This window comes from Saccharothrix sp. S26 (assembly GCF_021390395.1).
Taxonomy (GTDB): Bacteria; Actinomycetota; Actinomycetes; order Mycobacteriales; family Pseudonocardiaceae; genus Actinosynnema.
Genome location: NZ_JAJUWT010000008.1, coordinates 171146 through 347725 on the forward strand (window position 1 = coordinate 171146; position 176580 = coordinate 347725).

At 70.5% G+C, this 176580-nt stretch carries 153 protein-coding genes, 4 tRNA genes and 6 pseudogenes; 93 read left to right on the forward strand and 70 right to left on the reverse strand.

The features are described from left to right. Nucleotides 1–49 precede the first annotated feature (49 nt). The 12 genes and pseudogenes from LZG04_RS14940 (at nucleotide 50) to LZG04_RS14990 (ending at nucleotide 7166) form a co-directional block, all read left to right on the forward strand. On the forward strand, nucleotides 50–526 hold the full coding sequence (locus LZG04_RS14940) for a flavin reductase family protein (RefSeq protein ID WP_233817250.1): 477 nt from the start codon (nucleotides 50–52) through the stop codon (nucleotides 524–526). Nucleotides 527–663: 137 nt separating this feature from the next. After that, complete coding sequence (locus LZG04_RS14945) at nucleotides 664–918, forward strand: hypothetical protein (protein ID WP_233817252.1); 255 nt, start codon at nucleotides 664–666, stop codon at nucleotides 916–918. A gap of 102 nt (nucleotides 919–1020) precedes the next feature. Beyond that, nucleotides 1021–1185: pseudogene (locus LZG04_RS43020) on the forward strand (carboxyl transferase domain-containing protein); the annotation flags it as partial. Then, nucleotides 1180–1845 carry a carotenoid oxygenase family protein gene (locus tag LZG04_RS14955; RefSeq protein ID WP_374202825.1) on the forward strand — a complete coding sequence of 222 codons (666 nt, stop codon included), beginning with the start codon at nucleotides 1180–1182 and terminating at the stop codon, nucleotides 1843–1845. The pseudogene LZG04_RS43020 and the gene LZG04_RS14955, both read left to right, overlap by 6 nt. Nucleotides 1846–1974: 129 nt before the next feature. Beyond that, complete coding sequence (locus LZG04_RS14960) at nucleotides 1975–2529, forward strand: TetR/AcrR family transcriptional regulator (RefSeq protein WP_233817254.1); 555 nt, start codon at nucleotides 1975–1977, stop codon at nucleotides 2527–2529. A 209-nt stretch (nucleotides 2530–2738) separates the two neighbouring features. After that, nucleotides 2739–3632: an FAD/NAD(P)-binding protein gene (locus LZG04_RS14965; protein ID WP_233817256.1), complete on the forward strand. Its 894-nt coding sequence runs from the start codon at nucleotides 2739–2741 to the stop codon at nucleotides 3630–3632. Beyond that, nucleotides 3629–4558, forward strand: a complete 930-nt coding sequence (locus LZG04_RS14970; protein ID WP_233817258.1) for a hypothetical protein — start codon at nucleotides 3629–3631, stop codon at nucleotides 4556–4558. The genes LZG04_RS14965 and LZG04_RS14970 overlap by 4 nt, the downstream gene beginning before the upstream one ends. A gap of 378 nt (nucleotides 4559–4936) precedes the next feature. Next, a pseudogene (locus tag LZG04_RS43025) lies at nucleotides 4937–4999 on the forward strand (hypothetical protein); the annotation flags it as partial. Between the two features lie 337 nt (nucleotides 5000–5336). Then, nucleotides 5337–5516: a hypothetical protein gene (locus tag LZG04_RS14975; RefSeq protein ID WP_233817260.1), complete on the forward strand. Its 180-nt coding sequence runs from the start codon at nucleotides 5337–5339 to the stop codon at nucleotides 5514–5516. Between the two features lie 18 nt (nucleotides 5517–5534). After that, a complete protein-coding gene (locus LZG04_RS14980) occupies nucleotides 5535–5771 on the forward strand; it encodes a hypothetical protein (RefSeq protein ID WP_233817575.1) in 237 nt (78 codons plus the stop codon). 164 nt (nucleotides 5772–5935) lie between these two features. Continuing rightward, nucleotides 5936–6598 (forward strand): transcriptional repressor LexA, encoded by a 663-nt coding sequence (lexA, locus tag LZG04_RS14985; protein ID WP_233817262.1) that lies wholly within the window; start codon nucleotides 5936–5938, stop codon nucleotides 6596–6598. Between the two features lie 145 nt (nucleotides 6599–6743). Continuing rightward, nucleotides 6744–7166, forward strand: a complete 423-nt coding sequence (locus tag LZG04_RS14990; RefSeq protein WP_233817264.1) for a DUF6292 family protein — start codon at nucleotides 6744–6746, stop codon at nucleotides 7164–7166. Between the two features lie 4 nt (nucleotides 7167–7170). On the opposite strand, the gene LZG04_RS14995 is transcribed toward LZG04_RS14990, so the two are convergent. The 6 genes from LZG04_RS14995 to LZG04_RS15020 all read right to left on the reverse strand — a co-directional run bounded on the left by LZG04_RS14995 (nucleotide 7171) and on the right by LZG04_RS15020 (nucleotide 12313). Next, nucleotides 7171–7401, reverse strand: coding sequence for a hypothetical protein (locus LZG04_RS14995; protein WP_233817266.1), 231 nt, complete (start codon nucleotides 7399–7401; stop codon nucleotides 7171–7173). Nucleotides 7402–7460: 59 nt separating this feature from the next. Next, nucleotides 7461–7871: an STAS domain-containing protein gene (locus LZG04_RS15000; protein WP_233817268.1), complete on the reverse strand. Its 411-nt coding sequence runs from the start codon at nucleotides 7869–7871 to the stop codon at nucleotides 7461–7463. 87 nt (nucleotides 7872–7958) lie between these two features. Continuing rightward, entirely contained in the window at nucleotides 7959–10571 is a 2613-nt protein-coding gene (locus LZG04_RS15005; RefSeq protein WP_233817270.1) for a CHAT domain-containing protein, read from the reverse strand. Between the two features lie 83 nt (nucleotides 10572–10654). Beyond that, on the reverse strand, nucleotides 10655–10861 hold the full coding sequence (locus LZG04_RS15010) for a hypothetical protein (RefSeq protein ID WP_233817272.1): 207 nt from the start codon (nucleotides 10859–10861) through the stop codon (nucleotides 10655–10657). 210 nt (nucleotides 10862–11071) lie between these two features. Beyond that, a complete protein-coding gene (locus tag LZG04_RS15015) occupies nucleotides 11072–11755 on the reverse strand; it encodes a sigma-70 family RNA polymerase sigma factor (RefSeq protein WP_267936507.1) in 684 nt (227 codons plus the stop codon). 144 nt (nucleotides 11756–11899) lie between these two features. Further along, on the reverse strand, nucleotides 11900–12313 hold the full coding sequence (locus LZG04_RS15020; protein WP_233817276.1) for a hypothetical protein: 414 nt from the start codon (nucleotides 12311–12313) through the stop codon (nucleotides 11900–11902). A 112-nt stretch (nucleotides 12314–12425) separates the two neighbouring features. Between LZG04_RS15020 and LZG04_RS15025 the strand changes: the two genes are divergently transcribed. Then, the gene (locus LZG04_RS15025) at nucleotides 12426–12896 is read left to right on the forward strand and encodes a hypothetical protein (protein ID WP_233817278.1); all 471 of its coding nucleotides are present in this window, start codon (nucleotides 12426–12428) and stop codon (nucleotides 12894–12896) included. A 9-nt stretch (nucleotides 12897–12905) separates the two neighbouring features. On the opposite strand, the gene LZG04_RS15030 is transcribed toward LZG04_RS15025, so the two are convergent. The 5 genes from LZG04_RS15030 to LZG04_RS15050 all read right to left on the reverse strand — a co-directional run bounded on the left by LZG04_RS15030 (nucleotide 12906) and on the right by LZG04_RS15050 (nucleotide 18909). After that, complete coding sequence (locus LZG04_RS15030) at nucleotides 12906–14489, reverse strand: lipase family protein (RefSeq protein WP_233817279.1); 1584 nt, start codon at nucleotides 14487–14489, stop codon at nucleotides 12906–12908. 50 nt (nucleotides 14490–14539) lie between these two features. After that, nucleotides 14540–15223, reverse strand: coding sequence for a response regulator transcription factor (locus LZG04_RS15035; RefSeq protein WP_233817281.1), 684 nt, complete (start codon nucleotides 15221–15223; stop codon nucleotides 14540–14542). A gap of 80 nt (nucleotides 15224–15303) precedes the next feature. After that, nucleotides 15304–16947 carry an extracellular solute-binding protein gene (locus LZG04_RS15040; protein ID WP_233817302.1) on the reverse strand — a complete coding sequence of 548 codons (1644 nt, stop codon included), beginning with the start codon at nucleotides 16945–16947 and terminating at the stop codon, nucleotides 15304–15306. A gap of 55 nt (nucleotides 16948–17002) precedes the next feature. After that, nucleotides 17003–17890, reverse strand: a complete 888-nt coding sequence (locus LZG04_RS42505) for a carbohydrate ABC transporter permease (RefSeq protein ID WP_233817304.1) — start codon at nucleotides 17888–17890, stop codon at nucleotides 17003–17005. After that, on the reverse strand, nucleotides 17887–18909 hold the full coding sequence (locus LZG04_RS15050; protein ID WP_233817306.1) for a sugar ABC transporter permease: 1023 nt from the start codon (nucleotides 18907–18909) through the stop codon (nucleotides 17887–17889). Before LZG04_RS15050 ends, LZG04_RS42505 begins: the two co-directional genes overlap by 4 nt. A 195-nt stretch (nucleotides 18910–19104) precedes the next feature. Here LZG04_RS15050 and LZG04_RS42510 point away from each other — a divergent pair, with 195 nt between their 5' ends. Next, on the forward strand, nucleotides 19105–20118 hold the full coding sequence (locus LZG04_RS42510) for a hydroxyacid dehydrogenase (RefSeq protein WP_233817308.1): 1014 nt from the start codon (nucleotides 19105–19107) through the stop codon (nucleotides 20116–20118). Nucleotides 20119–20156: 38 nt separating this feature from the next. Then, nucleotides 20157–20942, forward strand: a complete 786-nt coding sequence (locus LZG04_RS15060) for a sugar phosphate isomerase/epimerase (protein WP_233817310.1) — start codon at nucleotides 20157–20159, stop codon at nucleotides 20940–20942. A gap of 296 nt (nucleotides 20943–21238) precedes the next feature. Here the strand turns inward: LZG04_RS15060 and LZG04_RS15065 are convergent, their stop codons facing one another. Beyond that, the gene (locus LZG04_RS15065) at nucleotides 21239–22408 is read right to left on the reverse strand and encodes a glycerate kinase (RefSeq protein WP_233817312.1); all 1170 of its coding nucleotides are present in this window, start codon (nucleotides 22406–22408) and stop codon (nucleotides 21239–21241) included. A gap of 115 nt (nucleotides 22409–22523) precedes the next feature. Between LZG04_RS15065 and LZG04_RS15070 the strand changes: the two genes are divergently transcribed. The 8 genes from LZG04_RS15070 (at nucleotide 22524) to LZG04_RS15105 (ending at nucleotide 32298) form a co-directional block, all read left to right on the forward strand. Then, nucleotides 22524–23438, forward strand: coding sequence for a PmoA family protein (locus tag LZG04_RS15070; protein ID WP_233817314.1), 915 nt, complete (start codon nucleotides 22524–22526; stop codon nucleotides 23436–23438). Beyond that, the gene (locus tag LZG04_RS15075; protein ID WP_233817316.1) at nucleotides 23435–24169 is read left to right on the forward strand and encodes a cupin domain-containing protein; all 735 of its coding nucleotides are present in this window, start codon (nucleotides 23435–23437) and stop codon (nucleotides 24167–24169) included. The genes LZG04_RS15070 and LZG04_RS15075 overlap by 4 nt, the downstream gene beginning before the upstream one ends. Further along, a complete protein-coding gene (locus tag LZG04_RS42515; RefSeq protein WP_233817318.1) occupies nucleotides 24166–25263 on the forward strand; it encodes a Gfo/Idh/MocA family protein in 1098 nt (365 codons plus the stop codon). Before LZG04_RS15075 ends, LZG04_RS42515 begins: the two co-directional genes overlap by 4 nt. A 48-nt stretch (nucleotides 25264–25311) precedes the next feature. Then, nucleotides 25312–26136, forward strand: a complete 825-nt coding sequence (locus LZG04_RS15085; RefSeq protein WP_233817320.1) for a hypothetical protein — start codon at nucleotides 25312–25314, stop codon at nucleotides 26134–26136. Nucleotides 26137–26226: 90 nt separating this feature from the next. Next, a complete protein-coding gene (locus LZG04_RS15090; RefSeq protein WP_233817322.1) occupies nucleotides 26227–27069 on the forward strand; it encodes a class I SAM-dependent methyltransferase in 843 nt (280 codons plus the stop codon). A 121-nt stretch (nucleotides 27070–27190) separates the two neighbouring features. Then, complete coding sequence (locus LZG04_RS15095) at nucleotides 27191–28171, forward strand: hypothetical protein (RefSeq protein WP_233817324.1); 981 nt, start codon at nucleotides 27191–27193, stop codon at nucleotides 28169–28171. A 9-nt stretch (nucleotides 28172–28180) separates the two neighbouring features. Next, complete coding sequence (locus LZG04_RS15100; protein WP_233817326.1) at nucleotides 28181–31090, forward strand: DEAD/DEAH box helicase; 2910 nt, start codon at nucleotides 28181–28183, stop codon at nucleotides 31088–31090. After that, the gene (locus LZG04_RS15105; RefSeq protein WP_233817328.1) at nucleotides 31087–32298 is read left to right on the forward strand and encodes a hypothetical protein; all 1212 of its coding nucleotides are present in this window, start codon (nucleotides 31087–31089) and stop codon (nucleotides 32296–32298) included. Before LZG04_RS15100 ends, LZG04_RS15105 begins: the two co-directional genes overlap by 4 nt. A gap of 58 nt (nucleotides 32299–32356) precedes the next feature. Here LZG04_RS15105 and LZG04_RS15110 read toward each other — a convergent pair whose 3' ends face one another. From LZG04_RS15110 to LZG04_RS15120, 3 genes are all read right to left on the reverse strand, one after another. Then, nucleotides 32357–32713, reverse strand: a complete 357-nt coding sequence (locus tag LZG04_RS15110) for a hypothetical protein (RefSeq protein WP_233817330.1) — start codon at nucleotides 32711–32713, stop codon at nucleotides 32357–32359. A 10-nt stretch (nucleotides 32714–32723) separates the two neighbouring features. After that, nucleotides 32724–33215 (reverse strand): TetR/AcrR family transcriptional regulator, encoded by a 492-nt coding sequence (locus LZG04_RS15115; RefSeq protein ID WP_233817332.1) that lies wholly within the window; start codon nucleotides 33213–33215, stop codon nucleotides 32724–32726. Between the two features lie 69 nt (nucleotides 33216–33284). Next, on the reverse strand, nucleotides 33285–34232 hold the full coding sequence (locus LZG04_RS15120; RefSeq protein ID WP_233817334.1) for a YafY family protein: 948 nt from the start codon (nucleotides 34230–34232) through the stop codon (nucleotides 33285–33287). Nucleotides 34233–34292: 60 nt separating this feature from the next. On the opposite strand from LZG04_RS15120, the gene LZG04_RS15125 reads away from it, so the two are divergent. The 3 genes from LZG04_RS15125 (at nucleotide 34293) to LZG04_RS15135 (ending at nucleotide 36162) form a co-directional block, all read left to right on the forward strand. Then, nucleotides 34293–35258 (forward strand): epoxide hydrolase family protein, encoded by a 966-nt coding sequence (locus LZG04_RS15125; protein ID WP_233817336.1) that lies wholly within the window; start codon nucleotides 34293–34295, stop codon nucleotides 35256–35258. Further along, on the forward strand, nucleotides 35255–35443 hold the full coding sequence (locus LZG04_RS15130; RefSeq protein ID WP_233817338.1) for a hypothetical protein: 189 nt from the start codon (nucleotides 35255–35257) through the stop codon (nucleotides 35441–35443). Before LZG04_RS15125 ends, LZG04_RS15130 begins: the two co-directional genes overlap by 4 nt. 80 nt (nucleotides 35444–35523) lie before the next feature. Continuing rightward, nucleotides 35524–36162 (forward strand): hypothetical protein, encoded by a 639-nt coding sequence (locus tag LZG04_RS15135; RefSeq protein ID WP_233817340.1) that lies wholly within the window; start codon nucleotides 35524–35526, stop codon nucleotides 36160–36162. Between the two features lie 15 nt (nucleotides 36163–36177). On the opposite strand, the gene LZG04_RS15140 is transcribed toward LZG04_RS15135, so the two are convergent. Beyond that, nucleotides 36178–36864, reverse strand: coding sequence for a hypothetical protein (locus LZG04_RS15140; RefSeq protein WP_233817342.1), 687 nt, complete (start codon nucleotides 36862–36864; stop codon nucleotides 36178–36180). A 206-nt stretch (nucleotides 36865–37070) separates the two neighbouring features. Here LZG04_RS15140 and LZG04_RS15145 point away from each other — a divergent pair, with 206 nt between their 5' ends. Beyond that, nucleotides 37071–38030, forward strand: a complete 960-nt coding sequence (locus LZG04_RS15145) for an acyltransferase domain-containing protein (RefSeq protein WP_233817344.1) — start codon at nucleotides 37071–37073, stop codon at nucleotides 38028–38030. Between the two features lie 212 nt (nucleotides 38031–38242). Next, on the forward strand, nucleotides 38243–39016 hold the full coding sequence (locus tag LZG04_RS15150; protein ID WP_233817346.1) for a maleylpyruvate isomerase family mycothiol-dependent enzyme: 774 nt from the start codon (nucleotides 38243–38245) through the stop codon (nucleotides 39014–39016). Between the two features lie 482 nt (nucleotides 39017–39498). Here LZG04_RS15150 and LZG04_RS15155 read toward each other — a convergent pair whose 3' ends face one another. From LZG04_RS15155 to LZG04_RS15165, 3 genes are all read right to left on the reverse strand, one after another. Beyond that, nucleotides 39499–39771, reverse strand: a complete 273-nt coding sequence (locus LZG04_RS15155; protein WP_233817348.1) for a GlsB/YeaQ/YmgE family stress response membrane protein — start codon at nucleotides 39769–39771, stop codon at nucleotides 39499–39501. 186 nt (nucleotides 39772–39957) lie between these two features. Continuing rightward, the gene (locus LZG04_RS15160) at nucleotides 39958–40713 is read right to left on the reverse strand and encodes a bifunctional 2-polyprenyl-6-hydroxyphenol methylase/3-demethylubiquinol 3-O-methyltransferase UbiG (RefSeq protein WP_233817350.1); all 756 of its coding nucleotides are present in this window, start codon (nucleotides 40711–40713) and stop codon (nucleotides 39958–39960) included. 61 nt (nucleotides 40714–40774) lie between these two features. Beyond that, complete coding sequence (locus LZG04_RS15165; RefSeq protein WP_233817352.1) at nucleotides 40775–40942, reverse strand: hypothetical protein; 168 nt, start codon at nucleotides 40940–40942, stop codon at nucleotides 40775–40777. A 486-nt stretch (nucleotides 40943–41428) separates the two neighbouring features. Between LZG04_RS15165 and LZG04_RS15170 the strand changes: the two genes are divergently transcribed. The 4 genes from LZG04_RS15170 to LZG04_RS15185 are packed head-to-tail and all read left to right on the forward strand — an operon-like array spanning nucleotide 41429 to nucleotide 46381. Beyond that, complete coding sequence (locus LZG04_RS15170; RefSeq protein WP_233817354.1) at nucleotides 41429–42619, forward strand: AarF/ABC1/UbiB kinase family protein; 1191 nt, start codon at nucleotides 41429–41431, stop codon at nucleotides 42617–42619. Next, nucleotides 42616–43536: a DUF1702 family protein gene (locus LZG04_RS15175; RefSeq protein ID WP_233817356.1), complete on the forward strand. Its 921-nt coding sequence runs from the start codon at nucleotides 42616–42618 to the stop codon at nucleotides 43534–43536. The genes LZG04_RS15170 and LZG04_RS15175 overlap by 4 nt, the downstream gene beginning before the upstream one ends. Further along, nucleotides 43533–45452: a CRTAC1 family protein gene (locus LZG04_RS15180; protein ID WP_233817358.1), complete on the forward strand. Its 1920-nt coding sequence runs from the start codon at nucleotides 43533–43535 to the stop codon at nucleotides 45450–45452. The genes LZG04_RS15175 and LZG04_RS15180 overlap by 4 nt, the downstream gene beginning before the upstream one ends. After that, the gene (locus LZG04_RS15185; protein WP_233817360.1) at nucleotides 45449–46381 is read left to right on the forward strand and encodes an enediyne biosynthesis protein UnbU; all 933 of its coding nucleotides are present in this window, start codon (nucleotides 45449–45451) and stop codon (nucleotides 46379–46381) included. The genes LZG04_RS15180 and LZG04_RS15185 overlap by 4 nt, the downstream gene beginning before the upstream one ends. Before the next feature lie 33 nt (nucleotides 46382–46414). On the opposite strand, the gene LZG04_RS15190 is transcribed toward LZG04_RS15185, so the two are convergent. The 5 genes from LZG04_RS15190 to LZG04_RS15210 form a co-directional block, all read right to left on the reverse strand. Next, nucleotides 46415–47050, reverse strand: coding sequence for a hypothetical protein (locus LZG04_RS15190; RefSeq protein WP_233817362.1), 636 nt, complete (start codon nucleotides 47048–47050; stop codon nucleotides 46415–46417). A gap of 227 nt (nucleotides 47051–47277) precedes the next feature. Next, nucleotides 47278–49971: a hypothetical protein gene (locus LZG04_RS42520; RefSeq protein ID WP_233817364.1), complete on the reverse strand. Its 2694-nt coding sequence runs from the start codon at nucleotides 49969–49971 to the stop codon at nucleotides 47278–47280. Then, on the reverse strand, nucleotides 49968–51647 hold the full coding sequence (locus LZG04_RS42525) for a polyprenyl synthetase family protein (RefSeq protein ID WP_233817366.1): 1680 nt from the start codon (nucleotides 51645–51647) through the stop codon (nucleotides 49968–49970). The genes LZG04_RS42520 and LZG04_RS42525 overlap by 4 nt, the downstream gene beginning before the upstream one ends. Beyond that, nucleotides 51637–52584, reverse strand: a complete 948-nt coding sequence (locus LZG04_RS15205; protein WP_233817368.1) for a hypothetical protein — start codon at nucleotides 52582–52584, stop codon at nucleotides 51637–51639. The genes LZG04_RS42525 and LZG04_RS15205 overlap by 11 nt, the downstream gene beginning before the upstream one ends. 402 nt (nucleotides 52585–52986) lie before the next feature. Further along, on the reverse strand, nucleotides 52987–53805 hold the full coding sequence (locus tag LZG04_RS15210; RefSeq protein ID WP_233817370.1) for a lipase family protein: 819 nt from the start codon (nucleotides 53803–53805) through the stop codon (nucleotides 52987–52989). Nucleotides 53806–53939: 134 nt separating this feature from the next. On the opposite strand from LZG04_RS15210, the gene LZG04_RS15215 reads away from it, so the two are divergent. After that, entirely contained in the window at nucleotides 53940–54251 is a 312-nt protein-coding gene (locus LZG04_RS15215; RefSeq protein ID WP_233817372.1) for a hypothetical protein, read from the forward strand. Nucleotides 54252–54312: 61 nt separating this feature from the next. On the opposite strand, the gene LZG04_RS15220 is transcribed toward LZG04_RS15215, so the two are convergent. Further along, nucleotides 54313–54684: an STAS domain-containing protein gene (locus LZG04_RS15220; RefSeq protein ID WP_233817374.1), complete on the reverse strand. Its 372-nt coding sequence runs from the start codon at nucleotides 54682–54684 to the stop codon at nucleotides 54313–54315. Continuing rightward, nucleotides 54677–55135 (reverse strand): ATP-binding protein, encoded by a 459-nt coding sequence (locus tag LZG04_RS15225; RefSeq protein WP_233817376.1) that lies wholly within the window; start codon nucleotides 55133–55135, stop codon nucleotides 54677–54679. The genes LZG04_RS15220 and LZG04_RS15225 overlap by 8 nt, the downstream gene beginning before the upstream one ends. 291 nt (nucleotides 55136–55426) lie before the next feature. Between LZG04_RS15225 and LZG04_RS15230 the strand changes: the two genes are divergently transcribed. Then, nucleotides 55427–56614, forward strand: a complete 1188-nt coding sequence (locus LZG04_RS15230; RefSeq protein WP_233817378.1) for a serine/threonine-protein kinase — start codon at nucleotides 55427–55429, stop codon at nucleotides 56612–56614. Between the two features lie 201 nt (nucleotides 56615–56815). Here the strand turns inward: LZG04_RS15230 and LZG04_RS42530 are convergent, their stop codons facing one another. Both LZG04_RS42530 and LZG04_RS15240 read right to left on the reverse strand, forming a co-directional pair. Continuing rightward, on the reverse strand, nucleotides 56816–57343 hold the full coding sequence (locus tag LZG04_RS42530; protein WP_233817380.1) for an NPCBM/NEW2 domain-containing protein: 528 nt from the start codon (nucleotides 57341–57343) through the stop codon (nucleotides 56816–56818). Nucleotides 57344–58089: 746 nt separating this feature from the next. After that, the gene (locus LZG04_RS15240) at nucleotides 58090–59250 is read right to left on the reverse strand and encodes a S1 family peptidase (protein WP_233817382.1); all 1161 of its coding nucleotides are present in this window, start codon (nucleotides 59248–59250) and stop codon (nucleotides 58090–58092) included. An 896-nt stretch (nucleotides 59251–60146) separates the two neighbouring features. On the opposite strand from LZG04_RS15240, the gene LZG04_RS15245 reads away from it, so the two are divergent. The 3 genes and pseudogenes from LZG04_RS15245 to LZG04_RS15255 form a co-directional block, all read left to right on the forward strand. Beyond that, complete coding sequence (locus LZG04_RS15245; protein WP_233817384.1) at nucleotides 60147–60887, forward strand: hypothetical protein; 741 nt, start codon at nucleotides 60147–60149, stop codon at nucleotides 60885–60887. A gap of 474 nt (nucleotides 60888–61361) precedes the next feature. Then, a complete protein-coding gene (locus tag LZG04_RS15250) occupies nucleotides 61362–61631 on the forward strand; it encodes a DUF4342 domain-containing protein (RefSeq protein WP_233817386.1) in 270 nt (89 codons plus the stop codon). A 154-nt stretch (nucleotides 61632–61785) separates the two neighbouring features. After that, nucleotides 61786–62077 (forward strand): annotated as a pseudogene (locus tag LZG04_RS15255) (transposase family protein); the annotation flags it as partial. On the opposite strand, the gene LZG04_RS15260 reads toward LZG04_RS15255, so the two are convergent. Then, nucleotides 62025–62267, reverse strand: coding sequence for a hypothetical protein (locus LZG04_RS15260; protein ID WP_233817388.1), 243 nt, complete (start codon nucleotides 62265–62267; stop codon nucleotides 62025–62027). The pseudogene LZG04_RS15255 and the gene LZG04_RS15260 sit on opposite strands and share 53 nt — an antisense overlap. A gap of 9 nt (nucleotides 62268–62276) precedes the next feature. On the opposite strand from LZG04_RS15260, the gene LZG04_RS15265 reads away from it, so the two are divergent. After that, nucleotides 62277–62522: a hypothetical protein gene (locus LZG04_RS15265; protein ID WP_233817390.1), complete on the forward strand. Its 246-nt coding sequence runs from the start codon at nucleotides 62277–62279 to the stop codon at nucleotides 62520–62522. A gap of 113 nt (nucleotides 62523–62635) precedes the next feature. Here the strand turns inward: LZG04_RS15265 and LZG04_RS15270 are convergent, their stop codons facing one another. Then, entirely contained in the window at nucleotides 62636–63400 is a 765-nt protein-coding gene (locus tag LZG04_RS15270; RefSeq protein WP_233817392.1) for an alpha-amylase family glycosyl hydrolase, read from the reverse strand. Nucleotides 63401–64134: 734 nt separating this feature from the next. Here LZG04_RS15270 and LZG04_RS15275 point away from each other — a divergent pair. From LZG04_RS15275 to LZG04_RS15335, 13 genes are all read left to right on the forward strand, one after another. Further along, nucleotides 64135–67257: an RICIN domain-containing protein gene (locus tag LZG04_RS15275; RefSeq protein WP_233817395.1), complete on the forward strand. Its 3123-nt coding sequence runs from the start codon at nucleotides 64135–64137 to the stop codon at nucleotides 67255–67257. A gap of 290 nt (nucleotides 67258–67547) precedes the next feature. Next, entirely contained in the window at nucleotides 67548–68531 is a 984-nt protein-coding gene (locus tag LZG04_RS15280) for a LacI family DNA-binding transcriptional regulator (RefSeq protein ID WP_233817397.1), read from the forward strand. A 168-nt stretch (nucleotides 68532–68699) separates the two neighbouring features. Further along, the gene (locus tag LZG04_RS15285; protein WP_233817399.1) at nucleotides 68700–70826 is read left to right on the forward strand and encodes a carbohydrate-binding protein; all 2127 of its coding nucleotides are present in this window, start codon (nucleotides 68700–68702) and stop codon (nucleotides 70824–70826) included. A gap of 37 nt (nucleotides 70827–70863) precedes the next feature. After that, nucleotides 70864–72978, forward strand: a complete 2115-nt coding sequence (locus tag LZG04_RS15290) for a glycoside hydrolase family 36 protein (protein WP_233817401.1) — start codon at nucleotides 70864–70866, stop codon at nucleotides 72976–72978. 13 nt (nucleotides 72979–72991) lie between these two features. Then, nucleotides 72992–74299 (forward strand): ABC transporter substrate-binding protein, encoded by a 1308-nt coding sequence (locus LZG04_RS15295; RefSeq protein WP_233817403.1) that lies wholly within the window; start codon nucleotides 72992–72994, stop codon nucleotides 74297–74299. Nucleotides 74300–74364: 65 nt separating this feature from the next. Further along, nucleotides 74365–75321, forward strand: a complete 957-nt coding sequence (locus LZG04_RS15300; RefSeq protein WP_233817405.1) for a carbohydrate ABC transporter permease — start codon at nucleotides 74365–74367, stop codon at nucleotides 75319–75321. Continuing rightward, nucleotides 75318–76181 (forward strand): carbohydrate ABC transporter permease, encoded by an 864-nt coding sequence (locus LZG04_RS15305; protein ID WP_233817407.1) that lies wholly within the window; start codon nucleotides 75318–75320, stop codon nucleotides 76179–76181. Before LZG04_RS15300 ends, LZG04_RS15305 begins: the two co-directional genes overlap by 4 nt. A 188-nt stretch (nucleotides 76182–76369) precedes the next feature. Further along, nucleotides 76370–77536, forward strand: a complete 1167-nt coding sequence (locus LZG04_RS15310) for an ROK family protein (RefSeq protein ID WP_233817409.1) — start codon at nucleotides 76370–76372, stop codon at nucleotides 77534–77536. A gap of 276 nt (nucleotides 77537–77812) precedes the next feature. Then, nucleotides 77813–79807: a beta-galactosidase gene (locus tag LZG04_RS15315; RefSeq protein ID WP_233817411.1), complete on the forward strand. Its 1995-nt coding sequence runs from the start codon at nucleotides 77813–77815 to the stop codon at nucleotides 79805–79807. A gap of 43 nt (nucleotides 79808–79850) precedes the next feature. After that, nucleotides 79851–81398, forward strand: a complete 1548-nt coding sequence (locus LZG04_RS15320; RefSeq protein ID WP_233817413.1) for an alpha-N-arabinofuranosidase — start codon at nucleotides 79851–79853, stop codon at nucleotides 81396–81398. Between the two features lie 177 nt (nucleotides 81399–81575). Then, complete coding sequence (locus tag LZG04_RS15325) at nucleotides 81576–83726, forward strand: alpha-galactosidase (protein WP_233817415.1); 2151 nt, start codon at nucleotides 81576–81578, stop codon at nucleotides 83724–83726. 249 nt (nucleotides 83727–83975) lie between these two features. Further along, a complete protein-coding gene (locus LZG04_RS15330; protein WP_233817417.1) occupies nucleotides 83976–86807 on the forward strand; it encodes a glycoside hydrolase family 9 protein in 2832 nt (943 codons plus the stop codon). A gap of 343 nt (nucleotides 86808–87150) precedes the next feature. Then, entirely contained in the window at nucleotides 87151–88887 is a 1737-nt protein-coding gene (locus tag LZG04_RS15335) for a glycosyl hydrolase (RefSeq protein ID WP_233817419.1), read from the forward strand. Between the two features lie 124 nt (nucleotides 88888–89011). On the opposite strand, the gene LZG04_RS15340 is transcribed toward LZG04_RS15335, so the two are convergent. Continuing rightward, nucleotides 89012–89551: an alpha-L-fucosidase gene (locus tag LZG04_RS15340; protein WP_233817421.1), complete on the reverse strand. Its 540-nt coding sequence runs from the start codon at nucleotides 89549–89551 to the stop codon at nucleotides 89012–89014. A gap of 321 nt (nucleotides 89552–89872) precedes the next feature. Here LZG04_RS15340 and LZG04_RS15345 point away from each other — a divergent pair, with 321 nt between their 5' ends. Then, entirely contained in the window at nucleotides 89873–91669 is a 1797-nt protein-coding gene (locus LZG04_RS15345) for a glycoside hydrolase family 6 protein (protein ID WP_233817423.1), read from the forward strand. A 181-nt stretch (nucleotides 91670–91850) separates the two neighbouring features. On the opposite strand, the gene LZG04_RS15350 is transcribed toward LZG04_RS15345, so the two are convergent. After that, a complete protein-coding gene (locus LZG04_RS15350; protein WP_233817425.1) occupies nucleotides 91851–93011 on the reverse strand; it encodes an ROK family transcriptional regulator in 1161 nt (386 codons plus the stop codon). A gap of 485 nt (nucleotides 93012–93496) precedes the next feature. Here LZG04_RS15350 and LZG04_RS15355 point away from each other — a divergent pair, with 485 nt between their 5' ends. The 3 genes from LZG04_RS15355 to LZG04_RS15365 all read left to right on the forward strand — a co-directional run bounded on the left by LZG04_RS15355 (nucleotide 93497) and on the right by LZG04_RS15365 (nucleotide 96758). After that, nucleotides 93497–94795, forward strand: coding sequence for an ABC transporter substrate-binding protein (locus LZG04_RS15355; protein WP_233817428.1), 1299 nt, complete (start codon nucleotides 93497–93499; stop codon nucleotides 94793–94795). 107 nt (nucleotides 94796–94902) lie between these two features. After that, nucleotides 94903–95868 carry a carbohydrate ABC transporter permease gene (locus LZG04_RS15360; protein WP_233817429.1) on the forward strand — a complete coding sequence of 322 codons (966 nt, stop codon included), beginning with the start codon at nucleotides 94903–94905 and terminating at the stop codon, nucleotides 95866–95868. Next, complete coding sequence (locus LZG04_RS15365) at nucleotides 95865–96758, forward strand: carbohydrate ABC transporter permease (protein WP_233817431.1); 894 nt, start codon at nucleotides 95865–95867, stop codon at nucleotides 96756–96758. Before LZG04_RS15360 ends, LZG04_RS15365 begins: the two co-directional genes overlap by 4 nt. A 494-nt stretch (nucleotides 96759–97252) precedes the next feature. On the opposite strand, the gene LZG04_RS15375 is transcribed toward LZG04_RS15365, so the two are convergent. The 3 genes from LZG04_RS15375 to LZG04_RS15385 all read right to left on the reverse strand — a co-directional run bounded on the left by LZG04_RS15375 (nucleotide 97253) and on the right by LZG04_RS15385 (nucleotide 99172). Beyond that, nucleotides 97253–98335 (reverse strand): glycosyltransferase, encoded by a 1083-nt coding sequence (locus LZG04_RS15375; protein ID WP_233817577.1) that lies wholly within the window; start codon nucleotides 98333–98335, stop codon nucleotides 97253–97255. Between the two features lie 127 nt (nucleotides 98336–98462). Then, nucleotides 98463–98618, reverse strand: coding sequence for a DUF6307 family protein (locus LZG04_RS15380; RefSeq protein ID WP_233817433.1), 156 nt, complete (start codon nucleotides 98616–98618; stop codon nucleotides 98463–98465). Further along, complete coding sequence (locus LZG04_RS15385; protein ID WP_233817435.1) at nucleotides 98615–99172, reverse strand: DUF5994 family protein; 558 nt, start codon at nucleotides 99170–99172, stop codon at nucleotides 98615–98617. Before LZG04_RS15385 ends, LZG04_RS15380 begins: the two co-directional genes overlap by 4 nt. A 566-nt stretch (nucleotides 99173–99738) precedes the next feature. Between LZG04_RS15385 and LZG04_RS15390 the strand changes: the two genes are divergently transcribed. Further along, nucleotides 99739–100641, forward strand: coding sequence for an acyl-CoA desaturase (locus tag LZG04_RS15390; protein WP_374202826.1), 903 nt, complete (start codon nucleotides 99739–99741; stop codon nucleotides 100639–100641). Between the two features lie 69 nt (nucleotides 100642–100710). After that, nucleotides 100711–101094, forward strand: coding sequence for an HPF/RaiA family ribosome-associated protein (locus tag LZG04_RS15395; protein ID WP_233817439.1), 384 nt, complete (start codon nucleotides 100711–100713; stop codon nucleotides 101092–101094). Nucleotides 101095–101105: 11 nt separating this feature from the next. Here the strand turns inward: LZG04_RS15395 and LZG04_RS15400 are convergent, their stop codons facing one another. Next, nucleotides 101106–101975 (reverse strand): hypothetical protein, encoded by an 870-nt coding sequence (locus LZG04_RS15400; protein WP_233817441.1) that lies wholly within the window; start codon nucleotides 101973–101975, stop codon nucleotides 101106–101108. A gap of 283 nt (nucleotides 101976–102258) precedes the next feature. Beyond that, nucleotides 102259–103269, reverse strand: coding sequence for a tetratricopeptide repeat protein (locus LZG04_RS15405; protein WP_233817443.1), 1011 nt, complete (start codon nucleotides 103267–103269; stop codon nucleotides 102259–102261). Nucleotides 103270–103745: 476 nt separating this feature from the next. Here LZG04_RS15405 and LZG04_RS15410 point away from each other — a divergent pair, with 476 nt between their 5' ends. The 3 genes from LZG04_RS15410 (at nucleotide 103746) to LZG04_RS15420 (ending at nucleotide 105972) form a co-directional block, all read left to right on the forward strand. After that, nucleotides 103746–104141: a hypothetical protein gene (locus tag LZG04_RS15410; RefSeq protein ID WP_233817445.1), complete on the forward strand. Its 396-nt coding sequence runs from the start codon at nucleotides 103746–103748 to the stop codon at nucleotides 104139–104141. Then, nucleotides 104110–104823: a calcium-binding protein gene (locus LZG04_RS42535; RefSeq protein WP_233817447.1), complete on the forward strand. Its 714-nt coding sequence runs from the start codon at nucleotides 104110–104112 to the stop codon at nucleotides 104821–104823. The genes LZG04_RS15410 and LZG04_RS42535 overlap by 32 nt, the downstream gene beginning before the upstream one ends. Before the next feature lie 555 nt (nucleotides 104824–105378). Then, entirely contained in the window at nucleotides 105379–105972 is a 594-nt protein-coding gene (locus tag LZG04_RS15420) for a bacterial transcriptional activator domain-containing protein (protein ID WP_233817448.1), read from the forward strand. A gap of 7 nt (nucleotides 105973–105979) precedes the next feature. Here LZG04_RS15420 and LZG04_RS15425 read toward each other — a convergent pair whose 3' ends face one another. The 5 genes from LZG04_RS15425 to LZG04_RS15445 all read right to left on the reverse strand — a co-directional run bounded on the left by LZG04_RS15425 (nucleotide 105980) and on the right by LZG04_RS15445 (nucleotide 109713). Next, a complete protein-coding gene (locus LZG04_RS15425) occupies nucleotides 105980–106726 on the reverse strand; it encodes a GAF and ANTAR domain-containing protein (protein ID WP_233817450.1) in 747 nt (248 codons plus the stop codon). 51 nt (nucleotides 106727–106777) lie between these two features. After that, nucleotides 106778–107503, reverse strand: coding sequence for a GAF and ANTAR domain-containing protein (locus tag LZG04_RS15430; RefSeq protein WP_233817453.1), 726 nt, complete (start codon nucleotides 107501–107503; stop codon nucleotides 106778–106780). Nucleotides 107504–107830: 327 nt separating this feature from the next. Further along, a complete protein-coding gene (locus tag LZG04_RS15435; protein WP_233817455.1) occupies nucleotides 107831–108280 on the reverse strand; it encodes a DUF5994 family protein in 450 nt (149 codons plus the stop codon). A 545-nt stretch (nucleotides 108281–108825) separates the two neighbouring features. Beyond that, complete coding sequence (locus tag LZG04_RS15440) at nucleotides 108826–109056, reverse strand: RGCVC family protein (RefSeq protein WP_233817457.1); 231 nt, start codon at nucleotides 109054–109056, stop codon at nucleotides 108826–108828. 243 nt (nucleotides 109057–109299) lie between these two features. Beyond that, nucleotides 109300–109713, reverse strand: a complete 414-nt coding sequence (locus LZG04_RS15445) for a hypothetical protein (RefSeq protein WP_233817459.1) — start codon at nucleotides 109711–109713, stop codon at nucleotides 109300–109302. A gap of 733 nt (nucleotides 109714–110446) precedes the next feature. Between LZG04_RS15445 and LZG04_RS15450 the strand changes: the two genes are divergently transcribed. Then, the gene (locus LZG04_RS15450; protein WP_308199105.1) at nucleotides 110447–111433 is read left to right on the forward strand and encodes an acyl-CoA desaturase; all 987 of its coding nucleotides are present in this window, start codon (nucleotides 110447–110449) and stop codon (nucleotides 111431–111433) included. A gap of 96 nt (nucleotides 111434–111529) precedes the next feature. Here the strand turns inward: LZG04_RS15450 and LZG04_RS41760 are convergent, their stop codons facing one another. Further along, nucleotides 111530–112807 carry a hypothetical protein gene (locus tag LZG04_RS41760; protein WP_267936419.1) on the reverse strand — a complete coding sequence of 426 codons (1278 nt, stop codon included), beginning with the start codon at nucleotides 112805–112807 and terminating at the stop codon, nucleotides 111530–111532. 933 nt (nucleotides 112808–113740) lie between these two features. Between LZG04_RS41760 and LZG04_RS15460 the strand changes: the two genes are divergently transcribed. The 5 genes from LZG04_RS15460 (at nucleotide 113741) to LZG04_RS15480 (ending at nucleotide 120288) form a co-directional block, all read left to right on the forward strand. Next, nucleotides 113741–114337, forward strand: a complete 597-nt coding sequence (locus LZG04_RS15460) for a calcium-binding protein (protein WP_233817463.1) — start codon at nucleotides 113741–113743, stop codon at nucleotides 114335–114337. Nucleotides 114338–115014: 677 nt separating this feature from the next. Then, complete coding sequence (locus LZG04_RS15465; RefSeq protein WP_233817465.1) at nucleotides 115015–117765, forward strand: AAA family ATPase; 2751 nt, start codon at nucleotides 115015–115017, stop codon at nucleotides 117763–117765. 79 nt (nucleotides 117766–117844) lie between these two features. Continuing rightward, nucleotides 117845–118678 carry an alpha/beta fold hydrolase gene (locus tag LZG04_RS15470; protein ID WP_233817467.1) on the forward strand — a complete coding sequence of 278 codons (834 nt, stop codon included), beginning with the start codon at nucleotides 117845–117847 and terminating at the stop codon, nucleotides 118676–118678. 85 nt (nucleotides 118679–118763) lie between these two features. Next, entirely contained in the window at nucleotides 118764–119414 is a 651-nt protein-coding gene (locus LZG04_RS15475; protein WP_308199106.1) for an alpha/beta fold hydrolase, read from the forward strand. Between the two features lie 250 nt (nucleotides 119415–119664). Continuing rightward, nucleotides 119665–120288, forward strand: coding sequence for a DUF1345 domain-containing protein (locus tag LZG04_RS15480; protein ID WP_233817469.1), 624 nt, complete (start codon nucleotides 119665–119667; stop codon nucleotides 120286–120288). A gap of 248 nt (nucleotides 120289–120536) precedes the next feature. On the opposite strand, the gene LZG04_RS15485 is transcribed toward LZG04_RS15480, so the two are convergent. Both LZG04_RS15485 and LZG04_RS15490 read right to left on the reverse strand, forming a co-directional pair. Then, nucleotides 120537–120740: an IS3 family transposase gene (locus LZG04_RS15485; protein ID WP_233817471.1), complete on the reverse strand. Its 204-nt coding sequence runs from the start codon at nucleotides 120738–120740 to the stop codon at nucleotides 120537–120539. A gap of 710 nt (nucleotides 120741–121450) precedes the next feature. Further along, nucleotides 121451–121720, reverse strand: coding sequence for a hypothetical protein (locus LZG04_RS15490; RefSeq protein WP_233817473.1), 270 nt, complete (start codon nucleotides 121718–121720; stop codon nucleotides 121451–121453). Nucleotides 121721–121832: 112 nt separating this feature from the next. Here LZG04_RS15490 and LZG04_RS15495 point away from each other — a divergent pair, with 112 nt between their 5' ends. From LZG04_RS15495 to LZG04_RS15505, 3 genes are all read left to right on the forward strand, one after another. Then, nucleotides 121833–122264, forward strand: coding sequence for a hypothetical protein (locus LZG04_RS15495; RefSeq protein WP_233817475.1), 432 nt, complete (start codon nucleotides 121833–121835; stop codon nucleotides 122262–122264). A gap of 544 nt (nucleotides 122265–122808) precedes the next feature. Beyond that, complete coding sequence (locus LZG04_RS15500) at nucleotides 122809–125667, forward strand: AAA family ATPase (RefSeq protein WP_233817477.1); 2859 nt, start codon at nucleotides 122809–122811, stop codon at nucleotides 125665–125667. Between the two features lie 108 nt (nucleotides 125668–125775). Beyond that, nucleotides 125776–127524, forward strand: coding sequence for a PKD domain-containing protein (locus LZG04_RS15505; RefSeq protein ID WP_233817479.1), 1749 nt, complete (start codon nucleotides 125776–125778; stop codon nucleotides 127522–127524). Between the two features lie 285 nt (nucleotides 127525–127809). Here LZG04_RS15505 and LZG04_RS15510 read toward each other — a convergent pair whose 3' ends face one another. Beyond that, nucleotides 127810–128502 (reverse strand): hypothetical protein, encoded by a 693-nt coding sequence (locus tag LZG04_RS15510; RefSeq protein WP_233817481.1) that lies wholly within the window; start codon nucleotides 128500–128502, stop codon nucleotides 127810–127812. A 54-nt stretch (nucleotides 128503–128556) separates the two neighbouring features. Here LZG04_RS15510 and LZG04_RS15515 point away from each other — a divergent pair, with 54 nt between their 5' ends. The 7 genes from LZG04_RS15515 (at nucleotide 128557) to LZG04_RS15545 (ending at nucleotide 133395) form a co-directional block, all read left to right on the forward strand. Beyond that, nucleotides 128557–129102, forward strand: a complete 546-nt coding sequence (locus LZG04_RS15515; RefSeq protein WP_233817484.1) for a hypothetical protein — start codon at nucleotides 128557–128559, stop codon at nucleotides 129100–129102. After that, complete coding sequence (locus LZG04_RS15520; RefSeq protein ID WP_233817486.1) at nucleotides 129078–129686, forward strand: PolC-type DNA polymerase III; 609 nt, start codon at nucleotides 129078–129080, stop codon at nucleotides 129684–129686. The genes LZG04_RS15515 and LZG04_RS15520 overlap by 25 nt, the downstream gene beginning before the upstream one ends. Before the next feature lie 73 nt (nucleotides 129687–129759). Continuing rightward, on the forward strand, nucleotides 129760–130011 hold the full coding sequence (locus tag LZG04_RS15525; protein WP_267936549.1) for a tyrosine-type recombinase/integrase: 252 nt from the start codon (nucleotides 129760–129762) through the stop codon (nucleotides 130009–130011). Nucleotides 130012–130653: 642 nt separating this feature from the next. Further along, a complete protein-coding gene (locus LZG04_RS15530) occupies nucleotides 130654–131142 on the forward strand; it encodes a hypothetical protein (RefSeq protein WP_233817490.1) in 489 nt (162 codons plus the stop codon). A 184-nt stretch (nucleotides 131143–131326) separates the two neighbouring features. After that, nucleotides 131327–132040 carry a hypothetical protein gene (locus LZG04_RS15535; protein ID WP_233817492.1) on the forward strand — a complete coding sequence of 238 codons (714 nt, stop codon included), beginning with the start codon at nucleotides 131327–131329 and terminating at the stop codon, nucleotides 132038–132040. A gap of 156 nt (nucleotides 132041–132196) precedes the next feature. Further along, nucleotides 132197–132403 carry a transposase gene (locus LZG04_RS15540; RefSeq protein ID WP_233817494.1) on the forward strand — a complete coding sequence of 69 codons (207 nt, stop codon included), beginning with the start codon at nucleotides 132197–132199 and terminating at the stop codon, nucleotides 132401–132403. A gap of 92 nt (nucleotides 132404–132495) precedes the next feature. After that, nucleotides 132496–133395: an IS3 family transposase gene (locus LZG04_RS15545; RefSeq protein ID WP_233817496.1), complete on the forward strand. Its 900-nt coding sequence runs from the start codon at nucleotides 132496–132498 to the stop codon at nucleotides 133393–133395. Here the strand turns inward: LZG04_RS15545 and LZG04_RS15550 are convergent. Next, the gene (locus LZG04_RS15550) at nucleotides 133307–133843 is read right to left on the reverse strand and encodes a transposase (RefSeq protein ID WP_233817498.1); all 537 of its coding nucleotides are present in this window, start codon (nucleotides 133841–133843) and stop codon (nucleotides 133307–133309) included. The two genes, LZG04_RS15545 and LZG04_RS15550, sit on opposite strands and share 89 nt — an antisense overlap. A gap of 118 nt (nucleotides 133844–133961) precedes the next feature. Here LZG04_RS15550 and LZG04_RS15555 point away from each other — a divergent pair, with 118 nt between their 5' ends. After that, nucleotides 133962–134315 carry a hypothetical protein gene (locus tag LZG04_RS15555; RefSeq protein WP_233817500.1) on the forward strand — a complete coding sequence of 118 codons (354 nt, stop codon included), beginning with the start codon at nucleotides 133962–133964 and terminating at the stop codon, nucleotides 134313–134315. A gap of 366 nt (nucleotides 134316–134681) precedes the next feature. On the opposite strand, the pseudogene LZG04_RS42540 reads toward LZG04_RS15555, so the two are convergent. Then, nucleotides 134682–135029, reverse strand: a pseudogene (locus LZG04_RS42540) (transposase); the annotation flags it as partial. A 1482-nt stretch (nucleotides 135030–136511) separates the two neighbouring features. Between LZG04_RS42540 and LZG04_RS43030 the strand changes: the two are divergent. Next, nucleotides 136512–136622 (forward strand): annotated as a pseudogene (locus LZG04_RS43030) (hypothetical protein); the annotation flags it as partial. A gap of 194 nt (nucleotides 136623–136816) precedes the next feature. Beyond that, nucleotides 136817–137509, forward strand: coding sequence for a site-specific integrase (locus LZG04_RS15565; protein ID WP_308199107.1), 693 nt, complete (start codon nucleotides 136817–136819; stop codon nucleotides 137507–137509). Nucleotides 137510–137523: 14 nt separating this feature from the next. On the opposite strand, the gene LZG04_RS15570 is transcribed toward LZG04_RS15565, so the two are convergent. The 4 genes from LZG04_RS15570 to LZG04_RS15585 form a co-directional block, all read right to left on the reverse strand. Then, nucleotides 137524–137598 (reverse strand) — tRNA-Val (locus tag LZG04_RS15570). A gap of 1 nt (nucleotide 137599) precedes the next feature. Further along, a tRNA-Cys gene (locus tag LZG04_RS15575) sits at nucleotides 137600–137671 on the reverse strand. A gap of 58 nt (nucleotides 137672–137729) precedes the next feature. After that, nucleotides 137730–137802, reverse strand: a tRNA-Gly gene (locus LZG04_RS15580). Nucleotides 137803–137946: 144 nt separating this feature from the next. Next, nucleotides 137947–138372, reverse strand: coding sequence for an SsgA family sporulation/cell division regulator (locus tag LZG04_RS15585; RefSeq protein ID WP_073893954.1), 426 nt, complete (start codon nucleotides 138370–138372; stop codon nucleotides 137947–137949). A gap of 792 nt (nucleotides 138373–139164) precedes the next feature. Here LZG04_RS15585 and LZG04_RS15590 point away from each other — a divergent pair. Together LZG04_RS15590 and LZG04_RS15595 are read left to right on the forward strand one after the other, a co-directional pair. Continuing rightward, nucleotides 139165–139593: a TIGR02611 family protein gene (locus LZG04_RS15590; RefSeq protein WP_233817504.1), complete on the forward strand. Its 429-nt coding sequence runs from the start codon at nucleotides 139165–139167 to the stop codon at nucleotides 139591–139593. 49 nt (nucleotides 139594–139642) lie between these two features. After that, nucleotides 139643–139714 (forward strand) — tRNA-Val (locus LZG04_RS15595). Between the two features lie 272 nt (nucleotides 139715–139986). Here LZG04_RS15595 and LZG04_RS15600 read toward each other — a convergent pair. Both LZG04_RS15600 and LZG04_RS42545 read right to left on the reverse strand, forming a co-directional pair. Next, the gene (locus LZG04_RS15600; protein WP_233817506.1) at nucleotides 139987–140409 is read right to left on the reverse strand and encodes an integrase core domain-containing protein; all 423 of its coding nucleotides are present in this window, start codon (nucleotides 140407–140409) and stop codon (nucleotides 139987–139989) included. Next, nucleotides 140397–141056, reverse strand: coding sequence for a hypothetical protein (locus LZG04_RS42545; protein ID WP_233817508.1), 660 nt, complete (start codon nucleotides 141054–141056; stop codon nucleotides 140397–140399). The genes LZG04_RS15600 and LZG04_RS42545 overlap by 13 nt, the downstream gene beginning before the upstream one ends. 11 nt (nucleotides 141057–141067) lie before the next feature. Here LZG04_RS42545 and LZG04_RS15610 point away from each other — a divergent pair, with 11 nt between their 5' ends. Next, a complete protein-coding gene (locus LZG04_RS15610; RefSeq protein ID WP_233817510.1) occupies nucleotides 141068–141361 on the forward strand; it encodes a hypothetical protein in 294 nt (97 codons plus the stop codon). 388 nt (nucleotides 141362–141749) lie between these two features. Here the strand turns inward: LZG04_RS15610 and LZG04_RS15615 are convergent, their stop codons facing one another. The 3 genes from LZG04_RS15615 to LZG04_RS15625 form a co-directional block, all read right to left on the reverse strand. Next, entirely contained in the window at nucleotides 141750–142589 is an 840-nt protein-coding gene (locus LZG04_RS15615) for a hypothetical protein (protein WP_233817512.1), read from the reverse strand. A gap of 137 nt (nucleotides 142590–142726) precedes the next feature. After that, nucleotides 142727–143257: a SigE family RNA polymerase sigma factor gene (locus tag LZG04_RS15620; protein ID WP_233817514.1), complete on the reverse strand. Its 531-nt coding sequence runs from the start codon at nucleotides 143255–143257 to the stop codon at nucleotides 142727–142729. 197 nt (nucleotides 143258–143454) lie between these two features. Next, nucleotides 143455–143934 carry a hypothetical protein gene (locus LZG04_RS15625; protein ID WP_233817515.1) on the reverse strand — a complete coding sequence of 160 codons (480 nt, stop codon included), beginning with the start codon at nucleotides 143932–143934 and terminating at the stop codon, nucleotides 143455–143457. Between the two features lie 353 nt (nucleotides 143935–144287). On the opposite strand from LZG04_RS15625, the gene LZG04_RS15630 reads away from it, so the two are divergent. From LZG04_RS15630 to LZG04_RS15645, 4 genes are all read left to right on the forward strand, one after another. After that, nucleotides 144288–145150, forward strand: a protein-coding gene (locus LZG04_RS15630) for an IS5 family transposase (protein WP_374202827.1) whose coding sequence is annotated in 2 segments (ribosomal slippage) — nucleotides 144288–144627 and nucleotides 144627–145150 — 864 coding nt in all. Because the reading frame shifts where the segments join, the coding sequence is not laid out codon by codon here. Between the two features lie 1461 nt (nucleotides 145151–146611). Continuing rightward, nucleotides 146612–150091 carry a LamG-like jellyroll fold domain-containing protein gene (locus LZG04_RS15635; protein ID WP_233817518.1) on the forward strand — a complete coding sequence of 1160 codons (3480 nt, stop codon included), beginning with the start codon at nucleotides 146612–146614 and terminating at the stop codon, nucleotides 150089–150091. 51 nt (nucleotides 150092–150142) lie between these two features. Next, the gene (locus LZG04_RS15640; protein WP_233817520.1) at nucleotides 150143–156913 is read left to right on the forward strand and encodes an RHS repeat-associated core domain-containing protein; all 6771 of its coding nucleotides are present in this window, start codon (nucleotides 150143–150145) and stop codon (nucleotides 156911–156913) included. A gap of 18 nt (nucleotides 156914–156931) precedes the next feature. Then, nucleotides 156932–157240, forward strand: a complete 309-nt coding sequence (locus LZG04_RS15645) for a hypothetical protein (RefSeq protein ID WP_233817522.1) — start codon at nucleotides 156932–156934, stop codon at nucleotides 157238–157240. On the opposite strand, the gene LZG04_RS15650 is transcribed toward LZG04_RS15645, so the two are convergent. The 9 genes and pseudogenes from LZG04_RS15650 to LZG04_RS15690 all read right to left on the reverse strand — a co-directional run bounded on the left by LZG04_RS15650 (nucleotide 157237) and on the right by LZG04_RS15690 (nucleotide 165340). Then, entirely contained in the window at nucleotides 157237–158124 is an 888-nt protein-coding gene (locus tag LZG04_RS15650) for a hypothetical protein (protein ID WP_233817524.1), read from the reverse strand. The genes LZG04_RS15645 and LZG04_RS15650 overlap by 4 nt on opposite strands. Nucleotides 158125–158140: 16 nt before the next feature. After that, complete coding sequence (locus tag LZG04_RS15655; protein ID WP_233817526.1) at nucleotides 158141–158890, reverse strand: integrase core domain-containing protein; 750 nt, start codon at nucleotides 158888–158890, stop codon at nucleotides 158141–158143. A gap of 294 nt (nucleotides 158891–159184) precedes the next feature. Further along, nucleotides 159185–159430, reverse strand: coding sequence for a hypothetical protein (locus tag LZG04_RS15660; protein WP_233817528.1), 246 nt, complete (start codon nucleotides 159428–159430; stop codon nucleotides 159185–159187). Nucleotides 159431–159694: 264 nt separating this feature from the next. Continuing rightward, the gene (locus LZG04_RS15665; protein WP_233817530.1) at nucleotides 159695–160039 is read right to left on the reverse strand and encodes a hypothetical protein; all 345 of its coding nucleotides are present in this window, start codon (nucleotides 160037–160039) and stop codon (nucleotides 159695–159697) included. After that, nucleotides 160036–161166 carry a CHAT domain-containing protein gene (locus tag LZG04_RS15670; RefSeq protein ID WP_233817532.1) on the reverse strand — a complete coding sequence of 377 codons (1131 nt, stop codon included), beginning with the start codon at nucleotides 161164–161166 and terminating at the stop codon, nucleotides 160036–160038. Before LZG04_RS15670 ends, LZG04_RS15665 begins: the two co-directional genes overlap by 4 nt. 95 nt (nucleotides 161167–161261) lie before the next feature. Beyond that, the gene (locus LZG04_RS15675) at nucleotides 161262–164339 is read right to left on the reverse strand and encodes a hypothetical protein (protein WP_233817534.1); all 3078 of its coding nucleotides are present in this window, start codon (nucleotides 164337–164339) and stop codon (nucleotides 161262–161264) included. Next, the gene (locus LZG04_RS15680; RefSeq protein WP_233817580.1) at nucleotides 164306–164872 is read right to left on the reverse strand and encodes a hypothetical protein; all 567 of its coding nucleotides are present in this window, start codon (nucleotides 164870–164872) and stop codon (nucleotides 164306–164308) included. Before LZG04_RS15680 ends, LZG04_RS15675 begins: the two co-directional genes overlap by 34 nt. Before the next feature lie 6 nt (nucleotides 164873–164878). Continuing rightward, nucleotides 164879–165019, reverse strand: a pseudogene (locus tag LZG04_RS42550) (helix-turn-helix transcriptional regulator); the annotation flags it as partial. A 105-nt stretch (nucleotides 165020–165124) separates the two neighbouring features. Next, entirely contained in the window at nucleotides 165125–165340 is a 216-nt protein-coding gene (locus tag LZG04_RS15690) for a hypothetical protein (protein WP_233817536.1), read from the reverse strand. 18 nt (nucleotides 165341–165358) lie between these two features. Between LZG04_RS15690 and LZG04_RS15695 the strand changes: the two genes are divergently transcribed. Then, entirely contained in the window at nucleotides 165359–165580 is a 222-nt protein-coding gene (locus LZG04_RS15695; protein WP_233817538.1) for a hypothetical protein, read from the forward strand. A 168-nt stretch (nucleotides 165581–165748) separates the two neighbouring features. Here the strand turns inward: LZG04_RS15695 and LZG04_RS15700 are convergent, their stop codons facing one another. From LZG04_RS15700 to LZG04_RS15715, 4 genes are all read right to left on the reverse strand, one after another. After that, entirely contained in the window at nucleotides 165749–166228 is a 480-nt protein-coding gene (locus tag LZG04_RS15700; RefSeq protein WP_233817540.1) for a hypothetical protein, read from the reverse strand. 1296 nt (nucleotides 166229–167524) lie between these two features. Further along, nucleotides 167525–168064, reverse strand: coding sequence for a hypothetical protein (locus tag LZG04_RS15705; protein WP_233817542.1), 540 nt, complete (start codon nucleotides 168062–168064; stop codon nucleotides 167525–167527). Between the two features lie 425 nt (nucleotides 168065–168489). Next, the gene (locus tag LZG04_RS15710; protein WP_233817544.1) at nucleotides 168490–168738 is read right to left on the reverse strand and encodes a WGxxGxxG family protein; all 249 of its coding nucleotides are present in this window, start codon (nucleotides 168736–168738) and stop codon (nucleotides 168490–168492) included. Between the two features lie 740 nt (nucleotides 168739–169478). After that, nucleotides 169479–170243 carry a UbiA family prenyltransferase gene (locus LZG04_RS15715; RefSeq protein WP_233817547.1) on the reverse strand — a complete coding sequence of 255 codons (765 nt, stop codon included), beginning with the start codon at nucleotides 170241–170243 and terminating at the stop codon, nucleotides 169479–169481. Nucleotides 170244–170396: 153 nt separating this feature from the next. Here LZG04_RS15715 and LZG04_RS15720 point away from each other — a divergent pair, with 153 nt between their 5' ends. The 6 genes from LZG04_RS15720 to LZG04_RS15745 all read left to right on the forward strand — a co-directional run bounded on the left by LZG04_RS15720 (nucleotide 170397) and on the right by LZG04_RS15745 (nucleotide 176212). Continuing rightward, on the forward strand, nucleotides 170397–171455 hold the full coding sequence (locus LZG04_RS15720) for a 3-oxoacyl-[acyl-carrier-protein] synthase III C-terminal domain-containing protein (RefSeq protein WP_233817549.1): 1059 nt from the start codon (nucleotides 170397–170399) through the stop codon (nucleotides 171453–171455). Continuing rightward, complete coding sequence (locus LZG04_RS42555; RefSeq protein ID WP_233817551.1) at nucleotides 171452–171970, forward strand: isoprenylcysteine carboxyl methyltransferase family protein; 519 nt, start codon at nucleotides 171452–171454, stop codon at nucleotides 171968–171970. Before LZG04_RS15720 ends, LZG04_RS42555 begins: the two co-directional genes overlap by 4 nt. Continuing rightward, nucleotides 171963–173006, forward strand: coding sequence for an NAD(P)/FAD-dependent oxidoreductase (locus tag LZG04_RS15730; protein ID WP_233817553.1), 1044 nt, complete (start codon nucleotides 171963–171965; stop codon nucleotides 173004–173006). Before LZG04_RS42555 ends, LZG04_RS15730 begins: the two co-directional genes overlap by 8 nt. Continuing rightward, nucleotides 173006–174148 carry an NAD(P)/FAD-dependent oxidoreductase gene (locus LZG04_RS15735; RefSeq protein ID WP_233817555.1) on the forward strand — a complete coding sequence of 381 codons (1143 nt, stop codon included), beginning with the start codon at nucleotides 173006–173008 and terminating at the stop codon, nucleotides 174146–174148. Before LZG04_RS15730 ends, LZG04_RS15735 begins: the two co-directional genes overlap by 1 nt. Further along, entirely contained in the window at nucleotides 174145–175248 is a 1104-nt protein-coding gene (locus LZG04_RS15740; protein WP_233817557.1) for an SDR family oxidoreductase, read from the forward strand. Before LZG04_RS15735 ends, LZG04_RS15740 begins: the two co-directional genes overlap by 4 nt. An 85-nt stretch (nucleotides 175249–175333) precedes the next feature. Continuing rightward, nucleotides 175334–176212 carry an oxygenase MpaB family protein gene (locus tag LZG04_RS15745; RefSeq protein ID WP_233817559.1) on the forward strand — a complete coding sequence of 293 codons (879 nt, stop codon included), beginning with the start codon at nucleotides 175334–175336 and terminating at the stop codon, nucleotides 176210–176212. Nucleotides 176213–176580 lie beyond the last annotated feature (368 nt).

The window sequence follows — 176580 nt, forward strand, 5'->3', positions numbered from 1 at the left end:
CCCGCGCCGGGCTGGGGGGATGACGGACGTGCACGAGACGGTGACCACCATGGAGGAGACCTCGCTGCGGGACGCCATGTCGCTGCTCGCGACCGGGGACACGGTGCTGACGGTCGGCGGTGAGCAGGCGCACGGCATGACGGCGAACGCGTTCAGGTCGGTGTCGCCGGACCCGCCGCTGGTGCTGTGCTGCGTCTCCCGCTCGGCGGTGATGCACGACGCGATCGGCGACACCGAGCGGTTCGGCGTGTCGATCATGGGCGCGGACCAGCGGGACACCGCGAAGCACTTCGCCGACAAACGCCGCCCGCTCGGGTCGGAGCAGTTCGAGGCGGTCGACTGGCTGGAGGGCCCGCACAGCGGCGCGCCGCTGCTGCACGGGTCGCCGGCCTGGCTGGAGTGCGAGCTGGTGTCGGTCCACGACGGCGGCGACCACACGATCTTCGTCGGTCAGGTGCTCGGGTGCAGCCGCGACGCGGGCACGGGGGCATTGTTGTTCTACGGCAGCGCCTTCCACCGGGTCTGACATCGCCTGCCGCACGCATCGGGAGGGAGTGCACATGCTGGTGACCGTCACCGGCGGTACCGGTTTCGTCGGCTCGCACACGGTGGCGGAGCTCGTGCGAACCGGCCACCGGGTCGGTCGAGGCCACCGGGCGCGCGTTGCCCGTGGTCTTCCTGCCCCCGGCGCTGCTGACGCCCGTCGGGCGGCTCGTCGACCTGGTGCAGCCCGCGTGGCCGTGGCACATCCCGGCCGAGCACGGTGCGGTCGCCACGGTCGCCGCGGCGGTCCGGGTGGACCCGGCCTCCAGCACGCTCGACCTCAAACCCCGTCCTTTCGCCGACACGGTCGCCGACACCGTGCGGTGGCTCGCCGAGACCGGTGCGGTGACCGAACGCCAGGCAGGCCGCCGATGACCACTTCCGGGATCGACCACGTCAACGGGCACTCGGACTTCCGGCCCGAACTGCCCGTGCGCACGATGGAGCTGCTCCGCGAGCGCAACGACGACCTGCGCGACCGCGCGGGAACGCCTAAACCTGCTGCTGGACGAGGACTCGTTCACCGGGATCGACCTGTACCGGCGGCACCAGGCGCACGGGTTGAAGGTGTCCGAGCACCGCCCCCACACCGACGGCGTGGTGGCGGGCTCGGGCACCATCGACGCCGAGCACGTCATCCTCGGCGAGGACGGCGAAGTGCTGCGCGCCGAGCCCTTCCCGCTCGACCGCGCGCCCCGGATGCGCGCGGTCGGGGTCACGGAGCGGTTCGTGGTGGTCTTCGACTCCGCGCCGTACTACAGCCGGGCCGCCGACCTCGTCGGCCTGCGCGACCCGTACCGCGGCCCGGCCACCGGTCCCGCGCGCATCGGCCTGCTCGCCCGTGGCCGACCGCTGTGGTCCGGGGTCGGCGAGGGCGAGGTGCGGTCCCTGGTCAACGCCTGCGAAGACCTCGGCCGCGTGGTCGTGGACGCGGTCTGGGCGCCCGGCGTGCTGCGCCGCCACGTGCTGGACCTGGCCACCGGCGGCGTGCGGCGGGTCGACCTGCGCGCGATGGACGTCGCCTCGGTCGACGAACGCCTGGCGGGCCGCCGGCACCGCTTCGCGTTCGGCGCGGCGGGCACGGCGATCGTGCGCCACGACGTGGCGCTGGGCTGCACGTGGCGGCGCGAGGTCGGCGTCACGCCCGGCCGGCCGGTGTTCGTGCCGCGCGGGCACGACGAGGGAGACGGCTGGGTGGTCGCGGTCGCGGGCGGCGAGCTGCTGGTGCTGGACGCGGCCGACCTCGCCGGTCCGCCGGTCGCGGTGGTGCGCCTGCCGTTCGCGGTCCCGGCCTCGCCGTGAGCCACGTGGCTCACGGGCCGCTGACCGCCGTGGGGCCACCGCGGTCGGCGTACGCTGTAGGGAGCCATCCCTAGCATCGTGACGGCGAGGGGCACCGTGCATCGATCCGCTGCTGAGACCCGGGCCCACGTGCTGCGAGTGGCCGGGGACCTGTTCTACCTGAGGGGGATCCGGGCCACCGGGGTCGACCTCGTCGCGGCCGAGGCCGGGGTCGCGCCCACCACCCTCTACCGCCTGTTCTCCTCCAAGGACGACCTGGTCGGCGCCTACGTCGAGCGCGCCGACCTCGACTTCCGCGGCCGGTTCACCGCCGCGGTCGAGAACGCGGGCCCCGATCCGCGCGACCGCGTGCTGGCGGTGTTCGACGCGGTCTTCGCCGAGGTATCCGCCGAGGCGTTCCGCGGCTGCAAGTTCCTCATGTCGCTGGCCGAGTTCCCCGAACCGGAGCTGCCCGCGCACCGCAACGCCCTCGCGGCGAAGTCGTGGACCAGGGCGCGGATCGGCGAGCTGACCGAGCAGCTCGGGGTCGACGACCCGGCCGAGCTGGCCGACCACCTGATGCTGCTGTTCGAGGGCCTGCACGCGTCGGGCCAGTCGTTCGGCCCGGACGGTCCGGCCAAGCGCGCGCGGGGACTGGCCGAGCAGCTCCTGGCGGCCGCCGCGCCCCGCCCGAACGGTTCCTGACACCGCCACCCGCGTTTCGCGAAACGCGGTCGAGCGTTCACGCAGAAATCGCTCCGGCAATGGTGCGAAATCCCGTTTGTCCGTCCCGTATTCGGGTCTCGCGGGGAATGCGGGCACAATCGCGTCACGTGCGCACGGAGGTCTGCCCACCTCGGTAAATCACCGTTATGCTTCCCTGACGGAGAGCGCCGGAGGCGACAGGGGTGGGCATGGTGAAAAGCTTCGACCGGTTCCGCAGGGTGGTCGTCGTCGGCGCGGGTCTGGCCGGTACCGCGACCGCCATCCGCCTCCTCCGGTTCGCTCGCGAACCATTGCAGGTGGTGTTGCTCGAACGTCGCCCGGAATACCGGAACTCCGGCGTGGCGTACCAGCGCGAGGGCAACCACTGGCACCACGTGTTCAACATCCAGGCGGGCCGCATGTCGGCCTTCCGCGAGGACGTGGACGACTTCGTCGCCTGGGCCAACCACGAGGCGGACCGGTCGGACTGGCCGCACGGCTGGCGCGAGTTCGAGTTCACCGAGTCCGGTCCCGCGCCGCGCCGCATCTACCAGGACTACCTGCGCGACCGCCTCGCCGAGGCCGTCCGCGAAGCGGCCCGGGGCGTGACGCTGGTGGAGGCCGACGGGGAAGCGGTCGACATCGAGGTGCGCGACGGCCGCGCGCACGTGGTGGTGGAGCACCTCGCGCTGCCCGCCGGCGGCCCGGGGGAGGCGAGGGAGGTCCTCGAAGCCGACCACGTCGTGCTCGCCACCGGGTTGGAGACGAAGTTCCCGGCTTTCGCGGCCGAGGTGCTGGACCACCCGGCGTTCGTGCGCAACCCGTATTCGAAGGACGGGATCGAACGGGTGCTCGGCGTCCGGAAAGACGGCGTGGTGGCCATCATCGGCACGTTGCTCAGCGCGTACGACTCGGCGACCCTGCTGCTGCGCCAAGGCCACGAAGGCCCGATCCACACCAGGTGCTCGAATTACCCCCGCCGCAATTGTTGGGTGACACCTACGAAGGTCGTGAGAAATTCGTCCGCCGGTTCCGTGAGGAATGGGACCGGGCGTGCGCGGCGCTCACCCGTGACCACCCCGAGGTGTCGCCCGTCGTGGTGACCGAACGGGTCGCGAAAGCGTGGGAGCCGCACCTCCCCGCGATCCTGGAACGCATTCCGACCGATGAGCTGCACGCCCTCCTGGACACCTACGGCAGCCTGTTAGCCGTCTTACGGGTGAGCGCCATGTCCTACACCACAGACATTGTCGACGCGGCCATGAACGACGGCGGGCAGGTCATGCTCACCACCGGCCGCGTGCGGCACATCCGTGCCACCGGAGAAGGCAGGCTCGTCCTGTCCGTGGCCGGGCCGGAATCCACGCGCACCGTCGAAGCCGACGTCGTCATCTCGAATTTCGGGCGCGAGTCGAACTACGAACGCGCGGACTCCGCGCTCTGGTCGACCCTGTTGCGCCGGGGAACCGCCGTCGCGCACCGGCGCACCGGGCGCGGTGTCGAAGTCGACCGGTTCGGCCGGCTCCTCGGACCCGACGGCACGCCGTCCGGTCCCATTTCCACCGTGGGCAGCCCGCGGGAAGGCGACGAAATCGTCCGCAACGGCCGCACGGGCGCGTTCACCTTCAACCTCGCCGCGATCAAGAACCACTCGGTGGAAGTCGCGGCCACCACCCTGCACCACGTCGAATCGTGTTTCGACGAGCAGGCCGTCGAACTCGCGCGGGTGCTGACCGACGCCGCCGACCCGGAGCTGCGCGAGGTCGTCACGCGCTCGGTCGACCTCGACGTGCGCCGGATGGCGACCCGCGGCCGGGCCGACCGCCGGGTGCCCGAAGCCGCGCTCGAAGCGAACATCCAGCGCATACGTGAGCTCACCTCGCGCAACGGCACGCCCGCGCCGTCCGACCGCGCCGTCCGGTTCGCGGTGAACTCGGCCGCCACCGCGAAGCTGACCGACCTGTCCGTGACGCCACGCGAACTGCGTTTCGCGCTCGGCCTCGAAGGATCGCCGGAGCCGGTCTGCTGAACCGGCTCCACCATTTCCCCGCGAGCAGCCGGCACCCCACTACTCCATCGTTGCCCACCGGACGCCGACGGTGTGGCACGAATGGACCACCACCTCGCACTCGAGAAGATGCGCGGCCGGTCCGCGGACTGCGACGCCCGACTCATGGCCCGTCGTGTCAGACGCAAACCCGGGGCCGATGTCGTGCCGAACGACGTCGGCCCCGGAACAGTCGGCCTCCGAGCCGACGCACCGCCCTGTCCGCGCACCGACCGGAACCGGTAGGAGGATGCCGTGAGCCCGCGTGAGATTCCCGGGGTTTTGCTCGTCGGTTCGCCGTCGACGAGTGTTCGCGGAATCGCCAACCACACCGGAAGACCCCTGCCCGGTTCCGTGCCCGTGGTCGAGGCGCTCGGCCCCGAGCTGTACGACACCATCGTCCGGTCGGCCGCCGTCGTCTGTTCCGGTGGCGGCCGCACCGGCCACATGGAATCGCTGTGCCGCTCGCGCGGCATCCCGGTGCTCCGGATCCCGCACGACGAGCTCGCCGGGCTGGTCGGTCACGTCACCGTCCGCACCGATCGCGAGTCCGTCACCCTCGGCGACGCCGAGCCCGCCGAGCGGTCCGCGGACTACCGCGCCGTGACCCCCGACGACCTGCGCTCGGTGTGCCTCGTGGCGGGCCTGAGCCCGCTCGACGCGCTGCGCGCGGGCGTGCCCGAGGCCGAGCGGTACGGCGCGGCGATCGGCGCGGCTGTGCGCGATCGTCGAGAAGCTGCTGCCGGGCCAGCGCCTGGTGATGAGGTTGCTCGACCTCCGCTCCGACGACGCCGCGCAGATCACCAACGACGTCGACGTCGACCACGAGTCCAACCCGGAGCTCGACCTGCCCGACGACGTGCCGCTGTCGGTGTACGTGGAGACACCCGCAGCGGTCCACTCGGCGGCGGAGTTCTGCGCCGCCGGCGCGAGCGAGTAGGACCTGACCCGGTTCTACCTGGCCGCGGACCGGGGCAACCACCGCGTCGCCTCGTCGTACCAGACGCGGCACCCGGCCGTGCTGTCCGGGCTGTGCCAGTCCGTGGAGGCGGGCCGCCGCGCCGGTGTCCCGGTGCACGTGTTCGCCCTGGGCGCGGACGTGGGCCACTACTTCAAGCACCTGCCGACGGACCGGTTCATGACGTGCACGGCCGAGCTGCGGCAACTCGCCCTGGACGCGCACGACTCACGGTGACGCGACGGTCCACCCCACCCGGTCGCGGTGTCACCGCGCCGCAGCACGACCGCGAACCGCACCGGTCGGGCGCTGCCCCGCAGCGGCTTCCGACGTCGACCCGCCCAGGTCGGAGGCCACTCCCTCGGCAAGGCCGTGCGCCACCCTTCTCTAAGATCCCGGAGGTGACCGCCTACGACGATCTTGACGCGTTCGAGCACCTGGACACCTCCGCCCTCCCGCCGCGCCAGCAGCGCATCCTGGCGGCGATCCGCGACTGGGTGGTCCGGCACGGGTACTCGCCGAGCACGCGGGAGATCGGTGACGCGGTCGGCCTGCGGTCGTCGTCCTCGGTGTCCAAGCACCTGGCGGCCTTGGAGGAGAAGGGCTTCCTGCGCCGAGGAGCCACCGTGTCGCGACCGATCGACGTGCGGCTGTTCCTGCACGAGCCGTCCCCGCGGGGGTCGGGCGAGGACTCGGTGCCGGTGCCCGTGGTCGGCCACATCGCCGCCGGCACGCCCATCGCGGCCGAGGAGCACGTGGACGACGTGCTGAAGCTGCCCCGCGAGCTGACCGGGCGGGGCACGGTCTTCGGCCTGCGGGTGCGGGGCGACTCGATGGTCGACGCGGCCATCTGCGACGGCGACATCGTCGTGGTGCGCCAGCAGCACGAGGCCCACTCGGGGCAGATCGTGGCCGCGATGATCGACGGCGAGGCCACCGTCAAGGTCTACCGCCGCCGCAACGGCCACGTCTTCCTCGAACCCCGCAACCCCGCCTACGACGTCATCGACGGCGACCGGGCCGTGGTGCTGGGCACGGTCGTCTCGGTGCTGCGCAGCGTCTGACACAGGCGTTGCGACGATCGGCGGACACCGCGCGTCACCATCTCTCATCCGAACGGTGTAATGCCCTGGGCTGTCGAGTGGATGCAGACTGGGGCCAATCGAGATGGTGCCCTAGCCGCGGTGTCACCGCGGGCGGAGGTCGTCGATGGTCGGTATCGAAGCGGAGGGCCCGCAGGACGTGGGCCTGCGGCAGTACCTGCGGCTGATCGCCCGGCGCCTGGGCGTCGACCTGGAGTCGTGCTGCTACGAGTGCGCGCCGGACGCCACGGCCTACATCGCCCTCGACCAACGCGTGCCGAGGCACCCGGACAACGACCTGGCGCTGGTCTGGGACGAGCACACGGGCTGGTGCGCGGGCATCGAGGTGGGCCGGGGCGCGGACCTGGTCCCGCTGACCTACCTGGGCCCGCCGGTGCTGCCGTCGCCGGAGGCGGTCACGGTGTTCGTGTCGGACCTGGTCGCGGGCCGGCGCGCCGACCACCCCGTGCCGCCCGCCATGCCAACCGAGGACCACCTGGCCGACCTGCTGGTCGAGTACGCCGGCCGCGCGCCCGCCAAGGTGCTGTGACCGGTCAGTCGACGGGGCCGCGCAGGGTGAACACGACCCGCAGCACGTGCTCGACCGCGGACGGGAACGCCGCGCCCCGCAGCTCGTCGCGCGTGGCGAGGTTGCGCGAGGCGAGGTCGAGCATGCGCTCGTGACCCACCCGCCGCACCACCAGCGCGGCGATCTCCTCCAGGTCGAGCCCGGGGTTGTCCAGCCGGGTCAGGGCGAACTCGACCACGAGTTCCTCGTCCGTCACGGCCTCTCCTCCCGACGCTTCGAGCGTAGTCGAGAAGGCGCGCGACGCCCGCCGTCAGCTCAGGACGACCACCAGGAGAACCCGCTGTCCGTCGTGCGCCCGAACCGCTCGCGCACGGCGGCCAGCGCCTCGTCACAGGTGCGGTGCACGCGCAGCAGGTCCTCGGTGTCGGTCACCCGGATGGGCCGCGCGACCGTGCGCCTGCCCGCCACCACGGCGAACTCCGCGCCCACCACGTCGGCCCGCTGCCGCGCCTCCACCAGCACCGCGATGCCCATCGACCCGAAGAACCCCACGTCCGCCAGGTCGACCACGAGCGCGGACGCGCGGCCGTTCAGGCAGGTGAACAGCGCCTCCCGCACCTCGCGGAAGTTGTCGACGTCGAAGTCGCCGTGCACGGCGGCGACGACCACGCCGTCGTCCCCGACCTCCCGGACCGTCACCGTCGGCTGATCGACATCCCCGCGCACGCCGCTCCCTCACCCGCTCCCGGCCGCATCACCGTCTCCCACCATTACCCGTTCGACGCCCCGCCGACACCGCCGAGGCGTCGGGGCTCACCCGCTGCCGAGGCAGACGAACGGGCGGCGCAGCGGGTCGACCGCGATGGCGTCGGCCAGCGCCACGGCCGGTCGCGCGCCGGCGGCCAGGCTGCGGTGGTAGTCGTCCATGGCGGCGGCGCACGCCTGGTCGCCGACCCGGCTCAGCGGGGCGACCACCATCTGCGAGCCGCTGGCCAGCAGGGCGCTGGCGAACCCGAGGGGCTCGTCGCCGGGGCGGATCCGGTTGAGGGCCAGCTCGCACGCGGCCAGCACGACCTGCCGGGGCGGGTGCGCGAGCCCGGCCATCTCGTGCGCGTAGAGCGGGCCGTCGGTCAGCTCCAGCCGGGAGAACAGCGCGTTCTCCGGCTCGTGCACGCCGTGCGCGGCCAGGTGCGCGACCTCCGCGCCGTCCAACGCCTCCAGCACCGTGCTGACGGAGGCGTGCCCACCCGACATCAACGCGGCGGTGCCGTAGTGCGCGCCCAGCTTGTCGATCTCGCCGACGGCGGCGGGCAGCCCGGGACCCCGCACCAGCACGGTGCGCCCCGAGCGCCCGCCCTCGGCCCGCTCGGCGGCCAGCCACGCGGTGGCGGACGGCGCGACGACGGTGGGCCGCCCGTGCAGCGTCGGCAGCACGCCCCACGGCACGGCGTACAGCGCGCCGGTCGGCACGACGACCAGCTCCCGTCCGCCGATCAGCTCGGCCAGCGGCCGGATCAGCTGCGCGTCGAGCCGGTCGGCCTGCTTGCGCGCCGACGCCGCCATCACCTGCGCCAGCGGTTCGGGCAGGTGGTCGGGCGCGAGCGCGTTGAGGTCGGCGTTGAGCATCCGGGCGCTCTCCGCCGCCCGTTCGGCCGACCCGAGCCGGGCCAGCCGCACCTCGGAGTCGACCACGACCACCGCGACCAGGTCGTCCTCGGAGGAGGCGAAGCTGACCAGAGCCCGCTCGCCCAGCCGGGCCATCACGTCGGTCAGCCCGGCGACCGGGCGCGGCCTGCCCCAGCGGCCGGTGTGCCAGCCCAGCCGGTTCGCCTCGCGCAGCCGCTCGGCCCGGCGACCGCGCAGCGCGGCGGTCGAGTGGCCGTCGTGCTCGGCCTGGTGGATCGACTGCGTGAGGCTGCGGACCTCGGCGATCCGCTCGGCCAGCTCCGGGTCGACGTGGGTGAGCGGCTCGTAGCGGTAGGTCTGCGCCCGCGTCCGCTCCAGCCAGGAGAACAGCCGGCGGGCGTTGCCGCCGTCCAGCACCAGCCGCACGGCCAGCTCGGCCAGCTCGCGGCCGTGCAGCGCGGTCCCCGACAGCAGCTCCAGCCCGCCCACCCGGTCCCGCACGTGGTCCAGGTCCGTCAGCCCGGCCCTGATCTCGGCGAGCGCGGCGGAGCGCCGGCCGCGGGCGACGGCCAGTTCGGCGCGGCACAGCCGGCGCAGCATCCGGTGGTCGATCGGCGTGAGCTTGCCCGGTCGCGGCACGCGGTCGAGCACGCGTTGCGCGGCATCGACGTCACCGCGGCGGACCTCCAGCCGGGCCGCCAGCATCCGCGCCAGCGCGGCCTGCTCGGCGAGCCGGGGCACGGGCAGCGAGTCGGCGAAGTCCAGCGCCCGCCCGGGCAGCGCCCGCGGCACCCGCCCGGACCGCAGCGCCAGCACGGTGTCCACGCGCAGCCCGATGAGCGTCGCGTTCGCCACGCACGTCTCGCAGCCCCAGCGCCGCATCCGCTGCCGCGCCGAGGCCGCCGTGGTGAGCGCCAGGTCGAGGTCGCCGGTCATGAAGGCGGCGACGGCCCGGTGGAGCTCGACGTTGCCCAGGATCCGGGTGGTGCCGCTCTCGGCGCGCAGCGCGGCGAGCACGCTGTCGAGCTGGCTGCCCGCCTCGTCGGCCAACCCGGCGGTGATCAGCGCCTGGCCCCGGTCCATGCCCAGCAGCACCGGCACGTCCAGCCCCTGCTCCCGGTAGGACCGCTCGATCAGCTCGTAACGCCGCAACGCCGCGGGCAGGTCGCCGACGCGCAGGTCGAGCAGCCCGGCCGCGTGGTTGGCGTCGGCCGCCCGGTCCAGCAGCCCGTGCTCGGTGGCCAGCGCGATGGCCCTGGTGAGGTCCTGGCGGGCCTGGCGCACGGACCCGAGCCGGGTGTGCGCCGTGCCGCGGCTGCGCAGCGTCTTCACGACCAGGTCGACCAGCGGCGTCACCGGCCCGCCCGCGGCGAGGCGGCGTTCCTTGTGCTCCAGCGCGGCGTCGAAGGCGGTGATCGCCTCTTCGATGAAGCCCGCGTTGAGCAGCAGCAGGCCGCGGTTGTGCTCGACCCGGCCGAGCAGTTCGGTCTGCACGTCGGGATCGGCGACGTCCTCGATCAGCCGCCGCGCCTCGGCCAGGCCGTCCAGCCCCGCGGCCGGTCCGTCGGTCTCGGCCATGACGTTGGCGAACGTCGACGACAGCCGGATGCGGGTGGCGAGCCACTCGGAGCGCAGCCGCGGGTCGACGGGGTCGATCGCGTCGGCCAGGTCCTGCCCGCGCCGCAACAACCGCGCCGCCTCGTGGTGCCGTCCCGCGCAGGTCGCGTCGAGCCCACTGCGGTGCAGTTCGCGTGCTTCGCGGATGACGGTGACTTCGTCGGCAGCAGCGGTGACAGGCACCGTCCTATGACAGCACAGAACGGTGCGGAACAAAGCCCGCCGACCGGGAGACCCGGTCGGCGGGCTCGATCACGTCCGACAGCTCACTTCACCGTGCCGTCAGGGCACCCGCCGCCCGCGCACAAGGGCGACAGTTCGCCGTCCTCGAGCGTGTGGCCGTCGTGGTGCTTGTGCTGTTCCCGCTGGTCCGGCTCGGTGTCCGGGGTGACCGTCGTGGTGGTGCCGTCCTGCTGGACGCTCTCGACGGTCTCCTCCGAATAGTCGTTCCTGGTCTCGGTGGGCGTAGACAAAACGATCTCCCTCCCCTGGGATCTGTCTTGGCCGTGCAAGCGACTCATGATTGCTCTGAGTCAAGTTCGGCGGGCCCCTCGTACCGCTCGAACGGTCCAATAGTGGCACAACGGCCTAACGATCCCGAGGGGATTTCGCACATCGAGTAAGCGATCAAGCGATGCCGTGCGTAAACGACCCCGACTATCACCCTTTCAGGTAACGGGTCGTCAGGGGTTCGCGCGGGGTGAGCGGGAGTCGGTGCCCACGTCGTCCGGCGGCGCTTCCGAGGCCACGCCGGCGAGCCCGACCGGGCCGGTCTCGGCGTCCAGGAGGGCGCGCAGCACGTCCAGGCAGCGGTGCTGGGCCGGACCGAGGGCACGGCGTGGCGCGGTCGGCGACTCGGCGACCACCCGGTACTCGGGCCGACCGGCCAGCGCGCCGAGCCGCAGGAGCTCCTGGCACTTGGGCGACAACCTGCCGAAGGCGCGCCACAACCGGTGGTCGCGCTCGTCGAGCAGCACCGCGTCCCCGGGCAGGCCGTAGGAGCCGACCAGCTCCGCCGGCGCGTCGGTCGCCGCCTCGTCCCGGCGGGCGGGTGACCAGGTCCGCCGCGCCTCGCGGCGCGTGGCGACGACCAGCCAGCCCGTCAACGCGCGCACGTCGCCCAGCCGGTCGAGGTGGCGGGGCAGGGCGAGCCAGACGGCCTGCACCACGCCCTCCGCCGTGTCGCGGTCTAGGCCGTGCCCCCGTGCGACGTGCCACACCACCGGCGTCAGGTCCGCGATCAACGCGTCGAGGGCACGGCGGTCACCGGCCCGCGCGGCGACCAGGCAGGCGGCGTGCCGCCGCGCGCCCGCCGACCGCTGCCAGTCCGGGTCGGGATCGGGTCCGGTGCGCTGTGTGCCGGGCAGTTCCACCACTTCCTCTCGGTCACCCGACACACCACCACGACCACGCGGCGAAGCTCCCGCACTAATGCGGCGGACGACCCCGGGACGCGGAAAACCCCGCCCTCGTGATCGAGGACGGGGTCGCGGGCTCGGTGCGTCGCCGGATCAGGGCTCGTTCGGCTTGTAGCAGTCGGTGAACCCGTCGGGCTTCGGCTGGTTGCCCGCGAACGCGGTCACGACGTCGGACTGCCGGAGGTTCTCCGGGTAACCCGGCCAGTCGGGCTCCTGGCCGTTGACGTGCAACTCGTCCAGCCAGTAGCCGGACTGCCCGGACACCTTCTCGAACTCCAGGTCGCAACCCTTGACCCGGACCGTCACCTCGATCACCTTCTGCGAGGACTTGATCGTCCGCTTGCCGATCTTCTTCGTCTTCTTCTCCGACTCGCTGCGCGGCTCGCCGACGGCGGTGAAGCCCGCCGCCTTCAACTCCGCGACGAACTCGTCCCCCTTGCTCGAGCAGGCGACCAGGGATGCGCCCAACCCCACGGCCACCAGCACGGACGCGACCTTCGTGTTCATGGCGCACAGCAAACCCGGACGGCCGACCCGCCGCGCGCACCCCCCGCAACCGTTATCGCGCTGTGATGCCCGGTACCCGCACCGAGCGCCTCCCCGGCACGTCACAGGCACCGTGCACACATCCGTACCGCGGTTCGCCCTCGTCGCCCTCCTCGCCCTGACCACGGGCTGCTCCACCACCGTGTCGGGCTCCGGCTCCGGGACCGGGACGGTCACCACGACGACCACCAAGGCGCAGAAGACGACACCGGTGACCACGCCCGAGTCGTCCGAGCCCACCCCGAGGCCGTTGCCGACCATCGACGAGGGCGCGCCCGCGCGGTACTGCGACGACCCGTTCCCCGGCGCGCTGGGCAAGCCGATGCTGGCCGTGGTCGTGGAAACCCCGTCGGGTCGCCTGACGTGCGACCAGGCCGCCGCGATCCTGGTGGACTACTACGCCGAGCGCCGTGACCCGACACCCGGACGGCCGCCGCTGGTGATCGGCGGGATGACGTGCAACCAGGTGCCCGAACCGGCGCTGCCGCAGGTCGTGTGCGCGGGCGAGGACGACCTCGTGTACTCGATGTGGCCGCAGACCTGACCGCGCGGCTCAGAACCGGCCGAACAGCCAGTGGCCGGGCCGGTCCGGGCGCGGGTCCAAGCAGAAGTCCTTGGTGGCGCGGATGACCTCGTCCACCTCGACCGTGCCGAGGTGGTCCGCGTCGAGGCTCGCGAACAGGGCGCTTGCGGCATCCTCGGGCAGGCCGCACCGGGTCGTCAGGGCCAGGAACTCGGCGCGCTCCACCACGCCCGTGCCGTCGGTGTCGACCAACGCCAGCACGGCCGTCGCCAGCGGCCGCAGGGTCTCGTCGAACCGGGTGTGCGTGGCCCGGCCGGCCCAGGCGAGGAACTCCGACTTGCCCACCCGGCCGTCGTCGTCGGTGTCGGACTCGGCGGCCAGGGCCCGCCACAGCGCGCGGTAGGCCGAGCGGACGGCCATCGCGGCGGCCGAGCGCGGCGGGTGGCCGAACGACTGCACCAGGCGCAGCGCGAAGACCTCGTAGTCGTCCCGGCACAGGTAGCCGTCACCCGTCGCGTCCAGCAGGTCGAACCGCGGCGACGGCGTGACCGGCGCGGGGGAGTGGCCGGCGACGGCGGCCGCCCACCGGGTCGCGTCCGGCTGGGCCGCGGTGAGCACCGTGCCGTGGTTCGCGTCCGGGTAGGTCGTCAGCTCGACGGTGCTGCCCGCCGCGGCCAGCGCGTCGGCGAAGTCGTGGACCACCGCCGGCGGCACGATCTCGTCGGCCCCGGCCGCCCCCAGGAACACCGGCCGGTCCAGCCGGGCGATCGGCACCCGGCACTCGTCCAGCACCCGGGCCACGGTGGCGTGCCGGGTCAGGTCGGTCATGCCGGTCTCGTGGTTCGTGACCGCCCTGGTGGCGCGGAACATCTCGACCAGCGACACCCGCTCGGCCAGGTCGACCAGGGACGCGCCGCGGTCGGTGAGGAAGTCGTGCGCGAACTCGGGGTGCCGGGTGCGCAGGCCCGCCAGCACGATCGGCACGAACGGGCACACGGCCGCCGCCGCGTCGCTGGTGCGGGTGGCGATGACCCGCACCAGGTGCACGGGCGGCGCGAGCGCGACCGTGCCCAGGAAGTCCAGCTCCGGCGCGTAGTCCGTGGCGACCAGGGCGGTGAACAACGCGGCGTGGCCGCCCTGCGAGAAGCCCGCGACGAGCCAGCGCCGGGACAGCGGGTGGTCGAGCTGCCGCGCGGCGCGGACGATGTCGATCACGTCGTCGGCCACCGCCTCGCCGTTGAAGTACGGGTGCGGCCCGGGCGTGGCCAGGCCCTCGTAGTCCGTGGCCGTGACGGCGTAGCCGGACGCCAGCCAGGCCGCGATGTGCGCGCGTTCCAACCGCAACAGCCCGGTGCGCGACGGCGCCGTGCGGTCGGACAGGCCCGTGGTGCCGTGCGCGTACCCGACCACGGGCCAGCCGTCGGCCGGGGCAGTGCCCTCGGGGACGAACACGGACCCCGTGACGAGCCTGCCGCGGCCGTCGTGCCCGACGCCTTGGTAGAACACCCGGTACGCGGCGCCGGCGTGGTCCGGCCGCAACCGCGGCGCGAGCGGACGGGCGCGCAGGAGCGTGCCGGGGCGTCTGACGGGGTCCGTCGAGGTGGAAGCGGTCACGACACCAGGACGTTAGCGGCATCAGCCCTGCCCGATGGGGTGAACCCCGGTCAGGCGTCCCCGTCGAGGCGGTACCCCGTGCCGCGCACGGTCAGCACCAGCGCCGGCTCGTCCGGGTCGACCTCGACCTTGCGGCGCAACCGGCGGATGTGCACGTCGAGCAGCCGCGTGTCGCCGAAGTAGTCGTAACCCCAGACGCGTTGCAGCAGCTGCTCGCGGGTGACGATCCGGCCGCCCGCCGACGCCAGCTCGACCAGCAACCGGAACTCGGTCCGGGTGAGGCGCACCTCGACGCCCTCCCGGTGGACCGTGCCCACGTCGGGCCGGATCTCCAACCCGCCGACCGACAGCACCTCGTCCTGCCGCCCGCCGCCGCGCCGCCGCAGCAACGCCCGGATCCGCGCCGCCAGCACGCTGGCGACCAGCGGTTTGGTCACGTAGTCGTCCGCGCCCGCCTCCAGCCCGGCGATCACGTCGGCGGCGTCGGCCCGGGCGGTGACGATGATGATCGGCAGGTCGCCGCGCGCCCGCAGGGTGCGGCAGACCTCCAGGCCGTCCACGCCGGGCAGCATGAGGTCCACCAGCACGACATCGGGTTCGGTGACGGCGAGCAGCTCCAAGGCGTCCTCGCCCGACACGGCGTCGGTGACGGCGAAACCCTCGTCGCCCAACGCCAGGCCGAGGGCCTGCCTGATGTGCTCGTCGTCCTCGACCAGCAGAACCGAGAAGTCCATGACGCCCCGATCCTGCCGCACCGCGCCCGCACCCGCCGAGATCGCAAGGTGAACGCAAGGTTCACCCCCCGCCCCGGGCGTCACCGGTTCGCGGCGTGCTCCCGGGCCAGCTCCTCGGCCACCTGGTCCCCACCGGCCTGCCGCCACTGCGCCACGACGTCCCGCCACGCCGACGGCGGCTTGCGGCCGAACGTGATCGCGGCGATGCCGTCCCCGATGATCTGGTTGAGCTGCGCGCCCTTGCCCGCCTCGGTGCTTGAGCGCAGACCCGTGGCCGGGTTGCGGACGCTGCGCGGCAACGTCGCCTGCTGCCACTCGTGCACGGCCCGCGCCACGTCCGGGTGCCCGGGCAGGTACAGCACGGCCGGCGCGGCACCGAGGTACTTGGTGGGCAGCAGCGAGTTGTTCTCCTGCGCGTAGAGGTCGGTCGGCTTGATGCCGCCGGAGTCCTTGGTGAAGTGCTGCCCCTCGACGCCGTAGTTGGCCAGCTCGTACTCCTCGGTGCCGAACGGCGCGCTGAAGTAGTCGCAGATCCGCAGCAGCAGCTTGATCCGCGCCGCGTCGGCCTTCTTGAACGTGACGTGGCCGAACACGCCCGGCCCCTGCCACGGCGTCGGCTGCGGCCCGTACGGCCGGCCGAGGTCGAGCGCGAACCGACCGTTGATCTTGTTCAGGGTGGACAGGCTCACCGAGCCGAAACCGTCGTTGATCGAGGCCACCGTGCCGTTGTGGAAGTGGCTCTGCATGTCCGTGGAGCTGGCGGTGAGGCTGTCGGGGTAGTGCGCGCCCGCCTCGACCAGCTTGCGCATCACCTCCAGCGCCTGCTCGAACTGCGGCGTGGTGATGGTGTGCGTGAACGCGTCCCCCTGAACGGACCACGTGTTCGGCGCCCCCAGCGAGCCGGCGTGGTAGGTCACCCCGCCCAGCCCGGTGAACAGCGTCTTGAACCAGCCGACACCCCACTTGCGGTCGCCCGTCAACGCCTTCATCGCGTCCAGGTACTGCTCGGTCGTCCAGTCCCGCGGTACCCCGGCCGCGTCCATCGCGGAGCGGTTGACGAACAGGCTGTTCGCGGGCATCGGGCGTTCCAGCGGGATGCCGTGGATCCGGCCGCCGATGCGGCCCATGCCCTTCCACGCGTAGGTCGGGAGGTTGGCCAGGTTCGGGAACTCCTTCACCGCGTCCCCGCCGACGAACTCCGACAGGTCCGCGCACCGGGCCTGCACGAACTCGGCGGCGTGCGGCAGCGCCAGGTTCGTGAACATGATCATGTCCGGCAGGTCGTCACCCGACGCCATCAACGTGGCCATCTTCTGGCCGTACTCCGGGTCGGGCACGACGGTGACCTTCAGGTTCACCCCCAACGCCCGGTTGACCGCCTGCCAGTACCGGTTGTCCTCGACCGGCTTGGGCGGCGCGCCGTAGGACACGACCATCACCGTGACGTCCGAGCCGTCCCCCACGGGGCCGTGCACGGACTTGACCAGCTTCTCCGGGTAGTTCAGGAACAACGGCTGCACGCCGGTCCCGTCGCCGGGCGCGTCCGGGGTCGGCCCGCCGAACGGCACGTGCGTCGGCCACGGGGCCAGGTCCTTGCCCGCGTTGGAGACGCCACCACCGGCGCCCCCGGAGCCGCACGCCGACAGCAGCGACGGTGCGGTCAGGCCGAGCGCGCCGACGCCCGCCAGCCGCAGCAGGGAACGGCGGTCCATGCGGTGGTCCATGACGAGGTTCCTCTCCCGGCGTCGCGCCGAAAGGAGTGGGTGCGGTGGAAGGGCTTCAGGCCTTCAAGGCCCCGGTGACGACGCCCTTGACGAAGTAGCGCTGCAAGAACGGGTAGACGCACACGATGGGCAGCGTCGCCAGCATCACGACCGCCATCTGCACGGACTGCGGTGAGGTGGTGGCCAGCTCGCCGGAGGTCTCGGCCAGCGACGCGCCGCCCGTGACGTACTGGCGCAGCACGGTGCCGATCGGCCACTTCGTCTGGTCGTTGAAGTAGATGATCGCCTCGAAGAAGCGGTTCCAGTAGGCCACCGCGTAGAACAGGCCGACCACCGCGATGACCGCCTTGGACAGCGGCAGCACGACCTGGCGCAGGATGCCCAGCTCGCCCGCGCCGTCGATGCGCGCGGCGTCGACCAGCTCCGGCGGGATGGACTGGAAGAAGCCGCGCATCACGACCAGGTTGAACACGTTGACCAGGAACGGCAGCACCAGCGCCGCGTACCGGTCGAACAGGCCGGTGCCCTGCACCACCAGGAACAGCGGCACCATCCCCGGCGGGAACAGGAACGTGAACAGCACCAGCAGCAGCATGGGCTTGCCGCCGTAGACCCGGGGCCTGCTCAACGTGTACGCCAGGCCGATCGTGCACACCAGGCTCAACGCCGTGCCGATCACCGTGACGCCCGCGCTGACCAGCAACGCGCGACTGACGATCCCGCCCTGGAGGATCTCGGTGTAGGCGCTGAGGGTGAACTCGTCCGGCCACACCACCCAGCCGCCGTTGTCGATCACGTTCTGCGGGGTCGCCAGGCTCGTCGCCAGGACCGTCCACAACGGGAAGACCACCAGCAGGACCACCACGGTCAGCGCGACCGCCTTCGCGACCCGCACGGCGGGGGTCGGCCTGCCCATCCACGCCGGCGTCGTTGCCCTGCTCACGACTTGTACACCCCCTGCTCGCCCAGCCGGTGCGCCACCTTGTTCGCCGTGTAGATCAACACCACGCCCACCACGCCCTTGAACAACCCGACCGCCGCGGCGTAGCCGAAGTCGCCGTTCGCGAAGCCGGTGAAGTACACGAACGTGTCGAGCACCTCGCCGGTCTCCGGCCCCACCGACTGGCGTTGCAGGAAGAACTGCTCGAACCCGATGGACAGGAACTCGCCCAGCCGCAGCACCAGCAGCAGCACGATGACCGGCCGGATCGCGGGCAGCGTCACGTGCCACACCCGCCGCCACCAGCCCGCGCCGTCCAACGCCGCCGCCTCGTACTGCTGCTCGTCCACCTGCGACAGCGCGGCCAGGAAGATGATCGTGGCCCAGCCGCACTCCTTCCACACCAGCTGCGCCACCACCAGCGGCCCGTACAGGTCCGGGTTGCCGATGATCGCCACACCGCCCACGCCCAGCGCCGACAACCAGCCGTTCACCACGCCCGCGCCGCCCAGCATCTGCTGGAACAGCGCCACGACGATCACCCACGACAGGAAGTGCGGCAGGTACACCACGCTCTGCACGAACCGCCGCAGGGTGTCGCCCACGACGCTGTTGAGCAGCAACGCCAGCGCCAGCGGCGCGGGGAAGAAGAACACCAACTGCAAGGCCGCGATGAGCAACGTGTTCTTCACCGCGTTCCAGAACAGCGGGTCGGTGACCATGCGCTCGAAGTGCGCGAGCCCCACCCACCGGCTGCCCGAGACGCCCAGGAACGGCACGTAGTCCTGGAAGGCCAGCACGGTGCCGAACAACGCGCCGTAGTGGAAGACCAGGAAGTAGACCAGCCCCGGCGCCGCGAGCAGCAGCAGCACCCGGTCCGCCCGCAGCCGGCGCAGGGGACCGGCGCGATCTGCCTCGTGGCGCGCCGGCACGCCCGGCGGACCGGTCGCGGCGCTGCGGACCCGCGTCATGCTCACGTCGAACGCCTCTCTCGCGGTGCCCGGCCGAAACAGAACGGTCACGAAGATAAAACGGTTACACAGGTTCGTCAACGCCTTGCGTGCCCCCTTGGGCTGGGTGTATTCGCCTGTGAGAGGCCAGTCCCGCGCTCGTCGCGCGGACGTTGTGGGCGGCCGGGCTTGTGCGTAGAGTGACGAAGGAGTGCAAACGTTTACATGGATCGTCCGCCGCCCGGCCCTCTGATAGGAGCCCACTCCGTGTCACGGCGACCTGTCGCGGTCTTCGCCCTCGCCCCCTGGGCGTTCGCCGACGTGTTCCCGCCCGACCTCGTCGCCCGGTTGCGGCGGCTGGTGGACGTCGACCCGACCACGACGTTCACCTCGTTCGACGGCCCCGTCGCCACCGCGGCGCTGGCCGAGGCGGACATCCTGCTCACCGGGTGGGGCTGCCCGCGCGTCGACGCGGACCTGCTGGCCGCCGCGCCGAGGCTGCGCGCCGTCGTGCACGCCGCCGGCACCGTGAAGACCCGCCTGGACCCCGTCGTGTTCGACCGCGGCCTCGTCGTCTCCTCCGCCGCCCAGGTCAACGCCGTCCCGGTCGCCGACTACACCATGGCCATGCTGGTCCTGGGCACCAAGCGGGCGTTCAGCCGCGCCCGGCGCTACGCCACCGCCGCCGAAGGCGCCCCCGCCGACTGGCTGCCCGGCGACGACACCGGCCTGCACCACCGCACCGTCGGCGTCATCGGCGCCTCCCGCATCGGCCGCCTGGTGCTCGACCGGCTCCGCGCGTTCGACGTCGAGGTCCTGCTCCACGATCCGCACGTCACCCGCGCCGAAGCCGCACGCCTCGGCGCGGAACCCGTCGGCGTGGACGAGCTGTGCCGCCGCAGCGACGTCGTCACCGTCCACGCGCCCGCCCTGCCCGAGACCCGCCACCTGCTCGACGGCCGCCGGCTCGACCTGCTGCCCGACGGCGCCCTCGTCCTCAACACCGCCCGCGGCTCGCTGATCGACACCGACGAGCTGACCAGGGTGTGCGCCACCGGCCGGATCTCGGCGATCCTCGACGTCACCGAACCCGAGCCGCTGCCCGCCGGGCACCCGCTGTTCGCCCTGCCCAACGTGCTCATCACACCCCACCTGGCCGGCGCGCAGGGCCGCGAGCTGCGCCGCCTCGGCGAGTTCGCCGTCGCCGAGGTCGGGCGGTTCCTCAAGGGCACGCCGCTGCTCGGGCGGGTGGAACCCGAGCGCCTGCCCTACATCGCCTGACCGTGCGGTGCGACGATCTTGCGTGAGGTGAGGTGCCCATGAGCGGGTGGCGGTTAGCGGTGAGCACGCTCGGCGCACCCGGCGTGCCGCTGCGGGACAGCGCGCGCGTCGCGGCCGAACACGGCTGCGACGGCTTGGAGATCCGCGTGCACCCGGACGAGGAAGTGAGTCTCGGGATGCCGCCCGCACGGGCGGCGCGCGTGCGCGAGCAGGTCGCGGACGCCGGGCTGGAGATCGCCTGCCTCGCCGGTTACCCCAAGGTGTGCGGGCCGGGTCCGGTCGTCGACGAACTGCGCGCGTTGGTCGACCTGGCCGCGCTGCTCGGCGCACCGGCCGTCCGCGTGTTCCCCGGCGGTCCGACCGCGGGCGACGACGGCCGGGCGGCGGAGCACCTCGCCACCGTGTTGCCGGACCTGCGCGCCGCGGGCGTCCGGCTGCTGGTCGAGACCCACGACTCGCACCCGACCGGCGCTGCGGCGCTGCGCTTGGTCGAGCCGTTCGGCGACCCGGAACACGTCGCCGTGCTGTGGGACGCGGTCCACCCGTGGCGCGCGGGCGAACGGCCGGCCGAGACCCGCTCCACCCTGGCCGACTACCTGGCCTACTTCCAACTCAAGGACGTCACCACCACCGACCCGACCCCCGTCCCGCCGGGTGAGGGCGACGTGCCACTGGGGGAGTGCGGGCGACTGTTGGCGGACTGGTCGGGCTGGGTGTCCCTGGAGTGGGAACGCGCCTGGTACCCCACCATCGCCCCCCTTTCGACACCACTGCGCGCCGCCGCCGATTGGTACGATCAGTGGCGACCAACCAACCACCCGTAACCGCAACCACCCACCGATTCCCCCACCTCACCGCCCACCTCACCGTCCACGAACGGGTGAATCTCAAACCCTCACCAAAAATAACGCCGTTTCCCCAACCTCCAAACGTCGGTTGGAACAACGAGGCCGCCGACCGACCGCAGCCCTGCCCACCCCACCCCATCGCCCCATCCGCTCCGACCCGCCCCTCCGGACTGCGCGACTCGCCCTCCGGACCGCGCGACTTGCAGGACCGGCCGCCGGCCTCGGACCGAACCGCCGCAAGCCCACACCCGGGACCGCCCTCACCCGCACCCTCACTCGCGCCCGCACCCCCACCCGCCCTGGAACTCGCGCGGCACGCAGCCCCCGAGGAACCCGGCGATCCTCTCCCCGACCTGCTCGAGCAACGGCTCGGCGTGCACCAGGCAGCGGGACACGTCCGGCTCGAGATCGGTGAGCGCGAACACCTCGCCGAACCCCGCCGCCACCACCTCGCCCCGCTCGAGAGCACAGCTCCCGGCCACGGCCACCACGCCGACCCCGGCCTCCCGCGCCACCGCCGCCACCCCGGCAGGCGCCTTCCCGCGCAACGTCTGGCGATCCAGCCGACCCTCCCCGGCGACCACCAGCCGCGCCCCCGGCAACCGCTGCGCCAACCCGGTCAACTCCAGCACCAGCCCGATGCCCCGGCGCACCCGCCCGCCGAGCGCCAGCAGCGCGAACCCGGCCCCACCCGCCGCGCCCGCACCCGGCCGTGACGCGGCCCCCGGATCGAGCGGCTCCGCCCACCGCGCCAGGTCGGTGTCCAGTGCGGCGACCAGCGTGGCGTCCGCGCCCTTCTGCGGCCCGTACACCGCCGCCGCGCCGTGTGGACCCACGAGCGGGTTGTCGACGTCGCACGCCACGACCAGTTCCACCTCGCCCAGTCGCGGGTGCAGGCCGGTTCGGTCGATCTCGCGGACGGCACCCAGCGGCGAGGTCACCCCATCGAGTGAAGCTCCGTGTGCGTCGACCAGGCGCGCGCCGAGGCCCACGAGCAACCCCGTGCCCCCATCGGTGGTCGCGCTGCCGCCCAAACCGACCACGATCGTGTGATGCCCCGCGTCCAACGCCGCCGCGATCACCCGACCGGTGCCCAGGGTGGAGGCCGCAGCCGCGCGGTCCGGCGTCACGGGCACGTCCGCGACCAACCCGAGCCCGGACGCCTCGGCCAGCTCCACGACCGCGACCCCGTCCCGCGACGCATACCGTGCGATCACCGGACGGCCCAACGGGTCGGTCGTCCGCACCGGCACGGCCGCGAAACCGGCGCCGAGCAGGGCGTCCACGGTGCCCTCCCCGCCGTCCGCGACGGGGTGCTCGTGCACGACCACCCCGTGCCGGCGCAACCCGCGCGCCACGGCGCCCGTCGCCCGTCGCGCCGACAACGAGCCCTTGAACGAGTCCAGCGCCACGACGACATGGCCCACCTGCGACGACGTCACGCGCACATGGAAAGCGCTTTCCCATCCCACGTCAAGCCCCAGCGTCGACCTTGACGGACCACCCACCACGCTGAATACTGCCGAGGAAAGCGCTTTCCGACCTGGAGGTCCGCCGGTGACCGCGTTGTCCGTGCGACACGACATCGGAGCCGCCCTGACGGTGTCCGCCGGGACCGTCGACCTGGCCCGCTACGTCTACGTCCCCGACACGCCGCAGCTGGAGTCACCCAAGCCCTACCTGCACCCGATCCGCACGAGGGCCGGCCGGGTGGTGAGCCTCTTCCGCCCGCACGACCACGTCTGGCACAAGGGCATCGCCTGGTCGCTGCCCAACGTCGGCGACGAGAACTTCTGGGGCGGCCCCACCTACGTGCACGGGCAGTCCTACGTGCAGCTGGACAACAACGGCACCCAGCGGCACCGGCGCGTGGTCGACGTCGGCATCGCCGAAGACACCGCCTGGTTCACCCATGAGTTGGATTGGATCACCCAATCCGGCCAGACCGTGATCACCGAGCGTCGAGCGATCACCGCGACCCTGCTGTCCCCCGACGCCTGGGCCCTGACCTTCGACACCACCCTGACCAACGCCTCCGGCCACGAGATCGCGTTCGGCTCGCCGACCACGCGCGGCCGGGACAACGCGGGCTACGGCGGCCTGTTCTGGCGCGGACCGCGCTCGTTCACCGGTGGGGACGTCGTCACGCCCGACGGCGTGGGCGGCGACGAGGTCCGCGGCCGGCGCGCCGAGTGGATGGCGTTCGCGGGCAGGCACGACGGCGACGCGGCCGAGTCGCTGGTCCTCGTCGTCGACCACGACACCAACCCGCACCACCCGCCGCGGTGGTTCACCCGGACCGTGGAGTTCGCGTGCCTGAACCCGGCCCCGTTCTTCAGCGAGGAGCTCGCGGTCGCGGACGGCGAGGCGGTGCGCTTCCGCTACGGCGTCGGCGTGGCCGACAGCGGCGCGGACGACGCGAAGTCCCTGGCCGCGGCCGTTCGCGAGGTGCTGCGCCAGGTGGCGGAGTGAGCACGTTCCCCGGCGGCACGTCGCTGTCGTTCCTGGACGTCTACGACGACGCCGCTCCCGACGGTGTCGTGGGCGGCAGCCCGCACCTGCACCTGGCGTCGACCGAGTGCTACATCGTCGTGGGCGGGGAGGGCGAGCTGCACACGGTGACCCTCGACGGCTGCCGCGAGACCCCGCTCCACCCCGGTTCGGTCGTCTGGTTCACCCCGGGCACCATCCACCGCGCGGTCAACCACGGCGGCCTGCGGGTGGTCGTGCTCATGGCCAACGCCGGCCTGCCCGAGGCCGGTGACGCGGTGATGACGTTCCCGCCGCACGTGCTCGCCGACCCGGATCGCTACCGCGCCGCCGTGACCCTGCCCCCGCGCGCCACAGAGGCCGAACGCGCCGCCGACGCCCGCGAGCGCCGCGACCTGGCCGTCGAGGGCTTCCTCCCCATCCGGGACGCGGTCCGCGACGGGAACACGGCCCCGCTGCGGGAGTTCCACGCCGCCGCCGCGGCCCTGGTGCGGGCCCGCGCCGGGACGTGGGCGTCGATCGTGCGCGACGGCCCGCTCAGCCAGGCCGAGGCCACGCTCTCGCTGACCGCGGACCTGGTCGCGGGCACGGCCCGGCACCTGGAACGCGCGTCCGTGTTCCACTCCACGGCAGGACGGGCGTTCGGCATGTGCGGCCGCCTGACCCCCGTCGACACCTCGGGTCCCGCAGCAGACGAGGAGCACTCATCGTGACCACCCGCACCTGCGCGATCGTCGGCACGGGCGCGATCGCCGGCGCCCACGCCGAGGCGATCACCGCACTGCCCGGCCGGGCCCGGCTCGTCGGCGCGGTGGACGTGCAGCCGGACCGCGCGGAGGCGTTCGCCGCGACGTGGGGCGTGCCGACCTACCCGACCCTGGCCGCCCTGCTCGACGCCGAACGGCCCGACCTGGTCCACCTGTGCACGCCGCCGGGCTCCCACCTGCCGCTCGCGCTGGAGTGCCTGGCCGCGGGCGCCGCGCCCGTGGTGGAGAAGCCGCCGGTGCTCTCCCTGGCCGAACTCGACCGCCTGCGTGCCGCCGAGGCCGCGGCCGGTGTGCCCGTGGCCACCGTGTTCCAGCACCGGTTCGGCTCCGGTGCCGTGCGGCTGCGTCGCCTGCTGGCCGAAGGCGTCCTGGGCCGACCGCTGCTGGCGTCCGCGCACACGCTGTGGTTCCGCGACGACGACTACTTCGCCGTGCCGTGGCGCGGTCGCTGGGACGTCGAGGGCGGCGGACCGACCATGGGGCACGGCATCCACCAGTTCGACCTGCTGCTGTCGATCCTCGGCCCGTGGACCAGCGTCACGGCGATCGCGGAACGCCAAGCCCGTCCCACCGACACCGAAGACGTCTCCGCCGCCCTCGTGCGCTTCCGCTCCGGCGCCGTGGCCACCGTGGTCAACTCCCTGGTGTCGCCGCGCCAGACCAGCCAGCTGCGCTTCGACTTCGACCACGCCACCGTCGACCTGGAGCACCTCTACGGCTACACGAACGCCAACTGGTCGCTGACCGCGGCCCCGGACGTCACCGCGGCCTGGGACAGCGACCAGGCCGACATCCCCAGCGGCCACACCGCCCAGCTCACCGCCGTGCTGGACGCCCTGGACGCGGGGGAGACCCCACCGGTCTCCACCACCGACACCAGGATGACCATGGAGTTCGTCGCCGCCGTCTACGCCTCCTCGTTCACCGGCCGCACGGTGACCCAGGGCGAGATCGCGGAGGGCAACCCGTTCTACGACAGCATGGCCGGCACCGGCGCACCCTGGCTGAGCCTCGCGGACGGCGCGTCAACGCAGGCGTGACAGGTCGGCCGCCGCTCGTTGTCGGTGGTCGCCGCTAACGTCCGCGCCATGCCCGCCACCGTGCTGCCCACCGACAACGGCCGCGAGATCCCCGGCCTCGCCGCGCTCGCCCGCACCGCCACGCGCCTGCACCCGAGCCCCGGTGCACCCACCGTCCACGACAGCCACCTGGGCGGACCCCTGCTGTGGCCCGTCGAGGAGCCGTGGCCGCACTGCGACGGAAGACTGCCCAGCAACAGCGGACGACCCGAGGAAGGGTGGTCCGCCGACCACGCCCTCGACGTGCCGGTCGCCCTGGTCGGCGCCGCCCAGTTCTTCCGCCGCGACTTCCCCGACCTGCCGTTCCCCGAGCACGCCGACCTGCTCCAAGTCTTGTTCTGCCCCAACGAGCACAGCAGCATGGAGTACTGGGGGCCGGGCGTGCACCTGGTCTGGCGCGACTCCACCGGCGTGACGGACGTCGCCCCACCGCCGGAGCCGGTGGTCGCCGCGGACATGTTCCTGCCCCGCCCCCGCGTGCTGAACCCGTGCCGGATCACCGAATACCCGATGCTCCGCGAGCTCCCCGGAGCGATCAAGTCGACGCTGTCGTCCGTGGACGAGGACGACTGGCCGGAGGTCGCTCAGGGCTCCAAGCTCGGCGGCTGGACGTTCTGGTGGCAAACCGACCCCTGGCAGCTCACGTGCCGCGAGTGCGACGCGGATCTGCGGCTGCTGATGGCTTTGCACACCTCCGAGCACGACGACGACCTGTGCTCCTGCGGTCGGGACGCAGTGGACCCCGCCCAGTGGGAGTTCGGCAGGGAAGGCGCCTTGAACATCTTCACCTGCCCGACCGACAGCAGACACCCGTTCAAGCTCGCCATCGACTGACGACCGGCGAGGCCGTCCCCGCGTGGCCCATGCGGGTGATTGCCCGTCAGCGACCCGGGGGTGGGGTGGGAGTGCTGGTACAACGCGGGTATGAGCTTCGACGGGGAAGTCGGGGAGATGGTCCGCGCCAACCAGGCCAACTGGGACGCCCGGACACCGGTCCACGCGGCGAGTGAGTTCTACGCGATCGGCAGGCGCGATCCGCACGGGTGGTTCGCGCCGTTCGAGTGGCACGACCTCGGCGACCTCGCCGGCCGGGAGGTGGTGCACCTCCAGTGCCACATCGGGATCGAGACGATCGCCCTCGCCCGGCAGGGCGCCCGCGTCACCGGGCTCGACTTCTCGACCGCCGCGGTCGCCGAGGCGCGTCGCATCGCCGCCGAGGAAGGTGTCTCGATCGAGTACGTGCGAGCCGACGTCCACGACGCGGTGGCACACCTCGGCTCCGGTCGGTTCGACGTCGTCTACACCGGCAAGGGCGCGCTGTGCTACCTGCCGGACCTGCCCCGGTGGGCGGCGACGGTGGCCGAGCTGCTCAAGCCGGGCGGGTTCGCCTACATCGCGGAGTTCCACCCGGTGCTCACCGCGCTGGGCACGTCCCCCGGACCCGACGACGGGCCGGAACTGCTGCTGCGCCACGACTACCTCGAAGGACGCGGCGCGGTCGTGCGCGATTCGACCTACACCTACACCGACGGCCCCGCGCTGACCTCCGCCACCGCGTCGTACGAGTGGAGGCACTCCCTCGGCGAGCTCGTCACCACGCTCGTCCGCGCGGGCCTGCGCATCGACAGCCTGACCGAGACCGACGAGCTGCCGTGGCCGCGTTGGGCCCGGATGACGCGCGCCGAAAGCGGCTGGTGGACGTTGCCCGACGACGACCCGAAGATCGCGCTGCTGTTCGGCCTCAAAGCGTCCAAGCCCGCGCCGTGACGTCGCGGCCGGAAACACCGGGCCGCTGAGCCGTACGCGCAACTTTGCGGTTTGCGTCCGACCACGCGCCGCTACGCTGTGCAGCCTCGATCGACGCAGTCACACAGCGATGAGCGGTGGAGTGGAACAGCACGACACAACCCCGTGGCCGGCGGGCAGCGTCTCCAACTCGGTGCGCGGTGAGGTGAACGGTGCCCTGGTGCAGGCCGGCGCCATCTTCGGTGGCGTGCACTTCCACCACCGGGCCGCGCCGCCCGAACCCCCGCCAGCCGACCGCAGGCCGTCCGGGCTGGCACCCGAGGTCGAGGTCGACGGCACCGCGTACCTCGTGCACGACCACCCGGCGGAAGCCCGGTCGACCGGTGACGGCGGCGCGACCGTCCGGCAGGCGAGGTGCCTGCGCCTGGGGCCCGGTGGCGGGTTCGGCTGGTTGCGCCGCGTCGAGGTGCGTGCCGCCACACCCGCGGCCCGACAAGCCCGGCACGCGGTGGCCGCGGAACACGACCTCCTGCGCCGGCTGTCGGGCCGGGTGCCCGGACTGCCCGCCGTGCTCGACTTCGTCGAAGGGCCGGACGACACCACCCTGGTGACCGCCTGGCCGCGGACTCGGTCGCACCGGCCCTGCGACCCGCTCGACGCCCTGCTGCCCGCCGGGCCGGTGAAGGACCCGGGAATGCTGGCGCGGGTGTGCCAAGCCCTGGCGTCCCTGTGCGCGACGCTGTCCGCGCTGCACGCCCACGGCACCGCGCACGGCGCGCTCACCCCGGCCGAGCTGATCATGCGTGACGACGGCACGCTCCTCCTGCGCGACCTCGGCCGGACCGACCCGGGGCCGGCCGAGTACCCGACACCCGAACACCTCGCGCGCGACACCACGGGCCCCTGGACCGACGTCCACCAGGTCGGCGCCATCGCCTACCACCTGCTCACCGGCCGGCAGCCCGGCCCGCACGCGCCCGTGCCGATCCGCGCGTGGAACGCCGACGTGCCCGCGGACCTCGCCGACGCGGTGGCCGCGGCCCTGGCCCCGGCCCGCGCCGACCGACCGGACGCGGCCGCTCTCGGGGCGCGGCTGCGCGGCCTCGCCCACCCCACCCGCTGAAGGAGCCCGGTGCGTTCCGTCCACGTCCCCCTCCCCGGGGTGATCCACCTCGTCGCGTCCGCCGAGGACGACCACCGGCTGCGGGAGAAGCTCCGCGGCCACCCCGGTCTCCCGCAGAGCGTCGAGCAGGTGGTGGCCGAGCTGTCCGCCTCCCGCCACGGCGTCCCCGCGACGGTGGACGAACCCAACCGGTGGAACGGCAAGCGCACGCTCCTGCTCTACGGCACGGCGTGGTCGATCCGCCTGGAACCGACCCACTCCGGCCGCGGGTACAAGGTGAAGTGGGTCGACCCGCTCCGGATCCGCGACCACCACCGGCTCGCCCGGCAGTTCCTGTCCCTGCACGCCCCCGGCTGGCGGCGCGTCGACACCCTGTACGAGCTGCACGAGGGCACGCGGTCGTGCTGGCCGCAGATCGAGCAGCACTGGGAGCGGCTCGTGACGTCCCAGGCGTCGCCGTCGCCCGCGCTCCCGCCGCACCACACGGCGTTCCTCGACGTCGTGGAGCGGGTCGTCGACGCGGGTGAGCGGATCTTCGTGACGGCGGCGAAGGACGAGCGGCCCCACCCGTACCGCGACGTCACCCCGGTCGGCGAGGTGCGGCACGGCGCCCACGCGGTGTACGGCTTCACGATGGTGCGGTCCCAGCTGCCGGAAGAGGGCGCGTTCGTCCAGGTCAAGGGCTACGACGAGTACCGCGGCCAGGTGGTGCGGCTGGACGGCCGGTCGACGACGGTGCGGTTCGACGAACCCGTGGACTGGAAGCTCCTGCCGAAGACCGGCGAGCTGGAGACCACCACGAGCACGGTGGTGTTCAAGAAGCAGCGGGAAGCGATCACCGCCCTGCGCGACCGCCGAACGCTCAACCCGCATCTGCTGCGAGCCCTCGTGGACGCCCGCACGAGGCCGCTCGCCGAGGCCGCGGACGTGCCGAACGAGACGCTGGACCCCGACCAGCTCCAGGCGTTCCGCCGGGCCTTGGCCGTCGAGGACCTGATGCTCGTGCTCGGACCGCCCGGCACGGGCAAGACGCGGGTGATCAGCCAGGTCGCCACGGCGGCGGCACGCGGTCAGGGGTGGACGCGGCCACCCCAGCGGGTGCTCGTCACCTCGCACTCCAACCGGGCGGTGGACAACATCCTGCCCAGGTTGGCGCCCGACCTCGTGGTGGTGCGGGTCGGCAACCCCGGCATGGTCACCGACGAGGGACGCCCCTACCTGCTGGACGAGCAGGCGCGGCAGTTGCGCGGTGAGGTGCTCGCGGGCGTCGACCGCGGGCTGCGCCGGTTCGCCGACCTGGAGATCGCGCAGAAGTGGGCCGACGAGCTGGCCGGCCGGGTGGACGCCCTGCTGGCCGCGTTCGCCGACACCGACCAGGCGCACGCCGCCGTGGCCGCGGCCCGCCGTGCCGCCGGAGGACCCGCCCAAGCCGCCGTGGACGGGCTGGAAGCGGCCCTGGTCGACCTCGACCGACGGCTGGCGCGCGTGCACGGGTCGATCGATCGTGCCACCGACCTCGGCCGGTTGCCGCTGCTCGGGTGGTGGGCGCGGTGGCGGGTCGCCACGCTCCGGTCGCGGGGTCGGCAACTGGACACGGCCCGGCAGGGCCACGTCGAAGGTCTGCGCCGGGCCCGGCTCCACCTGGAGGCCGTCACCGACCCGGTGCCGCAGGTGCGTCACGCGCTCTCGACGTTGGCACAGCGGTGGGAGAACGCGGAGAAGGCCCGCGAGTCCGCGCTCATCGCCGCGAACGCCTCACGTGCGGCCGTGGGCGGGTGGGAACCACCACCCGACGTCCGCGACACCCCGGACCCGACGGCGACCCGGCAAGACCTGGTGAACCTCCTCTCCTGGCTCGGGTCGCGGCTGCCGGTGCTGCACGCCCGCGCGCGCCTGCTCGCCGAATGGCGTCAGGAGGTCTCCGGTGCCACCACGCAACTGCACCCCGAGCTGATCCGGTACGCCCACGTCATCGCGGCCACCACGATCGGCACGGCGTCCCGCCCCGAGCTGTCGGACGTGGACTTCGACCTCGCGATCGTGGACGAGGCCGGGCAGATCGGCACCGCCGACCTGCTGGTGCCGCTCGTGCGCGCACGGCGTGCCGTGCTCGTGGGCGACCAGCAGCAGTTGCCGCCGTTCCTCGACTCCGAGGTCGAAGCCTGGGGCAGGGAGGTGGGTGACGCGCGCATCCGGGAGCTGCTCGCGAAGAGCGCGCTGGAACACCTGGTGGACCGCCTGCCCCGGACGAACGTCGTGCCGTTGACGTGGCAGCGGCGGATGCCCGAGGTGATCGCCGAGTTCAGCTCGCGGATGTTCTACGGCGGCAGGCTGCGCACCGCGGGCACGCACGTCCACGACGACGACCTGTTCACCAGCCCGCTGGTGTTCGTCGACACCGCGCGGCTGCCCGAGCACCGGCGGCGGGAACGTGCCGCCAACCAGCGCGACCACCGCCAGAACGGCTACCACAACCCGGCCGAGGCGGTGCTGCTGTCGCGGTTGGCGGCGCACTACGACGCGGCGGGCCGCGACTGGGCGGTGATCGTGCCCTACACCGCGCAGGTCAAGGAGGTCGTCAAGGCCGTCGTGGAGCTGATCGGCAAAGAGGCCCAGGTGCGGCTCAACGTCGGCTCGGTCGACTCGTTCCAGGGCGGCGAGCGCCAGGTGATCCTCTACGGCTTCACCCGCAGCAACCCCGACGGCAACGTGGGCTTCCTGCGCGAGCTGCGGCGCGCGAACGTCGCCTTCACCCGGGCCAAGCGGCAACTGGTGCTGGTGGGCGACCTCGGCACGCTGACGTCCGCGCGGGACGCCGGTTTCCGCGACCTGGCGAGGGCCTTGCGCGACCACGTGGCGACGGCGGGGGAGATCCGGCAGTACGACGACGTCCTCGACCGGATCGGCGGCGCGCGATGAGCACCAAGGCGAAGCTGTTCCCCTACCCCGAGCAGCGCGCGCTGGAGGACGCCACGTTCGAGCGCGACATCATCCCGCTGCGCATCCACTCGCTGCTGCTGCCGGTGTGGAAGGTGACCGTGCAGGCCACCGTGGTCGTCGCCGAGGACTACGACCTCATCGACCGCTACCTGTCCCGGGGCATCGCCGAAGCCGGCCTGTCCACCACACCCGAGCTGGCGGCGTTCTTCTCCCTGGAACCGGCCCTGGTGGACCGGGCGCTGCGCGCACTGGAGGCGGTCGGGCACCTCGGGACGACCGACGGCCACTGGCGGCTGACCGAGGTCGGCCTGCGCTCCGTGCGCGACGGCCGGCGTTACGAGGTCACCAACGAGGACCGCCGCGAGCTGTACTTCGACGGCTTCGCCAGCCGCCCGTTGCCCAAGGTCTGCTACGACCCCCGCAAGGTCACCCTGCTGTCGCCGGACGACGTGCCGCCCAACGGCTGGTTCCGCGAGCTGTTCACGCGGTGGAGCTTCGACCTGGCCGCCCTGCCCGCCCTGTCCACCAACCCGGACCGCGCCCGGTTCAACCTGCCCGAGCGGATCGACAACCCCCGTCCCCTCGGCCCACCGGAACTGGTCTACCTGCCGCTGATCGTGGTGAGCGGCGTGTCACCGGCGGGCCGGGCGCGGCACCTCGCCTACACCCAGGCGTCGGGCGAGGCCGACCAGGACCTCAGCGCCCTGGTCGAGTCCACACCCGACATCACCGCGAGCCTGCGCAACGAACAGCACGCCGCCGAACCGGACCGGGAGGAGAAGCAGGCGACGGAGTGGGCCGACCGCCTCGACCTCACCGACCACCGCCTGGTCCGGCTGCCCAGCGGCCTGCTGCGCGTCGTGCTGCCGGCCGAGCACTTCGGCGCGGACCGAGCCCTCCCGCTGCACCAGCTCGGCTCCTTCGTCGTGCGCGGCAGCACGTTCTTCCAGCCGTGGTGCGACGACGTGCGACTGCGCCAACGCGCCCTGCTGAGCCGAACGCGGTCCCTGCTGACCACCCGCGCCCGCATCGACACCACGCGGATCCGACCGCGGCTGGAACGCGTCGCCCGCCAACTGGACGCGGGCCGGGCCGACCTCACCACGCTCCGCGCCTTGGCCGAGCGCTCGGGTGACACGGGCCTCGTGACGCGACTGGACGAGCTCATGACGTCCCAGCGGGCATGACGAGCGGGCAGATCGGCGTGAGAGGCGCTGTTCGGCGCTGGAACACCGGGGCAGGCGGTCAGGGGCGGTGCGTGACGCCTTCGACCAGTTCGACGGTGGCACGCGGGTCGTCGACCTGGAGCACCAAGCGGGCGTAGCGCTCGTCGGCCAGTTCGATGACGACGGCTTTGGCGGGGTCGCGCACGTCCCAGAACACGCGGTCGCCGTCGAGGTGGAACGTGCCCGCGGTGATCACACCGGGGAGGTGCGCGCCGGGGGCGCGAATGCCCTTGGGCTCCTTGATGATCCCGGGGTCCGCGGTGGCGCCCCGGACGTTGGCCAGGGGGATGGTCAGGGTGCTCTTGAGCGCCCAGAGCTTGTTCAGCCCTTCGATCGTCACGACCAACTCGTCGCCGTCGATGTGGACCTTCGCCATGTCGTGCTCCTTATCGTGTGGGGGACGAGCCAGGGCTCGCGCCCGCCCGGTCCGCTCCGGCTTTGGCGCGCAGACGCACCCCGAGCAACGCCGCAGTGGCCTGCGGAACAGCCGTGAACGTGCCGACCGCCTCGTCGATGACGTCCAGCGCCCGGTTCACCTCCACCGCGACCTCGTCATCCACGGGCGCGCGTTCGGCCGCCGCCAACAGCAGGAAGTCGAGCCCCGCTCCGGCGTCCGACACCAAGCGCGTGGCCTCCTCGAAGTCACGGACGCGCCTCAGCGACGCGGCGAGCACACCGATCTCGTGCTCCACGTACCAGCGCAGCGCCGCCAGGTAGAGCCCGCGTTTGCTGCCGAACGTCTTGTAGAGGCTGTTGCGGTGCACACCCAGGTGAGTGACCAGGTCGTCAACCGACACCCCGTCGTACACCCGTCCCGCGAACAACCCCGCAGCCGAACGCACCACTTCGGCTTCGTCGAATCCCCTGGGTCGGCCCATGCGCCAACCGTAGACCGTTGAGGAACGATCAGTCAAGAACGATCGTTCCTCAACGGTGGCGGCACCGGGTCAGGCGCGGGCGTAGCGCTTCGCGATGGCGCGCAGCAGTGGCCTGAGCTCGCCGGGCGACTCGACGGTGAAGTCCATGTTCAGCATGCCGATGTAGGCGGCGATCGTGTCCAGCGAGTCGGCGCCGGTGACGAGGACCGAGGTGGTGTCGGTGACCGTCTCGACCACGCCGACGCCCGGGTGGATCCGGTCGAGGACGGCCTGGGCCGGGGCGTCGACCCGCAGGCGTGCGTGCACCTGCCAGCCGCTGAACGCGACCCGGCGCATGGTGAAGCTCGTGTAGTCGTCGTCGGGCAGCGCGGTGGGCGCGAACCGGCGGTGGGTGCGCATGCGCGGCGTGATCCAGTCCGCCCGGTAGACGTCCCACTCGCCGCTGGACGGGTCGCGGGCCACGAGGTACCAGCGCCGCTTCCAGGCGAGCAGGCGGTAGGGCTCGACGAGCAGCGAGGTGTCGCGGTAGTCGAAGCGGAACCACTCGACGTCGTGGATCGCGGTCGCGATGGTGCGCAGCACGGCGGGGTCGACCTCGGGGTCCGGTGCGTCGGTGTCGGTGTTCTCCGGCGCGTGGTCGACGACCGAGGACAGCGCCTCCACCGTCGGCCGCAGGCGTGACGGCAGGACCTGTTCGAGCTTGGCCAGCGCGCGGGCGCTGGAGGTCTCCAGCCCGGCGATGCCGCGGCCGGCGCGCAACCCGATCGCCACGGCCACCGCCTCCTCGTCGTCCAGGAGCAGCGGGGGCAGCTTGCCGCCCGCTCCGAGCCGGTAGCCGCCCGCCGCGCCGCGGGTGGCCTCGACGGGGTAGTCGAGCACGCGGAGGCGTTCCACGTCGTTGCGGATGGTGCGGGTCGTGACGCACAACCGGTCGGCGAGCTCGGCGCCGCTCCACGACGGGCGCGACTGCAACAGCCCGAGGAGCGCGAGGAGCCGTGCCGATGTGTCCGCGGTCACCGCGAGCACCTCCACCTTATAGGAACGGAACCTTCCTATATGCACCCTAACGTCTGTGCCATGACGAACACGGAGATCCGCCCCTTCCGCATCGAGGTCACGCAGGCCGAGCTGGACGACCTGACCGGCCGCCTCGACCGCACCCGCCTGCCGCGGCCGGCGCCGGGCGACACCTGGGAGCACGGCACCCCCAACCACTACCTGCGTGAGGCCGTGGCGGCGTGGCGCGTGTTCGACTGGCGCGCCGCCGAGGAGCGCATCAACGCCCACGCGCACTTCATCACCGAGATCGACCACCAGCCGATCCACTTCATCCACGTCGAGTCGCCGCACGAGGGCGCGACGCCGCTCCTGCTCGCCCACACCTACCCCGGCTCGTCGGTCGACTACCTCGACCTGATCGACAGGCTCACCGACCCCGTCGCCCACGGCGGGCGCGCGGAGGACGCGTTCCACGTCGTCGTGCCGGACGCACCCGGCTTCGGCTTCTCCAACCCGGTCACCGAGTCCGGCTGGACCACCGCCCGCGTGGCTCGTGCCTACGACACCCTGATGCGCAGGCTCGGTTACCAGCGCTACGGCGTGCACGGCTCCGACCACGGCGCGATGGTCGCCCGCGAACTCGGCATCCTCGCCCCGGAGGGCTTCCTGGGGTTGCACGTGCTGCAGCTGTTCTCCTTCCCGTCGGGCGACCCCGCGGAGTTCGAGCGACTCGAACCGCGGGACTACGCCGGTCTGGAGCACATGCGGTGGTTCCAGAAGGTCGGCGGCTACAACACCATGAACGCCAGCAGGCCGCAGACGGTCGCCGCCGGGCTCAGCGACTCGCCGATCGGGATGCTCGCCTACAGCGAGCTGTTCAACTCCTTCGGCAACGGCACGTCCCTGGTGCCGCTGGAGACCATCCTCACCGAGGTGTCCGTCAACTGGTTCGCCAACGCCGCCGCGGGCATGGCCCGCTCCTACTTCGACAACGCGGCCGTCCCCGCCGACGAGCCGTCCCCGCCGACGAGCCGTCCCCGGTGAACGCCGCCCCGACCGGCGTGGCCGTGTTCGCCGACGACTTCCAGACCATCAAGGTGTTCGCGGAACGGGACAACTCCGCCATCGTGCACTGGAGCCGTTTCGAGAAGGGCGGCCACTTCGCCGCGCTGGAGATCCCGGAGCTCCTGGTCGACGACATCCGGACGTTCTTCGCCGCACTGCGGTGACCCGGCCGGGAGGCAGCGTTTGACGCGTCACCGGAATGGGGATCCGTGTGCGCGCGGACCGAGTGCGGGGGGAGGCGCCGGTGGACGAGAGGGTTCGTCGAGCGCGTGACCAGGTGGTCAACATGGTGGCGCTGCGCCCGGTGGCCACCTCGACCGGCCGCGGGCAACCGCCGCGCGAACTCCTCCGGCGCGACCTGGGCCTGTCAGTGGCCTCGGGCGTGCTGGACCTCCTGGCCGCGGCGGCGGTGGTCGCCGCGGGCCCGGACGCGTGGTTCACCAGCGCCGCCGGCATCGGGTTGGGCATGGCCGGCGCGAACGCGATCATCGAGGCATTCCGGGAGTCGCGCCGGCGCACGGGCGAGGTCGCACGCATCCGCGAGCACGGCGCGGACGAGGTCGACACCCTGACGGCCCTGCGCGCCGACGTCCCCACACCCCTGTGGGCCAAGGTGATCCGGGTGTTCTACGAACTGCTCCTGCTCACCTCGGTCACGGTGGTCTTGGTCGGGTCGGAAGGACCGTTCGCCCGGGTGACCGTGGCAGCCGCCCTGACCTGCCACCTCATCGCCGCCGTGCCGGCTTGCCGGTACGCCCGCCGCCGGAACCGGTGGAGGTCGGAGTTCCTGCGCGGGGACGGCGTCACCCTGCCCCCTCTGCCGGAGGGCTGGCGCGTCCTCGTGCCCCGTCGACCGGACGAGCCCGACCGCCACTTGAGCTGATCACCAGGTGATCCGTCAGGGGGCCACGAGCACGTCGACCAGCGCCTGCCCCACCGTGTGCACGGTGGGAGATGCCGACCGGTCGTCCCTGCGGGTGTGCTCGACGCTGGTCAACCGCATCAGCTTCTGGCCCTCGGCGAAGAACGCCGCGCAGTCCCAGACGATGTCGCCGGACAGGTGCTCCTCGACCGTCTCGGTGTAGTCGATCGCGCCCCGTCGCACGCAGTAGCCGTAACGGTCGTCGATCATCGGCCTCGTCGAAGGCAGGGGGTGGTCACGGTAGACCTGCCGGTTCAGCCACGTCGGGTCTTCCTGGTTCGGGTGGCACTTGCTGACCGCGCGGGCCTGCTTGACCGCGTCCCGGGCGGTGATCCCGTCGTAGACCGCGCTGTAGAGGCTGTACGGGACCGTCGTCCCGTCCGGGCCGGTCCACTGCCACCGCTGGGTCCGGCCCGCCGTTGCCGGGGTCGCCGCCGCCACCTCCGGCACGGCCGCCGGATCCGGGCACGACACCAGCGGCTGCACCCCGACCTCCGGCCCGCCCGTCGGCACCAGACCCGCCGCCGCCGTGACCTGATCCGGCAGCACCAGCTTCTCCACCGTCGCCGCCGCGACCGCCGCCTTGTCCTCCACCGGTGCCGGCGCCGGACCTGCCTGCGCCGAACATCCCGCCACCAGCACGACGGCACACGCCACCGTCATCACGCCACGCACGACAACCCCCCACTGCCACAACGAATCCGATCCCGGACTGTACGCAGCCGGCACTCCGGCACCGCGCCGCCCCCCGGAGATCCCCGCACGAACTCTTTGCCGCACCGGAAAACGAGAAGGCGAGTCCACCGACATCGGTGACCGCCCACCCGAAGGCGGGGATGTCGATCTACCTGGCTGGTAGGGTCGTACGCGTGGATCTGGACGGCATGGCTGCCCGGCTCGGGGTGCCCGTCGAGGACGTCGAGCGTGTGCACCGGCTCGCGGGCGACCTGCCGTCGGCTCCGCTACCCGCCAAGGCCCACGCGCCCGTGCTCCTCGCACGGCTCGCCGTGCGGCCCGACGACGCCGCCGAGATCATGGCCGGCTGGCCCGATCCCGGATCCGCGTCGTGGACCCCGGAACTGCGTTGGCTGCTGGACCGCTCCATCGCCTTGGTCCGCGCTGACCTCGGGGGCCACGGCTGGCTGGCACCCGGTCCGGAGCTGCCGCGCGACCGGGGGTTGGCCTGGCGGCACCTGTACGTGTACGCCTACCTGGCCCTGGTCGAGGTCGTCCTGGGGTATCACCGGGAGCACGGCATCGCCGAGGCGGTGTCGTACGCGACCCTGGCGGACCTGGGTCGCAACCTCGCGGTCGACCGGAGGATGCGCGGCGAGGGCTGGCCGGTCATGCAGAGCTGGCTCACCCTGCACGCGCGCGGCGGCGTCTACGAACTGGGCCGGTTGCAGTACCAGCGCGGCGACACCACCCTCGGCCTGCACGTCCCCGAATCGGGGCCGCTGACCCCGCGGGCGGTCGAGGCGTCACTGGACGAGGCTCGCGCGTTCTTCCCGCGCCACTTCCCCGACGAGCGCTACACGACGTTCTCCTGCGGCTCGTGGCTGCTGGACCCCCAACTGCTGGACTACCTGCCCGAGGACTCCAACATCGTCCGGTTCCAGCAGAGGTTCGAGCTGGAACCCTACGAGCAGCCCGAAGGGATCGACGCCGACGTCGAGGTGCTGCGGTTCGTGTTCCGCACCCTGACCACACCGCTGGACCAACTGCCGCGCCGCACCGCGCTGCAGCGCGCGGCCGTCGACCACCTGAAGGCCGGCCGCCACTGGCAGTGGCGCCGCGGCCACTTCCCGATCCAGCCGGTGCGACACTGACCGTTCGCGCTGTGAGACCAGGGGGTCACACCGGTTGCGGCCTTCACGGCAGCCGGGGCGGCTGGTCTTCGGCCGGCAGCCCCAGCCACGCACAACGGCGAGCTGACTGCGCTGGGGACGACCGCTCCGCGCCGACGCTCCACCAGGCCGTCGACGCGGTCATCCGGCAAATTCGCTACCCGGTGGCCGGAGCGGCGTGATACACCACCGAGGTGCAAGACATCTTGACGTTCCCCGAGGTCCTGCGGCTGATCGAAGACCGCTCAGCCGCGTTCCGCGCCGCGATCGCGTCCGCCCCCGACCTCGACGTCCAGGTCCCGACCTGCCCGGACTGGACGCTGCGCGAACTGGCGCAGCACCTCGGCGACGGCCGCCGCCGCCAGGCCGCCATCGTCGCGGCGGGCCCGGGTGCCGAGCCCCCGGCGAAGACGGACCCGAAGGGCGCCCCGACCGCGCCCCGCGACCGCGAAGCCCTCGACGCCTGGCTCGCCGAGTCGACCCGACTCATGCTCGACGCGTTGCGCGAAGCCGGCCCGGACCGCGGCTGCTGGACCTGGTGGGGCCGCTCGCAGGCCCCGCAGACCAGCGGAGCCGTGGCCCGGCACCAGGTCCAGGAGATCGCCGTCCACACCTACGACGCCCAGCTCACCCGCGGTTCCGCACAGCCGTTGCCGACGGACGTCGCGGTCGAGGGCGTCGACGAGTTCCTGACGACCGTCTCGGCGACCACCGTCCCCTGGCCGTTCAAGCCGGCGACCATCGACCTGCACGCGACCGAGGGCCGATCCTGGCGCCTGACCCTCGACGCCGACGGCGTCCGTTGCGACGACCTCGCCGCCGACGCGCACCCGGGCGACATGGCGATGCGGGGCGCGGCGAGCGACCTGGTCCTCTACTTCTACGACCGCATCCCGCTCGACAGCCTGGAGATCACCGGCGACACCGAGCCGATGGAGCAGCTCGCAGACTGGGACCCGAACGCGTAACACGCACCTGAGCGCATCCATCGGTCGTGCCCGCGCTGATCATGAGGGCAGCACGCCCACAACCAGGCCGACTTCCCCGGCGGGGCTCCGCCGCGCGGCCGGCAAGTCCCTCGACCGCGTCAGGCGGGCGTGCGGCCGGCGTCGGCCGGCCCATCCTCGACACAGCCGCGGCTGACGCGCGTGCGCTCGGTCGTCGAACCAGCCGTCGCCGTGACTCCCTCGTCCAGCACCGCCGCTGCGGCCAGTGCCCGGACGGCCGAGAAGCACGAGCCACCCGCTGACGCGAACGGAGATCAGGTAGCGCAGTCGTAACGCCACACCTCACGATCACGCCCCCTATCGGCCGAGGGTGCGGGATCGCTGCGGCTCAGCCTCTCAGTGCAGAGTTCTGGTACGCCACGGGGCAGTGGTGTGCGGTGCCGGACAAAGGTAGGGCCCGCCGGTGGATGACCGGCGGGCCCGAGTGGTTCGGTGGTGCGGCGTCAGCTGTGGGCGCGGTGGCTCCGCTTGGTGACGACGTGGTAGATGCCGAGCACGATCAGCGAGCCGAGGATGGCCAGCAGCCAGGTGCTCAGGTCGAAGAAGCTGCCGATGTCGGAGCCGAAGACGGCGCGGCCGATGAAGCCGCCGATGATGGCGCCGACGATGCCGAGCAGCATGGTGATGATGATGCCGCCCGGGTCCTTGCCGGGCATGATGGCCTTCGCGATGGCGCCGGCGATGAGACCCAGAACGATCCAACCCAGGATGCCCACGGTGCTTCCTTGTCCTCGTGCCACGCCGTCTTCCTGACGCGGCGTGATCGTTACAGGCACCGGGATGCCCAACTCTCACCCGTTTCACACCTCGGGTGAGCTTTTTGTGGAGGAGGCGACGTGCGTGGACGAGGTTCTTCGCAGGAGTAGGGCTCCGGCCGGGGCAGTCCCGGCCGGAGCCCGATCTCAGGACCTCCGGTGCGCGGTGAGCAGGAGTCGTCCGCTCCCGATCCCGTAGGGCTCGCCGCCCGGGCCGCTGAACAGCTCGACGTCGGTGAACCCGTTGCCGTGCAGCAGGTCGACGATCTGCGCCACCGTGTAGACGTGGTGGATCGCGGTCACGTCGAGTTCTTCTTCACCGCGGGTGAACCGGTAGTGGCTGAACACCCGGCTTCCGGCGACGTCGTACTCGCTGGTCGCGGTCACGGTGATGTCGCCGGTCCGCATGGTTCGCGGTTCGGCCCGGTAGGCGGGCAGGATCGACTCGGCCGCCGAGGCGAAGTCGACGACCAGGCCACCGCCGGGCCGAACCGCACCGCCCAGCGCAGCGGCGAACCCCCGCAGGCCGTCGAGTTCGAGGTAGCCGAAGCTGTTGCCGAGGCACAGCACGGCGTCGAACCCGTCGTCCTGCGGGATTTCCCGCATGTCGGCGCGGACGAACTCGACGTCGAGCCCGGCGGCGGCGCGCCTGGCGTGCCCGATCGCCTCGGCGGACAGGTCGACACCGGTCACGCGGTGCCCGCGCCGGGCGAGTTCCACGCTGTGCCGCCCGCTGCCGCACGGCACGTCCAGGACTCGTGAGCGCGGTGCGAGACCGAGGCGTTCCTCGATGAAGTCGATCTCTTCGGCGGTGACGTCCGCGGGCACGGCACGCCGCCAGAACTCGTTGGGCAGTTCGGTGAAGAAGTCCACGTACCAGGTGGACGAAGGTATTCCGGACATGGGGAAGCTCCTCGCGGTGCATCGGCTGGTGAGGGCGATGTCACCGGGCGGCACCAGGCCGTCACACGGCCTTGGTGCGGTGGCCCGGTGTGAGGCTCCGGGCAGCCATGGCTTCCTCCACGGTCAGCGGTTCACCCGAGGTTAGCAGCGCCGGCCGGATCGGTGAACGGCATTTCGCGCGGCCGGCCGGGGCGGGTTCGTCGGTCAGGTCGTCCAGTCGGTCGCGCACGACCCGCACCCGCCCGGTCGATGGCGGCGAGGAGTCGCGCACTCGATCTCGTCAGCCTTCGCGGGTGGTCATCGCGGCGGTGCGCGCTGCTTGGTCGGTGACGCACAAGGGTGCTGTGGTCGAAGCCGATGACGCAAAAGTGGCGAGTGCGTACCGTAGTCGGAGAGGCTCTCGGTCCGGGCTGTTGATGCCGTCCGTGCGCTTATGGATGATCGATTGGCTGTCTCGCGGAGTCTGTATTTGACACTCGGTCCGCACCGGTGAGACTCACCACCGTATTGGTGAATCGATATTCGCTCATGCGGGTGTTCGTGTTCGCCGATTGTGCGACGGCCCGTGTGGCTGGTCACTGCTAGCGTCTTGACGCGATGTCATTCCCCGCGATTCGGAGGCGCTCGTGTGATGACCGTCGGGAATGTCAGCCGGGGCGCGGTGATTCTTCGGTTCGTACGGGTTCTGGTGGTCCTCGGCGGACGGTCGTTGTCGTTGGCCTGGTTGGAAATGACCGGTCGGCTGCGTGGGCGCCGGGCCGGGCTCGTGCTGGAGTCGTGGCTGGCGGGCACGGTGGTCGAGCTCGGTGCCGCGTTCGTGAAGGCGGCGCAGCTGCTGAGCACGCGGGCGGATCTGTTGCCGCCGAAGGTCTGCCGTGCGCTGGCCCGGCTTCACGACCAGGTGAGTCCTGAGCACGCGTCGTCGTCGGCGGCACTGCGGGGGTTGGGCGGTTCGCCGGCGACGCTCGTCGGGTCGGGCAGCATCGCCTGCGTCTACCGCGTTCGGACGGCCGATGGTCGGGACGTCGCCGTCAAACTGCGGCGACCGGAGGTGGAGCGGTCGTTGCCGCTGGACCTGGCCCTGCTCGAGGGCGTCGCCGGTGTGCTGGCCCGGTTGCCCGTCCTGCGCGGTGCGCCGGTCGTCGAGATCGCCCGGCAGCTCACCGGGGGCATTCGGGCGCAGCTCGACCTCACCCGCGAGGCCGAGCTGCTCGACGGCTTCCGGAGGGCATTGGCGGACGTCCCCGGGGTGACCGTGCCGGCGGTCGACCGCGAGTCGTCCACCGACGGCATGCTGGTGATGGAGTTCGTGGGTGACCTGGTCCGCCTGCGGCCCGAGGACCTCTCGGTGGCGGACCGGCGGCGTGCGGTGGTGACCGCGCTGCGCGTGGTGTACCGGATGTTGTTCCTCGACGGCGTGGTCCACTGTGACCTGCACCCCGGGAACCTGTACTTCCGGGAAGACGGCTCGATCGTGGTCCTGGACGCCGGGTTCACCGTTCGGTTGTCCGATTCGGCTCGGGAGAAGTTCGCGGCGTTCTTCTACTGCCTGGCCCGCGGCGACGGACCGGCGTGCGCGGACGTCGTGGCCTCGACGGCCACGACGGTGCCGGGCGCGGACCTGGACGGTTTCCGCGCCGAGCTGGTGGCCTTGGTGGAGGCGAACGCCGGCCTGCGCGCGGAGGAGTTCGACCTCATCTCCTTCGCCACGACGCTGTTCGACGTGCAGCGGCGGCATGGCCTCTACGCCGACCCGCAGTTCGTGTTCCCGATCCTGTCGTTGTTGGTCCTGGAGGGCACCGTGCGCGAGTTCCACCCGGAGGTCGACTTCCAGCGGGAGGCGAAGCCCCTGCTGGTCGCGGCGTTGTTCGAGCGTGCGTTGGTGCGTGGCGGAGCATCGCGGTGAGGCTGTTGTCCGTGGACCCCGGTCAGGTCGACTTCGGTCGGCGCCGGTTCAGGCTGCGCGCCGGCCCGGCCCGGGGTGTGCTCGAATCAGCGGCCCGAGCCTTCCTGTCCGGGTTGAACGCCGTGCTGGACGGGTGCACGGTCGACCGGCTGGCGGGGCGCATCGGCGAGGTGGACCCGGAACTCCGGGGCTTCGCCTGCGAGGGAGCCGGAATGGGCTGCGCCCTGCTGGACCTCGTCACGTTCGGTCGCGGTCGGCGAGTGGCGGAGCTGCTCACCGGACCGGGCAGCGCCCACCCGCACCTGGTGCACGTGGGGATCGGGTGGGCCTATGCGCTGCTGCGGCTGCGGCCCGTGGTCGGCCTGCCGACGGTGGACCCGCTGCTGCGGTGGCTGTCCTGGGACGGGTTCGGTTTCCACCAGGGGTTCTTCCACGCCGACCGCGCGATCGGCCGAGCACGGGTGGGGCTCGGGCTGCCGCCGGGGGTGCGTGCCGTGCGCGACCAGGGCCTCGGCCGGGCGCTCTGGTTCCACGAGTGCGCCGACCCGGAGGGCGTGGCCCTGCGGATCGCGGAGTTCCCGCCGGACCGGCGGGCGGATCTGTGGAGCGGCGTCGGGCTCGCGGCCACCTATGCCGGCGGTGCCGACGCCGGCGAGATGAGCCGGCTGGTGGAGCTGGCCGGCCGGCACCGGAGGTGGCTCGCCCAGGGCTGCGCGTTCGCGTGCAAGGCGAGGCACGTGGGTGCGGTGGTGCCCGCGCACACCGACAAGGCCGCGGAGTTGCTGGCGGGGGTCAGCGTCGCCGAGGCCGCCGGGTGGACCGACCGCGCGCTGGCGGCGCTGGGCGAACGGCCGGTCACGCTCGTCCAGTACGGGCGGTGGCGTGCCGAGACCGGTCGACAGTGGGAGGAGCGATGAGGACTTTCCTGCGCCGGCACGCCGTCCGGGTGGTGGCGCTGCTCGGCTGTGCCGTGGTGTTCGCCGCGACTGTCGGCCCTCAGCCGTCGGCGGCGGATCGTGATGCGCTCGCCGAGCGGTTCTCGTTCACCGAGCACCCGGTCGGCCCTGCCGATCAACCCGGTGCGCGACACCTGCGTCCCGTCGCGCCCGCTTACGAGCGCATCAGGTCCTGGATCTCCTCGGTCGGTGCGGGAGTCGGGCTGCTCGCCGCGGACGGCGGCACCGTCTCGCACGACTTGTGCCTGGTCGACCCGCGGACGGACACGGTGAGCGTGGCCCCGGTACCCACGACCGGCGCGCGCTACCAGCCGTTCGCGCTCGTCCCCAGCGGGGTCGAGCTGCCCCCGCACGCGGCGCCGATGGGTTGCCTGCCGGTCGACCTCGACGAGGACGGCTGGCAGGACGTGGTCGTGTACTACTGGGGCCGCTCGCCCGTGCTGTTCCGGCGCACCCCCGGCGTGGCGCCGTCGGCGGCCGCGTTCTCCGCACGTGACCTGGTCAGCCCGTGGCAGGTGTGGAACACCAACGCCGCGACCACGGGCGACTTCGACGGCGACGGCCACCTCGACCTGGTGTTCGGCAACTACTTCCCGGACGGCGTCCGGGTGCTCGACCCGACCGGCGGTTCCCCCGAGCCGGTCATGAACGATTCGCTCTCGTACGCGGCCAACGGGGGCACGCTGCGCTTGTTCCGGTCCGCGGGCGACGGGCGCGTCACCGAGGCTCGCGACGCTTTCGCGCCCGCGGACCGGACCGGGTGGACGCTCGCGCTCGGCGCGCAGGACCTCGACGGGGACGGGTTGCCGGAGCTGTACGTGGCCAACGACTTCGGCCCGGACCGGTTGCTGGTCAACAGGTCCGCTCCGGAGCAGGTCGCGTTCACGCCGGCCGGCGGCGTTCGGCACGTGACCACACCGAAGTCGAAGGTGTTGGGCAACGACTCGTTCAAGGGCATGGGGGTGGCGTTCACCGACCTGCTGGGCACGGGTGCGCCCGCCATCCTGGTCAGCAACATCACCGAGCCGTTTGCCCTCCAGGAGAGCAACTTCGCCTTCGTCCCGACGGTGGGCAGGGCGGCCGTGGCCGACCGGTTGCACCGCGGGGTGGCGCCCTACGACGACGTCAGCGAGGACCTCGGCTTGTCCCGGTCGGGCTGGTCGTGGGACGTCAAGGCCGCGGACTTCGACAACACCGGAGCGGACGAGGTCATGCACGCGACCGGGTTCGTGGCCGGTACGGAGAACCGCTGGGCACAGCTGCAGGAACTGGCCATGGCCAACGACCTCGTGGTCGGCCACCCCGAGCTGTGGCCGACCTTCACCGAGGGCGTCGACCTGTCCGGGCACGATCGCAACACGTTCTTCGTCCGCGGCCAGGACGGCCGGTTCGTGGACGTGGCCGACCGGGTCGGCGTGGACAGCTCCGCGGTCAGCCGGGCGTTCGCCGTCGGGGACGTCGACTCGGACGGCCGCCTGGACTTCGTGGTCGCTAACCAGTGGGCACGGTCGGCCCTGTACCGCAACACGTCCTCCGCGGGGAACTTCGTCGGACTGCGGCTGCGACTCCCGACCGGTGAGGGCCGGTGCGTCGCGGGCACGGGCGGACCGACCACGCCGGCGATCGGCGCGGAAGCCGAGGTGTCGACCCCGGACGGCGGCACCAGGGTGGCGCAGCTCTACCCGGCCAACGGCCACAACGGGGTGAACGCCGCGGACCTGCACTTCGGCCTCGGCGCGAGCCGGACCACCGCGGTGCCGGTCGAGCTGACGTGGCGGGACGGGTGCGGGCGCCGGCACACCGGTTCGGTCTCCCTGGCTCCCGGTTGGCACGTGCTCCGACTGGAGCCCGACGGCAGTGTGCGGGAGGACAAGTGACCAAGACCGCTCTTGATCGCCGATCCGCGGCCCTGCGCCGGTTCGGGCTGTCCATCACCGCGTTGACGGTGCTCGGGCACACCCTGCTCGGCTTCGAGCAGGCGTACCTGACCCCGGTGGTCGCGGTCGCCGCGGCGCTCGCCGCGGAGTTCGTGCTGGACTCCGTGGAAGCGGTGGCGGAGCGGCGGCGCCCGCGCTGGCTCGGTCGGCCGGGCGCGGTCGTGGACTTCCTGCTGCCGTCCTACATCACGGGTGTGGCGTGCGCGATGTTGTTGTACGCCAACGATCAGCTGCTGCCCACGGTGCTCGCCGCGGTGGTCGCAGTGGCGAGCAAGTACGTGATCCGGGTGCCGGTGCAAGGACGCCTTCGGCACGTGCTCAACCCGAGCAACTTCGGCATCGTCGTGGTGCTGCTGGCCTTCCCCTGGGTCGGCATCGCGCCACCGTACGAGTTCACCGAGTGGGTCACCGGGTGGTGGGACGCGGTCGTCCCGGCGCTGCTGCTGGTGGCCGGGACCGTGGTGAACGCGCGGCTGACCGGGAAGGTCCCGCTGATCCTCGGCTGGGGGGGAGGGTTCATCGCCCAGGCGGTGCTGCGCTGGGGTGTCACCGACATCTCCCTGGTCAGCGCGTTGCTGCCGTTGAGCGGAACGGCGTTCATCCTGTTCACCAACTACATGATCACCGATCCCGGCACGACGCCCGTCCGGCCGCGCAACCAAATGCTGTTCGGACTGGCGACGGCTGCGGTGTACGGCGTGCTCGTGCAGTTCCACGTCGTGTTCGGTTTGTTCTTCGCGCTGGTGATCGTGTGCGTGCTGCGCGCGGTCGTGCTCGTGGCCGCCGCGGCCCGGCCGGCACGGATGACTCCGGTGGTGCCGCGACAGCGGGTCACCGTCGAGCGTCCGGCCGCGCTGCACGACTCGTGACGAGGTGAGCGGGGCCGGCGCGCCCGCCGGGGATCAGGACTTGGACTCGCCGACGCTGATCGGGAACGAGTCGATCTTCACGATCGTGGTGTCCGGGTTGTCCGGCAGCACGAGCTCCATCGGGTTCATCAGCTTGTACATGTCCCCCTTAGGGGGGAACTTGGTGAGCTTGCTGACCAACTGCACCGGGTTCTTCGTGGACAGCACCAGTGGCTCGGAGGGAACCGTCATCTGGATTCCCGCCTTGCGCAGCACCGCTTCGGGGTTCTCGATGGTCATGGTGAAGCTCAGCACCATGAGTTGCTCGAACCTGGGCGGGAACTTCGAGGTCAGTCGGAGCACGCTCTTCAGGTCGAGGTCGACGTCCTGCTGTTCGATCGTGATGGTGGTGGGCCGCGGTGTGCCCGTGGCGGACCGCGGTTGGACGGTGGCGGACCTCGGCTGGGGCGATTCGGTGCTGCTGTCGTCCGCGGGGAGTTCGGCGCTGATCTTGTGCCCGACCACTCGCAGCCGCACGGAGTTGAGCGGTTCATTGGGGTTGATCTCGACCCGGACCTTGATGCCGCCCTTGAAGTCGAGGGTGAACAGGCTCGTGCCGATGGTCATCGGGGTGTTCAGGGCCAGGCAACTGCACGGGATCTCGATACCGATCTTGGGCAACAGGCTCATCGTCAGGTCCTCCATGGGTTGGCACCGCGACGGACTGAATCTAAGTCCCGACAAGACGTGCCGGCCGGGTCCGGGACCAGGTCGACTAGATCGTGTCAGGCGACGTGACGGGCGGTAGCCGTGGCCGTGTCGGGCGTGGTTCAACCGGACGTGCCGGCACCCGTCCGGGGCGGACCCGGTGGTCCTCGTGGAGGCAGTGTCCACCGGGTCCGCGCAGGACCGCCGGCTCAGCGGTTGCAGCGGGGAGGTTCGTCCTCGCCCAACACCTTGGCGTGCAAGGTGAGTTGGCCGGCCTTGCCGATCTTGGCCTTGCCGTCGCCGTGCGGCCCCGGCGTCGCGTTCTCGTTGGCGGTGAGGCCGAGGACGTACGTCAGGTGCAACCCCTTGGACGCCTTGAGCGGGGGCGCACCGGTGATCCTCAGGATGGTGCCGGTCTTGTTGATCGTGTGCCCGATGTCCTTCCCGCTGCCTCGGGTGGTCTGTCCGCCGGTGTGGTGGGAGTACGACGCGAAGCCGCTCCAGCGGAACCCGGACGGTGCGTTGAACTGCTGGGTGAGGCTGTTCAGGGCTTGGCCGGTGTCCTGCTCGAAGCCGACGGTGACGGTCATGAACCCGGTGTCGCCCGGCCTGACCTCCGGCATCGCGGGTTGGGTGACGGGGAGCGCGGTGTCGTTGTTGGTGAACGCTCGCAGTTCCGCGGTGTCCCGCACGGTGGCCGTCAGGCGCAGTGGTCGTGAGTCGGCGACGACGGCCTGGCCGTCGGTGTACCGGCCGGGTTGGGCGTCCGCCTTCGCCCTGATGCCCAGGACGTAGGCGAGCACGGAGCCCCGGTCGGTCCGGAACTGCTGGAGCCCCGTCAACCTCAAGCGCCGGTCGCCGTCCTCCAGGGAGGGCGTCAGCGCCGTCTCCCCGCTGCTCTCCCCGCGCCCGTCGACCTTGTAGTACGTGGACATCATCGTGCCGGTCCACTCGAACCCGGTCGGCGCGTCGAAGACCAGCTCGGCGTTCGCCAGGTCGATCGGGTTGTCGTCGGGGTTCTCGACGCTGATGGCGATCTGCCCGTCGGCGCCCGGTGCGATCGAGACCGCCGCGCGTTGGCAGACCTTCAGGTCGTCCGTCGGGGTCCGCTCGACCAGGAGGGTGTCGTGCGAGTCCGACTTGTCCGGGGACGTGTTGCCGCACTTGATCGACTCGACCGTCGCCGAGCAGGTGACCTCGCCGGTGGCCGCGCGGTCGATCGTGCCGCTGACGGTGATCGTCGCGGTGCCGCCGACCGGCAGGTCGAGCGGTTGCCGGAACGTGCCGTCCCCGGTGCTGCCCGCACGCCTGGCCGACGCGCCGTCGGCGGTCCGGGAGACGGCGATGTCCACGTCGGTCAGCGCGGGGTCGAGCGTGCCGGTCACCAGGGCGTCGGGGGCGTCGTTCGGTCCGTCGTTGCGGACGGTGACGGTGAAGCTGGTCCGGGCGCCCGCGGGTGCCGCGGCGGCGCCGTCCACGGTCAGCGGCATCGCGGTGGGCATGGTGACGACGAGGTTGCGCAGGCAGTGCCTGGACACCTCCCACCCGGTGCTCGCGGACAGGCCGAGCTTGAACGTCTCGGGCATCGGCGCCTGGCCCTCGGCGAGCTTGAGGTCCACGCCGTCGAACACGGTGGTGGTCGTGTCTCCCCGGGTGACGTGCACCGTCACCACGGCGTCGATGATCAGCACCTGGACGTGCGCCCGGTCGGTCCAGACCGCGTCCAGGCCGCCGGGGGCGGGGACCCCGGTGATGAAGCCGAACCCGTCGGCGCGGTCACCGGAGCCGCGCAGCACGATCCGGTTCGGCTTGCCGACGTCCTCGGTGCACGGTCCGGCCAGGCTCCCGGAGAAGTTGCCGCACTTGTCGAAGCCCAGGCCGAGCCACCCCTTGGTGACACCGTCGCCCTTGCCGTCGGGACCGCGGCTGTACCCCAGGCCGGCGCCGTAGCCGCCCACGTCGGTGTCGTAGGCGCCGTCGATGAGGTAGACGGCGAAGCCGTCGCCGTTGCCTCCAGCGCAGTAGAAGTCGAAGTCGACGGAGACACCGGCCCTGGAGGGGAACGGGATGTTCAGCAGCGCCGTTCCCGCCTTCTCCCGCTCGGCGGGCGTCAGTTGCAGGCCGTCGTCACCCGCGAGGGTGGCATCGCCGCGCAACGTCCAGTCGTGCGCCAAATCTTCGACCCGCGTGGCCCGGAACGTCTCCTCGATCGGGAAGACCGCGGTCGTGGGCACGTCCTCTGGTTGCGCGGTCGGCTCGTCCGTGGTGGTGGGACTGCCGTCGGCAGGGGTTTCGTGGTCCTGGACGGCGTCCTCCTCGACCGGTTGTTCGGGGCCGGCGACGGGAGGCAGGCGTGCGCCGATGAGGTCGAACAGGCCCAGCACGACGTCCGCGTAGAGGTGGAAGCCGCTTTCCAGGGGCGGCAGCGTGTCGTCGGCGTCGGGGGTGCCCGGCGGGGTGATGAGCCCGGTCAGTCCGCGCACCACCCCGTGCAGGGTCGACTGCGCGGTGGCGGTCAGCCACTTGACCTGCGGGTTGGCGACGATCGGGCGGAGGGGGCCGGGCGCGTGGGTGTCGATCGCGGCGAAGGCGGCGTCCGCCCAGCTCGTCGGCAGGTCCAGCAGCGCGCCCAAGGTGGGCCGGGACACGATCGGCGGCGGGTCGCCGTCGATCATGAAGTCCTCCCACTCGAGCAGGTCGAACAGGAACTGGCCGCCCTTGTAGAACGGCCAGGGTGCGAGGGCGTCGAGGATCTGGCGGGCGCGTCGCGGGTCGTCCTGGCGGATCGCGACGCCGCGGCGGGCCAGGGTGCACAGCACCGCGCGCAGCCGGGTGTTGATGCGGCCCACGAATCGCAGCGCGGCCCGGTCGCTGTCGCGCAGGGCGGAGTCGGGGCCCGTCACAGCGGTCGGGTGGTGACGTAATGGGCGATCTGGCGCAGCACTGCTTTTCCTTCGTTCTCCGGGATGATGGACAGGTCGCGCTCGAACCGGGCGATGCCCTCGGCGGCCAGCCGGTCGGCGAGTTCGGTGGCGTAGTCGATGGAGCCGTGTCGCCGCATGGCGGCCAGCAGCTCGTCGGCGTCGTCCTGGGACTTGTCGGCGCGCGGTCGGTGCAGCAGTGCGCCGAGCCGTTGCCGCTCGCGCTGGTCGGCGTGGCGGAACAGGTGGATGAGCATCACGGTCCGCTTGCCCTCCAGCAGGTCGCCGAGGGTTTCCTTGCCGTAGAGGGCTTCGTCGCCGACGAGGTTGAGGATGTCGTCCTGGATCTGGAACGCGATCCCGATCAGCCGGAACGCCTCGTCGAAGCGGCCCAGCACGGCCGGGTCGGTGACGCCGGCGCACACCGCGCCCATCCGGCACGGTGTGATGCAGGTGTACCAGCCGGTCTTCTTGGTGCTCATGGTGAAGTAGTCCTCGTCGCGTGACGGCACCACGCGGCGGTGGATCCAGCCCAGCTCCATGGCCTGGCCCTCGATGGATTCCCGGCACATGTGCATGGCTTCCTGGATGAGCCCGAGCGTGCGGGCCAGCCCGAGGTTCTCCAGGTTGGCCAGCACGGCGTCCACGGCGAGCAGGTTGAGCCCGTCGCCGGTGTTGACCGCCAGGCCGTTGCCGAACTCGGCGTTCATCGTGGGCAGGCCGCGCCGGTGGGTCGACTCGTCGGCGATGTCGTCGTGCACGAGGAAGCCGTTGTGGAACAGCTCCAGCGCCGCGGCGGCCCGCACCGCGTTCTCGGGCTTCTCCCCGAACGCCGCGCACGCGGCGAACACCAACGTCGGGCGCAGGCCCTTGCCCTGCCGCGTCGGGTAGGACCGCATCAGGTCGTAGAGGTCCTCTTTCGGCTCGCGGTCGGGCAGCAGCCGGTCGATCTCCTGGTTGGCGCGGGCGCGACAGGCGGTCATGGTCTGCACCAAGTCGGCGTCGGTGACCGGTCGCAGCTCCCACCAGCCGGTGCTGCGGCGGCCGTCCCACAGCAGCCTGGGCGCGGCGATCGCGGTGCCGCCGATGGTCGGCTGGTCGCCCGGTTCGAGCGGTTGGCGGTTGGCGAGGAAGTCGACGGCGTGCCAGCCGGTCGGTTCGTCACCGTGCGGGGAATGGCGCGGTGCCGGGCCGCCGGCGGTCGTGCCCCACAGGCGGGGCACCTGTTCGCGGTAGTCGCGCCACAGCTGCTGCACGAACCGCAGGCCCGAAGCGCGTTGGGACAGCAGCACGAACGCGCGCCACACCGCCAGCACCCGGTCGCGCGGCCCGCGGACGTCCAGGCTCTGCGGCAGCACCTGCTCGACCGGGGGTCGTTGGGCGTCGAAGACCAGGTTCATCGCGCGGTCGTCGAAGGCCACCTCCACGTCCGGCTCGCCGACCACCCCGGGTTCCACCAGCAGGCGGCTGTAGCGGGCGGACATGGTTGCCTTGCTGCCGTCGTGGAAGTGCAGCCCCAGCCGGATCTCCCGCATCTCCTCGGCGGCGGCGGCCACGATGGCGGGCGCGCGTTCCGACAACGCGACCACGGTCTCGGTCAGCAACCGCGCACCGGTGTACGGCGCGGATGCCGTCGTCACGGGCGTCTCAGTCGTCACGGGCGTCTCCGGCGAACTCGACGATGCCCTGGGCCTCGAAGCCGAACGTGCGGCCGGAGACCACGCCCTCGATCACGCAGCCGCCGAGCAGCTCGTGCACGCTGAACGGCTTCAGGCTCGTCTCGGACGGGTTGGCGATCCGGGCGGCCGTGGTGGGGCGGAAGTCGAGGACGAGCCGGTCCTCGCCCAGCCGCGCGGTGATCAGCAACCGGCCGGGCACCGCCGGCGCGGGCGCGGTGGCCAGCGTCGCCGCCAGCGGAGGCACCAGCACCACCCGGTCGCGGTGGAGCTCACCGTGCACCGCGACCTCCAGCATGCGGCGCGGGAAGTGCCGCACCATCCGACCGTCCCGCCACAGCATCACCGAACCGTTGGCGGCGTCCTGGGGGTACTGCGGCTGGATGAGGGTGAACACCACCGACCACGGCGGCGGTCCCGCCGGGTCGTCGGACGGCGCGTTGGCGAAGCCGAACACCCAACCGCCCAGCACCGGCCAGCTCCACCGGCCGCGGACCCGTTCGTGGTAGCCGACCAGATCGCAGCGCACGTCACCGCTCGGTGACCGCAGCGTCCCCGAGCCGCGCACCCCCGGCTCGGACTGCCACCTCAGGAACTGGTCGTCCCCGAAAGGCGCGGTCTGCGCCGTGCACGGCCTGCTGGTCCGGGACAGCCGCAGGTCGACCGCGGGCAGGCCCGCCACGGCCGCGACCTCGAACGGGCCGGGCGAGCCGTGCGGGTGCGGCAGCCGGAACGCCGACCACGCCGGATCGGGCGCGTCCGCGTTGAACTGGGTCGACGACCACCCGTGCACGGGGTCGTACACCAGGGCGATGGCCATCCGCTGCGGGCTCCACCGACCGCTCGACCCGTCCGCCGGGTACTCCACCCCGAGCACGGACAGGTTCGAGATCACGGCGTGCCCGGTGGTGGGCGACACGAAGGCGTAATGCAACCACTGGCGATCGAGGAGATGGCACAACTGTGATTCGGGAAAAGGGCCTAGCACGCCCAGCATCCAACCCCCCTGATAGTGCTGCCGCAGCAGCCGATTGTCTCGACACCGCTTCCGCTCACCGGGCGGAGCGAATGGTGAACAGGCGCGCTGGATCGTCCGCGGTGACGTCCACTCGCCAGGTGGAGCAAGATATACCGCACCGGGACGAGTCCGTGCGAGTAACGCCCACCTATCGGGTGTCATGCCCCTGATGGGGTGCAGTCCGACCTTCGTGACGTTTTTCGTCCGATTTCCCGGTTCGGCCGGGAGCCGGCGTCACAGAACGGGGAAATCGCTCGTTCACCCGAATTCGCTCGCGGAGCGACCGGCACCGCCGGTGGCACTTCAGGGAAGGTTCTTCTCCAGGGCCGCCACGTACGCCTTCATGAGGTGGTCGCGCATCCCGTCGGCGGCCGGCGCGAACAAGTCGGCGGTCAGTCCCTTGGCGCGGTCGAGCAGTTTGGACACCCGGGGCATGGAGTCGCGGACCTTGCCCGAGGAGTCGATGTAGCGCAGTTCCGCGACGTGGCGGAACACCGGCCCGGGCGGCACCTGCGCGACGATGTCGTTGTTGTTGACCACCCGGAACGTCCGACCGGCCAGCGCCCGGTCGTAGGCCTTGACCAAGGCGCCGTTGCACGTGCGGGGCTGCCCGAAGGTGTAGACGCCGTGCGCCGACAGCCGCGGCTCCTCGAAGTGCAGCCAGGCCGCGGCCAGCATCGCCAGCGCGCCGCCGAGGCTGTGCCCGGTGAACCACACCGTCTGCTCTCCCGTGCGCAGCTCCTGGACGGCCGCGACGACGGACGGGATGACCCCCCGCAACGCCTCGGCGAACCCGTAGTGGACCAGGCCGGTCCTCGCCGGTCCGGGCCACGGCGGAACGGTCGCGTCGGAGAACCAGTCGCGCAACTGGAGTGGCTCGGTGCCGCGAAAGGCGGTCACGATCATCGTCGGGCTCGCCATCGTGTACGCCTGGGTGTCGCTGAGCGCGAACGGCGGCTTGAACGTCGAGTAGTGGTGACGCACCTGATCGAACCCCCACTCACCGGCGGTGGCCTCGATCTCGGCCCGGTTCCCGTAGGCCAGTTCGGCGGCCTTCGCCAAGCAGTACGCCTGGCGGGCGTCGTACCCGGAGGCCAGGTGGTTCAGCGTCGGCGCAGACATCGTCCATCCTCCTGCAGACAACAGGTCAACGGCGGCCACGTCCCCCGCCACCTCCCCTCTGCGTACCTCCGCCACAGCCCACCGCGCCACCGGCGGCGCCACGGTTCACCCCGCCGGGCAACCTCCATCACCCTGTGCCGCGAAAGCCGGTCGTCGCCCTGGTGGGTGACGGCGCCCTGGGGACGAACGGCCTGCCGGAGCTGATCACCGTCGCCGACCGGTGGCGCACCCGTGCCGATCCGAGGTTCGTGGTGCTGGTGCCGCACGACCGCGACCTCAGGCGTGGCACGAGGCGTTCCACGCCGACCCACCACCGAGCTGGAGGAACGGCTGGGCGAGCCGGACCCCTTCCCACCCGACGGCAGTGCGCCGATGCCGCGAGCATCGAGACGACCGCGACGGTGTCGGTGCGGATCGGGGTGGTCGACGTTCCGGCGAACAGCTGATCAACACCCCTGGGCGTCATCGGTGTCCTGGCCGACGACGTCGACAACCGACCAGCTCGGGTCAATGCCCGAGTGCTTCGTCGACGGTGTGGTGGAGGCTGAGCACGTCGTCCAGGCCGGTGATCTCCAGGGGGCGGATGACCGGCCGGTTGGCGTCGACCACGACGCGCAGCGTCCCGTCGGTGTCCTGAGCGTGTCGGGCGGCGGTGAGGAGTGCGGACAGGCCGATCGAGTCGATGAACTCCACTTCGGCGAGGTCCACGACGTACAGCCGGTGGGAGCCGCGGTCGAGCGCATCGGTCAAGGCGGCGTCGAGCACCGGTGCCGAGTCCAGGTCGATCTCGCCGGCCACCTCGATGATCAGGGCATCGTCGAGGATCCGGCGGTCGATCGTCACCGCTGCCGGTTCGGTGTCGCCGGGTCGATCACTCACGGTTGTCCCGGTTCGGCGCCGCTGCCAGGTGGGGGCTGCGGCCGTTCGGGCGGTCCAGCTCCAGCTCGGCCCACACCGTCTTGTGGTCGGGGTGCCGCACCACGCCCCACGCCGTGGCCAGCGCGCCCACGATGATCATGCCGCGGCCCCCGGAGGTGTCCGGGCGGCGGATCCGGGGTTGTCCGACCGAGGTGTCGTCGACCTCGATGCGCAGGCGCCGGCCTTGGTCGATCAAGAGCAGTCGGCAGGTGCGGGGAGGCGTGCCATGTCGACGCGCGTTGCCGACCAACTCGTCGGTCACCTGCACGGCGTCCTCGACGGCGACCCCGTCGCGGCCGTCGAGCAGGTCGCGTACCAGGCGTCGCACCTCCCGGAGGGTGATCTCGTCGATGTCGCGGACCAGGGCGATGTCGACGGTGTCACCTCTCGTGCTCCATGACTGCTCGTGCACGGTTACACCACCTCGTGTGCATGACGGCTGCGGGGAGGGCAGCATGACGTGCCGGATTTACCCGTTGACTCCGGATGTCAACCGCCCGGCAGCAGTGGTTCACGAGGTGAGCGGATTCATGATCGCCCGAGAGGCGGGCCGGGCAACCCGGACCACCACGGGATGCGTCCGCGTCGCCGGATCCGCCGTGCGAGTCGTCGGTGTGCACGGTTCGTGTCGGGCGGTCGTTTGGCACCGCCGTCGGCGGGGCATCTGGGGATGTCCACGGACGGACGACCGGAAGGGACGGCGGTGTCATCACCCCGCGGCGAGGATCTGTTGGCCGACCGCTACGAGCTGCGAGGCGTGCTCGGCGCGGGCGGCATGGCCGAGGTGCACCGCGCGTGGGACACCGCGTTGCGCCGTGAGGTCGCGGTCAAGCTGTTCCGTCCCGGCGCGGATCTCGACGACCGGCGGCGGTTCGACAACGAGGTGCGGACCTTGGCCGGTTTGTCGCACCCCGGTCTGGTCCCGGTCCACGACGCGGGCATCGGTGACCGTGGTGCGTTCCTCGTGCTGGGACTGGTCGACGGGTGCACGCTGCGCGATCACATCGCCCGGGGACCGCTCGACGTCGAGGAGGTGTCGTGGCTGGGTGCCCGGTTGTCCGAGGCGCTGGCGTACGTGCACGACCGGGGCGTGGTGCACCGGGACGTCAAGCCGTCGAACATCCTCCTCGACCGCTCCGGCGTGCCCTACCTGGCCGACTTCGGGCTGGCGCACCTGACCGGCTCCACGCGGTTCACCCGCACCGGGCAGGTGGTCGGTACGCCCGCCTACCTCGCGCCCGAACAGGTCCGCGGCGCCGGGACTGACACGGCGGCCGACGTCTACGCCCTCGGTCTGGTCCTGTTGGAGTGCCTGACCGGTCGCCGCGAGTACGACGGCGGTGACTTCGAAGCCGCTGTCGCCCGACTGCACCGCCCACCGGACATCCCCTCCGACCTGCCCGCGGACCTGGTGCGCCTGCTGTCGCTGATGACCTCCCTGTCCCCACGCCGCCGGCCGACCGCCCACGACTGCGCCCGCGCCCTGGACACGGGCACCTTCACCGCCATCGAGATCCTGACGACCGACACCGACGATCGCGAAGAACCGGTACCACACCGGGTATCCCGGCCCAGCCCCATGAAGTCGACGAAGGCGCTCGTCGCCTCCCTGACGGGCCTGGCAGGCGCGGTCTGCGCCGCCTGGGCCCTGTCACCGACCTCCGCACCGGCGACCTCCGCGCCGGACGACCTCACGCAGCCGACCGTGACCGTGACCGCGCCACTGAACCCCGCCACCGCGACCGTCGAACCCCCGGCCGACCAGCGACCGGACGGAACGGTCACGCAGCAACCGCCCGCACCGGGCCGGTACGGCCGGGAACAGGCACCCGGCCAGGTCAAACAAGACAAGGCCAAGCCCGTGGGCAAGGACAAGAAGGCCAAGCCCTGACCCGGGTACCTCCGGGAACTCGCTGTACCAGCCCTGCGGTGCATGCCCCAGGGCACCTGGTAGGCGGGCCACGCCGTGCGCCGTCCGCTGCTGGACGGGGTTACGTGACGATCCTCGGGTGGTGGTCAGCGGTCCGGCAGGGTTGTCGTGATCCGAATGAGAAGGAATTCGGAATACCAGCGCCGGAACCACCTCCCCTCGTTACTTGGCGAACTGCGCGTCGCACCAGCAGGCGATCTCCGAATTCGTGCCGTTCGCGACGCTCAGGCGCAGTCGCGTCACATCGGTGGTGTTGATGTCGAACGGCACCTTGGCCGGGTACTCGATCTTCTGGGGTCCGAACAGCAGCGCGCCTGTCTGCGAGTAGGCGGAGAAGTAGACGATGCCGTCGACCGCGGCGTCGTGGCGGGACTCGTCCGTCAGGCCGACGGTGCCGGTGAAGCGGTTGTAGGCGGTCGGCAGGTTCACGTCGGCCTCGTAGGTGCAGTTACCGCAACCGCTGAAGCGAAAACTGTAGCTCGACGGGTACTCCTCGTTGGACATCTTCGCCGCACCGCGAACGGCGTTGATCGGCTGTCGCACGAAGAAGCTCTTCGGGACGTCGCTGAGGTACAGCGCGTCCGCACCCAGAACCGCGTCGCCGGTCGGTCGGCTCGACGCGGTGGCGGATTTCGAGCCGGTGAGGGGTGTCGGTGCGGACGCCGTGGTCGAATCGTCCGATCCGGCCACCGCGCCGCCTTGTCGTGACCGACCGGTCGTCTCCGGGGCGGCGACCGGCGAACGCGGGTACTGCCAAGCGGCGTAGGCGATCACGACGCCGACGACCGTGACCAGGATGCCGACCACCGCCCACAACGTTGTGGATCGCCACCAGCCTTTTCGGGTGGGCGCAGGAGAAGGCGTCACCATGGCCTCCGCGGGTCGCGACGTTGCGATCGGTTGTCGCACTCTCCACTACTACCTTCGACCCCGGGACGGCCGCCGTTACGCCCGGTGAAACGAACGCGGTGACGAGGTCGACACGGTGGGTGGACCGCGTCCCGGGGCAGGCCGGCACGGTCTTGGTGTTCACCATGGCGCTGGTCACGGTGGCGTGGTCAGTCGGGCGGGTGTCCGGTCCGCGCCGCAACGTCACCTCGGTGGTGGCTCGTGGTCCGGTCCCTCCGCGGCTGAAGGTTGCCGCTCGTGGGTGAAGCGCGTCGAGCACGCGTTCGAGGATCGGCGACATCGGCCTGATGCACCACGCCGCGATCCGATTACGCGTTGCATCCACGAGGGCGGGGCAACCGCCGCCCGCAGGAGCGAACCTGCGGCATATGGACAGACCTCACCGCGACGGCAGTTCGCCGGCCGGCTGATCCCAGGAGCGTCGGATGTGCCTCGGCCGGGCTCCGCCGCCGCGGTGAGGCCCGACCGGCTTTCGGGCACCAGGACGAAGGCCGGTCGGGTCGTCGGATCGGGAGCCGTGTCAGAGATCAGGACAGGATCAGCGACAGGCCGTAGGCGGACAGGATCGGGTTGACCTCCTGGTAGTACGTGGTTCCACCGGTCGAGCAGTTGCCCGAGCCGCCCGAGGTCACGCCTTGGGCCTGGTTCGAGCTGAGCCACGAGCCGCCGGAGTCGCCGGGCTCGGCGCAGACGTTCGTGCGGGTCAGGTTGTAGACGACGCCCTGCGGGTAGTTCACGGTCTGGTTGCGGGCCTGGATGTAGTTGCACCACATACCGGTGGTCGAGCCCGAGCGGCACACGCCGGAGCCCACCGGGACCTGCGCGGAACCACGCACGTAGTACCAGTAGCCGTTGTAACCCTCCATGTAGCCCCACAGGTTCACGCCCGCGACGGTCCGCACCCACGAGTAGTCGTAGTAGGGGAACGTGGAGCCGGCGAAGTAGCCGTAGAGCGCGCCGTTCTGGTCGGTGGCCTGGGAGCCGGGGGTGCCGCAGTGGCCTGCGGTCACGAAGCCGCCGTACACGGCGAAGCCGATGGAGCACCGGCCCGCGTTGTTGATCCAGTACGGCCAGCCGCCGACGACATCGGCGTAGGGCACGGGGGAGTGGTCCTCCTGCACCACGCGCACGGCGGGGTGCAGGGCCTTGGCCTCGTCGACGAACGCGGTCACGGCGGCGTCGACCTTGTGCCGGTTGACGGTGACGACGACCGTGTTGGTCCGCACGTCGACGTACCAGCCGTTCACCCCGGTGGGCGCGGCCTTCCCGGCCCGCCGGTCGAGGACGGTCTTGGTGGCGTCGAGCTGGGCATAGGTGTGCGCGACGGGCACGACGGTCACGTCGAGACCGGTCTTGTCGGCCGCGGCGTCACCGGCCACCGCGACGGCGAGCTTGCCGGTCGCGGGGTCGAACCAGCTGCCCGCGTAGGCGGAGCCGTAGAGCTTGCGGGCGACGACCTCGGCGCCACGGGCCCGTTCCTCTTGGGCCAGGCGTGTCCGCACGCCCTCGGCGGTGAGGCCGAAGTCGCGCTTCATCGCCTCGGCCATGCCGAGGGAGACGCGCGGTGCGGAGGTGGGGGACGTGGTCGCCACACCGCTGGGCGCGGCGACCGCGGGCAGGGACGGAACGGCGAGACCGAGCGCGAGGACGATCGCGCCGGCTAATCGGACGGTACGCGAAGAAGTCACTTGGACAGCCCTTTCAGGCGAAGGTGCAGGGAAGTGCCGTTCGGTCGCCCGAGAGGTGCGAGCGGAGCTCGGGAACCGATCGGCAACGCCGTTTATGAACCCGGCGGATTCGGGACGATACTTTCTCGGACAGACGCCCTCATACCGCCGAGTCGGTGGCGTTCGATGATTGTTTCGGCAGGTCAAAGGCACGTGGAATCGTCGGGTGCGCCAAGCGTGCGTGATACCGAAACGGTGGATGCGGTGTTCCGTAGTGACGCGACTCGGCGTGTCGGGCAACTTCGGGCTGAAGTGCGCTAGACGACTGAGCGCTTCCCTCCGCAAGGGCGAATGGGGTACCGGACACCTCGAGAACAAATGCTATTCGAGGTGACCGGGCATGTCCGCGTTCTGAGAGCCGGCGCCTTCCCGTGGTGGGCGAAGGAACCGACGGCCACCCTGACCGCCGCCGTCACGGTCACCGCCGCCCGCCCCGGCACCCCCTGCCCGATCGACTGACACCCCGGCAGCCAGGGATCAGGAGGGCGGCCGGGCGCGGCGGATGAGCCCGGTGACCGGGTGCGCCGGGCCGCTCATGTGCCGACCGGTGAACCGGGGAACGTTGTGCCGGCCAAGGTCGGCGCGAACGGCAAGGTGAACGTCCCCAACGTGGGTGGCGGCAGCGTGGGTTGGAATGTGGACGGCTTCCTGCTGCACATGAGTGGAGCGCTTTCGCCGGCAATTGGAATAGCTCGACACCGGGCGCGAACTTCACCTCATTGAACCTGTTGTTCCCGGCCGGTTCCGAGTACGAAAGTCACCGCACGTGCTGAGCCGACGTGTGAACCCGACTTGGCCGGTTCGTCGTGCGTGGCGTGGAACGTGAACACCGCTACCACCAGTTCGAGGAGGACCTCATGTCACCTGTCGCCCCAGCCGGCCGCTCGCACCTCCGAAGAGGGTTCGCCGCGGCGGCGTTGACGGCGTTGGTGCTGCCGTTGACCGTGGCGACGCCCGCTCACGCGGCCGTGGTCAACACCTACACCAACCCCGGCAACTTCACCTTCACCGTGCCGGCCGGGATCACCGCCGTGACCGTGCACGTCGTCGGGGCAGGCGGCGGGGGCGGTGGCAGTGGTTGGGGGTTCTTCCCGGTTCCCGGACCCGGCGGCGGCGGTGGCGGGGGAGGTGCGAACGCGACCTGCACGTTGGCCGTCACCGCGGGTACGGTCCTGAAGATCTCGGTCGGTGCCGGGGGTGCCGGGGGCGGTCCGCGTGAGGGCGTCTACCAGGCCAAGGCCGGAGCGTCCGGTGGGAGTTCCGGCATCACCATCGGCACGACCCTGCGCGCCAACGGCGGCGGCGGTCAGGGCGGGCAGGGCTCGCTCGGCGACAACACGGGCGGCGTCGGGGGCAGCGGGAGCAGCTCGGTGAGTTGCAGCGGCACGGTGGTCACCACGACCCCCGGCGCGAACGGCGCCACCGGCGGCAACGGTGTGCTGAGCAGTGGTGGAGGCCCGGGCGGCGCGGCCGGTGCGACGGTGCCCGCCGAATGCGCGGCCGGCACCGGCCGAGGCGGCAACGGGGCCAATGGCGGTGTGTTCAACGGGTTCACCGGCGACGTCGGCGGCAACGGCTGCGTCGTCCTCAGGTACTGATCCGGCCCTGTCCGGACCAGGCCGTCCGCGCAAGCGACTCGGCAGCGGCCCGCTGGTCTTCCTCCCTCAGGTCGCGGTACCGGTGGGTCACGGCGGCGACGCCGGGTGCGGGCGATCCGCGGCACGGGGGCGGAGATGCGGTGGTAGAGGGGGAGGTGCACCAGCGCCGGAAGGGAGGCCGCACCCACTGCCCGCGTACTCCACCCGATCACCGCGGGCTCGGCGCACCGGGCCACCCCGGCGGGTACGACATGGCTCCACGAATGCGGGCAGTCCGCGGTCGGTGGAGGGCATGTCTTCAACGCGGTGTCGTCCTTGTCCTCCCGGTGATGACGACCTCTCGAGCGATACAGGCGGCGGTGAGCGGTATCAGGGAGTGGATCAGGTGGGGGATCAGGGAGACCCCTGATGGCAGGCTGCCCGATCGCAGGCACGCTGGAGGCGTCAACAACCACCTGCTGTTCGAGGAGAGTCGTGAGCGAGTTCAAGCCTGAATCAGCCCGTGCCGCCGTCGACGCCGTGATCCATGCCGTTCGCGGACTGGTCGGTGAAGGCGTCAACCGGCGCGTGGTCGTGCGTGACAGCAAGGAAGACGTCGTACTGGAAGTGCCGGTGGCCCTCGGATTGGTCGCGGCGCTGGCCGCTCCGGTGGTTACGGCGATCGGTACCGGCGTCGCGCTGATCGGCAACTGCGGAATCACGATCGAGAACCGCCAACAGCCGGGCAGCGCGCCGACTTCTTAGGCTGGAGTACCACCAGATTCGAGCTGCGGTCGCGGGTTCCGTCCGGAATAGCACCTCGGCGCCCAGGCCACCGCGAACGGAACGAGCACTTTCCCACGGCTGGAGACGTGGCGAAGCTCCTGATGGATGAGCCGGCCGCGCGTCGCCTCGGATCGGCAGCAGGTGGCGGCGCCTCGACCCCGGGCGCCAAGCCCTGCTGGTCCTGGCCCACTTGCGCTGCGGCGACACCTGTACCCGTCTCGTGGCCGGGTTCGGCATCGGCCCGGCCAACGTCTGCCGCTGCACCCACGAAGCCGCCCGGGTCCTTGCTGACCTCGCTCCGGATCGACCGCATCGCCGCCGATCGGCCGTACTACTCCGGAAAGCACAAGCGCCACGGCATCATCGATGCCCTCACCACAGCGGACATCCCGTGCTGGGCGGACAAGGCCGGCCGGGACGGGGGACTGCGTCGTACTGGGTCCGGGCGGTGCGGAGCACGGTGATTCCGGCGGCGGCTTCGGCGCACTTGGTGGCTCGTTCGAGGGCCTTGTCGACGTACCAGTTGGCGTGGTCGTAGGCGAAGGTCACCGCCCGCGGATCGCCTCGCCGGACGCCGTTGTCACAGAGCACGAAGGCCGGGGCGAGGAACTGCATGGACCCATGATGGCGCTGCGCGCGGGCATCGACGTGGGACTGCCCGAGACCTGCGGCTACGGCGAGCGCCCGGTCGAGCACGTGCGCGGCGGCGCGGGCGGGTCGGACGGCTCCAGCACCCTGATCCCGACCTGCGGCGGCAACGCCCGCAACGGCTTCAACATGTCCGGCGCGCTGCCCAACGCCCCGCTGTCGGGCCACTGGTTCTCGGCCCAGTTCCAGAAGCTCATGCGCAACGCCTACCCGGCGCTGTGACCACCGGCTGACCGGAACAACCACAACTGAATGAGCTCCACACGCCCCTAGGCGACGTCCCTTGTGGACGCCGCCTACGAGGCATTCCGTCTCCGTTGTCGAGGACTTCGAGCTCAGGCGAGGTCGAGCACGGCGTACCCGTGCCCGTCGACGTGCACGACGTCACCGGCGACCCGGTGCCCACGTGCCTCGACGGTGCGTGCCGCGGCGGCGCCGGGCACGGTGATCGACACGGCCGCGCGGCCGGGGTTGAGCACGACGGCGAGGCTGCCGCCGCGCACGTACGCGAACGGGTAACCGGTGGCGAGCACCTCCACGTCGGCGGCCGCGTCCAGCCGCGGGTCGTCGGTGCGCAGGTGCGCGAGGCGGCGCACCAGGTGCAGCAGCGAGCCCTCGTCGTCGAGCTGCGCGGCCACGGTGGGCCGGTCGGGGTCCGGGTCCTGCGGCAGGTACCGCGACTCCGCGACGTCCGGCCCGAACCGGCCCGCGGGCAGGTCACCCCATTGCATCGGGGTGCGCGAACCCGCCCGGTCGTAGGTCGGGCCGAGGCGCGAGCCCTCGAACGTCGGGGTGTCGGGCACGAACCGCATGCCGATCTCGTCGCCGTAGTAGATCGACGGCATCGACGGCCAGGTGAGCGTGAGGACGAGCGCGACGCGGGCCTGCTCGGCGTCGCGCGCACCGGCCACGAGGCGCGTGAAGTCGTGGTTCGACGTCGGCAGACCGGTGAGGCCGCCGCGCCCGGCGGCGGCGATGGCGCCGGTCGCCTCCTGCCAGGCCTTGACGAACGTGCCCGCGTCGCCCTTCGCCTCGGCGTCGGCCCAACTCTCGGCACCTCGCCCCAGGACGCCTGCACCGTGCCGGCGCCGTTGTTCCACAGCGAGCGCAGCGGCAGGCCGTCGTCGTCACCGCCGAACTGGAGGAAGAAGTCCGCGTGGAACCCGGAGGGCACGGACACGCGGGGGTCGCCCCACTCGCTGATCAGCACCCGGCCGGAGTAGGTGGCGTCTAGCCAGTCGCGGATCTCGCGCAGCCGGGGAGGTCGCCCGGAGCACGGCCTGCTCGCGGCTGCCGCGCGGATCGACCACCTGTCGAGCCGGCCCGGATGAGCCGGCCACAGCTCCTGTCGCAGCCGGTGCAGGACGCCTCCGGTTTCCGGTCTCGGACATGCCCTGCGACGGGCCGGGCGTGGGCGCGCGAGCCGACCTTCGGAGACGTCGGTGTTCGTAAATGTTGGAAACAGTGCGAAATTGACCGAATCTAGGGATCGGGTAGTTAGTTTGGGTGTCTTGACAGGCATAGCACCCGTAGTCAAAATCTATCCAGACCGCAAACGAACAGAAACAAACACGATCGCACATGCGCCGGTCGGCGTCCCGGAACAGGTTCCGGGACCTCCGCTGTGCGGTCGGACCTCTTCACCTCGCCAAGGAGCCGCGCGTTCGGCTCGTCCTTCCGGCTGCGTGCGCAGCACCGGCGGGACCGCCCGACGCGTGGTGACCGCGCGGGCCGTGCAGCGTTGCCGTGTCAGGTCCCGATTGGAGAAGTCATGGTCCCTGCTCGTTCAGTCAGATCGAAGGCGCGATGGCGTGTGGTGAAGCCACTTGTCGCGGTGTTGACGGCAGTCGGGCTCCACGTGTCCGCGTTGTCGCCCACCGCCGCCGCCCAGGACGCGCCGGTCACCTACGTGACGATCGCCAACCGGGCCACCGGGATGGTGGTGGACGGCATGGGCCGCACGACCGACGGTGCCGCCGCGGCGCAGTACTCCGCCTCGGGGTCGCCCACCCAGCAGTGGGTGATCGAGGAGTCCGGTTCCCACGTCCGGATCAGGAACCGGTCGACCGGGCTGTACCTCGACAGCGCCGGCCGGACGGCGAACGGCGCGGTGTGCGCCCAGTGGCAGGGTACGTCGTCGCCGAGCCAGCAGTGGGCGCGCGAGAACGTCGACGGGCACGTGAAGTTCCGCAACGTGGCCACCGGGTTGTACCTCGACGGTGCCGGGCGGACCGACGTCGGCGCGGACCTCAAGATGTACGGGGGCGGCAGTAGCGCCAACCAGCAGTGGTCGGTGGTGGGGCCGCCGGACCTCACCCCGCGCACCGTCGTGGTGGACGGCGACGACATCCGCGCTGACAACGTCAACGGCTTGACCTTCAAGGGTTTCGGCCTGCTGAGTGGCAACAGCTCGAGCGCACTGTTGATGGACTACAAGTCCGAGCAGCCCGCCAAGTACCTGGAGCTGCTCCAGGTGCTGTTCGGTGGGCAGAACCCGGTGCTCACCAACGTCAAGATCGAGATGGGCAACGACCGGAACAACTCGACTGGGCCGGACCCGTCGACGATGCGGTGGGAGACCGAGGAGGTCAACGTCGCGCGTCACCCGGGATTCCAGCTCGCGGCGGACGCGAAGAAGGTCAATCCGGCGCTGAAGGTGTCGATCCTGCGGTGGAACGCACCCGCGTGGGCGAACACCAACGACAAGGTCTACACCTGGTACAAGAACACGATCCTCGCCGCCTACCGCACGTACGGCTACATGGTCGACTACGTCAACCCGGGCGTGAACGAGCACACCGCGGACTTGAACTGGTCGAAGCGGTACGCCGAACTGGTGCGCACCGACAGCACGGGTTTCGCGAGCACGGCCGAGCGCGACCTGTACCGGCGGATCGGCGTGACCATCTCCGACGAGGTGGGCGTGGGCACCTTCGGCGACGAGATGGTCGCCGACGCCTCGCTGCGCGACGCCGTGGCCGTCGCCGCCTACCACTACAACACCGACGACACCAGCGCCGGCGACTTCAAGCGCTTGGCGGAGTCGTTCGACAAGGAGGTCTGGAACAGCGAGGCGCAGGCGACGTTCGGCAACTCCGCGTTCCGGCCGAACAACAACATGGCCGACCCGACCGTGGCGGGCACCGGGGTGGGCGGCAAGAACAGCGCCTTGGAGATGGGCAACACCGTCATCAAGGGCTTCGCCAACTCGCGGCGGACGAACTTCATCTACCAGCCCGCCGTCGGCGCGTTCTACGAGGGCGGCCAATACGGGTACAAGGAGTTGGTCAGTGCTCGTGACCCGTGGTCGGGGTGGTTGCACTACGACATGGCGATCGACGTCCTGCGCCACTTCAGCTGGTTCGCCAGGACGGGGTGGGAGAACCCGGGCAACACCGCCGGCATCTGGCGGGCCATCCCACAGGCCAGCTTCAGCGGAGCCGCCGGCACCAACCCGGTCAACGGGCGCAACGGGTCGCCCAGCTACCTCACCCTCGCCGCACCGGACAAGAAGAACTTCTCCACGGTGTTCATCAACGACAGCGAGTGGCCCCGGGTCTACCACCTCCGGGCGGTCGACATGGCCTACAAGGGCCGCCAGGTCCTGAAGCTGTGGGAGACGCGCGCCGCCGACGCGGGCCGGCGGTTCAACGCCAACTACCTGCGGCACGTGGGCAACGTCAACACCGGCCCGGACGGCACGTACACGATCACCGTGAAGCCCTACTCGATGGTGACCGCGACCACGCTGCCCAACATCCCCAGGCCCGCGTTCGGCACCCCGCTCCCCGTCGAGGGTGAGCGGACCGTGCTCGACACCGACAGCACCGGTTCGGGTCACAACACCGGGGACGACGTGCTGTACGCCGACGACTTCGACTACCGCGACAAGACCGTGCCGGTGATCGGCACGGGCGGCAAGGTCGTCGGCAGCCAGGACTTCATCGAATCCCGAGGTGGCTCGAAGAGCGCGATCCCGCTGTACACCAGTGACCGCAACGGGGCGTTCGAGGCCTACCTACCCGACGGATCGGACAACTACGTCCTGCGACAGCAGCTCGACCAGGTCGCGCAAGGCCTCGGCGGGGCCTGGAACCCGGGTGACCCTGTCACCCGGGTCGGTGACAACCGGTGGCTGGACTACCACGCGGGCGTGGACGTCTCGTTCGAGAACGACAGCACGCAGTCGGGCAAGAACTACGCGTCGATCGGTGTCCGCCAGCAGCACGGCGACAAGGCCGCGCCGTACAAGCTGAAGTTCTGGTTCGACGGTGGCTGGAGCGTCCTGGTCGAGGACCGCGTGGTGGCGAGTGGCAACGCCGCCACCGGCGAGGGTGGTGTCACGATCCCCGGGTTCGACACGGCGCACACCGCGTGGCACAACATCGCCCTGCGGGCCGTGGGGGACAAGGTGACCGCCTACCTCGACGGCACCGCCCTGCACACGCTGAGCGACGCGAAGCCGAAGCTGTCGGGGCGGGTGGAGCTGGGCAGTGGCTACTACTACACCCGCTTCGACAACCTCCGCGTCCAGACCGTGGGGACCAACCCGTCCAACTACGCCGAACTGCTGGACGACCTGGAGACCCACGACCTCGGCGAGACCCCGGCGGTCAAGCTGCGCTACGGCGGTGCGTGGTCACACCGCAACGGCACGAACATGTACGACATCCAGCGCACCCTCTCGACCAGCCAGGGCACCGGTTCGACCTTGACCTACACGTTCACCGGAACCGGACTCGACATCGTGGGCCAGAACAACGGGTCCGCCGTCCTCGAGGTGACGGTCGACGGGACCGTCGTCCAAGCCTCCGCGGCGACCGTCGCCTCGCCCCAGTTCCACCAGACCTACGCCCTGCGAGGTCTGGTGAACGGCGAACACACCGTTCAGGTGAAGGTGTTGAGCGGCACCCTCGTCGTCGACGCGGTCGGCGTGGTCGCGGCACGCTCCAGTTGACCACTGCTCGGTCTCGCCCGCTCCCTCCGGCGGGCGAGACCGAGCAGGCACTACGGTGGCACTGGGCTGGTTCCTCGCGCGTCGCGAGGTCGCGCTGTGCGGCGGAGAGGGCCGCTCGGCCGTCCGAGTGCCACTGCGGGTGAGAGGGCTGCCCGTCCGCGGTGACCTGCTCCTGCCGAGGTCGGCGTTTTGCCTTGAGCGCGTCAACGGCCCAAGATGGGCCGGTGGCGCGATCTTCCCCCGGAGGGCCAGCACGTCGGCAGTCGGCGAGTCCGCCGAGCATCCGCGATGTGGCGGCTGCGGCCGGGGTGTCGTACCAGACCGTGTCGCGGGTGCTCAACGACTCGCCGCGGGTCCGTCCGGACACCCGGCGGCAGGTGCTGGAAGCCATCGACAGGCTGGGGTACCGGCCGAACCGGGCGGCTCGCGCGCTCGGCCTCGGGCGTGCGCGCGGGGTGACGGTCGTGACGGCGGATACGACGTTGTACGGGTACGCGTCCACGTTGCGCGGGGTCGAAGAGGCCGCTCGACCTCTGGAGTTGTCGGTGGGCATCCGGGTGGTCGAGTCCGCGCGGCCCGAGGACGTGCGACAGGCGGTCGAGTACGTCAGCGACCCCAGTGCGGGTCGGGTGGTCGTGATCGCGTTCGACGCGGCCGGTGCGGCGGTGCTGCGCGCGCTGCCGGACGACGTGCCCGCGGTCGCCGCCGCGGAGGCGGGCGGCCTGCCCGGCGTCTCCCGCGAGACGATCTTCCTGGACGAACGCCAGGCCGCTGTCGACGCCACGCGTCACTTGCTGGAACTGGGGCACCGCACGGTCCATCACGTCGCGATCCCCTCCGAGACGGGGACCAGCGCGCGTCAGGCGGGCTGGCGCGATGCCCTGGCGCAGGCGGGCGCACCGGTGCCGGACGTCCTGGCGGCGGGTTGGGAACCGCGCTCGGCCTATCAGGCGGGCCGCGCCCTGGCGGCGGATCCGCTGGTGACGGCCGTGCTGTGCGGCAACGACACGACGGCGATCGCGGTGCGCCGGGCGTTGTACGACGCGGGGCGCGACGTCCCGGGTGACGTCAGCGTCGTGGGCTTCGACGACGTGCCGGGCGCGGAGTTCTGGACACCCGCGCTCACCACCGTGCGCATGGACTTCGCCGCCCTCGGACGCGCGTGCCTGGCAGCCCTGGTGTCCGACGACTCGGCCGGTCGGGTGCCGCTCGACCCACCGTGCCTGGTGGTGCGCGAGTCGACCGCGCCCCCACCCGTCCGCGTGCACAGGTAACAACAGGGTAACGAACCCTTCTCTTCAGCGGGTGTTAACGCTCACACTTCTGCCGACCGTTGATGTGACCGGTCACATCACAGTGGTTCGAACCTCGACGTGGAGGTCATGGCAGACATGGAATCGAAGACAGCCGGCCGCGGCAGAGCCTTGTCCACAGTGCTGGCGGTGACCGCGGCGATGGTCACCGCGGTGCCGACGCAGGCCGCCGCCGCGCCGTCGCAGCTGGTGGTCGACCTGGCCGCGAACACCGGGGCTCTGCGGTACGGCGCGACCGGGTTCCTGTACGGGCTCGGCGACGAGGGGATCCCGAACCAGACGATGCTCGCCGCGCTGCGCCCCCAGGTCGCGGCGCAGAAGGCGCCCGACGGCCTTCAGCACCCCAACGGGGACGCGCTGAAGATCGCGCCGATGTTCAAGCGCGCCGGTGGCCGCGAGATCCAGATCTACATGCAGGACATCTACCAGAGCTGGCCGTACGAGAACCTCGGTATCGCCGACTACCTGTCCAAAGTGGACGCGATGGTCCGGAAGGTGGTCGCCGACCCGCACCGCTCGTCCTACGTGTACGTGCCGTTCAACGAACCGGACTGGATCTGGTACGGCAACGATTTGCGTGGCCGGTTCCTGGCCGACTGGAAGACCGTCTTCCAGCGCATCCGGTCGATCGATCCCGGTGCGCGGATCGCGGGACCCAACTTCGCCTCCTACCGGTCGGCCGACCTGCGCGCGTTCCTGACCTTCGCCCGGGACAACGGTGTGCTGCCGGACGTGATGGCGTGGCACGAGCTGGACGACAGCTTCTACACGAGCTGGCAGGACCACTTCGACGACTACCGGGGCATCGAGCGGAGCCTGGGGATCAGCCCCCGGCAGATCTCGATCAACGAGTACGGGCGGTCGTCGGGCGACCTCGGGGTGCCCGGCAACCTCGTGCAGTTCGTGGCCAAGTTCGAGGCGAGCAAGGTGGACGGCTGCCTGGCGTACTGGACCACCGCGGGCGGGTTGAACGACCTGGTCACCCGCAACAACCAGGCGACCGGCGCGTGGTGGCTCTACAAGTGGTACGGCGAGCTGACCGGCCACACCGTGGCGGTGACGCCCCCGTCGCAGAGCGGGTCGTTGCAGGGCGTCGCGGCGCTGGACGCGGCCAAGCAGCAGGCGCGCGTGGTGTTCGGGGGCAACAACCCGGCGTCGGGCACCTATGACACGAACGTCGTCGTGCGGGGCCTGGGAGCGGCGCCCTACCTGGGTTCCACCGTGCACGCCACGGTGTGGGGAGTGGACGCCTCGGGCCTCAACCCGTCGACCGGGCCGTACGTGGTGGCGGAGGGTGACTTCGCGAGCGGCGGCGGGCAGGTCACGATCCCGTTGACCGGGTTGAAGGGCACCTCGGCGTACCACGTGATCGTCACCCCGAACAAGGACCTCACCGCGACCGGGCCGTCCTCCCGGTACCAGGCGGAGTACGCGCGCCTCGACGGTTCGGCCCGGATCACCCACGGCGGCAACACCGGGTACTCGGGCACCTACTTCGTCGAGGGCTACGGCGCCAGCACGTCCGCGAGCACGAAGTTCGTCGTGACCGTGCCCTCCGACGGCTACTACAACCTCGGTCTGCGCTACTCGGCCGGCCCGTACAGCGGTGCTCCGGCGAACCGGTCGGTCCGCCTGCGGCTCAACGGCGCCGACCTCACCGACCGGACACTGCCCGGCACCCCGGACTGGAACACCTGGAACACCGCCACCACCAAGGTGTTCCTGCCCGCCGGGATCAACCAGGTCGAGGTGAACGCCTACGCGGGTGACGACCGCGACGCGGTCAACCTCGACTACCTGGACGTCACGCCGGCCACCGGCACGGTGACGACCTACGAGGCCGAGGCCGCGGGCAACGCGCTGGGCGGCACGGCGGTGCGGGTGGACGACGCGGCGGCCTCCGGTGGCCGGTACGTCGGCTGGGTCGGCGCGGGCGCGGCGAACACCCTGGGCTTCACCAACGTGACGGTCCCGGCCGCCGGGCGCTACCGGATGGTGGTCGCCTACGCCAACGCCGAAGTCGTGGGTGACCACGCCTACAACAACAACATCGTGGACCGGGGCGCGGACATCCGCGTCAACGGGGGCGCGTCGAAGCGGGTGTACTTCCGCAACACGTTCGGCTGGTCGAACTACCACACCACGGTCGTCGACGTGGACCTCGCGGCCGGGGCCAACACGATCACCTTCGGCAACGCGTCGAGCGGCTACGCCCCGAACATCGACCTGATCCGGATCGCGGCACCGCTCGGTTAGCAATTCCCCCTTCCCCACACGCACGACAGGAGCAGCGGTGACTTCGTTGGAAACCGGCACGGGCCTGGTCTGGGGCCATTCGGCACTGGAACTGGTGTTGGACGTCTCCCCGGGCGGTCCGGTGGCGGTGCGGGCCTTGTCCGGCCGGGGCGCGCGGCACCCGGGTGGCGCGGGCCAGCCGTTGGTGGAGTTGCTGGTGGCCGGCGAAGGTCGGGCGCGCGCGTCGCACCGGTTCTCGGACACCTCGCTCGGCCGGCGGTTGACCCACATCGGCCACGAGCGCGGTCGGTTCGGGACGTGGCACGAGCTGCGGGTCGACCAGCGCGACGAGCGCACCGGGCTGACCGCGGAGACCACCTTCCGGTCGGCCGACGGCGTCGCCGCGTGCCAGATCACCACAAGGGTGACCAACGGCGGCACGGATCCGGTGTTGCTGCTCGGCGTGACCTCCTTCGCCGCGGGCTTCGGCGGCCACCCGGTCGACGCCCTCGACCTGGTGGCCGCCGACAGCGAGTGGCTCGGCGAGGGCCGGTGGACCCGGCGCCCGCTGCGCGACCGCGTGCCCGACCTCAACCTGCGCTCGCACGGCCAGCACGGTCGCGGCCGGGTCGCGGTCGTCAGCGGCGGCGCCTGGTCCACCGGCACCCACCTGCCGACCGGTGGGCTGGTCGACCGCGTCGGCGGGCACACCTGGCTGTGGCAGGTGGAGCACAACGGTCCGTGGCGGTGGGAGGTGGGCGAACGGCTCGACGGTGCGTACGTGGCCCTGCTGGGCCCGACCGACGGCGACCACCAGTGGCGGCGCCTGCTGGGGCCGGGGGAGAGCTTCACCACCGTGCCGGTGTCGGTGGCGGTGTCCCACGACGGCCTGGAGGGCGCCGCGGCGGAGCTGACCCGGCACCGGCGCGCCTTGGTGCGCCCCCACCGCGACCGCTCGTCCCTGCCTGTGGTGTTCAACGACTACATGAACACCCTGATGGGCGACCCGACCACGGCCCGGCTGCTGCCGCTGGTGGACGCCGCCGCGGCCGTCGGCGCGGAGGTGTTCTGCATCGACGCCGGCTGGTACGACGACGGCACGAGCTGGTGGGACAGCGTGGGGGAGTGGCAGCCGTCGCAGACCCGGTTCCCGCGCGGGATCGAGGAGGTGCTCACCCGCATCCGCGAGCACGGCATGGTGCCCGGGCTGTGGCTGGAGCCCGAGGTCGTCGGGGTCCGCAGCCCGATGGCCGACAAACTGCCGGAGGAAGCGTTCCTGCGGCGCGGCGGGGTGCGGGTGGTCGAGCACGACCGCTACCACCTGGACTTGCGCCACCCGGCGGCGGTCGCGCACCTGGACGAGGTGGTCGACCGGCTGGTCGAGCAGCTCGGCATCGGCTACTTCAAGCTGGACTACAACATCGACCCGGGCGTGGGCACCGATGTCGACGCCGACAGCGCGGGTGACGGCCTGCTCGGCCACAACCGCGCCCACCAGACGTGGCTGGACCGGCTGCTGGACCGCCACCCGGACCTGGTGCTGGAGAACTGCGCGTCGGGGGCGATGCGGATGGACTACGCGCTGTTGTCCCGGATGCAGTTGCAGTCCACCAGCGACCAGCAGGACCCACTGCGCTACCCGCCGATCGCGGTGGCGGCCCCGATGTCGGTGCTGCCGGAGCAGTCGGCGAGCTGGGCCTACCCGCAGCCCGACATGTCCGCCGAGCAGGTCGCGTTCACGCTGGTCACCGGGATGCTCGGGCGGCTCTACCTGTCCGGGCACCTGGACCACATGGACGCCGGGCAGCTCGACGCGGTGCGCGACGCCGTGCAGGTCCACCGCGAGATCCGCGCCGACCTGGCCGAGTCGGTGCCGGTGTGGCCGCTGGGCCTGCCCGGCTGGGACGACCCGTGGCTCAGCCTCGGCCTGCGCACGGGCGAGGTCACCCACCTCGCGGTGTGGCGTCGCGCCGCCACGGCGACACCGATCACGCTCGACCTCTCCCACCTGCGAGACCGGCAGGTCGACATCGAGGTGCTGCACCCCCGGCGGCTGCCCGCTTGGACCTGCGCGTGGTCCGCCGACACCGGGTCGCTGACCGTGACCCCGACCGACCCGGAACCCGCCGCGGCACGGCTGTTCCGCATCACCGCCACCGATCTACTCTCCTAGAGGACCGACCACCATGAACAAGCGATTTGGCCTCGGCGTCGTCGCGGCTCTCGCGCTCGCGTTGAGCGCGTGCAGCGACCCCGGTGCCGACGTCTCCGCCGACGCCCCCGTCACCTGGGCCGACCCCACCGCGAAGCTCGACGGCGTCAAGCTGACGATCTGGGCCGCGCAGAACAGCAACACCGTGCCCGAGTCGGTCGTCGCGGGCTTCGAGCAGGCGACCGGCGCGTCGGTCGAGGTCGTCACCATCCCCGACCCGTACGAGCAGGGCGTGCAGACCAAGGTCGCCACCGGCGACAAGCCGGACCTCGCGTTCTGGCAGCCGACCGCGTCCATGCTCACCGCCATCAACGCCAAGACCAACCTCCAACCCCTCAACGGCGCACCGTGGCTGCCCCAGCTCGCGCCCGCGGTGCGCGACATCACCGGCATCCTCGACCACACCCGCTACGCCGCGCTCGTGACCAGCCCGGCTGTCGAAGGCGTCTACTACAACAAGGAAGTCTTCGCCGCCAACGACATCACCTCGACGCCGAAGAACTTCGACGAGATGATCGCCGTCGCGCGCACGCTCAAGGCCAAGGGCGTCACCCCGTTCCACGAAATGGCCGCCGACCGCTGGGCCACGCAGTGGTGGGTGCAGGTCCAGCTCGCCGACGCGGCGAAGGACGGCCTCTGGGAGAAGATCAACACCGGCGGCGAGACGTTCTCCGGCAAGCCGGTGCTCGACGCGATCACGAAGTACAAGTCCCTCATCGACGAGGGTCTGTTCAACGCCGACATCAAGACCGCGAAGTTCACCGACCAGGGCGATGCGCTGCTCGACGGCAAGGCCGCCATGGTGGTGCAGGTCAACTCGTTCTTCGGCCAGCTCCAGGCCAAGGCCGACACCGCGACGCTGGACCGGAGGATCGGCTTCTTCCCGATCTCGCCATCGGGCAACGTCGGGACGTTCATCCCCGACCAGTCCAACGCCCTGGTCGCCTTCAAGACCGGTGACGCGAAGAGGCAGAGCGCGGCACTGCAACTGCTGTCCTACTGGATGGGTCCCGGCTACGAGAAGTTCGTGCAGGACCGCAAGACCGTCTCCCTCCAGCCCGCCGTGCCGAACCCGCCCGGAGTGCCGCAGGCCCTGCTCGACGTGCACGCCGCACTGCCCACGGCCGTCGGCTCCATGCAGGCCCTGGCCGTCGCCAACCCCGACCTCTACCTCAACCTCGCCGACATGATCACCGGCGACATGACCCCCGAACAGGTGGCCGAGGCGACCCAGAACCAGTTCGAACAACTCGCCAAGGCCGCCGGCGTCCCCGGCTTCTGACCGGACGCGTGCCGGGCGCGGCGACGCGCCCGGCACGCACCACTTCTCCAAGGAGCACCACCGCGATGCCCACGGCCCAGCAGACACCGACGCCGGTCCGCCCCGGCCCGCCGACGCCCACACCGAGGCACCGGCCCACGCGTCACCCCGGCACGACGCACCGGCGCACGCACCCGATGTGGTTCATCGCGCCGGCGCTCGCGGTCCTCGTCGTGTTCTTCTTCGTGCCGACCCTGTTCAACTTCGTCTACGCGTTCACCGACTGGTCCAGCTTCAAGACGAGCATCAACGCCGTCGGCATCGACAACTTCACCGACCTGGCCGCCGACGGCACCCTGTTCAGCGCACTGCGCATCACCGTCGTGTACGCGGTGCTGGTGGCCGTGTTCCAGAACGCGTTCGGGTTCGTGCTGGCCGTCCTGCTCGAGCGCGACACCCGCCTCAACCGGGTCGTCCGGGTGTTCTTCCTGATCCCGGTGCTGATGTCCGCGCTGGCCGTGGGCTACGTGTTCCAGGCGCTGCTCAAACCGGACGGCAGCCTCAACCAGCTCGTCGAAGCGGTCGTGCGCCACCCGTTCGAGTACGCCTGGCTGGGCGACACGACGTGGACGATCGTCGTGGTCGCCGTGATCCACGCCTGGAAGTGGATGGGCCTGTCCATGCTCATCTACCTGGCCGGGCTCAAGACGATCCCCGAGGACCTGCTCGAGGCGGCCCACATCGACGGCGCGTCCCGGTGGCGGACGTTCTGGGCGATCAAATCACCCCTGCTGGCCCCCGCGGTGACGTTCAACGTCGCCACCGCCCTGTTGGGTTCGATGAACGGCTTCGACATCGTGCAGGCCACGACCGGCGGCGGACCGGCCCGCACCACCGAGATCCTCAACATCTTCATCTACCGGACCTTCGGCCAGGGCCTGTTCGCGCAGGCCACCACCATGAGCCTGGTGCTGTTCCTGCTCGTCGCGCTCATGGCGTTCCCGGTCATCCGCTTCCTGCGCAAGCGCGAGGAGATCCTGTGACGACTTCGGCACCACGCCACTCCGCGCCCCGGCTCAGCGACGCGCGCGTGTGGACCCGACTCCAGCCGATCGCGGCGGTGCTGCTCGGCGCGACCGTCATCGGCATACCCCTGTGGCTCGTCGTGGTCACGGCGGGCAAGTCGCAGGGCGAAGCACTCTCACCGAACCTCGCACTGCCCTCGGAGTGGCACCTGTGGGAGAACTTCGCCACCGTGTGGACCGACGGCGAGATCCCGGCGGCCTTCTTCGGCAGCCTGCTCGTCGTCGTGCCCACCGTCGCCGGAGTCCTCACCGTGGGGTCGCTCGCCTCCTGGGTGCTGGCCCGCCGCGCCACCCGGCTGACGGCGGTGCTCTACGCCCTGGCCATCAGCGGGATCGTGCTGCCCCCCGCCGTGGTCACCGTCGTCCTCCTGCTGCGCTACCTCGGCCTCGCCGGCACGGCCGTGGGCATGATCGGCGTCTACATGGGCATCTACCTGTCCACGGTGATCTTCTTCGTGACCGGTTTCGTCCGCACGATCCCGGTGTCGCTGGAGGAAGCCGCCCAGATCGACGGCGCCGGCCCGTTCACCGTGTTCCGCCGCGTGGTGCTGCCCCTGCTGCGCCCGGTCCTGGCCACCGCCACCATCCTCATCTGCCTCTACGTCTGGAACGACGTCTTCTACGCGTTCTTCGTCGTCGGTGGCCGACTCGACACCCTGCCGCTCAACCTGTTCCGCGTCGCCAGCGCCGGGCTCTACCTCGACAACTGGCACCTCATCTTCGCCTACGTGATCCTGATGAGCCTGCCGCTGGTCATCGTGTTCGTGGTGGCCCAACGGAAGATCATCTCCGGCATCACCAGCGGCGCCGTGAAATAGCCGCCGAGCCGGGGTCGACTGATGCCGATCGCCGAGGGGGGTCGTCAGGCCCATGGTGGTTCGCGATGTCGGAGACCGTGCGCAACGCCCCGGCAGCGGCCAAGTGGCCGGAGCGCGGACAGCGTGCCGGACGGGCTCGAAGGCGGCGAGCCGAGGGTGTGATTCGGCGGTCGCGTACGGTGACTGGCATGGCACGTCCTACTGTCGTCGAGGCGTCCGGAGCCGGCGCTCAGGTCTGGCCTCGCCTTTCCGCGTCGTCACGCGCGGCACTGCGACTGCTGTTGACGCGAGGCGGGCTGCCGCGGGCCGAGATGGCCCGCATGCTCGGGCTGTCGCGAACCAGCCTGACCAGGGTCACCAGGGAACTGCTCGGGGTCGGGCTGGTGCGGGAGGGTGTGGTCGAGTTGCGGGCCACGACGGGGCGCCCTTCGGAGGTCCTGGAGCCGGTGGTGTCCGCGCACCACTTCCTGGGGGTCAAGCTGACCGGTGACGCGCTGTACTCGGTGGTGACGGACCTGTCCGCGACGGTGCAGGGGCATTCGAGCGCGGCGCTCGTGGCGCACGACGTCGTCCATGTGGTCGCGCAGATCGCGGATCACGTGAAAGAGGTCCGGGGCCGGTTTCCGCGGTTGACGTCGGTCGGGATCAGCCTCGCGGGTGTGGTGACCGGCCCGCCGGGTGGGGAGGTGGTCCACCGGTCCCCGTTCCTCGGGTGGACGGGTGACGTGCCGCTGGCGCAGCTGGTCGCGCGGGCGACGGGTTGTCCGGTGGTGGTCGAGAACGACGTGAGCGCGTTGACGGCGCTGGAGGCGTGGAGCCGGGTCGGTGCCGGGGTGTCGTCGATGGCCCTGGTCACGATCGGCACGGGCTTGGGTTTCGGCTTCGTCGTGGACGGGCGGGTGGTGCGCGGCGCCCACGGTGCCGCCGGGCGGCTGGACCACGTGGTCGTGGTCCCGGACGGGCCGGTCTGCGAGCACGGTCATCAAGGGTGCGCGAGCGCGCTGCTCAACAACGGCGCGGTGGTGCGCAACGCCGGCTCGACGTCCGGTGACTACGCGGCGGTCATCGAGGCGGCACGCGCCGGTGACGGTCCGGAGCGCCGGGCGGTCGAGGCCGCCGGCGTGGCGTTGGGGCGGCTGATCGGGCTCATCCAGAACACGGTAGACCCGGAGAAGGTCGTGCTGACCGGTGACGGTCTGGACACCTACCGGGTCGCGGCCGACGTGGTGCACGCCGAGGTCGAGCGGATCGCCGAGGGTGGGCCGGGTACCGCCGTGCTGGACGTGCAGGCGTTCGACTTCTCGGAGTGGGCGCGCGCGGCGGCGGGGACCGCGATCTTCTCGCTGCTGACCTGAACCAACTCTTTTGTCACTGTCATTGACAAACTCCCGGTGCGGCTCTTAGCGTGGCCTGGCCCGAGCGATCGGCTCGGCCGCGCACCGTCCAGGGAGATATTCGGCATGCCATCGCGTTCCTCCACGACTCCCTCCCGCCGTGCTTGAGCTGTCCGATCAGGACGCCCACCGCTCACGGCTGGGGCGCCCACTCGGCGTGGTCGTTCCAGTGGTGGCGATCGTCCCTCTCCGGCGAACGTCTCTGGAAGATCGACCTCTGACTGGGGGACTCAAGGGATGACGACGCACTGGCCCACCTCGGGTTTCGGCTTCGGCGGTGACTACAACCCCGAGCAGTGGGCGCCGGAGGTGTGGGACGAGGACCTGCGCCTCATGAAAGAGGCGGGCGTGAACGTCGTGACGCTCGGTGTGTTCAGCTGGGGCGCGCTGGAAGTGGCCGACGGGGTGTTCGAGTGGACGTGGCTGGACCGCGTCATCGACCTGCTGCACCGCAACGGGATCTCGGTCGACCTCGCCACGCCCACCGCCGCGCCGCCGCTGTGGCTGCACGCCGCCCACCCGGAGATCCTGCCGGTGAACGCCGACATGACGCGGCACTGGCCGGGAGCGCGGTTGGGGTGGTGCCCGAGTTCGGCGACGTTCCGCCGGTACGCGCTGCGCATGACCAGGGCGCTCGCCGAGCGTTACGCCGCCCACCCGGCGGTGGTGCTGTGGCACGTCAGCAATGAACTCGGCGGTGGGAACGGGCGTTGCCACTGCGACGAGTCCCTCGCCGCCTTCCGGGGTTGGCTGCGTGAGCGCTACGGCTCGCTCGACAACCTCAACCGCGCCTGGGGCACGGCGTTCTGGGGACACCACCTCACCGACTGGGACCAGATCCCCGCGCCGCGCGGCGCCGAGGCGCACAACCCGGCGCTGATGCTGGACTACGACCGGTTCTCCTCGGACGCCCTGCTCGACCACTTCCAGGCCGAACGCGACGTCATCCGCGAGTTCGCGCCTACCACCCCCATCACCACGAACTTCATGGTCGGCACCCAGCAGGACATCGTCGACTACCCGCGGTGGGCGCAGCACATGGACGTGGTCGCCAACGACCACTACACCACCCCGGACGACCCGCTGTCGGCGCAGGACATCGCGTTCTCCGCGGACCGGATGCGCGGCATGACCACCGATCGCGGCCCCTGGCTGCTCATGGAGCACTCGGCCGGCGGCGCCGCCTGGAACCGCGTCAACCGGGCCAAGGCGCCCCGCGAGCTGATCCGGGACAGCCTCGGGCACATCGCGCGCGGCGCGGACGGCGCGTTGTTCTTCCAGTGGCGGGCCTCGTTGCGCGGAGCCGAGCGGTTCCACCAGGGCATGGTGCCGCACGCCGGGTTCGACTCCAAGGTCGGCCGCGAGGTGCGGGAGCTGGGCGCGGTGCTGGGTCGGTTGGCGGAGGTGCGCGGCTCGACCGTGGAACCGGCGCGGGTCGCGTTGCTGTTCGACGACGAGGCGGCGTGGGCGTTCTCCCGAGGGCTCAAGCCGCACAACGGACTGCGTTACGGCGACGAGCCGCGCACCTGGCACCGCGCGCTGTGGACCCGCAACGTCCTGGTCGACGTCGTGCCCTCGTGGGCCGACCTGAGCGGCTACGACCTGGTGATCGTGCCGACGCTGTTCCTCGTGGACGACAGGTCCGCCGAACGCGTCGCCGAGGTGGCGCGACGCGGTGGTGTGGTCGTGGTGACCTGGATGTCGGGGATCGTGGACCACGAGAACGCCGTGCGGCCAGGTGGGTACCCCGGCGCGTTCCGCGAGCTGCTGGGCGTGCGCTCGGAGGAGTTCTTCCCCCTCCAGCCCGGTGAGCGCGGCGGACTCGACTCCGGTGCGGCGTTCCACTCCTGGTCGGAACTGATGGACGTCACCGACGCCGAGGTGATCGCCCGTTATGCCCGCGGTCCGCTGGCCGGCGGGCCCTCCCTGACCCGCCGCGCGGTCGGCTCGGGCGCGGCCTACTACGTCTCGTGTGCTCTGGAGCCGGAGAGCCTGGACGAGTTCGTCGGGCAGGTGCTGGACGACGCGGGCATCGAGCCGTCCGGTCCCGGGGCGGGACTGGACGTGGTGCGTCGCGAAAAAGAAGGCGTCACGTGGGTCTTCGCCCTCAACCACGGTGATGAGGAACGCCGTGTGGCGGTGAGGGGGGTCGAGCTGGTGACGGGCGAGACCGTGGACGACGAACTCGTCGTGCCGGGCCGCGAGGTGCGGGTCGTGCGCGAGCGCCGCTGAGCGCGACCGAACGCCCATCCGAAGACGAGGAGTGGCAAGAAGCATGGTCGTCACCATCAACGCGGACGTCGGCGACGTGATCGGCCCGGTGCCGCGAAGGCTCTTCGGCTCGTTCGTCGAGCACATGGGCCGATGCGTCTACACCGGGCTGTACGAACCGGGCCACCCGCGCGCGGACGCGAACGGCTTCCGCGGCGATGTGCTGGAGCTCGCCCGTGAGCTCGGCGTCACCGTGGTCCGCTACCCCGGCGGGAACTTCGTGTCCTCCTACCGCTGGGAGGACGGCGTCGGCCCGGTCGGGGATCGGCCGACCCGGCTCGATCCGGCGTGGCACGCGGTGGAGACCAACGAGTTCGGGTTGCACGAGTTCATGGCGTGGGTCGACGCGGTCGACGCGGAGCCGATGTACGCGGTGAACCTGGGTACGAGGGGCATCCAGGAAGCCGCGGACGTGCTGGAGTACTGCAACCACCCTGGCGGCACCGCGCTCAGCGAGCGACGCCGTGCCAATGGTGCGGACGCGCCCTTCGGCATCCGGTTGTGGTGCCTGGGCAACGAGATGGACGGGCACTGGCAGGTCGGGCACAAGACCGCGTCCGAGTACGGTCGGCTGGCCGCCGAGACCGCCCGCCTGATGCGGATGATCGACCCTGCCGTCGAACTGGTGGTGGCGGGCAGCTCCGCCCCGAACATGCCGACCTTCGGCGAGTGGGAGCGCACGGTGCTCACCCACACCGCCGCCCTGGTCGACCACATCTCGGTGCACGCCTACTGCCAGGAGCACGACGGTGACGCGGACAGCTACCTCGCCAGCGCCGCCGGCCTCGACCGCTACCTGAAGGACACCGCCGGGATCATCGACCGGACGCTGGCCGACCTGGGCCTGGACAAGACCATCGGCATCGCCGTGGACGAGTGGAACGTCTGGGACCAGCGGCACTGGAACGAGGTCGAGCAACCACGCCTGCGCTCCGCGCCGCCGATGGCCGCCGGTCGGGTCATCGAGGACACCTACACCGTCACCGACGCCGTCGTGGTCGGCACGCTGTTGAACTGCCTGCTGCGCAACACCGATCGCGTGACGATGGCGAACTTGGCGCAACTGGTCAACGTCATCGCACCCATCCGCAGCGAGCCCGGGGGTCCGGCCTGGCGCCAGACGACGTTCCACCCGTTCCACCTGACCGCCCGCACCGCACGCGGGGTGAGCCTGCGGACCACCGTGATCGGTGCGCCGATCCACACCTCCCTGCACGGACCGGTCGACCCCGTCGACGCCGCGATCACGTTCGACGAGCACACCGGCCGGGCCGCGGCCTTCCTGGCCAACCGGTCCACCACCGCCGAAGCCGAGGTGGAGCTGTCACTGCGCGGTGCGTCGCTGGAGGTCGAGGAGGCGCACGTCGTGATGACGCCGCCCGGCATGACCCGCCACGCGGCCAACACCGAACACTCGCACCCCGTCGCACCGGTTCCCCTGACCGGGATCCGCACGGCGATCTCCGCGGACGGAACGTCCGTGTCCGTGACGTTGCCCGCGCTGTCCTGGTCGGCTGTCGAGTTCCGCGCGAGCGGTGCTCCTCCTCGCTGACCCAGCGGCATCTTTGTCACTGTCATTGACAAACTCTCGTTCCGGCTCTTAGCGTGTCCTGGCACCGGCGATCGGCCGGGCGCACCAGCAGCTGTCAAAGGGGATACCTCGCATGCGATCGCGTTGTTCCACACTTCTCGGCGCGGTCGCCGTGGCGCGTGTCGTGCGGGAGCGCCGATGAGCGCGACCGGACCGGCCTGGCCCGGTCACCCGGTCGTGCTCGCGGCGGCGGGGGTGTCGCTCGTGCTGGCGCCGCAGGCCGAAGGCTTGCCGGAGGTGCTGCACTGGGGCGCTGACCTCGGCCCGCTCGGCGTGGACGAGCTCGACCAGTTCCGGCTCGCGAGGGAACGCGGGGTGTCGGCCAGTGCGCTGGACGAGCCGTGGCCGTTCACCTTGGCTCCCGGCGAGGGCGACGGTTGGGCCGGAGCACCTGGCCTGCTGTTGGAGAGCAACGGCGGCCCGATCCGTCCCCGCTGGCGGGTCGACGGTTTCACCGTCACCTCGACCGAGATCACCGTGACCGCGCGATCCACCGGTCTGGTGCTGAAGACCGACCTCCGCCTGGACGCGCACGGCGTTCTCCGCGTGCGCCACCGAGTGGGCAACGAGGGCTCGACCCCGGTGCGCGTCGCGGTCGCCGACACGGTGCTGCCGCTGGACGACCGTGCGACCGAATTGCTCGACTTCAGCGGTCGCTGGACGCGCGAGCGGATGCCGCAGCGACGTCCCCGCACGCAGGGCACGCTGGTGCGCGAGTCGCGGCGAGGCCGCACCGGTCACGACTCGCCGACCCTGCTGGCGGCGGGCGTCCCGGGTTTCGGCGACCGCCACGGCGAGCTGTGGGCCGTGCACCTGGCGTGGAGCGGCGACGCGCGCTACCGCGTGGACGACCTGCCCGAGGGGCGTGTCGCGATCGGCGTGGGGGAACTGCTGCGCCCCGGTGAGGTCGAACTGGTGACGGGGGAGACCTTCGAGACGCCGGAAGGCGTCTTCGTCTGGTCGGACCGCGGGCTCGACGGGCTGTCGGCCAGGCTGCACGCCTCGCTGCGCGACCGACCGCACCACCCCGTCTCGCCACGGCCGGTCGTGCTGAACACGTGGGAGGCCGTCTACTTCCACCACGACCTGCCGACCCTGCGCCGGCTCGCCGAGGTCGGCGCGGACATCGGCGTGGAGCGGTTCGTGCTGGACGACGGCTGGTTCCGCGGCCGGCGCGACGACCGCGCCGGGCTCGGCGACTGGCTGGTGGACGAGCAGGTGTGGCCGGACGGACTGCACCCTTTGATCGACCACGTGCGCGGCCTGGGCATGCGGTTCGGGCTGTGGGTCGAGCCGGAGATGGTCAACCTCGACTCCGACCTCGCCCGTGAGCACCCGGACTGGCTGCTCACACCGGATGCCGACCGGGCGCGGACCATGCGCCACCAGCACGTGCTCGACCTCGCGCTGCCCGAGGTCCGCGAACACCTGCTCAAGCACCTGTCCGCGCTGCTGGACGAGTACGACATCGCCTACCTCAAGTGGGACCAGAACCGCGACCTGCTCGAAGCCACCCACCTCGGCCGCGCCGGAGTCGACGCGCAGGTGCGCGCCCTCTACGACCTCCTCGACACCCTGCGCGCCCGGTACCCGCACCTGGAGATCGAGTCGTGCGCCTCCGGTGGCGCCCGCATCGACCTGGGCGTGCTGGAGCGCACCGACCGGGTGTGGGCTTCGGACTCCAACGACCCGATCGAGCGCACCCAGTCGCAACGGTGGACCGAACTGCTGCTGCCACCGGAACTGATCGGCAGCCACGTCGGACCACCCCGCTCCCACACCTCCGGCCGGCACGCCGACCTCGGCTTCCGCATCGCCACCACCCTGTTCGCCTCACCCGGCCTCGAATGGGACCTCACCACCTGCGGCCCGCACGAGCTCGAGGTGCTGACCGCGTGGATCGACTTCTACCGCCGCGTGCGCCCCACCCTGCACGCCGGTGAACTCGTCCACGACACCCCGACCGACGGCGGAGCACTGCTCACCGGTGCGGTCGCCCCCGACCGTGCCCACGCGCTGTACCGCCTGTCCCGCACCGACTCCGGCGACCGCGCCGTGCCGCCCCCCATCCGCCTGCCCGGCCTCGACCCGACCCGCCGGTACCGGGTGCGGGTGGTGGACGAACTGCCCGCGCCCCGGCTGCTCGACGTCCGGCCGCCGGCGTGGCTCGCCGCCGGGGAGACCACCGCCACCGGCCGCGTCCTGGCCGAAGCCGGTCTCGCCGCGCCCCTCCTGGCGCCGGCCCAAGCCCTCGTGCTCGAACTCACCGCACTGGACGGAGGTATTTGATCCCCACGCCGACCGACTCGCCGGCATCCGCCGGATGTTGCGCACCAAGCGCACCGGCTCATTTCTGAATGACCTGTACGAATCGGTTTCCTCATCAACCGAGTGTCGTGCTGAACGTTACTGGGAGCGCTCCCAGAGTAAAGCCGTTGCCAACCGTCAGAGTAGACGGAGGAGAACAGTTCCATGGCATCACGTTCCTTTTTCCGGTGGCATCGCCCCGCTGCCGTCGCCCTCGCCGCGGCGATGGCGATGAGCGGTGCTCTCGCCACGGGTGTCGCTCACGCGGCGGAGTACGAAAGAATTCTGAACGGCACGTTCGACAACGGGTCCACCGATCCGTGGTGGGCCGGGAACGTGTCGACCGCGGCCGTCAACGGCGAGATGTGCGGCACGGTCCGCGCCGGCACGACCAGCCCGTGGGACGCGCTGCTCGGCCAGAACGGCATGCCGTTCGAATCGGGCCAGTCGTACACGATGGCCTTCGACGCGTACGCCACCGCGCCGCGGCCGATCGCGGTCGTCATCGGCCAGGGCATCCCCCCGTACCAGGAGATGCTCAAGCGCGAGTTCCAGCTCGGCACCACGAAGCAGCGGTTCACCTTCACCTTCACCGCCACGATGGACTTCCCCGACGCGGGCGCCGGGCAGATGAACTTCCACCTCGGCGGCCAGGCGGCCGAGAGCCGCATCTGCTTCGACAACGTGTCGTTGGTCGGAGGGCTGAAGGCGCCGGGCGAGGGCTACACGCCGCCGCCGAAGAAGGTGCAGGTCAACCAGGTCGCCTACGTGCCGGGCCTGTCCAAGCAGGCCACCCTGGTGTCGAGTGCGACCACGCCGCAGCCCTGGGTGCTGAAGAACTCGGCCGGGACGACGGTGGCCACCGGGCAGTCCACCCCGAAGGGCACGGACACCGCGTCCGGCGACCCCGTGCACCTGATCGACTTCTCGTCGTTCGACACGCCGGGCACCGGCTACACGCTCAGCGTGGGCACGGAGACGAGCTTCCCGTTCGACATCGCGACGGACGAGATCAAGAAGCTGCGCTACGACTCGCTGGCGTACTTCTACCACAACCGCAGCGGCATCCCGATCGAGGCGCAGTACGTCGGTTCGCAGTACTCGCGTCCGGCCGGTCACGTCGACGTCGCGCCGAACAAGGGCGACAGCGCCGTGCCGTGCCGCGCCAACCTCAACTGCGGCTACACGCTGGACGTGCGCGGCGGCTGGTACGACGCGGGCGACCACGGCAAGTACGTCGTCAACGGCGGCATCTCGGCGTGGCAGGTGCTCAACACCTACGAGCGCGCGAAGCTGATCGGCGACGCCGCCCCGTTGGGTGACGGCAAGCTGAACATCCCGGAGAAGGCCAACAACGTCCCGGACATCCTGGACGAGGCGCGCTGGGAGGTCGAGTTCCTGCTGAAGATGCAGGCGCCCGACGGCATGGTCCACCACAAGATGCACAGCGAGCAGTGGACCGGTCTGCCCACGCGGCCCGACCAGGACCCGTACCAGCGCCTGCTCTCCACGACCAGCACCTCGGCGACGCTGAACATGGCCGCCGTGGCGGCGCAGTCCGCGCGCATCTGGAAGACGATCGACCCCACGTTCTCGGCGAAGGCGCTCGCGGCGGCCAAGAAGGCTTACGCGGCGGCGAAGGCCAACCCGAACAAGATCTTCAACTCCGACGACAGCGGCGGCGGCGGATACGGCGACGAGGTGCTGACGGACGAGTTCTACTGGGCCGCGGCGGAGCTGTTCACCACCACCGGTGAGTCCGCCTACCAGACCGACCTGACCTCCTCGCCCCACTTCAAGGGCAAGAGCCTCAACGCGCGCGGCTACGACTGGCAGTCCCTCGGCCCGTTGGGTGACATCACGCTGGCGCTCGTGCCCAACGGCCTGCCCGCGGCGGACATCGCGGCCATCAAGTCCGCGTTCACCGCCGTGGCCGACCAGCACCTCGCCCAGATCGCCGAGCTGGGCTACCCGGCCCCGTACCGCAAGAGCGACGGCGGCTACGAATGGGGCTCCAACGGCCTGGTCGCCAACAACATCGCGGTGTTGGCGCTGGCGCACGACTTCACCGGCCAGTCCAAGTACCGCGACGGCGTCTACAACGCACTGGGCTACCTGCTGGGCCGCAACCCGATGAGCACCTCCTACGTCGCCGGCTACGGCGACCGGGCGTTCAAGAACGGCCACCACCGGTTCTGGGCCCACCAGCTGGACCCCGCCCTGCCCGAGACCGCGAAGGGCACCCTCTCCGGCGGTCCGAACAGCTACGGCCGCGACTCGCACGCCCAGCGCTTCATCCCGGCCGACTGCAAGCCGCAGAAGTGCTACGTCGACCACATCCAGGCGTTCACGGTCAACGAGGTCACGATCAACTGGAACTCGGCCCTCGCGTGGATCGCCAACTGGGCGGCGGAGAAGGCCGGCGGCACGCCGCCGGTGCAGGACACCACCCCGCCCTCGGCGCCGGGCGCACCGGCCGCCTCCGACATCACCACGACCGGCGTGAAGCTCACGTGGAGCGCCGCCACCGATGCGGAGAGCGGCGTCAAGGACTACGACGTCGTGGCGGTCGACGGCGGCGCACAGCGCGTCGTCACCACCGTGACCGGCACGTCGGCGACCCTGACCGGTTTGACGCCCGACACCGCCTACACCTTCGCCGTCATCGCCCGCAACGGAGCCAACCTGACCTCGGCGGCCTCGTCGACCACGGCCGTGCGGACGAAGCCGGACACCACCCCGACCGGCGGCTGCAAGATCACCTACCGGGCGAGCTCCTGGCCCGGCGGCTTCAACGCCGACGTCACGATCACCAACACCGGCACCACCGCGTGGAACTCCTGGACCCTGAAGTTCGCCTTCCCCGGGAACCAGAAGGTCACCAACGGCTGGTCGGCCAACTGGACGCAGTCCGGAGCCGAGGTGACGGCCACGAGCTACTCGTGGAACGGCACCGTCGCGCCGGGCGGGTCGACGTCGATCGGGTTCAACGGCTCGTTCAGCGGCCAGAACACCGACCCCGCCGCGTTCACCGTCAACGGCCAGTCCTGCACCAAGGGCTGAGCCACAACCCGCCCCGGGCCGTCAGCCTGGCTGACCGCACTGCCGGATAGGGGCTGGTGCTGCACACCCGGGACCGGAACCGACTCGCCCGGCCGGACGACGGTCGGCCGGGCGAGTGGTCCGGACGAGGTGGGGCAGCACCGCGGGGGCACCCGGTCGCAGTGTCGGATTCCGGGCCGACCGCTGCGCCACCGGGTGTCCCACGCGCCACGCTGGCGGGTGTGGCGCGTGGAGTGCGCCCGACGCGTTCGACGCCGCGTCGGGCGCGCGCCCGCGATTCCCGACACGCTTCTCGCGCGTGCACGAAGGTTCATTCCTGCCAACGACGGTTAGGAACATCAACATGCGTATTCCACTGCTCGTTTCGCTGATGGCGGCGACGCTGGCGGTACCCCAGGCGGTGATCCCGGCCGCGGCCGGCGCGGCGGTCGGCCCGTGGCTCGAGGCCGAGGACGGGGTGCTGTCCGGGACGGTGGTCGAGTCGAGCCTCCAGGGCTTCTCCGGCCGGGGTTACGTCACCGGGTTCGACCAGCCCGCCGACAAGGTCACCGTCACCATTCCGTCGAGCGCCGGTGGGCTGCACGACCTGACCATCCGCTACGCCGCGCCGTACGGCGCGAAGACCGCGTCGCTGTCGCTCAACGGCTCCGGCCTGGGTGACGTCGCCTTCCCCGCGGGTTCGGCGTTCGCCGAGATCCCGGCGGGCAAGGCGTTGCTGACCCCGGGGGACAACACGCTGACCATCACGAACAACTGGGGTTGGTACCTGATCGATGCGATCAGGGTGGTGCCCAGTGCGCCGCGGCCGCCGCACCAGGTGACCGGCGCGTTGACCGATCCGGCTGCGACCGTGGAGGCCAAGGGCCTGATGCGGTATCTGGCCGACAACTACGGCAAGACCACTCTGTCCGGCCAGCAGGACCAGGCGAGCATCGACTGGGTCGAGCGGAACATCGGCAAGGCGCCCGCCGTGGGCGGTTACGACTTGATGGATTACTCGCCGAGCCGGGTCGAGCGTGGTACGACGGGCCGCGATGTCGACCACGCCCTGGCCTACGACGCCCGCGGCGGGATCGTCACGATGGTGTGGCACTGGAACGCGCCGTCCGGCTTGATCGACCAGCCGGGCAAGGAGTGGTGGCGTGGTTTCTACACCGATGCCACGACCTTCGACCTCGCCGCCGCCCTGGCCGACCCGAACTCGACTGACTACGGGCTGTTGATCCGGGACATGGACGCGATCGCGGTGCAGCTCAAGCGCTTGGCGGACTCGAAGGTTCCGGTGCTGTGGCGGCCGTTGCACGAGGCCGAGGGTGGCTGGTTCTGGTGGGGTGCGAAGGGTCCTGGCCCGGCCAGGCAGTTGTGGCGGCTGCTGCACGACCGGTTGGTGGACCACCACGGGCTGCACAACCTGATCTGGGTGTGGAATTCGGTTTCGCCCGACTGGTATCCCGGTGACGACGTGGTCGACGTGGTGAGCGCGGACGTCTACCTGCCCCAGGGCGACCACAGCGCGGCCGACGGGACCTACGACCGGCTGGTGCAGTTGGGCGGCGACAGGAAACTGGTGGCGTTGGGCGAGGTCGGTTCCATCCCCGACCCCGACCTGGTCCGCGTCTACGAGGCTCGCTGGTCGTGGTTCGTCACGTGGTCGGGTGGGTTCATCCAGGACGGTGTGGTCAACCCGCGCGACTTCCTCCAGCGCGTCTACCACCACGCCAACGTCATCACGCTGGACGAACTGCCCGAGTTCAAGGAGCCCGGGACGGGAAACCCGCCCGCGGACGGTTGCACCGCGACCCTCCGCGTGGTCAATCAGTGGGGCGGCGGGTTTCAGGCCGAGGTCACCGTGAAGAACGCGAGCACCTCGGCGATCACCGGCTGGCAGGTCAGGTGGACGCTCACCGCGGGCCAGGGCGTGCAGCACGCCTGGAACACCGACCTGTCCACCGCCGGCTCGACCGTGACGGCGAAGAACGCGTCCTGGAACGGCAACATCCGGCCGGGGGAGACCACCTCGTTCGGCTTCATCGGCACCGGCACCGCCTCAACGCCGACCATGACTTGCGCCAGCGCCTGACCATTCCCGGCAAGGCCGTGGTGGGGTGGCTTCACCCCACCACGGCTCTGTCCTGTGCGGAAGGGCGTAGTCGTCCACTGCGGTCGCGCGGGACGACGCATTGCCGCTGCGTCGGTCGAACGCTTCAGATGGCCGTGCCGCTGCCGTCGGAGACGGGGCGGGCGGCGATACCGCCGCAGTCGACCTCGCTGAGGATGGCGTCACCGCCGCCGACCGTGCTGGTGGCTTCCAGGCGTACGTACCGGGCGCTGACCGGCGTGAAGCGGGCGTGCTTGAGCGCTTTGGTCGCCGCCCAGGTTCCGCTGGTCGCCTCGAAGTAGAAGCAGGGCTTGAGGCCCTGCGCGCGGAACGCGTCGACGTACTCGCGGACGACGTCGCGCGGGGTCGAGCTGTTCATGACGTTGTAGCCGGTCTGCTCGGTCGGCCACAGGCAGAAGCCGTCGTGGTGCTTGGTGGTCAACGCCGCCCACGACATGCCCGCCGCTTTCGCGGTCGCCGCCCACTGCGCGCAGTCCAGCGCGGTCGGGGCGAACAACCGGGGGTTGAGGTTGGGGGAGGCCCATTCCTCGTCGCTGTAGGTCGCCATGTTGTAGTGGATGAACATGCCGAAGCGCATGTCGACGAAGGCCTGCTGAAGGCTGTGCAGGTTCCCAGCCGCCTGCACGCCGGCCGAGCCTGTGGCCACGTTTCGCACGACGGTGCGGCGGCGCGGTCGCTCTGCCGGCTCTTCCATCAGGGGCCGTCTCCTGGCGGTCGGGCCAGGACGAGGTGGTGGGCTCGCCGCGAGCCGCTGATCTTTGGACAGAGCCCACGCTAGGAGTCCGCGAAGCGCTTTGTCAATGTACGTGACAAAGGAGGCTCGCTGCGTTACGGTTCGCCTGGGAGCGTTCCTAGACACCCTTTCGGTTCAGTGGCGGATGCCGTTCCGGCTCCGTTGCTGGGAGCGCTCCCAGAAGTTGGCGGCTTGCTCGCAAGGAGGCGATGCATGAGTCTGCGCACGTTCGTACGTTCCCGGGGGTTGACCGGGGCATTGGCGGTGACGTCGGTGGCGGCTTTGTCCGTGGCCGGGGTGGTGGCTTCGACGGCCACCGCCAGCGCCGCCGCGGGTTGTCGGGTGTCGTACCAGGTCGGTAACCAGTGGCAGGGCGGTTTCGGGGCCAATGTCACGGTCACCAACCTCGGTGACGCGATTTCCGGTGGTTGGACGTTGGAGTGGGACTTCGCGGCCGGTCAGACGGTCCAGCAGGGTTGGAACGGCGAGTTCTCGCAGTCGGGGAGCCGCGTGACGGTCCGCAACCCTTCGTGGAGCGCGAACCTGGGTACCGGCGCGTCGGCCACGCCCGGTTTCAACGGCACGTGGAACGGGTCCAACCCGGTGCCCACGACGTTCCGCCTCAACGGGACGGTGTGCACGGGGACGGTCGACACGACCACCACCACCACGACCACGACCACGACCACGACCACGACGGACACCAACCCAGGTGGCCCGAAGGTGGACAACCCGTATGTGGGTGCGGGTGTGTACGTGAACCCGCAGTGGTCGCGCCAGGCGGCCGCCGAGCCGGGTGGTTCGCGGATCGCGAACCAGCCGACGGGTGTGTGGTTGGACCGGATCAGCGCGATCACCGGCAACGGTTCGCCGACCACCGGGACCATGGGTCTGGTGGACCACTTGAACGAGGCCGAGAAGCAGCGTGCGGCGCGTGCGGACGGTCAGCTGGTGTTCCAGTTCGTCGTGTACAACCTGCCCGGTCGCGACTGCGCGGCGCTGGCCTCGAACGGTGAGTTGAAGGCCGATGAGATCGGTCGCTACAAGACCGAGTACATCGACAAGATCGCCGAGATCGTGGCGCGGCCGCAGTACTCCAAGCTGCGCGTGGTCACGGTGATCGAGATCGACTCGCTGCCGAACCTGGTCACCAACGTCTCGCCGCGCGTCACCGCGACGCCGCAGTGCGACACGATGAAGGCCAACGGCAACTACATCGAGGGCGTGTCCTACGCGCTGGGCAAGCTGGGCGCGATCTCCAACGTCTACAACTACATCGACGCGGCGCACCACGGCTGGATCGGCTGGGGCGACGCGGACCCGCAGTACGACAACTTCTTCGCCGCGGCGAAGCTGTTCGCCTCGGTGCTGGGCCGCAACGGCGCCACGAAGGACAAGGTGCACGGGTTCATCACCAACACGGCGAACTACTCGCCGTTGGAGGAGCCGTACTGGACGGTCGACGACGTGGTGGGTGGTCGTCCGGTGAAGGAGGCGTCGAAGTGGGTGGACTGGAACGACTTCAACGGTGAGCTGGGCTTCGCCACGGCGTTCCGCGCCGAGCTGGTCAAGCAGGGCTTCGACAGCGGCATCGGCATGCTGATCGACACCTCGCGCAACGGCTGGGGCGGCCCCAACCGGCCCACCGCCAAGTCGACCTCCGGCGACCCGACCACCTACGTCAACGAGTCCCGCATCGACCGCCGCTTCCAGAAGGGCAACTGGTGCAACCAGTCCGGCGCCGGTCTGGGCGAACGGCCCAAGGCCGCGCCCAAGCCGAACATCGACGCCTACGTCTGGATCAAGCCGCCGGGCGAGTCCGACGGTTCCAGCACCCTCATCCCCAACGACGAGGGCAAGGGCTTCGACCGCATGTGCGACCCGACCTACGGCGGCAACGCCCGCAACGGCTTCAACATGTCGGGTGCGCTGCCCAACGCGCCGCTGTCGGGCCACTGGTTCTCGGCCCAGTTCCAGGAGCTCATGCGCAACGCCTACCCGGCGCTGTGACCACGGGTGACTGACACGACACGGAATTGATCACAGGTAGCCCGTAGGCGGCGTCCCACGCGGATTCCGCCTACGGGCGTCCCGCAAGCGGACCTGCGCCGGGTGTCTTTTGTCAACATTCGGTACTAATTGACGGCGTGCTCCGCGCAAAGCCCCACCGGTGTGGCGCGCTCGCGACCGCTCAGAACCGAAGACAGGTCCTGATCGCGAGGACGGCTGCGGCACGCGCCCACTCGGCGAACTCGAACGGCTGGATGTCGAGGGTCACGGGGGTGGCGGTGGGGTGCAGGTTCGCGGTGATCGCGGCGTCCATCGCGGTTCGGGCCAGTTCCGCCACGGCGATGCCTTCGCCGGTGATCACGATCTTCTCGGGGTCGAAGGTGTTGGCGAGCGTTGCCACGAGGACGCCGAGCGCGTAGGCGGCGTCGCGGAAGGCGCGCACTGCCGCCGGGTCGTCGGTTCGCGCCAGGTCCACGACGGTCTCGTAGTCGAGGCCCGGGGTGCGCATCGCTCCGACGATGGCGGAGTTGGGCAGGAACGCGGTGACGCAGCCTCGGTGGCCGTACTCGCAGAGCGGGCCGTCGCGGTCGATGGGGAGGTGGTCGAGGCGTCCGGCCTTGCCGCGGCCCCCGGTGACGACCTTGCCGTCCACCACCAGGCCGAAGCCGATGCCGACACCAACGGTGATCAGTGCCATCGACTCGAACCCGGCGCCCACGCCGAACCAGTGCTCGGCCGCGGTCAGGCAGCGCACGTCGTTCTCGGTCGCGACCGGCACGCCGAGCCGCTGCTCGGCGAGCGCGGCCAGGGCGACCTGGCGCCACCCGAGGAACGGTGACTCCGTGACGACCTGGCGACCGGCCGCGGTCACGACGTCGCCGGCGAGGGCGATCCCCGCCGCCGCGATGTCGGTACGGCCCTCCACGAGGCGCTCGCGAACGCGGCCGATCTGGGCCACGACGTCCCCGACGCCTTCCGAGTCCAGAGGCTCGTCGTGGGAGACGAGCACGCGGGCCTCCAGGTCCGTGACCGCGGCGAAGAGGCGGTCCGACGTGAGGTTGACGCCCAGGAAGCTCCGCCCGTGCGGGCCGATGTGGAGCAGTTCCCCCGGCCTGCCAGCCGACCCGTTGGACTCCGCGGCCCCTTCGGACACCAGTCCGTGCTCCACGAGCTCGCGCGTCACGCGGGTGAGGCTCGTGCGCGATATGCCGAGCCGGCGGGCGATCTCGGCCCGGGGCATCGGACCGTGGACCAGCAGCTCGCGTAGGGCTCCCCGCTCCCCGCCGTTGAGGTCGGGCCACGAGGTCGGGCTCGCGGCCGACACCGCTGGGGGGCTCGCCATCCTGCGTCTCCTCATGTGTAACGAAGCGTTACGAGCCGAACCGTTCGTCGGAGCGTCAGGTTATCCGTGAGAACGTTAGTCACGCAGGTTGGCAAACCGGTCTTCGGTACGTAACCTGCACCACATCGAGTTCGGACCACCGTCGACACCGCACCTGGTCTCGCCGACGACCACGATCGCGGGACGGCCGACGTCGTGACGGCAGACGTGAAGGGAAGGGCCATGGCGGGCGCTTGACCGATCTCCACCGGCCTGGCGGTGAGTGCCCCCGCAGCGACAGGCCGAGTACCCGGGCTCCGTCCCCCTGCGAGGGGAATCGAGCCCCCCATCCCGTCGCGGGCGACGCCGATCCCCTTACTGCCACTCGTTCGGGGTGTCGAGGCCTGCCAGGTCTCCGCCGCCGCACCAATCCGAGACACGCCACCAGCCGCACTCCACGGCTCTGGGCCGACAAACCCCGGCAACATCAACTTTGGGAAATGACGATGAGAACAACGATGCTGCGCCGCACGGCGTCCACCATCGCCGCCGCGACCGCCGCGGCCCTGGTGCTCGCGAGCTGTTCGACCGACGGGTCGAAGCCATCGGCGGACGGCAAGATCACCCTGGAGGTCGCCACGTTCGGCGACTGGGGATACGCCCCCTACATCGAGCAGTGGGAGGCCAAGCACCCCGACGTCACCGTCGAGTACGAGACGGCCGGAGGCGGTGACGACCAGCGCGAGAAGCTGCTCAACTTCCTCGGGCAGGACTCGGGTCTGGCCTGCGTCGAAGCGTTGGAGGTCGACTGGCTCGGGGAGCTCAAGCAGTTCTCCGACCGCTTCGCAGACCTGGCCGACCCAGGGCTGAAGGACCGGTGGTTCGACTGGAAGTCGGAGATGGCGACCACCGACGACGGCAAGGTCATCGGCTACGGCACCGACATCGGCCCGCAGGCCGTCGCGTACCGCGCGGACCTGTTCAAGGCGGCCGGTCTGCCGTCCGACCGTGAGGCGGTCGCGGAGTACCTCGGTGGCGCCAACGCGACCTGGGACCGGTTCTACGAGGTGGGCGCGGAGTTCACGGCGAAGTCCGACGCGGCCTGGTTCGAATCGGTGCAAGGCGCCTACACCGCCATGGTCAACCAGGTCGAGTACGCCTACGAGAACGAGGACGGCACCCGCAAGGACCTCGCCGGCTCCGAGGTCGAGCGGATCTTCCGGACCGTGCTCCAGCACGGCACCGAGCAGAAGCAGTCCGCCGGTCTGACGCAGTGGTCCTCCGACTGGAACGCCTCCTTCAAGCGCAACGACACCTTCGCCGTCGTGCTGGCGCCGTCGTGGATGGCGGGCACGATCAAGGGCAACGCGGGCGAGGGCTTCGTCGGCTGGGACATCGCCAACGTCTTCCCCGGTGGCGGCGGCAACTGGGGCGGGTCCTACCTCTCCGTCCCGGCCCAGTGCAAGCACCCCGAACAGGCCAAGGACCTGGCCGCCTACCTCACCTCGCCCGAGGTGACGCTGGACCAGGCCGTCAAGAACGGCGGCGGCACCCCGAGCCAGGTCGAGGCGATGAACTCCCCGAAGCTCCTGCCGCTGACCAACCCGTTCTTCAACAACGCGCCCACCGGCCGGATCTGGGCCGACCGAGCCGCGGCGGTCGAAGTGGTCCCGTTCAAGGGGCCGAACTACAAGAAGGTCCACGACGTCGTCGTCGCCGGCCTCAACCGGGTCGACGTGGACAAGTCCCAGAGCATCGACCAGTCCTGGGCGCAGGTCCTCTCCGACCTCAAGTCGCTCAACTGACGGGACAGGCGGGCCGGGTCAGCCCGACCCGGCCCGCCGGACACCACAGGGAAAAGGAATCTCTGGTGACAACCACACACGACCCGGAGACACGGTCCGGAGCTGCTGTGCCGACCCGGGAGCGCCGCCACCCGCACCGCGCCTCCAAGCGAAGGGTCACGGCCTCCGGATTCGACCTGCGGGTCTCGCCTTACCTCTACATCGCGCCGTTCTTCATCCTGTTCTTCCTGTTCGGGCTCGCGCCGATGTTCTACACCGGCTGGGTCGCCCTGCACGAGTGGCACCCCATCGGCGGGCAGGGCGACTTCGTCGGCCTGGCCAACTTCACCGCGGTCCTCGGCCAGGGCATGTTCTGGAAATCGGTGTTCAACACCCTGTCGATCTTCGTGTTCACCGCGGCCCCGCAGCTGATCGCGGCGATCTTCATCGCGGCGGTGCTGGACGCGAACCTGCGGGCCGGGACGTTCTGGCGCATGGCCGTCCTGCTGCCCTACGTCGCCGCCCCGGTGGCGGTGGCGATCATCTTCTCCAACCTGTTCGGCAACCAGTTCGGGCTCGTCAACAACCTCCTCGCCACCGTCGGCCTGCCGCAAGTCCAGTGGACCGGCTCCTCGATCGCCAGCCACATCGCGATCTCCACGATGGTCTCCTTCCGCTGGACCGGCTACAACGCGCTCATCCTGCTCGCCGGCATGCAGGCGATCCCCCGCGACCTGTACGAGTCGGCGAGCATCGACGGCGCGAACCGGGTGCGCCGCTTCTTCTCCGTGACCATCCCGATGCTGCGCCCGACACTCATCTTCGTCATCATCACCACCACCATCGGCAACCTGCAGATCTTCGACGAAGCCCGCATGTTCGGGGGCGCCGGCGGCAACGGACCCGTCGGCGGCGCAGACGGCCAGTGGAAGACGATCACGCTCTACCTGTGGGAAGTCGGCTGGCGCCAGGCCAACCTCGGCCGCTCCGCCGCGATCGCCTGGCTCCTGCTGCTCCTGATCGTCCTCATCGGTCTGATCAACTTCTTGGCCGTCCGGAGGATCGCCTCCTCGGAGAACGGAGGCAAGCGATGACCACGACGCTCGAACCCGCGCCCGGACGTGCGACGTCGCGCCCCGGCAAGCGCCGCCAGAACTCCGGCGACGCCCGCCGCCCCGGCTGGGCCACCTACGTGACGCTCATGATCGTCGCGGCAGTCGGCGCGTTCCCGTTCTACTGGACCATCGTGGTCGGCAGCTGGACCAACGACGTCATCTACTCCGACCAGCTCACCCTCACCGTCGGACCCAACCTGATCGACTCGGTCCACCGAGTCCTCACCGCCGACATCAACCTCGTCGCCGCCACCCTGAACTCGCTGTTCGTCTCGACGACGACCGCGCTCGCCGTCGTCCTGTTCTCCACCCTGGCGGGATTCTCCTTCGCGAAACTCCGGTTCCGCGGCTCCAACGCCCTGCTGGTCGCGGTCATCGCCACCATGGCCGTCCCCGCCCAGATCGGCGTCGTCCCCCTCTACCTGGTCATGAACCACCTCAACCTGCGCGGCACCCTCCTGGCGGTCATCCTGCCCGGCCTCGTCACCGCGTTCGGCGTGTTCTGGATGACCCAGTTCCTGCGCGGGGCGCTGCCCGACGAACTCATCGACGCCGCCCGCATCGACGGCGCCTCGCTGATCAAGACGTTCTGGCACGTCGCACTACCGGCCGCCCGCCCGGCCGCGGCGATGCTCTTCCTCTTCACCTTCGTCGGCAGCTGGACCAACTTCTTCTGGCCCTACATCATCCTCGACAGCAAGAGCGCCACCCTGCCCGTCGCCCTCCAAGGGCTCCAATCGCAGTACTACACCGACTACCCGCTCATCCTCACCGGAGCACTGCTGTCCACCGTCCCCCTGTTCGTCCTGTTCGTGTTCGCGGGCAGGCAACTGGTCGCGGGCATCATGGCCGGAGCCGTCAAAGGCTGACTTGTCCCACCACCTCGCCGCCGACGCCGTGGTGAGCACCCTCGTCACCGACAGCCCGCAGGTCGGCCGGATCAGGGCAGTCGTTGCGCGGCCGGTTGATGGCCGGTGCTCAAGGAGTGCGGAAGGACATGTTCATGCATGTCCCACATCCCTGCGGTACCGCGGCGGGACGTGGGAAATTGCGCGGCTGCCGTTCAAGCGGGGTGGCGACATGCCGGGTCGCGGCATCGGTGAACGCCTGGTCGTCGACCCGAACGACACAGGGTGTTCTACCTCGCCGCGCCGAGCGGTCGTGGCCTGTGGCGCAGCACGGACTGCGGCGCCACATGGGCGCAGCTCACGAGTCTGCCCAACGCGGGCAAGTACCGCTCGAGCGACGGTGGCGCGAGCTGGACGCGTGTAGCCGTGCTACCTGGAGGGCAGCGGCCCGTTGGCGTGCTCGTGCAGACCCGTGACGTCGCTGAGCCGGAGCGGGTGGGCGAAGCTCGGGCCGGTCACGTGGTCACGACGACGCGGGCGGCTAGGAGGCTTTCCGCCAGGTCGCGGTACCGGTTGGCGACCGCGGTCCAGCTCGGCGCGGGGGCGAGGCCCGCCGCGCGGTCGCTCATCCCGGCCGCGAGTCCCGGTTCGGTCAGCACCCGCCGCAACGCTGCGGCGATGGCGGCCGGATCGCGGTGGGGCAGCAGCAGACCCGCACCGTCCGCCAGCAGTTCGACGGCGTGCGGGAACCCGGTCGCGACCACCGGCTTGCCGGCGGCCAGGGCTTCGACGAGCACGCTGGAGGTGACCTTCTCGGACGGGTCGTAGGGCAGCAGGACGACATCAGCCTGACCGACCAGCTCCGCCAGCGCGTCCACCTCGCGGTGGGCCGGGTCGAACTCGATGAGGTCCGCGACTCCGCAAGCGATGGCGCGGTTGCGCAGGTTCCTGCGGTAGTCCTCACCCTCGTGCGCCAACACATCGGGATGGGTCGGACCCGCCACCAGGTAACGCGGCCTCAGGTCGCGCAGCGCACCCAGCGCGGAGATGGCCCACTCGATGCCCTTGCCCCGCCGCAGCAGGCCCCAGGTGAGGATCAGCGGTCTGTCGGTGGACGGTTCGCGGGCGGGCGACTCGACGGGGAGCGCACCGTGCGGGATCACGACGACCTCATCGGGCCGCTCGACGGTGTAGCCGTCCACGAGTCGCCGGCGTGCGTCCTCGGACGTGGTCACCACCGCGTGGGCGCGCCCGACGACCTGGTCGAGCACCTGCCGCTGGCCGGGCGTGGGCGCGGTGAGCACGGTGTGCAGCACGACGACCACGGGCACCCTCAGTTGCGTGAGCACGCGGAGCACGTCCTCGCCGTCGTGACCGGCGCAGATCCCGTACTCTTGCTGCACCACGACCACGTCGCAGTCGTTGAGGACCTCGGCCGCGGCTTCGGCCGCACCGGGAACCATCAGGTGCCTCACCACCGTTCCCTCGGCGACCGCGGGTTCGTCGTCCGGTCCCGCGAGGACGCGGACCACCCGGCCCTCGGCACCCGGCGTCGCCGCGGTGAGGTGGTGCGGCAGGGCGGCGGTGAACGTGGCCACTCCGCGTCGGGTGGGCGGGTTCGTGCTCAGAAAGCCGTAGGTGCGGGACATGCAAGCCCTTCGAGCCGGGTGGGACGCGGGCCGTGCCCGCCGACGGGACCGCGCCGTGCGGAGTGGCCGGGACCTGTCAGCGGACCCTCTCCGGGATGCGGTCCAGCGCGTGCAGGACGTGCACGGCGAGACCTCGTGCGTCCGTCCGGCTGAGGTCGGAGTGCGCTGACAGCGCTTCCTGCACCAGCTCGACCCTGCGCTCGTACAGGGACAGGTGGGTCGGTGTCGTCATGAGGTGCGCCTGCTCGTCTGCTCGGGGACCCGGCCGCCGTCCGCTTCCCAGCCCAGGAGTGCGATGTGGGCCAGGTCGGTCGTCTGCCGTGTCGGTGTGGTCGGGCCTGACCCCGCGGTGAGCAGGTCCTGCACGGTTTGGACGTTGTCGCGATCAGCCGCGAGCGCCATGGTGTGGTGGGCGGTGGCCTGGTCGGTGTCCGCCGGCACGACGAGCAGCGTGAGGCGGTGCCCGTCCGCTGCGACCAGGTCGACGGTGTGGGCAGGCCGCGAGTTGAACCCGTCGAGCCGGACCTGGCCGCCGTCCGCGGGGGCGCGGCGGGGCGCGGTGCTCCACTCGGGGAGGTTGTAGCTCACCCGCATGACGTGGCCCAGCCGAACCGCCAACCCCGCGAGCAACGCGGGCAGCTCGGTGACGAGGTCCCGGGAGCGCGGCCACCAGGCGCCGTCGACGTGCCCCGTGGTGGTGAGGGACTTCGGCCGCAGCCGCAGTCGCCGGGGTTGCGCGAGCTGCTCGGTGACCGCGGTGGTGGGGAAGTGGGGTGCCGACGTCATGTCGGACTCCCGTCTCCGGCCGAGAAAGAACCGGTTTCTTTTTTCACCGAGTACGACATGGGCTTGACCGCCCACGTGCGGGGTGTTCTCGACAACGTGATCCTACACCTGTTCGGGCATGATCGACCGAATAGCGCCGGTCGCGGTTGAAGAATAACCGGAAATCGCCGGCGACGACCGTCCCTCCGGTTCGTCCACTTCGGTCACGACGCCGCCGGTCCGCGACCCGATCCGCACGGCTGGGGAACGAAGCCGGCCGCGGCGGCGTTGTACCGGGTGTTCGCCACGCCCGTGCTCCTACCAGCTGACGTTCGCTGACGGAGACACCAGGCCGGTGCCCTCTACCGCGACCGGTCGAGGGCACCGGTGCCACCACGCCGGTTTGCCGGGACCGCGCCACGGGTACCCGGCCCGCGTGATCCGGCGGTTGCCTGTCGGTGCCCGCCAAACCCCACACCGATCGCCCCGGACCCCGGCGACGGAGAACGATTGCCGTTGCCGGAGGTATGAAGATGAGCGCTGAAGTCCGATCGGAAGTCCCGCGAGCAGATACCGCGCCGCAGCCCATGCTGGCCGGGGTGAAGTCGCCGTCGGAGATGTTCCTGGTCAAGTTGTTCGCGGTGATCCCGGCGCTGGCGCTCGCCGCGGCGGTTCCGCTGGCGTGGGGCTGGGGTCTGGGTTGGGTCGACATCGGCCTCGCCGTCTTCTTCTACACCCTCACCTGCCTCGGGGTGACGATCGGGTTCCACCGCTATTTCACCCACGGCGCGTTCAGGGCGACCCGCGGACTGCGGATCGCGCTCGCGGTGGTCGGCAGCATGGCCATGCAGGGACCGGTCATCGGTTGGGTCGCCGACCACCGCCGGCACCACGCCTACGCCGACCGCGAGGGCGACCCCCACTCCCCGTGGCTCTTCGGGACGTCGGCGAGCGCGCTGGCCAAGGGTTTCTGGCACGCCCACATGGGCTGGCTGTTCCAGCGGGAGCTGACGAACGCCGCCCGCTTCGCCCCCGACCTGCTCGCCGACGAGGACATGCAGCGCGTCAACCGCTGGTTCCCCGCGCTGACCGTGGTGACGCTGCTCGCGCCCGGGATCGCCGGGGGCCTCATCACGTGGAGCTGGTGGGGCGCGCTGACCGGGTTCTTCTGGGCCGGCCTGGTGCGCGTCGCCGTGCTGCACCACGTCACGTGGTCGGTCAACTCGATCTGCCACATGATCGGTGACCGCCCCTTCACCTCGCGCGACAAGTCCGCCAACTTCTGGCCGCTGGCGATCCTGTCGATGGGCGAGTCGTGGCACAACTCCCACCACGCCGACCCCACCTGCGCCCGCCACGGCGTGCGCCGCGGCCAGATCGACATCTCCGCGCGGCTGATCCGGGTCTTCGAGGTGTTCGGCTGGGCCACCCACGTCCGCTGGCCACGACCGGAGCGGCTGGCCCGGACCCTCAAGTCCACCGGCTCCTGACAACCGCGGTGCGGTGCGGACGGGTCCCCCGGCCGACGCCGACCGCACTCCACGAAGGATGGACAGCGCATGCATGACGCCCCTGAAGGCGGAACGGTCATCGTCGAGCGCTTGAAGCTCGCGACCGGTTTCCTCGCGTCCGAGCACGACTGGGTCTCGGGACACCTGGCCGCCCTCGGGTCGCGGTTGCGGTCGTTCCGGGCCGATCAGCTGGACTTGGAGATCAGCGTGAAGGACCGCCAGGGTGTCGAGCAGCGGGTCACCTTGGAGTGCTGGATCAACCGGAGCCCCCGCCTGCACCTCGTCGCCACGTCCTCGAAGCGGGACTTGCCCGCGGCGCTGAGCGAGGTCCGCGACGAGCTGATCCGACAGGTCGACGAGGCCAAGACGCGCACCGAACCGCGCAACAACCGCACGCTGAGGTCGGTGCCCACGCTGCCCGAGCACGACTAGCACGGAAGCGGTCAGCCGGTGCAGTCGGGTACTGCGGGAGTGCTGCCGACGCAGTTGTTGGGCGTGTTGGCGGTGATGGGGGAGTCGGTGGTGGTCATGGTGCCGCCCTGGCGGTAGACGCCGCCGGACTGGCCGAGGGCCGACAGCGCGTGGTTGTCGGTCACGGCGGTCTGCGTGAGGGTGGTGGCGGTGGAGCGGATCGCGGAGATGCCGCCGCCGCGGCCGGCGCTGTTGCCGGTGATGGACAGCGGGCTGCCGGTCACGCCGGTGACGGTGAGGGTGCCGCGCAGGCCGTTGTAGAGGCCGCCGCCCTCGCCGAGCAGGGTGGTGTTGCCGGACACCGGGCTGTTGGTCAACGTCGCCGCGGGGGCGGTGCCCGACGGCGTGTCGGCGTTGGCGAGGCCGCCGCCGTTGCCCGAGGCGGTGTTGCCGGTCAGCGTGCTGCCGGTGAGGGTGACCGCACCGCGGTTGAGGATGCCGCCGCCGTGGCCGACGACGTTGCCGCGGGTGAACGCGACGCCGGTGGTGAGGGTGAGGCTGCCGGTCGGGCCGACCTCGGCGATCCGGAACATCCCCAGGCCCAGCGGGGCAGCGTTGGTGACGGTGGCGGGGCCGACCATCTCGATCGGGGTGGTGATCACCGGTAGCGCGTTGGACGCGCCACCGCGCGCCGCGGTCATGCCGTAGGTGCAACCGCCCGCCAGGACGAGGGTGTCGGCGGTGGTGGTGGAGTTGGCCAGGTTCACTGCCGCGACGAGGGCGTTCTCGCCGCACGCCACCGGAATGGTGATGGCCTGCGCCGCCGGCGTGACGGTGATCAGCCCTCCGGTCATGAGGGTGGCGCCGAGCAAGGTTTCGACGGTGGTGCGGAGGTGTCGCATGGGACTTCATTTCCTGGAACAGGATCGAGGGTGACCTGCGTGGCGTGGCGGAGCCGATGCGTCCGGACTGCCGGGCACCATCACGATTCGAGTGGCTGGTGCTCTCGCGCCCCGTGCAAAACCCCGGATCGCCAAATACCTCTGCGGTCAATGCGAGAGGTGTTTCGCCACCGGGGTCCGGGGTAACGGTGCCCAATCTACGCCATCGGCCGAACGGGCGACTCCTCGTTCACTCGAATGGGCGGCGACGTCGTGGCGCGCCGACGGGAACCGGCCCGCCGGCTCACGTCGCCACCGCTCCCCGGGCGGATGAGGCGGGGCGGAAGGCTCGGATCCGCTCCACCAGCGCGTGTGCGCCGGGATGGCCGCGGCGGCGTGCCGCCTCGTCGCGCAGCGGGCGCAGCCGCTCGACCGCTCGGGTCGAGGTCAGCACCTCGCACCGGTCGACCGCTTCGTTGCCCAGCTCGACCGCCGCGTCCACCTGGTCGTCGAGCAGGTGGCAGATCGCGAAGGAGATGAGGCTGAACGCCCGACTGCGCGCCATCCCGGGCCCGTAGCCGTTGACGGCGGTCGACAGCACGGCCGCCGCGAACCCGGCGTACCGCGGGTCCGCGGTCCGGGCCAGTTCGGTGTAGACGACACCGGTGATCGCGGTGAAGTCGGTGGCGGTGAAGAACGCCGCCCAGGCGGGCACGGGCTCGTCCGACGCCCGCACGAAGTCGTCCCGGGCGCGGGCCAAGGACATCGCGACATCGTCCGAGCGCCCCATCCGAGCCTGCGCCCAGGCGCGGTTGGCGAAGATCACCGCTCCCGCCAACGCGGAGCCGGCGGCCGCGGCGGCACCTTCACCGAGCCGGAACTCGGTCATCGCCCGTCCCAAGTCGTTGTGGTGCAGCGACAACCGCCCGAGCCGGTAGTAGACGTTGGACGCCAGCGACGTGTGGTCACCGCGCGCCGCGACGGTCAGCGCCGTGCGGAAGTGCCGCGCCGCCGCGTCCGGGAACCCCGTGTCGAAGCAGGACCAGCCCGCGAGGTTGTGCAAGTCGGCCACGGCGGCGTGCAGCGGCCCGGAGACGACGTCGGCGCCGGGGTGTCCGAGCAGCGCCAGGGCGGACGGCAGGCGGGACACGGCCGCCTCGCGGCAGCGGCCTCCGCCGTGGCGGTGGTCGAGGGCGCGGAGGACGGCGGTGAACGCCACCACGGAGTCGACGTCGGCCATGACGACCCGTCCCCGCACGTTCCAGGGCCGATCGGGGCCCGAGCCCTCGGCGGGCGTCGTGCTGTCGGGCTGCATCACAGGAACCTCCGGTGGTCGACGACACGACGGTGGCTCACCGGGGTCCGGAGCGAACGACCAGAACATCCACTGTCCCACAGTTGTGGTGTGCGGCGGTTGATCGGTGGGCGGTGCGACCGAACGCGCGACCCGGTGATGTGCGTGATCACCCGCAGGACAGCCGGGAACAACCCGCGAACTGCGGACTCGTTCGCATCCGGGGGAGTGCTTGTCGCAGTCGGGTGGCCGGCGGCGTCGTGCCTTTCGCTGGTCCCGGAGAGACGCGCACGCCGAGCCTTCGAGGGTGTTGGCCGTCCCGGTGCTCTCGTTCATCGGCACCGGGCACGTGACCCCGGACCCCGGTCATCCGATCACCCCCGCGGGTCCGCGGCATCGGCTCGGACCCACCTCACGGGTGAAGATTGATCATAAAATCGAACTTGCGCACCGGCCCGGCCAGCCGCTTGGGGCGCGTCCTCCTCGGAGTGGGCACGGTGGCCGGTTTCGCACTGGTGGCACCGGGCACAGCCGAAGCCCAACCTCCCGGGTGCACGCAGACCGGCAACAACTTCGTCTGCACCGCAGGCATCCCGGCCGGCGAGGTCCTCACGGGCACCACGGCGACAGCGTCACCGGCGTCGCGGGCGTCGGGCGCCCCCGGGGCGAACGGCACCGCAGGCACCCCGGCCGGCAGCGCGGGCGGCAACGGCGGCGTCGGCACGGGCGGCGGTGTCGCCGTGGGCGGCACCGGGATCATCGACGGCGGCCCGGGCGCGGACAGCATCACCGTCACCGGTGGTGCCGGCGCCACCGCGGTCAACGGCAACAGCGGCTCCGCCGGTCCCAACGGCGTAGCCGGTGTCAACAACGGCGAGGTCTGCTCCTGCTGATTCGGCCGCGGTCACGCGGACACGGGCTCGCGGCCACGCCGCCGCGGGCCCGGGTCCCGACCGGCGCGACGCGCGAACGACCCGCGCGCCGAACGTGACGAAGTGTCGCCTCCACCAGTCCTCCGCGGGCACCGCGACGGCGTCACGCGCCGGTAACGCGCCGGAGAACACGCTGTGGTCATCCGAATTCCCGGACAACGAAGCGGAGGACGAAATGCGAACTCGACAGCTCTACCCGATCCTGGCAACAGGCGTCCTGGTCATGGGCGGTTTCATGGGCGCCGGTGTCGCCTCGGCGGCGGTCCCGTGCACCATCGGTCCCAACGTGACGCAGAACGACACCACGGTGTTCGGTTCCGGCGGCAATGACACGATCGACTGCACCAGCGCCAACCCCGGCAAGACCATTTACGGCAACGGGGGGAACGACACCGTCACCGGTACCGCCTACATCGACAAGATCTACGGCGGCGCGGGCGACGACACGCTCACCGGCCAGGTCGGCAACGATAAGCTCTACGGCGAGCTCGGCACGGACACGCTGAACGGCTCCGCGGGCGACGACACGCTCAGCGGTCCGGGCACCGATGCCGCGCAGGACACCCTCAACGGCGGTGACAACACCGATTCCTGCGGACCCGTGGGCGTGCCTCCGGACCTCCGCAGCAGCTGCGAGTCGTAGCACTCGGGCAGTACCGGGATGACCCGCGACCACGACGAACCGTCGACGACCCGGCCCTGGAAGGGACCGGGTCGCTCCTCGTGTCGCCCAAGGGCTCAGGGAACCAACCCCCGAACGAGTGGTTTGAGGGGCGGCGCACCCTGCCTCACGCAGGACGGATCCGAGTGGTGGCAAGGACTTGCGCCCTGAGTGGAGTCGCTCGCCGTGCCCGCGCTGGTAATCTGGTCGGAGGACGTCAGTCGACGGTTCCACCGCAGCCGGCTACGACTCGGCCGCGAGCGCGGGCTCCGCGCACACCGCTCAAGTCAAAGCCGAAAGGTTTTCCGTGATCATTCTTCCGGACCTCCCCGACACCTCCCCGGCACCGGGCTCATGACCTCACTCGCGCCGCCGGGAGCGCGGTCGGCGCCCCACGGGCACCAAGCGGGTTTGCGGGTAGCGCTCCTCGACGGGTTCCGGCTCACGGGGGGAGTCGACGCCATTTCGGTCCCGGGTGGGGCTGAGCGCCTGCTGGCGTTCATGGCGATGCGCCGGCGGGCGGTGGGGCGACTGTTCGTGGCGAGCTCACTGTGGGCGGACGCCACCGAATGCCACGCCTACGCGGCCCTGAGGTCGACGTTGATCCGCATGAACCGCGCCTGCCGGGACACGCTGCTGGTCACCCCGTCGAGCTTGGAGCTCGCGCCCGGTGTCTCGGTCGACCTGCGCGACGCCCAGGCGCTCGCCCACCGCCTGCTCGAAGCCGGTCCGCACGCCGCGGGGGACCTGAGCGTCGAGGCGGTCGCCACCCTGTCGTCGGAACTGCTGCCGCTCTGGTACGACGACTGGCTCGCCTTCGAGGTCGAGGACTGGCGCCAACTCCGGCTCCACGCGTTGGAGGCGGTGGTGGAGGGCTTGGTGGAGGCGAGGCGGTTCGGTGACGCGACGGCGGCCGCGGGCGCGGTCGTCCGCGCCGACCCGTTGCGGGAGAGCGCGCAGACCGCCCTCATCCGCGTCCACCTGGCCGAGGGCAACCAGTCCGAGGCGGTGCACGCGTTCGACCGGTTCAGCCGCCTCCTCCACGTGGACCTGGGGCTGGCCCCCACCCCGGAGCTCCGAGACCTGGTCGGACGCCACGCGATGCCACGGGGCGGCGGGCTGGACCGGTAGCGTCCGGTCAGCGTCGGAGCGTCTTGGTGTGGACGGACGTCCTGAGGAGCTCTGAAGTGTCGATGTCGCCCGCGATGACGTCGTGGGCGACGCTGCTGAGTTTGAAGTTGTGCCCGCGGGCGTAGCCGCGCAGCGTGGCGAACGCGGTGTCCAGGTCGACCTGGAGGCGTTCGGCCACCAGCCCCTTGGCCTGTTCGACGACCACCCGGCTGTTCAGCGCGGCTTGGAGCTGTTCGGTCAGCACCTGGTGGTGGTGGATCGAACGCTGTTGCAGCAGGCCGATGGTGGCGACGTCGACCAACGCCGTGGCGGTGCGCAACGCGCCGGCGTCCAAGTCGCCGGACCGGTTGCGGAAGAGGTTGAGCGCGCCGATCACCTCGCTGCGCAGGCGCATGGGCACCGCGTCCACGGCGGCGAACCCCGCCTCGGCGGCCACCGCGGTGAACCGCGGCCACCGCTCACCCGCCGCCGCCAGGTCGGGGTGGCTGACCCTGGTGCCGGTGGCGAACGCGTCCAGGCACGGCCCGTCGTCGTTCTGGAGCTGGAAGAGCTCCAGCAGTCGGGCCTGTTCGTTGGACGACGCGATCAGCTGCAACCTGCCCCGCTGGTCGGCCAGCAGCAGTCCCGCGGCGTCGACGTCGAGGAGTTCGACGCACCGGTCCACGAGCATGTGCAGGAAGTCGATGACGTCGAAGTCGTCGACCAGGGTGTCGGCCAACTCGACGAACGTGTCGACGAGACGGTCACCGTCCATCGCAGCCACCTCCGCTGGTGTGCTCAGAGCGCGGTCTTGTTCCGCACAGGTTCACGGTCGTCCTCCGTCGCGTTCGAATCGCCGTCGGCGGGCCACGACGTCGGCCGCCAGCGCGCTCAGCGGCACCTGCTCGGCGAACGCCCGGGCGCGCAGGTGGGCGAACGCGTCGGCCATCCCCAGGCCCAGCTGCGCCGCCACCATCCCGGTGGCCTGGTGCACGTGGGGGTTGTGCAGGGGCAGGCCGTCCTCGGCGGCGTCCGCCGTGCCCAGGTCGGCGTGCTCGTCCAGCAGCAGCCGCAGGGCCAGCTCGGCGAAAGCCAGCGAGTCGGTGAGCGCCGCGGCGTCGAGGTGGCCCACGTCGAGCCGGTACAGCGACAGCACCCCGACCCGGATCGCGCCGACGCACAACGGCAGGGCGAACAGCGCGGCCGCCCCGGCTTCGACGGACAGCGGCGCGAACATCGGCCACCGGGCCTGGCTGGACGGGGCGTCGAGGTCGTCGACGAGCGCTGGCCCGCCACCGCGCCACACGTCGACGGCCGGACCTTCGCCCACCGTCACCTGCAGCTCGGCCAGGCGTTCACCCAGCGCGTCCGTGGCGCACCTGACCTCCGGCCACCCGGAGGTGTCCACGGTGAGCACGGCACCGCTGACGCCCAACCGCGCGACGGCGGCCTGGCAGAGGGCACCGACCGAGACGGGCGTGCCCGAGTCGGCGGCCTCCTCTGCGATCCAGCGGCTCACCTGGACCAACCGACTGGTGGTGTACCGGGCCATCCGGAGACCTCCCGGTCACCTGGTCGCAGGGCGCGAACCGATCCTCCCGCACCGTGGAACACGACCGTCCCACTCTACGCGCCGCAACCCGCAGCCCGCCGACCTGAGCGGGGCGCCGGAACCCTCACCCGAATGCGCGGCAAGGGCGTGCGGTCCGCGCGGCCGGCGAGGGTGATCAGAGTTGAGGGGGAGGCGGTCGCCCACGGCGACTCACGTTCACCCGGACACGCCTGCGCCACAGCGGCCCGCGGGACGCGACGACGTCGATCGGTGGGTCGGGCACCGCTGCCGCGGGTGTGGCCGCCTGTTCCGATGGGGTGCGGGCGGTCATGACGCGACCCCGTCGTCGTAGAAGAACGCGACCCGCCGGTCCGGGAGTGTGGGGGCATGCCGGACGGCGACGTTGTTCCACTCCAAGATGTTTTCGACGGTGGTGGTCGAGCCGGTGCGGGCGGCGGCGCGCATCGCGGCCCGTGCGGCGCCGCCCGGTGTGGCCGGCGGGATCACCAGCAGCCGGATCCGGGCGCGGTCAGGTCCGATCATGGTGACCGTGTGCGGCTGCGCGGTGCGGAAACCTTCCATGCGCACCACAGCGCCGCGCACGGTGAGACGCCGTCCGACGGCGTCCCACCCGTCGAGGTCGTAGGAAACCCGCTGCACTGGCAGGCCCAGCGCGGCCATGGCGGTGATGAGCGGTGGGAACTCGGTAGCCGGGTCGGTGGACCACGGCCACCAACCGCCGTCGACGGAGCCCGACCCGTCGGGGTGAGGTGCCACCGCCCACCGGCAGCGAGGCGTGGTGACCTGGTCGGTGGTGAGGGGACTTCGCTGGTTCGAGGTCAACTCGGCGTTCCCGCCTCCGGCCGGACCGGCCGGAATCGTGGTGCGCCCAAGGCGGTGCCGGCTCGAACGCCGGCGCTCGATGCGCCCTCGGTATTTCCCACCTTACGCCGCGGAACGCCCCGAAACGGTTTTTCGAGTTTTTCCGCATGAGATGCGGCAGAGCCCGAAGTGCTCGGAAAGTCATTCGGATGAGGTTTGGCGACGCCTGGTGCGGGGATTTCGCCGGTCGGTACGCTCGATATCTGATAACCGTCGTCCCCGAGAGTCTCGGTGGCGTCGCCGAGGGGGACTCCTGGTGGAAGCCAGGGCCGCGGCGTCCGGGTCGGGGCTGTACGTCGTGGCCCGGACCCGTGCCGTGCTGCGGCCGATGGCCGTCACCGGACTGGACGTCGGGTTCGACGGGTTTCCCCGAGTCGACGACGTGCCGTCGCGGGAGCCGCTGAGGCTCGCTCGACCCGCCGAAGTCGAGCTCCGGTGTTTCAGGCCCGGTCGCTGACGTTCCCCCGGCCTGGCTTGCCGTAGGTCGCGCTGCCCGACTCGGTGGAGCACAGGCAACCCCGGTGCAGGTCACCCGCCCGGGTCGCCGCGCAGAACCGCTGTGCGAGGGCGTCGTGGGCGGTCGCCGGGTGCGCGCACGCGGGGCAGGACCCCTCGGCCTGCCTCGCGGCGTCGGTTGCCAGGGGGGCGATCAGCCCGGGGGTCGTCGACATCGGTCCGTCCTTCGGGTGGTCGAGGCGTGGTGTCCGATGCGCTGCCACCGCGGACGTCGGACCGCGGACGGTGGAACGTCCCGGCTCGTGGCCCGGGAACGCATCGAATGAGGTCGATTTCGCCGGGGGCCGGGGCGACATCTCCAGGGTACTCCGGACATCCCGACCGGTTGTCACCGGACGACGTCTCCGTCATTTCGCGGCGGAATCGTCGTCCGCCCCGGTCGGGCCCGTGCCGGGCCGCTACGCCTGCGCGCAGGCGACGAGCACGGCGACGGTCGCGCCGGCGGAGGTGGCGTAGGCGGCGGCGCTGGCCGCCGCGGCGGTCGCGGCGGCGGCGCTGAACGCGGCGAGGTTGGCGGCGGCCGCGTTGATGGCGGCGGGAGTCCCGGTGAGGACGCCTTCCTCGAACGCCTTGGCCGCTGCTGCCGCGGCGGCGGAGTCGGCGACGTTGGCGGCGGCCGCGGTGGCCGCGTTGGCGCTGTCGACCGCGGCGGCGATGGCGGTGGCACAACCGGCCGGAGGCGCGGTCACCGACACCCGATCGGCCGCCGGAACCCGCTCGGGCACGGGCGTGGCGGCGCTGACCGGTGCCACGACCAGTGCGGCGAGAGCACCGGCGGTCAGGATCGAGGCTGTGGTGCGTCGAACGTTCATGAGGTGACTCCTGTTAGGGGGGAAGTGAGTCCCGGCAGGTCCGGAGAACAAGTGGGACCGCGAGAGCAAAGTCGACGGAAGGGAATCGGCTCATGGGTCGAGCATGCACCCGGTGGCTACCGGAAATCCGGTGATGCGCTCTTTCGTGTATGAATCAGGCGCATCCGTTCGGCGGTATCTCCGAAATGATCTCGAATCGTCCGCGTCGTACGCGTTTTCTGATCGGCGGGCAGCCGCCCCGCTTGCGGAGACGAGCGGCCGGTGCGACCGTAGAGGTTCCTCGCGGTGACGCCCCCGGTCGCAACGGCGTCGCCCGCAGTGGGAAATGCCGCCCCGGACCCCGGCGGCCTGTGGTCGCACCAGGCGCGAACGGGAGGTCTGCGGTGAACGGACCGGCATGTGCCGCGCGGCACACGGGGACGATCGTGGGAACCGGCCGACTGTCGGCCGCGTTGGCTGGATGACGGGCGAACCCGGTTGCCGCGCACCCGTCCGCCGAACACTCCTGGGGCGTCCAACGGCCCGCACTCCCGTGGGCCCGTGATCCTCGTGAACGGGCCACGCCGACTGATCGGCCGGTCCACCTCCTCCCAAGCCCACTCCAACCCAGGTCGCGGACACCGGGGTAGCGGAGCGGACGCGTCCGTCCCCCGGAAAGCAGAGGTCCATGACCCCCTCACCCACCACAGCGACACGACCTCCCGATGCCCGGCAGGGCAGTGACTTCGCCCGCTTGACGCGGCAGCTCAAGGACGCCGGCCTGCTGGACAGGCGCCGCGGGTACTACGCGACGCGGATGGCGATCAACGTCCTGCTGCTCGCGGCGGTCGGAACGGCGATGGCGCTGCTGGGCGACTCGTGGTGGCAGGTGCTGACCGCGGTACTCCTGGCCGTCGTCTCCACCCAGTTCGCGTTCATCGGTCACGACGCCGGGCACCGGCAGATCTTCCGCAGCCACCGCCACAACGACCTCGTGGGCCACCTGCACGGCGGTGTCACCGGGATCAGCTACCAGTGGTGGGTCGGCAAGCACAACCGCCACCACGCCAACCCCAACCACGAGGACCACGACCCCGACATCGAGATCCACGCCATCGCCTTCAGCCGTGAGCAGGCCGGCGACAAGCGCGGCCTGTACCGGTGGATCACCAAGTACCAGGCCTTCCTGTTCTTCCCGCTGCTGCTGGCCGAAGCGGTCGTGCTGCGGATCTCGGGTCTGCAGGCGCTGTGGCACCGGGAGCTCAAGCACCCCTGGCGGGAAGCCGCGCTGCAACTCCTCCCGGCGGCCGCGTACCTGACCGCGGTGTTCCTGCTGCTGTCCCCGCTGAAGGCGGTCGTGTTCATCGCGGTCCACCAGGGCGTCATGGGCGTCTACCTGGGCTGTTCCTTCGCCCCCAACCACAAGGGGATGCCCGTCATCGCCAAGGGGCAGCGCCTGGACCACCTGCGCAAGCAGGTCCTCACCTCGCGCAACGTCACGGGTGGACGGTGGGTCGACGCACTGCTCGGTGGCCTCAACCACCAGGTGGAGCACCACCTCTACCCGCACATGCCCCGACCCAACCTCCGCCGCGCACAGCCCGTCGTCGAGGACTTCTGCGCCCGCAACGGCATCCCCTACAGCAAGGCCGGCCTGCGGTCCTCCTACGCCCAAGTGCTGCGCCACCTGCACGACGCCGGTGCGCCCCTGCGCTCCGGGCGCCGGGCGCCACTGGGCTGAGCGGCGGACGCGAACCCCGCCAGCGACCACGGCGGGGCCGGTGTGCCTGGCGAATCGCCAGGCACACCGGCCCCGTGACAGGTGTTTCGCCGTCGGTCAGCAGGTGCAGACGCCACCGTTGTTGACGCCGGCCACGCCGTTGGCGCCGACCAGACCGGAAGCGCCACCGGGGTTGGTGATGGTGTTGACACCGGTGCCGCCGTTGACGGTTCCGGCGTTGCCCGTGCCGGCCGCACCCGCGGCACCGCCCAGACCGCCCGCGCCGCCGGGACCGGAGCACCCGGTGCCACCGTTGCCGCCGACACCACCGTTGCCACCGTTGCCACCGGTGTTGGTGATGACGTCGTTGTCCGCGTCACCGTTGACGTTCCCGGAGTTGCCTCCGCCGCCGGCACCGCCTGCACCGCCGACGCCACCCGCCCCACCGGGCTGCGTGGCACTCAGACCGTTGCCGCCCTTGGCTCCGGGGCCGCCGAGGCCACCAAGGCCGCCCTTGGTCTTGAGGGTGTCCGCCCCGGAGCCGCCGTTGACGGTCCCCGAGTTGCCGATGCCACCCGCGCCGCCGGCGCCGCCCACGCCACCGGCGCCGCCGCCGCTACCGCAGCCGCCGATCCCACCGGCGGAACCCGCACCGCCGGCACCGCCGGTGGTGGTGATGTTGTCGATGCCGGTGTCCGTGGTGCCACCGTCGATGGTCCCGGAGTTGCCGACACCGCCGACGCCCGCGGCGCCACCGATACCGCCGGCACCCGCCCCGCCTGCCGTGGCCCCACCGTTGCCGCCCAGCGCACCGACGCCGCCGACGCCACCCTTGCCGCCGGTCGCGTTGACGGTGTCGCCGCCGACGCCGCCGACGACGGACCCGACGTTGGCAGCGCCGCCGACGCCGCCCACGCCGCCGTTGCCGCCGGCACCGCCCGCGCCGCTGTTCAGGCCGATACCGCCGACCCCGCCTGCGCCGCCGTTGCCGCCGCCACCGCCGGTGACGGTGATCTGATCGGTGCCGTCACCGCCGTCGACGATGCCGGTGCTGCTGATGCCGACGCCGCCGCTGGTCCCGACGCCGCCGTTGCTGCCGGCGGTCCCCGCGGGGGTGCCCGCCGTGCCGTTGGCACCGGGAGGGCCTGTCGCACCGTTGATGCCTGCGGTGCCGGTGATGGTGATCGTGTCGTTGCCGCCCAACCCCCTGATCGTGCCCGCGACAGGCCCGCCGGTGATCGTGATGGTGTTGGCGTTGGCGGTGCCGTCGAGGACCTGGCCGGCCGGGACGCCCGCCGTGCAGGTCACGTTCTCGCCGGACCGGACACACCCGGCCGGGTCGGCGGCGTGGGCGGAGCCGGGAGCCACGAGGGCGAACCCCGCCACGGTTCCCATCCCGATCAGGGCACGTCGGACCCGTACCGCCGTGGTGCTGCGCGTGGTCGATCGCATGATCCTTCTCCACATCGTGTAGTGGTTCGGTTGCTCCTCGGCGCCGTTGGCGAAGCTCGAGGAAGTCTGTCGTGGCAAGAGCGCCGCTTCTGTGGTCGATCTGCCCTCACCGGCGCGTTTCCGGCGGTGATGGGGAGGTGATCCCGTCGGCGGTCGATGCCGCCCATCGGATCCGGCTGCGCTCTGGGGCAACCCTGTGCCTCATTCATCGTATTTGCAAGTGGAACAGCGGTTCGTCATCCTGATGCGAGAAATTCCCGGCGACGGCGGAATCGTCCACCTTTGGCGCGCCGCGGCCCAGACATTTATTCCCGTGTGACTGGTCACCGTCACACGCGGCAATTTGGGCGGCTGCGGGGCCGATCATCCGGTCGAGGGTGTCGACCGGCTTGAGTTGTATCGCTCACCGTGCGAGGCCTGGGCCGGGGCGGTCGGTAGCGCGCCATCCGTTCGCACGCGGCGAGTGGTCCGGCTGATGTGCAAAGCATGCGTCCATTTGGGCGACGCAGCGCCGATCCCTGCTGCAACGGGAGTAACGTCCTGTGTCACACCCCAGACCTCGGTGACGTGAACCGGGCCGCCGTGAGCGGTCCGCACCACGAGCCGAGGTTTTCGTGTGTGGGGGAGTGGGCGCCGGCGGCCGTGCCGGGCTGTGGGCGGGGTGCGATTCCCGTCGGATCGTTTTTCTTCGCCGGCGCATCGCGCCGTGCGAATCATCACCAACAATGTGCCGAGGAAACGAAGATGAGCATCTTGTAGAGCCAGATCAGTCGAGGGGTCGTCGCCACGCTGGCCGGCGTCCTCGCCGTCCCGTTCTTATGGGCGGTCGGCCCTCTGACGGCTCACGCCGCGGTCAACTGCGTCGTGAGCGCCGGCGTGACCCAGACCGACACCGTCGTCACCGGAACCCCCGGGAACGACACGATCGACTGCGGCGGCACGAACCCCGCCAAGACGATCAACGGCAACGGTGGCAATGACACCATCACCGGCTCGGACTTCAACGACACGATCAACGGTGGCGACGGGAACGACACCCTCACCGGCGGCACGGGCGACGACACCCTCACCGGCGGCCTGGGCATCGACACCATCTCGGGAAGCGCCGGGAACGACACGCTCATCGGCGCGTCCAACGACGGCAGCCAGGACAGCCTCGACGGCGGCCTCGGCACCGACACCTGCCAGGGACCCGCGCCGGACCCCGACATCCACGCGAGCTGCGAGAACACGAGCACCCCGCCGGGATCGGGACCGGGCTCGGGCACGGGCAGCGCGACCGAGCTGTGCATCGCGACGGGGGGCGTGCTCACCCTCACCGTGAACCCGGTGGGTTATGTCTGCGTGTTCAACCCGCTCGGGTCCACCAACCGGCGAGTTTCCGAGGCCCGCGCCATCTGCACCGGAGCCGGCGGGACTTTCGTCAACCTGCTCCCCCTGAGCTACTCCTGCCTCCTGCCGACCACGCCGTAACCAGTCGCACCACCGGTCGATCCGGCGGCTCGTCACCCGGCTCCGGCTGGGTGACGAGCCGCTGATGCGATGACAGCGGGTGCGGCCGGGTGTTGACCTCCGGTCGAGTGCACCAGTGCCAAGCGGTCGACGGATCACCGTCCACAAGCACCGTTCGAGCGACGCCACCGGACGTCCTCACCGTCACCTTCCGCTCGCGCTGAGCCGATCACGCCGTGCCGGTTCGGCGCCACTCGGTGGAGGCCGCGGCACGGGCGGCCCGCCGTTCCGGACCGGCTCCGCCCGCGGAGGAACCCGAACCGCCGGTGGCGCAATCGAGGAGTCGGCCGGCGGTCGGTCCGGTGAGCATCGTTGTCCCGGTAATGCCCTCTCGGGCACCGACCGCCCGGCGGTCTTCGCAACGGGTCGACGCCGTGCCTGCTCCACGGACCCCTGCCTCCGAATGTGAAGCGCACCACCTCTTCGAGCAGCGAGGCCGTCGATTGTTCGAGTTGGTGCTCAAATACTCCCGCAGGCACTGGAGCCCTCGCTTCCCCCGGAGCGGCACGCGTGCCATTGTGCGGCTCGCGTCTCCTACCGGGCCTCCCGGTCGGCTTGCGGCAGTCATGCGGGGCCCGGCCAGCCGGGCGGGTGGCGCCGGCCGGCAGCGGGGAGTCACACGGAAGAGGAAGCGCGGCATGCAACGACGGGCGCTACTGGGGCGCGAGACGGAGCGCCGCGCACTGGCCGCCCTGGTCGAGCAGGCCGCCTCCGGGTCGGGCGGCGCGGTGGTCGTGCTCGGCGCACCCGGGATCGGCAAGTCGGCGCTGGTCGCCGAGGCGGCGGCGCGGGCCGTGGACCGCGGGATCCGGGTGATCACCGCGGTGGGGGTGGAGTCGGAGGAGGACGTGGCCTGCGCCGGCCTGCACCAGTTGGTCCACCAGCTGCGTGACGGGATCGACGACCTGCCCGCAGCGCAACGCGCGGCGTTGCTCGCGGCCGTCGGGCTCGTCGACGAGGCGGTGCCCGACCTCTACCTCGTCGGCTTGGCCGCGCTGACCCTGTTGTCGGACGCGGCGGTGAAGGCGCCGCTGCTCGTGGTCGTCGAGGACGCGCACTGGATGGACCGGGCCAGCCTCGACGTGCTCGGGTTCGTCGCGCGGCGGATCGAGTCCGACCCCCTCGCGCTGGTCGCCGTCACCCGCGGCCTCGACGACCGGCTCGGCAGCGCCGGGCTGCCGGTGCTGCGCCTGGACCCGCTGACGGACGAGGTGTCGGGCGAGCTGCTGGACGCGGTGGCGCCCGGCTTGGCGCAGCAGGTCCGGCGGCGGCTGCTCGAGGAAGCGGCGGGGAACCCGCTGGCGTTGACCGAGCTGCCGGTCGCGCTGCGGTCGGTCGGTGGGGCGTACGCGCTCACACCGGGACCGCTGCCGTTGACCGAGCGGCTGGAGCGGACGTTCACGGCACGGGTTTCCGGTCTTCCGGTGGACACCAGGGCGGTCCTGCTCCTCGTGGCCCTCAACGGCGACGGCACGATGGACGAGTGCCTCGCCGCCGCTGCCAGGATGCTCGGGACGGCGGTCGACGTCGCCGCCCTCGGGCCGGCGGTCGCCGCGGGCCTGCTGGAGCCGTGGGGGATGGTCTTCCGGCACCCGCTCGTCCGCTCGGCGATGCACCACGCGGCGACCGCCGCGGAACGACAGGCCGCGCACGCCGCTCTCGTCGCCGAGCTCGACGGGCAGCCCGACCGGCAGGCATGGCACCGCGCCGCCGCCACCGCCGGCCCGGACGAGCACGCGGCGCGGGACCTGGACCTCACCGCCGGCAGGGCGTTGCGGCGCGGCGGTGTCGCCGCGGCCCTGGCCGCGCTGCGGCGCGCGGCGGAGCTGACCGCGGACCCCTCCGCTCGTGCGGACCGGTTGCTGCGCGCGGCCGAGCTCGCCCTGGAGTCGGGCCAGTGCGACGTCGCGGCGCACCTGCTGGCCCGGGCGCGCTCGCTGGAGCTCTCCGCCCGCGACCAGGGCCGTGCGGCCTGGGTCGGCATCGCCCTGGTGGAGGGGTCGGCGCGGGGTGAGGGCAACGCGACCGCCGAGCTGGCCGAGCTGGCCATCGGGATCGCCGCCGGTGGCGAGCCGGTGCTGGGGCTGCGCATGCTGTGGGGCGCGGTCCTGCACTGCTTCTGGGGGGAGCCGGGGCCGGCCGCCCGCCGGCGGGTCGCCGCCGCCGTCGACCGGATGCCCGTGGACGCGGACAACGCCGGCCTGGTGGCCCTGCGGGCGTACTGCGCGCCGGTCGAGCGCGGGCGGACCGTCCTCGACGCCCTGGCCGGTCAACTGGAGCGTTCCTCCGAGGACGCCGAGGGGGACCAGCTCCTGGGGGGCGCCGCGGTCACGGTGGGCGCCCCGGCTTTGGCGGGCCGGCTGACCGCGAGGTCGCTGGACGCCCTGCGGGCGCAGGGCCGGCTGTCCATGCTGGCCCGTGCCCTGTGCGTCCAGGCCGGGAGCGCCGCGCGGCTGGGTGACGTGCGCGCCGGTCACCTCGCCGCCGAGGAGGCCGCCGACCTGGCCCGCGAGACCGGTCAGCCCCTTGTGCACGCGATGGTGCACGCCATCCGCGCCCAGCTCGCCGCCGTCTGCGGTGACCCTCGGGCGGAGGCGTGGGCGGCGGAGGCGGAGCGCACGGCCCTCCCCGGCGGCGCGCGCCCGGCGCTGGCCATCGTGCAGACGGCCCGCGGACAGGCGGCCCTCTGCCAGGGGCGTTACGGCGACGCCTTCGGGCACCTGCGCCGCGTCTTCGACCCGGCCGACCCCGCTTTCCACCCCTGGCTGCGCTTCTACGGGGTCGCCGAGCTGGTGGAGGCGGCCGTGCGCAGCGAGTCCGCCGAGGCGGCGCGGGAGATCTTGAAGGAGCTGGCCCCGCTCGAGGAGACGACCCCCTCACCCGCCCTGCTCTGCGGGCTGCGGCTCGCCCGCGCCCTGCTCAGCCCGCCGGACGCCGCCGAGGAGCTCTACCGGACGGCTCTCGGCGCCGTCCCCGTCGACTGGCCGTTCGAGCGGGCGCGGGTCCACCTCGCCCTGGGCGCCTGGCTGCGGCGGCACCGGCGGCCCGCCGAGTCCCGCGTCGTCCTGCAGGCCGCGTGCGAGGTCTTCGACGCGCTGGGCGCATCGGCCTGGGCGGAACGGGCACGCCAGGAGCTGCGCGCCGCGGGGACGTCCTCCCCGCGCCGGGACCCGGCCGCCGTCGACCGGCTCACGTCGACCGAGCTGCACGTCGCCCAGCTCGCCGCGCAAGGGCTGACCAACCGCGAGATAGGCGAGCGGCTGTACGTCTCGCCCCGGACGGTGAGCACCCACCTCCAGCGGATGTTCCCCAAGCTGGGCGTGACGTCGCGCGGCGAGCTCGCCGCGGTGCTGCGCGGCACGATGACGTACGTCGAAGACGTCGGCTGACGGACGCGACGGGCCCTGCTCGCTACCTAGGTTCCTGTCATGCCCGGTTCCGCACACGGCGGACGGGCGGGAAGGCACCATGGGAACCATCACCGTCGGCACCGAGGGCTCGACCGACGTCGAGCTGTACTACGAGGACCACGGCTCAGGCCGGCCGGTCGTCCTGATCCACGGCTACCCGCTGGACGGGCAGTCGTGGGAGAAGCAGACCGACGCGCTGGTCAAGGCCGGTCACCGGGTCATCACCTACGACCGCAGGGGCTTCGGCCGGTCGAGCAAGACCATGACCGGCTACGACTACGACACCTTCGCCGCAGACCTGGACAAGGTGCTGACCCGGCTCGACCTGCGTGACGTCGTCCTCGTCGGCTTCTCGATGGGCTCGGGCGAGGTCGCTCGCTACCTCGGCACCTACGGCTCGCAGCGGGTGGCGAAGGCGGCCTTCCTCGGCGCGCTCCAGCCGTTCCTGCTCCAGACGGAGGACAACCCCACCGGCGTGCCGCAGTCGGTGTTCGACGGCATCGCAGAGCAGGCCGAGGCCGACCGCTACGCCTGGTACGAGAGCTTCTTCGCCGACTTCTTCAACACCGACGAGACGCTCGGGTCCCGTCTCAGCGATGCCGCGCTCCGGGCGAACTGGGCCACCGCCATCGCCTCGGCACCCGTGGCGGCGTACGCGTGCGTCCCGGCGTGGCTGACGGACTTCCGCGCCGACGTCGAGCGCATCGACGTGCCGTCACTGATCCTGCACGGCACCGCCGACCGCATCCTGCCGATCGACGCCACCGCCCGCGAGTTCCGCCGCCGCCTGCCCGGCGCGCGTTACGTCGAGATCGACGGCGCCCCGCACGGCTTGCTGCTCACCCACGCGGCCGAGGTCAACGCCGCCCTGATCGCCTTCCTCACAGACTGAGAACCGGAACGTGCACACACTCAGGAACCGCATCACCGCTTCCCTGTCCGTCCTCGCAGCCGTCGGCGGGCTCGCCCTCCTCGGCATGTCGAACGCGGTGGCCGCCCACCCGGCAACCGGGCAGAAGCCCACGATCGTCCTCGTCCACGGCGCCTTCGCGGACGGCGCGAGCTGGAACCCCGTCATCGAACGCCTGCAGCGCCGCGGCTTCACCGCCGTCGCCGTGGCCAACCCCCTGCGCGGAGTCGCCTCCGACGCCGAGGCCCTCGACGCGCGTCTCGCCGCCGTCGACGGGCCCGTGGTGCTCGTCGGCCACTCCTACGGCGGTGCCGTCATCACCAACGTGAAGGCACCCGCCCCGAAGGTGAAGGCGCTGGTGTACGTCGCCGCCTTCGCCCCCGCCGAGGGTGAGGCCGCAGCACAGCTCGCCGCGAAGTACCCGGGCAGCACGCTGGGCGAGACGCTGGCGCCGGTCTCGCTGCCCGACGGCTCCAAGGACCTCTACATCAAGCCCTCGGTCTTCCGGCAGCAATTCGCGGCCGACGTCCCGGCGCGGGAGACCGCCCTCATGGCCGGCACCCAGCGCCCCATCCGGGACGCTGCCCTGAACGAGGCGTCCGGCACACCTGCCTGGCAGCACATCCCCTCGTGGTTCTGCTGGCCGGCGCCGACAAGAACATCCCCTTGCGGGCGCAGAAGTTCATGGCCGACCGGGCCGGTTCACGCACCACTGTGACCGTCGAGGGAGCTTCGCACGCCGTGGCGGTCTCGCGCCCGAACGCGGTCACCGAACTCATCCTCCGCGCCGCGGGCTGACGCCTCCCCCGGCCCCGCGAGGAGGCTCGCGGGGCCGGGGGAGGTCACCAAGCCGCAGCGCCGCTTCGGCTGCGTGCGGCCCGGAACCTCTTGCCACGTCGCCCCCGCGGAATGACCGTCGTCAACCGGACGAGGGGGCGACGCCCCTGCCGTTCCGATGAAGGAAAGACATGCGCCTCAGCCCTGCAACCGTGCTGTCCCGGATCATCGAGAGCACGCTCGCCCTGCTCGGCGTCCCCATCTTCCTGGCGGACGTGGACGACACCAGATGGATCGCGTCGTGGGACCTCATCGCCGTCGTCTACCTCACGATCCGCGTCATCCGCCTCAGTCGCGGCAAGCGGGCGGGCGACGACCAGGGGGCGTGGGTCAAGAGCGCGCTGGGCCGTCGCAGCGGAACCCTGTTCACCCTGTTCACCAGCCTCGTCGGGATCACGTCCGGCCTGACCATCGTGCTCATCGAGGAGGGAACCCAAGCGGCGGCGCTCGGCAAGGCCGTGGGCGTGCTCGCCGTGTTGCTGGCGTGGGCGATCCTGCACTTCGGCTACGCCGACCGCTACGCGCAGGCCTACTACAGCGCCCTGCCGGAGAAGCATCTGGTGTTTCCCGGCACCGAACACCCGACGTTCATCGACTTCGCGTACTTCTCGTTCACCGTCGGCACCACGTTCGCGGTGTCCGACGTCGAGTCACGCACCTCCGGGATGCGGCTGCGGATCCTCGCGCACGGCCTGCTCTCGTTCATCTACAACACCGCGATGCTCGGCATCGCCATCGGCGTGATCAGCGGCTGATCACCCGCGCGGACGCACGGTCATGGCCGGTGAACCACCCGCGGGATCCGACACAGTGGCCGTTGAAGACGTCGCGCAGACCGCAACATGCTCGCGGCCTGCGCGGAGGATTCGTCGCCAGGGGGGTGTCGGTGTCGCGTTGGGGTCGCCGTCCGCGGTGGACACCGCGTCATCGGGCAGATCCGGCAGGGCGCGCGTGGTGAGCAGTGTCTTCAATCGGGGAACCTCCTGCAGCCCGACGGCTTTCATCAACCGGGCGACGGACGGCCTCCGACGCCGCCCTGGTGTGACATCTCGGCGTGGACCTTGCGGATCCCGTAGACGCCGTAGTCCTCTTCGTGCACCTCCATGATCTTCCTGGCGACGGCCACCTCGCGGGCCGAGGGCGGCACGGCACAGATCGGCTCGGCTCCGAACTCGTGCTTGTGCGCGTCGATGTAGGCGACGATCACGCTGACGACGCTCGCACGGGCGTGGACCGAGCGTGTTCCCGCCGACCCCGACGCGTTCGGCAAGCACTACCGGTTCTCCCGCGCTGACATCAGCGCGATCCTGCGGCTCACCCAGCAAGGTCAACGGGAAGCTGCTCAAGGCTGGGGTCGAGGTGTCACACGATCGGCCGACGTCACGGGCGAATGCAGGCCACATCACTCCGCGTCGTACGAAGGGTAAGAGGGGGAGGGCGAAGACCCCTGCGGGCACCAGGCCTGTCGTCTTGCCGCCGAGCATCGCACGGGTCTACGACCATGTGACGAGCGTCAGGAAAGCTCAGCTGATCAACGGACTCGAAGCACGGTGGCTCGGATCGCTGCCGGCCCTCCGGGACGACGAACTGGCCACAATCATCGATGGTTCCCGCACCTGAAGGCCGTCGCCGCGGACCTACGGGCACTACCGTCCGAGTGGCCCATCGCCATTGATCTTGCCTGGAACGCAGGAAGCCCGGCCTAAAGATCGAGGACGGGGCGCTGCGGAAACGAGCTTTCGGCAGGCTGCATGGGTGCAGTTGACCGTGATTGGGAGCCGTTGGCTGCGGTTGGACGCAGCCAACGGCCCCAATCCGCTCGCACAGCACTGGCTCCCAGGCGGTTGGTCATACGTGGAGCGTCGGCGGCCGCTCACGCCGCGAGTCGCGCGTTGGACACGTCCGCTTCTGCCGATGTCAGGGCGTTCGGCGCGGCCGTGAGCCGGGCCCGTCGAGGTAGCCACCCAGATCGTTGAGGAGTCGTTCGATGTGGGCGGTGCCGTCGGTGTCACGGTCGGTGGTGATGTCGATGGGCTGTCGGTGAGGGTCGTTCGGGTCGGAGATGCAAGTGACGGCCCTGACCAGGTTGTGCACAGTCACCGTGTCCGCTGTGAGGTCGATCATGTTGTAAGCGGCCAGGCGGCCCAACGCCTCCGACAGTTCCAGTTCCTCGACCGACCCGCTCACCTCACCCCGACCAGCTCGACTTGTCCACTGGGCGGCCGTCGGCGTGCACGATCGCGATCAGGAGGTGTGTTGACCGCTCGGATTGTCGGGGTGGTTTGGTAGACAGTGGGGCGTGTTCCGCGACTTCAACTTCAAGCTGCTGGTCATCGACAAGCTCATGTACCAGGACGAGGTGATCCAGCCTCGTTTCCGGATCGCCGACGTCCTCCACGCCAAGGGCGCCACCGGCGACCTGTGGAAGTACCTGTACGAGCAGAACCTGCTGTACACCGTCCTCGAGGAAGCCCGCCGGTACTTCACCGACTTGGAGATCACCCCCGACCAACTGGCCGCCGTGGAGGAACTGACCACCGACGGCGGCTTGGAGATCTACCACCAGTGCTCGCCGTTCTGGGACGGAGAGGACGACCTCTTCGACGTCACCTCACTGGACGACCTCGCCCTGCTGCCCAACCTCCGCGTGATCCACGGCGGTGACGAGGCCATGATGGCCGCCCCCGGCGCCGAAGACACCCTCAAGGCCCGCGGCATCGCCGTGGGATGACCAGCCGCGTCCATTCGCCACCACCCAACGGCTCCCGCGCCCCGTACGTGGCGCTTGATCGACGCCGAGGTCGAGTGACCGGAAGTCTTCGGGTAGCGACACCCCGGTGCCGGGATTGCATGGCGTTGTCCGGGTCGTACGTGCCGATTGATCCGCGGAGCTCGACCTCGGCTTCGGTCGGCTGCCGCCGCACGGCGGTTCGGTCTGACCGGGATTGCCGCGACGCCACCGAAGTGGTGGTCGGCCTGGCGGACTTCTCACGTCTGGATGCCCGACAACGGCGGGTGGGCGTCCTGCATGCGACCGCAGGGTGCTCCACGTCGACGTGCTTGGTGTCCACGACGCCGCGCCGTGCTGGGAACTCGCACCCGGCGGGGGAGGTTCGAGCCTGCCTGCCGTTGGCGGTCCGAGCTGTCGGTGACCGCTTGGAGAACGCGAAGCCTCCGATCCGCCGACACGTCATCACCCATGCGGAACTCTACGGGTAGGCGATTGGCCGACTTGGTCTGTCCCCGTCGTGACCATCCGTGCCTACGCTTGCCGAATGACGCGCGGAGCACGGCGGACGAGCCTGGTGCGGACGACCTCACCGGTCCTCGTCGGCCGGGGTGAGGAGCTGCGCGCGATCCTGTCCACGGTCACCAGCAGGTCGACCGTCGTGATCATCGAGGGCGAGGCGGGTGTCGGCAAGACCCGGCTGGTGCACGAGTTGCTCGCCCACCCGAGCCTCGCCGACCGTCACGCGATGGTCGGCCACTGCCACCCGCTGCGCGAGCCGTTCCCGTTCGGCGCGGTCATCGAGGCGTTGCGGTCGCTCGCCGGGCGGCCGAAGCCCGCGCTGAGCCCGGTCGGCGGCGCGCTGCGGCCGCTGCTGCCGGAACTGGACGACGTCCTGCCGCCCTCACTCCCGCCGATCGGTGACCCGCCCGCCGAACGGCACCGGCTGTTGCGCGCGGCCCGTGAGCTGCTGGCCACGGCCGGTCCCGCGCTGCTGGTGGTCGAGGACCTGCACTGGGCCGACGACAGCACGCGCCAGATGTTGCGGTTCGTGATGAGCGACCCGCCGCAGAACCTTTCGGTGGTGGTCACCTACCGGCGCGAGGACCTGGCCGGTGACCTGCCGCTCGGCGCCGCGTACCGGCCGCCCGACCACGTGGCCGGGGTGCTGCTGCGGCTGGAACCGCTCGCGGTGCCGGAGGTCGGGGAGCTGGCCGCCGCGATCCTCGGTGACGCGGTGCCGGCTCGGTTCGCGGCACGGCTGCACGAGCGCACGGCGGGCATCCCGTTCGTGGTGGAGGAGTTGCTCGGCACGCTGCGCACGACGCGGGACGGACTGCTCGACGACGCCCTGTCCGACGACGTCGAGGTGCCGGTGCTGCTGCGGGACGCGATGGCCGACCGGCTCGCCGGCCTGCCGGACACCACACAGCGGCTGGTGCACGCGGCGGCCGTGCTCGCCGCCCCGGCCACCGTCGACACGCTCGCCGAGGTCGCCCGGGTCGCGCCCGACACCGCACCCGGCGCGCTCGGCACGGCCGTCGAGTGCGGTGTGCTGTTCGAGCTGGAGCCCACCCGGTACGGCTTCCGCCACACGCTCGCGCAACAGGCCGTCCGCGACACGCTCACCGGGCCCGCCCGGCAGCTCCTGCACGTCGCCGCGATCACGTCACTGCGCGGGCTCGACCCGCCGCCGCTGGTGCGGCTCGCCGAGCACAGCAGGCTGGCAGGCCGGACCGAGGACTGGCTCCGCTACGGCGAACAGGCCGCGGAGCTGGCCGGACGGGTCGGGGACATCGCGGCGGCGACCAGGATGCTCCAGCGGCTGCTCGCCGAGCCGGACCTGTCCTCCTCGGACGTCGACCGGCTCGCGGTCGCGCTCGGGTCGCTCGCCTACAGCGGGGTCGACCAGCACGACCCGGTCACCACGCTGGGCAGGGTGCTCGCCGACCACCGCCTGTCGGTGGCGGCACGCGGTGAGGTCCGGCTGTTCATCGGGCTGCTGCTGGTGCGGCAACGTGGCGGCATCGAGGCGGCGCGCGAGGAGATCCGCCTGGCCGTCAGCGAGCTGACCGAGCGGCCGGACCTGGCGGCGAAGGGCATCGCGTTGCTGGGCACCCCGTTCATCGGCGGTACCCCGTTCGCCGAGCAGCAGGAGTGGATGGCGGAGGCGGAACGCAGGCTCGCGGTGTGCGAGGACTCGGAGCTGCGGATCTCCTTGCTCGCCAACCTGCTCGGCTCGCGCCTGCACATGGGTGACCCGAGCGTGCGTGCCGACCTGCGTGCGCTGCCGCCGGCGGTCGAGACCATCGGCGAACGGCGCCAGCTCGCCCGCGCCCGCTGCAACCTGGCCGACGCGTGCACGTCGGTCGGTCACTTCCGGCAGGCGCGGGAGTTCCTGAGCACCGGGCTGCGGCTGGCGGCGTCGGCGGGCAGCGCGTTCGTGACCAGCACGGCGCAGTCCACACAGGTGCGGCTGGACTGGTACCTCGGCGCGTGGGACGGGCTCGCCGAGCGCACCACGCAGCTCCTCGACGACTACCGGGAGCTGCTGCCGGTGGCCAGTGAACTGTCGCTGGTACTGGGGCTGCTCGCGGTCGCCAGGGGCGAGTGGACCGCGGCCGAGGCGCACCTGCTGGCGACCGGTGTCGAGGCGCCCGACGACGCGATCGCGCCGATCGCCATCGGCGGGTTCGGCGGGCTGGCCTGGACGTACCTGTCACAGGACGAGACCGGGAAGGCCGTCGCCGCGGTGGAGGACGGCATGCGGGTGCTGCGCCGCAAGGGCGTGTGGTCGTGGGCGGCCGACCTCGCGCCCGTGGCGGTGTCGACCCTGCTCACGGCGGGTCGTCGTGAGGACGCGAGCGGGTTCGTCAAGGAGGTCGCGGACGGTGTGGCGGGCCGTGACGCGCCGCTGGTGCACGCCGCGCTGGAGCTGTGCTGGGGCAGGCTCGCGGAGGCCGACGACCCGGTACGGGCGGTCGGCCACTACCGCGCCGCGCAGGCCGCGTACCGGGAGCTGCCGGCGCCGTACCTGTCCGCGCTCGCGGCGGAGCGGGCGGCGATCGCGGCGGGTGACCACGAGGAGATCGCCGCGCTCGCAGACGTCTTCTCAGACCTCACAGCCACCCGCGACGCCGCCCGGTGCCGCCGCGACGTGCGCGCCCACGGCGCCTCGCCCCGCTCGCGGCGCGGCAGGCGCGGCTACGGCGACCAGCTGTCGCCGCGTGAGCAGGACGTCTCCCGGCTGGTCGCGCAGGGTATGACCAACCGGGAGATCGCCGACGTCCTGTACCTCTCCCCGCGCACGGTGGAGCAGCACGTTACCAAGGCTCTCCGCAAGCTGGGGCACAAGTCCAGGCAGGACCTCACGCAATCAATTCCGCGGACGTTCCGTCCGCGATAGACACGTACCTGTACGGACCGGGCTACGGATTGTTCGCGGCCCGCGCGTTGCCGATGCTCGGTGGGCATCTGATCTCCCCCTGCGAGCACGAACGGAGATTTGTCACGCATGTCCACATCACGAAGGCTGTCCGTGATCTACCTGGGCGTCGCCTCGACCGCCGCGCTGGCGCTGAGCGGCGTCGGCACCGCGCAGGCCGCCGAGGGTTCCATCCTCGGCGCCGGGGCGGTGGGTGCGGTCGAGGGCAGTTACATCGTCGCGCTCGAGGGCACCCCGTCGGCGGCGGCGAGCACCCGGGCGGGTGTGAGCGCCCAGGCCGGTGACCTCGCCGAGCGGTACGGCGGCAAGATCGGGCACGTCTACTCCGCCGCGCTGCGCGGGTTCTCCGTGCGGATGAGCGAGGAACGAGCGAAGCGGCTCGCCGCGGACCCCGCGGTGCGCTACGTCGAGCAGAACGCCGTCGCGCACGCGACCGAGACGTGGGGGCTGGACCGCGTCGACCAGCGAGACCTGCCGCTGGACAACAGCTACACGGCACCGAACGACGGGTCCGGGGTCACCGCGTACGTCGTCGACACCGGAATGGACCTCGACCACCCCGGCTACGGGGGTCGGGCCGGCAGCGGCTGGGACTTCATCGACAACGACGCCGACGCGAGCGACTGCCACGGCCACGGCACGCACGTCGGCGGCACGATCGGCAGCGGCACCTACGGCGTGGCGAAGAACGTGAAGCTGGTGGCCGTGCGAGTGCTGAACTGCAGCGGCAGCGGTTCGTGGGACGCGGTCATCGGCGGCATCGACTGGGTGACCGACCACGCACCGCAGGCCGCGGTGGCCAACATGTCCATCGGCGGCAGCCGCAGCTCCGCGGTGAACGACGCGGTCACCGCCTCGGTCAACGCCGGGGTGGCGTGGGCCGTCGCGGCGGGCAACGAGGGCCAGGACGCGTGCAACGTCAGCCCTGCCGGCGCGTCGGGTGTGCTGACCGTCGCCGCGTCGGACAACCAGGACCGGCGCAGCGTGTGGGCCGGCACCCAGTCGTCGAACTACGGCACCTGCGTCGAGCTGTTCGCGCCGGGCACGGGCATCACGTCCACCACCAACGGCGGCGGCACCGGCCAGATGAGCGGCACGTCGATGGCGAGCCCGCACGTCGCGGGCGCGCTCGCGCTGGCCACGAGCGCCAACCCGACCATCTCGGTGGCCGACGCCAACGCGAAGGTCGTGAGCACGGCCACCACCGGCAAGATCACCGACCTGAAGGGCTCGCCGAACAGCCTGCTGTACGTCAAGGATCTCGGCGGCGGCACCCAACCGGGCAACCCTACGGCGTCGTTCACCGCCGACTGCCCGTCGCTGTCGTGCACCTTCGACGCGTCCGGTTCCACCGACCCGGACGGCACGATCTCCTCGTACGCCTGGGACTTCGGCGACGGCAAGACCGGCACCGGCGTGCGCCCGTCGCACACCTACGCCACGGCGGGCACCTACACCGTGAAGCTGACCGTCACCGACGACGACGGCACGACCGGCACCACGTCCAAGCAGGTGCAGGCAGGCACGCCGAGCGGTGGTGCGCCGAAGGCCGCGTTCTCCGTGCTCTGCCAGTGGGCCGCGTGCTCCTTCAACGGCACCGGTTCGACCGACCCCGACGGCGACATCACCTCGTACGCCTGGAACTTCGGTGACGGGCAGACCGGAACCGGCGCCACCACGACCCACACGTACCCGAACCGTCAGGCGACCTACACCGCCCAGCTCACGGTGACCGACCGCGCGGGCAACAAGAACACCGCCAGCAAACAAATCCAGTGCTGGAGCTTCAGCACACAGGGCTTCTGCTTCAGCCAGTAGGCACGGGCGCTGACCGGCGTTTCCGGGATTCTCGCCGGAAACGCCGGTCAGCGTGCCGGAGCGGGAGACATGACCGGCACGAGCACGCCCACGGCGCTGGACTCGCGTTCGTCCACGACCCGTGCACGTCTACCGGCGGTTGCGGGAGGAGGCGCATCCACGGGCCGCGGATCCAGCGGGCATCCGGTTGGGCAGATCGGTCCGATCGGAGGTCGACTGCCGTGAGGACACCGGTTTCAGCGCTGCGCCGGCACGGAGTGATCCGCTGCACCCGGTCACACGGGTTCAGCTGTGAGCGGCTTCGTAGGCGTCTTGCGAGATCCGGCCGCGGTCGGCCACTTGCCTGCCGGTTCGGCGCGCCCACGCCCGGACAAGAGTCGGGTCGACCGTCTTCGTGGTGTCCGCGGCGGGCTCGGGGTGGTTGCGGACCACGATGCGCTCGCGCGCGGCGTCGCGAATTCGCTGCGGGGTGCGCGTGGAGTCGATCGGGGAAGGGACGGCCAGTTCGACGATGGTGAGGTTGTCCGACTCGACGCCTTCGGCGACTTGGCGTAGGTGGGTGTGGTGGCTGAAGACGACGATCTGCCACCGCCGTGCGAGCCGTGCCATCACCTTGAGCGTTGCGGCGGCTCTGGTGTCGTCGAAGGTCATCAGCACGTCGTCGAGGACGACCGGCAGCGCCGGGAGCCCGCGGGTCCGCCTGGCGTCCTGCAACGACTCGATGCCGGCCAGGCGAAGGGCGAGGAACGCCTGGTCGGCCGTCCCCTCCGACAGTTCGTCCGGTTTCCGGGGTCGGTCATCGGCGCCGACGATGCGCAACGACCGCCCGTTGGCGTCGCTGTGCGTGTGCAGGGCGACGTAACGCCCTCCAGTCAGCTCTTCGAGGATGCGTCCGGCGGTCTCGAGCAGCGGTGACGAGTGCTCCCGTTCGTAGGCTTCCAACTCGTCGCGCAAGACGGTGCGCTGGATCTCAGCCACGAGGTACTCCTCGACCTCGTCTGCCAGCACTGCCAGTCGTTCGTGTGCTTTCGCGTGCAGTTCGGCGGCGCCGGGCCGGGTGATCAGCGTGTGGTGCCGTTGAGAGAACTCGCCGTAGCGGCGGAGTGCTTCGTCGTGCGTCTTATCGGCGTCCTCGTACCGCTGCCGGGCCGTGTCGACGTCGATTCGCAGTTGCTCAGCTACCTCGACGCCACCGCTCAACGCCTCCTCGACGAAGGATGCGCGGCCTACCGCCGCTTCGACCTCGCCCGAAACCCCGCGCTGGCCACGGGCAACGACACCATCGTCTTCCCGTGGCGCGGCGATCGCATCCTCAACACCCTGACGGCTTGGCTGACCCGTGCGGGCGTGCCGGCCGTCCGGGACGGCGTCGCCTTCACCGTGCCCCAGTGCACACCGGCCCAGCTGCGCGCGGTCCTCCAGCAACTAATCCTGGAAGACGACATCCCCGCCGAGGACATCGCCGCCGCCCTGCCCGACACGACGGTGGAGAAGCACGACGTCCATCTCGGCAAGCCACTGCGCACCCGCGGCTACGCCGCCGGGCACTCGACATGGCAGGGGCTCGTTCCGCACTGACCGACCTGGTCGATCGGCTGCCCGAGTACGAAGTCGACGTCGTCACCGGAACCACTTCTGTCCCGGCACCGCTCGTCACCACCCCGAAGGCCTACGCGGTCGTGGACGTCGAAACGACCGGCTTCGCCGGCTCCGTCATGGGGGAGTGGAGCGCACTGGTCAACCCGCAACGCCCACTTGCCGCCTCCGAGACCCGCGGCAACACTGAGGACGACGTGGTGGGCGTTCCCGCGTTCGCCGACATCGCCCCCACCCTTGCCGCTCACTTGGCGGACGCCGTCGTCGTAGCCCACAACGCCTCGTTCGACTTGAACTTCCTGAACGCGGAGTTCGCCCGCACCCACGTCCGGCTCGCGTTGAGCGCGACGCTGTGCACGATGAAGCTCGACCTGCACGTCCACCAGGCAGGTCGTCGCAAACTGCACGACTGCCTCACCGTGATCGGCATACCCACCACTGGTGGCACGGCTCACCGAGCCCTCGCTGACGCCAAGGCCACCGCCGATCTGCTGCGTCACTACCTGACCCACACGCCTCACGATGTGCGGAATCTCGTCATGGGGTCTGAGCGCAGCACCTTGTAGCTGGGAGCTGTTGAACCGGACATGCTCGATGACTTGCTGTTTCTGCTGATCGAGCGCGAGCCGGACACCGGCCCTGGCCGCAGCGGGGATCACGCGTCGGGTTGAGATGTATGACCTGCGCCACGCGCATGCCTCCTGGCTGCTCGCCGGTGGCACCGACATCCAGACCGTCCGTGAACGCCTCGTCCACGCCGGTCTTCGGGCCACCGAGAGGTACCTGCACACTCTTGCCGAGCCCGACGAGGCGGACCTGGCGGCGTTCGAGCGCGTTCGCCACCGTCATACCAGCGTGGCGGATCCCACGGTCAGCCTGACGGTCGGATGATCAGAACGTGGGTCTGGCAAGGAACAGGAACTCGCCCTGGTCCCGTGCCGGTCGACCAGGCGTTGGCGTATCGCGGTGCCGACGAGCCGGGGCGAGGCTCACGGTCAGATGACGGTCCAACGCCGGAGGGCCTGTCGGCGGTGATCGCCGACAGGCCCTCTGAGCTGCACTTCTCTGGTGGACGATACTGGGATTGAACCAGTGACCCCTACCGTGTCAACGTACATCGCCAGCTTCTCTGACCTGCGGAAACACGCCTTCGCCAGGTTGTGTGGGTGCAGTTGACCGCAGCTCCGAGCCGTTGGGTGCGGTTGGGCGCATCCTGTGGCTCCCAATCTGCTCCCACAGCGCTGCTCCCAGGGCGTTGGTCGTACGTAGTGAGTCGGCGGTCGCTCATGCCGCGAGTCGCGCGTTTGGAACGTCCGCTTCTGTCGATAAGCGGATAGCGGGCTGCGTGCGGATGGCGCCACGCGTAGGTTCAGCGGGCTTGGTCGACCTGGGGGAGGCGGAGAGACTCGGTCGACTGCTGGGGGGAGAGGGTGATCGTGTGTCGGATGACGACTTGTCAGCGCTGTGGTGGCGGCAGTGGCTGAGTGCCCTCCGTTGGCCCATGACCTGAAACACGCCTTCAGTGACCGGTGGGTGCGTTTCGACAGCCTGCCTGGGTCCAAGCGCTATCCCGACACCGACGCCGAGTACGACACCGTGCTTCGTCGCTACAACGCGGTCCTGGACGAACTGTTCCACGGACAGGAGGTCTGGATCGTCACGGCCGACTGGTCGGACGCATCCGATGCCCCGGCTCTGTCCGCACAACACGCGCTGTGGAACCCCGGCGCCCGTCACTGGACGTCCGTGCGCACCGACGAGGATGAAACAGACCCGGACTTCAGCACCTATACCCACCTGCACGTCGGCCGCAGGTTTTGGAGAACCGGTCTCGTGGACGACCTGCTCCGCGCAGTGGCCGACGACGCCACCGGCGAGGTCATGATCACCAGCCTGTCCTCCGACCGCGTTCACCACCCGTACGACGGAGGCGCCGACGTACTACTGCCCACGACCGGTGAACGCGACACTTTGAAACGCCGTCACACCGACTGGCTCTCCACCCACCAGCTCGGCCTCTGAGCAGTGCGCTGTCCGCTCGTGCCGCCGAGCGAGTGCGTGCCCCACCCCCAGATGGCGGTCCTGCCTCCGTCCGCAGGTAGCTCGGGCGGGACTTACGATGGCGCTGGTTATGGAGGCGTAACGGCGGGTGCAGTGAGAGTTCGGCAAGGTGGATGCGGCCGTGGACCGGAAGGTGTGAGGCTCGGTGGGGCATGTTCTCGACTCGCCGTCGCCGTTGAGTGCTCGCGCCCAGGCGTTCCTCGCCGAACACGCTGATCGGGTCGCTGTGGACACCGGTCCGGACGACGACCGGTGCCGGGCTGAGATGCGTGCCGTGCTCGGCTACTGCGACGAACAGGCGTTGTCGGCCTTGCGGTGGGTGCAGCAGCGGTACTCGGGGCTAACCTATCTCAGTCCCTTGCGCGGGAAGATCGTGTTCGAGCCCGTGCTCGAGGTCGACACCGGCACCGGTCGCATCGAGTTCTGGTACGCGATCATGGACGAGCGTCCTGACGGCGTGTCCAGTGGCAGCCTGCTGCCGGACGGCACACTGCTGTTCGGCCTGTTCGACGTGGACCTGCCCGCGTTCCCGTCCCTGGACCACTTCATTGAGTGCGACGCCCTGCTGGACTTCGCCAACCGTCAGGAGTTGTTGTCCATCGAGCGACCTGAGCGTGTGACGAGCCATATGGCAGAGCTTCGCCGTCGCCATCCGTTGTTGCGCAGGTTGGAACGGGAGAGCGGCTCCCTCGTGGAGTGGTGGAGCGACGGCGAGCTGCTGGTTTTCCAGAGTTCGCTGGACGCGGAGTTGACGGCACGGGTGCCTGACTTGAACCGTGCCAGGGCCGTGGTGCAGACGTGGCATCTCGTCAGCCCGCTCGCCTGTCCCACCGCCGCACCACCCACAGCGCAGGCGTGAACGTCCTGACATGCCACTGAGCGAGAGCTCGGCGACAGGGGTCGACAACCGCCCCTTGCAAACGTCAGTAGTGTTCACCTTGGGCCTGACCCGTTTTGACGGACATCCGAGATCAGGGGACGCAGGTTCCCGGAGGGATGTCCCATCATGGAGTCCATGGGCGGGAAGAAGCGGCGGCCTCGGCGGTCGTTCACCCCGGAGTTCAAGTCCGAGATCGTGGAGCTGTGCAGGGGTGGTGACAGCTCGGTGGGTCAGGTCGCGAAGGATTTCGACCTGACCGAGACCGCGGTGCGGCAGTGGGTCGTGCAGGCCGAGCGTGAGGCCGGGACCCGGAGCGACGGGTTGACCACCGACGAGCGGTAGGAGCTCGCGAGACTGCGCCGGGAGAACCGCCGCCTGACCGAGGACGTGGAGATCCTCAAGCGCGCCACGGCTTTCTTCGCCAAGGAGATCCGGTGAACGTCTACCCGTTCATCGAGGCGGAGAAGTCACGCGGCGGTAACGTCCAGCGGGCGTGCACGCTGCTGAAGGTCTCCCGGTCCGCCTACTACGCCCACCGCACCGCCACGCCCACCGCCCGAGCACGACAGGACGCCGAGCTGACCGCGCGGGTCGTCGCGATCCACGACGAATCGCGGGGCACCTATGGCGCGCCCAGGGTGCACGCCGAGTGGCGGGCCCGGGGGCATCGGCATTCCCGCAAACGCGTGGCCCGTCTGCTGCGCGAGACCGGACGGGCCGGACGCGCGCCGAAACGGTGGCGCACCACCACCGTCCCCGACCCCACCGCGACCATCCCCGCCGAGCTGATCCGCCGCGACTTCTCCTGCGCGGCAACGGATGTCGACACGCGATGGTGCGGGGACATCACTTACATCCACACCTGGGAGGGGTGGCTCTACCTGGCCACCGTGATCGACATCGCCTCACGCCGGGTGGTCGGCTGGGCCGCCGCCGACCACCTGCGCACCGACCTCGTCGCCGCGGCCCTCGACAATGCCGTGCGCCAACGACGCCCCGAACCCGGCGTGATCTTCCACGCCGACAGGGGCTGCCAATACACCTCCGCCCAGCTCGCCACCCTCGCCGACGACCTGGGCATCCGACTGTCGATCGGCCGCAAGGGCCAGTGCTGGGACAACGCCGTCGCCGAGTCGTTCTTCGCCACGATCAAGACCGAACTGCTCGACCGGCAGCCCTGGCCCACCAGGACCCGGGCGCACAAGGCGATCTTCGAATACATCGAGGGACCCTGTTGCCCAATTCTCATGCGGCATGAGCGAGGTCGAGCCCAGCCACGTAGGAGATTCGGGTCGGCGCGAGTGGTGTTCCGTTCCACCAGGCGTCCAGTCTGATCAGGTTGACGGCGGCAGCGGTGAAGATGTGCGCGAGATGCGTTTTGGCCAGGCTTGTGTAGCGTGAGCGGCGTACTCCGGTGACGGCGACGGCTTGGTGGATGGTGCCCTCGACACCGGCACGGGTGGCGTAGCGTTGCTTCCACTCGGTGGCCTGCTCTGCCCGGACACGTTCGAGCGGAACGTTTTGCTCCTGAGGGCGGACGGTCAGTTGCCTGCCGTAGCGGTGTGAACTGGTGCACTGGTCGCGCACAGGGCAGGGCGCGCAGGTGCCGGTGGCGAACCGGATCCGGATCGCCGGACGCTTGCCGCTGTCGAAGCCTTCGGTCCAGTACTTGCTGGTTGCTCCGGTCGGGCAGGTGGCCTGTCTGCCCGACCAGTCGATCTCGAAGGCTTCCGTGCTGAAGGTCTTGTGTCCGTTGGCCTGTCGAGTGGTGTTCGATCGCACCGGACCGCCAACGGCCACGCCGTGTTCGACCTGGGATTCCCAGTAGCAGTTCGGCGGAGGTGTAGCCAGCGTCGACGAGGTGTTCGGCGGGCAGTAGGTCCTTGTCGCGGAGGCGCTGGTGGATCTGATCGAGGACCACGGCGTCGTTCACGGTGGCGTCGGTGGTCAGGACGTCGGTGATCAGGTGGGGCCGCCCGGTCTGGGCAGTGCCGTCGCAGGTTTCACTGAGGTGAACCTTGTAACCGTCCCACCCCATCCCTCGCTTCATCCCGTATCTGGAATCGGTGTCGTACGGGGAGGTGATCCGGTCTCGACTGGGTGGGAGATCGTCCTTTCCCCGCAAGGACGCAGCCTGTTCGATGCCGTCACCGACACGGTGGTACTGCTGAAGCCATACGGACCGCAGAATCTCCACCGCGGAAATCTCGCGCAGCCATGTCGGTGCGACGGTCGAGAAGACCGCTTCCACTAGCCGGTGACCGTCGTCGCCGATCTGTCGGGCTTGGGCGGCCCGTTCGTCCTCGGCCCGAGGCAGCCGGTAGGCGTCGGTCCGCACTCCGTAGCGCTGCCGCCACACCGGTTCCATCCACCCACCGAGCCACTCCGGTGACGCTGCGGCCAACGCCTCCAGCGCCGCCCGCAGCGTCTCCCCGACGAACTCCAGGCGGTTGAGCGACCGGACCGCGGCCAGCACATGCGTGGAATCGGTCCGCTGTCGACCCTTGCCTACCACCAAGCCCAGCTCCGTCAACCGCCCGATCAGCATGTCGAGGACCGTCTCTTCCAGACCGTGAGCGAGCAGACGGTCACGAAACCCGGTGAGCACCGTGAAGTCGAAGCCCGTATGCGACAACTCCAGCCCCAGCAGGTACTTCCAGTCGATCCGCGACCTGACCGCGTGCGCGGCCTGCCGATCGGTCAGGTTCTCCGCGAACTGCAACACGCTGACCAACGCCAACTGCCCAGGCGAGATTCCCGGCCTGCCCCGGACACCGAACGCCGACCTGAAGACCTCGTCGTCGAACAACAGCCCCAACCGGTCACGGACGTTCATCGCCAAGCATCCCTCCGGAAACGCCGCCCACGCCACCTGGGCGGTCAACTCAGGGACTTCCGACCACGCCCGTGGTTGCAGCGACACCAACAGCTCCACTCGCATGCGGGACACGACCAACATGTTGATCATGCACGACGACGATCACCCCACGATGAGAGCCCCAGAAATTGGGCAACAGGGTCATCGAGGGCTGGTACAACACCCGCCGCCTGCACTCCAGCCTCGGCTACCTCAGCCCCGCCGCCTACGAAGCAACCCTTCACCACCCGGTGGACCGGGTAGCCTGACCACACTCATCGACCCTATCCGTCAAAACGGGTCAACCCCACGCACGCTCAAGTTCTCGGAGAGGGTGTCGAATCGGTGGGACGTGTATTGGCAGCCGCGGTCGGAGTGGGATCACTCCGGCTCGGGGCGTCGTTGCCGCACGGCGTTGTCGAGGGCCTGAGCGGCCAGGTCGGTGCGCAGGTGGCCGGTGGTGGCCCAGTCGACCACCCGACGTAAGGCGAGATGTCGATCACGGTAGCCGGGTAGAGCCACCCTCGCCAAGTGTGGACTTAGGTGATGTCGGATCAGGTCCGGTGGGACGGTCGTGGCGGGGTCGGGGTCGGGGACGGTGGTGGGCCACCGCTTCGCGTAACAGTCGGAGACACGCTTGCGGGAATGTCGCCACCCTCGTGCCAGTCCGGAGTGCACCCTTGGTGCACCTTAGGTGCCGCGCGACTCGTCGTGGATCGCGATCACTCGGGCGGTCAACTCGGCGTCGTGCCGGACGCGGGCGGAGGGGCGGGCGGCGCGGTGCGCGTAGTAGGCGGCTCGGGAGACCTAGTTGAACAGGTCGCGAGCGGTCGCCTCCCGCACGGAGGACACGTCGGTGATGTGTAGCCCGTTTGGTTGAAGTGTTCGTTGGGTGCGGTGCGGCGTGTCCCCTGCGATGCCTTTTTGCGGAGTTCAGGGGTGACGCGCTCATCGATGGCGGGCGCACTGAGCTTGTGCGGAGGAACGATGGCGGCTTCGGGCAGGGGTCTCGACACGGGAACGGGCGTGGAGCCCGCTGCCGGTGGCGGGGGGTCGCTGTCGTTCATGCCGACGCGTGCGGCGGAGTTGTTGGCGGTGCGGGAGTCGTGGCTTCGCCGTAAGGCGGGTCGTCGTGAGGTTCCGTGCACGTTCGTCGGTAAGCATCTTCGGTTCTCGGTCGAGGACCTGTGCGCGATCGTGACCGGAGGGGCGCGTCCCTCTCGTGGTCGGCGGTCCCGGTCAAGACTGTAGCGATCGACGGACACTCGGCTTCGGACGGGCGTGGTGACCACATACGGGTTGCATCTGTCCTTTATGGAGCGTCCATGCCTGCTGCGTCCGCTGGGGAGCGGTTTCGTCGTCGACGAGGAGTGACGGGTATGGCGTGGGTGGAGAAGCACGGTTCGGGTTTCCGGGTGCGGTACCGGTTGCCGGACGGGACGTTGGGGTCGGAGACCGGGTTCACCGAGCGGTCGGTGGCGGTCGGTCGGGCGAGGGACATCGAGTCGGATCAGCGTCGGGGGACGTTCGTGGATCCGTCGGTGGGCGGAATGCCGCTGGGGGAGGGTGCCGACCTGGGCGGACGCGCACGATGTGAGTGCGACAACTTGGGCGAAGTACGACTCGCACCTGCGCAACCACGTGTTGCCGCGGTTCGGTGACGTGCCGTTGAAGGAGATCTCGCGGATCGCGGTGAAGGGGTGGGTCAAGACGCTGCGGCGGTCGTTGGCCGAGCGCACCGTGGGCGATGTCGTAACGCTGTTGTCGATGTTGTTGGGTGAGGCGGTCGACGAGGGGTTGATCGGGGCGAACCCGTGTCGGCGGTTGCGGGTCAACACCGGTGATCATGACGAGCGGCCTCATGCTTCGCCGTGGCAGGTGCGGGCCATGGCGCAGCGGTGTTCACCAGCGGACAGCGTGTTGGGGTCACGGCGGCGTACACAGGGCTGCGGTGGGGCGAGCTGGCCGGGCTGCGGTGGGGCCGGGTGGACCTGGCCCGCGGGGTCATCACGATCGACCCGGACAAGGGTGCCTTGCACGAGGTGGGCGGCCGGTTGGAGCTGGGACCTCCGAAGTCGAAGGCGGGCGTCCGCACCGTGCATCTGCCGCCGTTCCTGGTCGACCTGCTCACCGAGCACCGGACCGGCCGGATGCAGGAACACGTCTTCACTGGTCTGGACGGAGGGCTGCTGCGTCGGTCGAACTTCCGGCGGCGGGTCTGGTTGCCCCTAGTCAACGGCGATTCGACCCGAGGGTGGGCGCCCGTCCACCCTGGTCTGCACCTCCATGACCTACGTCACACGCACAAGACATGGCTCATCGAGGACGGCGTGCCGGAGATCCTCCAGTACAAGCGCCTCGGGCATCGGATGGCCGGAGTCCGGGGCACCTACTCGCATGTGACCCAGGTCATGGTGGACGCGATGCTCGACAGGCTGCAGCGGCGGTGGGGACGTTCGCTGGTCGCTCCCAAGGGTTCGGGAGGGGTGACCACATACGGTGTCGACGATCACACCAAGATCGTTTGCTCCCAATTTGCTCCCACGACAGCAGAACAGCCCGCCGGTGAAGATCACCGACGGGCTGTCTGACCTGCATTTATAGATGGTGGACGATACTGGGATTGAACCAGTGACCCCTACCGTGTCAAGGTAGTGCTCTCCCGCTGAGCTAATCGTCCGAGGCGGAGACGGGAATCGAACCCGTGTACAGGGCTTTGCAGGCCCTTGCCTAAGCCACTCGGCCACTCCGCCGTGATTCCTGAAGGCTAGCACCCAGGAGTCAGGCCTGAGCCCAAGGGGCCCTCTGCCGAGCGGATGACGAGACTCGAACTCGCGACCCTCACCTTGGCAAGGTGATGCGCTACCAACTGCGCTACATCCGCATGCTCCGTGGATTTCGCGGAACCTTCCCTTTTGGGGCTTGTCGTTCCGGTCTTCCCCGGTGCGAGAGGAACTTTATTACATGCACCGCAGCGGGATCAAATCGGGGGTGGCTTGATCCCCTCGCAGGCCCGCTACCTGCGCTTTTACGTCAGATCGTTGGAGATGAGGTGGGTCAGGGCCTCGTCGACGTCGACCCACAGGTGCTCGTTGCCGGGCACCACGACGTCGTAGGTCCGGTCGAGGAAGTCGGCCAGCTCCTGCGCCGAGGCCTCGAACATGGCGTGGCCGGACGGCGAGCTGAGTTCGATCACCACGACCTCGGGGTCGTCGGCGGCCGGGCGGATCCGGACGTCACCGTCACCCGCGTCGGCGATCAGGCCGTCGGCGAGGAGGTCGCGGGCGAACACCCACTCCACCCACCCGGCGCGGCCGGTGCGGAACGCGGCGACTACCGCGTACGGGTCTTTCGTGTCATAGCGAAGCTCCACCTGCACCGGGACGGCCGGGGTCCGCGGCGCCAGCAGGTCGAAAACCGCTGTTGAGCGGAGTGTCACGTGGTCATTGCGCATCGTCGTTACCCTCTTCTCCCTTCCCGGCCAATGGAACGACCGAGTTCTCTACATGTGACGTATATGTGGCGAGGAACGCTCGACTTCAGATGGTTTATCACCCGATCGGGCCCATGCAACTCCACTGGGCGACCACCTCGATGCGTTCCGTGTCCACTGGGGTCAGGCTGCCCCCATCTTGCTGGGTTTGCCCTGACCCCGGTACCGGCTGTTGCGCGAATGTTGGACGCGCGGTCCTCGACCCCTGGCGCAACCCGGCGTGCGACCTCTCCCACGACGGCTTCGGCACCTGGCCGTGGACCGTGGTGCCACCACCGCGCGGTCGACGCGGCCCGCCGCGAGAACGCCCAGCGTAGACGAAGTGCGCCCTTGGCTGACGAGGTTTCCGAGCGCAACGTCACACCTGCTCGGGGTTGGGTTCCAGTGCTCGTCGTGGCGGGTGGTGTGCGTGTCCGATTCGACCCGTTGAACGGATTCCGCGCACAAGCGGAGCAGGTGGAGCGCGCGCTGCGGAGTGCAACCTAGGGAAGTGGGTTGGGCCGTGATGCTGCGCGCGGACGCTGTGGTCGGGCCGGCGGAACCGGTACCGCGAACCTTGTGGCATTGGCCACATTCGACGTCACGGCGGATACTTCAGACGTGCGAATGTCGGCGTACTCCTCGGACGGCCGTCGGTGACAGCTTCGGGAAGTCGCTCCGAACTGGGCCGCGCGGCACCCGTGCAGGCGGCGACCGCACTGGTATCGGGCCAGGTAGGCCCCGTGTGGACCACCGATGAGTGATGATGTGCGCATGAGCACAGAACAGCGCGAAGACACCGACAAGGGCTCCGGTTTCCGCCACCGGTTCCGGCGCAACCCCGCGCTGAACCTGACCTACCGCATCGGTGTCGGCGTGGTCGGCGGCTTGGTGCTGGTCGCGGGCGTGCTGATGATCCCGTACCCGGGGCCGGGCTGGCTCGTCGTCTTCGCCGGCCTGGCGATCCTCGCCACCGAGTTCGAGTGGGCGGGGCGCGTCCTGCGGTTCGCCAAGCGCTACTACGACGCCTGGGTCGCGTGGCTGAAGCGGCAGAACCTCTTGGTGAAGGGGCTCGTGCTGGCGGCCACCGGCCTCGTCGTCGTTGCGACGTGCTGGCTGCTCGGCGCGTTCGCGCTGGTCGGCGGCTGGTTCGGTCTGGAGTGGAGCTGGTTGGACAGCCCGATTTTTGGTTCCCGGGGATGATGTTGTAAGCTATGGCCACACCGCGAGAGCGGGAGTGAGAACCGAATAAGGGCGTTTAGCTCAGCGGGAGAGCGCTTCGTTCACACCGAAGAGGTCACTGGTTCGATCCCAGTATCGCCCACAGTATGTTTTTGCAGGTCAGCGGCTCGTAGACGATCTTCGTCTACGGGCCGTTGATCGTTGCGGGGAGCAATTTGGGAGCGGATGATCTTGACCACCTCCGTATTTGCGAAGGTGGTCATGGGTTCCTGCTCCCCGGTTGCTCCCGGGTTTGCTCCCAGCGGTGGTGGAGTGCGGCGAGCATCGCGTCGATCATCGGCCGGGTGACGTGGGAGTAGACGCCCATGACGCCGTGTGGGGTGTCAAAAGTCGGCCGCATGCTCTGAACTGCGATTATGCTGCTGCAGGTTCGTACTCGTTGATCAGGCCACCGAGGACTGGTCGACGGCGTATTGAGGCGTAGTCCGGCTCTGCGATCGGCCGGTCCGGTTGTGGTGGTGCGAGTTGGAGTGCTCGGTGTGGTCGGCGGTGGTTGTAGTGGGCCGCGTAGCGGTCGAGTACCGCTCGCAGGTGGTGTTCGTTGATGATGAGAAGTCGGTCGGTGGCTTCGCGTCGGACTGTGCCGACGAACCGTTCGGCGTGGGCGTTGGCTCGCGGACACCGTGGTGGGATCTTCACGACCTGGATGCCTGCGTCGGAGAGGACCGCGTCGAACGAGGGGTGAACTGGCCAGCCCGGTCGCGGATGAGGAACCGGAGGTCGTCTGCCCGGTCTCCGAGGTCCATGAGCAGGTTGCGGGCTTGTTACGTGGTCCACGGGCCGTTCGGGTTGGTGGTGGTGCCGAGGATGTGGACGTAGCGGGTGGCGACTTCCATTACGAAGAACACGTACACGCGTTTGAGGGTGACGACGCAGTCGACGTGGAAGAAGTCGCAGGCCAACATCCTCGTGGCCTGGGCGCGGAGGAACCGTCGCCATGACAGGTCGGTGTCACGCCGGGGTGCTGGCGGTATTCGCAGGCGCTTGAGCACGCGGCGAACCGTTGAGGCGGCTACCCGGTGGCCGAGCTTGAGCAGCTCGCCCTGGATCCTGCGGTAGCCCCAGCCGGTGTTCTCCCGAGCCATGCGTTCGATCAACGTCATGAAGGTGTCGTTGACCGGCGGTCGGCCGGTGCGGTTCGGGTGGGTCCACTTCCTCGCGACCAGGCGTCGATGCCAGCGCAGGATGGTTCCCGGTGTCACCAACCGGTGCTCCCACAGCCGTCGGGGGAGTCGGCGAACCAGCGCGGTGAGCACAGCACGATCGTTCCAGTCCAGCCTCGGGCGGGGGTTGGTCCGGCGCAGAACGGCGACCTCGTGCCGCAGCACCAGCAACTCCACGTCCTTGGCCGCGGATGACCGGCCGAGCAGAATCAGCCAGCCGACGAGCCGGACGAAGAGCAGGTAAAGCAGTCGTAACGCCACACCCCACGATCATGCCCTGGTGGTCCAGCGTGCGCGATCGTCGCAGCTCGGCAGCCCAATGCAGACTTCTGACACCCCACAGGCACGTCGGGTTCAACCTGCGCCCCGGCGTCACCATCGAGTCCTTCTCCGGTCACGGCAGGTACTCCAACGACTGGGGCTCCATCAGCATCACCCCCTTCGACTGGAACGATTACCTGCCGCCCGGCGGTTCCGTCCGCTTCGCGTTCGACGGGCTCAACCCCGACTGGCCTGCCGTCAAGATCTCCAACGTCGCCCTCAACGGCGTCCTCTGCACCGCCTGACCACGACACCCGTGTCGCCATCCGCGTAGGCAGCAGCCGCACCAGTTCACTTGGGGACTGCCAGAGGCGGAGTTGATCGATGACGGGTTCTCCGCAGCTCGGGAGCTGCGGAGAACCCGTCGTCCGGCTCATCAAGCACGCTTCACGATCATGCTCCTGCATCACGTGGTGCGCGACCGCCGCCGCCGGCGCGCCTCCAGCGCGGAGTTCTTGCACCCCGCAGAGTCGTGGTCACGTGGATGGTTGAGGTGGGTGCCGTGGCCGTTACCCCGCTGCGCTGCTTCTCCCGGGCCGAGCGCACCGTGGTCGTCGGACAGGGACGGGAACTGGCGTCGTTTCTTTCGACGCCGACGACCGCGGCGCGCGGGTGTGGGAGTGGTGGGCGCGGTCAGTCCTTCTCCACCAGCATCACCAACCAGTCGCCGTGCGCTGCTTCCGGTTCGACGCTGATCTCGACCGGCTGCCCGGGCACGAGGTTGACGGAGTCGTACCCGGTGGAGTTGGTGATGCCGGTGGGCGCGTACTGGTAGTTGCTCTGATCGGCGATGGTCTCGCCGCCGATGAGCACGCGGAGGCGGCCGGGTGAGCCGTTCCACATGATGATGCCGGACAGGGGGCGCCATGGGACGACGACCTTCTGCGGCAGGTTCGGGTTCTTTGGGTCAGCTCGCAGGACGACGTCGGCTTCCTTGCTCAGGTAGTCGTCGAGCATCACCGGTTCCTTTGGTGGTGGCGGCAGGGGGTACTCGGCGACCGGGACGTGCTCGCCGACGGCCAGGCGCAGCCCGATCTCGTCGGGGATCGGTTCGAGCGGCGGTTCCGGTGAGCCGTCGTACCGCACGCCGGTCTGCTGCCCGAGCACCGTCATCCCCACCGAGGCCTGCTGACCGACGCGCAGGCTCTCGGTCATCTTCTGGTTGCCGATTCCCTTCTCGTTGGGCCCGCAGTCCAGCTGCTCCACCTCGTTCCCGTTGACGGTGAGCGATACCTTGAGCGTTCGCGTGTCGTTCAAGTCGTGCTTGTCCCCGATGGCACAGCTGAAGATCAACTCTAGGCCTTCGAGATCGTCGGGCGTGAACCTGAGCGTGAGCGGGTCCGGCGTGTGGCCCCCGGTCTGGGCGATGACGCGCGAGCTCAACAAGTACTCCGGGAACGGGTCCGGCGCGGCGGGTCGTGAGTCGAGCAGCGCCGGCCTCGTCACCAGGGTGCCGCACACCAGCGCGAGCACGGCACACGCGACGACGATGGACGCCCGGCGCCGCCGTGCTCTGCGGACTCTGGTGCGGAGCACGTCCATGCGGACGGTGTGGGGGATCTCGGGCGGGTCGGCGTACTGGCGGAAGACCTCGCTCAGGTCGTGCGGCGTCACCTGTGCACCCCTGTCCCGTCGAACTGCCCGTCGAAGCCCTCGCCGAACTCCCCGCCGAAGGACGGGTCCGTCCGCAGCCTGGCGAGTGCCTTGCTCGTCTGGCTCTTGACCGTGCCGACCGAGACGCCGAGCACCTGCGCCACCTGCGCCTCGGTCATGTCCTCGTAGAAGCGCAGCACCAGCACCGTCCGCTGGCGGCGCGGCAGCGTTCCGAGAACCCGCCACAGCCGGACGCGTTCGTCGACGGCCGCCTGCGGGGGCAGGCCGACCCGCTCCGGCAGCACGTCCGTCGGTTCCTCGCCGTGCCAGCGCCGCCGCCACCACGTGGCGTAGGTGTTGACGATGATCCGGCGCACGTACGGCTCCGGGTCGCCCTTCACCCGCCGCCACGCCAGCCACGCCTTCGTCAACGCGGCCTGCACCAGGTCCTCGGCGTGCCCGGCGTCGCGGGTCAACAGGTACGCGGTGCGCAACAGGCGTGGCGACACCCCGGCCACGAACTCCTCGAACCCCTCGGGTACTTCCACCGCGCCCCCATTCGGCCAACTGCCCCGACTGGTAGTACCAGTCGGGGCGGCCGAATGGTTGCCCGCACGTCACCGGCGGGTCAGCGGGCGATCGAGATGGCGATGGGCGCGGACCCGCTGGACCGGATCACGTGCGGCACGACGGGATCGCAGCTTTGGTGGGTGGTGGCGGCCACCCACCTCCGGTCCGGGGGTGGTCAGGCAGCGGCGGCGGTGCAGGTGGGTGCTGCGGCTGGGGCTGCCATCGCCGTGGTCGTCACGGGCGGGCCGGCGTTGGCCGGGCGGGTGCCGGAGCAGTAGTGGGACGACACCTCGCCGTCGGTGGAGTCGCCGAACGCGAACACCAGGTACGACTGGCCGACGTAGAGCGAGAGCCCGCACATCGACCCGGCGTAGTGGGTCGTTACGGTCACGGTCGCCGGCACGTCGCCCTTGTACTCCTGGTCGACCTGCACGGTGTACGCGCGCAGGTCGTCCCAGACGTAGTTGGGCTTGCCGCGCTCCAGGACGGTGGACGCGGACACGTGGCCGCTGAACACGTGATCGGCCCGTGCGTAGCGCTGTGGTTCGGTGTCATAGGGCAGACAGCTGCACGCACTGGCAGTACCGGTGAGCACGGCGGCGGACAGGACGGCCGTCAGCGCCACGGCACCGGTGGCGTGAGCGAGAAAACGCAAGCGCGCCAATGAAAGCTCCCCTGGTCGGGTGAACGGCGGCGGTGCTCTTCCAGGGTATCGGCCGACGCTCCGGCAGCCATTCGCCCAGTTGGCACTTCGCCGAGTCGGGTGCCGCGCATCGGCGCCACCACCAACCTGTACCGCTCGACAGCGTTGTCGCTGGTAGCGCGAGTGTCAGCGTGTTGAGAGCATGCCTGGGTGATGGTGCCCCTAGTGTCCTCCGCCGGAAATCCGCCTACAAAATCGGGCGATTGACTCCTGTCGGGTGTCAATAGTCGGCCAGAGGGCCTGACCTGCGGTTAGGCGGTGTCCTGTAAGCCGGTGATCAGGGCGTCTGGTAGGTCTGGTGCATGGTGGGCCGTGGTGAACTGACCGATCGGGCGTGGGCGGCGATCGAGCCGCTGTTACCGGTGTCCGGGCGTGGCCGCAGGTGGCGCGATCACCGTCAGGTGATCAACGCGATCCTGTGGAAGCTGCGTACCGGCGCACCATGGCGCGACCTGCCCGAACGCTACGGGCCCTGGAAGACCGCCCACGAACGGCTGCGGACCTGGACCGCGGACGGCACCTGGCAGCGCATCCTCGATCGGGTGATCGTCAAGGACGACTCCGTCGGCGAGCTGGAGTGGATCGTCAGCGTCGACTCCAGTGTCGTCCGGGCCCACCAGCACGCCGCCGGGGCCCGGAAAAAGGGGGATGCGCCGCCCGGGTCGGGGCCCTCGCCGTCGACGGGGAAGGCCTCGGCCGGTCCCGGGGCGGACTGACCACCAAGATCCACCTCGCGGTCGACGGACGCGGCCTGCCGATGCGCATCCTGATCACACCCGGCCAGGCCGGGGACAACCCGCAACTGCTGCCGCTGCTGGACGGCATCCGCGTCGCCCGCGTCGGGCCGGGACACCCCCGCGTCCGACCCGACGCGGTCATCGCGGACAAGGCCTACTCGCACAAGTCGACCAGACAGGCACTACGAACCCGCCGCATCGCGTTCACCTGCCCGGAACGCACCGACCAGATCGCCCACCGCGCGGCCCTGGGCTCACGCGGCGGGCGGCCACCGGCCTTCGACACCGAACGCTACAAGCAGCGCAACGTGGTCGAACGCTGCTTCAACCGGCTCAAGCAGTTCCGCGGCCTGGCCACCCGCTACGCCAAACGCGCCGCCTACTACCAAGCCGAACTCACCATCGCCGCCATCATCCTCTGGCTGCGATAACGAATTACAGGACACGACCTAGATAAACCAGCCCGGTCACGCCATCGTGCACAGTGACCTGCCAGAGTTCTGGCCTGCTGGAGTCCCGACGAGCCCCACTCGGGCAAAGACTGGCGGCTGTCGGGAACCGGAGCGCCACGATGCCGCGCGCCAGTTCCATCATGTGCGCTACTTCTTCGGCCGATCGTCGCTCAGGCTCGGCCGCGCGCTTTCTCCCGCGCGTTGCGCGCCAGCGCTTACCCAAGGCACGCAACGCGGACTTCACCCCGTCGTAGACGGCGTTTCCGATCACCCCCGAGACGGCTGCAAGAGAGATCCACTGAACGACGTCGTTGGGGGCGGCGGTCGGAACGGGCTCGGGTTCCGGTTCAGGACCGCGTGGCCGCCCTGGAGTCCTCTCGTGCGGCCACCGCCATCGGAGATCCTCGAGTACGAGGACCAGTTCATCGAGGCGTTCGCCCTGCTCGCAGGCATTGAGGTAGCACCGAAGCTGATCTCGATCAAACCGATGAAGAAGCCGACTGTCGCGTAGGAGCGAGTGGAGGCGAACCGGAGGTCGCGGATCGACATGTGGGCAGTCTGGCCTCCCAGTGCCACACCAACGGGCGATCTCGCGCAACGACCGTTCACCTCGAAGATGCCTCAGGTAGGCGCTGAACTGCTGCATGTTCGTGATGTCCCAGAAGTCCGCCAGGTGCTGCGTCGTCCGGACGGTCTTCTCGTCTGCCACGAACCTCCTGATTCCAGCTGGGGCGAGGTGGGCCTGAGCACTACTGAGCTGCCATGCCCGTCGAGCGCGTCGCGTCTGCGGACGATTGACCGGTGATCACTCCCCGCTACACTCCGTTAAGAACTCGCGACAGTTGAATACGCGATCTCACCCGTCGGTGACCCCTACCGGAGCCCGCGCGGCACCGCAGGGGTCAGCCACCTACGGGTCCCAGGTTTCTCCCGTATCCCGGCGGCTTCCTCGTGGGGATCGCACAGCGGCGGGTCTGGGTGCCGTGCCGTGTTCACCGCCGTGCGCTGCTTGGCCTCGACGACCGCGGGCCTCGACCGTTTCGGCTGCTGTGCCCGGGTGCTCGGGTTCGGTGGTCGGCTACGTGGTCGGTGGGGTGGGGCTACCGCGCGCCCTGGTGCTGCTTGATGTGCCTCGGGCTCGGTTCCCAGGTTCCCGGGTCGGCGTGTGCCTGGTGCTCGGGTGCGCCTCGGCCACAGGGTTCGGGACATCGTCGGATGATCCCCCCAATTCGCATGAGCGGGGATGGTAACAGCACGCGCCGTGACGAACGTTGGTGGTAGGCAACGGTATTCGGGTGAGACGCTGATCATAGGCACACCTGGCGGTCATTGAGCCGTTCGGCCGCTGTGGCGGGGTTGGTTGAACCGTCATGATTCCTCCTCGGGTCGGGGGACTCAGCACAAATCGCGTGTTCAGCGCGAGCCGGGGGGCATCTTTCTATGGGTTCGCGCGTGCACGCGCGGGGTTCGACCCTGCGCGCTTTCGCTCTGGCGCTGGTCGCCACGGTCGCTGCCGGTGTTGTGGTGGTGCCGCCTGGTGCGGTGGCTCAGCCGGAGATTACGGGTTCGGAGGTGCCGAAATCGGCACCGGACGAGGCGACGGCTGCTCGTTACGCGGCGCGGAGCGGGGAGTCGGTGGTGGTGGAGTCGGCGACCACGGAGACCGATGAGGTGCGGGCGAATCCGGACGGCTCGATGACGTTCACGCAGCACGTGCAGCCGGTGCGGGTGCGGCGTGGTGACGGGTGGGTGCCGGTCGACTTGACGTTGGAGCGCAGGGCGGACGGTTCGTTCGCGCCGAAGGCGTCGACGGTGGAGGTGGCGTTCTCGCCGGGCGGTACGGCTGCCGAGGCTTATCCGTTGGCCAAGGTCGCGCAGGGTGGTCATGAGGTCGGTTTGCGGTGGGACGGCGAGTTGCCCGAGCCGGTGGTGGACGGGGCGACGCTGACCTACCCGAACGTGCTGCCGGACGTCGACTTGCGGGTCGAGGCGCACCTGGAGGGTTTCAGCGAGCTGTTGGTGATCAAGACGCCGGAGGCGGGGCGTAACCCGGCCCTGGACACGGTCACGTTCCCGACGCACGCGGAGGACGTGCGGGTGGAGCACGGTTCGGTCCCTGGGGCAGGCGACCTGGTGGTGAGGGACGGTGCGGGCAAGCCGGTGTTCGTCGGTGACGCGTCGCAGATGTGGGATTCCTCCGGTGACGGGCCGCGTGAGCATGTGGGTGAGTCGGTGCCGGGTGATCGGCAGACCGCGATGGAGGTCGAGGTCACGCCCGAGGCTTTGGCGATCACGCCGGACCAGGGATTCCTCGACGACCCGGGGACGACGTACCCCGTGGTGCTCGACCCCACGTACTACTGCGGGAACTGCGGCAAGGTGCACCACGCGGTGGTGCAGGACCACTGGCCGGATGCCAGGAACTTCGATGCCACGGGTGGGGCGCTGAGCGATCTGAAGGCCGGCTTCGTCAACCCCGTGGCTTTGGGCGACCATGCCACCAAGAACTCGGTGTCGCGGTCCTACCTGCAGATGAACACCGAGCCGTTGATCGGCAAGTACATCCACCGAGCGATCATGCGCGCGAAGGTGATCAACACGTACTCGTGCGCGCCTTCGGCGACCGAGCTCCGGTTGGCAGGTTGGATCGACGCCAACACGACGTGGAACAACCAGACGAGCTGGGGGCAGTACCAGTCGAGCACCAACGTGCGCAACAACCCGGGCAATTGCCCGACCGACGGCAACGTGGGGTTCGAGGTGGGCAACGCCATCACCTCCGCGGCCGCAGGCTCGTGGTCCTGGACGACGTTCGTGCTGAAGGCGGAGGACGAGAGCGCGCTCAACACGTCGTGGCGGCGGTTCGACCTGAACCCGTACCTGGAGGTCCAGTACAACAGCTACCCGAACACCCCGACCGACTTGGGTATGGAGGGGTCGACGCCGGACCACGCGTTGCCGTGCCGCACGGGTGCCGATCGGCCGGTGGTGTCCACCAGGACTCCTCGACTGCGTGCGCGGGTGAGCGATCCTGACAACAGCAACGTGTACGGCGAGTACCGGCTGCTCACCGGGGTGGGTTCAGGTGCCGTGTGGGATGGGCGGTTGTTCGGTGGCACGGAGGTCGGCTCGGGTGCCTACAGCGAGTGGACGGTGCCCGCGGATCTCACCGGGGAAGGCGGCTTGTACACGTGGCAGGTCGTGAGCCATGACGGTCAGCTGACCAGTCCGTCATCGGCGGCCTGCGAGTTCGAAGTGGACACCACGCCGCCGAACGCGCCCGCGGTCTCGTCCGCCGACTACCCGGGTTCGGGCTTCAACCACGGCAGTGTGGGAAAGACCGGCACGTTCACGTTCACCCCCGTTCTCCCAGCGGACGGGAGGACGGACGTCCGCAAGTACGGGTGGTCGTTGAACAACGACACGGCCATGACGAACATCGTCGACGTCACCTCGGCCGACGGGTCGGTGACGGTGCCGATCACGCCGACGCTGGTCGGTACGAACGTGCTGCACGTACGTGCGTTCGACCGCGCGAACAACCCGTCGCCGCAGAACACGAGTTACACGTTCCACGTCGCCGGGAAGGCACTGCCCAAGGCGGTATGGGCGTTCGACGAGACGTCGGGCACGGTCGCGGCCGACAGCAGCGGAGGGAATCGTCCGCTCGCGTTGTCCGGTGCCGCGTCGTTCGCTGCGGGGTACGACGGCAACGCGTTGACGCTCAACGGTGGCTTCGCCGCGTCGGCCTCCACGGTGGTGGACACGTCGCGGGCGTTCTCGGTGTCCGCGTGGGCGAAGCTGAACAGCAAGGGTTCCTACGCCACGCTGGTCAGCCAGGACGGCAACCGAGCGAGCTCGTTCTACCTGCAGTACGCCGTCAACGCGGACCGCTGGGCGATCACCACGCCGAGCGACGACGCGGACGGACCGGCGTCGTACGCGAGGGTGACGTCGGCCGCTCCGCCTCAGGTCGGTGTGTGGACGCACCTGCTCGCGACCTACGAGCCGAACAGCAAGGCGTTGACGCTGTACGTCGATGGCAAGCCGGAGGGCACGACGACCGCGCAGCTGTGGAACCCGAGTGGCAGTCTCGTGGTCGGTCGGGCGAAGTCCGCGGGTGAGGCGTCGAACCACTTCCCGGGTGCGATCGACTCGGTGCGGGTGTGGGACCGGGTGGTGACGGCCGAGGACGCGGCGGAGGACGCGAACCGGGCGGTGCTGCGGGCCCGACTCGGGTTGGACGAGCGGACCGGGACCACCACGCGGGAGTCGGTGTCCGGTCAGCAGGCCACCATCTCCGGGGGTGCGACCTGGGCGGGCACGCCGGACGACCCGGACGACCCGGACCGGCCGCGCACCGGCGAGGACGAGTGGTTGCAGTTCGACACGTCCGGCTCGGGTCAGGTCACCGCTTCCCGGCCGGTGAACCTGCGCACGGACCGGTCGTACACGGTGTCGGCGTGGGTGCGGTTGGACAACGACCAGGCCGCGCGTGCGGCGGTCAGCCTGGGCGACGCGCAGTACTCGCCGTTCATGCTCCAGTACCGCCCGGAGAACCGGCAGTGGGCGTTCCTCATGACGCAGGGCCCGGCCACCTCGATGTGGTGGGTCGCCCTGTCGGACAACGCGATCGTCACGGGTCAGTGGGTGCACCTGACGGGCACGTATGACGCGGTGAGCGGTCGGATCGCGTTGTACGTCAACGGCGACAGGCAGACCGTCAACTTCTCCGGCACGACCGACGGCAGCGGCGTCACGGGGTGGAACGGCTCCGGTCCGCTGTGGCTCGGCCGTGGCCTTTGGGGCTCGCAGAAAGCGGACGTGTGGCAGGGCGCAGTGGACGACGCCCGCGTCTACTCCGGTGTTCTCACCAGCGAGCAGATCCGCACCGTGTACGAGTCCACCAGGCACTTCTGAGCCACCGGTTCGATCCGAGACGTCACGAGAGGCCCTGTTGTGAGTGCTGCCGTGCGGAAGCTGGCCCGGAAGGCCGCCGCGTTCGGTGTCGTGCTGGTGTTGACCGCCTCGACCGGGCAGGCCGTGGCGATGGCCTCGACCCAGGCGTGGAGGGTGTCGCTGCAGTTGGAGCGATCGATCCCGACCAGGGCGGTGCCGGTCGAGGCGGTGCCGGAGGATCCGGCGAAGAACCACGTGGTGACCGCTCCGGCGCAGGCTTCCTGGCCCGCTGCCACGACTGCCGAGGTGGACTTCGCGGCCGAGGGCGGCACGCCGGCACAGGCCGCGGCTCGCGCGACGGGCCGGCCCATCCGGGCCGTGGGCACACCGGTCGCGGTGGGGCTGCCCCAGGAGGCGAGCGCACGTCAGGTTGCGGCGGCCACGGTGCGGGTGCGGGTGCACGACCGCAAGCCCGAATCCAGCGGGGTGGTGTTCAGCCTTGCGGATGCCGGCGGGGTGAAGGACAAGCCGTTGGCGGTGACGTTCGACTACTCGTCGTTCGCGTCGGCGTTCGGTGGCGACTACGCCGCCCGGTTGCGGCTGGTCAGCCTGCCCGCGTGCGCGGCGACGACACCGGACAAGACCGAGTGCCAGGTGGCCACGCCCGTGGCGGGCGCCGCGAACAACACCGCGGCCGGAGTGTTGTCCGGCACGACGACGTTGACGTCCTCGGAGCCGGTGGTGTTCGCCGCGGTGGCCGCGTCGGCGAGCACGGCGGGTACGTATGGTGCGACGTCGTTGGCCCCGGCCGGGTCGTGGAGCGCGGGCGGCTCGTCGGGTGACTTCACCTACGGCCTGCCGATGCGGGTGCCACCGGCGATCGGTGGCGCGGCGCCGAAGTTGTCGTTGGGGTACTCGGCGCAGAGCCTGGACGGCAGGACGTCGTCGACGAACAACCAGGCGTCGTGGGCCGGTGACGGCTGGGACCTCGCGCCGGCCGGGTTCATCGAGCGCCAGTACAAGCCGTGCAGCCTCGACCTGGGCGGGAACAACGGGCAGACCAAGACCGGTGACCAGTGCTGGGCGACGCACAACGCGACGATCAGCCTGGTCGGCGTGTCGGGAAAGCTGATCAACATTCCGGGTACGGACCAGTGGCGGGCGGAGTCCGAGGACGGCGCGCGCATCGAGCGGCTGTTCGGTGCGGTCAACGGTGACAACAACGGTGAGCACTGGAAGGTCACCACGACCGACGGCACCCAGTACTTCCTGGGGATGAACCGCCTGCCGGGCTGGACGGACGGCAAGCCGGAGACGCAGTCGGCGTGGACCGTGCCGGTGTACGGCAACCACGCCAACGAGGAGTGCCACGCCGCGACGTTCGACGCGTCGTGGTGCCAGCAGGCGTACCGGTGGAACCTGGACTACTCGGTCGACCCGCACGGCGACGTGACGACCTACTACTACAACCGGGAGTTCAACCGCTACGGCCGCAACGGTGACGCCAACAAGGGCACGGACTACGTGCGCGGCGGGTGGCTGGACCGGGTCGAATACGGGTTGCGCAGCGACGACGTGTTCGCGCACCCCGGTGCCAAGGTGAGCTTCGAGGCCGCCGAGCGCTGCCTGCCCAAGGACGCGATCACGTGCGATCCGGCGCAGTTGAACGCCTCGACCGCCGGGCACTGGCCGGACGTGCCGTTCGACCAGGTGTGCGCGGTGGGTGAGTCGTGCACGCACCGGTTGACGCCGTCGTTCTTCACGCGCAAGCGTTTGACGAAGGTCGTGACGCGGGTCGCGAACGGCGCGTCCACGTTCCAAGACGTCGACTCGTGGTCGCTGGAGCACCAGTTCCTGGCCAACGGCGGTCTCTCTCCGGCGATGAACCTCCACTCGGTCACCCACACCGGCCTGGTGGGCGGCAGCGTGGCATTGCCGCCCACGGTGTTCGCGCACACCGCCATGGCCAACCGGGTCGACCCTCCGACCGGCGACAACTACTCGACGATCACCCGCTTCCGGCTCACCGGGATCACCAACGAGGCGGGTGGCCACACCACCGTCAAGTACAGCGATCCCGATTGCGCGGTGGGCACGCGGATGCCTGTGTCGCCCGAGGCGAACACGTTGCGCTGCTACCCGTCGTGGTGGACGCCGGACGGTGCGATGGAGCCGCAGCTGCACTGGTTCCACAAGTACGTGGTCGACCGGGTCATCGACAACGACCGTACCGGTGCCTCGACCCCCGTGCAGACCGACTACGAGTACGACGGGAAGGCTGCGTGGCACTTCGACGAGGCCGAGTTCAGCGAACCGGTCCGCCGCACCTGGTCGCAGTGGCGTGGTTACGAAAAGGTCGCCACGATCAAGGGCAACCCGCAGGAGAAGCGGTCCAAGACGGAGGTCGTCTACGGCCGCGGCATGCAGGGCGACCGGCAGCCCGGTGACACCAACGGCGACGGGTTGCCCGACGGCGTCCGCCCGGCCTCGATCACCGCTTCAGAAGGCCCTCCGATCCCGGACGTGCCGCGGCTGCGCGGGTTCGTCCGCGAGACCCGCCAGTACAACGACGGCGTGATGGTCGCGGCGTCGGTCAACGACCCGTACCTGCCCGAGACCCCGACCGCCACCGACGCGGCGGGCAACAAGGCGTTCGTCACCGGCACTGCCTCCGTCCGCGGCCGCACGCTGCTGGAGAACGGCTCCTGGCGGCGCACGAAGGTCAACAAGCTCGCCTTCACCGCCGAGGGCATCGTCGAGGTGACCGAGGACCTTGGCGATGAGGCCGTCACCGGTGACGAGACCTGCACCCGCAACAGGTTCGCCCGCAACGAGGGCGCGTTGCTGCTCACCCTGGCCTCGCAGGTGGAGACCGTGGTGGGCACGTGCGAGGTCGAGGCGTCACCGGCCAACGTCCAGTCCCTGGTCCGGTCGTACTACGACGGCCAGGCACACGACGTTCCGCCGACTCGCGGGCTGATCACCAAGGTCGAGGTGCTCGACAAGTGGGACGCCTCGGGCCAGACCTGGGTGACCGCCTCGCAGGCCACGTACGACGCCTACGGCCGGCCGCTGGACGTCTACGACGCACGTGGCAAGAAGACCACCACCGCCTACACACCGGCCACCGGTCCGCTCAAGCAGTTGACCAGCACCAACCCGCTCGGTCACGTCAGCCAGGAGTACCTGGAGCCTGCCTGGGGCCTCTCGGTCGCCTCGGTCGACGCCAACAACCGCCGCGCCGACCTGGCCTACGACCCTCTCGGTCGCCTGACCGCCGCCTGGACGCCCGGCTTCGACAAGGCGACGGCTCCGGCGAACGCGATGTTCGAGTACCAGTACAACAACGACAAGACCAGCGTCGTCGTCTCCAAGCAGTTGCAGGACAACGGCCAGTACCTGTCCGTCTACACCCTGTACGACGGCCTGCTGCGTGAACGGCAGACCCAGATCCCGTCCCCCGGCCCGGACGGCGGGCGTCAGATCACCGACACGTTCTACGACTCGCGCGGCCTGCCGTACAAGACCAACGGCGTCTACTGGAACAACACCGCGCCCGCCGGTGGCAACCTCGCGGGCGTCTTCGACAACGAAGTGCCCAACCAGACCGTCACCGAGTACGACGGCATGGCGCGGTCGATCAAAGCGACCTACCGCAAGTTCGGCCAGAACCAGTGGCACACCACCACCTCCTACGGCGGCGACCGGGTGAAGACCACCCCGCCGCCCGGCGGGACAGCCACCACCCTGATCAACGACGCCCAGGGCCGGACGACCGAGAAGTGGCAGCACACCAACGGCCCCGACAGCCCTCACGACGCCACCAAGTACACCTACAACGCCGCCGGGCTGCTCAAAGCCGTCACCGACCCCGACGGCAACACCTGGTCGTACACCTACGACCTGCGTGGCCGACTGGTCGAGACCAACGACCCCGACACCGGCCGCAGCACCGTCGCCTACGACGCCGCGGGCCAGGTCCTGTCCTCCACCGACGCCGAGAACCGCACCGTCGCCAACGCCTACGACGACCTCGGCCGGCTGATCGCCAAGCACCAGGACTCCCTGACCGGCCCCAAACTCGCCTCGTGGGAGTACGACACCGCGACCGGCGGCATCGGCCTGCTCAAGTCGGCCCGCCGGTTCGAGGGCAACCTCGTCTACCACAAGTACGTCACCGGCTACGACGCCGCCGGACGCCCCAAGGGCCAGAAGCTGGTGGTGCCCGCCTCACCCGGCGTGCTGCCGGCGACATACGAGGTGAAGCAGGACTATACCTACAACGGCAAACCGAAATCGATCACCTACTCGACGGTCAGCTCGGGCGGCAAGGTGATCGTCCCTTCGGAGTCGGTCGGGTCGTACTACAACACCGCCAACGGCCAGCTCGAATCGACCCAGTCCGGCCAAGAGGTCTACGTCTCCGCCACCGGCTACTCCAGCTTCGGCGAAGTGCTGAGACTGCAGTACGGCAGCAGCGCCGACACCGCCAAGAACCTCGCGATCACCAACTTCTACGAGGTCGGCACCCGACGCCCGGAACGCACGGTGGTCGAACGCGAGACCACCACCGAACCCGAACTCGCCGACCGCGCCTACAGCTACGACCCCGCCGGCAACATCAAGAAAATCGCCGACACCCCCGAGGGGCGTGCCGCCGACACCCAGTGCTTCGCCTACGACCACCTGCGCCGGATGACCGACGCCTGGACCCCGGCCACCGGCGACTGCGCCGCCACCAAGTCCACCACCGCCCTCGGTGGCGCCGCGCCGTACTGGCACTCGTGGACCTTCGACAAGACCGGCAACCGCCGCACCGAAACCCAACACACCACAGCCGGCGACATCACCCGCACCACCGACTACCCGATCCTCGGCGCTCCGCAGCCGCACACCGCCGTGTCGGTCGCGACGACCGGCCCCAACGGTGACGCGCTCGACACGTTCGCCTACGACAAGACCGGGCGCACGAAGTCGCGCACCATCGGCGGTGACACCCAGGTTCTCGAGTACGACGCCGAAGGTCGTGTCGCCAGCGTGGCCAACGCCGACGGCACCGACAAGTCGACCTATGTCTACGACGCCGACGGCAACCGCCTGATCAGCCGCGAGCCGTCGGCCACCACGCTGTACGCGTTCGGTCAGGAGATCCGCCTGGAGAACGGTACGTCCACTCCGTCCTGGACGCGCTGGTACTCCCACGGTGGCCAGACGGTGGCGGTGCGCAACAGCATCTCCGGGCTGAAGTGGCTGATCCCGGACCACCAGGGCACCAACCAGCTCTCCGTGGCCAACGACAACGCCCAGACCGTCACGCAGCGCCGTCAGACGCCCTTCGGGGCTTCGCGCGGCACCGCGCCACCCGAATGGCCGGACCGCCTCGGCTTCGTCGGCGGCCGCAACGACGAGTCGGGCCTGACCCAGGTCGGCGCACGCCTGTACGACGAGTCGTCGGGCAGGTTCCTGTCCGCGGACCCGGTGATCGACAACAATGATCCGCAGCAGCTCAACGGTTACGCCTACGCCAACAACAGCCCGGTGACGTTCAGCGACCCGACCGGTCTGCTCAAGGACTGCGGCCCCGACGGCGTGCTGTGCGGATACAACTCCAGCCTCCATCAGGACAGGGAGAGCTACGAGCAGGAGCGGCAGACCTACCTCGGCCGTGAGCGGGCGTGGCAGCAGGCGAACAGGAACAACCAGAACGCGCTGAAGAGCGGTCTGGCCTCCGAGGGCATCAGCTGGGAGGACTACCAGCGGGCACTGGCCGACGCGCACAAGACGAAGTGGGACGTGATCAAGGAGGTCGCCTGGGAGGTCCTCAAGGAGATCTCGGGCTGGAACGACATCGTCGACTGCTTCTCCAAGGGCGACATCTGGGCCTGCGGCGGCCTGGTTGCCGGTCTGGTGCCGTGGGGCAAGGTCGGCAAGATCCTCGAAGCCGGCTACAACGCCGTCAAAGCGGTCAGCCGCCTCACCGGCATCATCGACAAGGCCAAGGGCGTCCTTCGCCGAGTCCAGACCATCGCCGACAACGTCACCCGCGCCGCCACCGAACAGTTCCAGAAGCTGACCTCGAAGGGCGGCGGGAGCTGCGCGAAGCACAGCTTCGTCGCCACGACCCTGGTGCTGATGGCCGACGGCTCGACCAAACCGATCTCCGAAGTCGAGCTCGGCGACAAGGTCAAAGCCACCGACCCCACCATCGGCGAAACCACCGACCGCGCCGTCGTCGCCACCATCGTCCACGATGACGAAGACGACATGACCAAGCTGACCGTCGCCGACGAGGACGGCACCACCGGCACCGTCGACGCCACTTCGTGGCACCTTGTCTGGGTAGCTGCCGAGGGACGCTTCGTCAACATCGGCGACCTTAGGCCCGGCCAGCAGCTCACATCGTCGGACGCGTCGTGGGCGGAGGTCGCGAGCGTTCGTAGGTACGTTCACCGCGAGCCGGTTTACGATCTGACCGTTGACGGCATCCATACCTACTATGTGGTGACCGGCGGCAGTGATCTGCTGGTCCACAACTGCGACGACCCCTGGATGGACGCAACTGGCCTGCGGCATACGAAGAACGGGCATGTCAGGGGAGGCAAGAACAACGTCCCGACTAAGTCGACATTCGAAGATCATCTCACCGATGATGACTTCCTCGACATGGTTGACGACGCCGCGCGCGTTCCGGGCGTCGTGCAGACCAACGGCCGGTGCGCCAGAGTGTGCACCGCGCAGGACATCATCGGCGTGGATCAATCCGGACTACCGACCAGGGAGTACACAGTGATCAGCGAGCCCAATGGTCGGGTGGTTACCATGCACCCCGGTAGGCCGAACTGACGTAGGGAAGGTCGAGAGGTGTTGCTCTTCCACGTCGAGGACCAGACGCACCATCGTGTCAGAAGCTTCACCGATGACTCGGCGAACTCCTTCCTGGGAGTGGCGCGGCGGTGCGCTGCCAATGGCAGTCGTGTGATGGACGTGATCGACCCGTACACGGACACGATGCTGAACTTCATCCAGCTCGACCGCCTGATCAGCGAACTCGGTGCGCTGCTGACATCGGGTGAGCTGATCGGGCCCGAACGGGACCTCGTGGCCGAGGTGCTGGTCGCAGCGAAAGAAGCGAGAGGGCTCAGCGGCTACTTGTTCATCACGGGTGATTAGCAGGGGCGGGTAGGGATCGCGGGTCGGGAGGTGGGGACTTGACCTAAGGCCGGGTAGTTAAGGATTTCCGTTCTCCTGCAAGGGAGTGGCCGACCAGGTGTGGCGGCGTAGAGGCCGGGGCCGATCTTGTGGATGAGTCCGCTGTCGGCCCATCGGGAGAGTTGTCTGTACATGGTGTCGAGGGTGATGTCGCCGAAGTGGACCGCGATGTCGTGGGGTCGCCAGAGACGGGTGGGATTTTCCTGTAACAGGACCAGAATCCGATGCCTGCGACGCTCGGCGGGGGTGGTATTGCGGTCGTCCCGGGAGGCGGCAGGCAGCGCGGGCTGCGGATCCGGGGGTTCCAGGACGCCGATGTCGAGGGCGGTGACGGCGCGGCTTCGGTCGGGTCTGCCGTCGTCGCGGCGTTCGCTGTAGCGGGAGATCGGGGATCTGACCTTGCGGGTACTCACCCTTGGGCGTCGGGGTGGAAGGAGCGCGGCCAGGAGACGATGCGCGATGATCCCGGGTTTTTCGTTGCTGCCGCCGATGATTCCGGTCGCCTGGACGACCTGGTCGCGGGCGGCGTGCAGGGCGATGGTGAATCCGCAGCGGTCGGGATCGGTGCCGGGCCGGGATTCCGCGGCGTCGACCATGACGGTGCGCAGGAGTTGATAGAGCGTGAACAGGGACCACATCTCCTGCTCGAGCCCGACCCGGTCGCCCGAGCGTAGAACGCGTCCGGCGGTGATCGTGTGGCGCAGGGCGTAGTACGCCGATTCGTGTTCCCAACGCTGGCGGTAGAGGGCGACCAGGGCGGCTGCGGGGTGGCGGCGGGCGTCGGTCAGGGTCGTGACCAGCCGATAAGTCCCCGGTGAAGGTGTGAGGTGCCAAAAGTCGGCCATGTGCTCTGACCTGCGGTTAGGCTGCTGTGGGTTCGTACTCGTTGATCAGGCTGCCGAGGACTGGTCGGCGACGTATCGATGTGCAGCTCGGCTCTGCGATCGGTCGGTCCGGTCGTGGTGGTGCGAGTTGTAGGGCTTGGTGCGGTCTGCGGTGGTTGTAGTGAGCCACGTAGAGCTGCAGCACTGATCTCAGATGGTGTTCGTTGAGGATGAGTAGTCGGTCGGTGGCTTCGCGTCGGATGGTTCCGACGAATCGTTCGGCGTGGGCGTTGGCTCGTGGACACCGTGGTGGGCTCTTCATGACCTGGATGCCCGCATCGGAGAAGACCGCGTCGAACGAGGCGGTGAACTGTTCGGCCCGGTCTCGAATGAGGAATCGGAAGTCGTTGGCCGGGTCGCCGAGGTCCATGAGTAGGTTGCGGGCTTGTTGGGTGGTCCAGGGGCCGTTCGGGTTCGTGGTGGTGCCGAGGATGTGGACGTAGCGGGTGGCGAGCTCCATCACGAAGAACACGTAGACCCGTTTGAGGGTGACGGCGCAGTCGACGTGGAAGAAGTCGCAGGCCAACATGCTCGCGGCCTGCGCGCGCAGGAACCGTCGCCAGGAGGTGTCGGTGTCGCGCTGGGGCGCGGGTGGTACCCGCAGGCGCTTGAGCACGCGGCGAACCGTTGACGCGGCTACCTGGTGGCCTAGCTTGGGCAGCTCGCCCTGGATCCGGCGGTAGCCCCAGCCGGCGTTCTCGCGGGCCATACGCTCGATCAACGTCATGATGATGTCGTCGACAGGTGGGCGGCCGGTGCGGTGGGGTAGGTCCATTTCTTCGCGACCAGGCGCCGGTGCCATCGAGGAGGGTGCCCGGCGTCACCACTCGGTGCTCGCGCAGCAGTCGGGGGAGTCGGCGCACCAACGCGGCGAGCACCGCGCGATCTGCCCACTCCAGCCGCGGGCGGGGGTTGGTACGGCGCAGTACGGCGACTTCGTGTCGTAGCACCAGTAGTTCCACGTCCTTGGCCGCCGATGACCGGCCAAGGAGAGCCAACCAGCCGACGACCTGGATGAAGATCAGGTACAACAGTCGTAACGCCACGCCTCGCGATCATCCTCCTGCAGCCTATGGTGCGCGATCGCTGCAGGTCGGCGCCTCAGTGCAGAGTTCTGGCACCCCACACCGGCGAGTTGCCGACGGAGTACGGCGTTCTCGTGGCGCAGCACGAGCAGCTCGGCGTCCTTCGCCGCTTGACCGCGCAGCAACACCGCCGGGACGGACAGCAGCTTCCGGGTCACCTTGTACAGCAGGGACACGATCACCCGGCCATGCTCCCAAAGACGACAGCGCCCTCGTTCTACCAGCGGCGATGACTTTTTGAGCGGCACAGGGTGTTCGCGGAATCCGCTCGGTCTCGAGTCTGGATCTCGATGTTCGCCCTATGGGCGATCGGGTCCCAGACCTCTTCCAACGGTGACATGATCGACTGACCTCCGCCGCTGCGCGTAGCGCACGCCGCCTCATCGGTCTGCGCGACCTGCGCTTGGCCCAGGCCGAGACGGCACCTCCATACCGGCGGCAGCCGGTCACTCGGTCGACTTCTTGAAGGTGAACGTCAGCCCGCCCTTGCCCGCGAGCTCGCCGCCGGTACCCAACAGCGACAGTTTGCCCTTGGCGCTCACCTCTACGGTGACCTGCACTTGGTCCAGCTGGTAATCGCCTGCGGTCGTGGCCAGGCCGCTGATGACATCGCGCATCGACGCCATGAAGTCCTCGACACGGCGCCGAAACTCCTCGACCGGGATCTCGCTGCGTTCGAACCGGAAATCGTCCTGTCGGCGGCCCGTCGACCGGTCGGTCCGGGCCGGTTCGGCTTCATCGAGGCCGAACACGCGGATCGTCTCGCGCGGTGCCGGGTCGGGTGCGTTCATCGTTGGCTCGCTTCCTGTTGCACAACTTGGAGATCGGTGTTGCCGTAGACCGAGTAGGCCAAGCCTATGGGGTTGCCGAACTTCTCCAGCAGCCGCATCCGTGCCCGGTGCACCGCAACGCCGAAACTCGCGCCGCCCAGCAGCAGCTCGCGGTAGAACGCCACCGCGAACTCGGCCGCCTCCTCGTCCGGGATCGCCACCTCGGTGCCGAGGAAGCCGCGGTTCCCGTTCTCCAGAAACAGCTTCGGGAACGACAGCGTGCTCGTCGCGTCCATTCTGGATGAGCCGCACGCGTTGAGGAACACCAGGGGCATGGTCCGCGCCGGTCGAGGTGCGCGGGCGCCGAGCTTGACCAGGTGGTCGCCCAGACCGCCCAAGGTGAGCCGCAACGCACGGCCCGCGCCGCGCAGCGTCAGCTCGTAGTCGAGCGGACTGGTCGTAGTCGTGTCACAGTGGCACGAGAAGTGCTGGACATGGTCCGGGTCGTCGCGGTCGTCCACCGGGTCGAAGATGTGCCCCGCGACGTCGGCCGCAGTGTGTCCGTCGTTTGGGTACGGCCCACGTAGACGCACGCGTGCGCTTGCCTCACCGGTTAGCCACTCCCGCTCCACGTCAGCGCCCGGCAGCGAGTCGTCCTGCAGGTAGCGCACCGTCAGGCGGCCGTCCTGCCCGGGACGGATACCACCGTCCCGGGCCACCGGCACCGGGAGGATGCGCCGTCGTACGACGCACGAGAACCCGACGAACGAGCGGCATGCCCGCAGGAAGTCCGTCCGATCGGTGACACCGTCATCGCAGCCCGCGATGTCGAACAGCGGCAGGAACTCCAATGGCAGCAGGTGGCCCTCGTCGCCGAGGCACTCCACCACCGCGGTGTGCCCACCGTTGCGCCACGCCGGCACGGCGGCCTGCCAGAAGTCCTGCACCTGGCGGATCGTGGCCGGCTGGTTGCCGAACAGCACAAGTACCATCCGCCTGCCCATCGAACCGAGTGTGCTCGCCAGCTCCGGCACCAGCTCGTCGGCCACCTCGACCGCGCTGAGCAGGTCCTTCACCTTGGTCAGTCCGGCGTGCAACTCCCGCCGCACCTCTGCGATCCGCCCCGGGTCGGGCAGCGTCACCGCCACCGGCCGAACCCGCCACCGCGCCGCCTCGAACTCCACCCGCAGGCCACGCGATGACGGCGCGATCCGCACCCGCACGGACGGGCCTCTCGACCGGGTCATCCCGACTCAGCACGCGTGTCGACGGTGATCGCGACGGCCTGCACGAGGCGTCCCGACTGGAATAGCTGCAACCACACTTCGTGCCGGTCCTCGTTATCGGGCAAGCGCAGCGTGATCGTCTCCTGGCGTTCGCCCTGGGGCTGGGCAACGCGCATCGGCACGCGGTGCGGGTGCGGGTTCATCGTGGCGCTGTCGACGATCGCTTCGAACGCCACCTCGGGCTCCGTGCGGCCGCCTTCCACCTGCACCGTTTCCAAGGCCAGGAAGGCGTCGGACGTGGTCAGCCGGTCGGGCGCGGCGTCCCAGGAGGCGTCGTCCGCCACCACCGACACGGTCAGCTCGAGGGACGAGCCCGGCCGTGCGACGACCACCCCGGTCCCGGTGCTTGCGACACCGCCACCCGCACCCAGCTCGACCACGAGGTACCCGGCGAAGTTCACCAGTTCCGGCCCTGCCAGGGCGTTCTCCATGACCTTGGTCAACTCCTCTCCCAGCTGAACCCGCAGTTCACGGAACTCTCGGGACAGCCGTGCGTCGAGCATGCTCGCCGTGCGGTCGGTGACGTCCTGCACCAACCGCTGGGCGTCGTGCTCGGCCAGTTCGATCTTGGGCGCGAGGTCGCGGTCGGCCGCCAACCGGAGGTACAGGTGGTCCAACGCTCGGCGTGACTCGGAGGCGACCAGCTCGCCCAGCCGCTCGGTGATCTCTTCCATCTCCTCCGGACGGAAGCCACGGGGCGGCCTGCCCTGGTCGTCCATCAGTTCCCAGGACTCGACCGGGCCGTCGGGGACCGGCGCGCCCATCAGTCGGTCGCCCATCGCGATCAGCCCGTCGTGGGTGCGTGGGGCCGGCAGGCGCAGGGCACGGACCAGATCGAGGCGGTACATGTCGGTGGCGTCGGCGCGGGCCGCGTAGACCTCGCCGACCTGCGGCCGGACCGCGAACACGACGAGGAGGAACAGCAGCGCCGGGATCGTGGCCAGCGCGAACGAGCGGGACGCCGCGAGCACGGCCGTGGAGGCGACGGCACTGGCCGACACCACCCGGAAGAACGCGATCCCTCGGTCCAGCCAGGTGACGTGCCGACGCACCCGGTCCGGCACGACCCGGGCGAGCCGGGGCCACAGCGCGTCCACCACGACACCGCACGTGTGCGCGGCACCCGTGGCCGCTTCGATCGCGGACGAGCCGATCAGCAGCCCTCGGCGGGGACGGCGTCCGGCGTAGTGGTGGTGCCCCGGCCGGTCGTCCCACTCGTCGGGCCTGTCCCACTGGGTCTGCTCGCTGACGGTCGAGGGCGGCCGGTGCTCGGCCTCCCAACGCTGTTCCCTCCTCCGTGCGACCTCGCGGGCATGAGCCGCCATCCGCTCGAGACGACTGGGGTCGACTGCGGCGGGCGTGAGCCACAATGTCGCCCACTGCACCAGCAGCTGACCTGCGGTGAGTGCGACGACGACCGCGACCAACGCGCCGGTGCTCGACACCGCGAAGCCCCATGCCGAGGCGAACGACCGTGCTGTGACCAGCGACAACATCACCGCGACGGCGGGACCCACCAGCCCGATCACGACCGGCACGCGTGGTCCGGCGCCTAAGCCGCGGAGGAGTTCGCGCGGCCGGAGGTCCGCGGTGGACCGGCTCTGGGGGACGCGTTCGAGGACGGACAGCGGAACCGCGGGCTCGTCATCGTGCCCCCGGACACGCCCGGACAGGTGATGCTGGAGCCTGGCGTGCCGGAACTGGTAGGACGCTCCGGTCCGGCGCAAGATCCCCCGCTCGTGAGCGTCGTTCAGGAACGAGATAACCGCCCAAGGCAGCCGCCTGGTCAACGGCAACCACGTGCGGGCCACCACCCAATGCCCCCACGCGGTCAGCACGAAGCCGAGAGCACCCGCGAGTCCGAGCACGAGCCCTGACCAGAGCCCGCGGGCGAATCCGACCACCAGACCGAACATCAGACCGAGCGCGAGCCCTTCCAGCAGCACGGCTTCGCGGTTGATGCCCAGCACGGTGCGAGGGTGTGGGGCGGATCCGACGTCGGTGGGCACTTCCAGGCCGGCCATCAGCACGAGGACAACCCCGCCCAGCGCCGCGGCACCGAGCCCGACCACCGGATCACGTTCCGCTCCGGCGATCCAGTACGCGACTCCGAGCACGAGACCGATGGTGAACCTGGAGACGAGAGTCCTCGGCCTCCGCCAACCTGTGCGAGGTAATCGGAGGCGTAGGTGGAACGGCGCGACGGCCGCACCTTCGACCACGTGCGCGAGTCCGAGAACCAACGCCGCCGCGACGGCGAACAGCAGTCCGTTGACGGGCGCGGCACCCATCCAGCCGACAGCTCCGCCCGCGGCGATGAAGACGAGCCCCCCGGCAACCCAGATCACCAGCGCCCGCGAGATCCGGCCGATGGAGCTGCCGAGCTGCCACCATGCCAGGTCGCGGGTGCCGAGGCGGTCCATGCGCCGGGCGAGGAAACCGAACCACCGCTGGGCGCGTTCGGCATCCCAGTTCGGGTTCCACCCGACTCCCTTGCGGTAGGCCGCGGGGATGAGTGCGCCCAGCAGATGATTTTCGATCGCCTCCGGAGTGCTGAACCGGTCGGTGTCCAGCAGCTCAGCCGGGTCGCGGTCCGGCGTGTCGCTGTAGATCGTCCTCGCGAGGCTGACCATCAACGGCGTGGTCAGCGCCGTCGCGACGGCACCGCGCGGGTTTTCACGCACCTCGGTCAGGACCGGTTCCCACAGCTGTCCACCAGCGCGTCGACCCATGGTGCGCGGGAGGTAGTCGGCAAGCTCGTCGACGGTGAGGTCGGCCAGTTCCACCGCAGTGGCCGCGAAGAGCACGTTGCTCGTCTCGATGGCGGCGGCGTACTCGTCAACTCGGCTGGTCAGCAGCAACGGCATAGTGATGGCGTTCAGCTCGGCCAGCGCTTGCGGGCGCTTGCGGGGTGCGATCTCGTCGAACCCGTCCAGTACCGGCAGGACCCGACCCGTCATGACCAGTTGGTCGGCCATCGTTCCGGCGGGCAAGGTCTCGGTCAGACCGGGGTGGTCGCGTTCCAGCCGGTCCACCAACCAGCTCCGCAGGGACGCCGTGGCCGGATCCACGTGCTGATGTCGAAGATCACCGGCACCGGGTCGTCCACGCCCCGCACCGCCAACAGGTCGAGTGCGAACCGCGTGACCGAGATCGTCTTGCCCGATCCTGCGGGACCGAGCACCACCAATCGGCCGGACGGGATCTGCCGGTACAACGGAACGAGGCGGTCCCGCTCGTCGACCAGCGGGATCGGCTGCCCTGCCTGGCCCGGCTCGGCCCCGCTGATGTTGTCCCACGAGTCGACCAACCCGACTGGCGCGGGACGCCAACGAACCGGCAACGGCGCCGGGTCGTGGATCTGCCGCAGCTCTTCCTCCCGCCGAAGTCGCGTGTGCACCACGAGGGCGAGTTCCTGTGCGGTCCACGCCAACCGCCCACGCGTACCGACGGACAGGGCTGTGAGCAGGTCGTCCTGAGGCCGCTTCGGGCCATCGTCGCCGGTGGCCGCGAGCAACGCCTTCCGTTCGGTCGGGGCGAGGCCCAGCGCGTCGGCCAACGCCGTCACGGTGCCCAATTGAGGACGACCGCGCGCACCGGTCTCTATTCCTCGAACAGTGCGCACACCCAGTCCAGCGCGGTCAGCCAACTCCTCCTGCGTCATCCCCGCCCGCTGCCGCAGCCGCCGCAGCTCTGCGCCGAACTGGATCGTCATTGGTGCCTTTCGGTCCGGGCGACCCCTGCCGGAATCGAACGATAGCGCCCCCGCAGGGCGACAGATGAACACCGGCGGCCGGTCATCCGATCGGCCTAGTGTTGGTTACGCGAGTTCGGCCGGGCAATCGGTCCGGTTGCGGATGCGTGAATCGGTGGCGAAGCAGTCGGCGAACACACGCATCTGCCGTGCCGGGTCGTTCGAAGGTGATACCTGGCGTGTATCGGGTTGCCACGACCAGCCACCAATCAAGCAGCCGCCACCCGACTCGACATCCGCCGACGACAACGACTGGGCGGCATCCTCAACGAATACCACCATGCAGCCTGACCTGCACGGATGACGTTTTCGGCAAGCACAACGTTCCAGTCGTGCAGCCTGCGCAACCGCCTGGACTACATCCTCGTCTCACCCGAACCGGCCGACCTCACCACAGCGGGCGGGGTGTTCCGCAAAGGACTCTTGGGCGACCCCGACAACATCAACCCACCCCAGCAGCGGAGCATCTACCCCGAGATCACCGAATCACGTCACGGTGCCTCCGACCACGCCGCAGTCTAAATCGACCTCAACCTCTAGCCACGCATCACGACGGACAACCCCGGTACGCGGTGCTCCGCGCTCGATTGCGGGGTCGAGGCCGTCGTCAGCTGTGAACGGGTGCCATCAAAGCGCCGCAACACGTGTCCGGAGGTGGGTGGTGGCGGCCACCCACCTCCGGTCCGGGGGTCAGGCAGCGGCGGCGGTGCAGGTGGGTGCTGCGGCTGGGGCTGCCATCGCCGTGGTCGTCACGGGCGGGCCGGCGTTGGCCGGGCGGGTGCCGGAGCAGTAGTGGGACGACACCTCGCCGCCGGTGGAGTCGCCGAACGCGAACACCAGGTACGACTGGCCGACGTAGAGCGAGAGCCCGCACATCGACCCGGCGTAGTGGGTCGTTACGATCACGGTCGCCGGCACGTCGCCCTTGTACTCCTGGTCGACCTGCACGGTGTACGCGCGCAGGTCGTCCCAGACGTAGTTGGGCTTGCCGCGCTCCAGGACGGTGGACGCGGACACGTGGCCGCTGAACACGTGATCGGCCCGTGCGTAGCGCTGTGGTTCGGTGTCATAGGGCAGACAGCTGCACGCACTGGCAGTACCGGTGAGCACGGCGGCGGACAGGACGGCCGTCAGCGCCACGGCACCGGTGGCGTGAGCGAGAAAACGCAAGCGCGCCAATGAAAGCTCCCCTGGTCGGGTGAACGGCGGCGGTGCTCTTCCAGGGTATCGGCCGACGCTCCGGCAGGCATTCGCCCAGTTGCCACTTCCGCCGCGAGCTGCGTAGGTGGTCGCTTGTGTTCGTCAGCGGCTTGTGCAGGCGATTGACCGTGTCGGCGCGGACACGCCCTGGTTCGTCGCGCCGGTCGGCCAGCAGTCGCAGAGCCACGGTGTGGTCGCCGGCAGCGACACGGTTCAGGCCGTCGGTGCGCGGTGCGGCCAGGGCGACCGAGCGGGCGTCGGTGGCGTCGGTCTTGCGGCCGTGTCCGGTGTCGAACACCCGTACCCGCGAGCCTCGCGGGCACGTCCACGACCGGTTCACCGTCGGCGACCAGGCGCTGCGCCAGGTGCTTGCCGACACCTTCGCACCCCCCCGACCGCCCAAACCCTGTCCGGCGGGCGGCGGCCTTCGTCCAGCACCCGTCGGCAGCCGTCGTTGTCCGTGCCGAACCGCCCTTGCCCGACCGTTCCCTCCCGACCGTCGACGATCTCGATCGTGGCCGAGCGCTTGTGCGGGTCGACACCGATGACCACGGGACTCATCGCCTCCTGGTCTGTTCAGGGCGCCTGACAGGCGGGAGGGCAACGCTACTTCGAGCTGGACGGTCTCTTGAGCCACAACCCCGCCACGATGCCCGACGGGACACACGCATGAGTGAGCCACATCCGGAAGAGCGGGGGGCAGCCGATGAGAGAACGTCCCGCCGAACATCTCGACCTGGCCTGGCATCGACCGTGCCACCAGTCAACAAGTAGCCGCAGAGCGGTCGTCGCGGTTTCGCGGTGGTCGCGCGGCGGGCGGTCGACGTTTGGTCCCATCCGCCGTGCTGGTCATCGAGCAGATCGCCCAGGAGTTGGTGGAGGAGGTGGCCCGATCGCGGGCCTGGTACCGGCCTGTCGGCTCCGGTCAGTCGAGCAGTGGCCCGCCGAGTGTGCCGACCGCCGCAGCGGACTGGTCCGACCTGACCGGTGCGGCCGTTTCGCACCAGGCCGCCACCGTATTCGGACGGGCTGTCGTGCACGCTCAATCCGCCCGGCTGCCGCCGAAAGACCCGTCCCTCGTCTCAGGCCCTACCAGCCGTCACCAACGTCATGACCTGCAACAGCTAGTTGCCGGCGGAGGACCGCCTTCTGGTGCCGCAGCACAAGGAGTTCGGCGTCCTTCGCCGCCTCGCGGCACAGCACTCCGGCTCGCTTCCATGATGGACTCTCGTGGCGCACCGATGTGGTCGGGTCATCGCGGCCGGTTCACGCTCCGCGGTGTAGCCACTGCGCCGGCTTGCCGAACATCCCGCTCGACTGCTGGCCGGGCCGCTGCTGCTCCCCGGCCAAGGCCGTGAGCAGCGAGATCCCGCCGGTGAGGGCCGGGATCAGCCATTGGCAGACGTCCAGTTGCCGCTGAACGTGCGCGATTTCCGGCGGGGTGGATTCCTCCGGGGTGGTACCGCCCTCGACCGGGACGCCGTCGGCGACGCGCAGCTTCTTGCCCAGCGCCCTGCTGTAACCGGTCACCGCCAGTGCGGCTCCGGTCAGGACGAGCTTGGCAGCGGTCTGGGCCGCTACTCCGCGTTGATCGGCGACGCGGTCCCGGTTGGCTCGCAGCAGCGCCGCTCCGCCTACCAGGTGCATGCCGATGGCCGCGGCGTTGACCGGTGTCCAGCGTGCCCAGCCGGCGTTGGCCACCTTCAGCCGCATCCTGCGATCCGGGAGGTCGGCGGCAGCCCCGTTGACGGCGACCGCCCCGGCAAGGGATCCGCCGAACCAGGCTGCGAGACCGAGGTCGTGCATGGCGCGGACGAGAGTGTTGCGCTGGGACGGAGTCTGCGGTGGATACGTTCGAACGGTGTTCCCCTGACACGCCCGCCCAGGTCGCTCGGCGGCGACCCGGAGTCGGTGCGGCGGGGCCGGGAGGAACGCCCGGTCGCTGGGAGACAACCGGGGACGGACGTTACCCGTCGCCTTTCCCGGAGCGTGACCCGATGCCGCAGCGACAGGATCTCCGTCCGGGCGGGATGGCCTGTCGTCAGGGCGCGTCAATCGCCGGCGTTGGGGAAGACGGCAGGCACACCGTCGTAGCAAGGCATTGAGCAGGACGGCGAGCAGGACCGATGCCACGACCGAGATGGCCGGCATCGTCAGACAGCCCGCGCGGCCACCCAGGAACCTCGTGCGGGTGTCGCCGAAGCGCATGGGAACCCGTCGCCCTGCTCAGGTCAACGCCCCGCGGTGTGGTGGTCGGTAACGTCGCGCCTCTTGCGGCCGGCCAGGCCCGCCAACCCCAGCAAGCCGAGAAGGCCCCACAGGCCCCAGTTACCGCTGTCGTCATCGGTGTTGTCGTCCTGAGCCACCACCGCTGCGGCGGCACGTGGCTCGATCACATCGGCGGATGCGGCCGCAGTCGGAGCAGCGGCCAAGGCCGAACCGATAGCAAGCACTGCCATGAAGCGCTTGAGGTCGCCCATGTCGTTTCCTCCGGTCCATCGGTGGTCGACGCCACGAGTACCGCCGGAAAGCCTGTCCATGCACTCGTCCGTCAGATACGCCCGTACGAGTGAAGGTGCGCTGTCGTTCCGGATGCACGTCACCCGATTGAGTGAAGACTCAGCGATGACTGTTTTTCAGGTGGCGTCGGGCCACCGAAGGGTGAACCTGAGGGACAAATCGGCACTCAGTGGGTGCACGGGCTGGCAGCCCCGACGGCACCAGTCACGTCTGCGCCAACGGCCAGACACCACCCGGTTGGCTCGAGATGGACGCGGTGTCCTTCCAAACCCACCGCGCCGTGCACATCGCCGGCGCCCTTAAGACGGGGCTTGCGGCATAGCGTCTACCCGGACGAGGAGGCGACCCGGTCCGGCCGGGGGGATTTGGCGTTGTCGTGGCAATCGTGTCCGAGGCACGATTGTCGACGCCAGCGGAGGCGCCTGCTCCCAGGAACGCCCTTTCATCGTCACGAGGTTCTCCAGTCGGGGCGGTGGCGTCCCATGTCCAGCAGGTGTCCCATTCGCGCTCACCGAGGACGATCAACCTCCTGATTTTCACCCCACCGGGGCAGACGACGGTTGACCGCCGAGCAGGTCCGACCCGTGGCAGCGGTCGTGGGTTCGGCGTGCGGCAGTTCGCCTGGTGCCGTGGTGCCGACCTCGGTCGTGACGCCGTTCGCACGTGATGGCTCCGCTGGGCGATCTGCCCGGTACCAGGCTCAGGTCGCGTTCGTGATCAGCAGTGCGACGTCCAGGACCGCGATCACGATCGTCAACCGGAACGCCAGAGGACTGCGCGGTGCGCGGACCGCCGCCGCGGCGGTCGCGGCGGCCAGCGTGATCCCGATCGCCGGCACCGCCAGCGCGAACCCGGTCGACGTGGTCGCGGGGGCGACACCGAGCACGACCGAGGCGGTGGCCAGCGTCACGGCCATGACGATCACGCCGGTCCGGGGGCCGAACCGGTGCGGTAGCCCCCGGACGCCGGTCTGCGCGTCCGCCTGCAGATCGGGTAGGACGTTCGCGAAGTGGGCGGCGAAACCGAGCAGCGCGCCGACGACCGGTACCCACCACGGCGGCCACGGCTGTCCGTCCGAGGCGAGGTACGGTGCGACGGGCAGAGCGCCGAAGGCGAGGAGGTAGGTCGCGCCGGACCAGGCGGTGGCCTTGAGCCCGAGGTTGTAGGCCCATCCGGCCGCGACCCCGATCAGCAGGGCCGCCGCGGCGGCCGGCCCGAGCAGCGATGACAACACGATCGTCGCCACCAACGCGGCCGACGCGGCCCTGGCGATGACGACCCGCGGTACCGTTCCGGTCACGACCGGCTTGTCCGTTCGCCCGACGGCGCGGTCCCGTGCGGCGTCGATCCAGTCGTTCGACCAGCCGATCGACAGTTGACCGGTGAACACCGCCGCTCCGAGCAAGGCGACCCGCTCCGCGGTGAGCCCGGTACCGATGGCCAGCACCACGGCCACCGACGTCACAGCCAGTCCCGGTACGGGGTGGCACGCCCCGATGAGGCCTCGCGGCAGTTCCTGCCACCGCTGCCCGGTCCGCGTTCGGCGCGGAGCACCGTCCGGTGCTGCTGGCAAGCCGGTCATCTGCCGAGTGTAGGCACAAGCCGTACGGTGAAACGGGTGACGACGATTTCGGCGGTCCGGGGTGTGCTTCCGCCGCACCGGTATCCGCAGGCGCAGCTGACCGAGTTGTTCGGCCGGCTGTGCCTGCCGGACCCGTCCGCGCGAGCTGTGGCGAGCCGGTTCCACACCAGTGCGCGGGTCGCGTCCCGCCACCTGGCCCTGCCCATCGAGCGCTACGTCGAACTCGACGGGTTCACAGCGGCGAACGACGCGTTCCTGTCGGTCGCGGTGGACCTCGGCTGCGAGGCCGCCCTCGCCGCTCTCACCGACGCGGGCCTCACACCCTCCGACGTGGACCTCGTGATGTCCACGACCGTGACCGGCATCGCGGTGCCCTCCCTCGACGCGCGCATCGCGTCGCGGATCGGTCTGCGCCCGGACGTCAAGAGGCTGCCGATCTTCGGACTGGGGTGCGTGGCCGGGGCGGCGGGCATCGCGCGGCTGCACGACTTCCTGCGCGGCTGGCCGACGTCGGTGGTGATGTTGGTGTCGGTCGAGCTGTGCTCGCTCACCCTCCAGCGCGAGGACTCCAGCGCCGCCAACATCGTCGCGTCCGGGCTGTTCGGCGACGGCGCCGCCGCGGTGGTCGCGGTGGGCGACCGACACCCTTCCGCGGGGGTGGGACCGCGGGTCGTGGACTCGGTCAGCCACCTGTACGAGAACTCCGAACGCGCGATGGGGTGGGACATCGGCGGCACGGGTTTGACAGTGGTGCTGGGCGCGGAGATCCCGGACCTCGTGCGCGCGCACCTCGCGAAGGACGTCGAACGGCTGTTGTCGCCGCACGGGCTGGGAACCGGCGACGTCGCGCGCTGGATCTGCCACCCCGGTGGACCGAAGGTGATCGAAGCGATCCAGTCGGTGCTGGACCTGGACGAGGACGACTTGGCGATGACGTGGAATTCCCTGCGCCGCATAGGCAACGTGTCGTCGGCCTCGGTGCTGCACGTGTTCGCGGACACGCTCACCGACCGGCCCTCGTCCATCGGTGACTGGGGAGTGGTGATGGCCATGGGTCCTGGGTTCTGCGCCGAACTGGTGCTGCTGCGGTGGTGAGCCAGGTGTGGTACTCGGTCCTGGTCGGGCTGGTCGCGGCGGAGAGGCTGGCCGAGCTGGTCGTTGCGAAGCGCAACCTGGCGTGGAGCCTGGCCCGGGGAGGCCTCGAGACGGGATCCGGGCACTACCCCTTCATGGTGGTGCTGCACACCGGGCTCCTTGCCGGGTGCTTGCTGGAGGTGTGGGCCGCCGACCGGACCTTCACGGTCGTGCTCGGCTGGCCGATGCTGGCCCTGGTGATCGCCGCACAGGCTCTGCGATGGTGGTGCATCCGCGTGCTCGGCCATCAGTGGAACACCCGGATCGTGGTCGTCCCCGGGCTTCCCCGCGTGACCTGCGGCCCGTACCGCCTGTTCCCGCACCCGAACTACGTCGCCGTCGTCGTGGAGGGTTTCGCCCTGCCGCTCGTGCACGGCGCGTGGCTGACGGCCGGCTTGTTCACCCTGGTGAACGCCGGCCTGCTGACGGTGCGCATCCGCGCGGAGAACCAGGCGTTGAGGTCCGCGCATGCCTGAGCACCTGCACGACGTGGTCGTCGTCGGGGGCGGTCCGGCCGGGCTCGTCGTCGCACTGGGGTGCGCGCGTGCGGGTATGGACGTCGTGGTGTGCGAGAAGCGCACCGGGGTGATCGACAAGGCGTGCGGGGAAGGGCTGATGCCGGGTGCGGTTCGTGCCCTGACCGCGCTCGGCATCGACCCACCGGGGTACCCCATCGAGGGCATCACCTACCGGCAAGGCGCGATGGCCGCGCACGCCGCCTTCCGCGCGGGTCCCGGCAGGGGGGTGCGGCGCACCGCGCTCCACGACGCGTTGCGCGCCGAGGTGCTCCGGCATGGCGTGACGGTCCTGCCGATCGCGGTCACGGACCTTTCGCAGCACGGCGACCACGTGCGTGCGGGCGGCCTGCGGGCGCGCTACCTGGTCGCGGCCGACGGGCTGCACTCCGCGGTCCGCGGACTCGCCGGCCTCTCCGAGGGCCGCACGTCCAGGTCCGCGGGCACGCCTCGCTGGGGCCTGCGCCGCCACTACGCCCTCGCCCCGTTCACCAACGCGGTCGAGGTGACGTGGGCGGCGCGGTCCGAGGCCTACGTGACTCCGGTCGGCCCGGACACGATCGGCGTCGCGATCTTGTCCTCGGTCCGCGGTGGCTTCACCGAGCAACTCGCTGCGTTCCCCGATCTCGTGACCCGTCTCTCCGGAGCGGAACCCGTCTCGTCGGTCCGGGGTGCGGGCCCACTCCGGCAACGGACCTCCAACCGGGTCGCCGGCCGCGTCCTGCTCGTCGGTGACGCGGCGGGCTACGTCGACGCCCTCACCGGGGAGGGGCTCGCGGTGTCCCTGGCCACCGCGGCCGAACTGGTCCGCTGTCTGCGCGCGGGCCGACCCTCCGACTACGACCGCGCCTGGAAGCGGACGTCGCGACGGTCGCGCTGGTTGACCGAGGGCCTGCTGTGGGCGCGCGGCCACCCCGTACTCGCACGGCGAATCGTCCCGGCCGCAGTCCGGGCACCGCGGTTGTTCGCCGCCGTCGTCGACCAACTCGCACGCTGATGCGCGGAGCGATCCCCGACTGGGACCTCGTGGTCGTCGGCGCCGGACCCGCGGGATCGACGGCGGCGATCGCCGCACTGCGTGCCGACCCGTCCGCCCGCGTGCTCGTGCTGGACGCAGCCGACTTCCCCCGGGACAAGGTCTGCGGTGACGGCGTAGCGCCACACGCCATGGACGTACTCGCCGCTCTCGGAGTGGGGGTCGCCGAACTGGCAGCGGGCACGACACCGGTCACCACACTGCGCCTTCTGTCACCGATGGGCATGCAGACCAGGCGGAGCTTCGCGCGCCCGGCCTGCGTCATCCCCCGTGTGCTCCTCGACGCGAGACTCGTGCACGCCGCCCGGAACGCGGGCGCGGTGATCGAGCGGCACCGCGTCCGCACGCTCTCCCGGCAGGACGGGACGGTCCTCGTCGACGGTGCCGTCCGCGCCCGGACCGTCATCGGCGCCGACGGCGCGGAATCGGTCGTGCGGCGGCAGTGCGGCGCTGGCGCCGCACCGGCGGGCACCATCGCGGTCGCACTGCGCGGCTACACCAGCGCCGATCCGTGGCCGGTCGGCGAACAGCGGCTCGTCATGGCCGCCGCGCACTGGCCCGCCTACGCCTGGGTGTTCCCGGTCGGCGATGGCACCGCGAACGTCGGCTACGGCGAACTCTCCCGCACCACGCCCACTCGCGCGGAGCTGACCACACGGCTGCACGACCTGCTCCCCGACCTCCCGGCGCTGCCGTTGCGCGGGCACCGCCTGCCACTGTCCCCCGGGCGTCCCGGCGTCGCGCACGGCCGGGTTCTCCTGGCGGGGGACGCCGCGTCGCTGATCAACCCGTTGACCGGCGAAGGCATCTACTACGCGGTCCTCTCCGGAGCCCTGGCGGGCGCCGCCGCCGTGACACCGGACCCGGCACGCTCCTACCGCCGGTCCCTGCGGCACAAGCTCGGCAGGCATCTCCGGCACACCGACGTGCTCGCCCGGCTCACCCGACGGCCATGGCTCGTCGACATCGCCACCGCCGCGGCTCGCGATGACCGGCGCACCTTCGACCGCCTCGTCGAGATCGGCCTCGGAGCGGGCACGCTCGACGTCCCGCTGACCACGGCGATGATCGCCGCCGCGGCACGGCACAGGAATGTGCCGTGACCCGGCACGGACAGGCCGCCTCCGACCCCCTACGTCGAGTTCGTGGGACCGCAGCTCTGGCGAAACGCCGACTCGGCGACTCACTGTGTCGGGGCGAAGACCCACCGTCGACGCTGGTATCCGGAGAACGCCCCGATCGATCGTCCCCCGAACCGGGTATCGCGGTGTCAGCCGGAATCGAACGGGTAGACACACCCATGTTCCACAAACGGCCAGTCGAAGGCCGGGTCGTGCTGGTGACGGGCGGTTCCGCCGGCATCGGGCGTTCGATCGCCGCGCGCCTGGCGGCCTCAGGCGCGACCGTCGTGACGTGTGCCCGTGACGAACCACGGTTGCGGACAGCGGCCCGCCGCCTTCCCGGGACCGTCGACCCGGTCGCTTGCGACCTCACCGATCATCGGCAACGCCGCGAGCTGATCGACCACGTGATCGAACGCCACGGCCGCCTCGACGCGCTCGTCAACAACGCGGGCACGGGCCGTGTGGGGTTGTTGACCGACCTGGACGCCGACTCCGTTCGCGAGGTGGTGGCGCTGAACGTCATCGCGGTCGCGGACCTGACCCGGCTCGCCCTGCCGCACCTCGTGGGACGTCGCGGCGACGTGGTCATGATCGCCTCCGTCGCCGGATGGGTGCCGATTCCGCCCCTGTCGCTGTACTCGGCCACCAAGGCGGCGGTCGACGGGCTCGTCCACGCTCTGCGGCGGGAATCATCACCCGGCCTTCGGATCCACAGCGTCAATCCCGGCCCGGTGCGCACGGAGTGGCTCCTCCGCGCAGCCGGCCTGCGACCGAGCGACGACGAAGGTCGACGTGGGCACACGTTCGGCAGCAGACCGGAACGCGTCGCCGACGAGGTGTACAGGTGCCTCACCGGGTACCGACATCGCACCGTCACCGTGCCGCGTTGGCTCGGCCCGGCGCGGTTGGCCGGCCTACCGCCGATGAGCAACGTGCTCGACCTAGTCCTGGCGCCCGTCGCACCGCTGGTGGCGCGGTGGGCGCGTCACTACCAGGAGACGCTGGTCGGCCGGGCTCGCGGCGACGGTCGGATCGACGGGGACGGCCTGACCGATCGCATGACGAGGCGGCCGTCGTAGCTCACCGGTCCACATCTGCCTGCCCGACCACGTGCAGTGACAGCAGTCCGTGGAGGACCTAGGCTCGAGGTGTGAGGTGATGGGGATGGACACCGAACCGCTGCGCAGGTACGTGGCCGACGCGCTGTTCACTCGCGTCGCCGGCCCGGATGGCGAGGTGCATCGAGCGCGCATCCACGGCACGCCGGGACCGCGGTGGTTCGGCTCGGACCGGCCGATCCGCCGGGTGCACGGTGACGCGGCGATGTTCATCGGCGGTCTGCGGGCGCTCCTGCTGCAATCCCTGCATCCGCTGGCGATGGCCGCCGTGGCCGGTCATTCGAACTACCGTGACGACCCGTGGGGCCGGCTCCAGCGCACGAGCGTGTTCCTGGCCACGACGACGTTCGGCAACGCGGTCGATGCGCAGAACGCCGTCGACCGCGTCCGGGCCATCCACGACCGGATCAAGGGAGTCACCGCCGACGGCGTGCCGTACCGCGCGTCGGACCCGCACCTGCTGGGCTGGGTGCACGTCGCCGAGGTCGACAGCTTCCTGCGCTGCCACCAGCGGTACGGCGCGGACCCGTTGAACGCCCGCGAGCGCGACGGGTACGTCGCCGACATGGCACACGTCGCGACGGCGTTGGGCGTTCCCGACCCGCCGACCACCACGGCGGGGCTGAACGCCCGCCTGGCCGCCTACCGCCCCGAACTGCGCGGCACACCGGCCGCCCGCGACGCCGCCCGGTTCCTCCTCCTCACCCCGCCGGTCCCGATGCTGGTGCGCGCCCCGTACGCCGCGCTGGCCGTCGCGAGCGTGGCATCACTGCCGGCATGGACCCGGCTGCCGCTGAGGCTGCCGTTCCTGCCGGTGTTCGACCACACCGCTGCTCGGCTCGCCGGCCGCGGCATCACCCGCGCCCTGCGCTGGGTGCTGCCGGCTCCACCCCGTGGAGCGTCAGAAGTCGGCCACGCAGCCTGAACTGCGCTGCTATGGGTTCGTACTCGTTGATCAGGTGCGATGTGGAAGCGGTCGAGCCACCGGCCTGGTGGCGTGGTTCGCGCCATCCATCGAGCTGCCCAGCAGTGAACGACGAGTGCCGTCGACACCGCCTGGCCGGCGTCGCGGTACGGCAGGGACGGCTGCTCCCGCACCCAGGACGTCACGACTGCCGGCGACGTCGGTAGGGGCGGATCATCCGACACCTGGTCGGCGACTCGACGGGTCTGCTGCACGAGTAGGTGACAGTGTTAGTCACGCAGCCTGACTGGCTGATGTGGTCATGATTGCTTCGTATTCGATGGGGGTCAACCGTCCGAGGGCGGCTTGACGTCTGCGGCGGTGGTAGG

What these genes read in the sequence shown, in the direction of transcription:
- LZG04_RS15300 (WP_233817405.1), top strand. Translation starts at nt 74,365, where the DNA reads ATGCCCACGGCCCAGCAGACACCGACGCCGGTCCGCCCCGGCCCGCCG.
- LZG04_RS15115 (WP_233817332.1), bottom strand. Translation starts at nt 33,215, where the DNA reads ATGGGCCGACCCAGGGGATTCGACGAAGCCGAAGTGGTGCGTTCGGCT.
- LZG04_RS15520 (WP_233817486.1), top strand. Translation starts at nt 129,078, where the DNA reads ATGGCAGGGGCTCGTTCCGCACTGACCGACCTGGTCGATCGGCTGCCC.
- LZG04_RS15330 (WP_233817417.1), top strand. Translation starts at nt 83,976, where the DNA reads ATGAGCGGTGCTCTCGCCACGGGTGTCGCTCACGCGGCGGAGTACGAA.
- LZG04_RS15745 (WP_233817559.1), top strand. Translation starts at nt 175,334, where the DNA reads ATGGACACCGAACCGCTGCGCAGGTACGTGGCCGACGCGCTGTTCACT.
- LZG04_RS15480 (WP_233817469.1), top strand. Translation starts at nt 119,665, where the DNA reads ATGCGCCTCAGCCCTGCAACCGTGCTGTCCCGGATCATCGAGAGCACG.
- LZG04_RS15020 (WP_233817276.1), bottom strand. Translation starts at nt 12,313, where the DNA reads ATGAACACGAAGGTCGCGTCCGTGCTGGTGGCCGTGGGGTTGGGCGCA.
- LZG04_RS15405 (WP_233817443.1), bottom strand. Translation starts at nt 103,269, where the DNA reads ATGCAGCCCGACAGCACGACGCCCGCCGAGGGCTCGGGCCCCGATCGG.
- LZG04_RS15585 (WP_073893954.1), bottom strand. Translation starts at nt 138,372, where the DNA reads ATGCGCAATGACCACGTGACACTCCGCTCAACAGCGGTTTTCGACCTG.
- LZG04_RS15695 (WP_233817538.1), top strand. Translation starts at nt 165,359, where the DNA reads ATGACGTTTTCGGCAAGCACAACGTTCCAGTCGTGCAGCCTGCGCAAC.
- LZG04_RS15540 (WP_233817494.1), top strand. Translation starts at nt 132,197, where the DNA reads ATGGGCGGGAAGAAGCGGCGGCCTCGGCGGTCGTTCACCCCGGAGTTC.
- LZG04_RS41760 (WP_267936419.1), bottom strand. Translation starts at nt 112,807, where the DNA reads ATGGGAACCGTGGCGGGGTTCGCCCTCGTGGCTCCCGGCTCCGCCCAC.
- LZG04_RS15105 (WP_233817328.1), top strand. Translation starts at nt 31,087, where the DNA reads ATGAGCACCAAGGCGAAGCTGTTCCCCTACCCCGAGCAGCGCGCGCTG.
- LZG04_RS15245 (WP_233817384.1), top strand. Translation starts at nt 60,147, where the DNA reads ATGTCACCTGTCGCCCCAGCCGGCCGCTCGCACCTCCGAAGAGGGTTC.
- LZG04_RS15705 (WP_233817542.1), bottom strand. Translation starts at nt 168,064, where the DNA reads ATGCACGACCTCGGTCTCGCAGCCTGGTTCGGCGGATCCCTTGCCGGG.
- LZG04_RS15690 (WP_233817536.1), bottom strand. Translation starts at nt 165,340, where the DNA reads ATGGTGGTATTCGTTGAGGATGCCGCCCAGTCGTTGTCGTCGGCGGAT.
- LZG04_RS15380 (WP_233817433.1), bottom strand. Translation starts at nt 98,618, where the DNA reads ATGACGACACCGACCCACCTGTCCCTGTACGAGCGCAGGGTCGAGCTG.
- LZG04_RS15610 (WP_233817510.1), top strand. Translation starts at nt 141,068, where the DNA reads ATGCCCTGGTGGTCCAGCGTGCGCGATCGTCGCAGCTCGGCAGCCCAA.
- LZG04_RS15500 (WP_233817477.1), top strand. Translation starts at nt 122,809, where the DNA reads ATGACGCGCGGAGCACGGCGGACGAGCCTGGTGCGGACGACCTCACCG.
- LZG04_RS15470 (WP_233817467.1), top strand. Translation starts at nt 117,845, where the DNA reads ATGGGAACCATCACCGTCGGCACCGAGGGCTCGACCGACGTCGAGCTG.
- LZG04_RS15465 (WP_233817465.1), top strand. Translation starts at nt 115,015, where the DNA reads ATGCAACGACGGGCGCTACTGGGGCGCGAGACGGAGCGCCGCGCACTG.
- LZG04_RS15350 (WP_233817425.1), bottom strand. Translation starts at nt 93,011, where the DNA reads ATGGCGAGCCCCCCAGCGGTGTCGGCCGCGAGCCCGACCTCGTGGCCC.
- LZG04_RS15655 (WP_233817526.1), bottom strand. Translation starts at nt 158,890, where the DNA reads ATGACGTTGATCGAGCGTATGGCCCGCGAGAACGCCGGCTGGGGCTAC.
- LZG04_RS15110 (WP_233817330.1), bottom strand. Translation starts at nt 32,713, where the DNA reads ATGGCGAAGGTCCACATCGACGGCGACGAGTTGGTCGTGACGATCGAA.
- LZG04_RS15325 (WP_233817415.1), top strand. Translation starts at nt 81,576, where the DNA reads ATGAGCGCGACCGGACCGGCCTGGCCCGGTCACCCGGTCGTGCTCGCG.
- LZG04_RS15440 (WP_233817457.1), bottom strand. Translation starts at nt 109,056, where the DNA reads ATGTCGACGACCCCCGGGCTGATCGCCCCCCTGGCAACCGACGCCGCG.
- LZG04_RS15345 (WP_233817423.1), top strand. Translation starts at nt 89,873, where the DNA reads ATGAGTCTGCGCACGTTCGTACGTTCCCGGGGGTTGACCGGGGCATTG.
- LZG04_RS15140 (WP_233817342.1), bottom strand. Translation starts at nt 36,864, where the DNA reads ATGACGGTGGCGTGTGCCGTCGTGCTGGTGGCGGGATGTTCGGCGCAG.
- LZG04_RS15650 (WP_233817524.1), bottom strand. Translation starts at nt 158,124, where the DNA reads ATGGCCGACTTTTGGCACCTCACACCTTCACCGGGGACTTATCGGCTG.
- LZG04_RS15210 (WP_233817370.1), bottom strand. Translation starts at nt 53,805, where the DNA reads ATGTCTGCGCCGACGCTGAACCACCTGGCCTCCGGGTACGACGCCCGC.
- LZG04_RS15260 (WP_233817388.1), bottom strand. Translation starts at nt 62,267, where the DNA reads ATGCAGTTCCTCGCCCCGGCCTTCGTGCTCTGTGACAACGGCGTCCGG.
- LZG04_RS14940 (WP_233817250.1), top strand. Translation starts at nt 50, where the DNA reads ATGGAGGAGACCTCGCTGCGGGACGCCATGTCGCTGCTCGCGACCGGG.
- LZG04_RS15335 (WP_233817419.1), top strand. Translation starts at nt 87,151, where the DNA reads ATGCGTATTCCACTGCTCGTTTCGCTGATGGCGGCGACGCTGGCGGTA.
- LZG04_RS14965 (WP_233817256.1), top strand. Translation starts at nt 2,739, where the DNA reads ATGGTGAAAAGCTTCGACCGGTTCCGCAGGGTGGTCGTCGTCGGCGCG.
- LZG04_RS15355 (WP_233817428.1), top strand. Translation starts at nt 93,497, where the DNA reads ATGAGAACAACGATGCTGCGCCGCACGGCGTCCACCATCGCCGCCGCG.
- LZG04_RS15590 (WP_233817504.1), top strand. Translation starts at nt 139,165, where the DNA reads ATGAGCACAGAACAGCGCGAAGACACCGACAAGGGCTCCGGTTTCCGC.
- LZG04_RS15160 (WP_233817350.1), bottom strand. Translation starts at nt 40,713, where the DNA reads ATGTCCGGAATACCTTCGTCCACCTGGTACGTGGACTTCTTCACCGAA.
- LZG04_RS14975 (WP_233817260.1), top strand. Translation starts at nt 5,337, where the DNA reads ATGAGGTTGCTCGACCTCCGCTCCGACGACGCCGCGCAGATCACCAAC.
- LZG04_RS15390 (WP_374202826.1), top strand. Translation starts at nt 99,739, where the DNA reads ATGCTGGCCGGGGTGAAGTCGCCGTCGGAGATGTTCCTGGTCAAGTTG.
- LZG04_RS15735 (WP_233817555.1), top strand. Translation starts at nt 173,006, where the DNA reads ATGCGCGGAGCGATCCCCGACTGGGACCTCGTGGTCGTCGGCGCCGGA.
- LZG04_RS15190 (WP_233817362.1), bottom strand. Translation starts at nt 47,050, where the DNA reads ATGAGCCTGTTGCCCAAGATCGGTATCGAGATCCCGTGCAGTTGCCTG.
- LZG04_RS15295 (WP_233817403.1), top strand. Translation starts at nt 72,992, where the DNA reads ATGAACAAGCGATTTGGCCTCGGCGTCGTCGCGGCTCTCGCGCTCGCG.
- LZG04_RS15385 (WP_233817435.1), bottom strand. Translation starts at nt 99,172, where the DNA reads ATGACGTCGGCACCCCACTTCCCCACCACCGCGGTCACCGAGCAGCTC.
- LZG04_RS15395 (WP_233817439.1), top strand. Translation starts at nt 100,711, where the DNA reads ATGCATGACGCCCCTGAAGGCGGAACGGTCATCGTCGAGCGCTTGAAG.
- LZG04_RS15710 (WP_233817544.1), bottom strand. Translation starts at nt 168,738, where the DNA reads ATGGGCGACCTCAAGCGCTTCATGGCAGTGCTTGCTATCGGTTCGGCC.
- LZG04_RS15180 (WP_233817358.1), top strand. Translation starts at nt 43,533, where the DNA reads ATGAGGACTTTCCTGCGCCGGCACGCCGTCCGGGTGGTGGCGCTGCTC.
- LZG04_RS15310 (WP_233817409.1), top strand. Translation starts at nt 76,370, where the DNA reads ATGGCACGTCCTACTGTCGTCGAGGCGTCCGGAGCCGGCGCTCAGGTC.
- LZG04_RS15730 (WP_233817553.1), top strand. Translation starts at nt 171,963, where the DNA reads ATGCCTGAGCACCTGCACGACGTGGTCGTCGTCGGGGGCGGTCCGGCC.
- LZG04_RS15090 (WP_233817322.1), top strand. Translation starts at nt 26,227, where the DNA reads ATGAGCTTCGACGGGGAAGTCGGGGAGATGGTCCGCGCCAACCAGGCC.
- LZG04_RS15635 (WP_233817518.1), top strand. Translation starts at nt 146,612, where the DNA reads ATGGGTTCGCGCGTGCACGCGCGGGGTTCGACCCTGCGCGCTTTCGCT.
- LZG04_RS15445 (WP_233817459.1), bottom strand. Translation starts at nt 109,713, where the DNA reads ATGAACGTTCGACGCACCACAGCCTCGATCCTGACCGCCGGTGCTCTC.
- LZG04_RS15505 (WP_233817479.1), top strand. Translation starts at nt 125,776, where the DNA reads ATGTCCACATCACGAAGGCTGTCCGTGATCTACCTGGGCGTCGCCTCG.
- LZG04_RS14990 (WP_233817264.1), top strand. Translation starts at nt 6,744, where the DNA reads ATGGTCGGTATCGAAGCGGAGGGCCCGCAGGACGTGGGCCTGCGGCAG.
- LZG04_RS15400 (WP_233817441.1), bottom strand. Translation starts at nt 101,975, where the DNA reads ATGCGACACCTCCGCACCACCGTCGAAACCTTGCTCGGCGCCACCCTC.
- LZG04_RS15475 (WP_308199106.1), top strand. Translation starts at nt 118,764, where the DNA reads ATGTCGAACGCGGTGGCCGCCCACCCGGCAACCGGGCAGAAGCCCACG.
- LZG04_RS15430 (WP_233817453.1), bottom strand. Translation starts at nt 107,503, where the DNA reads ATGGCCCGGTACACCACCAGTCGGTTGGTCCAGGTGAGCCGCTGGATC.
- LZG04_RS15425 (WP_233817450.1), bottom strand. Translation starts at nt 106,726, where the DNA reads ATGGACGGTGACCGTCTCGTCGACACGTTCGTCGAGTTGGCCGACACC.
- LZG04_RS15665 (WP_233817530.1), bottom strand. Translation starts at nt 160,039, where the DNA reads ATGAACGCACCCGACCCGGCACCGCGCGAGACGATCCGCGTGTTCGGC.
- LZG04_RS15040 (WP_233817302.1), bottom strand. Translation starts at nt 16,947, where the DNA reads ATGGACCACCGCATGGACCGCCGTTCCCTGCTGCGGCTGGCGGGCGTC.
- LZG04_RS15125 (WP_233817336.1), top strand. Translation starts at nt 34,293, where the DNA reads ATGACGAACACGGAGATCCGCCCCTTCCGCATCGAGGTCACGCAGGCC.
- LZG04_RS15315 (WP_233817411.1), top strand. Translation starts at nt 77,813, where the DNA reads ATGACGACGCACTGGCCCACCTCGGGTTTCGGCTTCGGCGGTGACTAC.
- LZG04_RS15060 (WP_233817310.1), top strand. Translation starts at nt 20,157, where the DNA reads ATGAGCGGGTGGCGGTTAGCGGTGAGCACGCTCGGCGCACCCGGCGTG.
- LZG04_RS15365 (WP_233817431.1), top strand. Translation starts at nt 95,865, where the DNA reads ATGACCACGACGCTCGAACCCGCGCCCGGACGTGCGACGTCGCGCCCC.
- LZG04_RS15085 (WP_233817320.1), top strand. Translation starts at nt 25,312, where the DNA reads ATGCCCGCCACCGTGCTGCCCACCGACAACGGCCGCGAGATCCCCGGC.
- LZG04_RS15265 (WP_233817390.1), top strand. Translation starts at nt 62,277, where the DNA reads ATGGCGCTGCGCGCGGGCATCGACGTGGGACTGCCCGAGACCTGCGGC.
- LZG04_RS15035 (WP_233817281.1), bottom strand. Translation starts at nt 15,223, where the DNA reads ATGGACTTCTCGGTTCTGCTGGTCGAGGACGACGAGCACATCAGGCAG.
- LZG04_RS15320 (WP_233817413.1), top strand. Translation starts at nt 79,851, where the DNA reads ATGGTCGTCACCATCAACGCGGACGTCGGCGACGTGATCGGCCCGGTG.